Origin of the sequence: Haloarchaeobius salinus, from assembly GCF_024464185.1 — an archaeon.
GTDB lineage: Archaea > Halobacteriota > Halobacteria > Halobacteriales > Natrialbaceae > Haloarchaeobius > Haloarchaeobius salinus.
On sequence record NZ_JANHAU010000003.1, the window covers coordinates 1 to 219,416 of the forward strand.

General features: G+C 68.1%; 239 protein-coding genes and 5 tRNA genes (1 of these 244 running past the window's edge). 119 read left to right on the top strand and 125 right to left on the bottom strand.

Annotated features, from left to right (window positions below; all coding sequences use genetic code 11):
- The first annotated feature begins 175 nt into the window (after positions 1-175).
- Positions 176-541, top strand: a complete 366-nt coding sequence (locus NO345_RS12320) for a HesB/IscA family protein (RefSeq protein WP_256299613.1) — start codon at positions 176-178, stop codon at positions 539-541.
- 16 nt (positions 542-557) lie between these two features.
- Here NO345_RS12320 and NO345_RS12325 read toward each other — a convergent pair whose 3' ends face one another.
- From NO345_RS12325 to NO345_RS12350, 6 genes are all read right to left on the bottom strand, one after another.
- Positions 558-758, bottom strand: coding sequence for a dodecin (locus tag NO345_RS12325; RefSeq protein ID WP_256299615.1), 201 nt, complete (start codon positions 756-758; stop codon positions 558-560).
- Positions 759-793: 35 nt separating this feature from the next.
- Positions 794-1,474: a DUF2238 domain-containing protein gene (locus NO345_RS12330; protein ID WP_256299617.1), complete on the bottom strand. Its 681-nt coding sequence runs from the start codon at positions 1,472-1,474 to the stop codon at positions 794-796.
- Positions 1,471-2,178 (bottom strand): hypothetical protein, encoded by a 708-nt coding sequence (locus NO345_RS12335; protein ID WP_256299619.1) that lies wholly within the window; start codon positions 2,176-2,178, stop codon positions 1,471-1,473. Before NO345_RS12335 ends, NO345_RS12330 begins: the two co-directional genes overlap by 4 nt.
- Positions 2,179-2,235: 57 nt before the next feature.
- Complete coding sequence (locus NO345_RS12340; RefSeq protein ID WP_256299620.1) at positions 2,236-3,201, bottom strand: metal-dependent hydrolase; 966 nt, start codon at positions 3,199-3,201, stop codon at positions 2,236-2,238.
- An 81-nt stretch (positions 3,202-3,282) separates the two neighbouring features.
- A complete protein-coding gene (locus tag NO345_RS12345) occupies positions 3,283-3,864 on the bottom strand; it encodes a mechanosensitive ion channel family protein (protein ID WP_256299621.1) in 582 nt (193 codons plus the stop codon).
- Positions 3,865-3,923: 59 nt separating this feature from the next.
- On the bottom strand, positions 3,924-6,926 hold the full coding sequence (locus tag NO345_RS12350; RefSeq protein ID WP_256299622.1) for an FAD-binding and (Fe-S)-binding domain-containing protein: 3,003 nt from the start codon (positions 6,924-6,926) through the stop codon (positions 3,924-3,926).
- A gap of 87 nt (positions 6,927-7,013) precedes the next feature.
- On the opposite strand from NO345_RS12350, the gene NO345_RS12355 reads away from it, so the two are divergent.
- Positions 7,014-8,195 carry a pyridoxal-phosphate-dependent aminotransferase family protein gene (locus tag NO345_RS12355; protein WP_256299623.1) on the top strand — a complete coding sequence of 394 codons (1,182 nt, stop codon included), beginning with the start codon at positions 7,014-7,016 and terminating at the stop codon, positions 8,193-8,195.
- Positions 8,196-8,204: 9 nt separating this feature from the next.
- Here the strand turns inward: NO345_RS12355 and NO345_RS12360 are convergent, their stop codons facing one another.
- Positions 8,205-8,528: a DUF7116 family protein gene (locus NO345_RS12360; RefSeq protein ID WP_256299624.1), complete on the bottom strand. Its 324-nt coding sequence runs from the start codon at positions 8,526-8,528 to the stop codon at positions 8,205-8,207.
- A 167-nt stretch (positions 8,529-8,695) separates the two neighbouring features.
- Positions 8,696-8,950, bottom strand: a complete 255-nt coding sequence (locus NO345_RS12365; protein WP_256299625.1) for a DUF5816 domain-containing protein — start codon at positions 8,948-8,950, stop codon at positions 8,696-8,698.
- Positions 8,951-9,035: 85 nt separating this feature from the next.
- On the opposite strand from NO345_RS12365, the gene NO345_RS12370 reads away from it, so the two are divergent.
- From NO345_RS12370 to NO345_RS12380, 3 genes are all read left to right on the top strand, one after another.
- A complete protein-coding gene (locus NO345_RS12370) occupies positions 9,036-10,433 on the top strand; it encodes a bifunctional metallophosphatase/5'-nucleotidase (RefSeq protein WP_256299626.1) in 1,398 nt (465 codons plus the stop codon).
- Between the two features lie 70 nt (positions 10,434-10,503).
- Entirely contained in the window at positions 10,504-11,865 is a 1,362-nt protein-coding gene (locus NO345_RS12375; protein ID WP_256299627.1) for a bifunctional metallophosphatase/5'-nucleotidase, read from the top strand.
- Between the two features lie 36 nt (positions 11,866-11,901).
- Entirely contained in the window at positions 11,902-12,306 is a 405-nt protein-coding gene (locus NO345_RS12380) for a universal stress protein (RefSeq protein WP_256299629.1), read from the top strand.
- Here NO345_RS12380 and NO345_RS12385 read toward each other — a convergent pair whose 3' ends face one another.
- Complete coding sequence (locus NO345_RS12385; protein ID WP_256299630.1) at positions 12,307-13,329, bottom strand: mechanosensitive ion channel family protein; 1,023 nt, start codon at positions 13,327-13,329, stop codon at positions 12,307-12,309.
- A 98-nt stretch (positions 13,330-13,427) separates the two neighbouring features.
- Between NO345_RS12385 and NO345_RS12390 the strand changes: the two genes are divergently transcribed.
- Positions 13,428-14,171 (top strand): proteasome assembly chaperone family protein, encoded by a 744-nt coding sequence (locus NO345_RS12390; protein ID WP_256299632.1) that lies wholly within the window; start codon positions 13,428-13,430, stop codon positions 14,169-14,171.
- Positions 14,172-14,254: 83 nt separating this feature from the next.
- Complete coding sequence (gene trmB, locus NO345_RS12395; RefSeq protein ID WP_256299634.1) at positions 14,255-15,313, top strand: HTH-type sugar sensing transcriptional regulator TrmB; 1,059 nt, start codon at positions 14,255-14,257, stop codon at positions 15,311-15,313.
- Between the two features lies 1 nt (position 15,314).
- On the opposite strand, the gene NO345_RS12400 is transcribed toward trmB, so the two are convergent.
- Complete coding sequence (locus NO345_RS12400; protein WP_256299636.1) at positions 15,315-16,166, bottom strand: eIF2B alpha/beta/delta subunit family protein; 852 nt, start codon at positions 16,164-16,166, stop codon at positions 15,315-15,317.
- 86 nt (positions 16,167-16,252) lie between these two features.
- On the opposite strand from NO345_RS12400, the gene NO345_RS12405 reads away from it, so the two are divergent.
- Together NO345_RS12405 and NO345_RS12410 are read left to right on the top strand one after the other, a co-directional pair.
- Entirely contained in the window at positions 16,253-16,555 is a 303-nt protein-coding gene (locus NO345_RS12405) for a DUF7969 family protein (RefSeq protein ID WP_256299638.1), read from the top strand.
- A 59-nt stretch (positions 16,556-16,614) separates the two neighbouring features.
- Complete coding sequence (locus tag NO345_RS12410) at positions 16,615-16,845, top strand: hypothetical protein (protein WP_256299640.1); 231 nt, start codon at positions 16,615-16,617, stop codon at positions 16,843-16,845.
- Positions 16,846-17,019: 174 nt separating this feature from the next.
- On the opposite strand, the gene NO345_RS12415 is transcribed toward NO345_RS12410, so the two are convergent.
- From NO345_RS12415 to NO345_RS12425, 3 genes are read right to left on the bottom strand one after another with little or no spacing between them, the layout of a single operon-like run.
- Positions 17,020-18,528, bottom strand: a complete 1,509-nt coding sequence (locus tag NO345_RS12415; protein ID WP_256299642.1) for an RtcB family protein — start codon at positions 18,526-18,528, stop codon at positions 17,020-17,022.
- A gap of 60 nt (positions 18,529-18,588) precedes the next feature.
- On the bottom strand, positions 18,589-19,005 hold the full coding sequence (locus NO345_RS12420) for an archease (protein ID WP_256299643.1): 417 nt from the start codon (positions 19,003-19,005) through the stop codon (positions 18,589-18,591).
- A gap of 10 nt (positions 19,006-19,015) precedes the next feature.
- Positions 19,016-19,999: a DUF502 domain-containing protein gene (locus tag NO345_RS12425; RefSeq protein ID WP_256299644.1), complete on the bottom strand. Its 984-nt coding sequence runs from the start codon at positions 19,997-19,999 to the stop codon at positions 19,016-19,018.
- 105 nt (positions 20,000-20,104) lie between these two features.
- Here NO345_RS12425 and NO345_RS12430 point away from each other — a divergent pair, with 105 nt between their 5' ends.
- The 5 genes from NO345_RS12430 (at position 20,105) to bcp (ending at position 23,955) form a co-directional block, all read left to right on the top strand.
- Positions 20,105-20,590, top strand: coding sequence for a GNAT family N-acetyltransferase (locus NO345_RS12430; protein ID WP_256299645.1), 486 nt, complete (start codon positions 20,105-20,107; stop codon positions 20,588-20,590).
- A gap of 53 nt (positions 20,591-20,643) precedes the next feature.
- Positions 20,644-21,816 carry a DNA primase small subunit PriS gene (priS, locus tag NO345_RS12435; RefSeq protein ID WP_256299646.1) on the top strand — a complete coding sequence of 391 codons (1,173 nt, stop codon included), beginning with the start codon at positions 20,644-20,646 and terminating at the stop codon, positions 21,814-21,816.
- Entirely contained in the window at positions 21,813-22,874 is a 1,062-nt protein-coding gene (locus NO345_RS12440; protein ID WP_256299647.1) for a hypothetical protein, read from the top strand. Before priS ends, NO345_RS12440 begins: the two co-directional genes overlap by 4 nt.
- A 70-nt stretch (positions 22,875-22,944) precedes the next feature.
- Positions 22,945-23,448, top strand: coding sequence for an MOSC domain-containing protein (locus NO345_RS12445; protein ID WP_256299648.1), 504 nt, complete (start codon positions 22,945-22,947; stop codon positions 23,446-23,448).
- 51 nt (positions 23,449-23,499) lie between these two features.
- Positions 23,500-23,955, top strand: coding sequence for a thioredoxin-dependent thiol peroxidase (bcp, locus tag NO345_RS12450; RefSeq protein ID WP_256299649.1), 456 nt, complete (start codon positions 23,500-23,502; stop codon positions 23,953-23,955).
- 4 nt (positions 23,956-23,959) lie between these two features.
- Here bcp and NO345_RS12455 read toward each other — a convergent pair whose 3' ends face one another.
- Together NO345_RS12455 and NO345_RS12460 are read right to left on the bottom strand one after the other, a co-directional pair.
- The gene (locus NO345_RS12455; RefSeq protein ID WP_256299650.1) at positions 23,960-26,224 is read right to left on the bottom strand and encodes a CDC48 family AAA ATPase; all 2,265 of its coding nucleotides are present in this window, start codon (positions 26,222-26,224) and stop codon (positions 23,960-23,962) included.
- On the bottom strand, positions 26,221-26,463 hold the full coding sequence (locus tag NO345_RS12460) for a DUF7127 family protein (RefSeq protein ID WP_256299652.1): 243 nt from the start codon (positions 26,461-26,463) through the stop codon (positions 26,221-26,223). Before NO345_RS12460 ends, NO345_RS12455 begins: the two co-directional genes overlap by 4 nt.
- A 147-nt stretch (positions 26,464-26,610) precedes the next feature.
- Here NO345_RS12460 and NO345_RS12465 point away from each other — a divergent pair, with 147 nt between their 5' ends.
- Positions 26,611-27,384, top strand: a complete 774-nt coding sequence (locus tag NO345_RS12465; protein ID WP_256299654.1) for an alpha/beta fold hydrolase — start codon at positions 26,611-26,613, stop codon at positions 27,382-27,384.
- Between the two features lie 29 nt (positions 27,385-27,413).
- On the opposite strand, the gene panB is transcribed toward NO345_RS12465, so the two are convergent.
- Positions 27,414-28,226 (bottom strand): 3-methyl-2-oxobutanoate hydroxymethyltransferase, encoded by an 813-nt coding sequence (panB, locus tag NO345_RS12470; protein ID WP_256299656.1) that lies wholly within the window; start codon positions 28,224-28,226, stop codon positions 27,414-27,416.
- A gap of 280 nt (positions 28,227-28,506) precedes the next feature.
- Between panB and NO345_RS12475 the strand changes: the two genes are divergently transcribed.
- Entirely contained in the window at positions 28,507-28,728 is a 222-nt protein-coding gene (locus tag NO345_RS12475) for a DUF5822 domain-containing protein (protein WP_256300244.1), read from the top strand.
- Positions 28,729-28,735: 7 nt separating this feature from the next.
- Here the strand turns inward: NO345_RS12475 and NO345_RS12480 are convergent, their stop codons facing one another.
- The gene (locus NO345_RS12480; protein ID WP_256299657.1) at positions 28,736-29,260 is read right to left on the bottom strand and encodes an HAD family hydrolase; all 525 of its coding nucleotides are present in this window, start codon (positions 29,258-29,260) and stop codon (positions 28,736-28,738) included.
- A gap of 107 nt (positions 29,261-29,367) precedes the next feature.
- On the opposite strand from NO345_RS12480, the gene NO345_RS12485 reads away from it, so the two are divergent.
- Together NO345_RS12485 and NO345_RS12490 are read left to right on the top strand one after the other, a co-directional pair.
- Positions 29,368-29,706, top strand: a complete 339-nt coding sequence (locus NO345_RS12485; RefSeq protein WP_256299658.1) for a cupin domain-containing protein — start codon at positions 29,368-29,370, stop codon at positions 29,704-29,706.
- A gap of 92 nt (positions 29,707-29,798) precedes the next feature.
- Complete coding sequence (locus NO345_RS12490) at positions 29,799-30,380, top strand: MBL fold metallo-hydrolase (protein WP_256299659.1); 582 nt, start codon at positions 29,799-29,801, stop codon at positions 30,378-30,380.
- A 1-nt stretch (position 30,381) separates the two neighbouring features.
- Here NO345_RS12490 and NO345_RS12495 read toward each other — a convergent pair whose 3' ends face one another.
- Both NO345_RS12495 and NO345_RS12500 read right to left on the bottom strand, forming a co-directional pair.
- The gene (locus tag NO345_RS12495; RefSeq protein ID WP_256299660.1) at positions 30,382-31,185 is read right to left on the bottom strand and encodes an ATPase; all 804 of its coding nucleotides are present in this window, start codon (positions 31,183-31,185) and stop codon (positions 30,382-30,384) included.
- Positions 31,182-31,448 (bottom strand): DUF5827 family protein, encoded by a 267-nt coding sequence (locus NO345_RS12500; RefSeq protein WP_256299661.1) that lies wholly within the window; start codon positions 31,446-31,448, stop codon positions 31,182-31,184. The genes NO345_RS12495 and NO345_RS12500 overlap by 4 nt, the downstream gene beginning before the upstream one ends.
- Before the next feature lie 505 nt (positions 31,449-31,953).
- On the opposite strand from NO345_RS12500, the gene NO345_RS12505 reads away from it, so the two are divergent.
- The gene (locus NO345_RS12505) at positions 31,954-33,804 is read left to right on the top strand and encodes a histidine kinase N-terminal 7TM domain-containing protein (RefSeq protein WP_256299662.1); all 1,851 of its coding nucleotides are present in this window, start codon (positions 31,954-31,956) and stop codon (positions 33,802-33,804) included.
- Positions 33,805-33,849: 45 nt separating this feature from the next.
- On the opposite strand, the gene sod is transcribed toward NO345_RS12505, so the two are convergent.
- From sod to NO345_RS12535, 6 genes are all read right to left on the bottom strand, one after another.
- Positions 33,850-34,461, bottom strand: a complete 612-nt coding sequence (sod, locus tag NO345_RS12510) for a superoxide dismutase [Mn] (RefSeq protein ID WP_256299663.1) — start codon at positions 34,459-34,461, stop codon at positions 33,850-33,852.
- Positions 34,462-34,523: 62 nt separating this feature from the next.
- Positions 34,524-36,206 carry a sensor histidine kinase gene (locus tag NO345_RS12515; RefSeq protein ID WP_256299664.1) on the bottom strand — a complete coding sequence of 561 codons (1,683 nt, stop codon included), beginning with the start codon at positions 36,204-36,206 and terminating at the stop codon, positions 34,524-34,526.
- 94 nt (positions 36,207-36,300) lie between these two features.
- Entirely contained in the window at positions 36,301-37,206 is a 906-nt protein-coding gene (locus NO345_RS12520; protein ID WP_256299666.1) for a UbiA family prenyltransferase, read from the bottom strand.
- A gap of 113 nt (positions 37,207-37,319) precedes the next feature.
- Positions 37,320-38,741 (bottom strand): cryptochrome/photolyase family protein, encoded by a 1,422-nt coding sequence (locus NO345_RS12525; protein ID WP_256299668.1) that lies wholly within the window; start codon positions 38,739-38,741, stop codon positions 37,320-37,322.
- A gap of 55 nt (positions 38,742-38,796) precedes the next feature.
- The gene (locus tag NO345_RS12530) at positions 38,797-39,393 is read right to left on the bottom strand and encodes a DUF8173 domain-containing protein (RefSeq protein ID WP_256299670.1); all 597 of its coding nucleotides are present in this window, start codon (positions 39,391-39,393) and stop codon (positions 38,797-38,799) included.
- A 95-nt stretch (positions 39,394-39,488) separates the two neighbouring features.
- Positions 39,489-40,559: a phosphotransferase family protein gene (locus NO345_RS12535; protein ID WP_256299672.1), complete on the bottom strand. Its 1,071-nt coding sequence runs from the start codon at positions 40,557-40,559 to the stop codon at positions 39,489-39,491.
- A gap of 164 nt (positions 40,560-40,723) precedes the next feature.
- Between NO345_RS12535 and NO345_RS12540 the strand changes: the two genes are divergently transcribed.
- Positions 40,724-41,938 (top strand): acyl-CoA dehydrogenase family protein, encoded by a 1,215-nt coding sequence (locus NO345_RS12540; RefSeq protein ID WP_256299674.1) that lies wholly within the window; start codon positions 40,724-40,726, stop codon positions 41,936-41,938.
- 75 nt (positions 41,939-42,013) lie between these two features.
- Here the strand turns inward: NO345_RS12540 and NO345_RS12545 are convergent, their stop codons facing one another.
- From NO345_RS12545 to NO345_RS12560, 4 genes are all read right to left on the bottom strand, one after another.
- Positions 42,014-43,873 (bottom strand): response regulator, encoded by a 1,860-nt coding sequence (locus tag NO345_RS12545; protein WP_256299676.1) that lies wholly within the window; start codon positions 43,871-43,873, stop codon positions 42,014-42,016.
- 72 nt (positions 43,874-43,945) lie between these two features.
- Complete coding sequence (locus tag NO345_RS12550) at positions 43,946-45,832, bottom strand: ABC transporter ATP-binding protein (protein ID WP_256299678.1); 1,887 nt, start codon at positions 45,830-45,832, stop codon at positions 43,946-43,948.
- 102 nt (positions 45,833-45,934) lie between these two features.
- Positions 45,935-46,528, bottom strand: coding sequence for a GNAT family N-acetyltransferase (locus tag NO345_RS12555; protein ID WP_256299680.1), 594 nt, complete (start codon positions 46,526-46,528; stop codon positions 45,935-45,937).
- Positions 46,529-46,666: 138 nt separating this feature from the next.
- Positions 46,667-48,121, bottom strand: a complete 1,455-nt coding sequence (locus NO345_RS12560) for a hypothetical protein (protein WP_256299681.1) — start codon at positions 48,119-48,121, stop codon at positions 46,667-46,669.
- Between the two features lie 208 nt (positions 48,122-48,329).
- On the opposite strand from NO345_RS12560, the gene NO345_RS12565 reads away from it, so the two are divergent.
- Positions 48,330-49,106 carry an SDR family NAD(P)-dependent oxidoreductase gene (locus tag NO345_RS12565; protein ID WP_256299683.1) on the top strand — a complete coding sequence of 259 codons (777 nt, stop codon included), beginning with the start codon at positions 48,330-48,332 and terminating at the stop codon, positions 49,104-49,106.
- 124 nt (positions 49,107-49,230) lie between these two features.
- A complete protein-coding gene (locus NO345_RS12570; protein WP_256299685.1) occupies positions 49,231-50,238 on the top strand; it encodes a TIGR04024 family LLM class F420-dependent oxidoreductase in 1,008 nt (335 codons plus the stop codon).
- Between the two features lie 26 nt (positions 50,239-50,264).
- On the opposite strand, the gene NO345_RS12575 is transcribed toward NO345_RS12570, so the two are convergent.
- The 6 genes from NO345_RS12575 to NO345_RS12600 are packed head-to-tail and all read right to left on the bottom strand — an operon-like array spanning position 50,265 to position 56,821.
- On the bottom strand, positions 50,265-51,329 hold the full coding sequence (locus NO345_RS12575; RefSeq protein ID WP_256299686.1) for a phosphate signaling complex PhoU family protein: 1,065 nt from the start codon (positions 51,327-51,329) through the stop codon (positions 50,265-50,267).
- 2 nt (positions 51,330-51,331) lie between these two features.
- Positions 51,332-52,003 carry a phosphate signaling complex protein PhoU gene (gene phoU, locus NO345_RS12580; RefSeq protein ID WP_256299687.1) on the bottom strand — a complete coding sequence of 224 codons (672 nt, stop codon included), beginning with the start codon at positions 52,001-52,003 and terminating at the stop codon, positions 51,332-51,334.
- Between the two features lie 6 nt (positions 52,004-52,009).
- Positions 52,010-52,912, bottom strand: coding sequence for a phosphate ABC transporter ATP-binding protein PstB (gene pstB, locus NO345_RS12585; protein WP_256299689.1), 903 nt, complete (start codon positions 52,910-52,912; stop codon positions 52,010-52,012).
- Positions 52,905-54,515: a phosphate ABC transporter permease PstA gene (gene pstA, locus NO345_RS12590; RefSeq protein ID WP_256299691.1), complete on the bottom strand. Its 1,611-nt coding sequence runs from the start codon at positions 54,513-54,515 to the stop codon at positions 52,905-52,907. Before pstA ends, pstB begins: the two co-directional genes overlap by 8 nt.
- A complete protein-coding gene (gene pstC / locus NO345_RS12595) occupies positions 54,515-55,618 on the bottom strand; it encodes a phosphate ABC transporter permease subunit PstC (protein WP_256299693.1) in 1,104 nt (367 codons plus the stop codon). The genes pstA and pstC overlap by 1 nt, the downstream gene beginning before the upstream one ends.
- Before the next feature lie 54 nt (positions 55,619-55,672).
- Complete coding sequence (locus NO345_RS12600; RefSeq protein ID WP_256299695.1) at positions 55,673-56,821, bottom strand: substrate-binding domain-containing protein; 1,149 nt, start codon at positions 56,819-56,821, stop codon at positions 55,673-55,675.
- Positions 56,822-57,149: 328 nt separating this feature from the next.
- On the opposite strand from NO345_RS12600, the gene NO345_RS12605 reads away from it, so the two are divergent.
- From NO345_RS12605 to NO345_RS12615, 3 genes are all read left to right on the top strand, one after another.
- Positions 57,150-58,850, top strand: coding sequence for a thiamine pyrophosphate-binding protein (locus NO345_RS12605; RefSeq protein ID WP_256299697.1), 1,701 nt, complete (start codon positions 57,150-57,152; stop codon positions 58,848-58,850).
- Positions 58,851-58,901: 51 nt separating this feature from the next.
- Positions 58,902-59,336, top strand: coding sequence for an SHOCT domain-containing protein (locus tag NO345_RS12610; RefSeq protein WP_256299698.1), 435 nt, complete (start codon positions 58,902-58,904; stop codon positions 59,334-59,336).
- 120 nt (positions 59,337-59,456) lie between these two features.
- The gene (locus NO345_RS12615; RefSeq protein ID WP_256299699.1) at positions 59,457-60,668 is read left to right on the top strand and encodes an inorganic phosphate transporter; all 1,212 of its coding nucleotides are present in this window, start codon (positions 59,457-59,459) and stop codon (positions 60,666-60,668) included.
- A 12-nt stretch (positions 60,669-60,680) separates the two neighbouring features.
- Here NO345_RS12615 and NO345_RS12620 read toward each other — a convergent pair whose 3' ends face one another.
- Complete coding sequence (locus tag NO345_RS12620; RefSeq protein WP_256299701.1) at positions 60,681-61,115, bottom strand: universal stress protein; 435 nt, start codon at positions 61,113-61,115, stop codon at positions 60,681-60,683.
- A gap of 1 nt (position 61,116) precedes the next feature.
- Positions 61,117-62,538 (bottom strand): FAD-binding oxidoreductase, encoded by a 1,422-nt coding sequence (locus NO345_RS12625; protein WP_256299703.1) that lies wholly within the window; start codon positions 62,536-62,538, stop codon positions 61,117-61,119.
- A 146-nt stretch (positions 62,539-62,684) separates the two neighbouring features.
- On the opposite strand from NO345_RS12625, the gene NO345_RS12630 reads away from it, so the two are divergent.
- Positions 62,685-63,656: a quinone oxidoreductase family protein gene (locus NO345_RS12630; protein WP_256299705.1), complete on the top strand. Its 972-nt coding sequence runs from the start codon at positions 62,685-62,687 to the stop codon at positions 63,654-63,656.
- A gap of 15 nt (positions 63,657-63,671) precedes the next feature.
- Here NO345_RS12630 and NO345_RS12635 read toward each other — a convergent pair whose 3' ends face one another.
- Complete coding sequence (locus NO345_RS12635; protein WP_256299707.1) at positions 63,672-64,349, bottom strand: 6-hydroxymethylpterin diphosphokinase MptE-like protein; 678 nt, start codon at positions 64,347-64,349, stop codon at positions 63,672-63,674.
- Positions 64,350-64,617: 268 nt separating this feature from the next.
- Entirely contained in the window at positions 64,618-65,805 is a 1,188-nt protein-coding gene (gene folP / locus NO345_RS12640) for a dihydropteroate synthase (RefSeq protein WP_256299709.1), read from the bottom strand.
- A 146-nt stretch (positions 65,806-65,951) separates the two neighbouring features.
- On the opposite strand from folP, the gene NO345_RS19840 reads away from it, so the two are divergent.
- The 5 genes from NO345_RS19840 to NO345_RS12665 all read left to right on the top strand — a co-directional run bounded on the left by NO345_RS19840 (position 65,952) and on the right by NO345_RS12665 (position 70,435).
- On the top strand, positions 65,952-66,905 hold the full coding sequence (locus NO345_RS19840; RefSeq protein WP_256299711.1) for a DUF4129 domain-containing protein: 954 nt from the start codon (positions 65,952-65,954) through the stop codon (positions 66,903-66,905).
- 98 nt (positions 66,906-67,003) lie between these two features.
- A complete protein-coding gene (locus NO345_RS19845) occupies positions 67,004-67,981 on the top strand; it encodes a DUF4129 domain-containing protein (protein WP_256299713.1) in 978 nt (325 codons plus the stop codon).
- Positions 67,978-68,541, top strand: a complete 564-nt coding sequence (locus NO345_RS12655) for a DUF7269 family protein (protein WP_256299715.1) — start codon at positions 67,978-67,980, stop codon at positions 68,539-68,541. The genes NO345_RS19845 and NO345_RS12655 overlap by 4 nt, the downstream gene beginning before the upstream one ends.
- Positions 68,538-69,929: a DUF58 domain-containing protein gene (locus tag NO345_RS12660; protein ID WP_256299717.1), complete on the top strand. Its 1,392-nt coding sequence runs from the start codon at positions 68,538-68,540 to the stop codon at positions 69,927-69,929. The genes NO345_RS12655 and NO345_RS12660 overlap by 4 nt, the downstream gene beginning before the upstream one ends.
- Positions 69,926-70,435 (top strand): DUF7519 family protein, encoded by a 510-nt coding sequence (locus tag NO345_RS12665; RefSeq protein WP_256299719.1) that lies wholly within the window; start codon positions 69,926-69,928, stop codon positions 70,433-70,435. Before NO345_RS12660 ends, NO345_RS12665 begins: the two co-directional genes overlap by 4 nt.
- 6 nt (positions 70,436-70,441) lie before the next feature.
- Here NO345_RS12665 and NO345_RS12670 read toward each other — a convergent pair whose 3' ends face one another.
- Positions 70,442-71,392, bottom strand: a complete 951-nt coding sequence (locus NO345_RS12670; RefSeq protein WP_256299721.1) for an AAA family ATPase — start codon at positions 71,390-71,392, stop codon at positions 70,442-70,444.
- A gap of 101 nt (positions 71,393-71,493) precedes the next feature.
- Here NO345_RS12670 and NO345_RS12675 point away from each other — a divergent pair.
- Positions 71,494-71,578, top strand: a tRNA-Ser gene (locus NO345_RS12675).
- Between the two features lie 246 nt (positions 71,579-71,824).
- Here NO345_RS12675 and NO345_RS12680 read toward each other — a convergent pair.
- Complete coding sequence (locus NO345_RS12680) at positions 71,825-74,113, bottom strand: PQQ-dependent sugar dehydrogenase (RefSeq protein WP_256299723.1); 2,289 nt, start codon at positions 74,111-74,113, stop codon at positions 71,825-71,827.
- A 245-nt stretch (positions 74,114-74,358) separates the two neighbouring features.
- Between NO345_RS12680 and NO345_RS12685 the strand changes: the two genes are divergently transcribed.
- The 3 genes from NO345_RS12685 to gatE all read left to right on the top strand — a co-directional run bounded on the left by NO345_RS12685 (position 74,359) and on the right by gatE (position 78,266).
- Positions 74,359-75,765: a class II fumarate hydratase gene (locus NO345_RS12685; protein WP_256299725.1), complete on the top strand. Its 1,407-nt coding sequence runs from the start codon at positions 74,359-74,361 to the stop codon at positions 75,763-75,765.
- Between the two features lie 256 nt (positions 75,766-76,021).
- Positions 76,022-76,255, top strand: a complete 234-nt coding sequence (locus NO345_RS12690; RefSeq protein WP_256299727.1) for a transcriptional regulator — start codon at positions 76,022-76,024, stop codon at positions 76,253-76,255.
- Positions 76,256-76,397: 142 nt separating this feature from the next.
- Positions 76,398-78,266, top strand: coding sequence for a Glu-tRNA(Gln) amidotransferase subunit GatE (gatE, locus tag NO345_RS12695; protein WP_256299729.1), 1,869 nt, complete (start codon positions 76,398-76,400; stop codon positions 78,264-78,266).
- 28 nt (positions 78,267-78,294) lie between these two features.
- Here the strand turns inward: gatE and NO345_RS12700 are convergent, their stop codons facing one another.
- From NO345_RS12700 to NO345_RS12710, 3 genes are all read right to left on the bottom strand, one after another.
- Positions 78,295-79,167 carry a phosphatase PAP2 family protein gene (locus tag NO345_RS12700; protein ID WP_256299731.1) on the bottom strand — a complete coding sequence of 291 codons (873 nt, stop codon included), beginning with the start codon at positions 79,165-79,167 and terminating at the stop codon, positions 78,295-78,297.
- Positions 79,168-79,353: 186 nt separating this feature from the next.
- Positions 79,354-80,112: an RNA methyltransferase gene (locus tag NO345_RS12705; protein ID WP_256299733.1), complete on the bottom strand. Its 759-nt coding sequence runs from the start codon at positions 80,110-80,112 to the stop codon at positions 79,354-79,356.
- On the bottom strand, positions 80,109-80,648 hold the full coding sequence (locus tag NO345_RS12710; RefSeq protein ID WP_256299735.1) for a DUF8114 family protein: 540 nt from the start codon (positions 80,646-80,648) through the stop codon (positions 80,109-80,111). The genes NO345_RS12705 and NO345_RS12710 overlap by 4 nt, the downstream gene beginning before the upstream one ends.
- A 509-nt stretch (positions 80,649-81,157) precedes the next feature.
- On the opposite strand from NO345_RS12710, the gene NO345_RS12715 reads away from it, so the two are divergent.
- On the top strand, positions 81,158-81,625 hold the full coding sequence (locus NO345_RS12715) for a hypothetical protein (RefSeq protein WP_256299737.1): 468 nt from the start codon (positions 81,158-81,160) through the stop codon (positions 81,623-81,625).
- A 6-nt stretch (positions 81,626-81,631) separates the two neighbouring features.
- On the opposite strand, the gene NO345_RS12720 is transcribed toward NO345_RS12715, so the two are convergent.
- A complete protein-coding gene (locus NO345_RS12720) occupies positions 81,632-83,278 on the bottom strand; it encodes a hydroxysqualene dehydroxylase (protein WP_256299739.1) in 1,647 nt (548 codons plus the stop codon).
- A gap of 118 nt (positions 83,279-83,396) precedes the next feature.
- On the opposite strand from NO345_RS12720, the gene NO345_RS12725 reads away from it, so the two are divergent.
- From NO345_RS12725 to NO345_RS12740, 4 genes are all read left to right on the top strand, one after another.
- Positions 83,397-83,693, top strand: coding sequence for a NifU family protein (locus NO345_RS12725; protein WP_256299741.1), 297 nt, complete (start codon positions 83,397-83,399; stop codon positions 83,691-83,693).
- A gap of 61 nt (positions 83,694-83,754) precedes the next feature.
- On the top strand, positions 83,755-84,117 hold the full coding sequence (locus NO345_RS12730) for a DUF192 domain-containing protein (protein WP_256299743.1): 363 nt from the start codon (positions 83,755-83,757) through the stop codon (positions 84,115-84,117).
- Between the two features lie 92 nt (positions 84,118-84,209).
- Entirely contained in the window at positions 84,210-85,811 is a 1,602-nt protein-coding gene (locus tag NO345_RS12735; protein WP_256299745.1) for a hydroxymethylglutaryl-CoA lyase-like TIM-barrel protein, read from the top strand.
- Between the two features lie 54 nt (positions 85,812-85,865).
- Positions 85,866-86,330, top strand: coding sequence for a DUF7522 family protein (locus NO345_RS12740; protein WP_256299747.1), 465 nt, complete (start codon positions 85,866-85,868; stop codon positions 86,328-86,330).
- Here the strand turns inward: NO345_RS12740 and NO345_RS12745 are convergent.
- Complete coding sequence (locus tag NO345_RS12745; RefSeq protein ID WP_256299749.1) at positions 86,327-87,307, bottom strand: transcription initiation factor IIB; 981 nt, start codon at positions 87,305-87,307, stop codon at positions 86,327-86,329. The genes NO345_RS12740 and NO345_RS12745 overlap by 4 nt on opposite strands.
- Before the next feature lie 205 nt (positions 87,308-87,512).
- Here NO345_RS12745 and coxB point away from each other — a divergent pair, with 205 nt between their 5' ends.
- From coxB to NO345_RS12765, 4 genes are all read left to right on the top strand, one after another.
- Positions 87,513-88,379, top strand: a complete 867-nt coding sequence (gene coxB, locus NO345_RS12750) for a cytochrome c oxidase subunit II (protein WP_256299751.1) — start codon at positions 87,513-87,515, stop codon at positions 88,377-88,379.
- Positions 88,376-90,985, top strand: coding sequence for a cbb3-type cytochrome c oxidase subunit I (locus NO345_RS12755; RefSeq protein ID WP_256299753.1), 2,610 nt, complete (start codon positions 88,376-88,378; stop codon positions 90,983-90,985). The genes coxB and NO345_RS12755 overlap by 4 nt, the downstream gene beginning before the upstream one ends.
- A gap of 5 nt (positions 90,986-90,990) precedes the next feature.
- Positions 90,991-91,260, top strand: a complete 270-nt coding sequence (locus tag NO345_RS12760) for a cytochrome C oxidase subunit IV family protein (RefSeq protein WP_256299755.1) — start codon at positions 90,991-90,993, stop codon at positions 91,258-91,260.
- Positions 91,261-91,347: 87 nt separating this feature from the next.
- The gene (locus NO345_RS12765) at positions 91,348-91,875 is read left to right on the top strand and encodes a GNAT family N-acetyltransferase (RefSeq protein ID WP_256299757.1); all 528 of its coding nucleotides are present in this window, start codon (positions 91,348-91,350) and stop codon (positions 91,873-91,875) included.
- On the opposite strand, the gene NO345_RS12770 is transcribed toward NO345_RS12765, so the two are convergent.
- Genes NO345_RS12770 through NO345_RS12790 form a run of 5 tightly spaced genes read right to left on the bottom strand, consistent with a single transcriptional unit; the run spans position 91,872 to position 95,817 of the window.
- Entirely contained in the window at positions 91,872-93,011 is a 1,140-nt protein-coding gene (locus NO345_RS12770) for a hypothetical protein (RefSeq protein ID WP_256299759.1), read from the bottom strand. The genes NO345_RS12765 and NO345_RS12770 overlap by 4 nt on opposite strands.
- Positions 93,008-93,364: a hypothetical protein gene (locus NO345_RS12775; protein ID WP_256299761.1), complete on the bottom strand. Its 357-nt coding sequence runs from the start codon at positions 93,362-93,364 to the stop codon at positions 93,008-93,010. Before NO345_RS12775 ends, NO345_RS12770 begins: the two co-directional genes overlap by 4 nt.
- Positions 93,361-94,734, bottom strand: coding sequence for a hypothetical protein (locus NO345_RS12780; RefSeq protein ID WP_256299763.1), 1,374 nt, complete (start codon positions 94,732-94,734; stop codon positions 93,361-93,363). The genes NO345_RS12775 and NO345_RS12780 overlap by 4 nt, the downstream gene beginning before the upstream one ends.
- Positions 94,721-95,401 (bottom strand): DUF7546 family protein, encoded by a 681-nt coding sequence (locus tag NO345_RS12785; protein WP_256299765.1) that lies wholly within the window; start codon positions 95,399-95,401, stop codon positions 94,721-94,723. The genes NO345_RS12780 and NO345_RS12785 overlap by 14 nt, the downstream gene beginning before the upstream one ends.
- 2 nt (positions 95,402-95,403) lie before the next feature.
- A complete protein-coding gene (locus NO345_RS12790) occupies positions 95,404-95,817 on the bottom strand; it encodes a hypothetical protein (RefSeq protein ID WP_256299767.1) in 414 nt (137 codons plus the stop codon).
- 284 nt (positions 95,818-96,101) lie between these two features.
- On the opposite strand from NO345_RS12790, the gene NO345_RS12795 reads away from it, so the two are divergent.
- The 4 genes from NO345_RS12795 to NO345_RS12810 are packed head-to-tail and all read left to right on the top strand — an operon-like array spanning position 96,102 to position 100,416.
- A complete protein-coding gene (locus NO345_RS12795; protein WP_256299769.1) occupies positions 96,102-97,325 on the top strand; it encodes an ABC transporter substrate-binding protein in 1,224 nt (407 codons plus the stop codon).
- Positions 97,326-97,339: 14 nt separating this feature from the next.
- Positions 97,340-98,350, top strand: a complete 1,011-nt coding sequence (locus tag NO345_RS12800) for a carbohydrate ABC transporter permease (RefSeq protein ID WP_256299771.1) — start codon at positions 97,340-97,342, stop codon at positions 98,348-98,350.
- Positions 98,347-99,228, top strand: coding sequence for a carbohydrate ABC transporter permease (locus tag NO345_RS12805; protein WP_256299773.1), 882 nt, complete (start codon positions 98,347-98,349; stop codon positions 99,226-99,228). The genes NO345_RS12800 and NO345_RS12805 overlap by 4 nt, the downstream gene beginning before the upstream one ends.
- A gap of 39 nt (positions 99,229-99,267) precedes the next feature.
- Positions 99,268-100,416 (top strand): ABC transporter ATP-binding protein, encoded by a 1,149-nt coding sequence (locus NO345_RS12810; RefSeq protein WP_256299775.1) that lies wholly within the window; start codon positions 99,268-99,270, stop codon positions 100,414-100,416.
- Between the two features lie 4 nt (positions 100,417-100,420).
- On the opposite strand, the gene NO345_RS12815 is transcribed toward NO345_RS12810, so the two are convergent.
- The 6 genes from NO345_RS12815 to NO345_RS12840 form a co-directional block, all read right to left on the bottom strand.
- Positions 100,421-102,034, bottom strand: a complete 1,614-nt coding sequence (locus NO345_RS12815; RefSeq protein ID WP_256299777.1) for a PH domain-containing protein — start codon at positions 102,032-102,034, stop codon at positions 100,421-100,423.
- Positions 102,031-102,513, bottom strand: a complete 483-nt coding sequence (locus NO345_RS12820) for a PH domain-containing protein (protein ID WP_256299779.1) — start codon at positions 102,511-102,513, stop codon at positions 102,031-102,033. The genes NO345_RS12815 and NO345_RS12820 overlap by 4 nt, the downstream gene beginning before the upstream one ends.
- A 74-nt stretch (positions 102,514-102,587) precedes the next feature.
- Positions 102,588-102,833 carry a BolA family protein gene (locus NO345_RS12825; protein WP_256299781.1) on the bottom strand — a complete coding sequence of 82 codons (246 nt, stop codon included), beginning with the start codon at positions 102,831-102,833 and terminating at the stop codon, positions 102,588-102,590.
- Positions 102,834-102,956: 123 nt separating this feature from the next.
- Positions 102,957-103,124 (bottom strand): hypothetical protein, encoded by a 168-nt coding sequence (locus NO345_RS12830; protein WP_256299783.1) that lies wholly within the window; start codon positions 103,122-103,124, stop codon positions 102,957-102,959.
- A gap of 124 nt (positions 103,125-103,248) precedes the next feature.
- Positions 103,249-104,229 carry a flap endonuclease-1 gene (fen, locus tag NO345_RS12835; RefSeq protein WP_256299785.1) on the bottom strand — a complete coding sequence of 327 codons (981 nt, stop codon included), beginning with the start codon at positions 104,227-104,229 and terminating at the stop codon, positions 103,249-103,251.
- A 25-nt stretch (positions 104,230-104,254) separates the two neighbouring features.
- The gene (locus tag NO345_RS12840) at positions 104,255-104,857 is read right to left on the bottom strand and encodes a GNAT family N-acetyltransferase (protein WP_256299787.1); all 603 of its coding nucleotides are present in this window, start codon (positions 104,855-104,857) and stop codon (positions 104,255-104,257) included.
- Between the two features lie 158 nt (positions 104,858-105,015).
- On the opposite strand from NO345_RS12840, the gene NO345_RS12845 reads away from it, so the two are divergent.
- From NO345_RS12845 to NO345_RS12855, 3 genes are all read left to right on the top strand, one after another.
- Positions 105,016-107,127, top strand: coding sequence for a bifunctional metallophosphatase/5'-nucleotidase (locus NO345_RS12845; RefSeq protein ID WP_256299789.1), 2,112 nt, complete (start codon positions 105,016-105,018; stop codon positions 107,125-107,127).
- An 83-nt stretch (positions 107,128-107,210) separates the two neighbouring features.
- On the top strand, positions 107,211-108,245 hold the full coding sequence (locus NO345_RS12850; RefSeq protein ID WP_368407876.1) for a nucleoside recognition protein: 1,035 nt from the start codon (positions 107,211-107,213) through the stop codon (positions 108,243-108,245).
- Positions 108,246-108,305: 60 nt separating this feature from the next.
- Entirely contained in the window at positions 108,306-109,166 is an 861-nt protein-coding gene (locus NO345_RS12855; RefSeq protein ID WP_256299791.1) for a hypothetical protein, read from the top strand.
- 166 nt (positions 109,167-109,332) lie between these two features.
- On the opposite strand, the gene NO345_RS12860 is transcribed toward NO345_RS12855, so the two are convergent.
- The 5 genes from NO345_RS12860 to NO345_RS12880 form a co-directional block, all read right to left on the bottom strand.
- Positions 109,333-109,403: transfer RNA gene (locus NO345_RS12860), tRNA-Gly, on the bottom strand.
- Positions 109,404-109,680: 277 nt separating this feature from the next.
- Entirely contained in the window at positions 109,681-110,325 is a 645-nt protein-coding gene (locus tag NO345_RS12865) for a class I SAM-dependent methyltransferase (RefSeq protein ID WP_256299793.1), read from the bottom strand.
- Between the two features lie 42 nt (positions 110,326-110,367).
- Positions 110,368-112,521, bottom strand: coding sequence for a type II secretion system F family protein (locus NO345_RS12870; protein ID WP_256299795.1), 2,154 nt, complete (start codon positions 112,519-112,521; stop codon positions 110,368-110,370).
- Position 112,522: 1 nt separating this feature from the next.
- The gene (locus NO345_RS12875; protein WP_256299797.1) at positions 112,523-114,220 is read right to left on the bottom strand and encodes a type II/IV secretion system ATPase subunit; all 1,698 of its coding nucleotides are present in this window, start codon (positions 114,218-114,220) and stop codon (positions 112,523-112,525) included.
- Between the two features lie 128 nt (positions 114,221-114,348).
- Positions 114,349-114,882 carry a DUF7549 family protein gene (locus NO345_RS12880; RefSeq protein WP_256299799.1) on the bottom strand — a complete coding sequence of 178 codons (534 nt, stop codon included), beginning with the start codon at positions 114,880-114,882 and terminating at the stop codon, positions 114,349-114,351.
- 170 nt (positions 114,883-115,052) lie between these two features.
- On the opposite strand from NO345_RS12880, the gene NO345_RS12885 reads away from it, so the two are divergent.
- Positions 115,053-115,523: a DUF5793 family protein gene (locus tag NO345_RS12885; protein ID WP_256299801.1), complete on the top strand. Its 471-nt coding sequence runs from the start codon at positions 115,053-115,055 to the stop codon at positions 115,521-115,523.
- On the opposite strand, the gene NO345_RS12890 is transcribed toward NO345_RS12885, so the two are convergent.
- Entirely contained in the window at positions 115,520-116,155 is a 636-nt protein-coding gene (locus NO345_RS12890; protein ID WP_256299803.1) for an RAD55 family ATPase, read from the bottom strand. The two genes, NO345_RS12885 and NO345_RS12890, sit on opposite strands and share 4 nt — an antisense overlap.
- Before the next feature lie 131 nt (positions 116,156-116,286).
- On the opposite strand from NO345_RS12890, the gene NO345_RS12895 reads away from it, so the two are divergent.
- The 8 genes from NO345_RS12895 (at position 116,287) to NO345_RS12930 (ending at position 124,601) form a co-directional block, all read left to right on the top strand.
- Complete coding sequence (locus tag NO345_RS12895) at positions 116,287-117,663, top strand: phosphopentomutase/phosphoglucosamine mutase (protein WP_256299805.1); 1,377 nt, start codon at positions 116,287-116,289, stop codon at positions 117,661-117,663.
- A 147-nt stretch (positions 117,664-117,810) separates the two neighbouring features.
- Positions 117,811-118,965 (top strand): BMP family lipoprotein, encoded by a 1,155-nt coding sequence (locus tag NO345_RS12900; protein WP_256299807.1) that lies wholly within the window; start codon positions 117,811-117,813, stop codon positions 118,963-118,965.
- Positions 118,966-119,002: 37 nt separating this feature from the next.
- Positions 119,003-120,559: an ABC transporter ATP-binding protein gene (locus NO345_RS12905; protein WP_256299809.1), complete on the top strand. Its 1,557-nt coding sequence runs from the start codon at positions 119,003-119,005 to the stop codon at positions 120,557-120,559.
- Positions 120,556-121,851 (top strand): ABC transporter permease, encoded by a 1,296-nt coding sequence (locus tag NO345_RS12910; protein ID WP_256299811.1) that lies wholly within the window; start codon positions 120,556-120,558, stop codon positions 121,849-121,851. Before NO345_RS12905 ends, NO345_RS12910 begins: the two co-directional genes overlap by 4 nt.
- Positions 121,844-122,968 carry an ABC transporter permease gene (locus NO345_RS12915; RefSeq protein WP_256299813.1) on the top strand — a complete coding sequence of 375 codons (1,125 nt, stop codon included), beginning with the start codon at positions 121,844-121,846 and terminating at the stop codon, positions 122,966-122,968. Before NO345_RS12910 ends, NO345_RS12915 begins: the two co-directional genes overlap by 8 nt.
- A 77-nt stretch (positions 122,969-123,045) precedes the next feature.
- On the top strand, positions 123,046-123,444 hold the full coding sequence (gene cdd, locus NO345_RS12920; protein ID WP_256299815.1) for a cytidine deaminase: 399 nt from the start codon (positions 123,046-123,048) through the stop codon (positions 123,442-123,444).
- A 35-nt stretch (positions 123,445-123,479) separates the two neighbouring features.
- A complete protein-coding gene (locus NO345_RS12925) occupies positions 123,480-124,301 on the top strand; it encodes a nucleoside phosphorylase (protein ID WP_256299817.1) in 822 nt (273 codons plus the stop codon).
- A 57-nt stretch (positions 124,302-124,358) separates the two neighbouring features.
- Positions 124,359-124,601, top strand: a complete 243-nt coding sequence (locus NO345_RS12930; RefSeq protein ID WP_256299819.1) for a hypothetical protein — start codon at positions 124,359-124,361, stop codon at positions 124,599-124,601.
- Between the two features lie 345 nt (positions 124,602-124,946).
- Here the strand turns inward: NO345_RS12930 and NO345_RS12935 are convergent, their stop codons facing one another.
- Entirely contained in the window at positions 124,947-126,107 is a 1,161-nt protein-coding gene (locus NO345_RS12935) for an NAD(P)/FAD-dependent oxidoreductase (protein ID WP_256299821.1), read from the bottom strand.
- Positions 126,108-126,188: 81 nt separating this feature from the next.
- The gene (locus NO345_RS12940) at positions 126,189-126,722 is read right to left on the bottom strand and encodes an Rrf2 family transcriptional regulator (RefSeq protein ID WP_256299823.1); all 534 of its coding nucleotides are present in this window, start codon (positions 126,720-126,722) and stop codon (positions 126,189-126,191) included.
- Positions 126,723-126,850: 128 nt separating this feature from the next.
- On the opposite strand from NO345_RS12940, the gene NO345_RS12945 reads away from it, so the two are divergent.
- Positions 126,851-127,783: an NAD-dependent epimerase/dehydratase family protein gene (locus NO345_RS12945; RefSeq protein WP_256299825.1), complete on the top strand. Its 933-nt coding sequence runs from the start codon at positions 126,851-126,853 to the stop codon at positions 127,781-127,783.
- A gap of 32 nt (positions 127,784-127,815) precedes the next feature.
- Here the strand turns inward: NO345_RS12945 and NO345_RS12950 are convergent, their stop codons facing one another.
- A complete protein-coding gene (locus NO345_RS12950) occupies positions 127,816-128,193 on the bottom strand; it encodes a hypothetical protein (protein ID WP_256299826.1) in 378 nt (125 codons plus the stop codon).
- Between the two features lie 120 nt (positions 128,194-128,313).
- Between NO345_RS12950 and rocF the strand changes: the two genes are divergently transcribed.
- On the top strand, positions 128,314-129,240 hold the full coding sequence (gene rocF, locus NO345_RS12955; protein WP_256299828.1) for an arginase: 927 nt from the start codon (positions 128,314-128,316) through the stop codon (positions 129,238-129,240).
- A gap of 25 nt (positions 129,241-129,265) precedes the next feature.
- Here the strand turns inward: rocF and NO345_RS12960 are convergent, their stop codons facing one another.
- The 5 genes from NO345_RS12960 to NO345_RS12980 form a co-directional block, all read right to left on the bottom strand.
- Positions 129,266-129,628, bottom strand: coding sequence for a hypothetical protein (locus NO345_RS12960; RefSeq protein WP_256299830.1), 363 nt, complete (start codon positions 129,626-129,628; stop codon positions 129,266-129,268).
- Positions 129,629-129,702: 74 nt separating this feature from the next.
- Entirely contained in the window at positions 129,703-130,755 is a 1,053-nt protein-coding gene (locus tag NO345_RS12965) for a ferredoxin--NADP reductase (RefSeq protein WP_256299832.1), read from the bottom strand.
- Positions 130,756-130,806: 51 nt separating this feature from the next.
- Positions 130,807-133,308: a DNA gyrase subunit A gene (gyrA, locus tag NO345_RS12970; protein ID WP_256299834.1), complete on the bottom strand. Its 2,502-nt coding sequence runs from the start codon at positions 133,306-133,308 to the stop codon at positions 130,807-130,809.
- Positions 133,305-135,218: a DNA topoisomerase (ATP-hydrolyzing) subunit B gene (gene gyrB / locus NO345_RS12975; protein WP_256299836.1), complete on the bottom strand. Its 1,914-nt coding sequence runs from the start codon at positions 135,216-135,218 to the stop codon at positions 133,305-133,307. Before gyrB ends, gyrA begins: the two co-directional genes overlap by 4 nt.
- A 140-nt stretch (positions 135,219-135,358) precedes the next feature.
- The gene (locus NO345_RS12980; protein WP_256299839.1) at positions 135,359-135,682 is read right to left on the bottom strand and encodes a hypothetical protein; all 324 of its coding nucleotides are present in this window, start codon (positions 135,680-135,682) and stop codon (positions 135,359-135,361) included.
- Between the two features lie 113 nt (positions 135,683-135,795).
- On the opposite strand from NO345_RS12980, the gene NO345_RS12985 reads away from it, so the two are divergent.
- The 3 genes from NO345_RS12985 (at position 135,796) to NO345_RS12995 (ending at position 140,131) form a co-directional block, all read left to right on the top strand.
- Positions 135,796-138,270, top strand: coding sequence for a DNA topoisomerase VI subunit B (locus NO345_RS12985; protein WP_256299841.1), 2,475 nt, complete (start codon positions 135,796-135,798; stop codon positions 138,268-138,270).
- Between the two features lies 1 nt (position 138,271).
- Complete coding sequence (locus NO345_RS12990) at positions 138,272-139,363, top strand: DNA topoisomerase IV subunit A (RefSeq protein ID WP_256299843.1); 1,092 nt, start codon at positions 138,272-138,274, stop codon at positions 139,361-139,363.
- A gap of 75 nt (positions 139,364-139,438) precedes the next feature.
- Positions 139,439-140,131: a hypothetical protein gene (locus tag NO345_RS12995; protein ID WP_256299845.1), complete on the top strand. Its 693-nt coding sequence runs from the start codon at positions 139,439-139,441 to the stop codon at positions 140,129-140,131.
- Here the strand turns inward: NO345_RS12995 and NO345_RS13000 are convergent.
- From NO345_RS13000 to ligA, 3 genes are all read right to left on the bottom strand, one after another.
- Positions 140,116-140,895: an MBL fold metallo-hydrolase gene (locus NO345_RS13000; RefSeq protein ID WP_256299847.1), complete on the bottom strand. Its 780-nt coding sequence runs from the start codon at positions 140,893-140,895 to the stop codon at positions 140,116-140,118. The two genes, NO345_RS12995 and NO345_RS13000, sit on opposite strands and share 16 nt — an antisense overlap.
- 81 nt (positions 140,896-140,976) lie before the next feature.
- The gene (locus NO345_RS13005; protein WP_256299849.1) at positions 140,977-141,495 is read right to left on the bottom strand and encodes a hypothetical protein; all 519 of its coding nucleotides are present in this window, start codon (positions 141,493-141,495) and stop codon (positions 140,977-140,979) included.
- Positions 141,496-141,588: 93 nt separating this feature from the next.
- On the bottom strand, positions 141,589-143,241 hold the full coding sequence (ligA, locus tag NO345_RS13010; protein WP_256299851.1) for an ATP-dependent DNA ligase LigA: 1,653 nt from the start codon (positions 143,239-143,241) through the stop codon (positions 141,589-141,591).
- Between the two features lie 232 nt (positions 143,242-143,473).
- Between ligA and NO345_RS13015 the strand changes: the two genes are divergently transcribed.
- From NO345_RS13015 to asd, 7 genes are all read left to right on the top strand, one after another.
- Entirely contained in the window at positions 143,474-145,036 is a 1,563-nt protein-coding gene (locus NO345_RS13015) for a glutamate-cysteine ligase family protein (protein ID WP_256299852.1), read from the top strand.
- 29 nt (positions 145,037-145,065) lie between these two features.
- On the top strand, positions 145,066-146,058 hold the full coding sequence (gene cofD, locus NO345_RS13020) for a 2-phospho-L-lactate transferase (protein WP_256299854.1): 993 nt from the start codon (positions 145,066-145,068) through the stop codon (positions 146,056-146,058).
- Positions 146,058-146,798 carry a tRNA-dihydrouridine synthase gene (locus NO345_RS13025; protein ID WP_256299856.1) on the top strand — a complete coding sequence of 247 codons (741 nt, stop codon included), beginning with the start codon at positions 146,058-146,060 and terminating at the stop codon, positions 146,796-146,798. Before cofD ends, NO345_RS13025 begins: the two co-directional genes overlap by 1 nt.
- Positions 146,799-146,866: 68 nt before the next feature.
- Positions 146,867-147,703, top strand: a complete 837-nt coding sequence (locus tag NO345_RS13030) for a triphosphoribosyl-dephospho-CoA synthase (RefSeq protein ID WP_256299858.1) — start codon at positions 146,867-146,869, stop codon at positions 147,701-147,703.
- Positions 147,700-148,317 carry a DUF447 domain-containing protein gene (locus NO345_RS13035; RefSeq protein ID WP_256299860.1) on the top strand — a complete coding sequence of 206 codons (618 nt, stop codon included), beginning with the start codon at positions 147,700-147,702 and terminating at the stop codon, positions 148,315-148,317. Before NO345_RS13030 ends, NO345_RS13035 begins: the two co-directional genes overlap by 4 nt.
- Before the next feature lie 24 nt (positions 148,318-148,341).
- The gene (locus tag NO345_RS13040) at positions 148,342-148,536 is read left to right on the top strand and encodes a 30S ribosomal protein S17e (RefSeq protein WP_256299862.1); all 195 of its coding nucleotides are present in this window, start codon (positions 148,342-148,344) and stop codon (positions 148,534-148,536) included.
- Positions 148,537-148,678: 142 nt separating this feature from the next.
- Positions 148,679-149,719 (top strand): aspartate-semialdehyde dehydrogenase, encoded by a 1,041-nt coding sequence (asd, locus tag NO345_RS13045; RefSeq protein WP_256299865.1) that lies wholly within the window; start codon positions 148,679-148,681, stop codon positions 149,717-149,719.
- A 153-nt stretch (positions 149,720-149,872) separates the two neighbouring features.
- Here asd and NO345_RS13050 read toward each other — a convergent pair whose 3' ends face one another.
- Positions 149,873-150,841, bottom strand: coding sequence for a D-2-hydroxyacid dehydrogenase (locus NO345_RS13050; RefSeq protein WP_256299866.1), 969 nt, complete (start codon positions 150,839-150,841; stop codon positions 149,873-149,875).
- Between the two features lie 95 nt (positions 150,842-150,936).
- Here NO345_RS13050 and NO345_RS13055 point away from each other — a divergent pair, with 95 nt between their 5' ends.
- The 8 genes from NO345_RS13055 to NO345_RS13090 all read left to right on the top strand — a co-directional run bounded on the left by NO345_RS13055 (position 150,937) and on the right by NO345_RS13090 (position 156,737).
- Positions 150,937-151,422 carry a YbaK/EbsC family protein gene (locus tag NO345_RS13055; protein WP_256299868.1) on the top strand — a complete coding sequence of 162 codons (486 nt, stop codon included), beginning with the start codon at positions 150,937-150,939 and terminating at the stop codon, positions 151,420-151,422.
- Between the two features lie 71 nt (positions 151,423-151,493).
- Positions 151,494-153,590: an acetate--CoA ligase alpha subunit gene (gene acs / locus NO345_RS13060; protein WP_256299870.1), complete on the top strand. Its 2,097-nt coding sequence runs from the start codon at positions 151,494-151,496 to the stop codon at positions 153,588-153,590.
- Positions 153,587-154,642 (top strand): phosphotransacetylase family protein, encoded by a 1,056-nt coding sequence (locus tag NO345_RS13065; RefSeq protein WP_256299872.1) that lies wholly within the window; start codon positions 153,587-153,589, stop codon positions 154,640-154,642. Before acs ends, NO345_RS13065 begins: the two co-directional genes overlap by 4 nt.
- A 66-nt stretch (positions 154,643-154,708) precedes the next feature.
- A complete protein-coding gene (locus tag NO345_RS13070) occupies positions 154,709-155,026 on the top strand; it encodes a hypothetical protein (protein WP_256299874.1) in 318 nt (105 codons plus the stop codon).
- Positions 155,026-155,412 (top strand): hypothetical protein, encoded by a 387-nt coding sequence (locus NO345_RS13075; RefSeq protein ID WP_256299876.1) that lies wholly within the window; start codon positions 155,026-155,028, stop codon positions 155,410-155,412. The genes NO345_RS13070 and NO345_RS13075 overlap by 1 nt, the downstream gene beginning before the upstream one ends.
- A complete protein-coding gene (locus NO345_RS13080) occupies positions 155,402-155,938 on the top strand; it encodes a DUF7504 family protein (RefSeq protein WP_256299878.1) in 537 nt (178 codons plus the stop codon). Before NO345_RS13075 ends, NO345_RS13080 begins: the two co-directional genes overlap by 11 nt.
- Positions 155,939-156,218: 280 nt before the next feature.
- Positions 156,219-156,410: a hypothetical protein gene (locus NO345_RS13085; RefSeq protein WP_256299880.1), complete on the top strand. Its 192-nt coding sequence runs from the start codon at positions 156,219-156,221 to the stop codon at positions 156,408-156,410.
- Positions 156,411-156,446: 36 nt separating this feature from the next.
- Positions 156,447-156,737 carry a PRC-barrel domain-containing protein gene (locus NO345_RS13090; RefSeq protein WP_256299882.1) on the top strand — a complete coding sequence of 97 codons (291 nt, stop codon included), beginning with the start codon at positions 156,447-156,449 and terminating at the stop codon, positions 156,735-156,737.
- Here NO345_RS13090 and NO345_RS13095 read toward each other — a convergent pair.
- Together NO345_RS13095 and sugE are read right to left on the bottom strand one after the other, a co-directional pair.
- Positions 156,734-158,185 carry a DHH family phosphoesterase gene (locus tag NO345_RS13095; protein ID WP_256299884.1) on the bottom strand — a complete coding sequence of 484 codons (1,452 nt, stop codon included), beginning with the start codon at positions 158,183-158,185 and terminating at the stop codon, positions 156,734-156,736. The genes NO345_RS13090 and NO345_RS13095 overlap by 4 nt on opposite strands.
- 48 nt (positions 158,186-158,233) lie before the next feature.
- A complete protein-coding gene (gene sugE / locus NO345_RS13100) occupies positions 158,234-158,551 on the bottom strand; it encodes a quaternary ammonium compound efflux SMR transporter SugE (protein WP_256299886.1) in 318 nt (105 codons plus the stop codon).
- A gap of 109 nt (positions 158,552-158,660) precedes the next feature.
- Between sugE and NO345_RS13105 the strand changes: the two genes are divergently transcribed.
- Together NO345_RS13105 and NO345_RS13110 are read left to right on the top strand one after the other, a co-directional pair.
- Positions 158,661-158,734 (top strand) — tRNA-Lys (locus NO345_RS13105).
- A 559-nt stretch (positions 158,735-159,293) separates the two neighbouring features.
- Positions 159,294-159,629, top strand: a complete 336-nt coding sequence (locus NO345_RS13110) for a YrdB family protein (protein WP_256299888.1) — start codon at positions 159,294-159,296, stop codon at positions 159,627-159,629.
- A gap of 13 nt (positions 159,630-159,642) precedes the next feature.
- Here NO345_RS13110 and NO345_RS13115 read toward each other — a convergent pair whose 3' ends face one another.
- Together NO345_RS13115 and guaB are read right to left on the bottom strand one after the other, a co-directional pair.
- Entirely contained in the window at positions 159,643-160,203 is a 561-nt protein-coding gene (locus NO345_RS13115; RefSeq protein ID WP_256299890.1) for a hypothetical protein, read from the bottom strand.
- A gap of 80 nt (positions 160,204-160,283) precedes the next feature.
- On the bottom strand, positions 160,284-161,777 hold the full coding sequence (gene guaB / locus NO345_RS13120; protein ID WP_256299891.1) for an IMP dehydrogenase: 1,494 nt from the start codon (positions 161,775-161,777) through the stop codon (positions 160,284-160,286).
- A 240-nt stretch (positions 161,778-162,017) separates the two neighbouring features.
- Between guaB and NO345_RS13125 the strand changes: the two genes are divergently transcribed.
- From NO345_RS13125 to NO345_RS13155, 7 genes are all read left to right on the top strand, one after another.
- A complete protein-coding gene (locus NO345_RS13125) occupies positions 162,018-162,230 on the top strand; it encodes a hypothetical protein (protein ID WP_256299893.1) in 213 nt (70 codons plus the stop codon).
- A complete protein-coding gene (locus tag NO345_RS13130) occupies positions 162,227-163,012 on the top strand; it encodes a DUF5794 domain-containing protein (protein ID WP_256299895.1) in 786 nt (261 codons plus the stop codon). Before NO345_RS13125 ends, NO345_RS13130 begins: the two co-directional genes overlap by 4 nt.
- A 38-nt stretch (positions 163,013-163,050) precedes the next feature.
- Positions 163,051-163,278 (top strand): DUF5795 family protein, encoded by a 228-nt coding sequence (locus NO345_RS13135; protein WP_256299896.1) that lies wholly within the window; start codon positions 163,051-163,053, stop codon positions 163,276-163,278.
- A gap of 49 nt (positions 163,279-163,327) precedes the next feature.
- Positions 163,328-163,506: transfer RNA gene (locus tag NO345_RS13140), tRNA-Trp, on the top strand.
- 97 nt (positions 163,507-163,603) lie between these two features.
- A complete protein-coding gene (locus NO345_RS13145) occupies positions 163,604-163,753 on the top strand; it encodes a hypothetical protein (protein WP_256299898.1) in 150 nt (49 codons plus the stop codon).
- Positions 163,753-164,127: an SWIM zinc finger family protein gene (locus tag NO345_RS13150; protein ID WP_256299900.1), complete on the top strand. Its 375-nt coding sequence runs from the start codon at positions 163,753-163,755 to the stop codon at positions 164,125-164,127. The genes NO345_RS13145 and NO345_RS13150 overlap by 1 nt, the downstream gene beginning before the upstream one ends.
- Positions 164,128-164,314: 187 nt before the next feature.
- Positions 164,315-164,713 carry a CopG family ribbon-helix-helix protein gene (locus tag NO345_RS13155; RefSeq protein WP_256299902.1) on the top strand — a complete coding sequence of 133 codons (399 nt, stop codon included), beginning with the start codon at positions 164,315-164,317 and terminating at the stop codon, positions 164,711-164,713.
- An 11-nt stretch (positions 164,714-164,724) separates the two neighbouring features.
- Here the strand turns inward: NO345_RS13155 and NO345_RS13160 are convergent, their stop codons facing one another.
- Entirely contained in the window at positions 164,725-165,360 is a 636-nt protein-coding gene (locus NO345_RS13160; protein ID WP_256299903.1) for a hypothetical protein, read from the bottom strand.
- Between the two features lie 137 nt (positions 165,361-165,497).
- Here NO345_RS13160 and NO345_RS13165 point away from each other — a divergent pair, with 137 nt between their 5' ends.
- Positions 165,498-165,806 (top strand): DUF7979 domain-containing protein, encoded by a 309-nt coding sequence (locus NO345_RS13165; protein WP_256299904.1) that lies wholly within the window; start codon positions 165,498-165,500, stop codon positions 165,804-165,806.
- 46 nt (positions 165,807-165,852) lie between these two features.
- On the opposite strand, the gene NO345_RS13170 is transcribed toward NO345_RS13165, so the two are convergent.
- The 20 genes from NO345_RS13170 to NO345_RS13265 form a co-directional block, all read right to left on the bottom strand.
- Positions 165,853-166,023: a hypothetical protein gene (locus NO345_RS13170; RefSeq protein ID WP_256299905.1), complete on the bottom strand. Its 171-nt coding sequence runs from the start codon at positions 166,021-166,023 to the stop codon at positions 165,853-165,855.
- A complete protein-coding gene (locus NO345_RS13175) occupies positions 166,010-166,150 on the bottom strand; it encodes a hypothetical protein (protein ID WP_256299906.1) in 141 nt (46 codons plus the stop codon). Before NO345_RS13175 ends, NO345_RS13170 begins: the two co-directional genes overlap by 14 nt.
- A complete protein-coding gene (locus NO345_RS13180) occupies positions 166,150-166,611 on the bottom strand; it encodes a hypothetical protein (RefSeq protein WP_256299907.1) in 462 nt (153 codons plus the stop codon). The genes NO345_RS13175 and NO345_RS13180 overlap by 1 nt, the downstream gene beginning before the upstream one ends.
- Positions 166,608-166,832 (bottom strand): hypothetical protein, encoded by a 225-nt coding sequence (locus NO345_RS13185; RefSeq protein WP_256299908.1) that lies wholly within the window; start codon positions 166,830-166,832, stop codon positions 166,608-166,610. The genes NO345_RS13180 and NO345_RS13185 overlap by 4 nt, the downstream gene beginning before the upstream one ends.
- Positions 166,829-167,107: a hypothetical protein gene (locus tag NO345_RS13190; protein ID WP_256299909.1), complete on the bottom strand. Its 279-nt coding sequence runs from the start codon at positions 167,105-167,107 to the stop codon at positions 166,829-166,831. Before NO345_RS13190 ends, NO345_RS13185 begins: the two co-directional genes overlap by 4 nt.
- The gene (locus NO345_RS13195) at positions 167,104-167,544 is read right to left on the bottom strand and encodes a hypothetical protein (RefSeq protein WP_256299910.1); all 441 of its coding nucleotides are present in this window, start codon (positions 167,542-167,544) and stop codon (positions 167,104-167,106) included. The genes NO345_RS13190 and NO345_RS13195 overlap by 4 nt, the downstream gene beginning before the upstream one ends.
- The gene (locus NO345_RS13200) at positions 167,544-168,146 is read right to left on the bottom strand and encodes a hypothetical protein (RefSeq protein WP_256299911.1); all 603 of its coding nucleotides are present in this window, start codon (positions 168,144-168,146) and stop codon (positions 167,544-167,546) included. Before NO345_RS13200 ends, NO345_RS13195 begins: the two co-directional genes overlap by 1 nt.
- A gap of 1 nt (position 168,147) precedes the next feature.
- The gene (locus NO345_RS13205) at positions 168,148-168,351 is read right to left on the bottom strand and encodes a hypothetical protein (RefSeq protein ID WP_256299913.1); all 204 of its coding nucleotides are present in this window, start codon (positions 168,349-168,351) and stop codon (positions 168,148-168,150) included.
- A gap of 3 nt (positions 168,352-168,354) precedes the next feature.
- Positions 168,355-169,107 (bottom strand): hypothetical protein, encoded by a 753-nt coding sequence (locus NO345_RS13210; protein WP_256299915.1) that lies wholly within the window; start codon positions 169,105-169,107, stop codon positions 168,355-168,357.
- Positions 169,108-169,109: 2 nt separating this feature from the next.
- Complete coding sequence (locus tag NO345_RS13215) at positions 169,110-169,604, bottom strand: hypothetical protein (RefSeq protein ID WP_256299917.1); 495 nt, start codon at positions 169,602-169,604, stop codon at positions 169,110-169,112.
- 1 nt (position 169,605) lies between these two features.
- Positions 169,606-169,893 (bottom strand): hypothetical protein, encoded by a 288-nt coding sequence (locus tag NO345_RS13220; RefSeq protein WP_256299919.1) that lies wholly within the window; start codon positions 169,891-169,893, stop codon positions 169,606-169,608.
- 164 nt (positions 169,894-170,057) lie between these two features.
- A complete protein-coding gene (locus tag NO345_RS13225) occupies positions 170,058-170,816 on the bottom strand; it encodes a restriction endonuclease (protein WP_256299920.1) in 759 nt (252 codons plus the stop codon).
- Positions 170,817-171,058: 242 nt separating this feature from the next.
- The gene (locus tag NO345_RS13230; RefSeq protein ID WP_256299922.1) at positions 171,059-171,835 is read right to left on the bottom strand and encodes a hypothetical protein; all 777 of its coding nucleotides are present in this window, start codon (positions 171,833-171,835) and stop codon (positions 171,059-171,061) included.
- Entirely contained in the window at positions 171,832-172,209 is a 378-nt protein-coding gene (locus NO345_RS13235) for a WDGH domain-containing protein (RefSeq protein ID WP_256299924.1), read from the bottom strand. Before NO345_RS13235 ends, NO345_RS13230 begins: the two co-directional genes overlap by 4 nt.
- Positions 172,202-172,417 (bottom strand): hypothetical protein, encoded by a 216-nt coding sequence (locus NO345_RS13240; protein ID WP_256299926.1) that lies wholly within the window; start codon positions 172,415-172,417, stop codon positions 172,202-172,204. The genes NO345_RS13235 and NO345_RS13240 overlap by 8 nt, the downstream gene beginning before the upstream one ends.
- On the bottom strand, positions 172,410-173,006 hold the full coding sequence (locus tag NO345_RS13245) for a hypothetical protein (protein WP_256299928.1): 597 nt from the start codon (positions 173,004-173,006) through the stop codon (positions 172,410-172,412). Before NO345_RS13245 ends, NO345_RS13240 begins: the two co-directional genes overlap by 8 nt.
- Positions 173,003-173,530 carry a hypothetical protein gene (locus tag NO345_RS13250; protein WP_256299930.1) on the bottom strand — a complete coding sequence of 176 codons (528 nt, stop codon included), beginning with the start codon at positions 173,528-173,530 and terminating at the stop codon, positions 173,003-173,005. The genes NO345_RS13245 and NO345_RS13250 overlap by 4 nt, the downstream gene beginning before the upstream one ends.
- Positions 173,523-174,230 (bottom strand): hypothetical protein, encoded by a 708-nt coding sequence (locus NO345_RS13255; RefSeq protein ID WP_256299932.1) that lies wholly within the window; start codon positions 174,228-174,230, stop codon positions 173,523-173,525. Before NO345_RS13255 ends, NO345_RS13250 begins: the two co-directional genes overlap by 8 nt.
- Positions 174,227-174,979, bottom strand: a complete 753-nt coding sequence (locus NO345_RS13260; RefSeq protein ID WP_256299934.1) for a hypothetical protein — start codon at positions 174,977-174,979, stop codon at positions 174,227-174,229. Before NO345_RS13260 ends, NO345_RS13255 begins: the two co-directional genes overlap by 4 nt.
- The gene (locus tag NO345_RS13265; protein WP_256299936.1) at positions 174,972-175,106 is read right to left on the bottom strand and encodes a hypothetical protein; all 135 of its coding nucleotides are present in this window, start codon (positions 175,104-175,106) and stop codon (positions 174,972-174,974) included. The genes NO345_RS13260 and NO345_RS13265 overlap by 8 nt, the downstream gene beginning before the upstream one ends.
- A gap of 141 nt (positions 175,107-175,247) precedes the next feature.
- Here NO345_RS13265 and NO345_RS13270 point away from each other — a divergent pair, with 141 nt between their 5' ends.
- Both NO345_RS13270 and NO345_RS13275 read left to right on the top strand, forming a co-directional pair.
- Positions 175,248-175,511, top strand: a complete 264-nt coding sequence (locus NO345_RS13270) for an AbrB/MazE/SpoVT family DNA-binding domain-containing protein (protein ID WP_256299938.1) — start codon at positions 175,248-175,250, stop codon at positions 175,509-175,511.
- Positions 175,512-175,554: 43 nt separating this feature from the next.
- Positions 175,555-175,752, top strand: coding sequence for a DUF7557 family protein (locus tag NO345_RS13275; RefSeq protein WP_256299940.1), 198 nt, complete (start codon positions 175,555-175,557; stop codon positions 175,750-175,752).
- On the opposite strand, the gene NO345_RS13280 is transcribed toward NO345_RS13275, so the two are convergent.
- A complete protein-coding gene (locus tag NO345_RS13280; RefSeq protein WP_256299942.1) occupies positions 175,724-176,008 on the bottom strand; it encodes a DUF433 domain-containing protein in 285 nt (94 codons plus the stop codon). The genes NO345_RS13275 and NO345_RS13280 overlap by 29 nt on opposite strands.
- Before the next feature lie 95 nt (positions 176,009-176,103).
- On the opposite strand from NO345_RS13280, the gene NO345_RS13285 reads away from it, so the two are divergent.
- Positions 176,104-176,718, top strand: coding sequence for a transcriptional regulator (locus NO345_RS13285; RefSeq protein WP_256299944.1), 615 nt, complete (start codon positions 176,104-176,106; stop codon positions 176,716-176,718).
- A gap of 1,022 nt (positions 176,719-177,740) precedes the next feature.
- Here the strand turns inward: NO345_RS13285 and NO345_RS13290 are convergent.
- On the bottom strand, positions 177,741-177,908 hold the full coding sequence (locus NO345_RS13290; protein ID WP_256299946.1) for a hypothetical protein: 168 nt from the start codon (positions 177,906-177,908) through the stop codon (positions 177,741-177,743).
- Between the two features lie 370 nt (positions 177,909-178,278).
- Between NO345_RS13290 and NO345_RS13295 the strand changes: the two genes are divergently transcribed.
- On the top strand, positions 178,279-178,782 hold the full coding sequence (locus tag NO345_RS13295) for a tyrosine-type recombinase/integrase (protein ID WP_256299948.1): 504 nt from the start codon (positions 178,279-178,281) through the stop codon (positions 178,780-178,782).
- Positions 178,783-178,880: 98 nt separating this feature from the next.
- On the opposite strand, the gene NO345_RS13300 is transcribed toward NO345_RS13295, so the two are convergent.
- The 4 genes from NO345_RS13300 to NO345_RS13315 all read right to left on the bottom strand — a co-directional run bounded on the left by NO345_RS13300 (position 178,881) and on the right by NO345_RS13315 (position 180,803).
- Positions 178,881-179,192 (bottom strand): cupin domain-containing protein, encoded by a 312-nt coding sequence (locus tag NO345_RS13300; protein ID WP_256299950.1) that lies wholly within the window; start codon positions 179,190-179,192, stop codon positions 178,881-178,883.
- 53 nt (positions 179,193-179,245) lie between these two features.
- The gene (locus NO345_RS13305) at positions 179,246-179,989 is read right to left on the bottom strand and encodes a DNA-directed RNA polymerase subunit epsilon (protein WP_256299952.1); all 744 of its coding nucleotides are present in this window, start codon (positions 179,987-179,989) and stop codon (positions 179,246-179,248) included.
- A 149-nt stretch (positions 179,990-180,138) separates the two neighbouring features.
- Positions 180,139-180,456, bottom strand: a complete 318-nt coding sequence (locus NO345_RS13310; RefSeq protein ID WP_256299954.1) for a DUF7521 family protein — start codon at positions 180,454-180,456, stop codon at positions 180,139-180,141.
- A 2-nt stretch (positions 180,457-180,458) separates the two neighbouring features.
- Entirely contained in the window at positions 180,459-180,803 is a 345-nt protein-coding gene (locus NO345_RS13315) for a helix-turn-helix domain-containing protein (RefSeq protein ID WP_256299955.1), read from the bottom strand.
- A 129-nt stretch (positions 180,804-180,932) separates the two neighbouring features.
- Here NO345_RS13315 and NO345_RS13320 point away from each other — a divergent pair, with 129 nt between their 5' ends.
- From NO345_RS13320 to NO345_RS13335, 4 genes are all read left to right on the top strand, one after another.
- The gene (locus tag NO345_RS13320; RefSeq protein WP_256299957.1) at positions 180,933-181,463 is read left to right on the top strand and encodes a DUF7523 family protein; all 531 of its coding nucleotides are present in this window, start codon (positions 180,933-180,935) and stop codon (positions 181,461-181,463) included.
- A gap of 84 nt (positions 181,464-181,547) precedes the next feature.
- Positions 181,548-182,264, top strand: a complete 717-nt coding sequence (locus NO345_RS13325; protein ID WP_256299959.1) for a queuosine precursor transporter — start codon at positions 181,548-181,550, stop codon at positions 182,262-182,264.
- Between the two features lie 319 nt (positions 182,265-182,583).
- Entirely contained in the window at positions 182,584-182,970 is a 387-nt protein-coding gene (locus NO345_RS13330) for a PaaI family thioesterase (RefSeq protein ID WP_256299961.1), read from the top strand.
- 90 nt (positions 182,971-183,060) lie between these two features.
- A complete protein-coding gene (locus tag NO345_RS13335) occupies positions 183,061-185,130 on the top strand; it encodes a histidine kinase N-terminal 7TM domain-containing protein (protein WP_256299962.1) in 2,070 nt (689 codons plus the stop codon).
- Between the two features lie 19 nt (positions 185,131-185,149).
- On the opposite strand, the gene NO345_RS13340 is transcribed toward NO345_RS13335, so the two are convergent.
- Positions 185,150-185,782: a helix-turn-helix domain-containing protein gene (locus tag NO345_RS13340; RefSeq protein WP_256299963.1), complete on the bottom strand. Its 633-nt coding sequence runs from the start codon at positions 185,780-185,782 to the stop codon at positions 185,150-185,152.
- Positions 185,783-185,914: 132 nt separating this feature from the next.
- On the opposite strand from NO345_RS13340, the gene paaA reads away from it, so the two are divergent.
- The 10 genes from paaA to NO345_RS13390 all read left to right on the top strand — a co-directional run bounded on the left by paaA (position 185,915) and on the right by NO345_RS13390 (position 192,988).
- Entirely contained in the window at positions 185,915-186,859 is a 945-nt protein-coding gene (gene paaA, locus NO345_RS13345; protein ID WP_256300248.1) for a 1,2-phenylacetyl-CoA epoxidase subunit PaaA, read from the top strand.
- A 4-nt stretch (positions 186,860-186,863) separates the two neighbouring features.
- A complete protein-coding gene (paaB, locus tag NO345_RS13350; RefSeq protein ID WP_256299965.1) occupies positions 186,864-187,199 on the top strand; it encodes a 1,2-phenylacetyl-CoA epoxidase subunit PaaB in 336 nt (111 codons plus the stop codon).
- Complete coding sequence (gene paaC / locus NO345_RS13355) at positions 187,199-188,071, top strand: 1,2-phenylacetyl-CoA epoxidase subunit PaaC (RefSeq protein ID WP_256299967.1); 873 nt, start codon at positions 187,199-187,201, stop codon at positions 188,069-188,071. The genes paaB and paaC overlap by 1 nt, the downstream gene beginning before the upstream one ends.
- Positions 188,064-188,531, top strand: a complete 468-nt coding sequence (gene paaD / locus NO345_RS13360) for a 1,2-phenylacetyl-CoA epoxidase subunit PaaD (RefSeq protein WP_256299969.1) — start codon at positions 188,064-188,066, stop codon at positions 188,529-188,531. Before paaC ends, paaD begins: the two co-directional genes overlap by 8 nt.
- Positions 188,528-188,695: a 1,2-phenylacetyl-CoA epoxidase subunit PaaE gene (gene paaE / locus NO345_RS13365; RefSeq protein ID WP_256299971.1), complete on the top strand. Its 168-nt coding sequence runs from the start codon at positions 188,528-188,530 to the stop codon at positions 188,693-188,695. The genes paaD and paaE overlap by 4 nt, the downstream gene beginning before the upstream one ends.
- A gap of 475 nt (positions 188,696-189,170) precedes the next feature.
- The gene (locus NO345_RS13370; protein ID WP_256299973.1) at positions 189,171-190,037 is read left to right on the top strand and encodes an NOP5/NOP56 family protein; all 867 of its coding nucleotides are present in this window, start codon (positions 189,171-189,173) and stop codon (positions 190,035-190,037) included.
- The gene (locus NO345_RS13375) at positions 190,034-190,696 is read left to right on the top strand and encodes a fibrillarin-like rRNA/tRNA 2'-O-methyltransferase (protein ID WP_256299975.1); all 663 of its coding nucleotides are present in this window, start codon (positions 190,034-190,036) and stop codon (positions 190,694-190,696) included. The genes NO345_RS13370 and NO345_RS13375 overlap by 4 nt, the downstream gene beginning before the upstream one ends.
- A 51-nt stretch (positions 190,697-190,747) precedes the next feature.
- On the top strand, positions 190,748-191,833 hold the full coding sequence (locus NO345_RS13380; RefSeq protein ID WP_256299977.1) for a glutamate--cysteine ligase: 1,086 nt from the start codon (positions 190,748-190,750) through the stop codon (positions 191,831-191,833).
- 47 nt (positions 191,834-191,880) lie between these two features.
- Positions 191,881-192,429, top strand: a complete 549-nt coding sequence (locus NO345_RS13385) for a helix-turn-helix domain-containing protein (RefSeq protein ID WP_256299978.1) — start codon at positions 191,881-191,883, stop codon at positions 192,427-192,429.
- Between the two features lie 70 nt (positions 192,430-192,499).
- Positions 192,500-192,988: a phosphopantetheine adenylyltransferase gene (locus NO345_RS13390; RefSeq protein WP_256299979.1), complete on the top strand. Its 489-nt coding sequence runs from the start codon at positions 192,500-192,502 to the stop codon at positions 192,986-192,988.
- Here NO345_RS13390 and NO345_RS13395 read toward each other — a convergent pair whose 3' ends face one another.
- Complete coding sequence (locus NO345_RS13395) at positions 192,989-193,297, bottom strand: cyclin family protein (RefSeq protein ID WP_256299980.1); 309 nt, start codon at positions 193,295-193,297, stop codon at positions 192,989-192,991. It abuts the gene before it with no gap.
- An 87-nt stretch (positions 193,298-193,384) separates the two neighbouring features.
- Here NO345_RS13395 and NO345_RS13400 point away from each other — a divergent pair.
- The 4 genes from NO345_RS13400 (at position 193,385) to NO345_RS13415 (ending at position 195,968) form a co-directional block, all read left to right on the top strand.
- Positions 193,385-193,468: transfer RNA gene (locus NO345_RS13400), tRNA-Leu, on the top strand.
- Positions 193,469-193,753: 285 nt separating this feature from the next.
- Positions 193,754-194,254: a type IV pilin domain-containing protein gene (locus tag NO345_RS13405; protein WP_256299981.1), complete on the top strand. Its 501-nt coding sequence runs from the start codon at positions 193,754-193,756 to the stop codon at positions 194,252-194,254.
- 62 nt (positions 194,255-194,316) lie between these two features.
- The gene (gene dacZ / locus NO345_RS13410) at positions 194,317-195,129 is read left to right on the top strand and encodes a diadenylate cyclase DacZ (protein WP_256299982.1); all 813 of its coding nucleotides are present in this window, start codon (positions 194,317-194,319) and stop codon (positions 195,127-195,129) included.
- Positions 195,130-195,131: 2 nt separating this feature from the next.
- The gene (locus tag NO345_RS13415) at positions 195,132-195,968 is read left to right on the top strand and encodes a mechanosensitive ion channel domain-containing protein (protein WP_256299983.1); all 837 of its coding nucleotides are present in this window, start codon (positions 195,132-195,134) and stop codon (positions 195,966-195,968) included.
- A 32-nt stretch (positions 195,969-196,000) separates the two neighbouring features.
- On the opposite strand, the gene NO345_RS13420 is transcribed toward NO345_RS13415, so the two are convergent.
- From NO345_RS13420 to NO345_RS13435, 4 genes are all read right to left on the bottom strand, one after another.
- Positions 196,001-196,516: an acyltransferase gene (locus NO345_RS13420; RefSeq protein ID WP_256299984.1), complete on the bottom strand. Its 516-nt coding sequence runs from the start codon at positions 196,514-196,516 to the stop codon at positions 196,001-196,003.
- Between the two features lie 40 nt (positions 196,517-196,556).
- A complete protein-coding gene (locus tag NO345_RS13425) occupies positions 196,557-198,056 on the bottom strand; it encodes a TrkH family potassium uptake protein (RefSeq protein ID WP_256299985.1) in 1,500 nt (499 codons plus the stop codon).
- Between the two features lie 81 nt (positions 198,057-198,137).
- Complete coding sequence (gene purD, locus NO345_RS13430) at positions 198,138-199,466, bottom strand: phosphoribosylamine--glycine ligase (RefSeq protein ID WP_256299986.1); 1,329 nt, start codon at positions 199,464-199,466, stop codon at positions 198,138-198,140.
- 97 nt (positions 199,467-199,563) lie between these two features.
- Positions 199,564-199,734 (bottom strand): glycine zipper domain-containing protein, encoded by a 171-nt coding sequence (locus NO345_RS13435; RefSeq protein ID WP_256299988.1) that lies wholly within the window; start codon positions 199,732-199,734, stop codon positions 199,564-199,566.
- Positions 199,735-199,874: 140 nt separating this feature from the next.
- On the opposite strand from NO345_RS13435, the gene NO345_RS13440 reads away from it, so the two are divergent.
- Positions 199,875-202,001: a thioredoxin domain-containing protein gene (locus NO345_RS13440; RefSeq protein ID WP_256299990.1), complete on the top strand. Its 2,127-nt coding sequence runs from the start codon at positions 199,875-199,877 to the stop codon at positions 201,999-202,001.
- Here the strand turns inward: NO345_RS13440 and NO345_RS13445 are convergent.
- Positions 201,998-202,384: a TlpA family protein disulfide reductase gene (locus NO345_RS13445; RefSeq protein WP_256299991.1), complete on the bottom strand. Its 387-nt coding sequence runs from the start codon at positions 202,382-202,384 to the stop codon at positions 201,998-202,000. The two genes, NO345_RS13440 and NO345_RS13445, sit on opposite strands and share 4 nt — an antisense overlap.
- A 126-nt stretch (positions 202,385-202,510) precedes the next feature.
- Between NO345_RS13445 and NO345_RS13450 the strand changes: the two genes are divergently transcribed.
- A complete protein-coding gene (locus NO345_RS13450) occupies positions 202,511-203,485 on the top strand; it encodes a PLP-dependent cysteine synthase family protein (RefSeq protein ID WP_256299993.1) in 975 nt (324 codons plus the stop codon).
- A 1-nt stretch (position 203,486) separates the two neighbouring features.
- Here NO345_RS13450 and NO345_RS13455 read toward each other — a convergent pair whose 3' ends face one another.
- The 5 genes from NO345_RS13455 to cyaB all read right to left on the bottom strand — a co-directional run bounded on the left by NO345_RS13455 (position 203,487) and on the right by cyaB (position 208,019).
- Complete coding sequence (locus tag NO345_RS13455) at positions 203,487-204,371, bottom strand: alpha/beta fold hydrolase (RefSeq protein ID WP_256299995.1); 885 nt, start codon at positions 204,369-204,371, stop codon at positions 203,487-203,489.
- A complete protein-coding gene (locus tag NO345_RS13460; RefSeq protein ID WP_256299997.1) occupies positions 204,368-204,838 on the bottom strand; it encodes a DUF5804 family protein in 471 nt (156 codons plus the stop codon). Before NO345_RS13460 ends, NO345_RS13455 begins: the two co-directional genes overlap by 4 nt.
- Positions 204,839-204,887: 49 nt before the next feature.
- Positions 204,888-206,066 (bottom strand): tRNA sulfurtransferase, encoded by a 1,179-nt coding sequence (locus NO345_RS13465; protein ID WP_256299999.1) that lies wholly within the window; start codon positions 206,064-206,066, stop codon positions 204,888-204,890.
- Between the two features lie 69 nt (positions 206,067-206,135).
- A complete protein-coding gene (locus tag NO345_RS13470; protein WP_256300001.1) occupies positions 206,136-207,356 on the bottom strand; it encodes a methionine adenosyltransferase in 1,221 nt (406 codons plus the stop codon).
- Between the two features lie 81 nt (positions 207,357-207,437).
- Complete coding sequence (gene cyaB / locus NO345_RS13475) at positions 207,438-208,019, bottom strand: class IV adenylate cyclase (protein ID WP_256300003.1); 582 nt, start codon at positions 208,017-208,019, stop codon at positions 207,438-207,440.
- Between the two features lie 104 nt (positions 208,020-208,123).
- On the opposite strand from cyaB, the gene NO345_RS13480 reads away from it, so the two are divergent.
- Both NO345_RS13480 and NO345_RS13485 read left to right on the top strand, forming a co-directional pair.
- Positions 208,124-209,104 (top strand): FKBP-type peptidyl-prolyl cis-trans isomerase, encoded by a 981-nt coding sequence (locus tag NO345_RS13480; protein WP_256300005.1) that lies wholly within the window; start codon positions 208,124-208,126, stop codon positions 209,102-209,104.
- 48 nt (positions 209,105-209,152) lie between these two features.
- On the top strand, positions 209,153-209,458 hold the full coding sequence (locus NO345_RS13485; protein WP_256300007.1) for a MazG nucleotide pyrophosphohydrolase domain-containing protein: 306 nt from the start codon (positions 209,153-209,155) through the stop codon (positions 209,456-209,458).
- On the opposite strand, the gene NO345_RS13490 is transcribed toward NO345_RS13485, so the two are convergent.
- The 3 genes from NO345_RS13490 to NO345_RS13500 all read right to left on the bottom strand — a co-directional run bounded on the left by NO345_RS13490 (position 209,459) and on the right by NO345_RS13500 (position 212,090).
- The gene (locus NO345_RS13490; protein WP_256300009.1) at positions 209,459-210,691 is read right to left on the bottom strand and encodes a digeranylgeranylglycerophospholipid reductase; all 1,233 of its coding nucleotides are present in this window, start codon (positions 210,689-210,691) and stop codon (positions 209,459-209,461) included.
- Positions 210,692-210,813: 122 nt separating this feature from the next.
- Positions 210,814-211,440: an RAD55 family ATPase gene (locus NO345_RS13495; RefSeq protein ID WP_256300011.1), complete on the bottom strand. Its 627-nt coding sequence runs from the start codon at positions 211,438-211,440 to the stop codon at positions 210,814-210,816.
- Positions 211,441-211,466: 26 nt separating this feature from the next.
- Entirely contained in the window at positions 211,467-212,090 is a 624-nt protein-coding gene (locus tag NO345_RS13500) for a MinD/ParA family ATP-binding protein (protein WP_256300013.1), read from the bottom strand.
- A gap of 82 nt (positions 212,091-212,172) precedes the next feature.
- On the opposite strand from NO345_RS13500, the gene NO345_RS13505 reads away from it, so the two are divergent.
- On the top strand, positions 212,173-212,847 hold the full coding sequence (locus tag NO345_RS13505; RefSeq protein WP_256300015.1) for a 2,5-diamino-6-(ribosylamino)-4(3H)-pyrimidinone 5'-phosphate reductase: 675 nt from the start codon (positions 212,173-212,175) through the stop codon (positions 212,845-212,847).
- An 85-nt stretch (positions 212,848-212,932) separates the two neighbouring features.
- Here NO345_RS13505 and NO345_RS13510 read toward each other — a convergent pair whose 3' ends face one another.
- Genes NO345_RS13510 through grxC form a run of 3 tightly spaced genes read right to left on the bottom strand, consistent with a single transcriptional unit; the run spans position 212,933 to position 216,157 of the window.
- Entirely contained in the window at positions 212,933-213,220 is a 288-nt protein-coding gene (locus NO345_RS13510; protein WP_256300017.1) for a DUF7545 family protein, read from the bottom strand.
- Positions 213,221-213,258: 38 nt separating this feature from the next.
- Positions 213,259-214,740 carry a sensor histidine kinase gene (locus NO345_RS13515; RefSeq protein WP_256300019.1) on the bottom strand — a complete coding sequence of 494 codons (1,482 nt, stop codon included), beginning with the start codon at positions 214,738-214,740 and terminating at the stop codon, positions 213,259-213,261.
- Between the two features lie 55 nt (positions 214,741-214,795).
- Positions 214,796-216,157, bottom strand: coding sequence for a glutaredoxin 3 (gene grxC / locus NO345_RS13520; protein WP_256300020.1), 1,362 nt, complete (start codon positions 216,155-216,157; stop codon positions 214,796-214,798).
- 130 nt (positions 216,158-216,287) lie between these two features.
- Here grxC and cysS point away from each other — a divergent pair, with 130 nt between their 5' ends.
- Positions 216,288-217,775, top strand: coding sequence for a cysteine--tRNA ligase (cysS, locus tag NO345_RS13525; RefSeq protein ID WP_256300021.1), 1,488 nt, complete (start codon positions 216,288-216,290; stop codon positions 217,773-217,775).
- A 54-nt stretch (positions 217,776-217,829) separates the two neighbouring features.
- Complete coding sequence (locus NO345_RS13530) at positions 217,830-218,486, top strand: DUF6517 family protein (protein ID WP_256300022.1); 657 nt, start codon at positions 217,830-217,832, stop codon at positions 218,484-218,486.
- A gap of 28 nt (positions 218,487-218,514) precedes the next feature.
- Here NO345_RS13530 and NO345_RS13535 read toward each other — a convergent pair whose 3' ends face one another.
- Positions 218,515-219,416 carry the 3' portion of a DUF7289 family protein gene (locus NO345_RS13535; protein WP_438266771.1) on the bottom strand. 781 nt of this gene lie beyond the right edge of the window, so 902 of the gene's 1,683 nt are visible here — the last part of the coding sequence; its start codon lies beyond the right edge, outside the window; the stop codon is at positions 218,515-218,517.

The window sequence follows — 219,416 nt, forward strand, 5'->3', positions numbered from 1 at the left end:
GGTGTTGCCTCGCGCTCCACAAAACCTAACTCAATCTGGTCGGTACATCCGTTGAGGCTAGCGTTTTTCGACATGGACACTCAAAAAACGCTACGCCTCACTTTTCAATCCTTATCTGAACACCGCCCCGCCACGTGCAACAGGGTTAACATCCCGCGGGACCGTATCGGGACCTATGAGCACGGGCACCGCAGACGGGGAGACCACCCCGCGGATCGAAGTGACCGAAACGGCCGCCGAGGAGGCCCTCTCGCTGCTCGACGGCGAGGGGCTCGACACCGGGGAGGCGGGCCTGCGACTGTTCGTCCAGCAGGGCGGCTGCGCCGGCCTCTCCTACGGGATGCGGTTCGACGACGAACCGGAACCGGACGACACCATCTACGAACACCACGGGCTGCGCGTCTTCGTCGACCCGTCCAGCCTGAACTACGTGGAGGGCAGTGTCCTCGACTTCGAAGGTGGACTGCAGGGCGCAGGGTTCCACGTCGAGAACCCGAACGTGGTGTCCGAATGCGGCTGCGGCGAGTCGTTCAGAACGTAGCCGTCGGGCCGCGCCGTCAGCCGTCCAGTTCGAACGCCACCGTCACTTCTGCCTGGTACTCCCGGTCCGCCACCGACGCGATCTCGACGCCCAGCTCCTCCACCTCGACCCAGTGGACGTTGTCGATGGTGTCCTGGGCGCGGTCGATGGCGTCGTCCGCGGCGTCCTCGAAGCTCTCCGAACTCGTCCCGATGAGCGTGATCTTCTTGAATACCATATCCGTGTGATAGCACGGGGCATACGGACTTAAAGCTACGTCGCGCCACCGGCCGAATCGTCGTCGCGGCTGTCGAGTTTGTCCCGCAGCACGCCCGCCACGTCGGTGAGGTACGCCTGCCCCCAGACCGCGACGACGAATCCACCCGCGGTGTTGAACAGCAGGTCGAGCATCGTGTCGCCGACGCCGAACTGGATGAGGAAGCCGTCGCTCCCCAGCGACGCGGTGACGAGGCCGATGCCGAACTCCAGCAGCTCCCAGACCACGCCGAAGGCCATCACGAACGAGAGGATGAACACGAACATGAACCGCGGCGGGATGTCGATGTGCTCGTTGTGCTCGTCGAGCGCGCGGACCGTGGTGTAGCCGACGGCGGCGACGAGCGACGACGAGAGCGCGTGGGTCATGTGGTCCCACCAGGTGGTGCTGCGGTAGAACGTCGCTTCGGTGCCGGGGATGCCGACGGTGCCCAGCGCGTGGAGGAACGCCGCGGTGGTGATCCAGAGCGTGAGCCCCGCGTCGAGCGGGATGTCGTAGTCGCGTTCCAGCAGCGACGGGAGCTGGGTGACGCCGAGACCGAGCAGCGTGTTGACGACGATACCCGGGTTCCGTCGCTCGACACCGACGAACAGCAGCCCGACGAGGGTCAGCTGCATGGCACGGGTGAGCCGGCGCTGGAACGCCTCGTCGATGCCGAGTCGGTCGCGGACTCTCACTTCTCGCCCACCTCGAGGTCGAACTGCTCCCCGAGCTCCTCCGAGGCGTCCTCGACCACCGCGAGCGACCGCTGCGCCGTGTGGTCACGCCGACGGAAGTACGCCTCGAACGTGATGCCGGCGAGGAGGCCCGCGGCGGCGGAGTAGACGAACTCGACCATCAGCGGGTCGAGCTCCGTGTAGAACTCGGTGCCGATGTAGATGTGCGCGAGCCACCGGACGACCGCCCAGACGCCCGCTGCGGCGAGCGTCAGCACGACGACGGTGAGCACGGCGAAGCCGGGCGTGAGCTTGACCGGCGTGAACACGTGGAGCTCGACGACGACGATGAGCGCGAACGCCGCGACGGAGACGTAGGCGGCGGTGCTCGACACCGGCGATGCCGAGAGGAACTCCTGCAGCGCCGGCATCGTCGCGAGCACGAGGTCGTTCACCAGCCCGCGGACCAGCGCGGTCCGCCCCAGGACGGGCAGCGCTGCGAGCAACAGTACCTCCCAGGGGAGCATCACGAGCCAGCGTCTGTGCGTCAGCGGCGGGAGGACCGCGACGGCGGCCACCGCCAGCGCGAACACGGTCCAGAGCCAGTCACCGAGGACGAGCTCCTCGACGGCCGCCAGGACGACGATGACGACGAGCACCCACGAGAGGACGGCGTTCAGCCGGTGTTCCTCGAACAGTCGACCCAGGTCCCTTCGTTCCGTCATACGATAGCACGTGGGGCCGGGGGTACAAGAGTCTGTACTCGCCGGCGACACCGGCGTTCAGACGAGGACGTACAGCACGCCGTAGGCGACGAGCGCGAGCGTGACCGCCGCGATGCCAGTCGTCACCGACCGGACGCCGTGGTCGGCGACGGACCGGCGGAGCGCGTCGAGCGCCATGGTCGTCCGTGTCGGGGCCGCGACGGGCACCGCGAGCACGGTCCCGACCGCGACGATGGAGAAGACGAAGTGGTACGACACGTCGAGCGTCGGCGGCGGGAGCAGGAAGACGACCCCACCGTAGGCGAGGCCCGCGACGGCCCGGGGCTGCACGCGCGGCCGGCGCTCGGTCACCCAGCAGAACGCGAGCAGCGCGAACCAGACGACCGCCAGCTCCAGCCCGAACGCGCCCAGCAGGTGGAGCGTCGGGTCGGCCGAGAGCACGACGCGGCCGGCGGGGACAACGGTGTCGAGCGGCCAGAGCATCGCCGGCGGCTCGCCCGTGAACAGGTCGCCGAAGGGATGCGAGACGAGGCCGGCCAGCGCCACCGCGAACGCCGTCCGGGCGTCGAGGCTGCTGCTCTCGCGGATGACGGCCGCGACGGCGACGCCGGCGAGCGAGAACGCCCCGAGGACGACGAGCCCGAGCAGCCCGTGCAGCGCCGTGGCGACGACGGTCAGCCCGCCGAGCAGGACGAAGCCGGCGAGCGTCGCGCGGGTCGCGCGCCGGCCACGGACGACGACCAGCGCGAACGCCAGCGCCGCGACCGGCGCGACGACCAGTGAGTGCGTCATCGACCGGTGGACGACGGTGCTGGCCGACCAGAACGCGGTCGTCACCGAGAACACGCCGTCGAACTCCGCGCCGGCGAGCCCGGTGAGCGCGTACACCATGTCCACGTCGGGCACCGTAGCGAACGCACCCGCGGCTGCGCCGGCGGCCAGCGCGCGTCGCGGCGGTGCGTCGAGAGCACGCGCCAGCGTGGCGACGAGTGCGAACGCCAGCAGCGAGTGCCCGATCATCATGTCAGCTTCTGTACGTCGCGGCGGGGGATAAGTCACTCGCCGGTGACGCTAGCACGCCACAGGCCGTGTCGATGTCCCCGTTCAGGCGTCGGCCACGCCGTCACTGCTCGGTTCGCCCCGCTTCGTCCACTTCTTCTCAATCTCGGCGTTCCCGCGGACGACCGTGTCGCCCTCGACGGCGAAGCGCGTCTTCCGGAGTTCGATGGTCGTCACCTCGCCGCTGACGTCGCCGACGGTCACCTCGTCGCCGGGGTTGAAGTCGGGGTCGCGGAGCAGGTAGACGCCGGCGACGGCGTCCGCGATCATCCCCGAGAGCGCGTAGGAGACACCGAGCGCGATGAAGCCGGCGGAGGTCCCCAGCGCGGCGGCGAGCTCGGAGAGGCCGACGACCGAGAGGAACGAGAGCGCGACCGCGAACCAGAGCACCACCGCGACGACGGTAGAGAGGAACTGGCGGTACACCGGTGCCTCGCCGGGGAGCGCGCTGGAGAGGACCCGGCGCACCACGAGCATCACGAGCTTCACGAGCAGGCCCGCGAGCACGAGGAACACGATGCCGGCGAGCACCTTCGGGAGCGCCTCGGTGATGTCGGTGACGAACAGGTCGAGCGAGCGTTCGACGACCTCGACGACGCCGGTCGGTGGGTCGGGCTGGTCCTGCATGACCGGTCACTCGAACGCCGGGATGGTAAAACCACGTCCAGGGCTGGCGCGGCCGGTGCTCACTCCCCGTCGAGCGCGTCCGCGACGGCCTCGATGGGGTGCTGTGGTCGGTCGGCACCGGACCTGTCGGCCAGCTGGGTCCGACAGGACGCACCGGGCGCGACCGGCCGGCCGTCGGCGGCGTCAACCTGCTCGAAGAGGATGCGGCCGATGGCCCGCGAGAGCTCGAGATGCTCGGCCTCGTAGCCGAAGCTGCCAGCCATGCCACAGCAGCCGGAGTCCAGCGGCTCGACCGCGTACCCCGCGCGCCGGAGGACGCCGACCGCGTGGTGGTCCGTCCCGAGCGCCTTCTGGTTGCAGTGGCCGTGGTAGACGAGCCGTTCGTCCGGAGCGTCGGTCGGCAGGTCCGCGGCGAGACGGTGTCCGTCGAGGTACTCGCAGACGCCGAACGCGGCGTCGGTGACCGCCGCACGCGCCGCCGAGTCCGGCAGCAGGTCGGCGTACTCGTCGGCGAGCATCGCGCCGTCGCTCGGCTCCACGAACACCACCTGCCAGCCGTCGTCGACCAGCGGTTCGAGCGCCTCGACCGTCGCCCTGGCGCGCTCCCGCGCGACGTCGAGGAAGCCCAGCGAGTACGCTGGCCGGCCACTCGGGCCGAGGTCACCCGGGATGGCGACGTGGACGCCCGCGGCCTCCAGCACCCGGACCGCCGCACGGCCGACCGCCGGCTCCGTGTAGTTGGTGTAGGTGTCCGGGTAGAGCACCACCCGGCGGTCGGCGTCGGCCGGGGCCCGTGGCCCGCGAGCGGCGAACCAGTCGACGAGGCTCTCGCGCTCGAAGGCCGGGAGTTCGCGGTCCGCGGCCACGCCGAGCAGCCGTTCGCCGACCTCGCGCGCCCCCGGGAGCCGGGTGGCCCAGTTCGACAGGGGTGCGAACGTGCTCCCGAGGCCCGCCCAGCGGTCGATGTCGCGGAACAGCCGCTCGCGGAGGGATGCGCCGTCGCGTTCGTGGTGCTGGTGTTTCACCTCGGCCTTGAGCTTCGCGAGGTCGACGCCGGTCGGGCAGTCGCTCGCACAGCCCTTGCAGCCGACACAGAGGTCGAGCACCTCGGACTGGAACCGTTCGGAGTGGAGCTCGTCCGCGTCGAGCTCGCCGCTGATGGCCGCACGGAGCAGGTTCGCACGACCCCGGGTCGACTGTATCTCCTCGTGGCTGGCGCGGTAGGTCGGACACATCGTGTCGCTCCCGGTCTGCCGGCAGGTGCCACAGCCGTTGCAGAGCTCGACGAGGTGGGCGAAGCCGCCGTCGTCGTCGAAGTCGAGTGCGGTCTGGGGCTCGACCGTGCTGTACTCGGCCCCGTAGCGCAGATGCTCGCGCATGTCCGCGCCGACGCCGCGTCCGTTCGGCGGGCCGTTGTCCGCCGGCGAGTCGCGGTAGACGACGTTACCGGGGTGCAGCTGCCACGACGGGTCGAACGCGGTCTTGACCTTCTTGAACGCGTTCCACAGCTCGTCGCCGTACATCTTCGGCGTGAACTCGGTGCGTGCGAGACCATCGCCGTGCTCGCCGGAGAACGCGCCGTCGTACTCGAGCACGAGGTCGGTCACGTCCTCGGCGATGGCGTGCATCGTCTCGACGCCCTCGTCGGTCTTCAGGTTCAGGATGGGCCGGATGTGGAGCGTGCCGACGCCGGCGTGCGCGAAGTACGCCGCCGAGGTGTCGTGGCGCGCCAGCACCTCCTCGAACTCCTGGACGTAGCTGGCGAGGCGGTCGGGTGGCACGGTCGCGTCCTCGATGAACGGGTACGGCTTCGGGTCGCCGTCCATCGACATCAGCAGCGGGATGGCCGCCTTCCGGAGCTTCCACAGGTCGGCCTGGTCCGCGGGATCGAAGGCCTCCAGATGCTCGGTCGCCGCGCCCTCGCGCTGGAGGGTATCGGTGACGGCGTCGATGGCCGCCACGAAGTCGTCGTGCAGCTCCGAGTCGAACTCGACGAGCAGGAACGCCGCGGCGTCGTCGGGGAACGGCTCGGCGTACTCGCTGTACTCCGGTGCGTCGCGGGCCATCGCGACCACCCGGTCGTCGACGAGTTCGACCGCGCTCACGTCGTGGCGCAGGGCGTCGGGGACGGCCGCCAGCGCGTCGACCAGGTCGTCGTAGGCGTAGACGGCCAGCGCGGTTGACTCGGGTCGCGTGACGAGGTCGAGTTCGGCCGCCGTGACGACGCCGAGCGTGCCCTCGCTCCCGACGACGAGCTTCGCGAGGTTCATGACGCGCTCGCCCTCCTCCTCGCGGACCACCTTGTGGAGGTTGTAGCCGGAGACGCAGCGCTTGAGGTCGGGGTAGCGGGACTCGATCTCGCCCCGGTGCTCCTCGACGACTTCCCTGACAGTCCGGTGGAGGTCGGCGACGCGGTCGTCGCGGTCCACGAGTTCGTCCCACGCCGGCGAGTCGAGTACGACGTCGCCGAACGTCGCCTCGCGGCCGTCGCCGAGTACCACGTCGACGGACCGGACGTAGGCGTCGGTGATGCCGTAGCGGACCGAGTGCGCGCCGGTGGAGTTGTTGCCGATGCCGCCGCCGACGGTCGCCCGCGCCGACGACGCCGGGTCGGGTGCGAACTGGAGGCCGTGCGGTTCGAGGACGGCGTCGAGGTCGTCCTGTACGACGCCGGGCTGGACCCGGGCCGTCCGCGCCTCGGGGTCGACGTCGAGCACCGAGTCCATGTGGACCGAGCAGTCGAGGACGACACAGCCCTTCCCGACACCCTGTCCGGCGAGCGAGGTGCCGGCACCCCGCGGGAGCACCGGGACCTCGTGGTCGGCGGCGATCCGGGCCGCCGCCTGCACGTCGTCGGCGTCCCGTGGCTCGACCACGCCCGCCGGCCGGGCCTGGTAGATGCTGCCGTCCGTGGCGTACAGCACCTGTGCGTACTCGTCGAAGCGGACGTCGCCGCGGACCGACCCCCGGAGATCGGCGGCGAGGTCGACGAAGGTCCCGTCGTCGGCGTGTGCGAACCCGAGGGAGTCGTGACTCGGGCGGGCGGAGTCGTCCGTGGCCATCGTGTTACGTGACGGCATACCACGGTAAATGCCTTCGCCACCGTCCGGCGAGATAGCTTTTTCCCGCGAGGTGCCGATTGCCCGGACATGCAGGAACCACCACAGGTCGGCGAACTCACGCCGCCGAACCGCACGCTGATGGGGCCGGGCCCGAGCGACGTCAACCCGCGGGTGCTCCGGGCGATGAGCACGCCCCTCGTGGGGCACCTCGACCCGTCGTTCATCGAGATCATGAACGAGGTGCAGGAGCTGCTGCGCTACACGTTCCGGACCGACAACCAGTGGACCATCCCGGTGTCCGGCACCGGCAGTGCTGCGATGGAGGCCGCCATCGGCAACGTCGTCGAGCCCGGCGACACCATGCTCGTCCCGACGAACGGCTACTTCGGCGGCCGGATGGCCGAGATGGCCCGCCGCGCCGGCGGCGAGGTCGTCGAGGTCGACGCACCGTGGGGCGAACCACTCGTGCCCGCCGACGTGGCCGACGCCTTCGACGAGCACCAGCCGGACGTGTTCGGCTTCGTCCACGCCGAGACGAGCACCGGGGTCCGCCAGCCAGAGGTGTCCGAGCTGACACGCATCGCCCACGAGCACGACGCGCTCGTCGTCGCCGACACCGTCACCAGCATCGGCGGCGTCGAGCTCCGCGTCGACGAGTGGGACATCGACGTGGCCTACGCCGGTCCGCAGAAGTGCCTCTCCTGTCCGCCCGGCGCGTCGCCGCTGACGCTCAACGACGACGCGATGGACAAGGTGCTCTCTCGCGAGGAGCCCGCCCGCTCGTGGTACCTCGACCTCTCGCTGCTCGAGGGCTACTGGGGCGAGGAGCGCGCGTACCACCACACCGCGCCAATCACGAACGTCTACGCGCTCCGCGAGGCGCTCCGGCTCGTCGCCGAGGAGGGCATCGAGGACCGCTGGGAGCGCCACGAGCGCATGGCCGGCGCGCTGAAGGCCGGCGTCGAGGCGATGGGGATGGAGATGAACGCACCCGACGAGTACTGGCTCCCGAGCCTGAACGCGGTGCGGGTCCCCGAGAGGGTCGAGGACGGGCAGGTCATCTCGCGGCTGCTCGAGGAGTACGACCTGGAGATCGCCGGCGGGCTGGGCGACCTCTCGGGTGAGATATTCCGCATCGGCTGCATGGGCCACTCCGCGCGCCCGAAGAACGTCACCTACCTCGTCAACGCACTCGGGAGCGTCCTTGAGGAGGAGGGTGCTGACGTGGACGCCGCTGCCGGGGCGTCAGCGACCGGAGAACGGCTGTAGTCGGGCGCGCTACGTGGCAGGGGGTGCGCGCTCGACCTCGTAGTCTGCCTCCTCGTCGACGCCGATGACGGCCCACTCGTAGTCGGGGTCGGTGTCGCGGACGCGACGCCTGACCGCGTCGGCGTGCTCTGTCCGGGTGACGAAACAGCGATACGAACCGGGGGAGGTTCCCTCGGGCGGATTGCGTAGCTCCTCGGTGGCGGTCACGTGGACGACCTTCCAGTCTCGCTCCGCACGGACTTCGTCGCCGTCGGTCGTGACGGTGTAGCCGAGGCGGCTGAAAATCGACTCCGCTTCCTCCCGCAAGTGCCGGTTCGTGTTAACGGGGCACATTCAATACATAGTACCACGGCCATCCTAATAAACGTTCACCCAAACTAACTATCCGATACCGCCGGTTTCGAGTGCTGAGACGCCCGAAATTCGTCAGATGTCCGGTTCCGATGTCGTTCACTCACGGACAGACCTGTTCGTCACCACCGCGCCGAGCGACGGCGTGCTCACTCGTGGGCCGCGTCCCATTCGGTCGCCTTCCGGAAGTTCTCGCAGACGTTGCACTGGATGCGTCCCATCGAGTCCATCGCGTTGTCGACGGTCTCGCAGTTCGCGCAGAACCAGCCGTACTTGCGCTCGCGGTCCGGCGTCCGGTAGACGACGAAGAAGGGGGCCTTCGAGCCGCGGTCGCCCTCCGTTCGGTCCACGTACACCGTCTCGCCCTCGGCCGTCCGCAGCTCCTCCAGCGCGTGGTCGCTCATGTCCCCGCGTTGGCGGTCGCGTCGCTTAGGTCTGTTCGTCTCGGCGGACCGAACGTACTTACCGGACCGACAGAGAGGGCAGTACGTGACCCCCCGACTCCTCCACTACGCCGACGTCGAGCGCGCGCCGGACGACCCGGAGCTGCTCGCCAGGCTCGTCGGCCTCGTCCGCGAGCGCCGCGACGCGGAGACGCTCGTCTTCGGCGCGGGCGACAACCTCGGCCCGGGCGTGCTCTCGCTCGTAACCGACTGCCGCCACGCAATCGACTTCTTCGACGTCGTCCAGCCCGACGGCGACACGTTCGGCAACCACGACTTCGACCGCGGCCCAGCGGTGACTCGCGAGGTCGTCGCCGACTCCCCGATGCCGTGGATCTGTGCGAACGTCCGCGAGGACGGCGACCTGTTCGCAGCCGACGAGGGCGTCGTCCCGTGGACGGTCCTCGAAGCCGGCGAGCACCGCGTCGGTGTCACCGGCGTCGCCAGCCCGGAGACCGCCGACATCAACCCCTCGGCGGACCGGCTCACCTTCGCGGACCCCGTGGCGGCCGCGGGCGACGCGGTCGCCGAACTGCGCGAGCGCGACGTCGACCACGTCGTCGTGCTCTCGCACTGCGGCGACGACACCCACCTCGCCGAGCAGCTCGACGTCGACGTCGTGCTCGGCGGTCACGCCCACGAGGAGTTCCTCGACGTGGTCGCGGGCACGCTGCTCGTGCGCGCCGGCTCGAACGCCAGCGGGCTCTCGGAGGTCGTCTTCGAGGACCGGCCGCGGGGCTACCGCCTCCCGACCCACGATGCACCAGTGGCTGAGGACCTCCTCGACGCCCTCGAAACCCGGCGGCGCGAGGCCGGACTGACCGAGGTCGTCGCACACGTCGACGAACCGGTGACGGTCGCCCGCAGCGACACGAAACAGGGCGAGAGCCGGGTCGGCAACCTCGTCACCGACGCCTACCGCCACGTCGCCGACGCCGACGTGGCCGTCCACTCGTCCGGCGGGCTCCGGACCACCGACCCGCTCGTCGACGGGGTGACGGTGGCCGACCTCGTCGGGCTCTGCCCGTTCGAGAACGAGCTGGTGTCGGTCCGCGTCAGCGGCGAGCAGGTCAGACGGACGGTCCACGACGCGGCGCTCGCCCAGTACGGCGACGAGGTGCCGACGCACTGGTTCGGCCACCTCAGCGGCCTCTCGGTCGTCTGGGACGACGTGGCCGACGAGGCCCGCGAGATACGGGTCGGCGGCGAGCCGCTCGACCCCGACGGGTCGTACACGCTGGCGACGAGCAACTACTACGTGGACTCCTCGCACCTGTTCGACGCGTTCGGGCCCGGGGACGTGATCGACAGCCACGGCCAGCAGTTCGACGCCATCGTCGAGTACGCCCGGGAGAACGAGGTCGACCCCCGGATCGAGGGTCGGGTCCGGCGGCCGACGCTCGACGGGGTCGCCGGTACGACGGCCGACGACGTCTCCGGGTGAGGCGACCAGCCGGCCTGGAACGCCCGTCGGAACGACACGTTCATCTGCGAACCACGGTTACGCAGGGTGTATGTCTCCCCGTCTGCTCCACTACTCCGACGTCGAGAACGCGTACGACGACCCCGACCGTATCGGCCGGCTCGCCGGGACCCTCGCTGCCCTCCATGACGACGACGCGCTCGTCGTCGGCTCCGGCGACAACACCTCCCCCGGCGTGCTCTCGCTCGTGACCGAGGGCCGGCAGGCGCTCGATTTCTTCCACGCCGTCGACTCCGACGTCGAGACCTTCGGCAACCACGACTTCGACTACGGGCCCGCAGCGACCCGCGACATCGTCGCCGACTCGCCGCAGACGTGGGTCAGCGCGAACGTCCGCGACGGCGACGACCGGTTCGCACCCGACCTGACGGAGCCGTGGACGGTCCGCGAGGTCGACGGTGCACGGGTCGGCTTCTTCGGCGTGACCGACCCGAAGACCCCCTCCATCAACCCGAACGCGACCGAACTGCACTTCACCGAGCCCATATCAGCGGCCGAAGACGCCGTCGACGCGCTCCGCGAGGCAGGTGCAGAGTACGTCGTCGCCGTCTCGCACCTCGGCCAGGGCGACGAGGAACTCGCCGTCTCGGTCGACGTGGACGTGGTCCTCGGCGGCCACGTCCACAGCGTCGTCGAGGAGTGGATCGACGACACGCTCCTCCTTCGCCCCGGCGTCAACGCCGCCGCCGTCTACGAGGTCGAACTCGGACCCGACGGCCCCGAGGCGACCCGTCACGACCCGATGGACGGCAACCGCGACGAGGCGCTCGCCGACACCCTCCGCGACCGGATGGCCGCCGCGGACCTCGACGAGGTGGTCGGGCACGTCGACGAGCCCGTCGAGCGGACGAACGCGGCGGCGTTCCGTGGCGAGAGCCGCATCGGGAACTTCGTCGCCGACGCCTACCGCTGGGCGACCGACGCCGACGTGGGACTCCAGAACTCCGGTGGCATCCGCGAGGGCGACGCGCTCGACGGCGACGTCACCATCGCGGACCTCGTCAGTGTCGTCCCGTTCCAGGAGCCCGTCGCGGTCGCCGAGGTCACCGGCGCGGAGCTCCGCGACGTGTTCCGCGAGGCCAGCGGGGCGAACCTCGCCTTCGGCGAACTCGACTGGTGGCACGCGCACCTGAGCGGCGCGTCGGTCACCTGGGACCGGACCGACCACGAACTCGTCGACGCGACCGTCGGCGGCGAGCCCGTCGACCCGGCCGGGATCTACACCGTCGCGACGACGGACTACCTGTTCCACACCGACCACGAGTTCCCGACGCTCGACGAGGACCACCGGGTCGCGCTCCACGACACCCAGTACGAGGTGCTCGCGGCGTACGCCCGGTCGGTCGGCGTCGACCCGAGCATCGACGGCCGCGTCGTCTGGCGGCGCGATTGAGAAGGTTTACCCACGTCCACCGAGTTCCACCAACCGATGACCCGCGTCGTCGTCCCCGTCCGGTACCCCCTGAGCACGCACTCGAGAGCGACGCTCGAAGAAGCCATCACGATCGCGGGGGAGCGCGACGCGGCGCTGACGGTCCTCCACGTCAACCTCTACCAGAACGGCAAGCGCGTCTCGCGGGCCGACCTCAAGCGGGCCACCGAGCGCGCGTTCGGAACCGTGCCCCACGCCCGCTACGTCGTCCGCCGTGGCTTCCTCGTCGAGGAGACCATCCTCGACGAGGTGGCTGCCGAGGGGGCCGACGTGGTCGTCATCGGCTCGAAGCAGATGGGCCGCTGGCGACGCATGCTCCGGAAGGTCGTCGACGAACCGGACATCGACGAGTACCTCCGACGGAACCTCGACTGCGAGGTCGTCACCGTCCAGATCGAGTAGTCACTCCTCGCGTTCCTCCGGTGCCTGGCCGGCCCGTCCAGACAGCTGGCCTCCACGCTGCATCTCGACCGGGAGCGAGCCGCTCGTCTCGTCGAAGACGACGTGCGAGTGCGGGTACGGGATGTGGACGTCGGCGTCGTCGAGCCGCGACCACACCTCCTCGTTCACGTTCGACCGGACGGTCATGAGCTTGTACGGCTCCTTCGCCCAGTAGCGCAGCACGAGCGAGACGCCGTGGTCGGCGTACTCGTCGATGTAACAGGTCGGTGCAGCCGGGTAGCGCGCGGAGCCGATGCGGATGTCCGGCCCGCCCGTGATGACGCCGTCGACCTCCTTCGCGGCGTCCTCCATCAGCTCGCGGGCTTCGTCCAGGTCGCCCTCGTACGTGACCGTCAGCTCCAGCGACAGTCGCGCCCGCTCGTCCTCCGCCGAGTAGTTCACGATGTCGCGGTCCCGGATGGAGGAGTTCGAGATGACGATGAACGTGTTGTCGAGCGTGAACACCTTCGTGTACCGGATGGTGATGTCCTCGACGAAGCCACGGGTGTTGCTGTCCGAGATCTCGATCATGTCGCCGATCTCGAACGGCTGGTCCGCCAGGACGAACACGCCGTTGATGATGCTCCCGACGATGGGCGCGAGCACGATACCGAGGACCGCCGAGAACACACCGACTGAGAGGAGGATGTCGCTCCCACCGAAGCCGATGATGGACAGCGAGATGGCGACGGCGACGAGCATGACAGCCAGCCGGACCGACCGGAGTACGGTCTGGGTGATGCTCGGCCGCTGGATCCGCCGCGCGATGGTTCGCCCGAACAGCCGGATGACCAGCTTCGAGCCGTACCACCCGATCACCAGCATCAGCACGGCCATGCCGTACTCGACAGCCCAGTGCGGGATTGCGTCGGGGAGCAGTTGCTCGACGAGTCGAACGCCCTCCTGGGTCGTCCCGTCAGTGGTCGTCGTTTCGTTCCCGGCGGTCGTCGTCCCGCCGTCCTGCATGACCGACCCGGGTGTCATATCCCTGCCCTCTCACTGCCCCGAGATAAGGGTTGGGACCCTGCCACCACACGCCGACGTTGGCCCGGGTTTATCCTGCCCGGACGCGTACGTTCGGTATGGCTGCTCAAGGCACCGAGGACGTTCGGTTCGACGTGACGCACGAAGACGAGGTGTCGGACGTGGTCGTCGCGGGGTTCTCGCAGTTCGGGCTCGCCGGCCTCACCGCCGTGGACTACCTGGTCGAACAGCTCGAACTCGAACAGACCGGCCACATCGTCGCACAGGACCTCCCCTCGATCACGCCGTTCAACGACGGCGTCCCGCGACACAGCACCCGACTGCTCTCGCGGGACGACCTCAATCTGACCGTCTTGATGTCGGAGCTGTTCGTCCCCGTCTGGGCAGCGAAGCCCTTCGCGCGGTCCGTGCTCGACTGGACGGAGACGAACGCCGTCGAGGAGGTCGCCGTCCTCTCCGGCGTGCCGGTGCCACACGGACCCGAGGACCACCGGAGCTTCTACGTGGCGACCGAGGACTACCGGCGTCGCCGGCTCGACGAGACCGAGATCCCACCGATGGGTAACGGCTTCCTCGACGGTGTGAACGCCGCCCTCGTCGAGCGCGGGATGACCTCCTCGCTGGCGGTCGGCGTCTACGTCACTCCGGTACACGCACAGGCCCCGGACGTGCAGGCCGCGTTGCAGTTGCTCGACGCAGTGTCGGCCGTGTACGACCTGAACCTCGACACCGGGCCCCTGGAGGAGTTCGCCGAGCGCGTCGCCCGGTACTACACCGAACTCGCCCAGCGACTCGAGTCCGTCCCCGAACACGACGCGCCCGACGACCGGATGTACATGTGATCCCCTGACAGGAGCCGATTTCGTAACGGCGTGCTACTCGATTTTCAGTAAATGATTTAACGGTCGCCCCGAGTTGGTACGGTATGCCATCCGACGACCTCCGTGGGACGATGGAGCGAGTTGGGGAGCGGTTCAATCTCGGGGAGTACGAGATCGACGCCTACCTGACTGTGCTCGAACACGGGCAGCTCACCGCATCGGAGATCGCCGACCGGACCGAGATTCCACAGCCCCGGGTGTACGACACGGTTCGGAGCCTCTCGGACCGCGGCCTCGTCGAACTCCGCGAATCCCGTCCGATGAAGATCATCGCCGTCGACCCCGACGACGCGTTCACCGACCTCGAATCCTCGCTGTCGGAGCTCGTCGACGAGCTCAACGCCCGCTACACCGCCCCCGCCCGCGACACGGAGGCCGTCTCGCTCGTCAAGTCCCGCTCGACCATCCTCCGCTACCTGGAGGAGGTTATCGACGCCGCCGAGTACGAGTTGGCGCTGTCGCTCACCCCGGACCTGCTCGAACGCTTCGAGGACCTGCTGGCGACCCGCCACCACCAGGGCATCAGCATCGAACTGCTGGTGACACCCGCCGCCGGCGCGCCGGACCCCGACGAGTTCGAGTACGAGCGCATCGCGACGACGGTCCGCGTCCGCCGCGGCATCACGACCCCGGTTGTGGCCGTCGCCGACGGCTCCTACTCGATCTACGCCACGCAGGACGCGCTGCGGGACGACCAGGACCGCTACGGCGTCATCTTCAACCGCTCCGCACTCGGCTTCCTCGTCTCCGGTTTCTTCGGGACGGTCCTCTGGACGACCGCCGACGAGGTGTTCGCCAACGGCGAGGACCGGCCGTTCCCCCGGCGCTACTCCTCCATCCGCCGCGCAGTGAAGGACCTCATCGAGGAGGGCGGCGAGTTCTACGCGACCATCGAGGGCCGGGACGTCGAGACCGGCACGCCCAGGCTCGTTCGCGGGCAGGTCACCGACATCTCCTTCGAGATGACCGAGGAGGTCGCGGGGCTGACGCTCGAGACAGACGACGGCGAAGTGACCGTCGGCGGACAGGTCGCCGCCTACGAGGACGTCGAGGCCCACGAGATAACCATCGGCCGGGACGAGCCACCGGCGGTCGACCGCTAGCTCAGAACTCCATCACGCCCTCGTCGGTCATCGCTCGCTCCAGTAGCGACACCGGCGTCGCGTCGTACGCCGGGTTCCTGACGTCGAACCCCTCGGCCGGCTCGCGCATCACCTCGCTGGGCGACCGGAATTCGTTCTCGAAGACGAAGCCGCTCTCGATCACCTTCGAGCTGGAGCCGACGACGCTCACGGGTACGTCGCAGTGAGCCGCCGTCGCCGCGATGGTGAACGTGCCGACGCGGTTGTACAGCGTGTCCCCGACGATGCAGTCCATCCCCACGAACACCTCGTCGCACTCCTCGAGGTAGTAGCCCGAGGCGGCGTCGGTCAGGAGGTGCGTCTCGACGCGGTCGTTTCCGGCGAGCGTCCGGGCCGTCTTGCGGCCGAGATAGCGCGGCCGGGCCTCCGTGACGTACATCTCGATGTGGGCCCCGTCTCGCGTCGCGAGCTCGATGGCCTCGAGCACCGTCGAGGAGTAGTCGTGGGTGAGAATCGTGCTCCCGTCCTCGATGTGCTCGGCTGCACGCTCGGCCGCGCCGCTCTTGCCGTGTTCGACGCCGTCGACGACGCGCTCGACGGCCTCGCTCGTCGTCGCCTTCGCGTCGTCCACGTCCTCGCTCTCGGCAGCACTCACCGTGTCGACGACCTCTCGCATCGCGTTGTACAGTGAGGCGTGGGAGGGGTTCGCGCGCTGGAGGGCCTTGGCGTTGCGGTCGAGCGCGCGCTCGTACTCCTCGACGGTCGCGAACTCGCGGTCGAGCAGCTCGAGCAGTGCGCGTGTCGCCTTCACGGCGACGACCGAGGAGGAGTGGGTCTGCATCTCCTCGATCTCCTCGACGGTCTCGTCTATCATGGTGGGAACGTCACCGGACGGTGCCAAAGACCTTTCCACTGGATCGGGAGCCGCGGAGCTAAGTCGGTCTGGACCCTACCAGTGGTATGGTCTCGGTCACCTACTACTGCCCCTACTGCGAGGCGCTGACGAGCCTCGAACGCGACGCCTACATGGCCGACAAGTGCGTCACGAAGGAGCCACTGGAGGGCTGGGAGTACGCGTCGACGACGGACGAGTACGAGGAGGCGGACGGCGTCGAGTTCGTCTGCATCGGCGACGCCGAGGACGAGCCCGAGGCTGGCTGTGGCCGCATCTTCTACCTCAGCTTCGTGAGGTACGAGGCGGGCGAGGCGGTCGAGCACCGCGTCCCCGACATCGACCGCCCCCGGTTCGACTTCCTGCGCTGACGCTCGTCACGTCTCGTCCAGCCGGATGTTTTTGTGTCACCACCCCCGATACCGAGGTGATGGACGACGAGATACTCGACGAACAGCGCGAACTCGTCCGCGTGCTCGAAGCCCACGGCTGGGACGTGACGGAGTCCGAGCTATCGGTGTACGAGAGCCCGTGGGAGGACGACGACACTCCCGAGGCGACCATCACGCTCACCGCCCGGCGGCAGTTCCCCGAGAGCGAGGTGCCGGAGGGGACGGGTGAGGACGGCGGTGACGACGACAACCCGTACCGGCTGAAGTAGCAGTCGCTGAAAGGTAGGCTGGCGAACAGGCGGCACGTGGTGTGCGCATCCGGCGTGCCGCGCAACCGCCCGGACCGGGATGCGGCGTGGCTCAGACCACGCCCGGTCTGGTCCCGGCTCCGTACTTGAATGGTCGGGCGCGAGGAACGGACTGGGGTCGGCCGTCGACCCGGTTCAGCCCTTGATGTTGCAGACCGGGAACGTCCGGGCGACCCTGTCGCCGATGCCGAGCGCGTCGCTCACACGGACGACCTCGTCCACGTCCTTGTAGACGCCCGGTGCCTCCTCGGCGACGGTCGCCCCGGACTGGGCCTTCACGTAGATCTGGTTCTGCTCCCGGAGGTCGGTCTGCACGTCGCCGCCCCAGTACTCCTTCTTGGCCTGCGTGCGGCTCATCAGGCGGCCCGCACCGTGCGCCGTCGAACCGAACGTCTCCCGCATCGAGTGCTCGCCGCCGCGCAGGACGTAGCTCCCGCTGCCCATGCTGCCGGGGATGATGACTGGCTGGCCGACGGCGCGGTAGGCTGGTGGGACCTCGTCGCGGCCCGCCGGGAACGCCCGGGTCGCGCCCTTCCGGTGGACGTAGAGCTCCCGTGTCTCGTACTCGACGGCGTCCTCGTCGTCGGTGACGACCGCTCCGGTGGCGTCGACGCCGACCTGATGGCGCTCCTTCTTGGCGATGTTGTGGGCCACGTCGTACAGCAGGTGCATCTCCATGTCGCGCCAGTCGCGGTCGAACACCCGCTCGAACACCTGCCGGGTGCGATGCATGATGAGCTGGCGGTTCACCCACGCGAAGTTGATGGCGGCACACATCGCGCCGTAGTACTCCTCGGCGAGCTGCGAGCCCGCCGGGGCCGCCGCGAGCTCCCGGTCGGGGAGGCTATCGAGCATCCCCGCGTGGGTCTTCTCGATGCGTCGGAGGTAGTCGTTGCAGGTCTGGTGGCCGAGCCCCCGCGAGCCGCAGTGGATGAGCACGACGACCTGGTCCTCGGTGAGGCCGAAGGCGTCGCCGACCGCGTCGTCGTACACGTCGGTGACGCGCTGGACCTCGAGGAAGTGGTTGCCCGAGCCGAGCGAGCCGATCTGGTTCTTGCCCCGGTCCTTCGCCTTCTGGGAGATGGCAGAGGGGTCCGCGTCCGGTCTGAACCCCTCGTCCTCGCAGTGCTCGAGGTCCTCGGGGACGGCCCAGTCGTTCCGGAGCGCCCACTGCACGCCGTCTTCGAGGATGGCGTCGACGTCGCCGATGTCGCCCTCGAACACCCCACCGCCGCCGAGGCCGCTCGGGACGTTCGCGAACAGCGCCTCGACGAGTTCCTGCTCGTGACCCTGCAGGTCGTCGTAGGTCAGGTTCGTCGTCATCATCCTGACGCCGCAATTGATGTCGTAGCCGACCGCTCCGGGCGAGATACAGCCGTTCTGGGCGTCCATCGCGCCGACGCCGCCGACGGGGAAGCCGTAGCCCTGGTGGCCGTCGGGCATGCAGATGGCGTACTTCGTGATGCCGGGGAGGTGGGTGGCGTTGCGGAGCTGTTCGAGCGTCTTGTCGTCGCTGATCTCGGAGAGCAGTTCCTCGCTGGCGAACACCCGCGCCGGGACGCGCATGTCGCCCTGCTTCGGGATCTCCCAGACGTAGTCGCGGACCTTCCGGAGGGTGACGTCGCCGGCGTCGTAGGTGGTCATGGTTCGATGTTCGACGTCGTGGCCGGAATAGGTTGTGTCCCGCTGGTGACCGGTTCGAACCTACACGTCGAGGACGACGTACGCCCGCCAGCCGTCGTCGGTCTCCTCGACGCGCATCTCGGAGTAGGTGACGGCCTTGACCTCCCGGGCCTCGACGGCGTCGAACGGGATGCCACGTGCACTCCCCGTGAGCCGCCAGCTCCCGTCGTCGCCCTCGACGACCCTCGCCTCGTGGTCCGCGGGGAGGACGCCCCGGACGTCGCGCTCGTAGACGAGTTCGTCGAGGTAGTCGAACAGCAGGCTCTCCCGGCTCTCGCTCTCGACGGACAGCTCGAACCGGTCGCCGACGCCGTCGGGCACGTCGTCGCACTGCGCGGCGGTCAGCCCGTCGGCGACCGCGGCGAAGAGTTCCCCGGGGGTGTCGCCGGTCGCCTCGACGGCAACGTCGGCGGTGTGCTCGCGGAGTTCGAAGCTCATGGTGGCACGGTCACGGGGTGTTCTCGTCGGTCATGTCGGCCTCGGTCTGGCGGTCACCGTCGTCGTCGTCGTCCTCGTTCGCGGAGGCAGCGCCGCCGAGTTCCTGTTCCTCGCGTGCGCCAGCCTGTCGTCGCCCGCCGGTCTCGAGGTCGAGGTCGCCGTCCGGGACGATCTCCTCAGCCTCCTCGTGCTGGTCGTCGTCCTCCCGCTCCTGGTCCAGCACGTCGGGCTCCACCTCGGGCTCGGCGTCGGTGCCCACGTCGTCCTCGGCCTGCTCGAAGCCGGCCATCTGGCTGAGCTCGGCCTCGGTGAGGTCGTCGGGCTCGTTCGGGTCGCCGCCGGTCGCGACGCCGGTCGTCACGACGGTCCGGATGCCCTCCTCGACGGTCATGTCGACGTCGACGACGCGGTGTTCGGGCACGTGGACGAGGTTGCCGCCCATGACGGGGTTCGGCGCGAGCGGGAGGAACAGGGTGACCATGTCGTTGCGGCCGACTGCCTCCTGAAGCGGCTGTGGGGTCGACGTCGTCAGGAAGCCGAGCGTGTACGTCTCGTCCTGCGGGAACTCGACGAGCTTCACGTCGCGGAAGTTGCGCTCCTCGCTCTGGACGATGACCTCCGACATCTCGCGGAAGCTGTCGTAGATGGAGCCGAAGCCGGGGATGCGCGCCACGAAACCGTCGACGTAGGAGATGGCGGCCTCGCCGTACCGGAACCGCGTGAGGAAGCCGATTACGAGGACGACCGACAGCACGACCACGATGGTCAGGGCCTGCACGAACATCACGGAGACGCCCTGGCTCATCCCGGCCTCCTCCAGGGCGAGGACGACGGCGTCGAGGAAGCTGAAGAGGTAGCCCGCGAGGACGTTCAGGACGAACAGCGTGACGAGCAGTGGAACGACGACCGCCAGTCCAGCCACGAACGCGTCCTGGACGAGGTCCAGCGGTGAGAACCGGGGGCCGGTACCACCCTCGTCCTCTGGGGAGGTCATTTCCTACTCGCAGGGCTGGCGCTCGGGAAAACCTTTCCCCAAACCGTCTCGGCCGTGGTCGACTGCCGGTGGAATTATATCGACGTGTCCCGGAGTTTCACGACAGTGAGCGTCAACGTCGACACGCGCGTCGTCTCCCCCGGAAGCGACGAGTACGTCGAGGATGCGTGGCGCCTGAAAGAGCGCATCCGCCGCGATGAGGACGTACTCAAGCAGCGAAAGAGCTTCTTCACCGACGCGTATCGCCGGTCGAAGGTCCACCTCTTCCTGGACGAGGGGGCCGACCAGCCGGTCATCGGGTTCGCCGCGGTCCGTCGCGACGGCTACATCCTCTTTCTCGCCGTCGACCCGGAGTACCGCGGCGAGGACATCGGGAAACGCCTCGTCGCCCGCGTGGCCGAGGAGCATCGAACCGTCACGTGCCACGCGCGAACCAGCAACGAGAACGCGCTGCGGTTCTACGAACACCTCGGCTTCGACATCAAGCGACGCATCGACAACTACTACGAGGACGGCGGCGACGCGTACTACCTGAAGCTCGGGGACGACGTGAGCATCACGGGTCGGCTCTCCGAGTTCATGCGGCGCTGAGCCGTGGCGACTCCGCAAGGTTTGTACGACCCCCTTCCGAACCAACGAGAGCCATGAACGAGCGCACCCGACGATACCTCCGCGGTCGCTTCGGCGACCACTACCGGGGGACGACCCCCTCGCCGCCACCGGAGCCGAACGAGCGCGAGTGGGGGTACATCACCTGGTCGTCGGGTGGCACGACGATGATCCGCCATCACTCCTGGATGGAGGTCGGCGACCTCCGGACGTTCCTCACGGACGAGCGCCCGCGACACGTCTACTTCTCAGCGGGCCGCTACGACGACCCCGGTGCGGGTTCGATGTCGGAGAAGGGCTGGCGCGGGTCGGACCTCGTCTTCGACCTCGACGCCGACCACCTGCCGGGGGTCGACCCGGACGCTGACAGCTACGCGGAGATGCTCGCGGTCTGCAAGGACGCCCTGCTGCGGCTGCTCGACCTGCTCGAGACCGACTTCGGCTTCGAGGACCTCACCGTCGTCTTCTCCGGCGGTCGGGGCTACCACGTCCACGTCCGCGACGACGGCGTCGACCAGCTCGACCGCGGTCACCGCCGCGAGATAGTCGACTACGTGATGGCCGCCGACGTGGACTTCGAGTCGCTCGTCGACCGCGAGTCGGTGGCCGGACTGGGGCTGAAGAACCCGACCGACAAGCGCAGCCTCGACACGACCGGCGGCTGGGGCCGGCGCGTCCACGACCGGCTGCTGGCGTTCGTCGACGAGGTCCGCGAACTGCCCGACGACGAGGCCCGCGACCGGCTCCAGTCGTTCGAGGGCATCGGTTCCGGTCGCTCGAAGAAGCTCGTGGCGGTGCTCGACGACCGGTACGACGAGCTCGCGGCCGGCAACCTCGACGTGCACCCGACGGTCGTCCGGCTCGCCGACATCTTCGCACAGGAGACGTTCGACGCCGAGACGGCACCAATCGACGAGCCGGTGACGACGGACATCAACCGGCTCATCCGGCTGCCGGGGAGCCTGCACGGCGGCACCGGCCTCGCGGTGACGCGCATCCCCCGGGACGAGGTCGCCGAGTTCGACCCGCTCCACGACGCCGTCCCGGGGACGTTCGTCGGGAACGACATCGAGGTGACCGTCGACGAGACCACCGAGGTCGAACTCGGCGGCGGTAGCTTTACGGTGGAGGCAGGCACACAGACTGTACCGGAGTACGTGGGCGTGTTCTTGATGGCCCGCGACCGCGCCGAGAAGGGGAAAGAATGAATCTGGACGAACTGCGCTCTGCGCTCGACACGGAACGACAGAAGGGAGGCCTCCAGGGGTTGCGCGACTCCTTCTACCAGGAGGTCGCGGCGTTCGTCGAGGAGCGCAAAGCGGAGCGCGACCGGGCCGCCGGGCAGGCGGACGATCCGTTCGGCTCGCCCGAGGTCCAGCGGCTCACCGACGAGATCGACACCGCGCGCTCGACGGCCGAATCACTCTACGAGCGCCGCCTCGGGAAGCTGGTCAAGCAGGCCAGTCTCGCCGCGGCGGACATGGCGAGCCCCGACCAGGTCGAGGGCCTCACCGACGAGGAGCGCGCCCTGTACGACGACCTCGTCGAGCGCATCGAGGGCAACAAGGACCACATGTTCGACGTCATCGCGGGCGAGGCGCCGACGACGCCCGCCGTCGCGGGCGACGACTCCCCGAGCCACCACCCGGAGGACGGGATGGATGCGGGTCCAGGGGCGACGACGTCCGAGCCCACGCCCGAATCGTCCCCGGGTGAGTCGGAGCGGCCGACCACCGCGACGGAGAACCCGGCGGACGAGGGGACGACACGTGAGGAACCGTCGTCGGCCGCCTCGGAGCCCGGCGACGACCGCGCGTCCGACGTGGCGGCCGCGGAAGCGGACGCGATCGCGGGCGGCGAGGAGGCCGGGTCGGACGACGACGACGGCGTCAGCGCCGCCGACGTGATGGGCGAGACGCTGTCGACCAGCGAGACACCGTCGTCGGGCGAGAACCCATCGCCGGGCGACCCGGCCACGGACGGCTCGGGCGTCGCCCCGCAGTCGACGGACGCTGCCGCCGGGCCGGTTCCGGCTGGCGGTGCGTCCGAGCGGACGACGGCCGGCGCGTCGTCGAACTCGACGGCGGACGGGGGCGACGACGACGCCGATGTGGAGCGGACGACCGTCCGGATCACCGACGAGGTCGGGGAGATATTCGGCGTCGACCAGCGCGAGTACAGCCTCGGCACGGACGACGTGGTGACGCTCCCGACCGCGAACGCGGAGCCGCTGCTCGAGCGCGAGGCCGCTGAGAAGCTCGACTGAGCGCCCCGATTACGAGACGTTCTCTCACCCTTCCAGTAGCTTCTTCTCGCGGAGCATCGTAGCCGGAGCCATGACCGAGACGGAGGCAGGGGACTCGGCGGAGCACGACCACACGGCGACGGCCGGGACGGTCGAGGCCATCCACGTCGCGCCGGAGTCGGGCGAGCCGGTGGAGGCCGTCGAACGGGTCGAAGCCGTCGCCGGGGCCGGCCTGCGCGGCGACCGCTACTTCGACGAGGGTGGAACGTTCTCCGACGGCACGCCACGTGGCATCACGCTCATCGAGGCCGAAGCCATCGAGGCAGCCGGGAGCGACTACGGCGTCGACGTGGGCGACGGCCGCCACCGCCGCAACGTGACGACCCGCGGCGTCGCACTCAACCACCTCGTCGACGAGGAGTTCCGGGTGGGTGGGGCGGTCTGTCGCGGCGTCGAGCTCTGCGAGCCCTGCTCCTACCTGGAGGGGCTCACCGAGGACGGCGTCGCCCGCTCGCTCGTCCACCGGGGCGGCCTGCGCGCGACTATCGTCGAGTCCGGGGAGCTGGCCGTCGGCGACGGCGTCGCGTCCGAGTGAACCCTCGCCGGAAACGAAATCCGTTTTACCCGTCGTTTCCTTCCCGTGTCTATGCTCGACGTCGGCGCGGAAGCTCCGGATTTCGAACTGCCGGACCAGAACGGTGACCTCGTATCGCTCTCGGACTACCGCGGCCAGACGGTCGTCCTCTGGTTCTACCCCCGTGCGAACACGGAGGGGTGTACGATGGAGGCCTGCTCGTTCCGCGACAACTGGGACGCCTTCGAGGACCGCGACATCGCGGTGCTCGGCGTGAGCGACGACGACGTCGCCGACCTCAAGGAGTTCGAGGAGGACCACGACCTGCCAGTGCGGCTGCTCTCGGACGAGCACGGCGAGGTCGCCACCATCTACGACTCCTACGGCGAGAAGCAGATGTTCGGCAACACGTTCGACGGCGTCTTCCGGAACACGTACGTCGTCGACGAGGAGGGAACCATCGAGCTCGTCTACGAAGGGGTCGACCCCGAGGAGCACGCCGAGGAGATCCTCGCGGACCTCGACTGAGGCGCTACTGGAACGTCCGACCGATCTGCTGTTCCTCGGTTGGGACGTCCTCGCGGCCGAAGCGCTGTTCGATCTCGTCGTAGCGCTCCTTGACCTCGTCGGTGACGCTCGCGGTCACCTCGTCCATCGCGTGCTCGAAGTGGTCGGCGGTGATGCGGACGTTGCCGACGGACTCGGCCATCTGCTCCGGTTCGACGGAGTTGATGAACTCGCGGGTCGCGGCGAGCGACGCCTCGCGGCAGACCGCCTCGATGTCGGCACCGACGTAGCCCTCGGTGCGCGCGGCGAGGTCCTCGAGGTCGACATCGTCCGCGAGGGGCTTGTTGCGGGTGTGCACCTCGAAGATGCGCCTGCGGCCCTCCTCGTCCGGGACCGGTACGTGGACGTGGCGGTCCAGCCGTCCGGGACGCAGGAGCGCGTCGTCGATGAGGTCCGGGCGGTTGGTCGTCGCGATGACGACGACGTCCTCCAGGTCCTCGAGCCCGTCGAGCTCGGTCAGGAGCTGCGAGACGACGCGTTCGCCGACGCCGGAGTCCCCCGTTCTGGTGCCACGCTCGGTCGCGATGGAGTCGATCTCGTCGAAGAAGATGACCGTCGGAGCGTTCGAGCGCGCCTTCTCGAACACCTCGCGGACGCCCTTCTCGGACTCGCCGACGTACTTGTTCAGCAGCTCCGGCCCCTTGATGGAGATGAAGTTGCTGTTGGCCTCGTTGGCGACGGCCTTCGCGAGCAGCGTCTTGCCGGTCCCGGGCGGGCCGTACATCAGCACGCCGCGCGCGGCTTCGAGGTCCATCGCCTCGAACACGTCACCGTAGTCGAGCGGCCACTGGATGGTCTCGCGGAGGCGCTCCTTGGTGTCGTTCAGCCCACCGACGTCGTTCCACGTGACGTCGGGGACCTCGACGAACACCTCGCGCATCGCCGAGGGGTTGACCGACTTCATCGCCTCCTTGAAGTCGCCCTCGGTGACTTTGAGGTTCTCGAGCACCTCGGCGTCGATCTCCTCCTGTTCGAGGTCGAGCTCGGGACGGATGCGCCGGAGCGCGTTCATCGCCGACTCCTTCGTCAGGCTGGCGATGTCCGCGCCGACGAACCCGTGCGTGTTCTCGGCGTACTGCTCCAGCTCGACGCTGTCCGACAGCGGCATCCCGCGGGTGTGGACCTGCAGGATCTCCAGGCGACCCGCGGTGTCGGGGACGCCGATCTCTATCTCGCGGTCGAAGCGGCCGCCGCGGCGGAGCGCGGGGTCGAGCGCGTCGACGCGGTTCGTCGCCGCGATGACGGTGACCTGGCCGCGCTCTTCGAGGCCGTCCATCAGCGAGAGGAGCTGGGCGACGACGCGGCGCTCGACGTCGCCGGATGCCTCGCCGCGCTTGGACGCGATGGAGTCGATCTCGTCGATGAAGACGATGGCCGGGGCGTTCTCCTCGGCCTCCTCGAACACCTCGCGGAGCTGCTCCTCGCTCTCGCCGTAGTACTTCGACATGATCTCCGGGCCGGAGATGGTGTGGAAGTGGGCGTCGATCTCGTTGGCGACGGCCTTGGCGATGAGCGTCTTCCCGGTGCCCGGCGGGCCGTGCAGGAGAACGCCCTTGGGCGGTTCGATGCCGAGCTGCTGGAACAGCTCGGGGTGGCGCATCGGCAGCTCGATCATCTCGCGGACCTGGTCGAGCTCGTCGTCGAGGCCGCCGATGTCCTCGTAGGTGACGTTCGGGACGGCCTCGCCGTCGCCTTCACCGGCCGGGCCGACCTGCTCGGCGGGCGTCTCCGAGATCTGGATGTCGGTCGAGTCGGTGATGATGACCGTCCCCGACGGGTCGGTCGAGGCGATCTTCAGCGGGACGGACTGGCCGCTGCCGCCCATCGGGCCGAACGAGAGCGAGAACGGGACGGTCTGCCCGCTCGTGACGGCCTGCCCGCTGAGCTTGTCGCGGACGAGCGGGCCGATGTTCCCGCGGATGCGGAGGTTCTGCGGGAGCGCGACGGTGACGCTCGTCGCGGGCTTGACGTCGGCCTTCTCGACCTCGACGCGGTCGTCGATGCCGACGTTGGCCTGCTGCCGGAGGCGACCGTCGATGCGGACGACGCCCTGGCCCTGGTCCTCAGGGTAGCCGGGCCAGACGCGGGCGACCGTGGTCGCGTCCTGCTTGCCGACCAGCCGGATGTAGTCGCCGTTCTCGAGGCCGAGTTCGGCCATCGAGCCTCTGTCGATGGCGGCGAGCCCACGACCTGCATCCTTCTGCTTGAGGGGTTTGACGGTGAGTTTCATGCGTCGACCTCCATCTCGATAGTGAGGACGCCGTTTCTGATAAACGCTTGCGAGACGCCGGGAGCGTCCAGCTCGTACTGCTCGTCACCGCGGCCGACGACGATGACGGTGTCGCCGACGATGTCCACGGACCCGGCGTCGAACCCGTCGCCGAGGTCCACGGCCACGACGCTGGCGTCGTCGTACACGTACTGCCGGACGAATTGCTCGTCCTCCGCAGCGAAGTCTTGGATGTTCATGAACTTACTAACCTCAAGTTAGTTCTGCTAGTATATAAATCCTCTGCCGGCCGAACCACCAGACGGTATCGGGTTCCCGACGATACAGTGTAACTGCGGTTCACGATAGACTTAGGCTTTATGCCCTCGGGCGAGCAACTCCGTTCCATGCAGCAGGTCAGTCATCACGGTCGAACGACGACATACGACGAGTTCGACCGTGGCGGGTCCGGGGAGACGGTACTGTTCGTCCACGGGAGCGGCGGGAGTCGACGCCTCTGGAAGTCCCAGGCACGGCTCGCCGACGAGTTCCCCGTGGTCGCGCTCGACCTCAGCGGCCACGGCGGCGCGAGCGACACCGACGCGAGCGCCGGCTTCGAGTCGCTGTCGGCGTACGCAGACGACGTGCTCGCGGTGGCCGACGAGGTGGACGCCAGCGTGCTCGTCGGCAACTCGTTGGGCGGTGCCGTCGCCCTCCACCTCCTCCTCGAACGGGACGCGGAGTTCGACGGCGTGGTGCTCGCAGGCACGGGCGCGAAGCTGGCGGTGCTCGACGACCTCCAGGGCTGGCTCGCCGACGACTTCGAGCGCGCCATCGAGTTCCTCCACGGTCCGGACCGGCTGTTCCACGACCCCGACCCCCGGCTCGTCGAGCTGTCGAAGGAGAGCATGCGTGCCTGCGGGCGAGCGGTCACGGAGCGCGACTTCCTGACCTGCCACGAGTTCGACGTGAGGGACGAACTCGACGGCCTCGACGTCGAGACGCTCTGTGTCGTCGGCGAGCACGACCGGCTGACACCGCCGCGCTACCACGACTACCTCGCCGACGCGATGGACGGCCGCGTCGCCGTCGTCGAGGATGCCGCCCACCTCACGATGCTCGAACAGCCGGACGCGTTCAACAGCGCGCTCGGCCGGTTCGTCGCCCGCGTGCAGGAGTAGCGTCGAGCGTTCGGGAGGGTCGTCCGGTCTCAGTAGATGCCGTCGAGCTCGTCCTCGACGTGGCTGTGCTCCTCGGCCGGGAACTCGCCGGACTCGACGGCGTCGCGGTAGGCGTCCACGGCGTCGGCCATCGCCGCGCGCACGTCGCCGAACTCCTCCACGAACGACGGCGTCCACGACGAGAGACCGACGGCGTCGTCGACGACGAGCACCTGCCCGTCGCAGTGCGGCCCCGCGCCGATACCGATGGTCGGCATCGACACGGTCGCGGTCACCTCGCGGGCGACGTTCGCTGGCACGTGCTCCAGCACCAGCGAGAACGCGCCGGCCTCCTCGTGGGCGACCGCGAGGTCCAGCATCTCCGCGGCGGCCTCCTCGGTGGTGCCCTGTCGTGCGTAGCCCAGCTGGTTCACGCGCTGGGGCGTCAGCCCGAGGTGGGCCATCACCGGGATGCCGAGCTGGCTCATCCGCTCGGTCAGCTCGACGGTGTGCGGTCCGGATTCGAGCTTCACCGCGTGTGCGCCGGCCTCCTTCAGCATCCGGCCCGCGTTCTCGATGCTCTCCTTCTCGTCGTGCCCGTAGCTCAAGAAGGGCATGTCGGCGACGACCAGCGCATCCTCGGTCGCTCGCGAGACGGCCGCGGTCGCGCTCGCCAGCTCGTCTACCGTCACCGGGAGGGTCGACTCGTGGCCGAGCTTCGTGTTGCCGATGCTGTCGCCCACCAGGATAACGTCCACGCCCTGCTCGTCGACGATCTCCGCCGTCACCGCGTCGTACGCGGTGAGCATCGTGACCGGCTCGTCACCCGCCTTCTCTCGCACGTCACGCACCGTGGTTCGCATGTACCGAGTTTGCTCGGCATCGCTCAAACGCCTGCCGGTTCCGTGACGACTGGGGTTCACATACCACGGTGCGGCAGTCGCCGGGACAGCTGCGCCCCTGAGGTTTACAACCAGCGTAAACCTTCGGTCGGGATAGCGGCCACCGGGGGCACCACCGCCTGCCCGCGAAATCGGCAGACCTTACCCGCTGGCGGGGTCAGCACCGTCCGTGAGCGATGCAGACGCCGAGGCGGACGACCCGGAGCCCGTCAGCAACCCGGAGCAGGCGGTCGACGCGGCCGTGGGCGGGGGCGACGTGGACGAGGGTGTCGACTACGCGTGGGTGATGCGGACGACGTTCGTCGTCACCATCCTCGTCGGTGTCCCCCTCGTCACCCTGCTCTCGATCCCCGTCGCCCTCCCGACGTGGAACGCGCGCGCCGAGTTCGCGGTCCGTGTCGGTGCCGTGGTCTGGTTCGTCACCGCCATCGGCGTCTACCTCTACGCGTCACGCAAGCGCTGAAACAGGGTCACTCGACCCACTCGAAGCCGGTGCCTGCGCGGTCGGCCGTGACGGCGTCGCGTTCGGAGTCGCCGACGAACAGCACGTTCTCGGGCGAGAGCCCCAGTCCGTCGACCGCGTGGAGCAGCGGCTCGGGGTCGGGCTTCCACGTCGAGACCGTGTCGCGGCCGACGACCGGCCCCACGTGGCCGGCGAGGTCGTGGGTGTCGAGGGCGACCCGGCAGGCGGCCTCGCAGTTGAGCGAACAGACGGCGACGGGACGGTCCTCGCGGGCGAGTACGTCGGCGTGCGGGAGGAGCCGCGACTCGCGGGCTCCCTCGCGCTCGTGGGCCGCGATGGCCGCCTCCACGTCGTCGTAGAGGCCGTGCTCGCGTGCCCCGCCGAGCATCGTCCAGAGGTCGCTGTCGTCGGGGCTGATGCCCGCGTCGGCGTACACCGCCTGCACGTCCCTGGCGACCGCGTCCCAGTCGACGACGAGGTCGACCAGCGTCCCGTCGAGGTCGTAGACCACGCCAGCGTACTCGCTCGTCATCGACCGACGGTTGGGCCGAGCCGCGGTTGAGCGTGTCGGTTCGCGGCGTCGGTCTGCTCCACCACGGCACCTAGCTTCTTGGCCGCGGCAGCCCAACCTCGTCGTGTATGTCCTACACGAAAGCCAGCACGGACGACGTTGAGTCGGTCGTCCCCGAGGAGTACGGCGGGATGTGGTTCCTCAGGGACGCACTCGATACGGAGGCGCTGGGCGTGACGATCCTCGAACTCGAACCCGGTGCGAAGGGCAAAGAGCACGACCACGAGGGCGACGGACAGGAGGAGGTGTACGTCGTCGTCGCGGGCGAGGTCACAGTCGACCTCGGGGACGAGACGGTCCACGTCGGCGAGCACGAGGCGATCCGGCTGTCCGCCGGCCAGACGCGGCAGCTACACAACGACGGCGACGAGCGTGCCCAGCTCGTACTCGCCGGGGTGACGCCGTAATCGTTCCGGACGGACCGTAGCCGGGCCACGGTATCGCCGCGACGACGGCCGCGTCCGGAACGGTCAAACCCGTCGGGACGGTACGGTCGGCCATGATAACGAACCTCGCCGCTGGCGTGCGGGCGTTCACGAGCAACGCCTTCCTGGTCGACGGCGAGCGGACGGTGCTCGTCGACACGGGCGCGAACTTCGACGTCACGGAGCGGGTCGCCGACCACGGCGGCATCGACGCCGTCGTGATGACCCACACGCACCCGGACCACGTCGGCAACCTCGGGGACGTGAAACGCGAGTTCGACGTGCAGGCCTGGGGCTTCGACACCGACCAGCAGGGTATCGACGAGCCCATCGCCGACGGGGAGACGGTCCGCCTCGGCGACAACGAGTACGTGGCGCTCCACACGCCGGGACACAAGAACGACCACCTCTGCTTCTACAGCGAGGCGGCGGGCGTCCTCCTCGCGGGGGACCTCGTGTTCCAGAACGGGAGCTTCGGCCGCACCGACCTCGAGGAGGGAGACCACGACCTGCTCGTCGAGAGCATCGACCGCGTGCTCGACCTCGTCGACGAGGACCTGGGCGAGATGCACGTCGGGCACGGCCCGTCGATGACAGACCGGCCGTACAGCCACATCGAACTCGCCGCCCGGATGGCCCGGTCGGCGGGACCCTGACTCAGGAGAGCGCGGCCGTCACGAGCGCCTCGTAGGCGACCTCGTAGGCGTCGGCGACCGTCGCCGGATGCGACCGCTCGTCTGCCGAGAGCGCGGGCAGCGCACAGCTCGCGAGCGGGTCACAGAACGACAGCACGTCCTCGACGCGTTCCTCCAGCCGTCCCTCGCGCGGACTCCCGCTGACGGCCTCGCAGGCCCGTCCGTACCGGCCGCCGTCGTAGACCCTGGCGCGTTCGGGTTCGACGACGGCGACGGCGTCGAAGGCGACGTCCCGGAGCGGGAGCGCGATGTCGGCGTAGGACTCGACGACCGCCCGGTCGGCCGCCCGGACCGTCTCCCGTATCTCCGCGAGCGCCGGGGCGTGCAGCTGCTCCATCACCGCGTTGAGCTCGTCCAGGGTCCGGACACGGTGGGCGTCCGCGAGCGGCAGGTGCTCGCGGGCGTCCTCCGGTACGTCCGCGCGCTCGTTGACGACGAACTCGTCGCCGACCCGGTCGAGCACGAACTGGCGGTGGCCCGCGCCGATGATGCCGGTGTCGCTCCCCGGTGCGGGCCGCCAGAGCCGGTGGAGTGGGTTCAGGTCCTCCGGGTCGGAGTCGCCCGGGCTCGCGACGGCGAGGCGCTTCGCGTCCTTGCCGTAGAGCCGGCCCTCCGTGACGGCGGCGAGGTAGTCGTCGTGGTCGAACCAGTGGTCGTTGCCGGCGCGGGGCTTGAACCCCGTGGCGTCGAGGTACTCACAGAGTCCGGTCGAGAAGGTGGTCTTGCCCGCGTCGACGCGTGCGTCACCGGCGACGAGCAGCCTCATGTGTCGAGGCCGTAGTACCCGGGCTCGTCGTCGGACCGGGGTGTGGCGACGACGAGGTCGTCCGCGTTGGTGATGACCCACGGGATGGCCCAGTCGAGCAGGACGTCCTCGGTCTCGCGGTCGAGTTCGGCGTCGGTTCCGAGCCCCTGCAGGAGACGGGCGATCTCGTAGACGGTGTACATCTGGTCGGCTTCGAGGAGTTCGTCCGGCTCGTAGAAATCACACGGGTGAAGATCGTCGAATTCCGACTTCTGAACGGGCATGCGCCCCCGTAGGACCGTGCGCGACCTAAAGCGTACGGTCCACGGCCGTCGCTCACGGATCCAGATCGGCCGAACGGGGGAGACCCCCGTCCGTTCGACCAGGCGACGGCCCGGCCGGCAGGATGACAGGCAGTGGTGTGCGGCGTGCCGGTCGTCGGGTCCGGGTGCAGTGTGCGAGTGTGTCGGCTCGCGAGTGGTGGTGGTGGTGCTGCGCTCTGCTGTCGGTTCACCGTCGGACGACGGTGAGCAACGGACACCGCAGTGGCACGGTGGGACTGCGGCGCGTGGCAGCAACCGTAGCTACCCCCCGGCGCTGCGTAAAACTATCGGATTTAATATATATATATATATATTCTGCTCCGAGTTCTGGGGTGGCCTTCGGAGCAGTCCATAGCTCTCGGTAGCGTGTGGCCCCGTGGGGACCTGGACCCGTACCCGTCGCTGCGTGGCCGTCCCACGCTCCGTGGCCGGGTCATCTAAGTGGACGGGCCGACTGCTATCGGTAATGCTCGGGGGGCTCCCGATCACCACACTGTACCAGATGGTACTCGTCGCCACGACGGGACTGGCGTTCGTCGTCGCCGGTGTGGCCTGGCGGAACCGGCCCAACACCGGTGCCCGCTACCTCGCGCTGACCGCACTCGGTGCGGCCGCCTGGACCGCACCGTCGCTCGCCCAGAGTCTGACCCCCTCGCTGTTCGTCGACGAGCTGTTCAGTCGGCTCGCGTACATCGGTGTCACCCTCGTCCCGCCGTCCTGGTTCCTGCTGGCGGCCGAGTACACGGGACACGACAGACTCCACGACCGGCGGGTCCGGACGGGGCTCTGGAGCGTCTCGGCCGTGATGGTTGTCGTCGCCTGGTCGGGACTCGTCTTCGACCACGGACTCGTCTACAGCCGGGTCTTCGAGGACCCGGGGACGCTGACCGGCATCGGGGTCGATCACGGAGCTGTGTTCTACCTCTGGACCCTCTACGCCTACGGCCTCGTCTTCGGGGCACTCTCGATGTTCGTCGGGTTCTTCTACCGGTCGACCGACCTCTACCGGCGGCAGGCCGCGGTGGTCGTCCTGGCCGCGCTCGCGCCGCTGGTCGGGAACCTGCTCTACGTGACCGAGACCATCGCCGTAGACGGGACACCGTTCGGGTTCGCCCTCGGGAGCGCGGCGCTCGCCTTCGGCGTGTTCGAGTTCAGCCTGACCGACGTGACACCCATCGCCCGCGAGTCGCTGATGACGAACATCAGGGACGGCGTCGTCGTCCTCGACGCCGAAGGTCGCATCACGGACGTGAACCCGGCGGCCAGCCGACTGCTCGGGCTGGATGGCTCCGTCATCGGACGGCGGGTGAGCACCGTCCTCGACGGCCCCGTCGGCGACATCGCGGCGGACGTCGGGGACCGCGAGACCCAGACCCTCGTCACGCTCGACTCCGCCAGCGGCCGTCGGTACGTCGACGTCCGGGTGTGGCCGCAGTCCGACGACCGCGGCCGCTCGCTCGGGCACCTGTTCTACCTCCGCGACGTGACCGAACGCGAGCACAGGGAGCGCGAGCTGGAGCGACAGAACGAGCGGCTCGACCGTTTCGCGAGCCTCGTCAGTCACGACCTGCGCAACCCGCTGTCGGTCGCCGAGGGCTACGTCGAACTCGCCCAGGACACCGACGACGTCTCCCACCTCGACGACGTCGTCGTCGCCCACGAGCGGATGGAGGAACTCATCGAGGACGTGCTCGCGATGGCCCGCGAGGGCGAGACGGTCACGGACCTGGAGGCGGTCCGCATCGAGGAGGTCGCCCGGGCGGCCTGGGCCACCGTGGAGACCAACGGTGCGACGCTCGAGGTCCGGACCGACGGGACCGTCCGTGCGGCACCCACCCGACTGCGACGACTGTTCGAGAACCTGTTCCGGAACGCCGTGGAACACGGTTCCACGAGCCCCCGCTCGCACGCTCGCGGGGACGCCGTCGAGCACGGCTCGACGAGCCCTCGTTCGACTCCGTCTCACGAGGACGCCGTGGAACACGGTTCCACGAGCCCCCGCTCGCACGCTCCCCGGGACACCGTCGAGCACGGCCCAAACGGGGCGACAGCCGAGCTGACCGTCATCGTCGGCGACCTGGCCGACTCCATCGACGACGGGCCGGCCGGGTTCTACGTGGCAGACGACGGTATCGGCATCCCGGCCGACAGCCGCGCGGACGTCCTGGACGACGGGTACACCACGAACGAGGACGGCACCGGGCTGGGGCTCTCTGTCGTCCAGTCCATCGCCGACGCGCACGGCTGGACGGTGCGGGTTACGGAGGGCGACTCCGGCGGTGCCCGGTTCGAGTTCGCCGGCGCTGTCGTGGACTGACTGCGGGGCCTGCGCGAAAAATGTCGATGGTGTACGGCGCTTCGATTACTCGAAGTGGTCGACCGACTTCTCGTACTCCTCGGCGACCTTGTCCCAGTTGACCACGTCGAAGAAGTTGTCGATGAAGCTGCCGCGGTCCGGACCGTAGTCGTAGTAGTAGGAGTGCTCCCAGACGTCGAGCGCGAGGATGGGGTGTGCGCCCCAGAGCGCGCCCTGGTCGTGCTTGTCGACCTTGACGTTGCGGAGCTGCTTGGCGACCGGGTCGTAGACGAGCAGCGCCCAGCCACCGGCGGCCGAGGCAGCCGCCTCGAACTCGCCCTTCCAGCCCTCGTAGGAGCCGAAGTCCTCCTCGATACGGTCGGCGAGGTCGCCCTCGGGTTCACCGCCGCCGTTCGGGGACATGTTCTCCCAGAACAGCGTGTGCAGGTAGTGCCCACAGCCGTTGTGGGTCACGTTCCCGAGCGCGCCGGCGGACGATGAGTAGTCGCCGGACTCGCGGTTCTCGGCGAGGGTCTCCTCGGCCGCGTTCAGACCGTTGACGTACCCCTGGTGGTGTGTGTCGTGATGCCAGGTGAGAACCTGTTCGGAGATGGATGGTTCGAGTGCGTCGTAGTCGTACGGGAGCGGCGGCAGTTCGGCGTGTGATTTCTCGGCCATTTGTATCACCCAGTCCTACCATACGGTCGATTCCCGTTTAAAAGTTTAGAACCCGTATGCGTCTAGTTGACAACCTGGCTCTCGGCGGCCGCCGACGTCTCGATCTCGCAGGGGACGTGGAGCGTGATCGCGTTGCCGGTCTCGGCCTCGCTCTCGAAGTCGATGGTGCCACCGATGGAGCGGATACCCCAGACGGCCAGCCAGAGTCCCAGACCACTCGTGTGGTCGAGGGGGGTCTCCGTGCCGGACTTGAGCACCTCGCGCTGTCGCTTCGGGATGACGGGGCCGTCGTCAGCGACGGTCACCGAGACGTACCCGTCCGTCCCCGGTGTGACGAAGACGGTCACCACCGCGTCGTCTTCGGCCGCGCCGTTCTCGAGCAGGCTCCACAGGATCGGCTGGACGGTCCGGGGACAGTACACCGTCCCCTCCTCGGTCGTCCAGACGGCCTCGAACGAGGCGGTCGGGAACTGACTGCGGCCGCGCTCCAGAACGCGGTCGAGCATCGTCCCGAGGGGTTCGTACGCCTCCTCGTCCGCGCTCTCCAGCAGCCGCTCGATGCGACGTGCGGTGTCGCCGAGTGCGGCCACGTCGTTGGCGCGCTCCCGGATGGTCTCGACGAGCTCCAGCTCCTCGTCGTCGACGGTGGTCGAGAGCTGCTCGGCGCTGGCCGCGACGATGTTCATCTCGTTCCTGAGGTTGTGCCGGAGCACGCGGTTCAGCACGTCGAGGCGCTGTTCGTCGTGGGTCCGCTCGGTGACGTCCCGCATGGTCACCACCCGGCCGATACGGCGGTCGCTGCTGTTGGTGATGTCGGAGACCGTCACGTCGAAGTACCGGCGGCCGCGGCCAGTCTCGACCTCGACCGTGTCCTGGTCGCCGTCGCCTGCCTGCGGGTAGCCCGGGATCGCCCGCGCGGCGTCGCGGCCGAGCGCGGCGTCGGCGTCGTAGCCGAAGATGGTCGACGCGGCCGCGTTCGCGTCGACCACGCGGTTGCGTTCGTCGACGACGACGACGGGATCCTCCATCCCCTCGACGACGACGTCCCGGGCGATGGAGTCGGGCACGGGGACCGCGTCGAACAGGTCGAGCTCGTTCAGCGCCACGTAGCTCGCGACGCCGGTCACGAGGAACGCGATGGGGGTCGGGTCGAGCGCGACCATCGGGACGTGGAGGACGTGGACGAGGTTGCCGACCCAGGGGGCGATGACGGCGGCGAGCAGCGCGCCCGATTGGCGGCGGTGTGTCGGACTGCGGTCGAAGACGAGCGAGATGAACAGCAGCGACCCACCGAGGATGACGAGGTAGGCGTAGCCGATACCGAGGTAGAACAGCGGGCCGAACACGTGGTCGACGACGTAGGTACCGCCGCGCTCGACGAGCTGTGGGTCCTGGTAGATGAGGCCGTGGTGTTCGAACGTCGCGACGAAGCCGAAGACGACCGCCGGGACGACGAGGAGTGCCGCCGTCGACCAGCGGGTGACGTAGCGGTCACGCCCGGTGTACTCCAGGGCGAAGCAGAACCAGAACACGGGGATGGTGAGGCTCGCGAGCCACTGGAGCTTCATGAACGGCCGGCGCGTCGCCATCGTCTGGATGGGGAGTTCGAGGGCGTAGAACGCGGCCCACCACGCGACCGCGACGAGCATCGCCGCGAGCCACGCCGCTCCTGGTTTGGGCCGCTGATTGTACGCGAGCCAGGCGACTATCGTGGCCACGACGGCGGTGATGAGGAGCCCTGACATGGGAACGAGCGAGGGGGACATTTCGGAGCGGACCGATGTACTTCGGGTTCGCGTCCCACGCCCTTAACTCGACTGGCAATATCGAGGGGCGATTTCAGACGGCGACGAGCACGCAACAGAGCATCAGGAGGTACTGGCAGTCCCGGCAGGTGCCGAGCCGACCGCGGTCGACGTCACGCCCGACCAGCGCGGTGACCAGCAGCGAGTAGCCGACCGCGGGGACCAGCGCGAGCGCGAGGGGGACCGACAGCACGCCGGTCGTCGCCGCCCAGACGAGCAGGGCGAGGGTGACGACGTCGAGCGCGTAGAGCACGAACTGGGTGTGCCGGATGCCGAAGACGGTCGCCATCGTGGAGACGCCCTCGGCGCGGTCGCCGGCCACGTCACGAGCGTTGAGCACCTCGCCGGCGACGACGGTCTGGAGGAAGAAGAAGGCACAGACGGTCAGGGCGGCCGGCGTCACCGGCGCGTCGGCGTACGCGACCGGGATGAACGCGACGTAGGCGGCCCAGGAACCGGCGACGAGGACGGTGTTGACGACGAGCACGTCCTTCAGCCGGGTACCGCCGTCGACCGGGAGCCACGGCGTGCTGTACAGGACCGCGGCGGCCGCTGGGACGAGCGTCAACAGGAACGAGTCGAGGCCCTCCAGCGCCGCGAGTCCGAGTGCGAGGACGTACGCGCCGAGCGTGCCCACGAGCAGGGCCTCGCGGTTCCGGGCGACGAAGCTGGCGCGGCCGGGGCAGTTGACCTCGTCCTCGGCGTCGACCAGCTTGTTCGAGCCGTAGACGGAGAACGTGACGAGTCCGGCGAGCAGGACCGCCGTGGTGAGCGGCAACGACAGGAGCAGCGACACCACGACGACCTTCGTCGCCGCCACGAGACCGTCGAGTATCGACGCGTATTTCGCCGCTCCGAACGCGCGCTCGACGGCGACGGTCGGGTCGGGGAGACGGTAGGTGAACTGTTCGGGTTCGTACGGGCCGTTCGATTGACTCATAGACCGTACGACACAGTGTGCCGCGTGCGGAAATAGCTTTAGGAAAGTGCCAATAATGATTTCATGAAACGAAGAATTTTATCATCTACCGAAAAACTGGTCGGAACCGGAGGTCACTCGCCGCGTGCCGATTTGAACATGGAGAGCGCCCGTTCGCGTCGATCCCCGTGGTCGACGATGGGCCGCGTGTACTCCGGGGCACCCTGTTCGCGCAGCAGCTCGCTCGCCTCGTGCCAGCCGTGGATCAGGGACGGTTCGGCGTCGCGGAGCTCCGGCACGTACTGCGTGATGTACGCCGCGTCGGGGTCGTACCGCTCGCCCTGGGTCATCGGGTTGAAGATTCGGAAGTACGGCTGAGCGTCGGTCCCCGTCGACGCGGCCCACTGCCAGCCGCCGTTGTCGTTCGCGGTGTCGTGGTCGACGAGGTGCTCGCGGAAGTGGGCGTACCCCTCGCGCCAGTCCACCAGCAGGTCCTTGGTGAGGAACGAGGCGACGATCATCCGCACGCGGTTGTGCATGAACCCCTCCTCGCGGAGCTGGCGCATCCCGGCGTCGACGATGGGGTAGCCGGTCTCGCCGTCCTTCCAGGCCTGCAGCTCGTCGGGGTCGTCGCGCCACTCGATTGGGTGCTCGTACTCCTTGTAGTTCGCCGTGACGACGCCGGGGTTGAAGAAGAGGACGTGGTGGTAGAACTCCCGCCACGCGAGCTGGCTCTGGAACTCCTCGACGGACTCCCTGTCGGACTCCGTCTCGGCGAAGTCGGCGGCGACCGCTGTCTCCTCGTACACCTCCCTGACGCCGATGGTTCCCCACTTCAGGTCGGCGGAGAGCCGCGACGTGCAGGCCTCTGCGGGGTAGTCCCGGCGGTCCCCGTAGTCGTAGATGGGGCCGTCACAGAAGGCGGTGAGTCGCTCGCGTGCGGCCTCGGTGCCCGCCGTCGGGATGTCGGCCGTCGGTACCTCGAAGCCGAGGTCGGCGAGCGTCGGCAGCGGTTCCGGGTCGGGCAGGTCGTCGGCATCGACGAGGGCCTCGGCGTCGGGGGCGTCGACGGGGTCGGTCTTCGGCCGGTCGCGCCACTTCTTCCAGAAGTAGCTGTAGACGGAGTACGGTTCACCATCGTTAGTGGTGATGGAACCGGGCTCGTGGTGGAGCGCGTCGGTGACGGACTCACGCGCCACGTCGACCTCGTCGAGTCGCTGTCGGACCGCGGCGTCGCGCTCGGTGGCGAGGCCGGAGTAACCCTCGGCCCACGTCACCGACTCGGCCCCGAGTTCCGTGGCGAGCTCGGGGACCACCTCCCGGGGGTCGCCGTGGCGGACGAGGAGCTCGCTCCCCCGGTCGCGGTAGGCGTCTCTGAGGTGGGCCAGCGCGTCGAGCATGAACGCGACCCGGTTCGACGAGCCGTGGGCGAGCACGTCATCGTCGAAGACGAACACGGGAGCGACGGGGCCGCGGTCGTCGGCCCGGTCCGTCGCCGTCGTGAGGGCCAGGTTGTCGGCGACCCGGAGGTCGTCGCGGTGCCAGTGCAGTTGCATACCCGTTGGAACTGGTGGTTCCACCCTTAAGCTGGTGCCAACGGGCGGCGACGGCCTACACCTTCCGGTCCGGCGGGACGACGCGGTCGGTGCCGACCCGGACGCCCGGCCGGGTCCTGATCCCAGCGCCGAAGCCGAAGACGGCGGCGAGAACTGCGATTGCGAGTCCGTAGGCGGGTACCGTGACGCTCGCACCCGCGACGACCACGGCACCGACGATACCCCAGCCGAGGTGGTCGGCACCGACGAGGTCGGCGGCGGCCTGACAGAGCCCGACCAGCCCGATGGCCGTCCAGACCGTTCCGAGGCCGACGAGGACGAACAGCACCGGCATCGCGATGAGCGAGACGATCTGGTCCTGGCCCGCGGCGAACCAGAGGATGGCGATGCAACCGGCGTAGACGACGGCGACGACGCTCCCGATGAGGAACGAGGAGAGCATGCTCCGGCGGACACGCTCGACGGCCGTCGTCCCGTAGTCGGGGAACAGTCCGACGACCAGTATCCCGAGCAGTAGTGTCGAGGCCGAGAGTATCGCGGCCCGAACCGGAACCGAGAGCGTCCAGAACGCGTCGAGCTCCCCCGGTCCCGTCACCGATGCTGTCGCTGCCGTGCCAGCCCCCACGCTGGCGAGTGTGGCGAACGCCCCCATAGCAGCTCCCATGCTCCAGGTTACCAAAGAAGTATCGGTTCTATTGGCAGAGCTTCTGTCACGTTGGACAGGGTGAAGAAATCCCGTGGCCCCGGCTACAGCGGCTCCTCGCCGTCGATGATGCGCTGTGCGCGGTCGGCCAGCGCCGGGACCGCCTCGCGCATCTTCGGGTAGAGCGGGTCGTCGGCGTCGCCCGCGAGGTGGCGGGCGAAGAACATCTCACCGAGACCGGCGAGCTTGTACACCGCCAGCGCACGGTAGAACCGGTCGTTCGTGTACTCGATGCCGGTCGCCGCCTCGTATCGGTCGACGAGTTCCCGCCGTCTCGGGTACCCCTCGTTCTCGAGGAACGTGTCGAAGAACTCCTCGGAGACGGTGTCGGGGTCGCCCGCGTCGCGCCAGAACGACAGCATCCAGCCGAGGTCCGTCAGCGGGTCGCCGAGCGTGCTCATCTCCCAGTCGAACACCCCGACGAGTTCGGGCTCGTCGGCGAGGTCGTACATCACGTTGTCCAGCTTGTAGTCGCCGTGGACGAGCGTGTGCGGGTGCCCCTCGGGTGCGTTCTCCTGCAGCCACTCCATCACGTCGTAGATGGCCGGCACCTCGCGCTCGTCGCTGGTCTTCGAGAACGCCCACGTGAGCTGTTCGGACCAGCGCCGGACCTGTCGCTGGGTGAACCCCTCGGGGTGGCCGAACTCGGAGAGCCCCACCGCGTCGACGTCGACGGTGTGGACGGCCGCGAGCGTGTCCACCAGCTCCTCGCCGACGCGCTGGCGGTCCGCCGGGTCGGCCAGGGGGTCGCCGTCCGCGCCGCGGAGGACGGTGCCGTCCAGGCGCTCCATCAGGTAGAAGTCGCTCCCCACGATGTCGTGGTCGTCGCAGGCGAGGACGGTCCGCGGCAGGGGCACGTCGGTCGACTGGAGCGCGTCCACGACCGAGTACTCCCGCAACACGTCGTGGGCCTTCTCCGCCGTCTCGCCCGGCGGTGGCCGCCGGAGCACCAGCTCCTCGCCGCCCCAAGTGACGAACAGCGTCTCGTTGGAGTGGCCGGCCTGGTGGCGGCGTACCTCGAAGTCGTCGGCGTCGCCGAGGTTCGCCCGGAGGTACGACTCTAGGGCCGCCTCGTCGACGAGTCGGTCGAAGTACTCGTCGGATGCGTCTGTCACGGCCGGGACGACGTGTGGGTCGTAGGAATAACCTCGGGTCACGGCAGCTAACAATGTTAAAACGGGGTCGAAATGTCCGCTACCGCCCGCGGACGAGGAGGAACGCCGAACGAGTTCCCTGCTGTGTGGGACCGTTTTTCACCCCGGCGTCCGAAGCAGGCGACATGGAGTACCACGACCCGGACGTCGGACGGGAGGTCGCCGAGCGCGCCCGCGAGTTCGTCGAGCAGGAGGTCATCCCCGTCGAGCGGGAGTGGCTGGGCAGCGATTCCGTCCCCGACTCGGTCGTCGACGACCTGCGCGAGACCGCCCGCGAGTACGAGGTGTACGGCCCGCAGATACCGGCGGAGTACGGTGGACTGGGGCTGGACTTCCGTGCGATGCTCCCCGTCTTCGAGGAGGCCGGCCGGAGCCTGCTCGGCGGGCTCGCGATGCGCTGTGCCGCCCCCGACGAGGGGAACATGCACACCCTCGAGATCGTCGGCACCGACGCACAACAGGAGCGCTGGCTCGCGCCGCTCGCTGCCGGCGAGATCAACTCGGGGTTCTGCATGACCGAGCCGATGCAGGGCGGCGGCTCGGACCCGAAGATGCTCAGTACCGAGGCGCGCAAGGACGGCGACGAGTGGGTCATCGACGGCCACAAGTGGTGGACGACCGGCGGCGCAGACGCCGACGTCTTCCTCGTCATGGCCCGCACGGACCCCGACGCCCACCCCTACGAGGGTGCGAGCATCATCCTCGTGCCCCGGGAGACCGACGGCGTCGAGGTCGTCCGCGACATCCCGCACATGGGCGGCGAGCCCGTCGGCTCCAGCCACTCGGAGGTCAAATTCGACGGCGCACGCGTCCCCGTCGAGAACACGCTCGGTCCGGAGAACGCCGGTTTCGCGGTCGCCCAGCGCAGACTCGGCCCCGCGAGACTCACACACTGCATGCGATTCGGCGGGATGGCGGACCGTGCGCTCGACATCGCGACCGCCTACGCCAGCGAGCGGGAGGCCTTCGGCGAACCCATCGCGGAGAAGCAGGCGCTCCGGTTCCGCGTCGCCCGCCAGCGCACCCGACTGCACGCCGCGCGGACGATGATCCGGCACGCGGCCGACGACATCGCGGCCGGCGAAGAGGCCCGCATCGGTGTCGCCATGGCGAAGGTGTTCACCGCGAACGTCGTCCAGGACGCCATCGACGAGTCGGTGCAGATCTGCGGCGGCAACGGCATCGGGAAGGACCTGCCGCTCGCGGACTTCTACGAGAACGTCCGCGCGTTCCGCATCATCGACGGCGCGGACGAGGTCCACCTGCGCAGCATCGCCCGCGAGGCGTTCGCCGAGCCGAAGCTGGACGAACTGGAGAACGTCACCCGGTTCGGGCAGTAGAACGCCACCACCTCGGGCAGTAGAACGCCACCACCTCGGGCAGTAGAACGCCACCGCCTCGGGCAGTACCAGGGTTCAGGTCCGGATCTCGAACCGCGCCCCGCCGTCCGCCGAATCGGCGAGGTCGACCGTCCAGCCGTGGGCGCGAACGACGCGCTCGACGATGGCCAGCCCGAAGCCGGTGCCGTTCGAGTCCGAGCTCCGGCCCGCCTCGAACAACCCGTCGCGGACGGACTCCGGGACGCCGACGCCGTCGTCGGCGACGTAGAAGCCGCTGGTCGCCAGCGTGCCCACCGCCACCGTGAGCTCGCCGTCTGTGTCGTCGGGCAGCGCGTGGTCCAGCGCGTTCCGGTAGAGGTTCTCGAACACCTGCAGCAGCCGGTCCCGGTCGGCGTCGACGGTCGAGTCGTCCTCGACGGTCAGCGTTGCTGCTCCGGAGTCGACGTTCGCCCAGGCGTCCCGGGCGACCGCCTCGACGGACACCGGCTGCTTCCCCCCGATCTCCCGGCCCTCGCGGGCGAGCGTGAGGACGCCCTCGATGATGCTCTCCATCCGCTCGTGGGCGTTCGCGATCTCCACGAGGTGCTCGTGGTCGATATCGTCGCGGACGAGGTCGAGGTAGCCACGCGCCACGCTCAGCGGGCTCCGCAGGTCGTGGCTGACGAGGTGTGCGAACTCGTCGAGCCGTTCCTTCTGTCGCTCCAGCTCGCGTTCGCGCTCTTTGAGCGCCGTGATGTCGGAGGAGATCCCGCAGACGCCGACTGGCTCGCCGTCGTCGCCGTACAGCGGTACCTTCACCGAGTAGTAGATGCGCTCTCGTCCCTCGAACTCGCCGGACTCCTCGGTCTGGACCGGTTCCCCGCGTTCGACTGCCAGTCGGTCGTTCGTGCGGACGGCCTCGGCGTACTCCTCGTCCTGCAGGTCGAAGTCGGTCTGTCCGACCGCCTCGCCGGGCTCCAGGTCGAGCAGCTCCCGGAACTGGTCGTTGATGAGCTGGTAGCGACCGTCCCGGTCCTTGATGTAGATGTTCGCCGTGGTGTTGTCGAGGATGGCCCGCAACTGCTCGTTCGTCCGCCGCAGGTCCGCCTCGCTCTCGAGCCGGTCGAACGCCTGCGTGACGTGAGTCACGAGCAGCTCGGCCAGCTCCTTGTCGGTCTCGGTGAAGGCGTGTGGTTCCTCCGAGATGGCCTGGAAGACGCCGTAACGACCGACGGGCACGCTGACCGCGGAGCGAAACTCCGGCTGGTCCGGTTCGGCGATGCTGTCCTCGAGAACGTTCCGGACCAGCACCGACTCCCGCTCGCGATAGGTGTGACCGAGGACGCCGTCGTCGACGGTCGGGAGATCGCCGTCCGGTCGGTAGCTGCGCTCCGTCAGCGGGACGAACGTGTCGTCCTCGAGGACGTAGACGCCCGAGACGTCGAAGTCGAGGATGCGCTCCGCAGCGACCAGCGCCTGGTCGACGACCGTCTCGCGGTCGTGCGCGCCGGCGATGGCGACGGCGTGGTGGTGCAGTCCCTCGAGCCGGCCGCGCGTCTCCGCCAGCCCGCGCTCGGCCCGGTACTGGTCGACGGCGTTCCCGATGCGTCGCCGGAGGAACTGCCGTGCCTCTGTCCCGGTCTTGCGGAGGTAGTCGGTGACACCGGCGGAGATGGCCTCGCTGGCCACCGACTCGGAGCCCTGCCCGGTGAACATGATGAACGGGAGTCCCTCGTCGCGCTCTCTGACCGCCTCGAGCAGCTCGAGGCCGTCCATCCCTGGCATCTCGTAGTCGCTGACGACGCAGTCGACGTGGCCCTCGTCGAGCCGGGCGAGTGCGTCCTCGCCGTTCGTCGCGACCAGACAGTCGAGTCCCGCGGCCTGCAGGGACTCCGCCGTCGTCCGGGCGGTGTCGCGGTCGTCGTCCACGCAGAGGACGCGGAGGTTGTCTGGCATCCGTCTTTGAGGGAAGACCCGCGGATTCGACATGATTCTTGCGCTTACAGGTCGCTATCCGGGAGCGTGGTATCAGCTCCCTGTGGACGCACCGAACACGCTGTCGGGGATGTCCTCGACCTCGCCGGCCTGGACGCCCCACAGCGTGGCGTAGAGGCCGTCCACGTCGAGCAGCTCGTCGTGGGTGCCGCGTTCGACGACCTCGCCGCCGTCGAGCACGAGGATGCCCTCGGCGTCGCGCACCGTCGAGAGCCGGTGGGCGATGACGAACGTCGTCCGCCCCTCGCTGACGGCGTCGAGGCTGCGCTGGATGTGCACCTCCGTCTCGGTGTCGACGTTCGAGGTCGCCTCGTCCAGGACGAGGATGGGCGGGTCCTTCAGGACGACGCGGGCGATGGCGAGCCGCTGGCGCTGCCCGCCGGAGAGCTTGACCCCGCGCTCGCCGACCCGGGTGTCGTAGCCGTCCGGGAGGTCGGCGATGAACTCGTGGGCCTCGGCGGCCTTCGCGGCCTCGCGCACCGCCTCGTCGCTGGCCTCGAACCGGCCGTACCGGAGGTTCTCGGCGATGGTGCCGTCGAAGAGGAACGGGTCCTGCGAGACGTAGCCGACGCTCCGGCGCAGCGAGTCGATGGTCACGTCGCGCACGTCGTGGCCGTCCACCGTCACCGCGCCCGAGTCCACGTCGTAGAGCCGCATGAGGAGCTTCACGACGGTGGATTTCCCCGCGCCGGTCGGCCCCACGAGCCCGACGGTCTGGCCGGGGTCGACGGCGAAGTCGACCTCCCGGAGCACCGTCTCGCCCTCGTCGTAGGCGAAGGTCACCTCGTCGTACTCGACCCGCCCGTCGACGTCGGTCAGCGGGGCGGCGTCGTCGGCCTCCTCGACGTGCGGGGGCACGTCCATCAGGCCGAAGACACGCTCGCCGGAGGCCTTCGCGTTCTCGTACCAGTCCACGAGGTTCGACGCCTGCGAGAGCGGCTCGACGAACCGCTGTGTCAGCAGGAGGAACACGACGAAGTCGCCGACGGTGAGCTGCCCCGCGAGGCCGAGCGGCGGCCCCTGGAACAGCCACAGCCCGCCGACGACGAACGTGACCGCGAAGGAGATACCAGCCAGCAGTTCCATCCCGGGTCGGTAGAAGTACGACAGCGTTAGCACCGACATGTGGGCGTCGTAGAGGTCCCTCGATGCGGACCTGACCCGGCCGGTCTCGTAGGACTCGGTCGCGCTCGTCTTGACGAGTTCGACGCCCGAGAGCGCGTTCTCCAGTCGGGTGTTGAGGCTCCCGACGTTCGAGCGGACCCGGCGGTAGCGCGGTTCGACGAGCCGCATGAACCAGTACGTGAACCCGACCATCAGCGGGAGGAACGCGAGCGTGACGACCGCCAGCGCCACGTTCAGGTACGCCAGGATGGCGGCGATGCCGACGATCATGACGACGATGCGGAGGCCCTCGCTGAGCGCGTCGTCGAGGAACGTCTCCAGGTTCGAGGCGTCGTTGTTCAGCACCGACATCACCTCGCCGGTCTGTTTCTCGTCGAAGAAGGCCATGTCGAGCGCCTGCATCGCGTCGAACGTGTCCGTCCGGACCGCGTGCATCACGCCGTGGGCGAACCGGTTCATCGTCACGCCCCAGACGAACGTCCCCACGCCGGTCAGGACGAAGCCCGCGACGATGAGCGCGACGGAGAGCCAGAACTGCGCCGCTGGCTCGGTCGGCAGCATCGACCCCGGCACGAGCGGCAGCGAGTAGCTCCCGTTGCCGTTGAACACGGCGTCGATGGCCGTTCCGAGGACGAGCGGTGGCAGCAGGCTGGCGCTTCGTCCGACGACGTTGGCGACGTTGCCGGCGACGAACCACCGCAGCCGCGGCAGCCCGTACTCGCGGAAGAGCCGGACGAGCGGGCGGTCCACGTCGGCGCGATACTGGTCGAACGGTTTCTCGTCGTCGCCGGACATCTGGTCATCGGGGGGTCGACAGCGAGGTACTTCCGTCCATCGAATGTCGGGGAGTCTCGCCGGTTCGACCGGCGGGGGAGTCTGGTTAGAGAAGCGGGGGAGTCAGGCTCTGGCGGCGGGGGCGAGCTGGCTCTCGGCGGCGGTGGGGCCGTCGAGCGGGAGCCGCATCTCGAGTTCGACGCCGGAGCGGTCGATTATCTCGAAGCCGAGCTTCCGGTACACCGAGATGGCCGTCCGGTTGTCGCTGTCGACGTTGAGCCGGAGCGCCCGGTGGCCGGCCGCGGCCGCGTGGGCGATGGCGTGTCTGGTGAGTTCGGTGCCGAGCCCGCGGCCGTGGTACGCGGGGTCCACGTAGACGAGGAACTCCGGTTCGTCGCCGTCGTCGGGGGCGAAGCCGGCGTGGCCGACGACACGGTCGCCGTCCCGCGCGAGCAGGTTGGTGCCCCGCGACAGCAGTCTGTCGAGCCAGCCACGGATCTGTCCCTCCGTGACCGGCGGAAGCCCCATCGAACGGTGCTCCTGCGGGTAGTCGCGGTACATCTCGAGGAGCGCGGCCGGTGGCTCGGTGCTGTCGCGAACCGGCTGGATCAGGTAGCCGGTGCCGTGCTTCCCGACGAACCGCGGGCAGCGCGGCGGGCAGTACGGCGTCCCCTCGCAACTGTCGGCGTTCCAGCCCCCGCAGACGTTCGATGCCATCCTGATATCACTGTCCGTAGCTACGCACCGGACCGACGAGGTAACTCGCCCGCCTATGTGCGGGGTTTAAATATCTAACTGGCTGGCGGTCGCGATCTGACAGATCGACAGGAACAGCGGGAAGGCCCCCGACGACACTCAGACCGAGGAGAGTGAGGGATCGTCGTCCACGTCCTCCAACAGCTTCCTGATGGTGTACTCCTCCGTACCCGTCGGCGAGAGCACCATCTCCTCGAGCTCCGCGTCGAGGTCCGCGACGTCGGCCTGCTCGGTCTCCTGCTGGAGTTCGGCGAACGTCGCCATCGCATCGGCCGGCTCGTCGGTGTCGGTCGTCGGGTCCCCATCTCCCTCGAAGTCGGTACTGTTCCTGTCCTCGTCGTCGAACGCGAGATCGGCGGCCGAGGCGAACGAGCCGCCCGCTCCGAACTCGTCGGCGGAACCGAGTTCGTCGTCGGGCGCGCGCTCCGCTGGACCCGTCTCCGGCGCGTGGTCGCACTCTCCGCTGGGTTCGACACGGCCAGGGGTGTCGTCGACGGTCCCGTCAGCAACGACGGGGTCCGCAGTCTCGTCTGGGGCCACCGGGTCGACCGACTCCGGCGTATCGACCGAAAACGGTTCAGATGCCCCGGCCTCTGTGCCGTCGCCCGTGGTCGGGTCCGCCGACTCGAACACCGACGCCGCGAACTCGTCCGGGTTCGGGTCGGCGGACCGCGGGCGCTGTGTCCGTGCGGCGACCGCCCCCGTCAGTTCGGTCACGACGAGCCCCGAGACACGGTGGTCGTCGCCGAGTGCGGTGACGATGCGCTCGGCCTGCCAGTTCGTCCCGATGGCGACGTCGAGCACCCGCCACGCGCCGCCGTCGCGGTCGTCCGCGTCGGCGTACAGCACCGAGAGCGCGTTCGTCAGGTCCTCCAGGACGGAGACGTCGCGCTCGCCCCGGTCCGCCGACTCGACCGACAGCCGCAGGTGGTAGTAGCGGTCGTGGTCCCCGTCCGAGCCGCCGCCGGCGATGGCGTCGGCAGCATCGTCGACGACGGCCCGCGGCGGCGCGTCGAGGCCGTCACCGGGGTTCGGGAGCTCGGCGAGCGTCGGCACGGCCACGTCGGGCGCGTGGAGCGCCTCGTCGGGGACGAAATCGGCGACCGCCGCCGTCCCCGCGGCGTGCCCGCCCCCCGTGAGCAGTGTCTCGTCGAGCACCTGTGGTTCGGTGTCCCGCGCCACCGCCCGCACGGACTCGACCGTCGGCGGCGTGAGCAGCGAGAGCGCGGTTTCGGGCGCGTCCAGCCAGACCGCGAGCACGATGCGGCGCGACTCCCCGGGCTCGAGCTCGCCGCGCCAGACGAGCTCGCCGCCGTCGTAACAGGTCCAGCCGTCCCCGCCGTACTCCGGGTGGTAGCCGACCCGGTCGGCACCGACCCTGGCCGGGAGCTGTTCGACGATTCGCACCTCTGTGCGTGCCTCGCGTTCCGACCGGAGCTCGTACGAGATGGCCGGTAACGGCAGCGACTCCACGTCTAGTCGTTTCGCGACGACGATGCCCCCCCGGGCGACCGTCATCCCGTGTCGACGGGTGTCCCCATTCGAGTGTTCCATTGATATCCCCCCTGCTTCAACGACCCATATTTCAACTTAGAAATAGTTATATCTTTCCTACAATTCCGGCGAGGCGAACTGTTGCTTTTAGCGAGAGTGAACTGGGAACGATTCGCACGGAGTTTCACGCCGCCGCCTTCACCCATCTTTATTGCCCGCAGTCCGTACGGTACGACAGCATGACACACGAAGAGCGGGAGGCGGTTCGATGAGCACCGAACAGTTCGCGGTCGACGGCGACGTGGCCATCGTCACCGGTTCGTCGAGCGGTATCGGTAAATCCATCGCGGAGCGCTTCGCCGACGACGGCGTCGACGTGGTGGTCTGCTCGCGCGAACTCGACAACGTCGAACCGGTCGTCGAGGGTATCGAGGAGAGCGACCGACCCGGCAGCGCGCTCGCGGTCGAGTGCGACGTGACCGACCGCGACGCCGTCGAGGCCCTCGTCGAGGCGACCGTCGAGGAGTTCGGCGGCATCGACGTCCTCGTCAACAACGCCGGCGCGTCGTTCATGGCGAACTTCGACGACATCTCGGAGAACGGCTGGAAGACCATCGTCGACATCAACCTCACCGGGACCTACCACTGTACGCAGGCCGCCGCGGAGCACCTCAAGGGGAGCGGCGGCACCGTCATCAACCTCTCCAGCGTCGCCGGCCAGCAGGGCGCGCCGTGGATGAGCCACTACGCCGCCGCCAAGGCCGCCGTCGAGAACCTCACGAAGACGCTCGCGTTCGAGTGGGCCGACGACGACGTCCGCGTCAACTGCATCGCGCCCGGCTTCGTCGCCACGCCCGGCGTCGCCAGCCAGATGGGCGTCACCGCCGACGAGATCGACCGCGACGAGGTCAAACGCCGAATCGGGCTGAGCGAGGAGATCGCCGACATCGCGCAGTTCCTCGCCTCGCCCGCGTCGTCGTACGTGGTGGGACAGACCATCACGGCCGGCGGCGTGCCGAACATCATGGAGAACCCGGACGTCTGAGGACCCGAGCAGCGTCCCCGGGGACCCCCCCTGAACCACGGCACGCGCGTTCATCTCGGTTCCACGTTCCTCGCACGAAAATGGGGAGTTATCAAGGCCCTCCGGCCCAAAGGCCTGCAGTATCGTGACAGAGTACCACGTCCACCTGCCGGTCGCCGCACAGGACTCGGTGCAGGACTTCGTCGACATGGCCGTCCGCGCCGAAGAACTCGGGTACGACTTCGTCTGGCTCCCCGAAACCTGGGGCCGGGACGCGGTCACCGTGATGACGAGCATCGCCCACGCCACGGAGGAGGTCGGCATCGGCTCCTCCATCATGAACGTCTACTCGCGGTCGCCCGCGCTGCTGGCACAGACCGCCGCGACGCTCCAGGAGGTCTCCGACGGCCGGTTCCGCCTCGGCATCGGCCCGTCGGGCCCGGCGGTCATCGAGGGCTGGCACGGCGTGGACTTCGGCAACCCGCTCCGACGCACCCGCGAGTACGTCGACATCGTGAAGATGGTGCTCCGGGGCGAGGAGCTGGACTACGAGGGCGAGTACTTCAACCTCTCCGGCTTCCGGCTGCGGTGTGACGCACCGGAGCCGCGGCCCAAGGTCGACGCCGCCGGGATGGGCCCGAAGGCCGTCGAACTCGCGGGCCGGTTCGCCGACGGCTGGCACGCCATCCTGTTCACGCCGGCGGCGATGCGCGACCGCCTCGATGACTTCGACCGCGGCGTCGAGATGGGGGACAACGACCGGGCGGAGCAGGACGTGACGCTCTCGCTGACCTGTGCTGCGCTCGACGACGGCGAGCGCGCGCGCCACCTCGTCAAGCAGCACTCGGCGTTCTACGTCGGCGCGATGGGAACCTACTACCGCGACTCCCTGGCCCGTCAGGGCTACGAGGACGAGGCCCACCAGATCGCCGCGGACTGGATGAACGGCGACCGCGAAGCCGCCATCGACACGTTCACCGACGAGATGCTCGACGCGTTCGCCGCCGCGGGGACGCCGGAGCGTGCCCGCGAGGAGCTCGCGAAGTTCGCCGACATCGACGGCGTCGACAACGTCAGCATCGGCTTCCCGCGCGCCGCCTCCCGCGACGAGATCCACGAGACGCTCGCGGCGCTCGCGCCGGACCAGCACTGAGCCGCTGGGTGGGAGGGCCGCCGTGCTCAGGGTGCCGACTCGCCATCGGCGGCCTCGCCTGTGCGCCCGACGTCACCGGAGCCGTCGACGCAGGACTCCCCCGTCGTGGCACGGAGTGCCGCCCGGGTGACTGCACGCCCTCCCTCGGCGGTTCGTGCGACCGAGTCCAGCGCGCGCAGGAGCCGCGGGTCGGCACCCGACGCCGCGTCGAACAGCGCCGTCTCCGCGGTCTCCAGTTCCGTCGCCAGTGACTCGTAGCGCGCGAGCAGGTCGGTCACCGCGTCGACGGTGGCCCCATCGAGCACCAGCGCGGTTGCGTCCTCGAGGAGTGCTCTGGCGTCGACCGCGACGTCGTCGAACGACTCCGCGAACCCCTCGGGCAGCGGTCGGTCGACCGAGCCGGCGACCCGTGCGACCGCGACGCTCTCGTCGGCGAGCCGTTCGTACTCGCGGGCCACCCGACAGTGTGTGAACAGTTCGGGGCGGCTCACCCCGAGGGCGTCGGTCTCCTCGAAGTCGCTGAGCGAGCGGTTGAAGTGGCGGACGACCATGGCCGCGAGCCGGTGGACCTCGGCGGCGCGCTCGCGGACGTCGGCCGGCAGAGCGTCGGTCCCGGCGACGAGGGCGTCGACGGCCGACCGGTGCATCGACAGCGCGATGAACTGCAGCTGCAGCACGGACTGCTGGACGGACACGTCGCCCGCATCGAGCAGGCTTCGCACCGTGACGGCTCCCTCGTCGGCGGAGACGACCTGCAGCCCGACGGTGTCACGGGCGACGCTCGTGACCCGGCGTCGCTGGGCGTCGTCGAACCCGTCGGATGCGGCCAGCGTCATCTCGTCGACCCCGGCGGCGTACAGCCCCCTGAGCACCTGCTCGATGGTCTCCGGCGGCCCGGTGCCGACCTCGACGGTGCGTTCCGAGAGCCCCTCGCCGTCGGTCCTCGAACTCCGGACGACGAGCGAGCCGTCGTCGTGCGTGTAGAGGTGGACGTGCTCGCCGGCCTCGATGTGGTGTTCGTGCGCCCAGTCCTTCGGCACCGAGACCGTGTAGGTCGACCCGCCGACCTTCTGAACCTTCCTTCGTTCCATTGTCAGTAGATGAGCGTCCGGTCGCTGTCGACCATGTACGCCGTGCGCGCCGCGATGTTCACCGCGTGGTCGCCGACCCGTTCGAGGTCCCGGACCGTCAGCAGGAGCCGCGACACGTCGTCGAGGACGCGCTCGACCGACCACGCGTCGTCGACGTGCTCGCGCTCGATGAGCGCCCGGACGAGCTGCTCGCTCGCCCGCAGCCCGTGGGCGTCGACCTCGTCGTCGCTGTCGGCCAGGGCGTAGCAGGCCTCGACGTCCTCGTCGACGTAGGCCGAGATCGCGTCCTCGACCATCGCGAGCACGTCCTCGGCGATGGCGACCACGTCGATCTCGGGTACGCTGCTGCGCTGGTCCGTCAGCGCGTACGTCCCGAGGTTCGACGCGAGGTCGCCGACGCGTTCGAGGTCGGTGAGTATCTTGAACGACGCGGCGACGACCCGGAGGTCGGAGGCGACGGGCTGCTGGAGCGCGAACAGGTCGAGACACTCGTTCTCCAGTGCGACGTAGCGGTTGTTCACCTCGTCGTCGCCGTCGACGACGCGGCGGGCGGCCTCGTCGTCACCCGCCAGCGCGGCGACGCCGAGCGAGAGCCGGTCGGTCACCAGCTCGCCCATCCCGGCCACGTCGGTACGGAGGGTGCACAGCTCGTCCCGGTAGCCTTCGCGCGCCACGCGGGATCACCCGAACTTGCCGGTGATGTAGTCGTCGACGCGTTGGCTCTCCGGGTCCTCGAAGATCTTCTCCGTCCGGTCGTACTCGACGAGCTCGCCCCCGGTGAGGAAGACGGCGGTCTGGTCCGAGATGCGCGCGGCCTGCTGCATGTTGTGGGTGACGACGACGACGGTGTACTCCTCGGCGAGCTGCTCGATGAGGTCCTCGATCTTCGCGGTCGCGATGGGGTCGAGCGCGCTCGCTGGCTCGTCCATCAGGATGACGTCCGGGTCGACCGCGAGACAGCGCGCGATGCAGAGGCGCTGCTGCTGGCCGCCGGAGAGGCCGAGCGCGTTGTCGTCGAGCCGCTCCTTGACCTCGTCCCAGAGCGCGGCCTGCTTCAGGCACCGCTCGACGAGCGCCATCTCGCGCTCGGTGTCGTCGCGGCCGAGCAGGCGGGCGAGCAGCCCCGTGTCGAGGTCGCCGTGCTTTCGCGGCCCGTACGAGATGTTGTCCCTGATGGACTTCGGGAACGGGTTCGGTGCCTGGAACACCATCCCGATGCGCTTTCGCAGCTCGACGAGGTTCGTGTGCCCGCCGTAGATGTTCTCCCCGTCGAACTCGACGGATCCCTCGATTCGGGCGCTTCCGATGCGGTCGTTCATCCGGTTGAGCGAGCGCAGGAACGTGGACTTCCCGCAGCCCGAGGGGCCGATGAGCGCGGTGACGCTCTCCTCGGGGATGTCCATCGAGACGCTCTGGATGGCCTGCTCGTCGCCGTAGTAGACGTCGAGGTCCTCCACGGAGAGCTTCGCCTCGCCGGCGAACTGGTAGTCGCTCCAGCCGTCGAGGACGTCCTCCTCCGTCTCGCCGGAAGTGGTCAACTGGCTGTCCGTTCCGTCGGTGTCGATCTGTCTGTTGCTACTCATAATGCAGTTTCCTCCGGAAGTAGAGCCGGCTGACGACCCCGATGGCGTAGAGCCCGAGGACCACCAGCAGGAGGACCAGCGCGGTCCCCCAGCCGAACTCCTGGTTGCTGTAGATCTCCGGGCGCGGGAACACCCCGGCCGTGATCGTCGAGTACAGCTGGTACGGCAGCGCGCTCGCCGGTTCGAGCAGCGCCTCGTTGGTGACGAACGGCGGCTGGGTGCTGAACTCGAACCCGCCGACGACGTCCGGGCTGTTGTCGGGGTACGGCGCGCCACCGAAGACGAGCAGCAGCGGCGCGGTCTCGCCCGCGATGCGGCCGACGCCGAGGATGACGCCGGTGATGGTGCCGGGCATCGCCGCCGGGACGACGACGCTGCGGATGGTCTGCCACTTCGAGACGCCGAGTGCGGCGCTCGCGTCGCGGTACTCGTCGGGGACCGACTTGATGGACTCCCGGCTGGTGATGAGCACCAGCGGGAGCAGCATGAACCCGAGGACGAGCTGGCCGACGAAGATGGAGTTCCCGCCGCTGATCCGCGGGACGAGGAACGCCAGCCCGAAGAGGCCGAACACGATGCTCGGCGTGCTCCAGAGCCCGTTCGTGGCGACCTCGACGACCTGCGTGAACCGGCCCTGTTCCGCGTACTCGGTGAGGAACACCGCCGCGCCGACGCCGAGTGGCACGGCAAAGAGCACCGCACCGAACACCAGCCAGAGCGTGCCGACGACGGCGGGCATCACGCCCGGGGTCTCGACGAACAGGCTGCCGGTGACGTTCGTGACGAACGGCAGCTCGACGAAGGGGACGGTGAGGCCGGTGAACGGGACGTTCAGGTGACCGCCCGTGAGGCTCGCCCCTGTCAGGAACGTGTCGAGGCCGTTCTTGACGATGAACCACACGAGCAGCCCCAGCACCGACAGCATGCTGCCGACGATGGTGGCGATGATGTAGAACGCACCCGCCTCGCGGCCCTGCGCGCCGAATCCCTCCTTGGCCTTCCCGGCGCTCCACGCGCCGAGCAGCGATGCACCCGAGACGAGCAGCGGGATGAGCTCGCTGCCGGGGAAGATCGCTCCGGTCCACTCCGCCTCGTACACCCAGTCCGCGTCGAACACGCCGGCGACGATGAGGCCACCGAGCGTCGCGAGCAGCACGGCCGACGGCACCGTCGAGCCGATGTCCTCGCGGGGTAGCGTCGCCGTCAGGAGCCCGACAGCACCCAGTACGAGTGCGACCGGTCCCCAGTAGACGACCGAGTCGCCGAGGTACTGGAACGAGACGGCCATGCCGATGCCCGCCCAGAGCGTCCCGAAGACGATGCCGACGGGCAGTCCCGCCGTCGGCGACGGTGTCGTGTCGATGTAGCCGAACCGCGAGAGGAGGCCGATGCCGGCGACGCCGGCCGCCACGAGCAGCAGGGCGACGCCGAACAGCGTCAGCACCGTCGTCCCCAGCAGCGTCCGCGACTCGTCGATCCACTGGAACGCCGTGGCCCACGTCGCCAGGAACGTCAGGAAGGCGAGGCCGAGCACCGGGAGCGCGACCTGTCGGCCGAGCGTCGAGTGCCCGGTACGCAACTCGGACTCGGTCGCGTTGCTCATCACTGCTCACCTCCGAGCTTCTGCTGCATCCGCCACTCGACCCACTGCGAGGTGACGCTGAGCACCATCACCATGAAGAAGAGGACGACGCCACCTGCGAACAGCGCGCTCAGGTGGATACCGCTCGCGTTGCCGCCTTCGAAGGCGATGACGGTCGTCAGCGTCTCCCCGTAGTTCGAGAACACGTCGAACGCCGGGCTGGGGAACCCCTTCGTGTGCGAGAGCATGACCGTCGCGGCCATCGTCTCGCCCATCGCCCGGCCGACGCCGAGCAGGACGCCCGCCGAGACGCCCGACAGCGCCGCCGGCAGGGTGACGCTCTTGGTCGTCTGCCACTCCGTCGAACCCATGGCGAGCGACCCGCTCTTCATCGACTCGGGCACCGTCGAGATGGCGTCCTCCGCGACGGTGACGACCGTCGGGAGCGCCATCAGCCCGATCATGATGCCGGCCGCGAAGTAGCTCCCGATGGTCGGGGTGCGGAACTCCGCGTAGAAGTACTGGTTCAGGATGGTCAGCCCGATGAAGCCGTACGTGATCGAGGGGATGCCGGCCATCAGCTCGATGCCCGGCTTGACGACCTCGCGCACCGTCGGGGGAGCCATCTCGCTGATGAAGATGGCACCGGCGATGCCGAAGGGTGCGGCGATGGCGGTGGCGACGAGCGTCGTCAGCGCCGTCCCCATCATCATCGGTGTGAGCGTGTACACGCCGCCCTCGGAGGGCGTCCAGTGCGGTTTCTCCGTCCGCGTGAACACGCCGAGGCCCATGTGCTCGACGATGTCGACCGACTCCCAGAGCAGGAAGCCGATGATGAGCGACAGTATCGACACCGTCGCGATGGTCGTGAGGAACGTCAGTGCCTTCGCGACCTCCGCCTGCTGGCGTTGCCAGCCGACCGCGACCACGGCGACGAACGCGAGCAGCGGCACGACGGTCCACCGCGACCCACGGAAGAACATCGCGAAGGTCACGAACGTCGTGAACCCCGCGGCCGCGTGGAACAGCAGCGCCTCGTCGTCCGTTCGAGCGCGGTACGCCCGTGCCCGCCGGGGAACGTCCCGTACGAACTCGCCCGCGCGGTTCTGTATCTGTTGTAGCATTCGTACTGAAATATCGTGGTGGATGGTCGATTCCCGTCGTCGGGAACCGGGTCGTCAGTAGTTCGAGGCTGCGACCTTCTCGCGCATGCTCTCCAGCCGGTCCGCCGGGAGCTTGAAGTAGTTGTTCCCGGCGACGAAGATCTCCTGTCCGAAGTCGCTCAGACAGAAGTTGATGAACGCTGCCTCCTTCCGGCTGGTGTCCTCGTACGTGTACGCGTGCAGGTCGCGCGAAAGCGGGTAGTCCGCCGCACCGAGGTTCCGACCGTACTCGTACAGCGTCCCGTCGATCTCCAGGCCGATGGACGGCGTGTCCTCCGTGACGAACGCCAGCGCGATGTACGAGATGGCGTTGTCCGCCTGCGCGATGGCCTGCTGGAGCTGCTGGTTCTGACCGAAGCGCTGGTCCGGCTCGATGGGCGCCTCCGGGTCGCCGAAGACGTTCTGACGGAACGCCGTGTCCGTCCCGGAGCCGACCGCGCGTCCCAGCGCGAGGATGTCGCGGTCCGGGCCGCCGAGCTCGCTCCAGTTCGTGATGTCCTGCGTGTAGATGTCACGGAGCTCGTCGATGGTGATCTGTTCGACACCAGCGTCCTTGATCTCCTGACTGACGACGATGGGCTGGCCGTCGACGCCGACGACGTGGTCGACGAACCCGTCGAGGCCCTCGGCGTCCTCGCCGAGCTCGGACTCCGCGGAGGAGCTCGCGTCACCGATGTCGACGCGACCCTCCATGACGCCCTCGATGCCGGTGCCGGAGTGGCTGAGGGCGATGCTCACGCGGAACGGCGGGCTGGAGCGCTCGCCGGTCGGTTCGTAGCCGTACTGCTCCGCGAAGAAGTCGGCCAGACGCATGTCTGTGTCGTACTCCTCGGCCCACTCCGAGGGCCAGTAGTCGCCGTCGCCGGCCTCCGGGTTGGAGTTCCAGTAGCTCGCCGCGGTGTTCGTGATGGGGAACACCGTCGAGGAGCCGTCGCCGGTCAGGACCGTCGTGTCGAGCCCCGACTCGTTGTCCCCGCCCTCGTTCTGCGTGTCCTGGCCACTGTTCTCGGTCCCTGGTGCCTCGGTCTGGTCGTCGTCGCCTCCGTCGCCCCCATCGCTGGACTGGGAACAGCCAGCCAGCATGGTGAGTCCCGCGGCCCCTGTCGACAGGAGGAACTTGCGACGTGATGCCACCTCTTCCAGACGCGTCGAGCCTTGCGTCATCAGGTGGATGGAAACGAGACGTATGTAAAGCGGTTTATAATAGGGGTACCGACGGAACGGTTCCACTCCGAACCGGTACCCGAGTCGCTGTACCGATACGTACGGTACATCGACGGTACGTCCGATATTGCGGACTATGTAGTGATATGTACGATTCGTGGCCACAGTGTCGGTACACCGAGAGATGAATCATAAAAATCCGTATACGAACGCCCTCCCAGGTTGGTTCCTGGGCCGGTGTTCTACCGGCCGCCGACCCTCGGAACCCGTGACGGTCACGAGTGCCGGCGCACCAACGATTTTCACGTCCCCCACCGAGGAAGGAGGTATGACCGAGTACACCGGCGCGGACCTGTTCGTGGACGCCCTCTCGGAGTACGGCATCGAGTACGTCTTCGGCAACCCCGGGACGACGGAGCTCCCGGTGATGAACGCGCTCGTCGACTCCGACCTGGAGTACGTACTGGGCCTGCACGAGGACGTGGCCGTCGGCGCTGCGGCGGGCTACGCGAGCGTGCGACGCCAGCACGCGGACGAGATCGACGGGCTCCCGGCGGGCGTGGTGAACCTCCACGTCGCACCGGGCACGGCACACGGCCTGGGTAACCTCTACGGCGCGGCGATGGCCGGCGCGCCGCTGGTCGTCACCGCGGGCAACCACGAGCGCGACTTCCGCGCGGAGGAGCCCATCCTCTCGGGCGACCTCGTCGAGCTGACCGACCAGTTCACGAAGTGGTCCGACGAGGTGCTGTCCGTCGAGGCGCTGCCGCGGATGCTCCGCCGGGCGTTCCGCGTCGCCTGCACGCCGCCGACCGGCCCCGTCTTCCTCGGGCTCCCGATGGACGTGATGCGCGAGGAGACGGAGCTGGAGCCCGAACCGATGGGTGGGACGGTTCCGAATCCGGGACGCGGTGACCCGGCGGCCATCGCGGACGCGGCCGACGTGGTCGCCGAGGCGGACAATCCCGTCCTCGTCGTCGGCGACCACGTCGGCCGTCACCGCGCCTGGTCGGGCGTCGAACCCGTCGACGCGGCCGTGGACCTCGCCGAAGCGGGCGGCATGCGCGTCCACGGCGAGATCCTGGGCTACGAGGTGAACTTCCCGACCGACCACGAGCAGTGGGTGAGCCACGTCCCGCCGAGCGAGGACGTCGCCTCGACGCTGTTCCACACCGACACCCTCGTCTTCGCGGGCTGTACGACGAACACGACGCTCTGGGGCCACGAGAACCCGCTCGTGCCCGAGGACGCGACCGTCGTCGACCTCACCGACGAGCCGTGGGAGGGCGGGAAGAACCACCCGGCGACGGTCGTCACGGGCGACCTCGGCCACGTCATGGACGAGCTGGCGGATGCAGTCGAGGAGCGCGTCGACGACGAGACGCGCGAGGAGCGGCTCGTGCAGGTCGACGCGATGAAGCAACTCGCCGCCCAGCAGATGGACGCCATGGGCGAGGACGAGGCCCCCGAGGGCGACAGTCGGGGGTCGAAGGCGGACCTCGTCGACGCGATGAACAGCGTCGCGCCGGACGCGCTCGTGATGGACGAGGGCGTCACCGCCCGCTACGCCCTGCTGACGCGCTGGGACTTCGCGCCGGGGCACCTGTTCGGCAACAAGGGCGGCGGCCTCGGCTACGGGCTCCCCGCCGCGGTCGGTGCGGCGCTCGCGGAGGCCGAGCGAGAGGACCCCCGGACCGTCCTCGGCTTCGTCGGCGACGGCTCGTACCTCTACTACCCGCAGTCGCTCAACACCGCGGCGCGCCACGACCTCGACCTCACCGTCGTCGTCCCCGACAACCGGAACTACCGCATCCTGAAGGACAACACGGCGGCCATCTTCGGCGGCGACGTCGACGACTACGAGTACGTCGGCATGGACTTCGAGCCGGCGGTCGACCTCGCGGCGAACGCCGAGAGCCACGGCGCGACCGGGTTCACCGTCGCGGATGCGTCGGACCTCGAGTCGACCATCGCCGAAGCCGTCGCGACCGAGGGACCGGCGGTCGTCGACGCGTTCGTCCACGACTGAGCAGCACGGCCGTCCGTAACGGTTTATCCGCGGGCGTCCGAACACCCGCCCATGGCCGACCAAGGTGAAGGGGAGTCCTTCGACCCCGTCGATGGGGACATCTTCGACAAGCTCCCGGTCCTCGTGGTGTTCGCGACGCTGGCGGTCGTCATCCTCGGCAGTCAGACTGGCCTGGACGCGCTCGCCGGGACGGCTGCCGGACTGGGCTTCGTCGTCGTCCTCCCGGTATCGTTCATCTTCGAGAACGACCTCCGGAGGCTGTTCGGGCGAGAGCGCGACCGCGAGGACGGTCCGGACCCGACGAACGACGCACTGGACCAGCTCCAGCGGATGTACGCCAGCGGCGAGCTCTCCGAGGAGGAGTTCGAACGTCGTACCGCACGCATCCTGGAGAACGAGAACGTGGATGCCGTCCGCTCGCGGGTGGAGCGCGAGGGGTCGACGGATGCCGTCGACGAGCACCGTGAGTCCGAGTTCGAGCGGTGACCGGGAACCGGACCCGGGCGGGTACTTACTTCAACTGATAGCGCCAATCGAGCGGTATGAGAGTGACGCAGCGAACCACCAGCCGGGGACCCACGTCGTGAGCGACCCGGAGCGGAGCCCATGACCGACCTCGTCTTCTGGGGGCTGGTCGTCGTCGCGACCCTGACGAGCCTCGGCACCGCGTGGACGCTCGGCGCGAACAGCAACTCGCCGCCGTTCGCGCCGGCCATCGGGGCCAACGCCGTCTCGACGATGAAGGCCGCGTTCCTCATCGGTATCCTCGCGGCGCTCGGCGCGCTCACGCAGGGCGGGAGCATCTCCGAAACAGTCGGTGCGGGCCTCATCGACGGCGTCGCCATCACGTCGCTGGCGGCGACCGCCGGCCTGCTGACGGCCACGGCGTTCATGGCGTTCGGCATCTACTCGGGCTACCCGGTCCCGGCCGCGTTCGCGACGACCGGGGCGATGGTCGGCGTCGGGCTCTCCCTCGGGGGCGACCCAGCGTTCGGCACGTACCGGCGCATCGCGACGTTCTGGGTGCTCGTCCCGCCGGTGTCGGGCGGGCTGGCGTACACGACCGCGACGCTGCTGCGCCGGGACGACATCCCCGAGACGATCAGCATCCCGCTGCTCGCGGCCGTTGTCGGCGGCATCGTCGCCAACATCCGGCTGAGCGTCATCCCGTCGCCCACGGGAGCCGAACAGGAGTCGGTCGCCGGCTTCGTCGCGGGCGTCCTCCCGTCGCCGGTCGTCGGCGGGGTCGATCTGCTCCTCCCGGTCGTCACGCTCGCCGCCGCGGCGCTGAGCTTCCAGTTCATCCGCGGTCGTACGCAGCAGTCCGTCGACAGGGGGATCAAGAGCTTCCTGCTCATCCTCGGCAGCATCGTCGCGTTCTCCAGCGGCGGGAGCCAGGTCGGGCTCGCGACCGGACCCCTCGAGAACCTCTACGGCGTCGAGCTGGGTCTACCGGGCATCGTCCTGCTGACGGTCGGCTCGGTCGGCATCCTCGGGGGTGCCTGGATGGGTGCGCCGCGGCTGCTGCAGGCGACCTCCCGGGAGTACGCCCAGCTCGGCGTCCGACGGTCCATCGCCGCGCTCGTCCCCGGGTTCATCATCGCACAGGCGGCCATCCTGCTCGGCATCCCCATCTCGTTCAACAACATCATCATCTCGGGCGTCATCGGTGGCGGGCTCGCGGGCGGCTCGGCGGGCGTCTCCCGCCGGAAGATCGCGACGACGCTCGTCTTCTGGGTGCTGACGCTGGTCACCTCGATCGCGCTCGGCTTCGTCGTCTACCGGGCGTTCGCACTGGTGCTCGGTGGCGCGGCGTAGTCGAGTCGCGAGTCAGTCCCGGACCACCGTCACGGACATGGTCGCGTCGCTCACGACGGACGTCGCGACGGTTCCGAGCAGCCGTGCCGCGAGCCCGGAGCGTTCGCCGCCGTGGCCGCCCATGACGATGTGGTCCACGGCGTGGTCCTCCGCGTACTCGATGATGGCCTCGGCGGGGTCGCCGGTCTCGACGGCCGTCTCGACCGCGCGGCCGTGCTCCTCGGCGCGGCGCTTTCCGCGCTCGACGACCGTCTCAGCGCGCTCCTCGGCGGCGTCCTCCCGGTCCTCGTCGGCACCGAGGACGCCGCTCTCGCTCATCGAGCTGTCCAGTGGCGTCACGACGTTGAGCACCGTCGTCCGACAGTCGTACGTCTCCAGTGCGTGGACCAGCGCCTGGTCGGCCAGCGGTGAGCCGTCGAGCGGGACGAGGACGTGCGACGGGGCCATCCTACGTCTCCTCGTCGCGGACCCGCCGGCCCTCGACCGTCTCGGGGAACAGCTTCCCGGGGTTGAGCGTGTCCGTCGGGTCGAGCGCGCGCTTGACCTTCCGCATCGTATCGACGGTCGCCTCGCCGTGCTCGCGGACGAGGAACTCGCGCTTGCCCAGGCCGATGCCGTGCTCGCCGGTGCAGGTGCCGCCGCGCTCGATGGCGAACTCGACGATCTTCCGGTACGCCTCCTCGCCGCGTTCGACCGCGTCGGGGTCGTCCTCGTCGACGAGCACGGAGTAGTGGACGTTGCCGTCGCCCGCGTGGCCGAAGCAGGGGATGAGCAGGTCGTGCTCCTCGGCGAGCTCCTTCGCGTACCTGATGGCGGCCCCGTACTTCGAGATGGGGACGGTGATGTCGCCGGGGTGCAGGGGCGTCAGCTCGGGGTCCCACGACTGCATGGCGTACGCGAGGTCCTTTCGGGCCTGCCACAGAGCGTCCATCCCGGCGTCGGCCTCGGCGACCTCGAACAGGGTGGCGTCGTGAGCTTCGAAGACGGACTCGCAGAAGGCGACCTCCTCGTCGACGCCGTGGTTGGCGTGGAACTCGACGAAGACGGTCGGGCGGTCGGGGAGGTCGGTCCCGGAGTAGGCGTTGGCCATCATCGCGCTCTCCTCGTCGATGAGCTCGATCTTCGCCACGTCGACGCCGGACTGGACGGCGTCCTCGACGGCGGCGGTGGCGTCGTCCAGCTCCTCGAACTGCGCACGCCCGCCGCGGATCTGTGCGGGTCTGCCCGCGAGTTCGAGCGTCGCCCGCGTGACGACGGCGAGCGTCCCCTCGCTGCCGATGAGCAGGTCGCGGAGGTTGTAGCCCGACGAGGTCTTGACCGCCTTCGACCCGGCCGTGATGACGGAGCCGTCGGCGAGCACCGCTTCGAGTTCGAGCACCCAGTCCGCGACCTCGCCGTACTTCACCGTCTGCATCCCGCTGGCGGCGTTGGCGATCATCCCGCCGACGGTCGAGATGCTCCCGGAGGACGGCAGCGGCGGGAAGAACAGCCCGTGTTCGCCGGCGACGTCGTCGACGACGTTCCCCATCACGCCCGGTCCGACGTCGATCTGGAAGTCCTCGGGACGCACGTCGAGCACGGTGTCCATCCGGGTGAGGTCGAGGCTGATGCCGGCGTGGGCCGGCACCGCGTTCCCCTCGAGGCTCGTCCCGGCGGCGTAGGGGGTGACGGGCACGTCGCGTGCCGTCGCCGCTTCGAGCACTGCCGAGACGTCCGCCGTGGATTGTGGGTAGACGACGGCGTCGGGCAGCACCTCGTCGCCGGGCTTCGTGCCCCAGTCGCTGTCGTGGGCCTCGCGTGTCGCCTCGGCGAACGAGACCTGGTCGTCGTCGAGGTCGAGGTCGGCGAGGAACGAGCAGTCGCGTGTCATGCACACACGTGGGGCGACGCCGGCGATAAAACTGTCTCCGCCGGCAGTCGTCTCGCCGTCCGGCCGCACGATGAACACTGAACTGGTGGTTGGTTTCGCCGGTTGACCGAACCTTTTCCCGCCGGCGGATGTATGATGGTCCGAACATGCGAGCCATCCAGGTCACCGAGTACGGCGGGAGCGACAACATCGAGGTCGTCGAGACGGAGAAACCGGAGCCAGGGCCGGGCGAGGTCCGTATCGCGGTCGAGGCCGCGGGTATCAACTTCGCGGACATCATGCAGCGCCGCGGCCACTACCCGGGTGGCCCGGACGCGCCGTTCGTCCCCGGCTTCGAAGCGGCGGGGACCATCGACGCCGTCGGCGAGGGTGTCGGCATCGAGGAGGGCGCGCGCTACGTCGGCATGGTCGGCGTCGGCGGCTACGCCGAGTACGCCGTCACCGACGCTGACTCCCTGTTCCCCATCCCGGAAGGGATGAGCTTCGCGGAGGCCGCCGGCTTCCCGGTGCAGTTCCTCACCGCCCACAACTGTCTGTTCGAGTGGGGCGGGCTTGAGGAGGGCGAGTCCGTGCTCATCCAGGCCGCGGCCGGCGGCGTCGGGACCGCCGCCGTCCAGCTCGCCGACCGCGCCGGAGCAGAGGTGTTCGGCACAGCCAGCACGCAGGAGAAGCTCGACCTCGCCGAAGAGCTCGGCTGCGACCACCCCATCAACTACACCGAGGAGGACTTCGTCGATGTCGTGAAGGCGGAGACCGACGGCGTCGGCGTCGACCTCTCGCTCGACGGCGTCGGCGACGACGTGTTCTCGGACTGCATCCGCGCCACGACCGACTTCGGACGGGTCGTCCCGTACGGCGCGGCCAGCGGCGTGCCCGGGACGCTCGACACCAGCGAGATGTTCTTCCGCAACCAGTCGGTCATCGGCTACCACCTCGGCCGCGCGATGGCCAGAAAGCCCCAGAAGGTGCTCGAGGCCGTCCCGGACCTCACCCAGGGACTCACGGACGGCGAGCTCGAGGTCGTCGTCGGCGAGACGTTCGCCCTCGAAGATGCACAAAAGGCCCACGAGTACATCGAGGACCGCAAGTCCGTCGGGAAGGTCGTCCTCGAGCCGTAACGTCGCGGTCCCGCTCTAGCCGACCGGTTCGAGGCCGTCCCGCAGGTCGTCGAGCACCGCGAACCGCTCGTCGCGTCGGCGCTCCAGCCACGCGAGCAGCCGGGCCGCCCAGTGGAGCTTGCGACGCTTCATCGGCCCCACGTCCGGATCGTCGAACGTCCAGCCAGGGAACGAGAGCCGGGCTGCCCCGGCGTGGTCCGCGAGGAAGGCGGCGCGGTCGCCGTCGGTGAACCCGCCGAAGTTCCGCACGTGGCCGACGGGCGCGGCCTGGGTCGTCGGCAGCACCGGCTCGTCGGGGAGGTCGGGGACCATCGACCGCACCCGTTCGACGTTGTCGCCATGGGCGTGGACGGCGACCGGCGTCCCGTCGGCCGCGAGCTCGCCCACGAGTTCGGGTTCCCCGTCGAGGTCCGTCACGTAGACGTCGACCGGGACGCCCCGCTCGCGGCAGACCGCCGCAGCGGAGGAGGCGGCGACGACGCGGTCGGCGTCGACGCTCCCGAGGTCCGTCTCGAGGGTCGGGCCGGCCCCGCAGACGGCGACGTGCGCGCCGTCGAGGACGGAGAGTCGCGACTCGTCGAACGGTGTCGTCAGCTCCGCGAGGACGTCCCGTGCGCGCTCGTCGCCGGCCCGGTCGAAACCGAACTCCGCGAGGATGGCCTCGTACACCGGCTCGAACGTTTCGAACTCCATAGCTGTCACTGTGGGACGTAGGTCCAAGATAACCGTTGGTGTGGGCCGGAATTGCCTCGTGTGAGTACCCCTACCCGAGAGGCCCTCCCGGCTTCCACCCCCACCTTCTGAACCCACCGGTATAAGTTTTCTCTTACCGAGTTATACAGGCGATAACGGGTCGTTAGTTGCCTCTCGCTACCGAATTCGAGGGAATCTGGTGTCGGAGGGGTCCCGACGACGGACCCGCGACTGGACGGCGACGGGGTGGTGTCGCCCCACCGACGGGTCACGCAAGCGCCGCCGCGACGGCGTCGAGGACGGCCGCGGTGCCCCCGGTCTCGGCATCCTCGGCGACCAGTTCCGCGAGTGCGGCGTGGCTCCCGACGAGCAGCCCGCCACCGGCGTTCGTCGCGACGGTGGCATCGGCGGCGGACGCGAGCGACGCGAGCTCCGCGCGGGCGTCGTCGGTGAGCCCCTCGACGGCGAACACGGCGAGGGTCGCGGCGGCAGCCACGTCTCCCGTTCCGAGACGGTCGACGTGCCGGCGCAGGTCGGCTTCCGTCCGGACGTCCAGCTCCTCGACGGAGACGTCGCCATCGCGGCTCCGGTGCCGCTCCGGCAGGAACGCGTCGCCGACGGCGGCGGCGTCCACCGTCTCGCGCACGTCGTGGGTCCGAACGACGTGTGCGCCGCGCTCGATGGCCATGGACGTGGCCGCGAGCGAGACGGCGAGTGCGTCCTCGGTCGAGCGGTCGGTCAGGGAGCGGAGGAAGTTCTTCCGGTTGATGGAGACCAGCATCGGCTGGCCGAGCCCGCGGAACTCCCGCAGTCGGCGGAACGTCTCGCGGTCGTCCTCGACGGTCTTCGCCTCGGACCAGCCGCCGAACGCCGGGTCGACGATGGTGTCGTCGGGCAGGCCGTTCTGCTTGAGCGCCTCGTACACCATGTCCACGTAGTCGGCCTCCCTGGCCCACGCCTCGCCCTTGCGCTCGGCCCACGGCGTCTCCTCGACAGCCCCGGGGCGCGTGAGGTCCGGCGGGCTGGCCATCTTCGCGACGGCGACGCCGTACTCCTCGGCGACGCGGGGCATCTCCGGGTCGGCGAAGCCCGCGATGTCGTTGATCATGTCGAAGCCGCCCGAAAGCGCCGCTTCTGCGACCTCGTGGTAGCGCGTCTCGATGGACCAGACCGGGTCGGCGGCGGTGTTCTCGATGACCGACAGCGCCACGTCGAGCCGCTCCAGCTCCTCCTCGGCGCTGAGTACCTCGAAGCGTTTGTTCGCCGACTCCAGCCCGATGTCGACGATGTCCGCGCCCTCGGCGACGAGTTCGTCCTCGACGTACGCCGCTGCCTCCGCTGGGTCGTCGAACACGCTCGGGTCGTACGGCGATTCCGCGCTCACGTTCAGCACGCCCATGATGCGCGTCGGGTGGTCGTCCCCGATACCGAGTCCGGCGGCGTCGACGTTCTGCATACCAACACTGGAGGTGCTGAGGCTGAAAAGAGGCGTGTTCCCCGGCGGGACTGCCGGGACCGCGGACCGGGCCGGACGCCCCCGGAGCTTCGGCCACGACGTGTGCCAACGAAAACCACTCAAACCACCGGCTCCGAGTGACCGACGTGAACCGAGAGCGACTCCTCCCGGTCGTCCTCGCGCTCGTCTGCGTGGTCGCGCTCTCGCTCGTGGCCGCGAGCGTCGTCGACCCCGCCGACGGTGGTGGTGGGTCGAGCGTCACCGACCCGACCGACGGGAACGACCGCGACTCCGGACAGAACGGCAGCAGCGGGCGCGAGCCCCTGACCGACCCGGGGGAGTTCTCCGTCTCCTTCGGCCTCTGCATCCCGTTCCTGCTGTCGGGTGAGTTCTTCATCATCGTCGGCGGCGTCGGGCTCGTCCTCTGGTCGGGGCTCGCGTACCGCGACGACGGGTTCGCCGCCTCGGCGGCGCTCGTCGCCATCGGCTTCCCCGGGTTCTTCGTCTGGATGTTGCTGACGAGCTGTGTGGAGCGGACCGGTCCGACCTCGGCCGACATCCTCGCCTCGGAGCCGGCACCGCCGAGCACCGGCGGCAACGCCTCGATCGGTCTCGCGAACGACTCCGGGCTGGTCGTCACGCAGCCGTCGGTGTTCGTGGTGCTCCTCGCGGCGACACTCGTGACCGGCGTCCTGGGCTACGTCGTCCTGTCGTCCACCGACGACGAGGCTCCGGAGGAGGAGCCGCCGGAGCACGGGCCGGAGGGGGACGCCGAGGCGGGCAGGCGGGTCGCCACCATCGGCAACGTGGCGGGTGCGGTGGCCGACAGACTGGAGCAGAACGCCGGGACGGAGAACGAGGTGTTCCGTGCGTGGGTCGAGATGACACGGCATCTCCCGGTCGACCACCCCCGGTCGAGTACGCCCTCCGAGTTCGCCGACGCGGCGGTGGAGGCCGGCGTCGAACGTGAGGACGTCACCGAGCTCACCGAGCTGTTCGAGGAGGTCCGCTACGGCGGCGAACCGGTGACCGACGAGCGCGAGCGGCGGGCCGTCGAGGCGCTCCGACACATCGAGGCCGAGTACGGCGACGAGTCGTAGAACCGCCGGCGTATCCGCATCAGCACCGGCGAACCGTCGGCACAGCAGGCGTTTGAGTTACCACAAGCGTTAGGTTCGGTTTACCAGAACAGTGCCCCGTGAACAGACGGACGATCGGGGTCGCTATCATCGCGGTCTGCTGCGTGGGGGCCATCGTCTTCGCGGCGGGGACGCTCAGTCAGACGACGAGCGCTGGCGAGGACGCGAACCAGCCGGCACCGGAACGGGACGACAGCATCCCCGCGACCGACTCGCCGATGGACGCGAACGTGGACGGTGGCGAGACACGGCAGAAGCCGCCGGTGGAGGTCGAGCGGTGCGAGCAGTCGATCCCACCGCTGCTCCTGCTCGGACTGGCCGGGCTCGTCGTCGGGGTGACGGCGTTCATGCACCGGAAGTACGACCGGATGGTCGCGCTCACCTCCTTCTTCGTGGTCGGCGTGCTGGTCGCGACGACGGTGCCGTTCCTGGTGGGCTGTCCGACCCAACCGGTCCCCGAGGAGCAACAGAACGGGTCGCCGGACGTGATCGAGAACCAGACCGCCTCCGGTGGCGGCGGCGACGGCACCGGCGGTGGCGAACAGGGAGAGACGCGCCAGCAGCTGCCGGACGCCCTCCTGCTCCTGCTCGGGGTCGTCGGCATCGCGATGGTGGTGGTCGCCGGCGTCTGGGTGGTCCGCTCCGGCGACGACGACGAGGAGTCCGAACTCGTCACGGCGGCCGACCCGGACGAGGAGACGGACCCGCCGGATTCGCCGGACGTCGGGGCGGTCGCGGCCGCCGCCGGCAGAGCGGCCGACCGCATCGAGGAGCGCCCGGGCACCGAGAACGAGATCTACCGCGCCTGGGTCGAGATGACCCGGCACCTCCCGGTCGACCACCCCGATACGAGTACGCCACGGGAGTTCGAGGCCGTCGCCGTCGAGGCCGGTTTCGACGCCGACGCGGTCGGCGAGCTCACCGACCTGTTCGAGTCGGTGCGGTACGGACAGGAATCGGCGACCGCGGAACGAGAGGACCGGGCGGTCGAAGCACTGAGGCGTCTCGAGGACCAGTTCGAGGGTGAGAACGAATGAAGCTGCGCACCCTGCTCGCCGTCCTCGGCGTGGGACTCGCGCTGACCGGGTTCACCCTCGTCGCCGCCCCGGGGCTCGCGTCCTCCATCACGCTCGACGAGGCCGTCCTCGTCGTCGTGGGGTTCCTCGGCATCCTGCTGGGCGTCCGTGTCGCCGTCGGCCGGTCGCGCACCGCGTACGAGCAGGTCGAGACGCCCGACCCCGAGGCCTCGCAGGACCTCCCGACGCCCGGCGACGAGTTCGACGAGCTGCTCGCGACCGCCGGTGCGGACCGGCGCGAGATCGAGACGCGCGAGACGGTCCGGAGCCGGCTCGAACGCGCGGCCGTCGCGACCATCGTCCGTACCGAGGGCTGTACCGAGTCGGAGGCCAGCAGACGGCTGGAGACCGGCGAGTGGACCGACGACCCGTACGCACGTGCCTTCTTCACCGGCAGTGTCGAGGGCGCGTCGCTGTTCGACCGCATCGACCTCCGCCGGGAGAACCAGTCGCAGTACCATCGCTGGGCGGTGCACGCGGCCAGCGAGATCACCCGCCGTTCGGAGGCCTACGAGTCATGAGTTCGACGGTTACACAGGAGACGACGGGCGGGTCGACGACCGGCGCGGCCGGGGCCGACAGTGCTCCGACGGCACAGGCTCCGGAACGCTCGGCGGACGGCAGCCAGCGTGTCATCTCGGAGACCGAGGAGGACACGAACCACTGGCTCGGCATCGGTGCACTCACGTTCGTCGCGGGTGGCGCGGGCGTCGTCCTGAAACAGCCCGCACTGCTGCTCGCGGCGGTCGTCGGCGTCGCCTACCTGGCGTACGTGCAGGTGACGACGGTGCCCGCGGCGACGGTCCGTATCCGGCGGGAGCTGTCGGACCCGACGCCCGACCTCGGCGACGACCTGACGCTGACGGTGACCGTCACCAACGAGGGCGACCGCGTCCTGCCCGACCTGCGCGTTGTCGACGGCGTCCCCGAGGAGCTGACCGTCGTGGGCGGCTCGGCACGCCTCGGAACCGCACTCCGTCCCGGCGAGAGCGACTCGTTCAGCTACACGCTCACGGCCAGACGCGGTACGCACGAGTTCCGGACCTGCGACACCATCATCAGGGACTGGTCGGGCAAGCGAGAGCGACACACCCGGTTCCGGACCGGCGGCGAGGTCGTCGTCACCCCGTCGCTGACGTCGACGCTCCCGATGCCGCTGCGGAAGCAGACCTCGCAGTACGCGGGGCGTGTCGAGACCGACCTCGCGGGCGACGGCGTCGAGTTCCACTCCACCCGGGAGTACCGCGCCGGTGACCCGCTCTCTCGTGTCGACTGGCGACGCTACGCACGCACCGGCGACCTCGCGACCCTGCAGTTCCGCGAGGAGCGTGCCGCGACCGTGATGCTGCTGCTCGACCTGCGGCAGGAGGCGTACGTCCGCCGCGACGAGGACGACCTCCACGCGGCCGACCTCGGCATCAACGCTGCAGGGCAGATATTCATCACGCTGCTGGAGACCGGTGACCGCGTCGGCATCACCGCTCTCGCCCCGCAGACGGTCTGGCTCTCGCCCGGCCTCGGCAACGAGCACCGGGTGAAGGTAGAGGAGCTGTTCGCCCACCACCCCGCGCTCTCCGCCGAACGCCCGAAGGGACGCTACTCGGTCCACCTCGGTGTGCGGAACCTCCGGAAGCGCCTCTCGGGCGACGTGCAGGTGATGTTCTTCTCACCGCTCTGTGACGACGACGCGGTGACGGCGGCACAGCTGCTCCACGCGCACGGCCACAAGGTGACGGTGCTGAGTCCGGACCCGACCGGCGAGGAGACGCTCGGGCAGCGCTTCGCTCGGGTCGAGCGTGCCGGTCGCATCTCCAGGCTCCGCGAGGGCGGTATCCGCGTGCTCGACTGGGACCCCGAGGACCCGCTCGCGGAGGCCATCGCCCGCTCCACCGTGCGGTGGTCACGATGACCGAGATCGACCGGCGGCCGACTCGGCTCTCGGCCATCGTCTCCCTCGGCGCGGCGGCGGTCGCGGCGCTCGCGGCCATCCTGACGGCGAGCATCGGCGGCGTGTTCGCCGGAGTCGGCATCGTCGCGCTCGCGCCCGGCCTCGTCGTCGGCTCCCGACGGCTGGTCCACGTCGGCGGCGTCGTCCTCGCCGCCGGGATGGTGCTCGCCGGGGCGACCGGCGGTGGCGGCGCGGCGGAGCTGTTCATGCTCGTCGGCACCGCCGCGACCGTCGTCGCCTGGGACGTCGGACAGAACGCGGTCGGGCTCGGCGAACAGCTCGGCCAGGAGGCGGAGACGACACGGGCCGAACTCGCCCACCTCGGCGCGACGCTCGTCGTCGGTGCGGTCACCGTCGGCGTCGCCTACGGGCTCTACCAGGTCGCCGGCTCGGGACAGCCGCTCCCCGCGCTGGTGATGCTGCTGGTCGCGGCACTGGCGCTGACCACGGCGCTGCGACAGAAGTAGGAGACGCTACTCGACGGTCGGGACCGGGACCGAGTCGAGCACCGTCTGCACGACCTCTCGCTTGTCGACGTTGTTCACCATCGCGTCCGGCGTCAGCACCAGCCGATGTGCGAGCACCGGCTGTGCGACGCGCTTGATGTCGTCGGGCGTGACGTACTCGCGGCCGACCATCGCGGCGTAGGCGCGGGATGCCTCGAACAGCCGCTGTGTCCCACGCGGGGAGACGCCGATGTCGACGCGCCCGTCCTGTCTGGTCTCGCGACAGAGCGCGGCCATGTACGCGAGCAGGTCGTCGTCGACCCGCACGCTCTCGGGCACCTGCCGGAGCTCCGCGACCTCCTCGTCGCTGAGGACGCGGTCGACGCTCGGGCTCTGGTCGACGCGGCCCGCACGACGGCGGAGCAGTTCGATCTCGCCGTCATCGTCGGGGTACCCGATGCTGGACTTGACGATGAAGCGGTCGACCTGTGCCTCCGGCAGCGGGAACGTCCCCTCCTGCTCGACCGGGTTCTGCGTCGCGATGACGAAGAACGGCTGGGGGAGCATGCGCGTGTCGCCGTCGACGGTGACCTGTCCCTCCTCCATCGCTTCGAGCAGGGCGGCCTGGGTCTTCGGCGGCGCGCGGTTGATCTCGTCCGCGAGCACGATGTTCGCGAAGATGGGACCCGCCTGGAACTCGAACTCGCGGGTCTCCTCGTTGAACACGTGCGTCCCCGTCACGTCGGAGGGCAGCAGGTCGGGGGTGAACTGGATGCGGGAGAAGGACAATCCGAGGGCGGACGCCATCGACCGGGCGGTCAGGGTCTTGCCGGTCCCGGGCACGTCCTCGAGCAGGACGTGGCCGCGGCCGACGACGCCCATGAGCACGGTCTCCAGGAACTCCCGGTCGGCGATGACCGAGTTCCCGATGGCGTCGAGGACTGCGTTGCAGTCCTCGTTTGCTTGGCTTACCTCCATAGTCTCTCACTGCGACCGGTGCAATTTATTCCTGACGATTGTCACCACATCGCCGGCCGAATCGAAACCCCTAAAATACTCAGCGGGCAAGGTGAGAGCGAGCCGAGATAGCCTAGCCTGGCCAAGGCGGTAGATTCGAAATCTACTGTCCACACGGACACGGGAGTTCAAATCTCCCTCTCGGCGTTCTCTCGACGCACCGACGACGAGCGGTGCGTGTTCCGAACGCAGTGAGGAACACGAGAGCCCGAACGGGGAGCGACGCGACCCGTGAGCAGCGAGTCGTCCGGGTCGGAAGACCGACAGCACAGGGAGTATGAACCAGGGAGGACGCGCGGAGCGCAGCGAGCACGTCCGACCGTGGTTCAAATCTCCCTCTCGGCGTTCTCTCGACGCACCGACGACGAGTGTCGACGCTCGTCGCCGGCGGGTTCAGTCGTCTTCGTCGTCCGGTCTGGTGCGGCGGTACAGGAGCAGTGCGGCACTCCCGACGGTCGCGATACCCGCGGTGATGAGGTCGAACCCGGGTTGCCCGCCAGCGCCGCCGCCAGCCGTGCCCGTCCCACCGGGGCCCGTGGTGTCACCGGGTTGCGTTCCGGTCCCACCCGCGGTCTGGGTCTCGTCCCCGGTTCCAGTTCCCGAGTCGGTTCCGGTCCCCGTGCCAGTTCCGGTTCCCTCGCCCGGGGCCTGCGTCGTGCCGTTGGGTTCCTCCTCGGCGGGCAGCAGCTGGAGGACCGCACCGGTGTCTCCTTCCGGGACCCCCTGGCGGTTGACCAGGACGTACACTTCTCCGTTCGGTCCCTGCCCGAACATCCGGACGAAGTAGTCGAACCCGCCGGTGACGACGAGTTCCTCCATCTCCCAGAGACGGTCCGTCGGAACAGCTCCCGGGTCTCCGTCGGTCGGGGTCCCGGTGGTCGCAGTCGTTCCGCTAGTGGTGGTGGTGTCGGTGGTTCCGGCGGCGGTCGACGTCTCCGTTGCCGTCGTGGTCTCGCCGTCCGTCTCCCCGAGGCCGCCGAAGTCAGACGGGGGCGTCGCGGCGAAGATGCGTCCGTCGGGCTGGTTCCGCGCCGGGTCGGACGTCCACGCGCCGAAGACGTACTTGCCCTGGAGTTCGGGAACGTCGCCGGCCTCGTAGCGGTGGCCGCCGATGATGGTGATGCCGACGCTCTCGCCCTGGTAGGTGTGCGGGAACTCCACCACGGGGTCGATGAGCGGACGGCCGTCGTGGGGTGCCTCGTCTGGCGCATTCGACGGACAGTCCGTGATCGCGGCGGGGTCGCCCGGGCTCTCGGTGCTGAAGCAGTGGGTTCCCTCCTTGACGTTCCAGCCGTAGTTGCCGCCGGCCTCGATGATGTTCGCCTCCTCGAAGAGGTTCTGGCCGGCGTCGGCCACGAACTGGTTCCCCTGGCTGTCGAACGAGATACCGAAGGGGTTGCGCAGTCCGTAGGCGTATATCTCCGGGAGGGCGTCGGTGTCGACGAACGGGTTGTCGTCCGGGATGCCGTACGGCCGGTCCTCGCCCTCGGTATCGACGTCGATGCGGAGGACGCTCCCGAGCAGGTTCTCCGTGATGTCCTGGCCGTTCCCGCCCGCGTTCCGGTCGTACCAGTCCTCGACGTGGCCGTCCATGTCGTCGTCCGCGCCGCCGCCATCGCCCATCGGGACGTAGAGATAGCCGTCTGGACCGAACGCCATCGGGCCGGCGTCGTGGTTGTACTGGGGTTTCTGTATCTCGAGGAGCGTCCGCTCGGAGTCGGGATCCGCGGACTCCATGTCGTCGGACATGCTGAACTCCGAGACCACTTCCACGTGCGACCATCCGTCCGGCGTGTCGTCGTTGGGTGGTGCACTGTAGTGCAGGTAGAACAGGCCGTTGTTCGCGACGTCCGGGTGGAAGTCGATGCCGAGTAACCCGCGCTCCTCGTACGCCTGCGTGGGGTCGGCGTACGACCCGGCGAACTCTCCGAGTTCGACGATCCGGTCGGAGACGTCGAGGAACGGCGTTTCTTGCCGTCCGTCGGACGTGACGACCCAGACCTCGCCGGCCTGGTCGGTGACGAACTGCCTGTCGCTCCCGTCGTCCGGAACCGCGTAGTCCGTCGGCGCTGTCATCCCCTCGGCGATGGGTTCCACGGAGACGCGCGTACCCGGCTGGAAGAATCCGGGGCGCTGGCCATCGCCCTGGTCGGTCGTCGTCTCGGTTTCCGTTCCCGTCGTCGTCCCGGCCTGACCGCTCACCGAGACGTCGCCGACCATCGTGTTGGGGTGGACCTCACAGAGGTATCGCGACATCTCGGAACTCGCCGTGAAGGTCACGGTCTGTGTCTCTCCCTGCTGACTAATGAGTTCGGACCGGACCAGCTGGTTCCCGTCCGAGTCCCTGATGAGGACGTTGTGCGGGAGACCGTCCAGGTTCTCCCACGTCAGTTCGTACTGCTGTCCCGCCTGGAGCGAGAGGGTCGGGTTCGCCTGCCCCGAGATGGACTCCGGGGCCCGACCCTGCCACGCCTCGACTTCTCCGCCGAGGCGAATCTCCTCCTGCTGACCGCTCGTCAGGAACGGAGCAGCACCGAACGCGACGCCCGCCGTTCCGATCCCGGCCAGAATCCGTCTCCGGGATGGCGCGTCGATCCCGTCGGACGAACCGGAACCGTCGGTCGACTCGTCCGGAGCAGGTGTGTGTTTCGAAGCGTCCCCCGCATCGTTCTGGTTGCTCATACGGTCGATACACTCGGACCGGCGGTCTTTGTTATCAACGTGCTTTGAAATCTGGCGGTCGGTAAGGTCGGCTGAACCTGACCGGGGTGGAGAACCGACCGCTCGCACAGTCGTTTCGCGCCTGGTTCGACTTTCAGAGTCGGTTACTCAGTGTCTCCTTGTCTTACCCGGCGGAGGTGACGGCCTTCCGGACGGACCGCCGGGGATTCGGTGGGTTTTACGCCCCGTCGCTCGTCGGTTCGACCATGTCCGACGACTTCCGCACCGAACAGGACAGCCTCGGCGAGATGCAGGTACCGGCCGACGCGTACTGGGGGGCACAGACCCAGCGCGCCGTCGAGAACTTCCCCATCTCGGGGCTGACGTTCGGCCGCCGGTTCGTGCGTGCCCTCGGCGTCGTGAAGAAGGCCGCCGCGCAGGCCAACCGCGACCTGGAAATGATCCCCGAGGACAAGGCCGACTGCATCGTCGCGGCCGCCGACGAGGTCATCGCCGGCGAGCACGACGACCAGTTCCCGGTCGACGTGTTCCAGACCGGGTCGGGCACCTCCTCGAACATGAACGCGAACGAGGTCATCTCGAACCGCGCCACGGAGCTCTACGGCGGCGACATCGGCAGCCGCGAGATCCACCCGAACGACCACGTCAACTTCGGCCAGTCGAGCAACGACGTCATCCCGACGGCGATGCACGTCGCCGCGCTGGAGGCCGTCGAGAAGGACGTCATCCCGGCGCTCGACATCCTGCGCGAGGCGCTTCGCGCGAAGGCGGAGGAGTTCGACGGCGTCGTCAAGACGGGCCGCACCCACCTGCAGGACGCGACGCCGGTCCGCCTCGGCCAGGAGTTCGGCGGCTACGCCACGCAGATGGAGAAGGGGCTCGTCCGCGTCGACAACGTGCGCGAGCACCTCGGCGAACTCGCCCTCGGCGGTACCGCAGTCGGGACCGGGCTGAACACGCATCCCGAGTTCGCCGCCCGCGCGGCGGAGTACATCACGAAGGAGACCGGCGTCCAGTTCCGCGAGGCCGACGACCACTTCGAGGCACAGGCCGCCCACGACGCGATGGGTGAGGCCCACGGCGCGCTCCGCACCGTCGCGGGCAGCCTCAACAAGATCGCGAACGACCTGCGCCTGCTCGCCTCCGGCCCGCGCAACGGGCTCGGCGAGATCGAGCAGCCCGAGAACCAGCCCGGCTCCTCTATCATGCCCGGCAAGGTGAATCCGGTCGTCGCCGAGGCCGTCAACCAGGTCCACAAGCAGGTCGTCGGCAACGACGCCGCCGTCGCGGCCGGTGCCGCGGAGGGCCAGCTCGACCTCAACCTGTACAAGCCGGTCTGTGCGTACAACTTCCTCCAGTCCGCCGAACTCGTCACGAACGCGAGCGAGGTGTTCGCCCGGAAGTTCGTCGCGAAGCTGGAGGCAAACGAGGAGCACTGCGAGACGCAGGTCGAGCAGTCGATGGCGCTCGCGACCGCGCTCAACCCGCACATCGGCTACGACAAGGCCAGCGAGGTCGCCAAGGCCGCACTCAAGGAGGGCAAGTCCGTCCGCGAGGTCGTCGTCGAGAAGGGCTACCTCTCCGAGGAGGAGGCCGCCGAGGTCATCGACCCCGAGGCGATGACCCACACGGGCATCCTCGGCGACGACTGACTGCTGGACTCGCGGACCGTTTCCCGAGTTGGCCCACGGGCCCCGAACCGTGGGACGGCCCTGCACGACGACGTCCCGATTCCACGCCTCGCGCGACCCGGGGTGGCCATCGCGGAGAAAGTTTTATCACCGAGGATCCGTTCGACGGGCGTCAGACGAACCGCACGACTGCAGAGAGTTACCAGCAGTAACCGATAGACGGCGTCACGGCGAACAATCCACTGTTGTTATGGGGGATGCCGGAGTGGATTCTAGCATGTACACCTGCAGAGACTGCAGTCAGTCGTTCAGCACGGAGCTCGCCCTGGAGCTACACCGGGACAAATGCGAGAAAGGGCAGCTGTTCTGTGAGTCCTGTGGTGGACGCTTCTCGGAGCGCGTAGCCACACGGGACGGCTGGCACTACCGATGTCCAGACGAGGACTGCGACGGCGAGGGCCTCGGCGAAGACATCGTCCGGATCGAGGACATCAAGGCGGCGACGCAGTAGGGGCGACGGGCTGTTCTGTGGAACCCTGACTCTGAGAGGTGTCGCTGCTCGGTGGCGACTGTCGCTGACAACGTCCCAGGATACTCGTAACATCGGGGGAGACTGGACGGTTTTTTACCCCTCCGGGTCGGACCAACTCGCAATGACCGACCACGACTACGAGGAGCTCGGGTTGGTGGCCGGGCTGGAGATACACCAGCAGCTCGACACCGACACGAAGCTGTTCTGTGCCTGTCCGACGGAGCTCCGCGAGGCCGAGGACTCGACGCACCGGTTCACGCGCTATCTGCACCCCACCAAGAGCGAACTGGGCGAGATCGACGAGGCGGCCCTGGAGGAGAGCCAGGTCGAACGGGAGTTCACCTACCTCGGCTACGACACGACCTGTCTGGTCGAGGCGGACGACGAGCCGCCGCACCGGCTGGACGCGGAGGCGCGCACGGTCGTCCTCGAGATCGCCCAGCTGCTCGACATGGAGCCGGTGGACGTGGCCAACGTCATGCGCAAACTGGTCGTCGACGGCTCGAACACGTCGGGGTTCCAGCGGTCGACGCTCGTGGCGACCGACGGCGAGATCGAGACGGACGAGGGCCCGGTCAGGGTCGCGGACCTGATGCTGGAGGAGGAGAGCGCCCAGCGCGTCGCGGAGACCGACGAGGGCGTCACGTACAGCCTCGACCGGCTGGGTATCCCGCTGGTCGAGATCGGCACGAAGCCGGACATCTCGTCGCCGGAGCAGGCCCGCGATGCGGCGGAGCGCATCGGGATGCTGCTGCGCTCGACGGGACACGTCAAGCGAGGGCTGGGCACCATCCGGCAGGACGTGAACATCTCCATCGCCGAGGGGGCGCGCGTCGAGGTGAAGGGCGTCCAGAGCCTCGACGACATCGACGACATCGTCCGCAACGAGGCCGGCCGGCAGGTCGCGCTGCTCGACATCAGGGACGAACTCCACGAACGCGACGCGGGTGTCGGCGACGTGCAGGACGTGACCGGGGTGTTCGAAGACACCGACTCGGGCGTCGTCCGCGGCGCGCTGGACGACGGCGGCGCGGTGTACGCGGTCCCGCTCTACGGCTTCGTCGGGCTCGTGGGTCGCGAGATCCAGCCGGACCGCCGCCTCGGCACGGAGCTGTCGGACCACGCGAAGCGCCACGGCGCGGGCGGTATCTTCCACACGGACGAACTGCCGGCCTACGGCGTCACCGAGGACGAGGTCGCGGCCATGCGCGAGGCCGTCGGTGCCGGCGAGGATGACGCAGTGGCGATGGTCGCCGCCGGAGCGGATGTCGCCGAACCGGCCGTCGAGGCCGCCGCCGAGCGCGCCGAGACCGCGATGGACGGCGTGCCGGAGGAGACCCGCGGCGCGAACGAGGACGGGACGACGCGCTACCTGCGGCCGCTTCCCGGCGCGGCGCGGATGTACCCCGAGACGGACGTGCCGCCGGTCGAACTGGACCCGAGCGAGGTCGAGGAGCCCGAACTCCTCACCGAGAAGGTCGAGCGCTACCAGGCCGAGTACGACCTCGACGCCGGGCTGGCCGAGCAGGTCGCCTACGGCACGCACATGCCGCTGTTCGAGTCGGTCGTCGCCGAGCGCGTCGACGCGACGCTCGCCGCCGGCACGCTCGAATCGACGCTGACGGAGCTACGTCGCGACGACGTGCCCGTCGCCGATCTGACCGACGAGCACCTGCGCGACTCGCTCCACCTCGTCGACGATGGTGAGGTGCCCAACGAGGGGCTCACGGACCTGCTGACTGCGCTCGCCGAGAACCCCGAACTCACCGCCGCGGAGGCCGTCGAGCAGGAGGACCTCGGCGGCGTGGACGAGAGCGAGGTCCGAGAGGCCGTCGTCGAGGTCGTCGAGCGCAACGCCGACCAGGTAGAGGAGCAGGGGATGGGTGCGTTCTCCGCGCTCATGGGTGAGTGCATGGGCGCGCTACGGGGGAAGGCCGACGGCGACGTCGTCAGCGACACGTTACGCGAGGAGATACAGAAGCGGGCCTGAACGGCGACCACCTGGTTCTCCGGAGTCCTCAGTCGGCGCGCTGGGCCCGCGTCTCGCTCTCGTCGGAACCGATGGGAAGGAGGTCCGCGACGCGCGCCTCGTACACCGCCGGATCGGGCATCCGCTGGGAGATGTAGTACGCGATGCCGACGAGCACCAGCGCGAAGGCGGCGTCGCTCAGCCAGTGGACGCCGAGGTAGAACGTCGAGAACATGATGAGCACCGTGAGGATCCCGGCGAGCCAGGCGTACGGCCGGTCGGTCTCGCGGGCGTACAGCGCTGCCATCGCCGAGATACCGGTGTGGAGGCTCGGGAACGCCTTCACCAGCGTGTCGGTCGTGGTGATGCCCTCGCTGACGATGGGATGCAGGTCGTACAGCAGCGCGCGCATCACCGGCTCGCCGCTCGCGGTCTGCCCGAGGTACTCCGACGTTACCGCCACGGGGAACGCCAGGAAGTACGGCAGCGCGAAGAGGACGAGCAGCGCGTAGCCCGCACAGTACCGCCGTGCCTGCTCGCGGTCGTGGACCTTCAGCTTGAAGTACGTGAACAGGGTCAGGAACGGGAAGCCGATGAGGTAGACCAACGCCATGAAGTACGTCAAGGGCTCCCACGTGACCGCCTGGAATGCGAGCACGGCTGTCCCTTCCAGGTCGTAGATGACGGCGGTGTACGCCGCGCCGGAGTGGAAGGTCCCGGCCATGGTGTTCACGCCCTGCGTGACGACCCAGGCGACGCCGAGGTACTTCCAGTCGGTCCGCACGAGCTCGCGGGCGAACTCGCGGGGCGACGCTCCGGGGACGAACAGCGAGAAGCCGACGGCGAACGCGACGAGCGTGGGGACCGCTACGATGATGGTGAACAGCGTACCGAACGAGATGGCGGGGAGGAGCTGTTCCATGGTGCTACTCGTCGACGGCTGTCGTCGGCTGTCGGTCGTCGAGCTGTACGTCGGGGGGCGCGGTGGGCGGTGCGACGGGGCGGAACCGTCGCTGGCGGCTCTGGAGGGGCATTGACCTATCGATTACTGAATAGTCTTTCGCGTCGGACAAATGCTTTCCGGTACGGTTGACACACGTCAGCCGGCCTACCGCTCGTGGTCGCGGCCCCGGAGGTCCCGACCGCGTTCGAGCTCCTCGCTCGCCCGGCGGAAGATGCCCATCATCGTCCGGGTCTCGCGTTCGGTCAGGTGCGCCCGGCCGAACACCCGGCGGGCCATCCTGACGGTCTTGTGTCGCTTCTCGTCGTTGTGGTCGATCCCGTCGAGCAGGTCCTCGAACTTCTCGTAGAGGTGCTCGATGAGCTCCTCGTCGGCGCGCTCGTGCTGCCGGTCCGGGAGCTGGGTCTCCTCGACGGTCAGGTCCCGCAGCTCGTACATCGTCACCGTCGCGGCCTGCCCGAGGTTCAGCACGGGGTACTCGTCGCTCGCCGGGATGGAGCAGACCGCGTCGAGCCGCGAGAGCTCCCGGTTGTGCAGCCCGTTGGCCTCGCGGCCGAAGACGATGCAGCTGTCGCCGTCGAGCTCGGCGAGGTCGTCCGCGAGCTCCGCCGGCGTCGAGTAGGGGAACCGGACGTGCTTCCGGCAGTCCTCGTTCGTCGTCGCCGTCAGCCCGACCGTGTAGTAGTTCTCCACGAGGTCGTCGAACTCGACTTCGCGGGCGTCGGCGAGCACGTCGCGCCGTGCCCGGCCCGCGAACCCCCACGCCTCGCCGTGCTTCTCCTTGACACCCTCGGGCGGGTCGACCAGCAGCAGCTCCGACAGCCCGAAGTTCTTCATCGCCCGGGCGATGGTGCCGACGTTGCCCGGCGTCTTCGCGTCGACCACCGCGACTGCGGGCACGCTCATGCGTCGTCGCCGGTCGGGTAGTCCCGGTCGAACTCCATGTTCCGCAGGTCGATGCGCTTCTCCTCCTCTTCCTCCTGCTGGTCGGCGAACTCCTCGGGGTCCGGTAGGTTGGGAGTCGGCAGGTCACGCGGGTCCGTGTCCACGTGCTCCATCCCGGCGTAGCCCTCCGGCGCGCGCCCACCGTCGAGGAACCACTCGTGGAACGCGTCCTCGAACTCCTCCGTCTCGGCGTACTCGACGCCCCCCTCCTCGCGGAACCAGTAGAGGAAGTCCAGCTCGTGCTCGTCGCAGAGCACCGCCTCGTTCAGCGGTTCGCCGTACACCGCCGCCGCCTCGTTGCACTGCTCGATGTTCTCGTCGCCGTGAATCAGCCAGCAGGCGTCGCACGGCCCGCCGAAGATGACGGTGAGCCGGACGAGCCGCCGACGTGTGTCGTCGCTCATCTCGTCGAACGGACGCACCTCGGCATCCTCGGTGAACACCTCGTCCTCGTCGAAGCGCCACCCCCGGAGACCGATGCTGATCTTCTCGCTCATACCCGACGGTATCGGGTCTGTGGGTAAAAGCGACGCGTATCGGGACTAGTATCTGTGGCTCGTGATTGGGTCGGGTCGGTCTCGGACACGGACGGTCAGGAAGCGACTTCGAGGCCAACAGGCCCTATTGACGATAACAACCGGAAAGCCCCGAGCGTCTCGACGGCTGCACCTCGCTGCGCTCCTCGTACCTGCGGTGCTTGCGTCGGTTCGCCTGTCGAGACGCTCGCCCCTTTCAGCCCCACCCGACCGCGACCGCCCCGCACCTCAGACCTCCCCAGCCGATTGCGCTTCTCAGTCGCTAGCGCTCCCTGCGATGCTCATCCCTCGCGCGAGTGCGGCGAGCGGCCTTCGGCACGCTCGCCAGCCGCGCGCCATCCGGCTGGTCGGACAACGACGACGCCACAGTCCGGGAACCCTACGCAGGCCGAAGTTCTACAATAGCCGTCAACTATTCTCGTGTCGAGACCTCCCGAAGACACTTGCCTGTGTTCTCCGATACCTCGGTCATGCGACACGGAATCGCCCTGCTGTGTCTCTGCCTGGTCCTCGCAGGCTGTTCGTCGTCGACACCAGCGCCGGGGACGACGACGCCGACGGACTCTCCGTGTTCGACGACGGTCGAGTACGAGCAACGACCGGTTCCCGACCTGCCCTCGAACGTCACCCGTGAGACGGCCATCGCGTTCGCAGAGAGCCACGCTGAGGCCCTGGCGTGGAACGATAGCATCCGTTCGGCCGAGTTCGGGCTCAGCGTTACCAGCGACACCTCCGTCGTGAACCGGACCCCTGACGGATTCATCATCCACGTCACCGGTGGGGTGACGTTCCAGGGCTGTACCGACGGGAGCGTGTGGGTTGCGGACGGCGGACTGGCTGCGAACTACTTCGTCAACGAGACGACGGCTATCCGCCTCAATCATCCACAGAACACGACCGACGACCCGCGAGAGCACGGCGGCGAGGTCGTTGTATAACCCGACCTAGGGCCGTACCACGTCCCGGTACGCCGACCAGAGCGACGACGCGCCCTCGCCGGGATGGGTCAGCCCGAGGCGCTGGCCGATGTCGTCCTGGCGGCGCAGCGGCTCGAAGACGGCGGGCCACTCGAACGGCCAGATTTCACAGCGCTTCGCGGGGTGACCGACATCGTCGAGCAGCGCGTTGACGGCCCGTCGGGCGGCCTCGTTCGCACACTCCATGCTCGCGAGGTCCGTCTCCGTGCGGACGTAGTCGGCGGCGAGGTAGAGGTTCGGGCACTCGGTGGCCGCGTCCGGGCGGTGCTGGAGGCTTCCGACGGTGTTGATGAGGAGTTCGGCGTCGTTCGTCGCCGTGCCCGTTTCCTCGTCGAACCCGACGGCGGGGTCGAGCTGGCTGGCGACGAGGGTGGCCTCGTTCAACAGGTCGGTGCCGAGGTGGGCGCGGAGCTGTGCCCAGGTCTCGTCGACGATCTCCTCGCGGGTGCACTCGCGGGCCGGCTTGCCGTAGACGATGCCGGGTTCGTCCCACTCCGAGATAATGACCGAGAGCACACCCTCGGTCTCGTCGAACGCGTCGAAGTCGTAGCGCTCCCAGAACTGACGCTGGCTCACGGCGGTCAGCGCCCACGGCGAGTCGTAGAACACGCCGTGCCCCCGGACCGGCGCGAGGTCCTCCCGGAGGTAGAACTGCACGCCGTTCATCCAGCCGTGGTCGAGGTTCCGCACGCCGGACAGGGAGGGGGCGGCCCGTTCCAGTTCGGGCGTGAGCAGCGCCGCGACGGCGGGCGCTGGCACCGCGAGGACGTAGTGGTCCGCCTCGATTCGTTCCTCGTCACCGTCGGGACCGTCGTACCGAATTCGGGCACCGGTGACGCGCTCCCCGTCGGATTCGACTGCGGTGACGGCCGCGTTCGGGACGAGTTCGACGCCACGGCGGCGCAGGTGGTCGACCCACGGGTCGATCCACGCCTCGTTCGTCGGGCCGTCGAGCAGCCGGTCGGCGGGGAGGTCCGGGTCGAACAGCCCGCGGAGCATCTGCAGGTAGATGCGGCCGATGGTCCGCGTCGAGGACACCTGCGGGCGCATCGCGACGAGGGACTGGGTGATGCCGTAGCCGAGGTACGTCTGGTACGCGTGTGACATCTCCTCGGCGCGGATGAACTCCCACCAGGAGCGCTGCTCGTACTCCTCGCGCCAGCGTCGCTCCGAGCTGGACAGCAGGGTCAGCAGGCGGTTCGCGAAGAACGCCGCCTCGTCTCGGGGCACCTCCGAGCCGAACACGTTCAGGATGCGTTCACGCCACTCCCGCACCGAGCGCGGCGCGCCGACGCGCATCAGCCGGTCGTCGCCGTCGGTCACCGCCTGCAGGAGCTCGTCGGTGGTCGTCAGCCGGTCGGCGACGGTGCCGCCGTCGACCGGGATGCGGGACATGGTGTCGGTGACGTGCCGGTAGAACCCCGGGAAGAACCGGAACCCGTGCTCCGCCGGGAGGTGGGCGTCGCCGTCCGCCGGGCCGGGGAAGCTCCGGGCCTTCCCGCCGAACCGGTCGTTGCGCTCGTACACCGTCACGTCGAACCCGCGCTCCGCGAGTTCGTGTGCTGCACTCAGACCGCCGATACCGCCGCCGAGTATCGCTACCGTTCGTGTCATTGTCTGTCGTGGAGGCCGGGTGTTCACCCCCGCTAGGGAACACAGCACAAAAACCGTTCGCACGGGGAAGCGGGGTCGTATGCCAACGTCTATACTTCTCGCGTTCCTCCGAACAGTTATGACCGACGAGGCGGAGCTTCGCGACCGCATCGGGGCGTTCCTCGACCGGAACTTCCCGCAGATCGAGATGCATGGAGGGAGCTGGGACATCGCGAGCCTCGACGCCGAGAGCGGCGAGGTGCACCTGCTGCTCTCCGGTGCCTGCGACGGCTGTGGCATCTCCAGCCTGACGACGGAGGCGCTGCGCGCCCGACTCCCGGCGGAGATCCCCGAACTGACCGAGGTCACCGTCGAGACCGGCATGGGCGAGGAGTCCCGTCCGACCGCCGAGGACCTCTCGGACGTGCCGTTCTGAGGGCGACCCGGGGACGGGAGCGACCCGCAGACCTAAATCGGGGGCCGACGAAGCCTCCCCCGTGCGACTCGTCCACTACGAAGCGAGGGGCGACGACGAGCTGTCGTCCGAGACGCTGGCCTCGACCGTTGAGTTCGCCGACTCGTTCCTCTCGCGGGCCCGTGGACTCATGTTCCGACGTTCGATCCCCGACGACTACGCGCTCGTGTTCCGGTTCGACCGGCCGTCGACCCACGACCTGCACATGGTGTTCGTCCCGTTCGCCATCGACGCGCTCTGGCTCGTCGACGACGAGGTCGTCCACAAGAAGCGCCTGCGGCCCTGGGTCGGTATCGGCCGGGCGACCGCCGACACCATCGTCGAACTCCCGGCGGGGGCGGCCGCCGACGTGGAGCCGGGCGACATCGTCCACGTCGAGGACTGACCGACGGCAGTTTTTGCGGGTCCGACAGTTCGGTCTGTCCGACGGAGTCGTTGATTACCGTGTGCGGTCACGGATCGAGTGGCATATGACCGGTGACCGATTTATTCGGGGGCTCCCCCGAACACACACTCTCGAACGCTGACGTCAGCTTTCTGGACACGACACTGCGCGACGGCGAACAGGCACCCGGCGTCTCGTTGACCCCGGAGGAGAAAGTGGAGATAGCGGCGGCGCTGGAGCGGTCCGGCGTCGACGTGGTCGAGGCCGGCTCGGCCTGCACGGGCGAGGGCGAGCGCGCGGCCATCAGCCGTGTGACCGACCTCGGGCTCGACGCGACCGTGACGAGCTTCGCCCGCGGACTGCAGGGAGACATCGACAGCGCGCTCGGCTGCGACGTCGACGGCGTGAACCTCGTCGTCCCGTCGAGCGACCGCCACGTCGAGCGGAAGGTCGGCTCCACGCGTGCGGAGGTGCTCGACTCCACCGTCGAACTCGTCGAGTACGCGAAGGAGCACGGCCTCTGGGTCGAGGTCATCGGCGAGGACGGCTCGCGTGCGGACCTCGACTACCTCGAAGAGCTCGCCGAGGTCTCGCTCGACGCGGGCGCGGACCGGTTCTGCTTCGCCGACACGGTCGGCCACGCCGGCCCGGAGGAGACCGCCGAGGCAGTCGAGCGCCTGGCCGCGGTCGGCCCCGTGAGCGCACACACGCACGACGACCTCGGACTCGGCGTGACGAACGCGCTGGCGGCCGTCGAGGCCGGCGCGGACCTCGTCCACGCGACCGTCAACGGCGTCGGCGAGCGCGCCGGCAACGTCGCGCTGGAGGAGGTCGTGATGGCGCTCTCGCACGTCTACGGCGTCGAGACGCTCGACACGGAGACGCTGTACGACCTCGGCAGCGTGGTCGCCCGGACGACGGGGATGCGGCCCGCGCCGAACAAGGCCGTCACGGGCGCGAACGCGTTCGCCCACGAGTCCGGCATCCACACGGACGGCACGCTGAAGGACGACCGGATGTACGAACCGTACCCGCCGGAGGCGGTGGGCCGCGAGCGCCGGCTCGTCCTCGGCAAGCACGCCGGCCGGGCCGGTGTCCGCGCCGCGCTCGCCGAACACGATGTCGACGTGACCGAGGAGGAACTCGGGGTCGTCGTCGGGCGCGTGAAGGACCTCGCGGAGCGGGGCCGCCGCGTGACCGACGCCGACCTCCTGGCGGTCGCCGAGGACGTGACCGGCCGGGAGCGCGACCGCCGGGTCGAGCTCGTGGAGGTGACCGCGACCGCCGGCAGCGCGACCCCGACCGCGAGCGTCAGGCTGGACGTGGACCCGTCGGTGCTCGGCCCCGAGGACCTCTCGGACGCCGAGGTCGCCGAGGCTGAAGAGTCGGGCGGGACCGTCGAGCGCGTCGCCAGCGGCACCGGCTCCGGGCCGGTCGACGCGGCGGTGTCGGCGGTCAGGAAGGCCGTCGGCGGTGCGACCGATGTCCACCTCACGGCGTACCACGTCGACGCCATCACCGGGGGCACCGACGCCCTCGTGACCGTCGAGGTGACGATGGCCCGCGACGACGACGAAGTGACCGTCGCCCACAGCGACGCCGACATCACCCGAGCCAGCGTCGAGGCGATGGTCGACGCCCTCGACCGATTGCTCGCGGACGCACAGCCGCGGCTCGCCCCGACGACGGACTGACGAGCCAAACTACCCGGTTTTTTAACCAGCAGTATCATTGTTCCGCCCGTTGGGATGACCTACGACAGCCCGACGCAGTCGCCGGCGAGGGCCCAGTTCGTCGACGAGACGCCCCCGGGGAAGCGGATCGTCGACCGGACGGACGGCATCGTCGACCGGCTGCGTGACGAACTCGGTCGCGACCTCACGATGGTCGCGGCCTACAACGCGGACGTGCTGGAGATCCACTACTTCCACGAGACGTTCCGCGAGCAGTACGAGCCCTCGGACCTCGACGCGCTCGCCGCGGACCTCTGTCTCGACGGACGCATGGGGGATTCGTTCCAGGAGGAGCTCCTGCAACTCGGCCGCTTCAACTTCGTCGTCAAGGGGTTCGACGACGGACTGCTCCTGCGCGTGCCGCTCAGCGACGGGACGGGGGTCGCGGTCTCGACGAACCTCAACGCGGGGGAGAAGGTGGCGACGATGGTCCCGCGTATCGTCGAGAACTGCGAGGTGCGTGTCGAGACCCGCGATTAGGGTCTCGCGTCCGACGCATCTGCGGCCTCGAGCAGCTCCTTGTAGCGGTTCCGGATGGTGACCTCGCTCACGTCGGCCACCTCGCTGACCTCGTTCTGCGTGACCCGTTCGTTCGTCAGCAGCGAGGCGGCGTAGACGGCGGCGGCCGCGAGGCCGACCGGCGACTTGCCCGAGTGGATACCGGCCTCCTTGGCGTCGCGGAGCAGTTCGCGGGCGGTCATCTCGCCCTCGTCGGTGAGCCCGAGGTCGCTCGCGAACCGGGGGACGTAGCTCTCGGGGTCCGCGGGCTCGACCTCGAGGCCGAGCTCGCGCACGATGTACCGGTAGGTCCGCTTGAACTCCATGTCGTCGACGCGGCTGACGCGGGCGACCTCGTCGAGGCTGCGGGGGACGCCACCCTGTCGGGCGGCGGCGTACAGTGCGGCGGTGGCGACGCCCTCGATGGAGCGTCCCGGCAGGAGGTCCTCGGAGAGGGCACGCCGGTAGATGACCGACGCGGTCTCGCGGATGTCGTCCGGGAGGCCGAGCGCGCTCGCCATGCGGTCGATCTCGCCGAGGGCCTGCTTGAGGTTGCGGTCGCGGGAGTCGCGGGTGCGGAACCGTTCGTCCCAGGTTCGCAGGCGCTGCATCTTGCGGCGCTGCTTCGAGCTCAGCGACCGGCCGTAGGCGTCCGTGTTCTGCCAGCCGATGGTCGTCGACAGCCCCTTGTCGTGCATCATCTTCGTCGTCGGGGCACCGACGCGGGACTTCCGGTCCTTCTCGGCGGCGTCGAACGCGCGCCACTCGGGGCCGCGGTCGACGGACTCCGTCTCGACGACGAGCCCGCAGTCGGCACAGACGGTCTCGCCGCGTCCATCGTCGGTGGCGAGTCGGCCGCCACACTCGGGACACTGCTCTCGCGTGCGTGTCTGTTCGGAGACGTCGCGCTCGCGAACGGCGGTCTCGCGACCGCTCGTCCGGGTACGGGTTTCTGTCATCGTGGGTGGAGGGCAAGCGCCTCGACGCGGTGTCGAGTCCTTGCTAACCGAACGTAACCTCCAGCCATTTATGAATTTTTCGCCAGTTATTAAGTGAGGGGGTGGGCGAAAATTTCCGCGGGAAAGGCCTTGCTGACACGAACCAAACCCCTTGGTAACACTCCCCAATAAATAAATACTCGCGCATCGGAGACTCGGACATCCGATGCAAGGTGGACTACTGGTACAGGTCGCCGGGCAGCTAGAGCCCGACGGGAACCGGGCCGAGGTGTTCGGTACGATCTTCGAGGTGTTCCTGATCCTCGGCACCGTGGTCGGTGTCGTCGTTATCGGGTACATGCTGTACAACGCGTACAAGTACCGTGACGACGGGACCGCTCCCGCCGAGGAGACGGTCGAGCGGCCCACCCTCGGGGAGCTCCCGGAGGGTGGCGGGCACGGGCGGAAGCTGCTGCTCTCGTTCACGCTCAGCGCCGTCATCGTCATCTCGCTCATCCTCTGGACGTACTGGGCGCTGCTGTACGTCGAGGCGGGGGCGGCACAGCCGGCCGAACCCGAGATGGAGGACGGGACGACGGTGGACGTCACGGGCTACCAGTTCGGCTGGGAGTTCGAGTACCCCAACGGCAACACCAGCGAGGGGACGATGTACGTGCCCGAGGGTGAGCGCGTCCGCATCGTGGTGACGTCCTCGGACGTGATGCACAACTTCGGGGTTCCGGCGTTCAAGACCAAGACCGACGCCATCCCCGGCCAGACGACGAGCACCTGGTTCGGCCCGGTCGAGGACGGTACGTACACCATCAAGTGCTACGAGCTCTGCGGGGCCGGCCACTCCTACATGACCGGGACGGTGGAGGTCATCGACGCCGACGAGTACGACCGGATGTTCGAGGAACCGATGAACAGCACGAACTCGAGCAACAGCACGCAGGCTGACGGTGACGCTCGGATCGCGGCCGGTGGCGCACCGGGGACCGACAGTCCGTCCATCGCAACCCCGACTGACGGCGCGCCGGCGGTACGACCGGCCGCCCGCCCCGCGGCCACGAGGGGTGTTCTCAGGGCATGACCGACGACGACCACGGGACGACGACGGACGGTACCGGCGACGAACCAGTGAACGACGGCGGCACGGCCAGTGACGGGGGACTCGTCGATGACGACCGGTTCCCCACCGGCGGGGTCCCCGACACCTCCCACGAGGACGACGACGAGCACGGGCTCCCACCGACGTACTCCATCCGGCGCTGGTTCGTCACGACCAACCACAAGGACATCGGGCTGCTGTACACGGTGACGGCACTGTTCTTCCTCATCTTCGGCGGCCTGCTCGCGCTCCTGATGCGCCTCGAGCTGTGGGCCCCCGGTGCGAACGTCATGTCGGCCGGTTCGTACAACCAGGCCGTCTCCGCACACGGGCTCATCATGGTGTTCTGGTTCCTCTCGCCGCTGGCGTTCGGCTTCGCGAACTACATCGTCCCGCTGCAGATCGGCGCGAAGGACCTCGCGTTCCCGCGGCTGAACGCGCTCTCGTACTGGCTCTACCTGTTCTCGGGCATCCTCATGGGCATCTCCTTCTTCCAGGGGAGCACGTTCAACGGCGGCTGGACGATGTACGCGCCGCTGAACATGCCCGTCTACACGCCGGAGATCGGCGGGACGACGACGGTACTGGCGTTGATACTGTTCGTCGCCTCCGCGACGGTCGGCTCCGTCAACTTCCTGACCACGATGCATCGCATGCGTGCGGAGGGGATGACCCTCCGTCGGATGCCCATCTTCACGTGGAGCATCCTGCTGACGGTGTGGATGATGCTCTTTGCGTTCGCAGCGCTGCTGGCCGCGCTGATGCTGCTCAGCTCCGACCGGCTCATCGGGACGGGCTACTTCGCGGAGAGCAGTCCCGGCGGGGCGATGCTGTGGGCGCACCTGTTCTGGTTCTTCGGCCACCCCGAGGTGTACATCGTCTTCTTCCCCGCCCTCGGCGCGATGGCGGAGATATTCCAGACGTTCACGGGTCGCCGTCTCGTCGGCCGGAAGTGGTTCATCGGGGCGATGCTGCTCGTCGCCATTCAGAGCTTCGTCGTCTGGATGCACCACATGTTCCTGACGAGCATCAACCTCGAGATCAAGACGCTGTTCATGGCGACGACCATCGGAATATCACTACCCTTCGACCTGATGGTGTTCTCGCTGATCTACACCATGTTGAAGGGGAAGATACGGTTCAAGACGCCGTTCCTCTTCGGCTTCGGCGCGCTGGTGCTGTTCATCCTCGGGGGCATCACGGGTGTCTTCCTCGGCGCGGTCGTGCTCGACTACACGCTCCGGGGCACCTACTGGGTCGTCGCGCACTTCCACTACGTCATGGTCGGCGGCGTGACCGGGCTCGTGGGGGGTCTCTACTACTGGTTCCCGAAGATGACCGGCAGGATGTACGACGAGACGCTCGGGAAGGTCCACTTCGGGATGTACTTCGTCGGGTTCAACCTGCTCTACTTCCCGATGTTCATCGCCTGGGAGACCCCGCGGCGCGTGTTCGAGTACGCGCCCGCGCTCACCGGCATGCACCAGCTCTCGACGGTCGGGGCGTTCCTGCTCGGCTCGTCGTTCCTGGTGATGTTCTACAACCTGTTCAAGAGCGCCTTCGTCGGCGAGGAGGTGGAGGGCCAGCCCTGGGACTTCGCCTCCACGGCCGAGTGGACGGTGCCGTCGCCGCCGCCGCTCGAGAACTTCCCCGGCGTCCCGACGTACGCGAGCGGCCGCCTGGAGTTCGAGGACGGCGGCTCCGCACAGACCGACGGGGGTGCTGTCCACGGCAAGGCCGCGGCGCTCCCCGGTAGCGAGGCGACCGAGACCGACCACGAGGGCGGCGAGAGCCACGCGAGCATCTGGCCGTTCGTCCTCGGTCTCGGCGGCTTCCTGGTCCTGCTCGGGCTCTCCGGACTCCAGCGTGGCTACTTCCCCGACGGGACGATGGGCGGGCTGTACATCGGAACGGCCGTCGTCGGGGGGATCGTCGCGTTCGGCAGCCTCGTGGCGATGACCCGCGAGAAGTTCCACGGTCCCGAGGGGCCGTTCGGCGAGAGCTGGCCGTTCACGAGCGTCGAGAACACGAAGCTGGGGCTGTGGATCTTCCTCGCCTCCGACGTCATCCTGTTCGGCGCGTTCATCGGCGCGTACGTGTTCTCCCGGGTGGCGTACGGCTGGACCGACTGGCACCACCTCATCCCCGAGGCACACGTGGTGTTGCCCGGGCTCATCAACACCTACCTGCTGTTGACGAGCTCGTTCGCGGTCGTCATCGCGATGGAGTTCGCCGAACGGGAGAACCGCCTCGGCGTCGTCGGCTCGCTGCTGGCGACGGTCGGCCTGGGGGTCGGCTTCCTCATCAACAAGGGGATCGAGTGGCAGCACCTGTTCCACATCTCCACCGACGCGTTCCCGGCCGGCTGGGACCCAGCGACGAACATCGCGTCGACGACGTTCTACGTCACGACCGGCCTGCACGCCCTGCACGTCATCGTCGGCCTCGTCATCGCCGGCTACATGATCTTCAGAGCGTGGGGTGGGGCCTACATGGGCGACGACGAGCCCATCGAGTACTTCGGGCTGTACTGGCACTTCGTCGACATCGTCTGGCTGTTCCTGTTCCCGCTGTTCTACATCGTGTGATACCCATGTCCAGAGCAAAACTCTACACCGTGATATACGTCGTTCTGTTCGTGCTGGCGACCGTCCAGGTCGTCGTCGAGCAGGCCGGCTACCTGGAGGAATCGTACTGGATGGCGTTCTGGGCCATCATGGTCCTGTCGGCGCTGAAGGCGGTCGTCGTCGCGGGCTGGTACCAGCACCTGCGCTGGGAGCCCCGCTCGGTGACGACGCTGATGCTGCTCGGCCTGCTCGGGGCGGTCGCGCTGACCGTCGCCGCGTCGTACTCCATCCTGTGACGGCGGCTTCCCGTTTCCACACCACTGTCCCACAGCGGCAGCTGCACGACCGGAAGGGCGAGGGGGACGACGGCCCACCATCGACCCATGCAGATCCGCGTCGCCACCGAGGCCGACGTCCAGGCGATCAGAACCGTCCACGAGGCGTCCATCCGCGGCCTCGGGTCGGAGACGTACGACGTCGAGCAGGTCGACGCGTGGGCGGCGGGCGTCGAGTCGGCCGACTACGCCGCCGTCTCGCACGACGGGTTCTACTACACCGTCGCGGAGATCGAGACGGGGGCTGTCGACGGTCAGTCCGTCGTCGGATTCGGTACCCTCGCGTGGTGCGAGCCCGACGGCTACCAGGCCGACGTGGACGCCGAGGTGACCGCGGTGTACGTCCACCCGGACGTGGCCCGCGACGGCGTCGGTACGGCGCTCCTCGTGGACCTCGAACGGCAGGGCCGTTCCGAGGGCTTCCGAAGCCTCGGCCTCACCGCCTCCACGAACGCCGTACCGTTCTACGAGGCCCACGGCTACGTGCGGGTGCGAGAGCGGACACACGAGTTCTCCGTCCGTGAGGGGACGGGTGTCGAGGGAACCGTCGTCGAGATGCGGAAGGGGCTCGACTAGCGGGCGCAGGTCGCCCGGACCGTCGACGCGAGCGTCACCGCACTCGCGGTCAGTAGTCCGATCGCGGCGACGAGGAAGAGCGTCGCGAGCGGCGACTCGGGGTCGGTGAACGCCCAGTACAGTGGACTCGCCGACGCCCCCAGGGCCGCGCTGGCGATGCCGTACAGTGCGGGACCACAGCAGCAACACGCCGTCGCGCCGGTCGTCGCGAGCGCGCCGGTGACGCCCGTGACGGTCCCGCCGTCGGCCGCGGCCGTGCGGTCAGGGCTCGCAGCGTCCTGCGTCCGCCAGACCGTCGTGCCGAGCGCGGCGTTGATGCCGACCAGCCCGGCGAGCAGGCCGAGGGTGATGCCGGTGCCGACCGAGAGCGCGGCGAACATCGGGACTGCCGGCCGGTACATCTCGATGGCCGGCCACGAGACGAGCGGGCTGACGAACGTCGTCACCACAGTGAAGGGCTCCCCGCCGGCCTGCGGCACCGGGTCGGGGTTGAACGTTGCGAGCCCGGACGAGAACGCGAAGAAGCCGGCGAACCCGACGGCTGCGAGCGCACCCACGAGCCGCCCTCGGGTGCCGACGCGGGCGAGCGCGGGCCGGAGCTCCGTCCAGTAGACGTAGCCGAGCAACGCCGGCACCGCGAGCACGAGCAGGTAGCCGAGCGGGTGGCGCGAAGCGTCGCCCGGCAGCAGCGCGGGGTAGGCCACCCAGAAACCGAGGACGGAGCCCAGCACCGGGTAGGCGTGGCGGTCGCCCCACCGGAGCTGGTAGGCGACGACGCTGCCGAGCGCGATGGCCATCCCGCCGAACACCGTCAGGACCGGGTAGAACTGGCGTGGCAGCGGCGTCGTCGACAGCGGCTCGACCTGCACCTCGACGAGTCCGACCGTCGCGAGCGCGGAGAGGGAGACGCCGGCCACGAGCAGCCCTGCGCTCGTGCGTGGGTCGGGTCGCTGCCCGGTCCGGTCGAGCCACGCGACCGTGCCGAGGAGCGCGACCCCGACGAACAGCGTTCCCAGCAGCAGCAGATGGGGCGTGCCGCCGTGGACCGTGCCCTCGTGGGCGCTCGCGGTCGGCACGAGCGTCGTGCTCGCGAGTGCGACCAGCACCGTCTGCAGGCCTCGGCGGCGACGGCTCACAGGCTCAACACCACCATGTAGACGAGGACGAGCACGGCGTAGAGGCTGGCGAGCCCCGCGATGACCTTCAGGTGGTAGACGAACAGCTCGTCGGTCTCGGCCTCGATGGCGTCCTCGTAGCGTCCGCGTTCGGCGTCGGTCAGATCACCGGCGTGGACCTCGCCGAGGTGGAGGTCGTGGTGCGTCGTCGTCGGGAACGGCCGGCCGCATCGGTCACAGGTCGCCGCCGGCTCCTCGCCGGCGGGAACGTCGTACGTGGGCGGGTCGTGGCCCGGACGGTCGGCCTTCGACGACTGCGGGGGCTCCTCGGTCGCGGGCGTGCCGTCGGTCGGGTGGTCGTGTGTCGTGGTCATACTGGTGGGGCGACGTAGGGCTGGCCGAGCAGCCACATGCTGGTCATCGTGTAGAACACCATCACGAGGGCGAACGGGTACTGGCTGCGGATGGGCTGGAGCCGGCCGGTGAACGTCTCGAAGGCGATGGAGTGGGCGACCCAGATGGCGAGCAGGTGCCCGAGCACGACGAACGCCAGCCCCAGCGAGCCGAACCAGTCCGGCAGCACGGCGACGGGGACGTTCTGTGGCGGCGTGAACGGGTCCAGCGCGAGCACCTCGAGGGTCGGGACGAAGGTGAGGAAGTAGCCGAGGAAGTGCGCGAGGTGGTAGCCCGCCGCGATGGGCACCAGCGAACCGACGAACCGGCGCTCGACCGTGCCCGCGCTGACGTAGCTCTCGGCGGTCCGACGACCGACACGTGCCGCGAACCGGTAGACGCCGAGGAACAGCGCATAGCCCGCGACGATGCCAGCGACGTACACCGCGAGTGCGGGGACGCCGACGTCCACGAACCACCGGGCCGTCCCGGCGAACGCCGGCGTGGACACCAGGCCGTCGAACGAGGTCGCCCAGACGAGCGCGACGACGAACCGCACGTCGGCCCCCGTCGCGCCGTCGGCGTCGTGGACGAGCCGCGAGCCCGGGAGTTCGACCGTGAACCCGTCCGCTGTCCGGCGGAACGGTGCGAGCCGGCCGTAGACGCTGAAGACGCGCGAGATGGGGTCGACGGACTCGTACCACTCCTCGCCGAAGACGGCCGCGCCAGCGAGGGTGACGGCGGTGTAGGCGAGGACGACCGTCGCGAGCAGGACCGGGTCGGAGGCGACCGGGGTGACGACCTCCAGCCAGACCATCCCGAGCAGGCCGGCGGTCGCGGGCCAGTTCCGGGCCGACGCGGGCAGCTCGCGCTCGCTCACGCGCGGGAGGACGGCACTGATGGCTCGCCACGGGTTGACGGCCGGCCAGCTGTTCCCGAGCAGGTACACCGACGCGGTGTAGCCGGCCCACCAGGCCGCCCAGACGCCGACGATGGCGAGGTTCCGCCGGGGGTCGGCCGGCGCGAGGAACGCCACGGCGAGCAGGAGGACGAGTGCGACGACGCTTGCCACGCCCGCCACGCGGCCGAGCCATCGCGAGAGCGACGCGGCAGACGGGAGCCCGAGTCGCCGGTCGTTCAGCCACGCGATGAACTCGTGATCGGTCGCGAAGCTCGTGAACAGGAACGACGCGCCGACGAGCCCCCCTCCGGAGACGGCGACGAGCCAGGACGGCACCGACGTCGAGGTGAGCGAGCCCGCGAGCGAGCCGGAGTGTGCGAGCACCGGCTCGGCGAGCAGGCTCGCGGCGAGGACGGCGACGAGCGCGCGCCCGGCGTCACGTCGACGCACGCACGCTCACCCCGGGACGCCAGTAGAGCAGCGCGACCGCGACGACGAACACGAGCGTCGAGGCGTCGAGCGAGAAGGCGTACACCGTCCCGAGCGCGGCCGTGGTGCTGCCGGTCAGGCCGGCCCCGACCGAGGAGACGATGGGGAGCGCACAGCTCACGCAGGAGAACAGGCCGACGAGCCCGCGGACGGACGAGCTGGCGGCCTCGACGACGGTCGCGTACACCAGGTAGGAGAGCCCGAGGTAGCCGAGCACGCGGAACGGGACGAGCGTCACGTGGCCGAACGGCGCGACGTACGCGACGATGGGGCCCCAGCCGGGCGAGGCGAGGCGCACGGAGAGGCCGGTCGCCGCGGCACCCACGTCGTGCAGCCCGACGATACCGACGAGCCAGGAGAGCAGCACGAGGTAGCCGACGGCGACGGCGGCGGCGACGGCCTTCGTCCGGCGCGAGCCGGTGACCGGTGCCGTGTGGAGGACCGCGTACGCGGCCACGTTGACCCAGACGAACGGGTAGACGACGTAGCGCAGGTCGAGCACCCGTTCGCCGGTCGCGACGAAGTACGCCGCGAGTACGAGCAGTTCGATGGCGACCAGCAGGAGGAGCCAGAGCGTGCGCTCGCTGGGGAGCGTCTCGGGGTCGACGGTCGCCGTGTTCGCGGCCATCGTCAGGCGAGGAGGAGGCTGGCCGTGATGGCGAAGAGCAACAGCGCACCGAGCGCCCACGCACTCAGCATCGCCGCGATCGCGTTCGTGTGCCCGCGTGCCCGGGTGGAGATGAAGGTCCCGTAGCCGACGTACCCGACGAGCAACAGCGCGCCGACACCGACGAGGACGCCGCCAACGACGGCCTGCTGGGCCGCGCTCCCCGAGACGAATACGACGACGCTCGTGGCCACAGCGGCGACCACGAGCAGGAACGAGAGCACCCAGACGAGTGGGCTCCCCTTCAGCGACCGCAGTACCGAGCTCTCCGCGCCCCCGTCGGGTACGTACTCCTTCCAGGCGCGACTCGCCAGGAAGGCGACGACGACGACCAGGAACACCGCCATCACTGCGGAGACCCCGACCAGGTATGACATGGTATGTGGTCACAATAATCAGGCATCGCATTTAACGTTGCCGTCCGGAACAGCACGGGACCGACACCGGGCGTCCACCCGGAGGCGACACCGGACACTGGACCATGAGACCGATTCACTTACTCGGAAATGAATTAATTTGGGGAACTATTAAGTAGGGCCTTGCGCAAAGAATGGGTACGTCTCCCATAGAGACACGTGGTGGCATGACAGGACACGATTCGGACTCCGGCGTTTCGCGACGTAGCGTACTCAAGACAACCGGTGCTGCAGGTGCGGCAGGCATGGCCGGCCTCTCCGGCTGCCTCAGCGGGCTGACGGGCGGCGACAGCCCCGAGCCCCTCGAACTGCTCCACGCGTGGAGCGGGGGCGACGGTGCGGCGGCCATCGAGGCCCTGTTCGAGGGCTTCCAGGAGCAGCACCCGGACATCGAGCTCACCAGCGAGGGGATCGAGGGCGCGGCGACCCAGAACCTCGGACAGGTGATCAACGAACGCATCCGTAACGACAACCCGCCGGCGACCTGGCAGAACTGGCCGGGGCAGGCGCTCACCCCGTTCGTCGAGGCGGACGCACTCGGCGACATCACCGACTCCGTCTGGAGCGAGAACGAGATGGAGTCGGCCTACCGCGAGGGCCCGAAGGAGCAGGCGAAGGGCGGCACGGACAACTACGTCTCGGTGCCCATCAACATCCACCGCATCAACAACCTGTTCTACAACACGAGCGTCGTCGAGGAGGCGGGCGTCGACCCGACCAGCCTCTCCTCGCCGTCGGACGTGGTCGACGCGTGTGCGACCATCGCGTCCGAGACCGACGCGGTCCCCTTCGCGCACCAGACGAACGGTCTCTGGTCGACGGCCCAGCTCTGGGCGACCGTGCTGCTGGCCGACTCCGGACACGGCGCGTACCAGAGCTTCTACGAGGGCAACCCGGACCGCGAGGCCGTCGTCTCCGCGCTCGAGATCGTCGCCGACCTCAGCGAGTACTACCCCGACGACGCATCCAGCATCGCGTTCACCGACGCCAACAACATGGTGATGAACGGCGAGGCCGCCTTCATCCACCAGGGTGACTGGGCCGCCGGCGCGTACCGCAACACCGACGGCTTCGAGTACGGCGAGCACTGGAGCTACGTGCCGTTCCCCGGGAGCGAGCACAGCTACCAGCTGAACATGGACGCGTTCCCGTACCCGTCCGACAACCCGACGCCGGACGAGACGCAGACGTTCCTCCAGTACTGTGGCAGCAAGGACGCCCAGATCCGGTTCAACCGCGCCAAGGGCTCCATCCCGCCGCGTGGTGACGTCGACCCCTCGGAGTTCCCGCAGTTCCAGCAGGACCAGATCGAGGACTTCGGCAACGTCGACCACCAGCCGCCGTCCATCCATCACGGCCTCGCACTGCCCCCGGCGACCAAGACCAGTGTCGACGAGGCCATCGGGGCGTTCATCGGCAACTACGACGTCGAGACGGCCGCCGACGAGCTCGTCTCCGCGGTCCAGTAAGCCGAGCATCTCCCATGGACGCAATACGTTCGTGGTTGCGCAGACGACGCTCCAACGACGGCTCGGAGCGGGAGCTCCGGACCGACGGCGGTGCCACGGGGGCACCCGAGCGCGAGGAGGGGCTCGTCGCACGCTACCGCCGGAGCGACGCCGTCCGGTCGGCCCCGTTCTGGCTGCCGGCGTTCCTGCTCGTCGGTCTGTTCGTCTACGGTGCGATCTTCTGGAACATCCTCATCTCGCTGACGGACTACTCCGGACTCGGCGACCCGGAGTACGGGAGCTTCGACCTCGACAACTACGGTCGGCTGCTCTCCGAGACCGGCTCGTACTCGTTCACCAACGCGTTCGTGAACACGGTCATCCTGTTGATCGCGTTCACCCTCATCTGTCTGGCGTTCGGGCTGGTCGTCGCCATCCTGGTCGACCGCGACATCCGATACGAGAACACGTTCCGGACGATCTACCTCCTGCCGATGAGCCTCTCGTTCGTCGTGACGGCGAAGATGTGGCTCTGGATGTTCAGCTCCGACGGGGGGCTCGTCAACGTCCTCCTCGGTGTCGTCGGCATCGGTCCCATCGACTTCATCCGGAACCCCGACCCGAACGTCCAGCTCGCGGCGGTGACGTTCGCGCTCATCTGGCAGTTCAGCGGCTACGCCATGGTCGTCTACCTCGCCGGACTGCGCGCCATCCCCGACGAGCACTTCGAGGCCGCCCGCGTCGACGGCGCGAGCCTCGTCCGGATGTACTGGCGGGTCATCATCCCCCAGCTCCGGACCGCGACCGTGAGCGCCTCGGTCGTCCTGATGGTGTTCGCGCTGAAGGCGTTCGACTTCCTGCGCGCGCTGTACGGGAGTAGCACGCCGTCGGTCGGGACCGACATCCTCGCGACGAAGATGGTCCGCGTGGCGTTCGACAACAACCAGGTCGCGTACGGCTCGGCCATCGCGGTCGTGCTGTTCGTCATGGCGTTCTCCATCGTCACGCCGTACCTGTACAGCGAGTACCGGCGGGGGGCACTATGAGCGGGCCCGACCAGGGGTCGACGCTCAGCCGCGTCGGCCTCTACGTCGTGCTCGTCGGGCTGGTGCTGTTCTACCTCCTGCCGCTGGAGGCAGGCATCGTGACCTCGTTCAAGACGACCGGAGCGTACGGCTCGACGCAGCCGTTCCTGCCCGCGTTCGACGGGCTGACCCTGGAGAAGTGGACCGGCGCGTTCGACGAGCTGTCCGGCGGGCTGTTCAACAGCGTCATCATGGCGGTCCCGGCGACCGCGATGTCTGCGCTCATCGGCAGCATGGCGGCCTACGGGCTGACCAACGTCGACTGGCGCGGCCAGGTCGGCATCTACACCCTGTTCATCGCGGGCATCTTCGTCCCGTACCAGGCGGTGCTGGTGCCCCTGAAGCGGTTCTGGTCGCAGTGGGTCCCGCTCGACGTCTGGCTCGAACCGCTCTGGCTCCTGCCCGGACTGACGAACGACCACGGCGGCCTGTTCGCGCTGATGATCACCCACGTCGCCTACGGCATCCCCATCTGTACGCTGCTGTTCCGGTCGTACTACAAGGCCGTCTCCGACGAGATGGTCGAGGCTGCCCGACTCGACGGGGCGAGCATCCGGCGCATCTACCGACGCATCATCCTGCCGCTGTCGGTGCCGATGTTCGCCGTCGCGCTCATCTACCAGTTCACGCAGATATGGAACGACCTGCTGTTCGCGCTCATCCTCATCGGAGGGTCGGGCGACGCGGCGGTCGTCACGCAGGAACTGGTCGGCGTCGGGCAGGCCCAGGAGGCGACCGACTTCCCGCTGCAGATGGCGGCGGCGTTCGTCACCGCCCTGCCGACGCTGCTGGTGTACATCTTCTTCGGCGAACAGTTCGCGAAGGGAGTGACCGCATGACCATGAACGCTTACACATTCGGACGACGGAGGTACACGCATGGCTGAACTCGAACTCGACGGCATCACCAAGGTGTTCGTCGAGGACGACGGGAACGAGATCGTGGCCGTCGACGACGTCGACGTGACCGTCGGCGACGGCGAGTTCCTCGTCCTCGTCGGTCCCTCGGGCTGTGGCAAGTCGACGACGCTGCGGATGATCGCCGGCCTCGAGTCCATCACCTCGGGCGAACTGCGCCTCGCAGGTGAGCGCATCAACGAGCGCAAACCCGCCGACCGGAACACCGCGATGGTGTTCCAGTCGTACGCGCTCTACCCGCACATGACCGTCAAGCAGAACATGAGCTTCGGGCTGGAGGAGTCGACCGACATGCCCGACGACGAGATCGCGAAGACGGTCACCGAGGCCGCGGAGATGATGGGTATCGGCGACCTGCTCGACCGCAAACCCGGCGAGCTCTCCGGTGGTCAGCAACAGCGCGTCGCCCTCGGCCGCGCCATCGTCCGCGACCCCGAGGTGTTCCTGATGGACGAGCCGCTGTCGAACCTCGACGCGAAGCTGCGCTCGAAGATGCGCACCGAGCTCCAGCGGCTGCAGGACGACCTCGGCGTGACGACCGTCTACGTCACGCACGACCAGACCGAGGCGATGACGATGGGCGACCGGATCGCCATCCTCGACGACGGCGAGCTCCAGCAGGTCGGTACCCCGCTGGAGTGCTACCACCGGCCCGCGAACCGGTTCGTCGCGGACTTCATCGGCGAGCCGTCGATGAACTTCTTCGACGTCGAGGTGCAGGGCGACCGCTTGCTGGCCGACGACTTCGCCTACCCGGTGTCGAGCGAGACGCTCTCGACGGTCGGCGACCGCACCGAGCTGACCCTCGGCATCCGACCGGAGGATATCGAGCTCCGGACCGAGGCGACCGGCCCCCACGACTTCGAGACCGTCGTGGACGTCGTCGAGCCGACCGGCGACGAGAACAACCTCTACCTGACGTTCGACCCGGACGCGGCCGAGCCCGAGACGTTCATCGCCACGACCGGCGGCATGAACCGCATCGAGGCCGGCCAGCCCATCGTCGCCCACATCCCGGAGGACGCCATCCACCTGTTCGACGCGGACACCGGGCAGGCGGTGAAGAACCGGTCGTTGGACGACGCCGAGACGCTCGGCAAGCCGGTCTGAGCGGTCAGTTCTCCCCTCGCGTTCGCCCGTGCAGTTCTCGATGGAGCCTGTCGCGGAGCGTCCGCTGTAGCGACGCTGCCGTCGCCGCGTCGATGTCGAACGCCGTCGGGGTCGCCCTGACGAGCGTGCTCGAACTCGCGGTGTCGACGACGAGCGACGCGAGCGCGAGCCGGCGCTGGAACACGGTCGCCTGCCGGATGACGGTCTGGAGCCGGTAGTACGGGACGACCTGCGTGCGCCGCCGCCAGAAGCCCGTGCGGACGACGACGGTATCCTCGCCGACGTGGTAGCCGCGGCTCGCCCACTTCAGGTGGGCCGCGGGAGGCACGAGGAGGAACAGGACCGCCGGGACGTACCAGAGCGTGAACCCGGAGACGACGGTCGAGACCGCGTAGGCGACGGCGAGGAGACCGACGACGACCAGCCCGTACCTGACGGCGTAGCGTCGGCGTGCCCGGGTCGGGGGGCGCTCGAAGTCGGGGTCGGAGAACTCGCCGAGGTCGCGTGCCAGCTCGACGACCCGTGACCGGTCGGCGACAGGGATGGCCGACTGACTGCCCTGCTCGGCGCGTTGTCCGGCGTACCCCGCCGTCTCCACGTCGAGAGCGGCGTAGCCGAGCAGCCGCATCGCCAGCGACTCGCGGAGCGTGACGGTCTGTATCTTGTCGCTCGGGATGGAGCCGGAGTATCGCTGGACGAGCCCCCGCTCGTAGACGAGGTCGGTGCCGCTGCGTGCGAGCTGGAAGCCGTAGAAGCCCAGCGCGGAGAACACGCCGCTGACGAGGTACGAGCTGACGAGCACCAGCGGGAGCGAGACGAGCCCGAGGACGAGCAGCTCGTCGGGCGTCGCCTCCCAGAGGTCCAGCGTCTCGGGGCCACCGAACGGGTCGGCGGACGCCAGGAGGAACTCGCCCGCAAGCTCCGGCAGCACGGGGATGCCGATGACGACCAGCGCGATGGCCCCCGGGCGGAACCGGGTAAGCGAGAGGACGGCCAGTTCGACGGGCGTGATGGCGAACAGCGGCTCCAGCACGTCCGACCCGGCCGTCCCGGTCGTCCGGTCAGTCGTGGGCGGCTCCGTGGGACCGCTCTCGGGACCCGTCCGCTCGTCCGTCTCCGTCGCCGCGGGCTCGGCCTCGGTGGCCCGCCGCGAGCTGTCCCGTCGTTCGCGTATCTCCCGCTGGAGCCGGTTCGCTTCCGCGAGCGAGACCACGGAGAGTTCGGCCTCCGTCCCGCCACCGCCCGCGGTCTCGATGCGGACGACCGCGACGGAGAACAGGCGGTGCCACAGGCTCTGGGAGATGTCGACGTTCTGGATTCGCCGGAGCGGGATCTCCCGCTCGGTCCGCCCGACGACGCCGGCGGCGAAGTCGAACGTGTCCGCGGTCAGCGCGTACTCGAACCGGAGGTAGGAGGCGACCCCGTAGCCGGCCCCGAGCAGGCCGAACAGCGGTGCGACCACGAAGAGCAGGTCGAAGACGCTGTCGCCGAAATCCACCCCGAGCAGCGCATCGGCCCCGGTCGACCCCACGAGCAGGATGAAGAAGGGGACCGAGAGCGCGTTCACGCCGTACTGGAGTGCCCGGACGAACCCGGTGATGGGATGGAGCCGTCTCATACGGCGTCCTCCGGCTCGCTCTCGACCGCGAGCGCCCGGAGCTCGTTCCGCAGCCGTTTCGCACGCTCCGGCGTGAGGCCGGGCACCGTCACGTCCGCGCCGCGCGAGCCGGCCGTGTAGATGACCACCGAGGAGAGCCCGAGCGCGCGGTCGACCGGCGAGCGCTGCGTGTCGACGTGCTGGACCCGGACGTACGGGACCGCGGTCTCGACCCGCGTGAGGACGCCGCGTTCGAGGTACAGCGCGTCGTCCTGCAGCTCGAAACGCCAGTCACGGTACAGCAGGAGGGCGTGCACGGTCCCGAGCAGGAGTGCCACGACGCCGGTGACGATGCCTGGCACGAACGTCGAGACCCCGGCGTCCGCGAGCCGGTCCTCGAAGAAGACCGCCGGGACCGTGACGACGACGGCGAGCACGGCGGCCACGACGAGGACGCGCACCACCCATCTGATTCGAACTCTCGCGTGAAGGGCTTCCATATCCGGGGCGTCGGCCCGGGAACACAAATAGCGGCGGGGTCGGTTTCAGGTTCGGTGTCCCGGTGCCGGGCGGATCAGCCGTCGAACTCCTCGGGGGTGTAGGTCTTCAGTTCGAGCGCGTGGATGTCCGTCGTCATGTGCTCGCCCAGTGCGTCGTAGACGAGCTGGTGCTGTTGGACCAGCGGGAGGCCCTCGAACGCGGGGGAGACGACCGTCGCACGGAGGTGGTCGTCGTCGTGCTCGCCACGGGCGCGCCCGACGGTTGCTTCACAGTCCTCGATACCAGCCTCGATGAGTGCCGCGACCTCGTCCGGTTCCATGCCTTCCCCTGGGGCGTTGGAGGGCAAAAGACCACCGTACCGAACCGGCGACCACCGGGCCCGGCCGACCACGCGAGCACCCGGTCCGTCCCGGGGCAACGACCGGGTCCTGCCGGCCGGGGATCAGTCCGGGAACACGGCGGCGAGGTTGGTGAAGGGAACGTACGCGACCCGTTCCATGGTGCCGCCGTCGAGCTTGCGCTTCAGGTGCACGCCGTTCGACCCCTCGTGGACCTCGTTGACGTCGTCTATCTCGGTCCCGTCCTCGAGCCTCGCTATCATGCTCACCATGTTCGAGTCTAGTGGGTGTGGAGGGATACGTGCACGGTCGACATGGGGTCGGTTCACGGCCGACGCACGGACCGGTGGGGGGCAGTGCCCCAACGCTCCACCTCGACCGGAACAGGAGCGCCGCTCACGTCCAGCGGTCGAGCCCGGTCTGGGTGAGCGCGTCCTCGATGCGCTCGAACCCGCGGGCGACCTCGCTCTCGTCGACCTCCCACTCGTCGACGACGAAGGAACGGGCGGCCTCGATGTCGGGGTCGAGGTCGGTGTCGAAGCCGTACTCGTCGGTGACGTTCGGGTTCCGGAACAGCCCGCGCACGAGGTCCGCGTTCTCGACGTAGACGTCCTCGTGCTCGAAGACCGCCCAGAGGTCGCCGTGCTCTCTGACCTTCTTCAGGGCGGTCTTGGGGCCGTAGCCGTGGACGCCCTCGTTGAAGTCGGTGCCACAGAGGATGGCGACGTCGACGAGCTGTTCGAGGGAGATGTCGAGCTCCGCGAGGGTCTCGTCGAGGGTCATGCGCTCGGGGTCGCCCTTGCTGGTGAGCTGGCGGAGGGTCGTGGGCGCGCCGAACAGCAGCGCGTCGTAGTCCTCGGTGCCGACGTACTCGGCGTCGCCGCGCTTCGCGATGTGGGCGCACTGCGCCTCGCCCTCCGCCGGGGCCTCGACGACCGGGATGTCCAGCAGTTCCAGCAGCTCGCGGCTCGTCTCCTGGATGACCGGCGTGAGGCGCTGGGTGGCGGAGTCGAGCCGGGCGACCTCGACGGCGTCGCCGGCCTCGCGGGCATCCTCGAGCTGTGATTCGTACTTCTCGCGCTGCTCGCGGCGCTCCGCTATCTCGTCGGCTTTGAGCTCGGAGGGGCCGCCGTCGAACACCATCACGGGGTTGAGATCGTGTTCGAGGAACTTCGGGAGGCCCTGGACGATGCCGACGAGGTTCGCCACCTCGTCGCCGTCGGCGGTCGTGTACTTGCTGTCGCTCGTCCACCGAACCGTCGTCGTGAGGTAGCGGTAGAGCCAGTTGTGGGCGTCGACGGCGACGACGCCGGGGTCCAGCTCGTCGAACGGTACCGTCTCGATGTGCGCGAGGTCCCGGAGATCTGCGTTACCCATCGGTCGCCCTACGGCCCGGGTGGCTTCAATCCTGGCGGTCCCGGGCGGACGCATCGACGCCGTCTCCCGCCGCCGGTGGCCCCTGCTCTCGCTTCCGCTCGACGAACTTCCGTTCGCCCTCGGAGAGGTCGTCGCGTCCGGCGAAGACGTCGAGTCCGGCGCGGTAGCGCCCGGGTGACCGCTCGCCGGGTCGTTCGAGCACGAGCTCGGCGAGGCCGGTCTCCTCGCCGGAGAAGCCGAACCCCGCACGGTACAGCGCCTCGTAGGAGTAGGGATTGTTGACGGCGATGCGGGCGCGCTCGTAGCCGCGTTCGCGGGCCCGGTCGTACGCGAACCCGACGAGTCGGGGTCCGAGTCCCTCGCCGCGGTGGTCCTCACGGACGGTCACGTACCGGAGCCAGAGCGTGTCCGGGTCGGTGCGGTCCGCGTTGAACGCGACCGCGGCGAGGACGTGGTCGTCGAACTCGCCGTCCGCGTCGGTGGCGCTCTCTGTCTCCGGGTCGAGCACGACCGCCTTCCCGGTCGAGGACATCACGAACTTCCCGGCGTAGCTGAACCGTCGGTAGTCGAGCCGGAGCGTCGGTCCGTCTTCGGGCCAGCCGAGCAGTGCGAGTTCGGGCTCGCTCACGCCCGGAGCGACGTGCGGAGGATACAACGCTCTTTCGACGGAACCACACTCGGGGGACCCGGTGTCTCCGTTCAACGTCGTGAAACTGTGAGAACCATACTCGATGGTGATAGTCTTTGGCAGGTTTTATCAGCCGATGCCCGTGTTGGCTTCGGTGTATGCGACGGATCCTTGCAATCGTGCTCGCGTTCGCAGTCGTCGCCGCCGGCGTCCCGGTGGCGTCGGGTGCAGGCGCACCGACAGGAGGGGACACCGCAGCGCCGACGTCCGGGACCACGACCCCCACGGCGGGGACGGTGGCCCCGACCGACAACGAGTCGGACAACTCGACGACGGTCACGCTCCTGACGTACAACGACATCCAGACCGCGATGGCACAGAACACGACCGTGCCGCGGATGGTCCACCTGATCAACGAGCGCCGTGCCGCCCACGACAACCCCACCGTCGTGGTCGGCGGTGGCGACCAGGTCAGCCCGCACTCGCTGGCACCGGTCAGCCAGTGGCGGCTGCCCGTCGAGGTGCTGAACGTCCTCCAGCCCGACGTGGAGGTCGTCGGCAACCACGACCTCGACTACGGCTTCGGGCCGGTGGCGAACTACTCGAACACCTCGGAGTTCCCGTGGGTCATGGCGAACATCGTGCAGGCCGACTCCGGCGAACCCATCCCGGGCACCGAGCCGTACACCGTCGTCGAGCGCGACGGCGTGCGCGTCGGCGTCATCGGCCTCGCGGACGAACAGATTCTGGGCAAGACGGCCGTCGACTTCGACGAGCAGGGCTACGAGCTCCGCGACTACGCCGAGGTCGGCCAGGAGTACGCGACCGAGCTCCGCACTGAGGAGGACGTCGACGTGGTCGTCGTCGCCGGGCACTTCGGCATCCCGACCGCGCAGGACCTGGCCAACCGGACCAGCGGTATCGACGCCGTCGTCGTCGGCGACGACGAGGTCGAGTACCCGCCCGCCGAGACCAGCGGCACCGTCATCGTGGAGGCCGAGGCCCGCGCCGAGCACCTCGGCGAGGTGAACCTCACCGTCTCCGACGGCGAGGTCACGAGCTGGAACGGTCGGCTCCTCTCGGTCACGGAGAACACGACGAAGAACGCGACGGCGGACCGCATCATCACCGAGACGCGCGGCGAGGCGCTCTCCCGTGTCGTCGGCGAGACGCGGACCGAACTCGACGCCCGGTTCGCGTCGAACTACCACGACGAGACCGCGCTCGGCAACCTCATCACCGACGCCTTCCGCTGGAAGGAGGGCTCCGACATCGCCATCACGAACGCCGGCGGCATCCGGTCCAACTCGGTGTACGGCCCCGGCGAGGTCACCGTCGGCGACGTGTACAACGTGCTGCCCTTCGGCAACTCGCTCGTCACGGTCGAGCTGACCGGGGACGAGGTCAAGCAGCTGCTCGAGAGCCAGGTCGTCACGATGGAGAGCGAGACCGGCCAGCAGTACGGTGCCGAACCCCAGCTCCAGGTCTCCGGCATCACCTACGAGTACGTTCCGCACGAGGACGTGCCCGCCGACCAGCGGATCCAGGACGTCTGGGTCGACGGCGAACCCATGCAGGACGACGAGACGTACACCGTCACCGTGAACTCCTACATGGCCGGCTGGGAGGGCTCCGTGCTCGAGAACGCGACCCGCGTCAGCGAGACGCAGGACCTCTACGGCACCGTCACGCTGGAGTACATCCAGGCGCACACGCCCGTCTCGCCGACCGACGCGGACCGCATCCGCCGCGTGAACCACCTCGCGGGTCAGGACCCCGTCACGCTCGACGGTGAGGGCACGGTGACCGCGGAGTTCACCCTGCCGGAGAACGCGACCGACCTGCAGCACTTCTACGCGACCGCGAACGCCTCGACGATGGTGGAGGCACAGACCGTCAGGGTCGGCGAGGACACGGTCACGGTCAACTTCTCGGACTACGAGCTCCGCCGGCTCGCGAGCGAGGACGCCGAACTCCAGGTGTACGGGAGCTACAACAGCAGCAGCCTCGACACCGTCTACTTCGACAGTCTCCGGATGGCCGGCGACCTCGAGGTGACGCTCGAATCACCCGAGACGGCGACGCCGACCGCGACCGCCACGCCGACCGCCGCACCGACGACGGCGGCAGGCACGACGGCCGCCGGGACGACCGCAGACGCGCCCGCCACGACCGAACCGAGCGACGACGGCGGCTCGCCCGGCTTCGGTCCCGGTGTCGCAGTCGTCGCAGTCGTCGCCGCCGCACTGGTCGCGCTCCGCCGACAGTAGCGACCGACACCGACGGACGAGGACGGTCCGGTTCACGGACCGCTTCCGACGCACATTTTCCGGTGCCACCCCAACGCCCAGCCGTGACGCTCCCGGACGCTGTCGTGACGTTGCAGGCAGGCGTGGCCAGCGTCCCGCTCGACCTGCTGCTGTCGGTACTTCGCCGCGTGCTCTCCATCCTCGTGTTCATCGGCATCGGCCTGACCCTCGCGAACCTCGCCGTGGAGTTCGGCCTGGTCGAGTACGTCGCCGTCCTCTCCAGACCGCTGACCGCACCCGCGAACCTGCCGGACGAGGTCGGCACCGCCATCCTCTCGACGGCGGCCTCGCCGACCGCGGGCTACGGGATGCTCGCCGAGTTCCGCGAGGAGGGTATCCTCGGTGACCGGGCGACGCTCGTCGCCGTCACCATCAACACGTTCTTCGGCTTCGTCCAGCACATCTTCACCTTCTACGTGCCCGTGCTCATCCCCATCCTCGGCCTCCGTGTGGGCCTGCTGTACGTCGGCTCCCGCGCCGCGATCTCGCTCGCCATCACCCTCACCGGCATCGTCGCCGGCGCGGTCCTGCTCTCGCCGCCGAGCGACGCGTCCGAGGCGCTCCCCGACGGGGTCGCGAGCGACGGCGGTTCCGGAGTCGGCGACGATGCGGACGACGACGAGCCCCGCAGCCGTCGCGAGACGGTCGTCGATGCGCTACTGAGCACCCGCGACAAGCTCCGCGACATCGCCCCGCGACTCGTCCTCGTCTACACGTTCGTCGCCGTGCTCACCGCCAGCGTCGACATCTCGGCGTTCACCGTCGTCGCCGAGCCCGCGACGGGACTGCTCGGGCTCCCCGGCGAGGCCGCCGCCGTCGTCGCCGTCTTCGCCATCGACACCACCAGCGGCGCGGCGTTCATCGCGCCGATGCTCGGCGACCCGTTCACGCCCGAGGCCGCCGTCGCCACGATGCTCGTCGGCGGTATCGTCTCGTTCGCCTTCTCGACGTTCAAGCGGTCCATCCCGTTCCAGTTCGGCATCTGGGGCCCCGAGTTCGGCACCAAGGTCGTGGTCGTCAACACCGTCCTGAAGGTGGTGTTCATCGCCGCGACGCTGGCCGTGCTGCTCGTTCCCTGATACGGCCTGCACCGCCCTGAGATGACAACCGTTTTATTTCGAAGCTGATACGTTACCCGCGTGCCCTCCCTCGACACCAAGCTCGGTCTCGCGGTCGGTTCCTACGTCGGCCTCCTCGTCGCGTTCGGCGTCGGTCTGGTCGTGGACGCCGGTGTCTTCGACCCCACCGTCCAGGCCACCGGTCTCCTCACCTGTCTACTCGGTGGGACCCTGTTCGCGTACCGCCCCACCCTCGCCGTGCCAGTCGTCGAGCGTCACGTCGTCTCGGCCGTCTTCGTACTCCACGTCGCCGGCATCCTCGCGGTGCTCGCGGTCGCCGGGACCGACGGGGCGACCGGGGCCCACCCGCTGGTGTTCCCGTTCATCGTCAGCGCCGCCGTCGGGCTCGTCGCGTTCGTCCTCCTCCGCGACCGCCACGTCGAGACAGTCTTCGGTGGCGACGTCGCCCGCGTCAGCTGGTACGGCGGCCCGCACGACCGGACCGTACGACGGATGCGGATCGTGGCCATCCTCGCCGGCGTGACGGCGATCGGCGCTCCGCTCGTCGGCTTCGCCGTCGTCCCGCACCGGGCCAGCTGGATCGAGTCGACACGTGCCTGGACGCTCCTCGCCGAAGTTGGGCCGACCATCATCGGCGGCGTCCTCGGGGCGTCCATCGGGGCCCTCCTCATGCCGGACCGCGACAGGCGTTTCACCGTCTACGACGGCGGGCTCGTGGTCCAGACCGGTCGCTCCGGTCTCCGGTCGCGGCTCTCCTGGTGGTACGTCCGCGGCTACGAGCTGACCGACCGCGAGCTCGTCGTCCACACCTGGTTCCCGCTCCAGACCTACCGGTTCGACCGGGAACACTTCGAACAGCCCGACCGAGTGGCCGACATCCTCGCCGAGTACGTGCCCGAGAGAGAGGCCACGTGGCTCTGAGTCGCTCCCGCTGCTCATTCAGTCGTGCTGCAGAACTGCGCCGGCCGGGATTCGAACCACGGTCGCTCCACTCCGTTCCGCTCCCTGATTCAAATCCCTCAGGGTTGCATTTCTGCAACACGCTTCGCTCGTCGCTGGCGCTCCTCACTCAGGTGTGTTGCAGAAATGCGCCGGCCGGGATTCGAACCCGGGCCATGAGCTTGGAAGGCTCAGGTCCTACCACTAGACCACCGGCGCTCGCTCACTGCGTTCGCTCCTCGCGCGCCGAGCGCCACGTCGCTACGCTCCGTGGCACACCGGCGCTCGCTCCACTTCTTCGTTGTCGCGCCGCATAATAAGACTCCTTCGGAAGCCGACGCCGCACCGGATCGCGAACCGCGTCGGTACGGAGTCGTTCGAAAGCGGTGATGAAAGCCATCACCGATGACGCCCGTGCGAGCCGTGCGCGAGGGCCCACAGGGCACGCGAATCCCACACCAACGGGTGTGCGCATGGCCAAGTTCCACGCGACGACTTAAGGTCTTTTCTGTTCAGTGACGACAGCGTAGCAGTTGCCCGAGGAGACGCACGAGGAGCGAACGGCGAGCTCGCTGGCGGCGAGGTCGGCGTCGAACTCCTCCGGGCTGTAGATGTGGTAGAACCGCGGGACGGTCTCGCCGCCGGGCAGCGTCCAGTCGACCGTCGTGTCGAAGCCCTCGTCACGGCTAAAGCGTTCGTGGGCGGTGCTCCACACCGAGACGAGTGCCGTCCCATCGGGCGAGAGCACGCGTGCCAGTTCGTCGAGGCTCCGGCGGCGAGCCTCGCGAGTGGGCAGGTGGTGGAGCGTCGCGACGTACACCGCGAGGTCGACGCTGTCGGTCGCGAGCGGGAGCCGTGCGGCGTCTGCCTGCACGAGCTCGACGGCGAAGCTACGTTCGCGGGCGCGGTCCCGGGCGGTCGCGAGCAGGCCCGCGGAGATGTCAGCGCCGACGACGCGCTCACAGCGGTCCGCGAGGAGCTCGGCGTGGCGGCCGTTGCCGCAGCCGAGGTCCAGACCCACGGTGCCACCCCGCCCCTCGAGGAAGGAGTCGACCTCGGGCCAGGCGTACTCGCGGGTCTCGGCGAAGTGGTCCGCGATGCGATCGTACGTCGACCGCGTCGTGCTCGGCGACCGGTCCATGGCGGGAGCGTCGTCCCACAGCCGGTTAGCGGTTCCGTTCGCTCACGGCCCCGGGATGAGGACGATGAAGCAGGCGTAGGCCATCGCGACGAGGATGGCGGCGTGCTTCGCACCGGTCCGGACGTCACCCGAGGAGAGCTGGCCGGCGACGAAGCCGGAGAGCAGCCCCTGGATGATGGTGGTGTGGAAGAACACCAGCGTGTACTCGGCCTTGTCGATGCCGCCGGTCGAGCCGACGCCACCGACCGCGGGAACCCCCGAAGCTCCCGTCTGTCCCGCACCGGTGCCGTTGATGACGGTGCTCGGCCCGCCGTCGGGCAGGTTCGGGATGAGCACCGTCGAGAGCACGACGATGATGAACAGGAAGACGAAGAAGGCGATGTAGACGACCGCCATGTAGGTGAGCATCTCCTGTCTCCGGGCGCGCTTGAGCCGCCGGTCGGCCTTGGCCTGTCCCGCCGCGATGCGCAGCACGCTCGCGAGGTCGCCGCTGGCGTTCATCGCCTGCGTGGTCAGCGTGACGACCCGGGAGATGATGGAGGTCCGTAGTCGCGACTCGAACCGCCGGAGCGCGGTCTCGACGTCCGCCCCCCAGCGGATGTCCGCCCAGACGCGCTCGAGCTCCACGTCGAGCGCGCCGAGCTCGCTCCGACGGACCCGCTCGATGGACTCGACGACGGTCATCCCGGCCTCGTTGACGCTGGCCAGCCGGTCGAGCAGGTCCGGGACCGCGGACTCGATGGCCTCGGCCCGCCGCCGGTGGACCTCGAACGCGATGGCGAACGTCCCGACGACGAACAGGAGCGCCTGGATGAGCACGTCGTCGAACGAGCGCACGTCCAGCCCCGCCGCGGTGAGGCTGTCGGGCAGCCGGACCCCGACGATGAGCAGCGCGATGGGGAGCGTCACCCAGAGCACCGTCACCGGCCGTTCGATGACGGTCCGCACGGGGTTGCCGAGTTTGGACCGGAGCCAGCGGAACCGCCGGTAGGCCGCGAGCCGGTTGCGGTTCGCCAGCTCGCGGTCGTCGCCACCGTCGGCCTGCTCGAACCCCCCGTCGGTCTGTGCGGCCGTGTTCGGCGCACCGTCGGCGAGCCGGACCCCCGCGAGCCCGTCGACCGGTGCGTCGACGTCCTCGTAGCCGCGCCCGGCCGACAGCGTGTCGGTCACCGAGAGCAGGTAGATGAGAAACGCCAGGTTCGACGCCGGGAGGATGACGTAGACGAACACGCGCAGCGGTTCGAGCGTGTTGCCGACCGCGATGCCGATGACGACGAGGATGGTGATGAGGAACAGCGGCCCGGCGACGAGGACGGTCACGTACGCCTCGGCGAGCGTCGCGAGCAGGTCCAGCAGCTTCTCCTGCTGTGACTCGGCCTCCTCCTGGAAGTCCCGGTACTGCTGCTCGAGGAACGACGAGAGCGAGCGCCCGGACTGGAGCACGCTCGCGAGGTTCTCGGAGAACTCCTTGAACTGCGAGCTCGGCGACCGCCGGGCCATCGTCTGGATGGCCGTGATCATGTCCTGGCCGAACATGTCCATGTTCCTGACCGCGACGCGGACCTCGTCGGCGGACTCGCCGTAGATACCGTCGTTCTCGGCGAGGATGCGCAGCACCTTCGGGAACTCCATCCCCGAGCGCGAGAGGGCGTAGATGAACGCGATGGTCCGGGGGAGCGTCGCCTCGATCCGGCGCTCGCGCTCGTCGGCGACGTACTGCGGGTACCACCAGCGCAGCCAGTACGTCACTCCCGCGAAGGCGACGCCGAGGGTCAGGCTCGTCACGAGCATCAGCCCGAACAGCTCGAGCACCGACAGCGACGGCAGCCCGACGAAGTCGGTGAGGAAGTGCAGCTCCGGCGGGGCCGTCTGGCGGATGGTCTCCTCGTCGATGGAGAGCAGGACGAGCCCGAGCCAGATGACGTACATCCCCATGATGGTGCCGGCGACGGCGAACACCGCGCTGTACAGCATCGTCTTCGCGGAGTACGTCCGGTAGGTCGTCGGCATGTGCGCTGCACGGAGCTGCTGCTTCCGGATCGCCTTGTTCCGGCCCTTGCTGCTCGCGTAGGTCCCGAAGATGAGCAGGGCGAACCGTGAGACGACCCGGTCCGCGTGGACGCTCACGGGGGCGGCAAGCACCGGCAGTACGATGAACACCGCGAGTACCAGCGGCACCCAGGTCGTCCAGGACATGTCAGTCCGTCTCGGCTCCGGCCATCTCGACGTCCCGGTCGACCGTCTCGATGCGCTCCAGTGCGGCCTCTGAGTCGGCGTAGTACTCGTTGATCAGCGCCGTGAACCGGCGGTAGTCGGAGATACCCTGGTCGCGGAGGTACTCGAGGAACCGGCGGCGGTTCCGCAGCTCCTGCAGGAGCTCCTGCTGGCTCCAGGCACGTTCGTCGCGGATCTCGTCCAGCACCTGCGAGCCGGAGGAGCCGAACGTGTCGTCGTCGGCGTTCCAGGTGAACGCCGTCGAGTAGTCCAGCTCGCCGGTCCGCTGGTCGATGCCCTCGATCTCCGCGATGGTCTTGTTCCGGCGGACGCGCTCGTTGTCGAACCGGGTCAGCGTCTGCACGCAGAGGATGTCGAGGCTCTGGACCATCGAGCGCGGAACGTTGATCGGCTCGTTCTCCAGCCGGTTGATGACGGTCCGGACGGAGTCGGCGTGCATCGTCGAGTACGTCGTGTGACCGGTGTTCATCGCCTGGAACAGCGTGATGGCCTCCTCGCCACGGACCTCCCCGACGATGATGTACTCGGGGCGGTGCCGGAGCGCGCTCCTGAGGAGGTCGTACATCGTCACGTCGGTCCCTTCGTGCAGGCGCTCGCGGGTGACCGAGGAGAGCCAGTTGTCGTGGTACAGCGTCAGCTCCCGGGTGTCCTCGATGGTCAGCACCTTCGAGCGCGGCGGGATGAACATCGAGATGGCGTTCATGCTCGTCGTCTTCCCGGACGCCGTGCCGCCGGCGAAGATGAGCGACTTGTTGCTCTCGATGGCGAGCCAGAGGTACGCCATCTGGTCGACGTTGAACGTCCCGTACTCGAGCAGGTCGATGGGGGTAAAGGGCTCCTCGGCGTACTTCCGGATGGTGAACGCGGAGCCACGCGGGGTGACCTCCTCGCCCAGCGCGAGTTCGGCACGCGAGCCGTCCGGGAGCGTCGTCTCGACCATCGGGTCGCCGATGGAGATGTGCCGGCCCGAGTGCTGGGCCAGCCGGACGACGAAGTTGTCGAGCTCCTCCTGTGGGAACCGGACGTTCGTCTCGATGTCGGTGTGCTCGTCGTGGTAGACGAACAGGGGCAGGTCGTAGCCGTCACACGAGATGTCCTCGACGTGCGGGTCGTGCATGACGGGGTCGAGCTTGCCGTACCCGCGGAACGCCCGCCAGAGGTAGTAGAACAGCTTGTGGTAGGTGTCCATGTCCACGTCGGCCCCGTACCGTTCGAGGTGGTCGAGCAGCGCGTCGTCGAGCACCTCGTCCGGGTCGCCATCGTCGATGTCCCGCCGGTAGACCAGGGGGTCGCGGACGTCCTCGAACAGCGTCTCGAGCAGCGCGAGCTCGTACTCGTCGAGCTCGGGTTCGACGACGTGATAGCGGTACTCGTTGGCCGCCGCGTCGTGGTTGATACTGATGAAGGCGTAGGGTGCGTTCACCCAGTAGCGGTCGACCTCCTCCCAGCCGTCGAGCCCATCGAACGTGACGAGCTCGCCGTGTTCGCTCGGATAGTACGGCTCGCGGGAGATGGTCGTCCCGCGCAGCATCTGGAGGGTGTGCTTGATACGGTCGACGAGCGAGTCGCTCCGCCCGGAGGCGACCGCACCGGGCGTGACGGTGCCGTCGCTCTCGTCGCTCGAGATGGTGTTCGGTGCCTGGTGGCCTGGATCTGTCATCGTGTGCGGTCGCCTCCCCGGAGACGGTACCGTTCGGCGGACTGAACGGTGGTTCTTGGCATCGCTTGGGAGCACCGAGACTTAAATGAGGTGGCCAACCTTCGAACGGGAGCGAGCCGCAGAGAGGGTCAGGCCCGGTCCGCGAAGAGGTCGAGGACGCCGAACGCGTAGAAGAAGACGACCCCGAGCAGGCCGATGGGGACGTAGACGCCCCAGCCGAGGATGTCGGCCGGCTGGTTCAGGTGCAGCTGCACCGCCGCGGCGGTGAACGCAACCCCGAGAGCGAGCATCGATGCGCCGAGGACGTACACGCCCCGACCGGGGAGCTTCTCGACCAGGTCGTGCTCGAAGTACATCAACAGGCTGACGACCACGGCAGCGCCCAGCACGATGGCGGCCAGCGTCCAGACGAGGTACGCCGTCGCCTGTGCGGGGAACTGGCCGGCGTTGACCGTGTAGTACTCCCAGGGGGTCCTGATGGTCGTCCCGTCGACGAGCCCCGTGCCGAAGACGTACTGGATACCGAAGAACGGGAACCGGAGGACGACGAGTTCCGCACCCTGCTCGCTGGTGGCTCGTACCACCGACCAGGGGAGGAGCACGGACAGCCACGTCGTGAGCACGGCGAACTCCTCGACGTACTCTGAGTTGATCCACACCATACCCACGAAGCGACGCCGCCACACGTAAAAGCTGTCGGTGCCCGGATGCCCGGACTCGTGTTGCCGAACGGACAGCTGGATCCGTCGGTCAGACGGCCGGTACCGTCGACTTACTCGACTGCCCCGGGCGTTACGTTCATACCGCGTGAGACCGAAGATAGCGACGTGGAATGAGGCGTGACTACTTCACTTTGCAGGTCAGCAACGTCGACTGGGTCGACGAGGACGGTACCCCCGAGAGGCCGACAGTAACTATCTCGTTCGAGGGGCCGGTCGCGACACTGAGAGAGCGCCTCACCGGACCGGACGACGAGCCGCTCGACGCCGCCGAGACGGACGTTGCGTTCCGGCTCCAGACGGCGGTCGACACCGACGACGCCCAGGGGGTCGTCAGCGTCACGAACCGGGTCACCGGTGACTTCGTGCTCGAACTGAACGAGTCGGCCGAGAACGTCCTGAAGTTCATCCGTGCGGCGCGACGGTACGGGGAGCACGCGGGCGACGAGGGCGAGTACGGCGTCCACATCCTGCTCGACGGCGACGAGTTCGTCAGCTACGACAAGAGCACCTTCCTCGTCTACAACGCCGACGGGAACCTCCTCCGGAACCAGAGTCTCATCCCGAGCGGCGTCGAGCTCTAGAACGCCGTCCACTCCGTCGGACGGTCGACGACGCCGACGACGCGACACTCCCGCGAGTCGACACCCTGTCTGGTCTCGACGGCACCGTCGAACAGTTGTTCGAGCGTGTTCATCGTCTGCTGGTCGTGACTGTCGTCCATCGTCGCGATCCCGAGGCCGTCGACGCCGCTGAGGCGGCCGGTGAGGATGTGGGTGAACCGGAACACCGTCTTCACGTCGGCCTCCAGCAGCAGGTTCGAGAGCGAGTGCAGGCCGAGCCGGGTCCCCGTCGCCCGGTCGCCGGCACGTCCGAGGAACTCCGAGGCCGCCATCCCCATGCCGCTGAAGTCCGACGGTGAGGCGACGTACTCGGTGTCGGGGTCGTGTGGCGTCGGCTCACCCCGCCGTTCGGAGACGCAGTCGACGACCGAGAGTTCGGGGCCGTCGGTCGTGGCCCGGTCGGCGACCGTCGCTCTGATGTCGTCGGCACCACGGCTCGTCGAGACGACGACGCCGTGCTGTCCCCGCTCGAGACCCGCCGCGAGCAGGTCACAGAGCAGCTCGTACTTCCCGACGCCCTGTGGTCCGGTCAGCAGGAGGTTCGTCCCGGGGCGGAGCTCGTCGACCGGCAGGTGGTCGCCTACGTCGTACACGTGTTCACCCCACGAGGCCCCCGGGTAGCGGACATGGGGCCACCGTACGTGATGGCCTCGCATAAACCCCGGGCCCGGCGTCCGACGTGCGTATGCCACAAATTAAGTACGCCTCGGGGCAACCCCCCGGTATGACACTGTTCGGGACGGCGGGGATACGAGGACCGGTCGCGGAGCGCGTCACACCGGAGCTCGCGATGGCGGTCGGCCGGGCGGCCGGTCGCGACGGCGACCGGTTCGTCGTCGGCCGCGACGGGCGGGATACGGGCCCGGCGCTGGCGGCCGCGATGGAGGCGGGACTGGAGAGTTCGGGGGCGAACGTCGTCCGGGTCGGGCAGCTCCCGACGCCGGCGCTCGCGTTCGCCTCGCAGGGCCGACGTGGCGTGATGCTGACCGCCAGCCACAACCCGCCCGAGGACAACGGCATCAAGCTGTTCGACGACGGCGTCGAGTACGCCCGCGACGCCGAGGAGCGCATCGAGGCCCGCGTCGACGGCGAGAACGACACCGTCCCGTGGGACGAGTGGGGCGACGGGCACACGGCCGCCGTCCTCGACGATTACCAGGACGCAGTCGCCGACTACGCACGCTCGCTCGGCGACGACACGGACGACCCCGAACCGCTCGCCGACCTGCGCATCGCGGTCGACTGCGGCAACGGCATGGGCAGCGTCGCGACGCCACAGGTGCTCCGGGCGCTCGGGGCCGAGGTCGTCGCGATCAACGCCAACGTCGACGGGCGCTTCCCGGGCCGGCCGTCGAAGCCGACACCGGAGACGCTGACCGAGTTCCTGTCGCTGCTCGCCGACGGCGACTTCGACCTCGGTATCGCGCACGACGGGGACGCGGACCGTATCGTCGTCGCGACCGGTGATGGCGAGGTCGTCCACGAGGACACGGTGCTCGCGATGCTCGCCGGCCACTACACCGGACTGAGCGACGCGGGCGACTCGGTCGTCGTGACGACGCCGAACGCCTCCGCCCGGATCGACGAACGGGTCGCGGCGGCCGGCGGACGCGTCGAACGTGTTCGACTGGGCGCGCTGCACGAGGGCATCGCACGCGAGCGCGACGCGGGCGGTACGGACACCGCGGTCGTGTTCGCCGCCGAGCCCTGGAAGCACATCCACACCGCCTTCGGCGGCTGGATCGACGGGGTGACGAGCGCGGCCGTCGTGTCGACGCTCGTCGCCGACGCAGGCGGACTGGCCGCACTCCGCGAGGACATCACCGAGCGACCGTATCGGAAGGTGAGCGTGGACTGTCCGGACGCCGCGAAGGCCGGCGCGATGGAGCGCCTCGGCACGAGCCTCCCCGAGGCGTTCCCCGATGGCGACGTCGACACCGACTACGGCGTCCGCATCGACCTGCCGGACGGCTCCTGGGTGCTGGTCCGCCCGAGCGGCACGGAGCCGTACGTTCGACTCTACGCCGAGAGCGACGACGTGGGCGCACTGGTCGACCGGGCCACCGCGGTCGTCGAGTCGGCGGTCGACGCCGAGTGCTGACCCAACCCGACGAAACCGGCGACCGGCTTTCCTTCTGACCATACCAGCGTTCAATTTATATATTCGCCGTGTCCGCTCCCGAGACGGCCGTTGCTGGCCGTCTTGCATACCAAAGAGTTTTTTCACATGGTTGCAAAGGGTGCCTTCATGCGCTCGAACAGTGGTCGGCGGCGGTTCCTGAAGGGTACTGGTGTGGCCGGTACCATCGCGCTCGCAGGGTGTATCAGCAGTACAGACAACGGTGGGGACGAGACGGACACGCAGACCCCGACCGAGGAGAGCGGCTCGACGGAGACCGAGTCGGGCGACGGCACGGAGACCCAGACCGAGGACGGGAGCGACGCCGGCGCGGACGTGAACGTCGGGATGGTGTACGCCACCGGCGGCCTCGGCGACAAGTCGTTCAACGACATGGCCCAGCAGGGGGCACTGCAGGCCGAAGAGCAGCTGGGTATCTCCTTCGACGAGGCCCAGCCCGAGCAGAACTCCGACTTCTCACCGGCACAGCGGAACTTCGCCGAGGGGGGGACCTTCGACCTGATCTCCTGCATCGGCTTCGCCCAGACCGACGCGCTCACCGAGAACGCCGACCGCTACTCCGACCAGCACTTCCAGATCGTCGACTCGACCGTCGACTCGGACAACGTCGCGAGCTACGTGTTCCGCGAGCACGAGGGTTCGTTCCAGGTGGGTCACCTCGCCGGGCTCCTGACGAGCCGTTCGTTCGAGGCCGGACAGGGCGCGACGACCGGTGACTCGACGAACGTCGGCTTCGTCGGCGGCCTCGACGTGCCGCTCATCCGGAAGTTCCAGGCCGGCTACGAGGCCGGTGTGAAGTACGCGAACGAAGACGTGGACATCCAGTCGTCGTACGCGGGGTCGTTCAACGATGCCGCGACGGCCCGCGAGGCCGCACTCTCGATGTACGACTCCGGTGCGGACATCGTCTACCACGCCGCCGGTGCGTCCGGTCTCGGCGTGTTCCAGGCCGCACAGGAGCGCGGCAAGTTCGCCATCGGCGTCGACGCGGACCAGTCCGCCAGCGAACCCGACTTCGCGGACTGGATCGTCGCGAGCATGGTCAAGCGCGTCGACACCGCGGTGTTCACTGCCATCGAGAACGAGGTCAACGGCGAGTTCAACGGCGGCAGCGTGACGACGCTCGGACTGGAGTCCGACGGTGTCGCGTGTGTCTACGGCCAGGCCATCGGTGACTCGATCCCGCAGGAGGTCAAAGACCAGGTCGATGCCTCCCGGCAAGCCATCATCGACGGGGAGATCACCGTCCCGACCGAGCCCTGAGCCCGGTCACAGATGAACCACGTTCCATCGGATAGCAATGAGTGAGACAGCAGTCAGACTGGCAGGTATCACGAAGCGGTTCCCCGGTGTCGTCGCGAACGACCAGGTGGACCTGACCGTCGAGAAGGGGTCGGTGCACGCACTGCTCGGGGAGAACGGGGCGGGGAAGACCACGCTGATGAACGTGCTCTACGGGCTGCTCCAGCCCGAGGAGGGCGACGTGTACGTCGACGGCGAGCGGCGCGACTTCCAGTCGCCACGTGACGCCATCGACGCGGGCATCGGCATGATCCACCAGCACTTCATGCTGGTCGACCCCATGGAGATCTGGGCGAACATCGTCCTCGGTCAGGAGCCCCGGAAGTACTTCGGGCTCGCCGTCGACGAACAACGGGCCATCCATGAGGTCCGCGACCTGAGCGACCGCTACGGCTTCGAGGTCGACCCGACCGAGACCATCGAGGAGGTCAGCGTCGGCGTCCAGCAGCGCGTCGAGATCCTGAAGGCGCTGTACCGCGGCGCGGACGTGCTCATCCTCGACGAGCCGACGGCGGTGCTCACACCGCAGGAGGTCGAGGACCTCTACGAGGTGCTCGACGAGCTGACCGCACAGGGCAAGACGGTCATCTTCATCACGCACAAGCTCGGCGAGGCGATGCACTCTGCGGACGACATCACCGTCCTCCGGGACGGCGAGAGCATCGCCACCGTCTCGACCGACGAGACGGACCAGAACGAGCTCGCGGAGATGATGGTCGGCCGCGAGGTCCTCCTGGAGGTCGACGTGCCCGAGCACCAGGCGGGCGGGACGACCCTCGCCGTCGAGGACGTCACCGTCACCGACCACGACGACATCGACCGCGTGAAGGACGTCTCGTTCGAGGTCCGCGCCGGTGAGGTGTTCGGTATCGCCGGCGTCGACGGCAACGGCCAGTCCGAGCTGGTCGAGGCCATCACCGGCCTCGAATCGCCCGCCGACGGCCGTATCGTCGTCGAGGGCGAGGACGTCACGGACCGCTCGCGCCGCCAGCGTATCGAGGGCGGGATGGCGTACATCCCCGAGGACCGCCACGAGCGCGGGCTCGTGATGGACTTCGACCTCGTCGAGAACGGCCTGCTCGGGAGCCAGCACACGGAGCCGTACTCGAAGAACGGTCGCATCGACTGGGGCACCGTCCGCGGCCACGCCGAGGACATCATCGAGACGTACGACGTGCGCCCGCCGAACGCGGACGCCGACGCGCACTCGCTCTCCGGTGGGAACCAGCAGAAGTTCATCGTCGGTCGCGAGTTCGAACGCGACCCGTCGGTGGTCGTCGCCACCCACCCGACCCGTGGTGTCGACATCGGCTCGACGGAGTTCATCCACGAGGAGCTGCTCGACCTGCGCCAGCGCGACCGCGCGGTCCTGCTCATCTCCTCGAAGCTCGACGAGGTACGACAGCTCTCCGACCGCCTCGGCGTGATGTACGAGGGCGAACTCGTCGACGTCGTCGACCCCGACGAGACGACCGAGGAGGAGATCGGCCTGCTGATGGCCGGTGAACGACCCGACGACGTCCAGACGGTGCGGACCGCCGGAGGCGAGCCATGAGCTGGCTTCGGGACGTGCTCGAACGGCTCGTCGGTGCCTCCGGTGCGGAGCGCGCGGTCATCAGCCTCGCCGCGCTCGCGCTCTCCATCCTCGTGGGCGGCGTCATCGTGTTCCTCTCCGGGCTCGGTGCGGCCTGCGAGACGGGGGCGAACTACCACCTCGCCATCCCGCTGCCGGGGAGCTTCGAGATACTGCTGTTCGACGGTCGGCTCTCGATGTTCGGCTACAAGTCGTGCTACGACCCCATCAACGTCTACGAGAAGCTGTTCGTCGGAGCCATCGGTGGCCTCCCGTGGGAGAGCGGCTGGCAGCCGACGAACTTCTCGATGGAGGTGTTCCTCCAGCGGGCGACGCTGCTGCTGTTCACCGGCCTCTCCGTCGCGGTGGCGTTCCGTGCGGGCCTGTTCAACATCGGCACGCAGGGACAGATGATCTGGGGCGCGCTCGTCTCTGCGGTCACCGTCCTGTTCGTCGCCGACTTCGCGCCCGCCGGGCTGGCGGGGACGGCCATCCTGCTCCCGCTCGCGCTGTTCTCCGGCGCGGTCGCCGGCGGCATCTGGGGTGCGATTCCCGGCGCACTGAAGGCCTACGCCGACGCGAACGAGGTCATCACGACCATCATGCTGAACTTCGTCGCCATCTACGGGACGACGCTGCTCGTCAGCGAGTTCTTCCAGGACCCACAGTCCGCGGGCGGCACGCAGACCCGGATGGTGCCCGCCAACTCGCTGATCCCGAGCATCCCGTTCGGGTTCCAGGGGACCCGCTTTTCCATCCTCGCGCTGGTGCTCGCGCTCGTGCTCGCCCTCGTCGTCTACTTCGTGCTCTGGGGGACCTCGTTCGGCTTCGACGTCCGGACGAGCGGCCTCCAGCCCGAGGCGGCGACCTACGCCGGCGTGAACGCCGAACGAACCATCGTGCGGAGTATGACGATCTCGGGCGCGCTCGGCGGCATCGCCGGCGCGCTCTGGGTGCTGCTGGCCAACGGTCGGTTCCTGACCGGCGGCGAGGTTCCGAGTCTCGGCTTCGACGGCATCACCGTCTCGGTGCTCGCCGGCAACAACCCGCTCGGCGTCATCTTCGGCTCGGTACTGTTCGGCGTCCTCAAGAGTGGAGGCAACGCGCTGAACTTCCAGACCGACGTGCCACCGGAGCTGGTCTCCATCCTCTCCGGGCTCATCATCCTGTTCGTCGCGATGCCCGAGTTCTTCCGGCTCATCGGCCGGAGCATGGGAGTCGGCGACAAGAGTGGTGCGGCCGTCGCGACCGACGGAGGTGAGGACGATGGATAGAGACGAGGCCCGGCGACTCGCCACCCGCGCGACGCTCGTCGTCATCGCGGCCGTGTCCCTGTTCGGCATCGCGTTCCCGAACTCGACGGCGGGTGAGGTGTTCTACACAGCCATCGGGCAGAGCACCATCGAATCGTCGCTCCGGCTCGCCGTCCCCATCGCCCTCACTGCCATCGGTGGCCTGTACGCCGAGAAGAGCGGCGTCATCAACATCGGGCTCGAAGGGCTGCTCATCATCTCGGCGTTCGCCGCGGTGCTCGTCGCCGACGTGCTCGGCGGTGCCGGCTCGACCGGCTTCCCGCCCATCATCACGTTCAATCTCGGCGGCAGCACGTACACCATCGACCCCGGGCTCCAGCTCCTCCTCCCGAACGTCTGGCTCGGTATCGCGGGTGGCGTGCTCGCGAGCATGCTGCTCGCGTTCCTGTTCGCCGTCATCTGCATCCGCTACGAGGGCGACCAGATCATCGCCGGGCTCGCCGTCTGGCTCGTCGCCCTCGGGCTCGCACCGTTCGCCTCGAAGGTCATGTACGGCCAGCCGTCGACCCCGCAGGTCGTCCGCCTCGGCGATTGGACGATTCCGGTGCTCTCGGACATCCCGTTCGTCGGCCCCATCCTGTTCGACGCGAACCCGATGGTGTACATCATGCTCGTCTCGGTCCCGGTCGCCTGGTACGTCCTCAACCGGACCAGCTTCGGCTACTGGGTCCGCGCGAGCGGTGAGAACCCGAAGGCACTCGACACCGTCGGCGTGAACGTCAACCGCGTGCGCTACGCCGCCGTCCTCATCTCCGGCTTCTTCGCCGGTATCGGCGGCAGCGCGCTCTCGCTCGGGAGCGGTGGCTTCTTCAACGGAGCCGGGCAGACGATGGTCGACGGTCGTGGCTTCATCGCCATCGCGGCGTACCTGTTCGGCAACTACAACCCGTTCGGCGCGTTCGCCGCGTCGTACCTGTTCTCCGGGCTGCAGGCGCTGCAGATCCGCCTGCAGGGTATCGCACCGACGGAGGTGTTCCTGATGCTGCCGTACATCGTGGTCGTCGTCGTCCTCGTGCTGGTCGGCCGGACCCGACTGCCCGAGGCGGCCGGCGAGCACTACGAGTCCGGCGAGGACTGACCGTCCTCCCTGTCCTCTCCCGAAACCACCCCGAGAGAGCCGGGGGCTACTTCACCCTGGCCGCGGTATCGGTGTCCATGGACGACGCAGAGCTCGTCGAGCTGGCACGAACGGCGCGCGAGAACGCCTACATCCCGTACTCCGAGTACGCGGTCGGTGCGGCGCTCGTGACCGCCGACGGCACCGTCTACACCGGCTGCAACATCGAGAACGCGAACTACTCGAACAGCCTCCACGCCGAGGAGGTCGCCGTCGGGAAGGCCGTCTCTGACGGACATCAGGAGTTCGAGCGCGTGGCGGTCTCCTCGGGCGAGCAGGACGGTGTCACACCGTGTGGGATGTGCCGACAGACGCTCGCGGAGTTCGCGGACGACGAGCTGGTCGTCATCTGCGACGAAGGCGAGACGAGCCGTTCGTACTCCCTCGGTACCCTGCTCCCCGACACGATCTCCGCGGAGACGCTGGGTCGGGAGTGAACAGACATTTCTACTCGCACGTATAAACCGGGGTCATGACTGACGCGAGCGAAGACCCGAACCAGGAGATGCAGTACCACGTGGAGCTGACGCCGGGCGACGTGGCCGACACCGTCCTGCTCCCGGGCAACCCCGAGCGAGTCGACAAGATCACCGGCTACTGGGACGAGTCGGAGGAGGTCGCCTACCACCGCGAGTACCGCACCGCGACGGGCACCTACGAGGGCGAGCCCATCTCGGTCACCTCGACGGGCATCGGTTCTCCCTCCGCGGCCATCGCCGTCGAGGAGTTGGCCCGCGTCGGCGCGGACACGTTCATCCGCGTCGGCTCCTGTGGGGCCATCCAGCCCGAGATGGACGTCGGCGACCTCGTCATCACGACCGGCGGGATGCGCCAGGAGGGCACCAGCAAGGCGTACGTCCGGGACGAGTACCCCGCGACGGCCGACTTCGAGGTCGTCAGCGCGCTCGTCGCCGCCGCCGAACGCCTCGGCTACGACTACCACACCGGCGTCACGATGTCCGCCGACTCCTTCTACTCCGGACAGGGCCGCCCCGGCTTCGAGGGTTTCATGGCCGAGGGCGCGGAGGACCTCGTCGAGCACCTCCAGGAGGCGAACGTGAAGAACATCGAGATGGAGGCCGCGGCCATCATGACCATCGCCAACATCTACGGGCTCCGGGCGGGCGCGGTCTGCTCGGTGTACGCCAACCGCGTCACCGGCGAGTTCCGGACCGAGGGCGAGCGCCGCGCCTCGGAGACGGCGTCGCTGGCGACGAAGCTCCTCGCGAAGATGGACCAGGTCAAGGCGGAGGCTGGCGTCGACCGCTGGCACGCCGGGCTCTCCATCGAGTAGCGCGACACGGACAATCCCCACCAGAAAACATATATTTTAGACAGCGGAGCGACAGCTATGGACCGACGGGCGTTCCTCACCTGTGCTGTCGTGCCGGTCGCGTCAGGGTGTCTCGGAAATGTCCCAGGAGATGCGGACGGAGCGGAGAACACCACCGAGGAGACAACAGCCGAGCGTCAGCAATTTATCAACTGTGAAGAACACTACATCCGAACAGAACTCGTTGACGACGACGAGCGGATAGACGGCTCGCTCGATCCGGCGGTCGTCGAACTCGACACCCGAGAGGCGGGCATCTAGGCCGAACTCCGTACCACCTTCGGGACCATCAAGTTATCCGAGGACGCGCCCGACCAGCGGGTCGACTACGAGGTGACGGCCTACTACTACCGTGGAGACGACGGAACGTTTCGGACGGAGAACCCGGACGAGGACCCCACCAGCGGAACACGAATCCGGTGCGAGTGACGGCGTTTCCGTCGACTTTCGTCTGGACCGTCTGATAGCGAACAGGCGACTCCACCGCGAGCGTGGGGTGTGTCGCACACCCGCCTCGTCCCCCACGCCGTCGTTTCTCAGGACACGACGGCTCTGGGCGCGGTTTCGGATATAAAGAGTCGCAGCAGAGAGCAGATGCGGTCCGTTCTACAGCGCGTCCCAGGCGTTCCAGGCGCGCTTCCAGGAGGTGAGGTCGGCGATCCAGCGCGCGGCGATGCCCTTCTTCAGCATCTTCGCGGGGAAGCCGCCGAACGTGGTGACAGGGGAGATGTAGACGTCGTGGGCGACGGCGCTCTCGCCGACGGAGACGACGGTGCCCTTGTCCTCGTGGGTCCACGTCTCCAGTCGCTGGCCGTTGATGGCGCGGACGACGTTGTCGGCGACGACCTCGGCGGCCTGCCAGGCGGCCTGGGCCGTCGGCGGGGCGGGGTGCTCGCCGGGCTGGTCGACGATGGCGGAGTCACCGAGGGCGAACACGCGCTCGTCGGAGGTCTGGAAGTCCATCTCGGCGTTGAGGCGGTTGTGCTCGTTCTCGACGTCGACGCCGTCCATCGCGTCCCGACCGGTGACGCCGCCCGTCCAAAGGAACACGTCGGAGTCGATGGGGTCGCGCTCGTCGAAGTGTATCTTGTCCTCCTCGGCCTCCGTGATGGGGTCGTCGGTGAGAATCTCGATGTCGTTGTCCTGCAGACGCTTGCGGAGCGCGCCCTGGATCTCCGGGTCGCCCGGCGGGAAGATCTCCTCCAGCGCCTCGACGAGGTAGATGTCCATCGGGGCGCGGTGCTTGTCGCGGAACTCGGCGATCTCGCCGGCGGACTGGATGCCCGAGAGCCCCGCACCGCCGACGACAATCTGTGCCCTGTCGTCGCGCGTGGCGTCCTGCGCGGCGTCCTTGACGGCTTCGTGGATCTCGAGGGCGTCGTCGAGGCCCTTCAGCGTGTGGGAGTGCTCCTCGAGCCCGGGGATGCCGTAGTAGGCGGTCTGGCTGCCCAGCGCGACGACGACGTAGTCGTAATCGACCGTCGTCTCGCCGTCGTCGACCTCGACGACGCGCTCGTCGGTGTCGAGCCCGGTGACCTCGCCGCGGACGAACTCGGTGCCCGGGTCGGCGATCTCGCCGACGGGGATCGTGATCTTGTGCTGGACGGACGGGTCTCGGATGACGCGGTGGGACTCGTGGAGAACGAGGTGGTAGTCGACGTCCGCCACCCACGTCAGTTCGACACCCTGGCCCAGCTGCTTCTGTAAGTCCTTGACCGTGCCAGCGCCCGCGTACCCTGCGCCGAGCACGACGACCTTCGTAGCCATACGAGAGCTTCAGAAACCGACCGATACAAAGGTGTTGAAACCCGGATGGGCGTGAGAGAGGTTGTCAGGATAGATGCCGAGTCAGTGTTCGGGGTCGCCCGCCGGTGCCGTCATCTCGTCGATGCGGAGGATGACGATGTTGTTCGTGTCGTCCTTGCCGTCGACCGTACCCTTGACGAGCAGCTTCGAGAGCGGCGTCGGGCCCACGGTGACCTCGTCGCCCTCGTGGATGTCCCGGACCGAACCCTGGACGTGGATCTCGGCACGGCAGAGTTCTGGGTGGTGGACCGACGAGAGGTCGATCTCCTCGACGATAGCGCCCTCGACGGTCTCGCCCTCGTGGCGGAACGGCACCGACGCCGGCTCGTCCATCTGCTGTATCTCCAGCGCCTCGTAGGCGGCGGCGGTCGGCTTGTAGCCGCCCTTCGGACCCGGTACCCCCTCGACCAGCTGGAGCGCCTTCAGGCTCTGCATCTGGTTCCGGATGGTGCCCGCGTTCCGGTCGACGCGCTGCGCGATGTCCTCCCCCTTGACCGCGTTCTCGTCCTCCCGGTGGAGGTTGATCAACGCCTGCAAGATGTTTTTCTGGCTCGGCGTGAGTTCGATAGACGACATAACGTCCGGTTGGTCGCTCGCGTCCTTAAATCCGTGGGATGGACCTGCACACCGCTCCCGGCGTCGCTGGTGGGCCAGTGGCCCCGTGAAGCGACAATGCTACAAACCAGCCCGGTGAATCCCGGCACATGAACGGGAACCGGGTCCTCGTCACGGGGGGCGCTGGCTTCATCGGGTCGAACCTCGCGAACCACCTCGCCGCCGACAACGAGGTGGTCGTCGTCGACGACTGCTTCCTCGGGACCCCCGAGAACCTGGACGACAGCGTCGAGTTCCACGAGCAGAGCGTGCTCGACGACGACCTCCCGACCGAGGGCGTCGACGCGCTGTTCCACCTCGCCGCGCTCTCCTCGCTGAAGATGCACGAGGACTCCCGCGAGAACCTCTGCACCGGGCTGCGGGTGAACGTCGAGGGGTTCGCCAACGCCGTCGAGCAGGTGCGCGAGGACGGCTGTGACACGGTCGTCTACGCCTCGACCTCCTCCATCTACGGCAACCGGACCGAGCCATCGCCGGAGTCGATGGACGTCGAGGCCAACACCGGCTACGAAGCCTCGAAGCTCGCCCGCGAGCGCTACGCCGAGTACTTCCACAACTACCACGACATGTCGATGGCTGGCCTGCGTTTCTTCTCGGTGTACCAGGGCTACCGGGGCGCGGAGGCACACAAGGGCGAGTTCGCGAACATCATCGCGCAGTTCGCCGACGACGTCGCCAGCGGCGAGTCGCCGGTCATCTACGGCGACGGCACGCACTCCCGTGACTTCACGCACGTCCGAGATATCGTCCGTGGCATCGAGCTCGCCGCCGACCACGAACTGCAGGGCATCTTCAACCTCGGCACCGGCGAGCAGTACACCGCCAACGAGGTCGTCGAGCGGCTCTGTGCGATCCTGGGCAGCGATGTCGAGCCCGAACACGTCGAGAACCCCATCGACGAGGACGTGTTCGTCCAGTACACGATGGCCGACGCGACGAAGATGCGCGAGGCCACCGGCTGGGAGCCGGAGATATCGTTCGAGGAGGGGCTGGAGCTCGTCTGCGAGCCCTACCTGGAGTAATCAACTGGGACGACGCTCGCACAGTCGCCGGGTCAGTCGAAGTCGCGGCCGTCGGTGATGCTCTCCCACTTCCGGGCCTCCTCGTACTCGGCGCGCTCCGTCGCGTAGGTCATCAGCTTCACGACGACGAGCGGTAGGGTGTACATGCCGATGAAGCCGGCGGAGGCCATGAATACGATGGCGACGACGTCGTGCCGGGCGACGAAGATGGTCCAGAAGAGGAAGCTCCCGAGCACCGCCAGCGTCCCGAGCCGGATGGCGACCTGCTCCGCCCTGAGCTGCCTGAGGTCGTACAGCGAGTTGTTGTCGAACACCCGTCCAAGCAGTATCACCGCGAGGGCCCAGACGACGAACCGGAGGAGGAGGCTGCTCCGGCCGTCCTCGTCCGAGTAGTACTCTTCCGTGCTCATATGGTTCGGAGTCTCCGTGTGGTCACTTATACTTCAGCGTGGGTTAAATGCGCACCGTTGTCATGCCCGCCCTTGCGCTGGACCGGACGCTTCATACGGCACCCCCGTGAAATCCAGTCCATGAGCAGAGAGGTCCGTATCATCGGGGCACCGACAGACTACGGGGCGAACCGACGCGGCGTCGACATGGGTCCGTCGGCGATCCGGTACGCGGGGATCGCCGACGAGCTGGAGGCGGCGGGTGTGGACGTGGTCGACACCGGCGACCTGCTGGTGCCGACGGCGGAGACCCGGGACCCGAGCGTCGACGAACCGACCGAGAGCGGCCGGGACGCCAAGTTCGTCCGCGAGGTCGAGGACGTCTCGCTCCGACTCGCCGACCGGGTCGCAGAGGCCACCGACGACGGCGGGGTCCCCCTCGTCCTCGGGGGTGACCACTCGGTCGCCATCGGCTGTCTCGCGGGCTCCAGCCGCGACACCGACATCGGGGCGATCTGGTTCGACGCCCACGGCGACTACAACACCCCGGAGACCTCCCCGAGCGGGAACATCCACGGGATGCCGCTGGCGGCCGCACTCGGGTACCGCGACCTCGCCGACGTGGAGTGGGCCAACGCACCGGGCCTCTCCGAGGAGAACGTCGTCTGGGTCGGCCTGCGCTCGCTCGACGACGCAGAACGGGAGGGGATTCGCGAGAGCGAGGGCACCGCGTTCACGATGTCCGACATCGACGAGCACGGCATGAGCGAGATCGTCGACCGTGCACTCGAGATCGCCACCGACGGCGTCGACGGCATCCACGTCAGCCTCGACCTCGACTGGCTCGACCCCAACGAGGCACCCGGCGTCGGGACACCGGTCCACGGCGGTGCGACGTACCGCGAGGCCCACTACGCGCTCGAACGCGTCGCCGAACTGGACGCCGAAGACGACGTGCTCCGGTCGATGGACGTCGTCGAGGTCAACCCGGTGCTCGACGAACACAACCAGACGGCGAAGCTGGCGACGGAACTCGCCGCCAGCGCGCTGGGCAAGCGGATTCTGTAGCGGTCGGAGCTGCCTGTCGCCCCGGTCAGGGACCGCGCGGTCCCGAGGGAGCCCACGACCTCGAACTCGGTCCCTTCTCCCTGATGAGGTACCCCACGACGGCGAGCGAGAGGAAGGCCCCGCCCAGACCGATGCTCCGCTCGTCCATCAACAGCGCCAGGTTCACCACGAACGCCAGGAACGCACCGAGGATACCACCGATGAGCCCCCAGTCTCGGCCGTCGATGAGACCGTAGCCGACGGCGAACAGGGCCACACCCACCGCGAGGGCGACGAGTCCGATTCCCTGCCCCATCGTGGCCAGCCCCACCGCGGTGAACGCCAGGGCGCTGAGGAGGAAGTACGCCCCGACGAGACGGACGCCTGTTGACGAATGGTTGACACCCATACAGTTCACCCCAGGTATCGGAGTAAAAAACCACTGGTTGGGTGTCTCCGGGGCGTGCGCTGCCCGGCGTTCCGTCAGCCAAACCCCTCGAACTGGGTGGCTTCCTCGGGGACGCCGACGGCGAGGGTCGTGTCGACGAGCTGTTCGACCATCGCCGAGATGCCGCAGGCGTACACGTCGACCGAACCGGGGTCGATGCGTGCCGCGATGTCCCGGGCCGGTGGCTCCGCGACGAACCTCGCGAGCCCAGGTGGGAGTTCGTCGGTGTCGACCGCGTCGTCGTCGACGTACTTCAGCAGGACGCGCTGGACGTAGTCGGACTCGCCGGTCCAGTCGGTGAGGTGGTGCTCGCGGGTGAGCGTCGGGACGAAGTGGAACCCGTCGTACCGGCGGTCGTACTCGCGGAACGCCTCGCGGTACGCGAGGTCGTCCTCCCACGCGCAGCCGAGGAACACCCACACGTCGCGCTCGACTCCGTCGACGACGTTCCGGCCGGTGTCGAACAGGTAGTCAACCATCCCCTTGAACGGCGCAACGCCGGTCCCCGTGGCGAGGAATACGAGGTCGTTCGCCGACGGGGGGCCGAGCACCATCTCGCCGTTCGGTCCCCGGACGGTCACCTCGTCGCCCTCGTCGAGATACTGGAACAGGTCGGTCGTGAGCCGCCCACCGGGGACGCGCCGGATGCAGAACTCCACCTCGTCCTCGGTCGGCGAGCTGGCGATGGAGTACGGCCGCGGGTGCCCGTCGAAGGTCACCGTCGCGTACTGGCCGGGCGCGAACTCGAACGGGGTGTCGTCGTCGATGCAGACCCGAACGCGGAGCAACGACGGATACGGGCGCTCGAATCGGCCCGCGAGGTCCGACAGTGCGTCGAGTTCTGCATCGGAGAAACCCGCTTCGGCTGCCCGCGACTGGAGGTCCTCCCAGTCGACGTCCGAGCCGATCTCTTCCTCGTCGTACCAGTCGCCGGCGTCGTTCCGGTCGAGGATGGCCCGGACGGCGCGTTCGACCTCGTCGACCCGGTTCTCGTCCATCACCGTCACGTCCGTCACCGTCGCCGACTCGGTCACCAGCGGGAGCTCCGCGGCCGCCTCGTGGTGGCCGAGGTGTCGCGGCACGTCCATGGCGGACGGTTCAGCGGGGAGAAAGGAAAATACTCGGGTGCGGTTCGTGGACTACTCCTCGTCGGCTTCGGGCTCGGGGTCGGCGTCAGCCTCGTCCGTGGACTCCGGGGTCGGAATCACGTCGACGGTCGCGACGGCGTCGTCGTCGGCCACGTCCATCACGGTGACGCCCATCGTGTTGCGGCCCTGCAGCGAGATGTCGGAGACGCGGGTCCGCATTATCTGGCCCTGCTCGGACATGACGACGAGGTGGTCGTCCTCGCCGACGGCCTTGACGGAGGTGACGTGGCCGTTCCGCTCGTTCGTCTTGATGTCGATGAGGCCCTTGCCGTAGCGGGACTGACGCCGGTAGTTCGACAGGAGCGTGCGCTTGCCGTAGCCGCGCTTCGTCACGGTCAGCAGCGCGCCGTCGTCGTCCTCGTCGGTGGCGACGAGACCCGCCACGTGGTCGCCCTCGGTGAGCTTGATGCCCCGGACGCCACGGGTGTTCCGACCCATCGTCCGCACCTCGTCCTCGTCGAACCGGATGGTCATCCCGTTCTCGGTGGCGATGACGAGGTCCTTGGTGCCGTCGGTGACGTCCACGTCGACCAGCTCGTCGTCCTCGTCGAGCTTCGCGGCGATGATACCCGTCGAGAGGATGTTCTGGAAGTCCTCGGTCTTCGTGCGCTTCACGTAGCCGTTCCGGGTGACCATCGTGATGGCCTCGTCCGGCTCGAAGTCGTCGGTGTTGACGACCGCGGTGATCTCCTCGCCGTCGTCGAGGTCGAGGATGTTCACCGCCGACTTCCCGCGCGCCGTCCGGGACATCTCCGGAATCTGGTAGGCCTTCAGCTGGTACACCTGCCCGTGGTTCGTAAAGCAGAGCAGGTAGTCGTGAGTGCTCGCACGGAACACCTTCGAGACGCGGTCGCCCTCCTTGATGTCGCCCCCGATGATGCCCTTCCCGCCGCGGTGCTGGGCGTCGAAGGCGTCGGCGGACATCCGCTTGACGTAGTCGTCCTCGGTGACGACGACGAGCACGTCCTCCTCCGGGATGAGGTCCTCGTGGGTGACCTCGCCGGTGTCCTCGACGAAGGAGGTACGACGGTCGTCGTCGTACTCCTCTTTCACGTCGCGGAGCTCGTCCTTGATGACGCCGAGGAGCTTCTCCTCGCTGTCGAGGACGGACTGGAGGTACTCGATGGTCTCCTGGACCGACTCGTACTCCTCCTCGATCTCCGTGCGCTCCATGCTCGTCAGCGAGCCGAGCTGCATCCGGACGATGTGCTCGGTCTGGGCCTCGGAGAGCTCGTACTGCTCCTGCAGCCCCGCCTTCGCGGCGTCGCGGTCGTCGGAGTTACGGATGAGCTCGACCACGTCGTCGACGTTGTCGAGTGCGATGAGCCGTCCCTCGAGGATGTGTGCGCGGTCCTCGGCCTCGTCGAGTTCGAACTGCGAGCGCCGGCGGACGACCTCCTTCCGGTGGTCGACGTAGTGCTCCAGTGTCTCCTTCAGCGAGAGCACCTTCGGCTGGCCGTCGACCAGCGCGAGGTTGATGACGCCGAACGTCTTCTCGAGGTGGTGCTCGATGAGCTGGTTCTTCACCACGTCGACGTTCGCGCCGCGCTTGAGGTCGATGGCGATGCGGACGCCGTTGCGGTCGGACTCGTCGCGCAGGTCCGAGATGTCCTCCAGCTTGCCCTCGTTGACGTTCTCGGCGATGCGCTCGACGAGCCGGGCCTTGTTCTCCTGGTAGGGCAGCTCGGTGATGACGATGCGTTTTCGGTCCTTCTTCCAGTCCTCGACCTCGAACTCGGCGCGGACCCGGAGGCGACCACGGCCGGTCGCGTACGCCTTCCGGACGGCGTTGCGGCCGACGATGTTCGCGCCGGTCGGGAAGTCCGGCCCCTTGACGTGCTCCATCAGGTCGTTGGTGTCGCAGTCGGGGTTGTCGATGAGCTCGATGGTCGCGTCGACGACCTCGCCGAGGTTGTGCGGCGGGACGTTCGTCGACATCCCGACCGCGATACCGGTGCTGCCGTTGACGAGCAGGTTCGGGTACGCCGCGGGCAGGACGTCGGGCTCGGTCAGTCGGTCGTCGTAGTTGCTGGAGAAGTCGACCGTGTCCTTCTCGATGTCCTCTAGCAGCGTCTCGGCGATGGGTGCCATCCGGGCCTCCGTGTACCGCATGGCCGCGGCCGGGTCGCCGTCCATCGAACCGAAGTTCCCCTGTCCGTCGACGAGCGGGTAGCGCATCGAGAACTCCTGTGCCATGCCGACGAGCGTGTCGTAGATGGCCTGGTCGCCGTGGGGGTGGTAGTCACCCATCGTCTCGCCGACGATGGAGGAGCTCTTGCGGTGGCTCGTCCGGCTGGTGACGCCCATCTCGTGCATCGCGTAGAGGATGCGCCGGTGGACGGGCTTGAGACCGTCGCGCACGTCGGGGAGCGCGCGCCCGACGATGACGGACATCGCGTAGTCGATGTAGCTCTGCTCCATCTCGTCCTCGATGCGGACGTGCTCGATGCGGTCCGCCGGGACGTCGGGGGCGTCCGGTGTGTCCGAGCTCATATGTCCACCCAGTTCGCCTCAGGCGCGTGGTCCTTGATGAACTGCTTGCGCGGGCCGACGGCGTCGCCCATCAGCACCGAGAACATCTTGTCCGCCGCGGCGGCGTCCTCGATGTCAATCTTCTTCAGGACGCGGTTGTCGGGGTCCATCGTCGTCGACCAGAGCTGCTTCGGGTTCATCTCGCCGAGGCCCTTGAACCGCTGGACCTGCGTCGGGTTCCCGTTGCACTTCTCGCGGACGACCTCCTCGCGCTCGGCCTCGGTCATCACGTCGTACGTGTTGCCGTCGTACCGGATGCGGTAGAGCGGCGGCTTCGTCGCGTAGACGTAGCCGGCCTCGATCAGCGGACGCATGTGCCGGTAGAGGAAGGTCAGGAGGAGCGTCCGGATGTGCGCGCCGTCGACGTCGGCGTCGGTCGCCATGATGATCTTCTCGTACCGGGCGTCCTCGATGTCGAACTCGTCGCCGATGCCCGTGCCGATGGCGGTGATGAGGTTCCGGATCTGGTCGTTCTCGAGGATGCGGTCGAGACGGTGCTTCTCGACGTTCAGCACCTTCCCGCGGATGGGGAGGACGGCCTGGAACTCGGGGTTCCGGGCCTGCTTCGCCGAGCCACCGGCAGAGTCGCCCTCGACGATGAACAGCTCGGCCTTCGAGGGGTCCTTCGTCTGGCAGTCCGAGAGCTTGCCCGGCAGCGCGGTGTTCTCCAGTGCGCTCTTGCGGCGGGTCAGCTCCTCGGCCTTCTTCGCGGCCTTGCGGGCCTTCGCGGCCTCGACGGCCTTGCCGATGATCGCCTCTGCCGTGTTCGGGTGCTCCTCGAAGTACGTGTCGAGGTGGTCGTGCATCGCGCCCTCGACGATGCCCCGGACCTCGCTGTTGCCGAGTTTCGTCTTCGTCTGGCCCTCGAACTGCGGGTCGGGGTGCTTGATGGAGATGACCGCGGTCAGGCCCTCGCGGATGTCCTCGCCCTTGAGGGTGTCGTCGAGGTCCTTCAGCATCCCGTTGGTCGTCGCGTAGTCGTTGACGACCCGCGTGAGCGCGGTCTTGAACCCGGTGAGGTGGCTGCCGCCCTCGCGCGTGTTGATGTTGTTGGCGAAGGCGTGGATGGAGCCCTGGAGCTCGTCCGTCGCCTGCATCGCGACCTCGACCTGGATGTTCTGCTCCTCGTCCTCGAAGTAGATGACGTCCTCGTGGAGCGCGGTCTTGGTCTCGTTGAGGTAGCGGACGAACGCGCGGATGCCGCCCTCGTAGTGGAACGTCTCCGACTCGCCGTCGCGCTCGTCGACGATGCCGATGTTGACGCCGGAGTTGAGGAACGCGAGCTCGCGCAGGCGGTTCGCGAGCGTCTTGTAGGAGAAGTCAGTGGTCTCGAAGATCTCCTCGTCGGGCCAGAACCGGATGGTCGTCCCGGTCTCCTCGTCGGCGTCCATGGCGCGGACGCGTTCGAGCTCGCCCGCCGGGACGCCGCGTTTGAACGACTGTTCCCAGACGGCCCCGTCGCGTGTCACCTCGACGGTGAGGCGCTTCGACAGCGCGTTGACGACGCTGACGCCGACGCCGTGGAGCCCGCCGGACACCTGGTAGGACTTGTTGTCGAACTTCCCGCCGGCGTGGAGGACGGTCATGATGACCTCCAGTGCGGGCTTGTCGTGCTCCTCGTGCGTGTCGACGGGGATGCCGCGCCCGTCGTCGGAGACGCTCACCGAGTCGTCCTCGTGGATGGTGACCGTGATGTCGTCACAGTAGCCGGCGAGGGCCTCGTCGATGGAGTTGTCGACAACCTCGTAGACGAGGTGATGAAGGCCTCGAGAGTCGGTAGATCCGATGTACATCGCCGGCCGTTTTCGGACGGCCTCCAGGCCCTCGAGGACCTGGATTTGACCGGCGCTGTACTCATTTTCGTTGGACATGAAAACCTGATTCCGGGTAGATGGCGTGGGGTAATAAAAGTCACGTGTGCGCGCTCGCGCGTGACCCGAAAATCACCACGCAGTGACGGGAAACGTCACGTTACCGTGCGAGAAACGTGGTGCGCCCGGTTCCCGACCACTCAGCGATGACCGGCGGTGTCAGCGGTATGGTCGAGCACCCACCGATAGGAGCCGAGCGAGGCGAGCATGACACCTCCACCGGCGAGCAGCAGGGACATCGGGACGGGCTGGTTCGACGACAGCAGGTAGCCGGTGAGTGCGACGAGCACCAGCGCGTTGGCCTCGCAGACGGCGACGCCGGCCGAGAGCCACGGCCGGGCGTCTCCGAACGCGCCGCGCTGGAAGACCAGCATCGTCGTCCGCGTGGCCACGACCAGTGCGACGAGGGACACGCCAGTCAGCAGGACCGCGTAGCCGGGGTCACCCGCCGCGCCGACGACCATCTCTTGTGCGATTGATACGATGGGTCCCGTTTTGACTCTGCTGGCCGTCGCCTTCACTTTCACTCCGCCAGCGTACCCCTTTTAACCTCGGCCGCGGAAAGGGGGAGTACAGAATGACGTCCTTCCAGCAGACACTCGGCGAGGAGGGGGGCATCGCCGAGGAGTTGGCCGAGAGCCAGCGGGCCATCTCCATCGCCGAGTTCTTCGAGAAGAACAAGCAGATGCTCGGGTTCGACTCCGAGGCCCGGGCGCTCGTCACGGCCGTCAAGGAGGCCGTCGACAACGCGCTGGACGCCACGGAGGAGGCCCGCATCCGGCCGAACATCTCGGTCGAGATAACGGAGTCGGGCGACTACTACCGGCTCGCCGTCGAGGACAACGGTCCCGGCATCACGAAGGAGCAGATCCCGAAGATCTTCGGGAAGCTGCTGTACGGCAGCCGGTTCCACGCACGCGAGCAGTCCCGCGGCCAGCAGGGTATCGGTATCTCCGCTGCGGTGCTCTACTCCCAGCTGACCAGCGGCAAGCCGGCGAAGATCACCTCACGGACGAAGGGGGCAGACACCGTGATGGAGTTCGAGATCGTCATCGACACCGACGACAACGAGCCGGAGATCCGCGAGGAGCGCGAGCTCACACCGGGCGAGTCCGACCTCGGCGACACACACGGGACACGCATCGAACTGGAGATGGCGGCGAACATGCGCGCCCGCCAGCAGCTCCAGGACTACATCAAGCACACGGCGGTCGTCAACCCGCACGCGACCATCTCCTTCTCGGAGCCGACCGAGGAGTTCGTCGCCAAGGCCGACTACGACGCCGACCTCCCGGAGGAGACCGAGGAGATCCGCCCGCACCCACACGGCGTCGAGCTCGGGAACGTGCTCAAGATGCTGAAGGCGACCGACTCCCACTCCGTCTCGGGCTTTCTCCAGACCGAGTTCACCCGCGTCGGGCGCAAGACCGCCGACAACATCGTCGACGCCTTCCGCGACCGACACTACGGTCGCGAGATGGCGTGGTCGCTGCCGGCCGACGACGCCGTGGTCGCGGCGGTCACCGAGGCGGTGAACAACAAGCCCGCCGAGGCCGTCGCGGCGTTCGCAGACCGGGTCGTCGCCGCACTCGACGACCGGGCGACGGAGGGACGCGTGGCCCATCACCAGGTCGCCGCGGCTGTCGAGGCCGCCGCCGAGGCGGTCGAGGCCGAGGCCCGGTTCGGCTCCACAGTACGCGAGAACGTCGTCGAGGGCGTCTGGACGGCCATCACGGGCTACGGGCTCACACCGGAGGAGACGGCCGAGGACGACGAGGGCGACGACATCGCGCGCATCCGGGACGACGTTCGGGCACACGCCGACGCCGCCACCTCCGTCCAGAAGGACGACGCGGTCGTCGTCGCGTTCGCCGACCGACTCGCCGCGAAGTTCGTCCCCGACGACGCCGACGGCCGCCGGAACCGACTCCACCGCGACACCGTCCGCGACTTCGTCGACCGCGCCGCGGACATGACCGAGGAGCGCGAGGACGCGACCTTCGGCGACACCGCCCGGGAGAACGTCGTCGACGAGCTCTGGGACACGATGATGACGGTGCCGGACGATCCGCCGAAGGTCCGCGCCCTCGCGGACGACCGTGCCGGCGTCGGCGACCTCGTCGCGGCGATGCGCCAGACCGACATCATCGCACCGCCGACTTCCTGTCTCTCGCCCATCTCGGCCGAGCTCGTGGAGGCCGGCCTCCGCAAGGAGTTCGACGCGGAGTTCTACTCGGCCGCGACCCGCGACGCCGAGGTCACCGCGGGCGACCCGTTCGTCGTGGAGGCGGGCATCGCCTACGGCGGCGACATCGAGGCCGACGGACAGGCCCAGTTGCTCCGGTACGCGAACCGCGTCCCCCTCGTCTACAAGCGGGGCGGCTGTGCCATCACGCAGGTCATCCAGGACATCGGCTGGCGGAACTACAACCTCGACCAGCCGGGCGGCCGCGGCGTGCCGAACGGACCCGTCGTCATCATGGTCCACGTCGCCTCGACGAACGTCCCCTTCACCAGCGAGTCGAAGGACGCCGTCGCCTCGGTGCCCGAGATCGAGGACGAGATAGAGCTGGCCGTGCGGGAGGCCGCACGCGAGCTGAAGTCGTACCTGAAGAAGCAGCGCTCGATGCGGAAACGCCAGCAGAAACAGAACGTCCTCGCGGACATCCTGCCCCGGATGGCGACGAAGGTCGCCGAGGTGACCGGCCGGCCGGAGCCGAACTACGACGACGCGCTGGCCCGCATCATGAACAACGTCCTCGTCGAACGCGAGACCGAGGAGAACGGCGACAGCCAGACGGTCAAGGTCCGCGTCGAGAACAACGCCTCGACGAAGGAGTCGCCCGAACTGACGGACATCGTCACCGCCGAACCCTCGGACCTCACCGACGGCGCGACCGTCGTCGAGATGGACGGCGAGTGGTTCGTCAAGTGGCAGCCCGAGGTGTCCTCGGGCGACGAGGCCGTCCTCGAGTACACCGTCGGCAGCGACGCAACGTTCGACCTCTCCGTCAGCGGGGTCGAGGGACCGAAACTCACCGTGACCAACTGATATGAGCACCGACACAGACGCAGACGCACGACAGCAACTCATCGACCTCGCCGCCGAGTTCTACGACCAGTTCGAGGACGGGCAGGTGCCGACGATGACCCTGCCGACCCGGACGAAGTCGAACATCGAATACGACGAGGAGAGCGACGTCTGGGTGTACGGCGACCGCACCTCGACGCGCTCGGCCAACTCCGTCCGGGGGGCACGCAAGCTCCTGAAGGCCATCTACACCATCGAGTTCCTCTCGCGCCAGCTCGACGAGGACCGCTCGTCCACCCTGCGTGAGCTGTACTACCTCTCGGAGTCGTGGGACGCCGAGGAGGCGCAGTTCAACGGGCAGGACGAGTCGAACAAGCTCGTCGAGGACTTAGAGATCGTCAGCGAGGTCAAGCGCGAGGACTTCCACATGCGCCCGGAGGAGTCGGGTGCGACGCTCATCGGGCCGCTCGAACTCATCGAGCAGACCCGTCGTGGCGAGCGCCAGATCCACTGTCAGGAGGACGTGGGCGAGGGCGGCTACCAGATCCCCAACAACCCGGACACCATCGAGTTCACCGACCACGACATCGACTTCGTGCTGTGTGTGGAGACCGGTGGTATGCGGGACCGGCTCGTCGAGAACGGCTTCGACACGGACTACAACTGCCTCGTCGTCCACCTGAAGGGGCAGCCCGCCCGGGCAACCCGACGCATCACGAAGCGGCTCCACGACGAGCTGGACCTCCCGGTGCTGGTGTTCACCGACGGCGACCCGTGGTCGTACCGCATCTTCGGCTCGGTGGCGTACGGCTCGATCAAGTCCGCACACCTCTCGAAGTACCTCGCGACGCCCGAGGCGCGCTACGTCGGCATCCGGCCCGAGGACATCGTGGAGTACGACCTGCCGACGGACCCGCTCGCCGACTCGGACGTGAACGCGCTGGAGTCCGAACTGGACGACCCCCGGTTCCAGGACGAGTTCTGGACCGAGCAGATCGAGCTCCAGCTCGACATCGGGAAGAAGGCTGAACAGCAGGCGCTGGCGGCGAACGGTCTCGACTTCGTCACCGACACGTACCTGCCCGAGCGCCTGACCGAGATGGGCGTCCTCTAGCGGGGCCGACACCCGGCGGGAGCCACGGCGGTTTTTCCTCGGAATCGTTATATCGACCCGTATCGTGTAGCTCGCATGGTACGAACCACCGCACTGCTCGTCGTGCTCACGGTACTCCTCGCCGGCTGTGTCGGCGGGGGCGTGGGCGTGGACTCGACACCGACCGCGACACCGACCAACAGCGGTGATGGCGGCGGCGGGGGCGGTAGTGGCGGTGGGGGAGGCGGCGGCAGCGGCGGTGACCTCGAACCGGGAAGCTGGAACGTCCTCGAGTTCGACCAGCCCGCGACGTACACCTACGACATCTTCGTCGAGGGTGAAGGCGAGGGCTCGCTCGTCTGGGACGTCCAGGAGGTCGACGGCGACTCCATCACCGTCCGGACGGTGTACGAAGTCGGCGAGGAGCGGTACGAGTCGACCGTGACCGGGACGAAGGAGACCGTCCAGTCACAGCTCTACGCGAACCCCGCGGGTATCCTGCTGCTGACGACGATGTTCACGCCCTCGGCCTGGTACGGCGGTCAGGAGCTCGAAGTGGGGTCGGGCTGGTCCTACCAGACACAGGAGGGCTCGGCGAGCTTCGAGGTGACCGGCGTGGAGACGTACGCCGGCGTCGACTGCTTCTACTCGGAGATGATAGTCGACGGCACGACGCTGCACGAGGGCTGTTTCTCGCCGGACCTCGGGCTGGCACCGTACACCGCGTACTACAACGAGGACGGGAGCCTGTCGATGTCGATGGAGCTCGTCAGCTACGAGCGGAACTGATTCCTCCGACCCGACTTCTCGTCCAGGACGACCGGAACGCCGCGTCCGGCCACGTCGGCCGCGAATGCGCCCGAATCCGTCGTGAGGATGTCGATGGTGTTGTAGTGGACCGGCAGGACCAGGTCCGGGTCCATGCGCTCGGCCAGGTCGGCGGCCTCGTGGCGGTCGCTGACGACGGTGCCACCGATGTTCGCGAGGAACAGCGACACGTCGAGCTCCGCGAAGCCGTCGAGCGCGTCGGAGTCGCCCGGCCAGAACACGGTCACGTCGCCGACCGAGAGCAGGAACCCACAGCCGAACCCCGGGGGATGGGTGACCGACCCGTCGGCGTCGGCACGCGGACCGTCCGGGTCGTTGTACGCGGCGACCGTCCAGCAGTCCACACCGGCAGCCGAGAGGTGGTCCTCGTCGGTGACGCGGACGATCTCGTAGGGCAGTTCGTCCACCGGCGTCACGTCCCGGTCGATGTTCGCGGCATCGACGCCCTCGTAGACGACGACGGTCGCCTCCTGGCTCGCGACGCGCTGGATGGCGTCCGTGTCGTAGTGGTGGTCGTGGGTGACACAGACGAGGTCGCCGTCCTTCGGGTAGTCGTTCTGCGGAGCCGGATGCGGCAGGTCCGAATCACCCGGCGAAGTCCACTCCCCGGAGAGGACGCCGTAGCGGCCGGGGTCGAGGTAGACGACGGTGCCGTCCGACGCTTCGAGGCGGGTGGTCGCGTAGCCGAGCCAGTCGACGAGCAGGCCGTCGTGACGGATGGTCATGGCTGGGCGTTGGACCGGGGCGGGCAAAACGGCGGCGGATACGGTCGAGCGCGCGACGGCCAATCGTCGTGGGACACGGCGTCAGTCGACGGTGGTCCACGAGTGCCTGGTGTCCTGGTCGACGACCTCGTACACCTCGTCGTCGAGACCACCGAGGGTCGTGTCGAACGCCCGCCGACAGATGTCGGCAGCGAGGCAGGCGTCCGCCGAGGGGACGGGTTCGTCGAAGCGAACCGCGATGCCGGTGGTGCCGTCGAGCTCGACGACCAGTCGCTGTTCGTCGGCGACCGTCCGGATCACCTCGCGCACCGCGTCATCGACGTCGCGGGCGTAGTGGGTCCCCATGACGTAGTCGTAGCGCCCCTCCTCGCCGTCGTAGATCTGGACCCGGTAGTGGTCGGAGAGCATCGGCCGGCCGAGGTGTGCGTCGAACAGCTTCGCGAGCCGGGTCCGGTACTCGTCGACGGTCGCCACACCGCGTGCCTCGTCCTCGAGGAAGTCCCAGACGACGGCGGGCTGGACGTCGAGTTCCTCGGCACGGTCGCGGACCCACTCGGGTTTCTCGTCGCCGATGTCGTCCGGCGGTGTGCCGATGTCCATACAGCCACGAAGGGAGACCGATTGACAAAAGCGTATTTGCCGAACCGGCGGTCGGCCGACCCGACACGTGTCGAACCCGGGAAATACAGGGTGTCACTGCGATTCGGCGAGCCGTTCCAGTCGCTCCAGCGAATCCGCGTCCGAGGGGGCCTTGTCCTCGCGGACGCCGACGAAGCGCGGGAACCGGAGCGCGTAGCCGGACTCGTACGTCGGCGAGGCCTGGATCTCCTCGTAGCCGACCTCGAAGACGACCGCCGGCTCGAACGTCACGTCGCGGCCGGACTCCGTGGTGACGTGCCGTTCCAGCCGCTCGGTCAGCTCCGCCAGCTCCTCGTCGGTGACGCCGGTCGCGACCTTGCCGACCGGCAGGTGGTCGTCGCCGTCGCGTACCGCGATGTGGAACGTCCCGAACAGGTTCGCACGCCGGCCTTCCCCCCACTCGCCTCCGACGACGACGCAGTCGAGGGTCTCCACGTCTGGTTTACGCTTCAGCCAGTTCTTCCCGCGCTTGCCCGGCGAGTACGTCGAGTCGGGGTCCTTCAGCATGATGCCCTCGTGGCCCGCGGCCAGCGCGTCCGCCTCGTGGGCGGCCACGGCGTCGGCGTCGTCGGTGACGAGCAGTTCCTCGACCCCGGCGTCGATGGTCTCGCGGAGCCGCTCGTGGCGCTCGACGAGCGGCGTGTCGAGGAGGTCCTCGCCCCCAGCGTGCAGGCAGTCGAACGCCCGGAGCTCGACGGTGACCGCCTCGCGAGCCTGGGCGACGTCGTGCTTCCGGCGGAACCGTCGGAGCACCTGCTGGAACGGCAGGGGCTCGCCGTCGTCGTCGACCGCGACCACCTCGCCGTCGAGGATCGCCGGCGCGTCGCAGCGCGCGCCGACGAACTCGACGACCTCGGGCAGCGCGTCGGTCACGTCCTCCATGTTCCGGGAGTAGACCGCGACCGCATCGCCGTCCCAGTGGACCTGCACGCGAGCGCCGTCGAACTTCGTCTCGACCGCGGCCGCATCCCAGTCCGCCAGCGCGTCGCTCGCGGTGCCGGCCTGTGCGAGCATCGGCTGGACGGGACGGCCCACCGCGAGGTCCATCGCGGTCACGCCCGCCTCGCCCTCGTCTCTGGCCGTCTCCGCGACGAGCCCGTAGTCGTTCGACACCTGGAGGGCGCGCTCGACGGCGTCGACGGGCACGTCGAACGCGTCCGCGATGGCGTCCCGGACGGTCCCCTCGCCGACGCCGATGCGCATCTCCGCGAGGACGAGCCGCGCGAGGTACCGGCCCTCGGTGGGCTCGCTCTCGTTGAACAGCCCGAACAGCCGGTCGACCTTCGCGCCCTCGCTGCCCGACCCCGCCGTGGCCGCGAGCGCGACGAGGTCCTCGTACACCGACCCGACCGTGCGTTCCTCGCCGCCCTCAGCGCCTCCGAACGCGCCCAGTCCGGTCTGGCCACCGAACTCGTACGCCTCCGCGACGGCCCCGATCTCGCCGACCTCGGCGACGCGGGCCTCCACGTCGTCGGCATCGACGTTCGGCCCCGCCGCCCGGGCGATGGCCGTATAGCAGATGCTCGGCCCGACGTCCAGCTTGCGCTCGTCCCACGCCGGGAACACGCGACCCTGGACGAACCGCGCGACGACGGCGAGGTCGTCCCCGGCCGCCGCGAACAGGTCGCTGGCGAGCGCGACCGTCTCGAGGTCCGCCGGCTCCGACTCGATTGCCGCCAGCCGCTCGGCGAACGACGCGAACTTCATCGAGCGAGCGTACCGGTGACGACGGGATAAACGGGTCGGATTCCGACGGCGCGAGCCGCCAGGGTTCAAGTACGGAGCCGGACCCAACGTCGACGTGCCCGACCGAACGGCCCCGAGGGGGAGCGCGGGTGTGCGACACGACCCCCCGGGCGTGGTCAGTGTCGCCTGTTCGCAACCGACCCCAACCTGCTGACCCACGGGTTTTTAGAACACACCCGTCCGACTGTGCCCCATGACCGACGACGACCTCGCCGAGCGTGTCGAGTCGGCGTTGTCCGTCGACCGCGAGGCGTTCCAGGCCCGTGTCGACGACGACGTAGATGTGCTGAAGGAGGAGCTGGCGGCGGGGACGTTCGACAACCCCCAGGCCATCCTCGGTCTGGAGTACGAGTTCTACGCCGTCTCGGAGCCCGACGCCGAGCGACAGGGGACCGCCGGCGAGTACCCACTCCGTCGCGTGCCGCGCCGGCTGCTCGAGTTCATCGGTTTCGAGAAGGAACTCGGCCTCCACAACGCCGAGATGACGACGAGCCCGCAGCCGTTCAACGGACACGGCCTGCTCGCCCAGGAGCACGAGGTACTGGCGAGACTGGAGACCGCCCTCGACTGCACCAGCTCCGAGGGGATGCGGCTCGTCAGCGACGGCATGTGGACCATCCCGCCCGAGGGCGAGTCGGCGAGGCAGTACCTCACCGACAGCGTCGAGGACCGTGGCGTCCGTATCGCGACGAACATGAGCGACTCGGCGCGCTACCACGCGATGGCGAACACCGACCGGGCGACGAGCGCGGGGATGCGCCTCGACGCGCCGAACGTCGACCTGCAGGCCGACACGGTGCTGCCGGAGAGCCTCATCACCTCCATCCAGCCGCACTACCAGGTGTCCCACGCCGCCGACCTCCCGACGTTCTTCCGGTACGCGCTCCGGGTCGCCGGTCCGCTGCTCGCGCTCGGCGTCAACTCACCGTTCTTCCCGCCGGAGCTGTACGACGACGCGGCCGACGCCGAGACCATCCTCGACGACGCGTGGATGGAGCACCGCATCAGCGTGTTCGAGACGGTGCTCAACGCCGCCGCCGACACCGCCGGCAAGGTCCGGTTCCCGCGGGACTTCGAGACGGTCGAGGAGGCGGTCGACCGGATCGCGGAGGACGACACGTTCGTCCCGCTCGAGGTCGAACAGACCAACCGCTTCGACGACCGGTTCGCGCACTTCCGGACCAAACACGGGACCTACTGGCGGTGGGTCCGTCCAGTGTTCGGCGGGCCGACGCGCTCGGCCGCCAACGCCCGCATCGAGTTCCGCCCCATCCCAGCCCAGCCGACGGTCCGCGACAGCCTCGCGTTCCAGGCGGCCTTCGCCGGGCTGATGGAGGCGCTGCCGAAGCTCGAACACCCCGTCGCGGACCTCGACTGGGAGCTCGCCCACGACAACTTCTACCGGGCGATGCGCGACGGGCTCGACGCCGACTTCACCTGGATCACCAACGACGGCAAGCAGGTGACCGACACGGTGAGCATCTACGAGGACATCCTCGACCACGCCGAGCAGGGGCTGAAGAACCGCGGTCTGAGCGACGACGACACGGCGACGTTCCTCTACCCCCTCCGCGTTCGCGTCCGTCAGCAGACGACGCCTGCGGGCTGGAAGCACGACCGGGTCCGCGAGCTGGTCGACGGCGGCGACCCCCTCGACGAGGCGGTGTACACCGCCCAGCGGGAGTACATCGAGGCCCAGCGCGGGACGCTGCTCTCGGGCAGCTTCGCGGACTGGCTCCGGGAAGGCCGGAACTGATTATAGTCCCGACGCTGAACGCTTCGTCCATGGTGACGTTCCTCTCCGGTGGCACCGGAACACCGAAACTGCTAGACGGTGCCGCTGCTGCGTTCTCCCCCGACGACACGACGGTCATCGCGAACACCGGAGACGACATCGAACTCGGCGGACTGCTCATCTGTCCCGACGTCGACACGCTGATCTTCCAGGGCGGCGGGCTCCTCGACCGCGAGCGGTGGTGGGGTATCGAGGGCGACACGACCCGGACCCACGACGCACTCTACGACATCGCCAACGCGGTCGGTCTGGAGGGTGGGCCGCGGTACCTCCCCGACGAACGCCAGACCGAGGGCCGGGAGATCGCCCGCTGGCGACGGTTCTCCGGCGTCGCGGAGTTCATGGAGATCGGGGACCGGGACCGGGCGGTCCACGTGACACGCACGAGCCTGCTCGACCGCGGTGAGACCCTCGCCGAGGTGACCGAACGGCTGGCCGCGGGCTTCGGGCTGACGATCGACCTGCTGCCGATGACGAACGACCCGGTCGCCAGCCTCATCCACACGCCCGAGGGGATGATGCACTTCCAGGAGTTCTGGGTGGCACACGGCGGCGAACCGACCGTCGAGAACGTCGAGTTCCGCGGCTCCTCGAGGGCCGAGCCCGCGCCGGGTGTGCTCGACGCGCTCGACGACACGGTCGTCATCGGGCCGTCGAACCCGGTGACGAGCATCGGCCCGATGCTCTCGATTCCGGGCTTCGGAGCCGCGCTCAACGACACGACGGTCGTCGCCGTCTCGCCGTTCCTCGGCGACGAGGCGTTCTCCGGGCCGGCGGCGAAGCTGATGGAAGCCGTCAACGCCGACCCGAGCACGGAGGGACTGGCCACGGCGTATCCGTTCGCGGACGCGTTCGTCGTCGACGAGGGCGACGACGCCGAGTTCGCCAAACCGGTCGAACGGACCGACATCCGCATCGACGACCGCACGGACGCAGGGCGGGTCTGCAAGGCGGTGGCCCGAGCCATCGAGGCCGTCGAGTGATGTTCGAACCACGCGTCGCCCTCGCGAGCCTCAGCGGCGAGGCAGACGCGACGTGGGCCCGTGCTGGCAGCGAGTACGCCGGGATGGCGTTCCTCGGCGGTATCGCGCTCGACCCGGCGAGCCGCGAGGCCGCCCGCGAGCTCGTCGCCAGGGAGCGTTCGGAGTTCCTCCCCGACGACCCGCTCGCGTTCGTCGACGCCCAGCTATCGGCACTCGACGACGCGCCCATCCACGCCGGGTTCAACGTCCGGAGCGCGACCGTCGGACCGATCCGCGACGCAGCAGACATCTGCGCCGACCACGACGCCGTCGTCGAGGTGAACGCCCACTGCCGGCAGGACGAGCTGTGTGCGGTCGGCTGTGGCGAGTCGCTGCTCCGCGACACCGACCGGCTCGCCGACTACGTGGCGACGGCTGCCGAGAGCGGTGCGACCGTGTCGGTGAAGCTCCGGACCGAGGTCGAGGGTGTCGACCTCGTCGAGACCGCTCGCAGGGTCGAGGCCGCGGGTACCGACGTGCTGCACGTGGACGCGATGGACTCCGAGGAGATGGTCGCGGCGGTCGTCGACGCGACCGATTGCTTCGTCGTCGCGAACAACGGCGTCCGCGACCGCGAGACGGTCCGCGAGTACCTCGGGTACGGTGCCGACGCGGTCAGCGTGGGTCGCCCGAGCGACGACCCGCGGGTGCTCGAACGGGTCCGCGACGCGACCGTCGAGTGGTTCGCATCACCGGCCTGACGTCGCGGCCCGTCACTCCTTTCTCCGGTGGCGCGGCCTTCATACCTGCCCGGGTCGAACGCCCGGACATGCGGACAGCACAGCACGCCCAACTCGCCCTGCTGCTCGAGGTCGCCGGCACGCCGAAGCCGGGGAACGTCGACCGACACCGCGACTTCGACGACCTGCGGTTCGAGCACTTCCTCGCCGGGGCGGTGGGTGCGTGCGACGGACTCGAGGCGGCCGCAGCGGGGGAGCCGGTCGGGGCGTCGTTCGACACCGCGGTCGAGGGGATGAGCCAGCAGCGCGGCGGCAACGCGCAGTTCGGTGCGTTGCTACTGCTCGTCCCGCTCGTCCGGGCGGCGGCGACGTGGGGACTCACGCCGGACGACGCGGCGGCCGTCGTGGAGGCGACCACCGTCGAAGATGCCGCTGGGTTCTACCGGGCGTTCGAGCACGTCGACGTCTTCGTCGACGAACCACCAGCCGACGCCGAGGGCCTCGACGTGCGGCGCGGCACGGACGCGATCCCGGCACTGCGTGAGCGCGAGCTGACGCTCTCCGACGTGATGGCGCTGAGTGCACCCGAGGACGGCGTGGCGGCGGAGTGGACCGACGGCTTCCCGCGGACGTTCGGGGCCGCCGAGACGGTCAGCGACGGTGACGGACCGGTACCCGACAGGGTCGCGGCGGCGTTCCTCGAACTGCTCGCGGAGGAACCGGATACGATGGTGGCGAAACAGCACGGCGACGAGGTGGCCGAGTCCGTTCGAGCGCGTGCGGCGGCGCTCCGCCACGCCGACCGTGACGAACTCGAGGCGTTCGCCGACGAGCTGGTCGCCCGCGGCGTGAACCCGGGGACCACGGCCGACATCGCGGCAGCCGCGACGTTCGTCGCGCTGGAGCGTGACGGGGTGGTCCCGTGAGCGACGGTGACCCGACCGCGACCGACGGTGACGACGGCTGGCCCGTCGCCCTCCGCGGAGTAACCGAGTCGGTCGTCGCGACGCGCGGCCCGAACGGTCGCTGGAACGTGGCCGCACTGGGGCTGCACGCCGGCGACCCGGTGACGGCCCGCACGTGGGGCCGGACCCGGACCCGACTGAACTTCGACCGGCGAGGTGGCGGTGTCGTGCAGTTCACCCGCGACCCCGTCGACTTCACACGCGCGGCGCTCGACGTGTACGAACGGGAGGAGCCGGTGCTCGACAGCTCGCAGGCGTGGGCCCGTGTCGAGGCCGAACACGTCACGACCGGCGACGATGGGGACACGGAGTGGGCCGAGTGGCAACTGCATCCAGTCGAGTCGGCCGTCACGTCCCGGCCCGTCGAGCCGGTCACCCGGGCGTTCGGCGCGGTAATCGAGGCGACGGTCGCCGCCTCGCGTCTCGACGTGCCGGGCTACGACGAGACGACGCTCCGCCAGCGGCTCTCGTACTTCGAGGCCGTGGTCGAGCGCTGTGGCGGCCAGCGCGAGCGTGAGGCGATGGCGCTCATCGGCTCGCTGACGGACTGGAAGACGGAGAACGAATCATTTTAGGGGGCGAACGAGGAACGGATGGGTATGGCAATCAAGCCCGACTACGTCAAGAAGACGGGGACGATCCTCCTCGAGCGATACCCCAACGCGTTCACGGACGACTTCGACATGAACAAAAAGAGCGTCACGAAGCTCACCAACATCGAGTCCAAGGGTGTCCGGAACCGCATCGCGGGCTACGTCACCCGGAAGAAGGGCACCGCCGCGGCCGAGCAGTAACTACGACTCTCCCTGCGGACGTAGGTGCGGCCCCGGTCCACGGGTGGGGCGACCCGTGGACGTCCCGAGCCGTCACCGAGACGGCAGCAATCACTGACATCACCCGAAGGGTTTTCTCTCGGCGGGGCCGAGGGCATCAGCAATGACCGTACAGGTAGGCATCCTCGGCGCGACGGGTGCCGTCGGCCAGCGCCTCGTACAGCTCCTCGCACCGCACGACGACTTCGAACTCGCCGCGCTCACGGCCAGCTCCGACAGCGCCGGCGAGCTGTATCGCGACGCCGCGAAGTGGCGCGTCGACGCGCCCATCCCGGACCACGTCGCGGCGATGACCGTCACCGAGACCGACCCGGACGCCGTCCCCGACGACGTGGACCTGCTGTTCTCCTCGCTCCCCTCGTCGGTCGGTACCGAGGTCGAACCGGCGTTCTGCGAGGCCGGCTACGTCCTCTCGTCGAACTCCTCGAACGCCCGGATGGCCGACGACGTGCCGCTCGTCATCCCGGAGGTCAACGCCGACCACCTCGACCTGCTCGAGGTCCAGCGCGACGAGCGCGGCTGGGACGGCGCGATGGTGAAGAACCCGAACTGCTCGACGATCACCTTCGTCCCGACGCTCGCCGCGCTCGATGATGCGGGCTACGACCTCGAACGGGTCCACGTCGCCACGCTCCAGGCAGTCTCCGGCGCGGGCTACGACGGCGTCAGTTCGATGGAGATCATCGACAACGCGGTCCCCCACATCGGCGGCGAGGAGGAGAAGCTCGAGACCGAATCCCGCAAGCTGCTGGGCGAGTTCGACGGCGTCACCCTCGCGGAACACGACGTCGGCGTCTCGGCGTCCTGCAACCGCATCCCCACCATCGACGGCCATCTGGAGAACGTCTGGGTCGAGGCCGCCGAGGAACTCACGCCCGCCGACGCGAAGGCCGCCATGGAAGCGTACCCGAGCCTCGACCTGCCGTCCTCGCCCGACCAGCTCATCCACGTGTTCGACGACCCCGACCGGCCCCAGCCACGCCTCGACCGCACCGTCGGCGGCGGCATGGCCGTCGCGGCCGGCGGCTTCCAGGAGTCGACGTTCGGCCTCCAGTACAACTGCCTCGCGCACAACACGATCCGCGGTGCGGCCGGGGCGAGCGTGCTGAACGGCGAACTGTTGCTCTCGGAAGGATACATCTAACCATCTGTTTCGTCGTCGGGTTCCCTCGCTCGTTGCGCTCGCTCGGGAACCGCTCCTCGAAAAACATGGGTGAAAAAGGCCGGCGGCTCGCTCCGCTCGTTGCCGGTGAACCGCGCGAACGAAGTGAGCGCGGACGTTCCGCAGTCTTGAACCCTACAGCGGCACCTGGTTCGCCAGCCCGTCGTAGTCGCCGGACTCGGTGACGTGGCGGACGTTCGAGGCGACGATGTCGGCCAGTCGTTCGTAGTACTCCGGCGTGTGGCCGGCGTTGTGGGGGGTGATCTGGACGTTGCCGAGGTCCCAGAGGTCGTGGTCGGACGGCAGGGGTTCGGGGTCGGTCACGTCGAGCGATGCGCCGCGGATCCAGTCGCGCTGGAGGGCTGTGACGAGCGCGTCGGTGTCGACGACGGGACCGCGCGCGACGTTCACGACGACCGCTTCGGGCGGGAGGGTGACGAGTTCGGAGGTCCCGATGAGCCCCTGTGTCGTCTCGGTCAGCGGACAGGCGAGCACGAGGTAGTCCGTCTCCGCGAGCGCGTCGTGGAGGTCGTCGTCCTCGAACCCGACCACCCGGTCGGTCGGGCCGCCCTTCTCCGGCGAGTAGCGCACGCCGATGGTGTCCACGTCGAAGCCCGCGAGCCGGGTGACCGTGGCCTCGCCGATGGCTCCGAGTCCGACGACGGTGACCGTCGAACCCTGTAGCTCGTGGGTCTCGAACGACCGCCACTCGCTCCGTCGCTGCCGGCGGAACCCCTCGTGGAACCGGCGGGAGAAGGTGAGGATGGCCCCGAGGACGTGCTCGCCGATGTTGGGGCCGTGGACGCCCGAGGCGTTGGTCACGGTCACGTCGAGCTGGGCCAGCCGCTCGCGCGGGAGGTGGCCGGTGCCGGCGTAGCCGCAGGCGAACAGCCGCATCGACTCCGCCTCGTCGAGCAGGTCGTCGGTGAGCCACATCCCGGTCACGATCTCGGCGTCGCGGATCGCCTCGCGCTCCTCGGCGGGGGTGCGTGCGAGGTTGATGTCGTGGTCGGGGAGCCGCTCGCGCAACGCCGCGGCGTACTGCTCGATGGGCATCCCGTGGGCGGCCTTCCTGAGGACGAGGACGTCGGGCTGCTCGGTCATGATCGGACCCACTCGGGGCGTGTACAAAACTGTCTGCCCTAGCAGTGTTGCCAGATTGCGTGCCTTTTTGAGGGGCTGTGCCACACCGGTACGGTATGCATTCGACCGCAGCACGATTCGCGGACCTGGCCCGTGACGAGTACGGGTTCGAGCCCGAGGTGACGGAGTTTCCGGAGGGAACGAAGACGGCGGCCGACGCCGCGGCGGCCATCGGCTGTGACGTGGCCCAGATCGGGAGCAGCATCGTCCTCGTCGTCGACGCCGGCACGGACGACGAGCAGGTGGTCGTCTCGGTCACCTCGGGCGCGAACCGCGTGGACACCGAGAAGCTGGCCGACCTCGCCGGTGGCGAGTCGGCACGGATGGCCGAACCGGACGAGGTGAAAGCCGCGACGGGCTGGACCATCGGCGGGGTGCCGCCGTTCTGCCACGAGGGCGACCTGCCGGTGTTCGTCGACGAGACGCTGCAGGAGTTCGAGACGGTGTGGGTGGCCGCCGGGACGCCCGACGCGGTGTTCCCCCTCGACCCCGACGAGCTGGCGGCGCTCTCGGGTGGGACGGTCGCGGACGTGGTGGAGTAGCCCCGTCGACCGCTGTCGGATTCGACGACGGATACGTACCTTTATCGGCTCGCCGACAGTCGTTTCGAACGATGGGAACGCTGTCAGGACTGTTCGCGCCGGAGCGTGTCGCCGTGGTCGGAGCGACCGACCGCGAGGGCTCGGTCGGGCGTGCGATACTGGAGAATCTCGGCACGTTCGACGGCGACGTGGTCGCCGTGAACCCGAACCGCGAGGAGGTGCTCGGCTTCCACTGCTACGCGGACGTGGCGAGCGTCGGCGAGCCCGTGGACCTCGCGGTCGTGGTCGTGCCACCGTCCGTCGCCGTCCCGGTGGTCCGCGAGGCCGCCGAGGCGGGCGTCGAGAACGTCGTCGTCATCACCGCCGGGTTCAGCGAGACCGGAGCCGACGGCGCGTCGCGCGAGAGCGAGCTGAAGGCCATCGCCGGGGAGTACGACCTCAACGTCGTCGGGCCGAACAGCCTCGGGGTGATGAACACGACCGTCGAGATGAACGCGACGTTCGGGCCCCGGATGGCGCTGCCGGGGTCGATGTCGTTCATGAGCCAGTCGGGCGCGTTCATCACGGCGGTGCTCGACTGGGCGGCCGACCAGGGTATCGGCTTCAAGGACGTCGTCTCGCTCGGCAACAAGGCCGTCCTCGACGAGACGGACTTCGTCCGCGAGTGGGGCGACGACCCCGACACGGACGTGGTGCTCGGCTACCTCGAGAGCATCCAGGACGGGCAGGCCTTCCTCGAGGCCGCACGCGAGACGACCCGGGAGACCCCCGTCGCGGTCGTCAAGTCGGGGCGGACCGACGCGGGCGCGAAGGCGGCGTCGAGCCACACCGGCGCTATCGCCGGGAGCGAGGCGGCCTACGAGGCGGGCCTCGAACAGGCGGGCGTGCTCCGGGCCGACTCCGTACAGGAGCTGTTCGACTCGGCGCGGGCACTCTCGGGGCTGCCTCTCCCGGAGTCGGACGACGTTGCCGTCGTCACGAACGCGGGCGGTCCGGGCGTGATGGCGACCGACGCCATCGGCGACGCGTCGCTGTCGCTCGCGAGCTTCGGCGACGGGACGCTCGACACCTTCCGCGAGGTGCTGCCGGAGGAGGCGAACATCTACAACCCGGTCGACGTCATCGGCGACGCCACCGTCGAGCGGTTCACCACGGCCATCGACGCCGCGCTCTCGGACCCGAACGTCTCGGCGGCCGTGGTCGTCAGCGCACCGACCGCGGTGCTGGACTTCGAGGAGCTCGCCGAGGCGGTCGTCGAGATACAGGCCGAACACGGCAAGCCGGTCGTCACGAGCCTGATGGGTGGCTCTCGCACCGGACCGGCCGTCGAGACGCTGCGCGAGGCCGGCATCCCGAACTACTTCGACCCGGCACGCGCCGTCGACAGCCTCGACGCGCTCGCCCGCCAGCGACGCATCACCGAGCGCGAGTACGTCGAGCCCACCGAGTTCGACGTCGACCGCGAGGCGGTGCGCGAGATACTCATGGAGGCGAAGGAGCGCGACGACAACCGCCTCGGCGTGGAGGCGATGGGCCTGCTCGACGCCTACGGCATCCAGACGCCGGCGGGCGAGGTCGTCGACGAACCGGCCGACGCCGTCGCCGCCGCACAGGACATCGACGGGCCGGTCGCCATGAAGATCGTCAGCCCGGACATCCTCCACAAGTCCGACATCGGCGGCGTGAAGGTCGGCGTCGAGGACGAGGACGTCTACGACGCCTACGAGGACCTGATCGCCCGGGCGACGAACTACCAGCCGGACGCCACCATCCTCGGCGTGCAGGTCCAGGAGATGGTCGACCTCGAGTCGGGCACCGAGACCATCGTCGGGGTCAACCGTGACCCGCAGTTCGGCCCGCTCGTGCTGTTCGGCCTCGGCGGCATCTTCGTCGAGGTGCTGGAGGACACGACCCTGCGCGTTGCGCCGGTCTCGGAACCGGAGGCCCGCGAGATGATAGACGAGGTGAAGGCCGCGCCGCTGCTCCGCGGGGCCCGCGGCCGGACGCCCGCGGACGTCGAGAGCATCATCGAGACCATCCAGCGGCTCTCACAGCTCGTCACCGACTTCCCCGCGATACTGGAACTGGACATCAACCCGCTCGTCGCCGGTCCGGACGGCGTCGAGGCGGTCGACATCAGACTCACCGTGGACACCGATCAGCTATGAACCCGTTACTCGTCACCGCGAACGAAGAGAGCACCGGCAAGACGGCGGTCACGCTCGCACTCGCCCAGGCGGCGCGCGAGCGGGGGACCGACGTCGGCTACATGAAACCCAAGGGCACGCGGCTCCAGTCGAACGTCGGCAAGACGCTCGACGAGGACCCGATGCTCGCCCGCGAGCTGCTCGGTCTCGACGCCGAGATGCACGAGCTCGAACCCGTCGTCTACTCGCCGACGTTCGTCCAGGAGGCCATCCGGGGCCGCGAGACGGCCGACGAGGTCAGAGAGCGCATCCGAGAGGCCTTCGACGCCCTCGCCGCGGACCACGACCGCCTGTTCGTCGAGGGCGGCGGGCTGACCGCCGGCAGGATCCTCGACATCGCGGACGGGGACATCGCCGAGCTGCTCGACGCGTCGGTCCTGCTCGTCTGTCCGTACGACTCGGTGACCGACGTGGACGACGTGCTCGCAGCGGTCGACGACCTCGACGGCTCGCTCTCCGGCGTGCTGTTCAACCGCGTCTCGGAGTCGGCGTACGACCAGCTCCAGGAGGACGTGGTACCGTTCCTCGAGAGCCGGGGGGTCACCGTCCACGGTGTGCTCCCCCGGGAGCAGGACCTCGCGGGCGTCACGGTCGGCGAGCTGGCCGACGACCTCGGTGCCGACGTGCTGACCGACGTACCGACCGACGCGTTCGTCGAACGGTTCAGCGTCGCCGCGATGGGTCCCGACGCCGCCCTGCGCGGCCTGCGCCGCACGAAGGACACCGCCGTCATCACCGGCGGTGACCGCTCGGAGATACACACCGCCGCGCTCGAGGCACCGGGCGTGAAGTGCCTCATCCTCACCGGTGGGCACCGGCCGTCGGGCGCGGTGCTGGGCAAGGCAGCCGAGAAGGGCGTCCCCGTCATGGTCGTCAACTCGAACACCCTCACGACCATCGAGCGCGCCGAGGACGTGGTACGCGTCGGCCGGACCCGCGACGAGGAGACCGTCGAGCGCATGGGCGAGCTGCTGGCCCGCAACGCCGACCTCGACGGCATCCTCGACGACTGAGGTCACAACGTTTTTGAGACCGCCCCGCCCACGGGAGACAGTGACACGGAGCGTGGCTGTCCGCTGATGGTGTCTGCTGAGACCTACTGGCTCGTCGTGCAGTTGCTATCGCTGACGAACGTGCTGGTGCTCACGGTCGGGTTCTGCCTGTCGCTGGTCGCGGTCCGTGGCTTCGCGGGTGCACCGATCAACCGGATGCTCGAGCCACTCCCGGTCGCGTTCGGCTGTTTCGTCCTCGTCAACGTCCCGTGGGTGGTGTTCGGGGTCGCGCGCCTCCCCGGGTACACGGTCGCCTACTCGATCACGTTCTCGGTGGCCACGCTGGCCATCGTCGTGGCCGCCATCCGTGGGATGGTCCTGTTGACCGAACGGAGGGAGCTCTGATGGTCGTCGACGCAGTCCTCGGGAACCCGCGAGCGGTCCTGAGCAGCGTCCAGATAGCCGCCCTGCTGACGGCGACGGGACTGTTGCTCTATCCCGTCGTCACCCACGCCGAGAACGTCGCCTACACCGAGGGACTGGTCGGGCTGGCGGCCGCGCTGTTGCTCCTGACGGTGTCGAACTTCCTCGGGCTGCTCATCGACGCGGGCTACGTCCCCATGCTCGACAGCTCGCTGTTCGTCCGGACCGTCGTCAACCTCGGTGCGAGCTGCTGTGCGACCGTCGGGATCTACTACTTCGCCAGGCAGTTCATCGACACCTCGCGGACCGAGTTCACGTCGCTGGAGACGGAACACGAGGGGGGCTTCGAGGATGCCGATGACGACTGAGCGCGATCCGTTCGACCGGCTGACCCCCGGTACGCAGGCACTGGTGCTCACGCCGTCGCTGCAGTCACCGCTCGCGACGCTCCCGCCCGAGGCGTTCGAGAACCTGCTCGTCGTCTCGACGACGCGCCCGCCCCGCAAGGTCGAGCAGTTCGTCCGCGACCGCGGCGGCGACCCGAACAGGGTCGGGGTCGTCCCCGTCTCGGGCTCCCCCGTGGACTACGACGGCCCGCTGTGGACCACCTCGGTCGTCCACCCGAACGACCTGACCGGCGTCCACGACCGGTTCGACCGGGCGATGGTCCACGTCAAACCCGGCGAGGGCTGGGTGCTGTTCGACAACGTGAACGTGCTGTTGATGTACGCGGAGCGGTCGGCGGTCGGCCAGCTGGTCGACTCGATGGCGGCGACCACCCGCGAGCGGGCCGTCCGGGGGGTGTTCGCGCTCGTCCGCGACGCCGTCGCCGACTCGACGTACGAACGATTCGGGGACACGATGGACGTGGAACTCGACGGTCGGGGTGGCTGAGCGAGAAACGGTACGTTATCACTCGTAGGTGACGATTTCTTCGACGAATGAACAGGGAAGAACCCTGTACGACGGTCGGCCCGGGCACGGCCGACCGTCAAGGGCCGGATTGTCAGAGGCACCCCGGCGTCATCGGCTAATAGACCCGGACGTTTACACTCATCCCCTGGGGGTAGTACCGGGTAATGAGTCATAGTATATAAATATGGTCGCGAGTTTATAACCGTCGGGCGTCCACCCGGACCGAACACCCAACAGATGGGCCGAGGAGCTCCGGAACGTGTTCCCTACCATCGCGTCCCTCGACTCGATCACCGGTCGCCCCGAGGCCGCCGAGCACGACCTCGGGTCGAGCGACCTCCGCGGGAGCGCCATCGAGCGTCGCGACCCCGTGCCGGGTCGACTCGCGGTGCTCGACGGGGTTCGCCGACGGCCGCGGGACCCACACGTGTCACGCTGGCACTGCGTCTGACCAAGTATTAAGACCCGTCTCCACGACAGGGCGGGTATGAACGGTACTCCGCAGGAGATCACGGCCCTCGTCGGTCGGGAGGTCTACTCGAACAACGGCGTGTTCGTCGGCGAGATCGAGGACGTCCGACTCGACGTCGAGAACGAGGTCGTCACCGGGCTCGCACTGGCGGACCTCAACCAGGAGCTGTTCAGCAACCGCATCGGCGACCACCGCGGCGTGCTCGTCCCCTACCGCTGGGTCCGCGCTGTCGGTGACGTGGTGCTCATCAACGACATCATCGAGCGCCTGAAGACCCCGGACGAGGAGGACGAAGTCGTCGCCTAGCTCCCGTTACTGGACTCGCCGCTCTCGACACCCATCGCCTCGAACAGCTTCCGCTTGACCGCCTCCTCGGTGAGCGAGAGGAGCGTGTCCCGGTTCTCGTCGTTCGTCTCGATACCCGTGAAGATGCCCAGCGATATCTCCGCGCTGGCCTGCGTCGAGTGGCCCGCGGCCTCGCCGATGCCGCCGTAGGCGTCCGAGAGCACCTTCCCGATGTTCATCCGGATGTCCTTCGAGCGGGCCGCGAGGAAGATGGTGTCGTCCGCGATGCCGAACACCGCCGTCGTCGTGATGCCCTCCAGGTTCAGGAGGTGCTGGGCCGCCTGTGCGAGCGCCTCGCGGTCGCGGATGAAGCCCGCGTTCGAGACGAGGTGGCTGCCCTGCACCTCGCGGTTCTGGATGGCCTCGGCGAGCACGTCCAGCGTCTCCGGGCTCATCGACGGCGACTCGACCTGTTCGAGCAGGTCGTGGTTCGCGAACGGGTAGAGGTACGCCGCCGCCGTGAGATCGGCGGGCGTCGTGTCCCGCTTGAAGTCCAGGGTCTCCTCGCGGATGCCGTAGAGGAGCGCGGTCGCGACCGCCTCGTCGACCTTCATGTCGAACTCCTGGATGTACTTCGTCATGATGGTCGACGTGGAGGAGACGTTCGGGCGCACGTCGACGAACGACGCGTCCCACTCCTCCTCGGACTCGTAGTGGTCGATGACGATGTCGACCGACAGGTCGAACTCCTCGCTGGTCCTCGCGTTGTCGACGACCGCCATCGTGTCGTACTGGTCCTGGTCCTCGATGTCCGCCCAGTTCAACAGCTCGATACCGAGCAGGTTGACGAACGCGCGGTTCTCCTGGTGGCCGATGTCGCCGAGGTAGCAGATGTCGGCCTCGACGCCGAGGTGCGAGGCGATGGCCTGCAGGGCGGCCGCGCTCGCGATGGAGTCCGGGTCCGGGCTCTCGTTGGTGAAGATGGCGACGCGGCCGTCGGCGTCGGTGAGCACCTCCGAGAGCTGCGTGGCGCGGTACTCCAGCTCGCCCGACTCGAGCGAGCGCATCGCCGCGTCGGCGATCACCGAGGACGGGTTGATGACGACGTCGGCACCAAGTTCGGTGAGCTCGTCGCCGGAGACGGGGTCCGAGGCGCGCACGACGACGAACTGGTCGCCGTCGCGCTCGCGGATGTTCGCGACGGCCTCCTTGTTCGCCTCGATGTCCGAGGACATGATGAGGACCACGTCGCAGTCCTCGACCGCCTCGGCGGTGTCGGGCTCGCGGATGTCCGCCGACTGGGCGTTGAGGTCCTGGTCGCGCAGCGCCTCGACGCGCCCCTCGTCCTTGTCGACGATGAGCACGTCCTTGCCCTGCCCGACCAGTTCCTCTGCGACCGCGTGACCGACGCTCCCGCAGCCGAGAATCGCATATCTCGACATCGCAGCGATGCTGACCCCGGTACTCATGTACGCAACACCTTTCACCGGGCACACTTAACCCTCCCGACCCTCTGTTCACGCGCCAGTCGCGTGCAGTCCCACGATTCCGGCGACGATGAGCCCCAGGAAACCCGCACGTACCAGCGTCGCCGGCTCGTCGAACAGCAGCACGCCGAGGATGGCTGTCCCGACCGCACCGATGCCGGTCCACACCGCGTAGGCGGTCCCGACCGGGAGGCTCTCGATGGCACGCGCGAGCAACAGCATGCTGATGGCGAGCGCGACGACTGTCAGCGCCGAGGGCACCGGCTTCGAGAACCCCTCGGAGTACTCCAGCCCGACCGCCCACGCGATCTCGAACAGCCCAGCGACGACGAGGATTCCCCAGGACATGCCTGTCGTCTGTCGCCCGACGACGTTACTGGTTGCGGTTCGAGGACGATGGGGCTCCCCTGGAATGAAAACCCTTTTTAACACTACCACGTAACGAACGAGTGCACTCGGGCCGGTAGCTCAGTTAGGCAGAGCGTCTGACTCTTAATCAGACGGTCATGGGTTCAATTCCCATCCGGCCCGCTTCTGCTCCGAACGCACGTGAGGAGCGAAGCGGCTACGATGGTATTGAACCCGACGAGTCACAGCCCGCGCAGCGGAGCGAGCAGGAATGTCTCGGCACAGTTCAATTCCCATCCGGCCCGTGGACAGCGAACGTAGTCGAGACGCAGTGGCGACAAGTATGTACCACCTCTCGACCGAGTGAGGTGCTTCTCTGGCGGCGTAGCGACCGGATAACATTGCACCGCTGCGTCGCCGCCACGGGTATGAGCACCGAGGAGTCGGCGGAGGGAGCTGTCGTCCACCAGAACGAGACCGTCTACGGGGAGCAGGCGATGGTCGACCGGTACGACAGCTTCGGCGACGACGGCTGGTTGACGGATTGGGAGGCCGCCATCGTCGACGAGTACTTCGCGGAACCGGGGCGTGTCCTCGACGTCGGCTGTGGGACGGGTCGGACGACGCGGCCGCTTGCCGAACGCGGCCACGACGTCGTGGACGCCGATGAGCTGTTCCTGTGTGCGGTGGTCGCCACGGGAATCGCCGATGGCTTGAAAGTCGGCGCGCCCCGTGCATCCGTATGGTCCTCCGGCCGGCGAACCGTGGCCTCCGCTTCCTCCTCGAGGTGTTCGCGTTGCTCGCTATCGCGTACTGGGGGTTCGCCAGCGGCGACTCACTGCCCGGCAGGGTCGCCCTCGGACTCGCCGCGCCGTTTGCCGTCGCGGTCGTCTGGGGTGTGTTCGGGTCGCCGCAGGCGGCGATTCCCGTTTCGGACCGGGCACGACTGCTGCTGGAGGGACTCGTCTTCGGCGCGGCGACGGCGGGGCTGTACGCCGTCGGGCAGCCGATTCTCGCTGGACTGTTCGCCGCGCTGGTCGTCGTGAATCACGCCCTCATGCGCGTCTGGGACCAGTGAAGGGGGTGGCGGGTCAGTCCGCGTCGTCCCTCGACCGCTGCGAGCGCTTGGTCGGACGACCGTACAGTCGGCGAGCCAGCGAGCCGAGGGCCTCGATGGTGACCTTCACGTAGAGCCCGACGAGGAAGGAGAGCCCGGCCACCTGCCGCGTCGAGGGTGAGGTCAGGAAGAACCGCATCAGCAGGTAGATGCCCGCTGCGAGCAGCGGCGCGGCGAGCAGGCGCAGCCCCGCGCGACCCAGCTCCTCGGTGGTCTTCTCGAACTCGATGATGAGGCTCGTGAACACGTACGCGAGCCCGCCGAGCCCACCGTAGAGGTAGACGTAGGGCGGGATTGCGGCCTTCGCCGACGGGTCGAGTTCGGTGAACGCCGGGGCGACGACGCCAGTCGAGATGGCGAGGCCGAGTGCGGTCAGGACGACGAGCAGGCCGGCCGTGACGATACCGGGCGTCGTCCTGTACCAGCGCTTCCCCAGCCAGCGACTCGCTCGCGTGCCGCCGGTCGGTGCACCGTCCGTCGCCACGTTCCGCCCCCCGTCGGTCGTCTCCTCTCTCTCCGATTCTTCGGCGGCCATCGGCTATGGTGTTTGGCCCCCACCGATAAAAAGCACGAGGCCGCGTGGCGGGTCGAAGACTGTTCCGGGGGCGACGCGGCTCAGCTCCCGTCGGGGCTGTAGTTCGGTGCCTCGTCCGTGATGAGCACGTCGTGGGCGTGGCTCTCGGTCTGCCCGGCCGACGAGACGCGTACGAACTCGGCGCGCTCCTTGAACTCGTGGACGGTGCCGGCACCGACGTAGCCCATCCCGGACTGCATCCCGCCGACGAGCTGGTGGAGCTCGGACTTCAGGCTGCCCTTGTACGGCGTGGCGGCCTCGACGCCCTCGGGGACGTACTCCTCGTCCTCGTCGTCCTCCTTCAGGTACCGCTGGCTGTCGCCGGACTGCATCGCGCCGACGCTGCCCATGCCGCGGTACTGCTTGTACTTCTTCCCCTGCATCGTGACGACGCGACCCGGTGCCTCGTCCGTGCCGGCGAAGTACGAGCCGAGCATCACCGCGTCCGCACCGGCCGCGATGGCCTTGATAGCGTCGCCGGAGTAGCGGATGCCCCCGTCCGCGATGACGGGCACGTCGTGCTTCGCGGCGACGTCGGCGACTTGCGCGACCGCCGTGATCTGGGGCATCCCCGCGCCGGAGACGATCCGCGTCGTACAGATAGAGCCCGGTCCGATACCGACCTTCAGGCCGTCCGCGAAGTCGACGAGAGCCTCGGCCGCCTCCCGCGTGCCGATGTTGCCGACGACCACGTCTGCCTCGACCTGGGCCTTGATCTCGCGCGCGCTGTCGACCACGTTCCGGTTGTGGGCGTGCGCGCAGTCGATGAACAGCACGTCGGCACCGGCCTCGTCGGCGGCGACGGCGCGGTCGACCTCGAACGGACCGACGGCGGCACCGGCGATGAGCCGGCCGTCCTCGTCGCGCGCCGCGTTGTCGTACTCGCGGCGCTGGAGGATGCCCTGCATCGTCACGAGCCCGATGAGCTGGTCGTCCTCGCCGACGATGGGGACGCGCTCGATCTTGTGCTCGTACATGAGTTCGAGCGCCTCGCGCGCGGTGACGCCCTTCTCGGCGGTGATGACCTCCTCGGTCATCGCCTCGCGGACGCTGTCCTGCTCGCCGACCTCCAGGTACGGCCGGATGTCCGTGCCGGAGATGATGCCGAGGACGACGCCCTCGTCGTCGACGACGGGCGCGCCGTTGACGCCCTCGCGGTCCATCATCTCGTCGACCTCGCGGACCGTCTGCTCCGGCTTCGCAGTCACCACGTCGCGGATGATGAGCTCGTCCGCCCGCTTGACGCGCTCGACGTGGCTCGCCATCTCCTCGACGTCGAGGTTGCGGTGGATGACGCCGAGCCCGCCGTGACGGGCCATCGCGATGCCCATCTCCGCCTCCGTGACGGTGTCCATCGCCGCCGACAGGACGGGGACCGGCAGCTCGACGTGCTTGGACACGCGCGATGTCAGGTCCGCGTCGTCCGGTTCGACCCGGCTCTCCTTCGGTCGGAGCAGCACGTCGTCGAAGGTCAACGCCTCTGGAACGTCTAGTTTGCCCGAGAACTGACCGCCTCGTGGAGCGTCTTTCGCCATATAAGCGGTCCGCACGATTCGCACAAAAACGTTCCGAGACCGACTCCCCGTGGCGTGCACTCGCACACGTCCGTGCTCCATCAGGACGGAGTAGGACGGGCCTCGTTAGTGAACACCACACGACTAACGGCCCAAATATCCGATATATCGTAGTCAAAAATCTCCATCTGCCGATGATAGTTCGACTATGGATGGCGTTGACACAGAATTCTTATTACCTTCACGGCCCGAGTGACGTTCATGACCACCGTCACGACGGACGGAGCACGCACCGGTGTCGAGCACAGCGACCACGACTGGTGCTCGTTCCCGTTCTTCGTCGTGACAGCGACCGCCGTCCTGCCCCACCCGGATTCCGGTACCGGGTCCACCTCGGGAGACGACGACGTGGCCACCGCAGCAGCCACGCCCGACACCGAGACGCCACCGACGACGAGGGTTGCTGCCGAATGAACCCGGCCAGCCACCCCATCGCCGCACGACTCGAAGCCCTCGTCGGCGGCGACGCGAAGCTGCTCGCGACCGTCATGGGCCTCCCGCTCGTCGACGGCATCTTCCCGGCGCTCGTCCTCGCGGGTGCGCTCGACGGGCCCCTGAACGTCCTCCAGGTCGGCCTGCTCGTCTTCGGCGGCAGTGCGACCGTCGCCGTCGTCCTCGCCGAGATGGACGGCACCAGACGCGAGATCACGATGACCGTCGCCGCCGTCGGCGTCGGGCTCGTCGCCCTCGCCGCCGTCGAGGCAGCCCTCGCTCCCACCATCGAGAGCGTCCTCGACATCCACACGTTCGAACGCGCCGCCGCGCTCGTCGTCCTCGCCGTCGCCGCCAAGACCGCGTCCGCCCGCGTCGGCGAGTACCTCCCCCGCCCCGCGGTCGTGGTCGGCCTCGGGCTCCTCGTCAGCCTGGACCTCTCGAACCCCCGGCTCGAGGTCGTGCCCGACCCGCAGCTCGTCCTCGCGGCCGCCGCTGCTGCCGCCGTCGGTGCCGGCTTCGCCCTCGCCGTCGCCGTCGCCGGCCCGCACCTCCGCCGGCGGATGGACGTCGACCGCTTCCGCTTCGGCAGCGCCGTCGCGCTCGGCCTGCTCGCGCTCTCCATCCTCGGGCTCGAGGTCGGCTCCGCGCCCCTCGCCGTCGTCGGTGTCGCCGCCCTGTTCGCGCTCGAACCCGGCCGCGGCGACGACTGTCCGGACGACCCCACTCGCGACGCCACCCCCCACGCCGAAGCCGCCGACTGACCGGAGCGCTTACGGCCGTCCGCGCGCCCCTTTCGCCCATGCCAGACAACCGCGTCGTCCAGGGCCGGATGGTCACCCCGAAGAAACTCGCCGAGCTCGTCGAGGGCGACTCCGTCATGGAGGCCGAACCCATCGCCGACACCGACCGCGAGTGCCCCGACTGCGGCGGTGACGTCCTCGAGGTCGTCTACATGCCGAGCGTCACCGAACTCGTCACCGGCTACAAGTGCCAGGACTGCGACTGGGCCGACGACGACCGCGACTAACTCCCGAATCGAAACCCCTTTAGTGAGAACCGCCAAACGAAGCACCTGCGGGGACGTGGCCAAGCCAGGCATGGCGACTGACTCCAGAGGCCACGCGCCCGGGACGAGACTCCAGACTGATATACCGAGCGACCGACTGATCATCGGCTCGCGACGACGACCCTCTGGAGTTCCGAGGCGCACACCGGAGATATCAGTCGATCGGGGGTTCAAATCCCTCCGTCCCCACTGTAATAAACCCGAAAGCGGCCGTTTCAGGCCTTCTTCTCGGGTTTCGGACGTTACTCTCGAACAGCGCTGAGTCCGCGCGCCAGCGGTGGTCGGCGTGAGCACTTTCGACGACTTCCGGACGGCCAGCGACGAGTCCGTCGACGATGAAGACGAGGAGTGCGACTGCGAGGCGCTCCCCGATGGCGTGCCCTGCTTCGAGTGCTTCCTTGAGGGCGACGCAACGTTCGAGCGAGGTGGTGCCTGATGCCGCGTCAGCTCGACTTCGAGGCCGAACGCGACCGCGGTGGCGACTCGTGGGGGCGAGCCGACCCACGCGCCGCTCTCCTCGAGCAGTTCGGCCGCTACGGGTATCGGGTGACTCTTCCTGGTGGCTCCGTCCACCACCTCGCTCTCGGCCACGACAGCGGCGTCTACGAGGGCCGCTGTGACTGCCGCGGCTTCGAGTACCAGGACGGCCCCTGCGCTCACCTCTGCACCGTCCGCAAGGCCGTCGACCTCGCACTCACCGACGACCAGGACCAGCCCGTCAGTATCCAGCCCATGACCGACGAGACGATCCGCGTCGACCCCGACGCGCAGGCTCACCGGGTGCGAGCTGACGGGGGTGTCCGACGATGACACCCCACCGACGCCGCCAGCGCGGTTCGCGTACGCAGGCGGAAAGTGCGGGCACGCACGCGACTCCGCTCAGCAACCCCCAGGGGGTGTCCTACGTACTCCGGCCAACCCCGGTCGACTCCGCCTTGTGTGTCGATTTTACCGTGTATGACGGCACCCCCCAGCGTATGAACAAAGGTGGTGCCTGATGGCACAGATGGAGAGCGACGAGTCGGCCGTCACCCGCGTCACCGTCCGGGTGCCGCAGGACCTGCTCAACGAGTACGACGAGACGCTCGAGGCTCGCGGTGCGAACCGAAGCGAGGCGATTCGTGGCCACATGCGCCGCGTCAGCAACGAATCGACGCCCAACGGAGAGCGCACCCCGCCGACCGACGATGAGCTGCTCGCGGCAGGCTATAGGGCCCTCATCGAAGTGAGCGACCGTGGCGGAATCCCGCTCGACCAGGCGAAGTCCGCCGTCGCACAGAAAACTGGGCTCGGTAAGGAGTTCGTCGGGCCGCGTATTATCGACCCACTCCGGGAAAGGGGTTACCTCACCCGGTGTGGAGATCCTTATCGCCGTCCGTGGGTGGTGGTTCGATGAAAGGAGTTAGCCTATGCCAATAGCGGTGCCATCTGGTGAAGGAACCCGAAAATAAGTAGGGATAACCCAATCCGTCGGGCTTTCCCATGCTCTTTCTCTTCCCTTTCGCGCAGAATATCAGAGACTAGATTTCTACCGATTTTTTCTTCCCTTTTGTCCGAATCAATAGCACAAATGTAGGGCCCAAACGGGTCTTCTTGGGCACTATCGTGTTCGAATTTTACTACATCCTCCCAATAGAGATCCCAGTCATCATCTGGGATCTCGTCCTCGATAACGGCCCGCAACCGCTCAAATCGAATTTCTCCATCAGGAGATGGATTTTCCACATCCGAACGGTAAAGCCCCCCTGTTTCTACCCCCTCCTTCGCACTCCAAACTGGTCGAAAAACAGTACTCATATCTCGAAGCTCTCTCCTCTTGGTTCTCAGTCCCCCAGCTAGTGTATAACGCCTTAGACTGGGAATATCTGGTATTGCTAGCACGGCCGCACCAATGATATCCAGAATTAAACCCACGGCGAGGAGAGTTCCAAGTGAGTCAGTAGTGACTAGGGCAACATCAACGACTGCCACGCCTATCAACACAAGCAGGAGCACGTTCTCTGGATTCGGAAATCCATAATTTGAGCGTGAATCGAAGGGCATCGGTGATCAGATTAATCTAGTGAGACGCCAATTTCTCACTCGCACTCCCCTCGTATATATCCTTGCTGAGACCGTAGCTACAAACCTGAGTGAGGGCCGCAGAAGGCTTATTACAATGTTGAGAATCACCTCCTGACGTGAATTGGAAACGAGCCCTCCTGCTCTGTGCCGTCGTCTTTCTCCTCACGTTCGGCGGCTTAGCGGTCTACATCGACCTTCAGTGGCAGAACGACTGTCCGACGACGCTTTCCGCGTACCCTGCTGACGATGAGAATATCCCGGCTGATGAACTGGTCGCCTTCGAGAACCTCACGGCAGAACAGCAGCAGCAGTTCGAGGATGCCCTCGGGCGGGATAGAGCAGAGATAGACCCTTCCGACTGGGACGCCAACCAGTACGTCCGGTACGACGGAGAGAACTACTCGACTATAATCGCGACCTGTTAGGGCGGAGTAGCGTGCTCCAAAAAGACGCTGAAAGTGTTGATGGGCTCTATTCGCTGCCTGCTTCTTCTCGCTCGTTCTCGACGGTCTCGTCGTCCTCGACCGGCACCTTTGAGAACACGAGCCGGCCGAAGCCACGGAGCCGTGTCATCGCGTAGTCGAAGTCGACGAGCAATCCCGCGATGAGCGCAACGAGCACCGCCGGGTCAATCGTCGGCATCGTCTCCCTCCTCGTCGACGATGTGGCCGCCGTCCATGATGATGACGTTCAGGTCCTTCTTCGTCGAGCGCAGCCGGCCACCAGCTCGGTGCCGGCGGAGATCGCGCCGATGGAAGCCGTTCTTCATTACGACCAGGCCTCGAACTGCACGGTGCCACCGGACCCCTCAGAGGGAGCCCGACGCACCCACATTTTCGTGGTCTCGGCCGGGATGCCGACCACCGGCGAGTTGTCCGTCTTGTACGGAACACCGACACCCTCGTTATGCTCAGGGTCGGCGAATGCCACCTCGATGTCCGAGTCGTTGATCCGCAGGTCGATACTCGACGACACGAACCCGAACTCGATTGGCTCGGACCACTCTTCCCCGCTGGTCACTTCACCGGTCGCGTAGGTGGCCGTCGTCTCCTCGTACTCTTCGCCAGCCGCGTCCAGCGCTTCGATCAGGTCCTGGCCACGCTGTTCGAGCAGCAGCGCCAGCAGCAGCCGGTCAGTGTCGCTCTGGAGGATGTCCATCGCCCAGGAGTTCGCACCGAGTCCGTACTCGCCGAGTACCTGCTCGATGCGCGAGTTCGGCCCCGGCGTCACGAGTCACCACCTCGATTTTCGAGGCGCTGCACCCGCCGCAGCAGCCCCTCGTAGTGCGGCGCATCCTCACCAGTGAGCAGCTTGCGGTTCTTCTGGGAGCGCTGTTCGTTCTCGTCGACCGTGCTCTTGACCGACCGCAGGTAGCCCGCGCCAGCGACCGCCGCCGACGCGGTGATCATCGCGCAGGCCGTGACGATGTAGGTGAAGACGAGCCCGGTCACAGGCCGACACCTCCGTCACCCGTCTCGTAGCCGTCATCGACCTGTCCGCCGACGAGCGACCCTCTGGTCCCCGGCCGGAAACCGTCGCCAGCCGCGTCCTCGCGGTCGAGCTGGAGCAGGTCCCGCACCGCGCTCGCGTCAAACGAGCCCGTGGGCTCGGAGTCGTTAGTTCTGGTCGAGTCGTCCGACGCACCGGACGAGCCACCGCCACCGTCGAGCGTGAGCACGACGGCAGCCACAGCGCCGAGCGCGAGCAGCACTGTCGGGAGCCTCATACGAGACCACCCACGAAGTCCGTGGCGTCGTCGACCGCGCCAGCGGCCGCCTCACCGGCATCAGTGCCGGCGTCAGCCGCCCCACCGAGCACGTTGCCCGGCGTCGACGCGAGTCCACCCAGCACGTCCTGATAGCCGTCGACGGCCTCACCGCCCTCCTGACCGACGAAGTCGAACACGCCGCCGAGCGTCGAGCCCACGGCCCGGCCAGCGCCACCGAGACCGTCGCGTACCGCGCCGGTCGTCTCGAAGATCTCGGTCTGTCCGCGGAACACGAGATAGCCGACGACCCCAACGATGACGACCAGCGCGATAGGCGCGATGGTCGCGTACCGTTCAGCGGTCTTCGAGTCGGCGACGTCCGCCGCCGAATCCGCGATGTCCCCAGACTGCTCGGCAAGCGCACCGCCTGCGGCTGCCGCGGCAGGTCCCGCCATCAGGCGTCACCTCCTGCCGCCACGGCGAGCCCGACGAGTGCGACCGCCCCGACGACGAGCGCGTCGACTGGCAACCCGTCGAGCAGCTCGGACGGACTCGTCGGTGACGTCGAGCCGTCCGACGTGGTCGTCGTGACGGCGTCGCCAGTGCCGATGTTCTCAGTCTCGTTCGGGTCACCGTAAGCACGGCCGTCCGTGGCATTCTCGACGCGCTGCTCGGTGTTCTCGGCATCCGCGATAGACTCGTCGGCCGTGACCGTCGCCACCTCAGTCGTGTCCTCGGTGGTCACGCCCTGGGTGGAGTTCGCGCCGCCCGAGCCCATGCCGCTGAGGGTCTCCTGTGCGCGGCCCTGGTCGTCCAGCGAGATGGAGAGATCCGCGCTCCCCACCTCGCGACCGAGCCGCCTGTCCGGCGATTCCACCGACTGCGACGGCCCCGACGAGCCGCTCGATCCGCTGGAGTCGTCCTTGAGGCTGTCGGCCTTCGGGAGCGACGTGTTCGCCGCCACCGACACCGGCTCGTCATCCCCGTCTTCGTCGTCGTCGAGGGTGTCCCGAAGGCGGGTGCCGCGACTCTGCCCGGCGGCGTCCATCACGGCCACGTCAGGACACCTCCATGTAGAGCACGACGAGCGTGCCCAGTGCGTTCACGACGACCGCCAGCGCGAGCAGTTCCTCCATCGTCAGTGACACACTGCCGACGCGGACGGCTTCGCGGTTGGTGACCGGGTCGGTGGGCTCGGTGCTGGTGGCGACGGTGTAGGCGGACCCCTGCCGGTTGTGGCCGGAGTTGAGACCGCCCTGCATGGCTCAGTCCAACCCCGCGATGTCGGCCTTCACCGCGTCCTTCAGGCCCCGGATGCGAGCCTCGGTCTGGGCGCGCGGCACCGCCAGCAGGGCGTTCGTTGCCGACGTTCCCCGGCCCTCTTCGTCCTCGAAGGCGACTGGATACGGGGCGTCGACGGTGGCCACGATCTTCCACTTGCGCGGCACCGTATCCTGCAGCGCGGTCCGCCCCAGGTCGAACGACAGCGGGTCCTTCGACTGGTCGCGGGTGTGAGCGATGGCCGTGGGCACCTCGAACAGCGGCTGTTCGAGCGTCGCCCCACCGCCGGGTGCGACCTTCGTGAACTCGACGACCGCCGGATCTCGCGGGATGTAGTACACGAACAGGTTCTCGACGTTCCCACTATCCGTGTAGTCGAAGGAGTTCCCCTCGAAGTCGATACTGTCCGGGGTCTCCCGCTGCCCTGCAGGCATCCCATCCGGTGCGCTGTCGAGAACCTTCCAGAGCACGAGTGCCTCGGTGGCGGGCGTGTCCAGCAGGTTGTGGCTCAGGTTGAACGTCTGGGTTGAGCCGTCTCCGACGGTGGTGAACGTCTCGAAGGCTGGAACGGCGAGATCGAACTCGCGGTCCTCGCGGATGCGGATCGGGCGCGGTGCCTGATACGTTGCGACCGTCGAGGGCTCGTCGGGCGTGCTCTGGGAGAATTCCCACTCGCCGGTGTTGATGTGACCGGGCTTCCAGGGCACGCTGTCGAGGCGCTGCTTGATTCCAGCCATGGTCAGTCGATGTCGACCTCGTCGACGGCGTCGCTGTCGATGTACACCTCGCTCCCGGTGTGGTCGATGACCTCCGACGATTCGATGAGCAGGTACGCCGTGTCGATGTCGCGCACCTCCAGCCTGCTGCTCTTGAGTTCGTGCTTCACCGAGTCGACGTTCTCGCGGTTCTGCTGGTCCTTGATGCTCTTCTTGCGGTACGTGCTGATGTTGGACATCGGCACCGAGACGACCTGCAGGCTGTCGTCCGTGGGGCTCTCGTAGCCGATAGCAACCCGCGAATCGAGCGGGAGCGGGTCGCCGCTTCCAGCACGCAGGTCCGCGTAGATCGGGAACCCCTTGACCTTCTGGCCGACATCTACCCGGTTGTGGATGACGAGCCCGACGCCGTCCTCGGGCTGGATCTCCAGCACCGGCGTGAGCTGTCCAGGCGTGTTCTGCTGGGTGGTGACGTAGTTCGAGGTCTGGCCCTCGGCGGCGAACAGCGACTCGCCCATCTCAGGCACCCCCGATGCTGGTGACGCGGTTCTTCAGGCCGAAACGCTGGCCGAGTGCGTCGATGGTGTAGACGCCGGAGCCGACCGAGACCATGCGCCGCCCCATCTTTTCGCCGGCGTAGATGCCGAGCAGGCCGTAGGCCTCGTTGGGAACGTCGAACTGGGTCGCCCCTTCGGCGACGTTGGCGACGGCCATCGGGCCGATGTAGCCTGCCGCCACCTCGGCGGCGTCCATCCACGTGTCGTCGTCTGCGAGCGCGTCGAACGCGCCTCCAAATTCCATTGCCATACTGCACCCCAAGCTGGCTACTCTGATGTCAAAATCCCCCGACGAAGAATGGTGGAATTCAAGACCAGTATGCCAATCAATACACGTCAAAATAGAATATACGGCATTGAAAGAGAATTCGTGCGGAACTCATGTTCAAACTCCCACCTCGAATACTAATTCATCTATCTCCGATATTCTTCGAATTGTCGTTCCTCGTACTCAAGGTATTCTTCTCCTTTTGTGGTGTGATCTTTATTCAGATGTTTCTCTAACCCAGCCTCATCATTAAACAAGGCTTGACATTCGGGGCATGTGATTTTATGCCCTGAAGCTACTTTTTCTTCCCAGGTTTCCTTATCCTCAGAGTCATCGATTCCCCCATCATGGACGTCTCTTATGTGGTCCTGGCGTGCAGAATCATCCTGGAATGATCGGTCACAATAGAAACAATCTGCGGGGTTCCTAATGGTGGAATCAGGGGTGCCTTCTGAACCGGTCTCTGTCTCAATTTCTAGTCTATCAATGAGGTTTTCAACACCGATTTCCTGGATGAGCAGTTCACATAGTTTGTCTCCAGCCATGGTGCGCACCCCCAAATCCTCCGCAAGATGGATAGCATCAGATGTGAACTGCCCCGTCGTGACGATTGCTACGATGTCCGCATCATCTCGTTGGCTATAGAGTGTGCTATAATTTCGAACAATCGAACTACCGATACGGTTAGCATCTGAGTGTCGCTTCACCTGAATTAGTTGCAGTCGATGAAACGGATCCTCTTTGCGCGCCTCTATATCAATGCCTCTATCTCCAGAACCACTGGTTACAGTAGCCGTATAACCCAATTCACCCCATAGTTCTGCGACCAATTTCTCGAACTTATATGGGTCCATAGACTGCAGAAGGTCTGAAAGATTAGTTTCTGAGAGGCCCCCCAAATTCATATCTCCCAAAGATAATCTCGACGTAAAAAGCTATTCGGGCAGATTCCCGTGTATTATCGAAGTCAAAATCAGTCCTCGCTCACTCAGATTCCTTCAAATTCATCATCCCAAGATGCTAAAACGATTCCTAGGGCTTCTGGCTGGGAGGGTCGGTATCCCAATCTCTCCTCCAATTTGTCCATCGTTTCCTGCCACCGGTCTGCCTTCTCACTCCGGAGAGTGATATCTACCTTGCTCATGACTCAGAATGGGTGCTTGATGCGTTTGCGGTCACTGCCGTAGTGCTCGCTCTCCATCTCGAAGTCCCGCGAATCCAGCCGTTCTAGGGTCTCGCCGTCGGTGTATATCCACTCCGAGCCGACCGTGTGGCCCTCGTCGTCGGTGAACCGCTGGAGTGCAAGCGGCTCGCCGTCGACACACAGTTCGTCGGGCAGTCCGGGGACGCGGTCGCGGTCTTTCTTGTGAACGTCGGTTGGGTACTCCACGGTGTCGAGTTGTTCGATGTCTTGGGTTGACCGGAACCCGCCGAGCATCGACGCCGTACAGCACGACAGCACGTCCTTGTCGATTTTGGCGAACCGCTGGAACAGCCACACCACGCCGAAGCCGTCACCGTGGTAGGTGGTCGCCAGCGTGTCGATCACGTCCGGGTAGTTCCCCCGCTGGGGGGCAAACCGGTGAGCCTCGTCGAGCACGAGAAAGACCGAGATGTCCATCGCTTCGAGCGCGAGAATCAGGTTCGCGAGCAGCTCCTGCCACTGCTCGTCGGTCAGGCCGGCCCGGACGACCTGGAGTCCCTTCTCGCCGGCGACGATGTCGCGCCACTGCTCGGGCGTGACGTTTTCCGTGCCGCTGGGCGCGGTCATCCGCTTGAGGTAGCCCGACTCGACGAGCCCGCTGTATTCGTCCTTGTAGTCGAGTACGACGGTCACGTCGTAGTCGTCGGCGTTCTCCTCGATGTACGAATGCGAGACGTAGGTCTTGCCCCAGCCGGTGACCGCGGCGAATGCGAGATTCATCGGGGAGTGACGGCGCGGACGCGGGTCTCACGGCCGGCCACATCCTCGGCCAGCCGGGTGTTCTTGAGCTGCCGGTCGTGCCCGTCGTACCCGCCCACAGGCCACTCCTCAGCGAGACACGAGTCCTCGATGTGCTGCTCATACCGGGGCGGGAGGTTCCACGACACCTGGCCGGTCGGTAGGACGGCCCAGACGACAGGACAGCCCTGGTCGTCGTAGAAGTAGCCGGCGTCACAGCCGATACGCTTCCGGTTGACCGCCAGCGTCAGCGCCAGCAGGTTCCGGTCCTCGTAAGCGGGCTTGGACGCAGCGTTGTCCGCCGCCTCCGCGAGTCCCTTCGTGGCCGCTTCGACCACGTCGCTCAGGTCACTCATCGGTCTCTCCTCCGCCATCGAGGTAGTCCGCGAGTTCATCGGCTATTTCTGCGTGACGCCGGTCCAACGCTGCCGCGTCGGATTTTCTACCAGACAGTCCATACTCCTCGTTTTCGTGGTGTTCGTCCGCCTGTGAGTCGAACCGCTCCGCACGACCCCGGAGCCGGTCGGCCACCCGCCTGATTTCGCCCGGTGTCGCCTCACGCATCGTCGTCACCCCGCAGCTCCTCGGTGACGCGCTGAACGCCCTGGTTGGCTTCGATGACCCCGGCGGCGATGGCGGCCTTCATTTCCTCAGCCTCGCGGGGATGGTCGTTCTCACTGCCCTCGGGCCAGTCGACGACGGTCTCGTGGAACTCGTCGAGCGTGCAGCCGTACCGGCTCCGGACGTAGGACGCCGCGAGCGTGTCGGTGTCGCCCTCGGTGCCGTTCTGACGGAGTAGGTCGGCCCACCGCTGCTTCTGTGCCTGCCAGTCCACGTCGACCTTGCTGGCGGCCTCCTCGGCGTTCTCCAGCCCGGAGCAGTTGGCCACCCACCACTCGCGGAACCGTCCGTCGAGCTTCGCCTCGACGAGCTGCCGGAGCTGCTCCTGCCGGTCCTCGGGCTCGGGCACCACGTCGATACGCTGATTGTCCTCGAGGTCGGCCGCATCCTGGAGGTCAACCACCGACGAGATGAGTTCGTGCTCGGCGTGGGCGACGATCTGCAGCATTGCCTGCCCCATCTCCGAGTCGAGCAGCTTCCGGGCGAGCTTCTGTCGGCCGTTGGGCATCGCCGACGTGAGCGTCTCGATCATGCCCCTACCCCCTCCAGTACCGATTCGGAGAGTTCGGGGTCCTCGACCATCACCGACGCACCGAACACCACGGAGAAGACGACGATAGCCTGTCCCGGCGAGAGTTCGCTGGGGCCGCCGTGCATCGCGACGTAGTCGTCGACGTACTCGTCGAGGTCGAGCTGGCGGGCCATGTCGGCGTACTCGTCCATCGCCGCCTGGCGGTCCTCGACGTCCGACCCGTGACGGTCCTTCGCCGCGACGGTTGCCATCCCGAGGGCGTTACAGTACACGTCACCCAGGCTGGTGCGGTCTGCTCCCGGCGTCGACGGGGGTGAATCGCCTTCCTCCTCAGGGGTCTCGTCAGGCTCGTCATCGGCTTCTTCGTCCTGTTCCGCGTCGGCTTCGGCCACCTGTTCGGCCACGTCGTCGGGGATCTCGACGAAATCGTCGTCGTCGAGATCGGGCTCATCCGGCCCTTTGGGTTCATCAGGGGTTTCGGGCTCGTCGGAGGCGGCCGCCGCGTCGGTCTCAGTGTCAGTCACTCAGACCACCCCCAGACTCCCGGCTCATGCCACCGCCAGCGTCGTCGGTCTGCTCGTCGGTATCGGGGGGCCCACCGGTGTCGCTTATCTGCTCGTCGCCACCGCGACGGGTGAGCCACAGTAGGACGACGGTGACCACGACGACCCCCACCAGGAGGGTGGTCGTGGAGACGGGAATCGGGATTCCCAGCCCGCTACCAGCGCGACCACCGCTGGAAGCAGCAGAATTAGCCGCTTCCAAGGCCGTATCTTCGGTGGTAGTCTCCTTGGTATCTCCCCCATCGTCGTCTGGCGATTCGCCTTGGTTCCACTGTTGGTCGATCTCCTCATCAGTCGGCATTTCGTTGGTCCCGGTGTCGCTACCACCCCCGTTACCCCCCTCTGAAGGGGTCTCTTCGGGGGTGTCTTCGTTGGTTGCTTCCCCGTCGCCGTTCGGCGATTCTCCTTGGTCGCCATTGTTGGTTGCCTCGTCGTCCTCGTCGCTACCAACGCCATCACCCCCCTCCGAAGGGGGTTCCTCGGGGTCGATTTTGTTGGTCGAACTGTTGGTCGCTTGCTCCTCGACGACGGGTTTCAGCTCGGTCCAGTCGTGGGGGCCGTCCCCCATCGAGTTGACGTGCGAGCGCACCTGTTCGAGTGTCTTCTCGTCCTGTCCATCTCCGTAGTCGCACCCCTCCACGGGGCAGTTGTAACTCGTCATTCGTTCCAGTCGATGTCTGCCGGCGTCAGCTTCCGGTCGCCCAGCTCCTCGAAGTCCACGAGGTCGCGGTCGTACTGCTGGTGAACCTCGTTGATGCCAGCCGCCGCCTCCTTGGCTTCGGCGATGGCGACCTGGTACTGCTGCCAGAGCTTGTTCTTCAGTCCGTACGCCTCGCCCGGCATCTCCTCGGCATCGAGAAGCGCCTCGACCTGCTCCTCATCGAACCCACAGCCCTCCGTGAGGTACTCGCAGGCGTCAGTATCGCCGTCCTCACAGTAGTCCTGTGCCCGCTCGCACTCCTCGCCGAGTGCCTGCTCGACGCCCGCGAGCCGTTCGTCGGCCGTCTTCTCTGAGTCCATGCGGGAGCCGCGTTCGTCCCGGCTGGCGCGCTCCATCACGCCCTGGTGCTCGTCGACGGACAGCGTCGGGTCGTAGTAGGCGGTCCAGTCGTCGACGCCCTCGCTGGTCGCGATGCCCTTGACGGCCCTCGCGTGGGGGATCGAGGCTCGGCTCTTGGAGAAGTCGATGCGGTCGCGTTCGCTCTCGGAGAGTTCGAGCTGCCCGGTGCCGCGGTGGTCCTCGCGAGAGACCGCGGCCGCGACGGCCGCCTGGTCGAGCACCTGCTCGGGCGCGTCCGAGACGAGCGTGACGGTGCGCTTGCGTCGGTCGTCGTCTGAGCACAGGTGGTTGGCGTGGTCGTCGCGGAACTGGTTCGCGGCAGTCCGGTCGCCGAACTCGAACTCAGGCACGGCGGATCTCGGTGATCGGCTCGTGGCCGCGAGCGAGATGCAGTTCCAGTCCGATTCGGGATGCTCGCCACTCGGTGCAGTCGTCGCGGGGGCAGTCGTGGCCGTAGTCGCTACTCGGCCGTTCCATCCGACTCACCCCTCTGTTGGGTTCGTATCAGACCCATGCCACGCGTTCGGCGGTCTGGACAGGTAAACCGGCGAGCAGGTTCACACCCATGTTCACACACGGGTTCACACTTTTACGGGTAGGAGACCTTGCACATCGTGTATGTCCGGAGCGATGAACGCACAACGTAGGGCCGCGCAAGCGGTAGTTGACGACAGCGCAGTGACCCCATTCGGGACCGGCAACGTACAGATGCACAACGAATCAGCATATGGCGTCATACCCTCGGAGATCCGCGACGCCCACGAGCTCGAACAGGGCTCGACGGTCGCGGTCGGGTACCACGCCGAATCAGGTACGATTCTGCTGACGCCCGTCGAAGACGAAGCCGACGCGCCGTGGCTCGGTTCCGTTGCCCTCGACTGAAGGCTCCATAATACCTACAGGCCTGAAACCGAGATTATTCTACATGGGCCGTACCTCGATTCCCGTCGATTCCGCCACCAAGGAGCGGCTGGAGCGATTGAAGCGAGACGACGAGACGTGGGACGAGTTCCTCATTCGGTTCACCGCCGAAGAAGAGCCCATAGTGGTTGGTGCGTGGTCGGAAGAGAAAGCCGAGAAGGCAAGGGAGAGGGTCAGGGAGTCCCGCGAGAACTGGCGTTGACTGCTCTTCTCGCGTTCTGTTCAATTCGCCCACCCTTCCTCTCCTCCAGTTCACGCATCGCATCGTCGTTATCATGGTAGAACGCCATGGAGAGGTAGACATCACCGACATCGAGGTCGTGCTCTTCGGCCACTTCGTGAGGGTCGATCCGACAGTCCTCGACCCGCTCTTTGATGAAGCGGACGGTGATCGACCGACCTTCGATGTGGGGTTCCTCGACCGACTCGAAGACTATCGGGTACTCCTCGTCACCCATGCTCATCGGTGGGCAATCCGTCCGGGTAAGTGTATCTCCAAAAGCGACCACAACCAGCCGAGGGAACTATTGGACACCGGCGGTTCTGGGCAGATATGACCGAACAAGAGACAGCCCTCCAACAGCTGGCACGCGATTTCGCTACTGTAATTCCCGCAGTAGACCGGGAAGCGGAACACGACCGGTGGGATCCTGGAATCGGTCCCTTTGAGGAAGAGAGACAGCTCGAGATGATTCTCGACGAGCTGGCCGAAGACGGCACACGTCCCGAGCACATCGAAACCGAAGAGCAGTATCCCGACAGTCGGAAACGGTGTGACCTGGTCATCACGGAAGATGGTTTCCGGATGCCAGTCGAAGCGAAGCTCCTGCGGTTCAGACGCGACAACGGGAACATCGACCCGAATATGTACAAGAGCGTGTTCAGCCCGTTTCCCGAACGGAGTTCGTCGTCACTGCTGACCGACAGCCGGAAGCTCTACGAATCGGACTTCGGTCTTCCTGCCGGCCTTCTCGGTCTCTATTACGAGAAGAATGGTGAAGAGTACGAACAGCTCACGGCCGACCGAATCGCCGAGAAGTTCCAGCAGGACGTCTCCTTCTGGTACGACATCGGAATCGAGACCGTCGCGATAGAGCGGTTCGAGGGGCTCCGTCACCAGCACTTCGGACACGGAGCTGTGATTGGATGGTTGCTTCCGCACAACTGACCCAATTCCGTACTTCAGGGTAAAGATAAATATGCTATAGCATTGAAGTGAATCTACTCGATGGATACAAACCAAGGATTGATTTCCCAATATCTAGTTTTTCTGACTAGGCCGCTGGCGTTCATTATTGTAGTTACCTTCGTTGGTTCGTATGCTATTCTCATTCCGAATACGATTAGTGATTTGTACTTCCCAAGCGTAGGAACTATCACATTTTGGTCCACAGTTAAATTTGGTTCTGTAGCTACTCTCCAACAGATTACTAAAGCGTTCTACTTCGCTGTTGGAATCCGATTACTAATTTTGGGTCGGAACTGGGCAACCTCGATCTCGGAAGCAGTTATCCCGCCATATTCTCCCTACAATCAGCCCAGCAATATGACTCTGATTGGACGTCAAGCTTTGATAGAAACCCGATTGGACCAATATCGGTTCATAAAGGCGTTATTTCTATTAGGAATTATCACCATCCCTATTTTCGGGTTCTTATACGCGTACCTCAGTTTCACCTTACCTTACCAGGGCTACAAATTGTTCGGCCATAGCATACCAAATCCAGATATTGAGTATCTAAATACAATTTTTTCAATATTACTCGGAGTCCCGGCTCAATCACTCGGTGAAGCCGCCTTCGGAGAACTTGATTCAGGAATTCGTTTGCTATTTTTACTCCTCAGTTTACCCACCTTGTTACTCTTTACTCTGCTTTTCATTAATCTCAACAATCTCGCTTACGTCATATTTCGTGACATATTATTCCGGAGTCTGGCCTCTGTATTCACAGACCAGGTAGTTCAGCCGAAATTCTATGAGGTATTATTCATGATGTCAATCATCCCTTGGACATTATGGTTTATTTACGTTGTAGTGAAGAATGCAATGCCGCTATGATCTCATGAACGTGATGGTCCAAGTCGAGTAGTGCTTCGAGATACAAGTGGAATTTTTAACAGGGCTCTTATCGCCTTGTTCGAGTTTTGTAGAGGTAAGAACACCCCAAATACGAATTCCTGAAGACGGCCCTATTTGAATTGATTAGTGTTGAAGCTGACGTGTTCAATGACGACTTCAGGGATTAGATTCGATATTTTCTCCACAGAACTGTCCTGTTCTGTCTTGTAAATCTCTATTTGCCTTGCTTTCAGACCGTCCAAAGCATCCTCAAACGCTCCCTCTGTGACTTCGTCCACTGCATCTATATCATCTAAGACCCGCTTTTGATGTCTGATTTGGCGAGCTATCTCTCGATTTCTCTGTAGTTCTCTGGATTGACTCTCCGTAAGCTGATCGTCTCTTGATTCCAAGAATCTTTCCCGAGTTTCGTGGTCCAGTAGTGAGGGAGCCATAATGAATACAAGATGGAGCGCCACCTATTTCTTTGCGTCAGGTTCGGATTGAGAGAGTTATCAATACTCTCTCCTCGATACGTTTCGTGCTTGTGTGGAAGCGTGCAACGCCAGCCACCCGCCTGAACTGATTCGGTCGAAATCCGGCATCTCACGAGATAACCCTGCCAGCGGGGGAACACTCTAGGTGCATGAACTTCTAGAGGAGCGTGCAATGCGGAGTGAGAGAAACAAGGATGGGTCGTTCACCGTGTGGATGACCCGCGACGAGTATCACGAGTTGCCCCGCGCCGCAGACACTTTCCAGCGAGAGATCGCGATTCGACTGATGGGCGACTGCGGGCTCCGCGTCGCCGAGGTCCTCGACGTCGAGCCGAGGCACATCTCGCGGAAGTCCGACGGCACCCACTACGATCTCGAGGTCGTCTCGGGCAAGGACACGACGGGCGAGTACGAGGGCGGGAAGCACCGTGAGACGTGGCTCCCACGCGAGCTGGAGGCGCTCATCAATCGGTACTGCCAGCAGCACGACGTCGACGACGACCAGGTACTCGTCGACCGTGGCAAGCGCACGGTGCAGTACTGGGTCGAACAGGCCGCCGAGCGCGCGGTCGAGGAGGCCGGCGACGAGGATTACCGGCGCGTGTCGACGCACGTCTCCGGCGCTGCTGGGCGAACCACCTGCTCGTCGAGGAGAACGTCAGCCCGCGCATCGTGATGGCTCTCGGTGGGTGGAACAGCTACGACGCGATAGAGCCCTATCTCGCTGCTCCGACTGAAGAGAATCCGAGGAGCCGCGACATCCACCCGTCGGGGTCAGCCGGGCATCGGACACAGACTCGCCGTGAAGACGGCCCGCTCGTCGGTGTCGTTGCGGGCTCCGTGGACGACGCCGCGGTCGTGCTGGACGACACCGGGGGCCTCGACGGTGCTCTCCTCGTCGCCTCTGATCACGGTGACAGCGCCCTCCAGCACGTGGAAGACGTTGGTCGAGCCAGTGTGCTCGTGGGGCGTCAGCTCCGCTCGCGGGCCGAGGGCGAACGCCTTCACCAGCACGTCGTCGGTGACGACGACCTCGGCGTCGACGACTTCGCCGTCGGCGGGGTCGAGGTGTGGGTAGTTGTCCATGGGCACAGGGTCGGCACACGGCTGCAAAACGCTTCCGCCGCCGCGGGGACGGCTCAGATCGACTCGCCGTCTTCGGTTGGCGGCTCCGGTCTGATGGGCGGCAGGCTCGGGTCGCGGTACGGTGAGCGCCCGAACACCGCTTCGGCGAGGTCCTGTTCCGCCAGCTGGTCCCGGAGCGTCCGAGTGAGGCGATTGACGGCGGTCACGTCGAGACCGTGTTCGTCCATCAGCAGGCGGAACTGGCCGTCGTCGGTGAGGGACTCGAACTGCTCGGAGAGTTCGGCGAGTTCCTCCGGCGAGCGCTCGCTCACCCACTCGTCGTCGTGGAGGCCGAGGCGTCGTTTCCGTTCCTCGTCGCCGACGTGCCGGATGACGACGAGGGCGACGCGCTGGATGGCGCGCTGGCTCCCGAACGCGGTGAGGTCCAGCTCCGCCATGATGCCGAGCGCCCGGTCGCGCTCCCAGGACGTCAGCGCGAGGTTGTTGCAGAAGGCGTGGGTGATACGGACCTTCTCGAGGCGGTGCATCCGCTCGCTGTGGCCGGCCATCGCCGGATGTTGCTCGTCGTGGAGCCGGCGCAGGTTCTCGCTCACGTCCTCGTGTGCGTGTCGTGGTCGGCCGATGAGCGTGGCGCTCGGCGTGACGACGTCCCAGCGGCGGAAGCGTTCGTCCTTCACCGCGTCGATGCGGCCGAGCGAGCCGTCCCCGGGCCCGGCGTGGAGGTCGCGCGGGTCGCGGCGGGCCGGTGGCTCGGGTGACCGTGGATCGGCCGCCGGAGGGACTGCGGAGTCGGTCATTCGACTCCCCGTTGCGGCTCCAGCGTATAGAAAGGCGGGGCTCTGCGTTCGATCTCTCGGGAGCCCGAACCCGCTCACTATGAACCCTTGTGACGAGAATGACTTAAAGCGGCACTGCAGACGGACCACGGCTCACGGAGGACGCGCCCCTATCGCGAGTACAGCGAGTAGAGGATGCAGCTCAGGCCGGCGAGCTGGGTGACGCGCACCACCACGGTGTGGGCCTGCTGGTACGCGAGCGGGAGGATCCCCTCCCGGAAGAGGATGGTCCCGCCGAAGGAGATGCTGTAGGTCACGGCCGTTATCAGCACCAGCCCGACGGAGAGGAGCTGCATCGGGCGGCTGTCGTGTCGGCGGAACCCCCGGTAGGCCTGGTAGCCGATGAGCAGGCCGACGGCCGTGGACAGCGCTGCCAGCACCACGACCAGCGCCTGCACGGGGTCGCCGATGAGTTGGAGTCCGAGCATGGTCAGAGTCTGTGCCACATGTCGGTGAACGTGTCCGCGACGTCCCGTTCGGTTCGCTGTAGTTCCATGTCGAATGAGCCCTCCGTGAGTTCGACCGAGAACCGCTCCAGCGTGGCGCGGTAGACGCTGTAGTGGTTGCCGTCGTCCTGGAGACGGGTCTCCTCGCGCAGCAGGCCACACTCCTGCAGGGACTCGGCCCGCCGGTAGACCGTCGGGAGCGAGGCGTCGCACTCCTCGCTCAGGTCCTTGGCGGACTTCGGTCCCTCGCTGGTGGCTTCGAGGATCGCGCGGGCGTACTCGTCGTCGAGCAGCGCGACGACGTCCGGGAGCGCCGGGTCCTCGGTCACTGCCAGCGGCTTCGCACCGTCCGGCGTAAAAACTGTCCGTCGTGTTCCGGGTCGGAAAACCCGCGCCGTGGTCGTGGCTCCGTCCCGCGGACCGGGGCGTTTATCGGGACCCGGTGCGGGGCTCTCGGTATGACGCTCGCGGCACGAACACGAGACGCAGCGGCGGACCACCCGTTCCTGGTCGACGCGCTCCGCGCCGGCGTCGTCAACTACGCCGCGGCGGCGCGCTTCGTCGACGTCGACGGCGAGCCGGAAGCGGTCGCGACCGCACTCCGCCGGTACGCCGAGGCACTTCCCGACTACGCGCCGTCGTCGCAGTCGGTGCGGGTGACGATGCAGCGCGGGCTCGGGCGTGTCGGGGACGACGATGCGACGGCGGACGACTCCGTGAACGAGGTGCTGCTCACCGTGAACGACGTGGCCTACGGCCCGACAGCGGACGGCGAACGGACCGCGGTGCTCGCGACCGGTGCTGTCGACGCCGCCTTCGCCGCGGCCGCGCTGGACCGCCTCGCGCTCGCCGACGTGACCGTCCACGCGATGGCGTTCGACGACGACTCGCTCGTCGCGCTCGTCGGTCGGCGAGCCGGTGCGGACGCCATCCGGGCGGTCGAGGCGGCCGCCGGTTCGGTGCCCGACCGACCGGCCGGGGAGGCCTGAGGAGCGCAGACGAGCGGACCCGAGCGAGCCGGACGACCACGAACCAGAATCCTCAAACGAATCGCCCGAGTTCGACCGGTAGACATGAACGAACCCGTCCGGAAGGGTGACGCTGCGGATGTCGGACAGATCGCACTCGTGGGGCTGTTCGTCACGGCGCTGGCGACGGCACAGGTCACGGCGAGCAAGCTGCTGGCGTTCGGGATCCCCATCTCGCTCCCGCACACGGGCGATGCGCTGGTACTGCCGGGGGCAGCCCTGGCGTACGCGCTGACGTTCTTCGCGAGCGACTGCTACTCCGAGTTGTACGGGCGACGCGCGGCGACCGCGATGGTCAACGTCGGCTTCGCGATGAACTTCGTCGTGCTCGTCCTCGTCTGGAGCACCATCGCCTCGCCCGTGGCCGGGAACAGCGCCGTCGCCGCCGACACGTTCGAGACGGTGCTCGGTGCGAGCACGAACATCGTCGCCGGCTCGCTGCTCGCCTACGTCGTGAGCCAGAACTGGGACGTGTTCGTCTTCCATCGCATCCGCGAGGCGACGGACGGCGAGTCGCTGTGGCTGCGGAACATCCTCTCGACGGCGACCAGCCAGGCCATCGACACGGTCATCTTCGTCTCGGTCGCGTTCTACGTCGCGCCCAGGATGTTCGGCGTGGGTGGCGAGCTCGAGGTACCGGTCATCTTCGCGCTCATCGTCGGCCAGTACGTGTTCAAGCTGCTGGTCGCGTTGGTCGACACCCCGTTCGTGTACGCGGTCGTGTCGCTCGTCGAGCAGTACGAGGCAGAACGGGCGGGGTAGAGACGGGCTACCGGCGGCTGGAGGTCGCTATTCGTCGTCGGAAAACGCACGCAGGCGATGGAACCCTCTCGCGGGTGGTGGTTCCTGGAAGGGGGGTTGGGGGGAGTATAGGGGGTGGCGACAGCACGTCGCTGTAATTCGCCAAGCTATCCTTGGGAGGGGAGGTAAGTAACGTTTGACTCTAATCAATAAGTGTTGTCTGAGGAGTGCATCTAATATATTAGAGCCCGGTGCCCGTCGGGCACGCCACGCGGTCGGAGCCGCCGGGCTACTGTGGCCTTCCTGAAGCGTTAAGAGGATGCACCGAGCAGGCCCGAGCATGGACATCGAATCCTTCTTCGAGGAGATGCCGTTCGCCGACCTGCTCGGGGTCGAAGTGACCGAAGCCGCCGACGGACACGCGGAGGGCCGTCTGGAGATGCGCGAGGAACTGTCCTGGAATGCGGACCAGCTGATGGCCCACGGCGGCGTGACGTTCACCCTCGCGGACACCGTGGGTGGCGCGGCGCTCGTCTCGCAGGTCGACCAGCCGGTCCCGACCATCGACATGCGCATCGACTACCTGGACGCCGGGACGGGAGACCTGTACGCAGAGGCCGACGTGGTCCGCTGTGGTGGCGACGTGGGCACCGTCGACGTCGACGTCTACGCGGCGGCGGACGACACCCTCATCGCGGACGCCCGCGGCGTCTACAAGACCGGATAGCGCCCCCGGGCAGCGCTGCCGTCGCGCAGGTTGGGGGTCGCCCACCAGAGTAAAGCGTATCGGGGTCCCCTTCTCCCACAGACCTGCCGCATGGAATGGCAACCCACCGTCTACCTCGTTCCGTTCGTCTTCTCCGCGCTCCTGTCGTTCGGACTGTTCCTCTACGTGGTCGTCGGCCGGACGCACCTGCTCGACCGGCCCGTCGTGCGGATGTTCGTGGCGCTCACGTTCAGCATCGCTGTCTGGGCCGTCGGCGACGTGTTCCAGCTCCTCACGACCGGCCTCCTCGCCAAGCGCGCCTGGCTGGGCGTCCAGTTCATCGGTGCGAGCGGCTCGACGCTGGGGCTGCTCGGCTTCGCGCTCGCGTACACGGACAACGACGAGTGGCTGACGCCGCGGGTGTTCGCCCTGCTCGCGGTCGAGATGGTCGTCGCACTCGGCCTCCTCGCGACGAGTCCACGCTACCATCAGCTGTACGTGGTCACCGTGGACACGGCGACGGACCCCGCCACCGGGCTGGTGATGCTCGACAGGACGCTCGGCCCGGCCGCGACGCTCCACGTCGTCTACTCCTACGCGCTCATCGTCGTCGCGATCGCCCTGCTGCTGCGGGCCGCGGTCCGCTCCGACGAGTTCTTCCGCTCCCAGTCGCTCGCCGTCGTCGTCGCCGTCACCGTCCCCTTCGTCGTCAACGTTGGCTGGTTCGTCGGGCTCGGCTCGGGGGGGAACCTCGACTTCACCGTCCTCGGGTTCTCCTTCTCGGCCGTCGCGCTCTGGTACGCCATCTCGCGGTACTCGTTGCTCGCCGTCTCGCCGGTCGCACGCAAGACCGTCGTCGAGAACATGGCGGACGCGGTGGTCGTCGTCGACCAGGAAGGCCGCATCGTCGACGCCAACCCCGCAGTCGGGGCGCTCGGTGTGTCGCGTCCGTCAACACTGGTCGGCGAGCGCGCGGTCGAAGCGATCCCGTCGCTCGCACCGGTCCTCGCCGACGACGACCCGGCCGACGAGCTGTCGGTGGAGACCGACGACGGGACGCGCCACTTCGCCGTGTCCCGACAGCCCCTCGAGTCCGCAGCAGCGGGGACGACACTGCTCATCCTCAGGGACGTGACCGAGCAACGGCAGATCGAACAGCGCTACCAGCGGCTCATCGAGAACTCCTCGGACATGATAACCGTCCTCGGCGCGGACGGTCGCATCAAGTACGACAGCCCGGCCATCGAGGGCCTCCTCGGCTACGACCAGGACGAGTGGGTCGGTCGTCGGGGACGGGAGCGGCTCCACCCCGACGACCAGGACCGGATGGTCGCGGAGTTCCTGCAGGGCGTCGACGAACGTTTCCACACCTCGCGCCACGAGTACCGCATCCGCCACGCCAACGGCTCCTGGCGCGTGTTCGAGTCGTTCGCGTCGAACCTGCTCCACGACCCCGTGGTCGAGGGCATGGTGCTCAACTCCCGGGACGTCACGGACCGGAAACGGCGCGAGCGCGAACTGGAGCGCACGAACGAACGACTCGACGAGTTCGCGAGCGTGGTGAGCCACGACCTCCGCAACCCGCTGACCGTGGGCAACGGCTACCTGCAGGCGGCGAAGGAGGGAGATATGGAGGCGCTCGAGGTCGTCGAGGAGGCCCACGAGCGCATGGAGCGCATCGTCGACGACGCGCTCGAACTCGCGCGGCAGGGGGACGCCGTCCAGCAGACCGAGTCGGTCGACCTCACCACCGCGGCTCGACGCGCCTGGGCGACCGTCGAGACGGGCGATGCGGTCCTCCAGTTCGCCGGCGAGGGCACCGTGGCGGCCGACCGGGACAGGCTCCGACGGGTGTTCGAGAACCTGTTCCGGAACTGTGTCGAGCACGCGACGACCGACGACGGACCGGTGACCGTCACCGTCGGCGTCGAACACGACCCGTCGGCCGCCGACCCAGCCGTCACCCGGTTCTACGTCTCGGACGACGGACCGGGGATTCCGGCCGACCGCCGTGAACGGGTGTTCGAGTCCGGCGTCACGACCAACGACGAGGGGACCGGGTTCGGGCTCGCCATCGTCGAGAGCATCGCCCGCGCGCACGGCTGGTCGGTCGTCGCCGAGGAGAGCGAGACAGGCGGGGCGCGGTTCGCCTTCGCGGTGTCCGGGTCGACCACGGGATGAGTCCGAACCGTCGTACCGGCTACTCGAACACCTGCGCCATGAGCGAGGCCTGCCCGCGGCGGAGCCGTTCGAGGAACGCCGACTTCCCGATGCCGAGCTCCGCGGCGACGTCGCCAGCGTCGGCACGTCGTGGCACCTCGAAGTAGCCCATCTCGTTGGCGAGCCGCAGCGCCTCCTCCTGCGGCGGGGTGAACCCCCACCGCCGGGCGACCGCCTCGTCGTCCTCGCTCCCCAGCGGGTAGATGCGTTCGAGGGTGACACCGACCGCTTCGCCCGCGGCTTCGAGCACGCCCTCGAGCACGTCGTACCCGACGACGGCACCGGTGTACGTCTCGACGCCGTCGTCGTAGCGGAGCGACTCCGCCATGAACCCCGCGTCGGTCAGCTGGTGGACGACACACGGGTGTTTGGAGAGACACCGGTAGTTCACGCGCTCGTCCGTCGCCGAGGCGTGGAGGTAGCGGATCTGTTCGTCGGCGTCGAGCACCTCGGCGATGGCCGGTTCGCCGCTGAACTGGAGGAGTGCGTTCCCGTCTGACCGGCGCTGCGGGGGTTTCGCCTCCACCGCGGTGCCCGTCTCCCGCGTCGCGGTCGCGAGCGGGCAGTCGTCACCGGTTACCGCGAACTCGACGACGAGACACTCCTCGATCATGGGAATCCGTTCGATGGGATGACGTATGGGGCTGTCGGCGAGCGGAGGCATTGCCGACTGTTATATATAAACCCCACACATGGACGGGTTAACCTGTTAGTCGTTGGACTCCGAAATATGGGACGAACTATCATGGATATCGAGGAGGTCAAACAGCGGGCAGGACCGCGGGAGTTCAGTCCGAAGGACGACATGCCGGAGGAGTACCGGAAGGCGGCGACACGGATGATCCAGTTCCACGCGAACTCGGAGATCATGGGCGCGTACCTGGAGAAGCCGTTCATCCGCCAGGCACCGAGCCTCGACCGCAAGCTGGCGTTCAGCGCGAAGGTGCAGGACGAGATCGGGCACGGGCAGCTGCTCTACCGGGCCGCCGAGAGCCTGGGCATCAAGACCCGGGACGAGATGCTCGACGAGCTGGCCGAGGGCAAGGGGAAGTTCCTGAACTGCTTCCACTACCCGATGGACAACTACGCCGAGACGCCGATGATCGCGTTCTTCGTCGACGGCGCGGCGATGCGCCGGCAGGCAACCCTCAAGTCCACCTCGTGGGAGCCCTACGCCCACGCGATGGACAAGGTCTGCTTCGAGGAGGGCTTCCACGTCAAGCACGGCGAGGCCATCCTCTACGAGCTGATGACCGGCTCGAAGAAGGAACAGGAGATGACCCAGGAGGCCTTCGATGAGTGGTGGCCGCGCATCATCCAGTTCTTCGGCCCCACTAACGACAAGTCGACCCACCACGGCTTCGCCAGCGAGGTCGGCCTGAAGCAGATGGGCAACGACGAGCTCCGGACCGCGTTCCTCAACGCGTACATCCCGAAGGCCGAGAAGTACGGCCTCGAGATCCCCGACGAGCCGCGCATCTCGAAGAACGACGACGGCACCTACGAGGTCGTCGAGGAGGACCTCGACTGGGACGAGTTCTTCACCATCGCGAAGAACGACTACGAGCCCGGCGTCGGACAGATCGAGGGCCGGAAGGCGGCCCAGGACGCCGTGGAGTGGGTCCGCGAATCGCTCGACAGCCACGAGAACCGGCTCTACGGTTCCAACCAGCCCCAGGCGGCAGACTGAGACCATGATCTGGGAAGTATTCAGACAAGAGAAGTCGGGCGACTACCACGAGCACTGTGGGAACGTCCACGCACCGGACCGGGAGATGGCCCTGCTGTTCGCGGAGATCCAGCACGGCCGGCGCAAGCCGACGAACAGCCTGTGGGTCACCCCGCAGAAGGAGATCGGCGAGGTCGACACCGAGGACGCGGCCTTCGGCGGGACGACGGACAAGTCCTACCGGTGGGCCATGACCTACAACTTCGAGGCCGCGGCCTCGGAGGTCGAGGAGTCCGAGAGCGAGCAGGTCACCGCGGACCGCGAGCGCAAGGCCCAGATCGAGAAGGCGGGTGGTAACTGATGGCGGCCGTCGAGGAGCTCTCCGAGCCCGGTTCGCTGTCCGAGGAGGAGCGCGAGGCCGTCCGTCACCAGCTGTTCCGGCTGGCCGACGACGAGTTCGTGCTCGCCGAGCGCTACACCGAGTGGCAGGTCAAGGCCCCCACGCTGGAGTCCGACCTCGCGTTCGCGAACATCGCACAGGACGAGCTCGGACACGCCCGTCTCTGGTACGACCTGCTCCAGGACTGGGGTGCCGAGGAGTCCGAGCTCATCTGGGAGCGCGACCCGTCGGAGTGGCGGCACTCCACGCTGGTCGAGCTGCCGTTCGAGGAGGGTGACTGGTCGGACCCCATCCTCCGGTCGTACCTCTACGACGTTGCCGAGGACATCCAGCTCCGCGCACTGCAGGACTCGTCGTACCCGCGCATCCGCGACCGCGTCGGGAAGATCCTCGGCGAGGAGGACTACCACCGCGAGCACGCGGCGAGCTGGCTCGAACGGCTCTGCGAGGAGGACGAGGGCCGGGCCCGCGTGCAGGACGCCCTCGACCGGCTGTTCCCGTACGCGCTGACGCTGTTCGCGCCGACCGACGAAGCGGTCGATGACCGCATCGACGAGCTCGGCATCCGCACCGAGCCCCTCGTGACCATGCGCGAGGAGTGGCTCGACGAGGTCGTCCCGTTCCTCGAGTCGCTGGGCCTCAGCGTCGACGACGCCGAGCTGCCCGAGCAGTACGACATCCATCACAGCCAGCTCGAGCTCCCCGAGCACACCGGCCGCGACCAGAGCCACACCGACGACTGGTTCGACCTGTACGACGAGTTCACGAACTCGTACAGGGAGCTCGGGCGCACCAGCGCCTCGCGCATCATGAAGGACCCCGACGATGAGTAACGCCTACGACACCGACATCCCGGACTCGGTCGACCCGGTCGACGACTGCGTCGAGCCGGCCGGAGAGGCCTGCGCGTACACCGAGTACGTCGAGGGCGAGGACTACGACGACGTGCCCGCGACCGGCGAGGGCGCGACGGGCGTCGAGCGCGACGTCTGGGACACCCTCTACGAGATCGAGGACCCGGAGATGCCGATCTCCATCGTCGACCTCGGGCTCATCTACGGCGTCAGCGTCGACGAGACCGACGGCGAGACCGTCGCCACCGTCGACATGACGCTGACGTACTCGGGCTGTCCCGCACGGGACATGCTCCAGGACCAGATGCAGGAGGCAGTCGAGGCAGTCGACGGCGTCGACCGCGCGGACCTCCGGCTGGTCTGGTCGCCCGAGTGGAACCTCGAGCTGGTGACCGAGCAGGGCAAGGAAGACCTGCGGGAGTTCGGACTGAGCATATGAGACGCGCAGACCCATCCGTCACGACCAGCGGCGACCTGGAGGGAGCCGAGTGTCCGTACTGCGGCTCCGAGAACACGGTGCGCGACCACCCGAAGGGCCCGTCGCTCTGCCGGTCGATGCACTACTGCAACGACTGCGAGCAGCCCTTCGAGAAGTTCGAGTAACCCGTCCAAGTCCTCCGTTTTCACCGCCGTGAGCGACCGAGTTGGTCGTCTATCCGACTGCATCGCACGGCGTCGGACCGGCCGCACCGCTCGCGGTCGAGACGCTGTCACACGGCAGGTCGTACTGTCGGGGGGAGAATCGTGCGGGCGTTCAGTTCGGTCCCGCTACCTCGAGTGTGTAGTCGGAGCGGATCCACGCGTCCTCGTTCTCCGAGTCGAAGATCTCGACTCGGCCGTCGTCGGATTCGCGTGCTCTGAATCTCGTGTCGATAGCTGGGGGGCCGTCGGAACTCGTGTCGTTCGCGGTACTCATTGTCTGTGTCGGGCGTTGGCACCCGAATCGGGTATCAGAAGGAGACGGGTCTGCAGTCATAAGCTTTCCGCCGTGACTGATTCCCTCCACCATACTATTTAATCACGTTCTAGGACGGGCGAGTCGGTGGCCTTTACTCGTCTGGCCGGCGAAGTCGTGGCCATGACAGGAGACGGGTGGTTCGTCGGCACAGCGCGCGACGACACCGCCACGGGGGCCGGGCACGTCCGCGAGGGCCGTGCCGACGCGCCGGCCGACTGGCCAGCACGGGCCGTCGAAGCCGGTTTCGCACCCGACGAGGAGGCGTACTACGCGGCGCTCCACGAGGCCTGCGTCGCGGCGACGCGGGCCGCGGCGACCGAGGCCGAGCGTGCGGGCGACCAGCAGCTCGTCCACGCGGTCCGGGCGATGGACGACTGCACCCGGACGGCCAACGAGCTGGCAGAGCGCCTGAGCGAGTGGGCCGGCGCGCTCTTCGACGAGGAGGGCGGTGGCGTCGGGTTCGCCCGCGAGGTCGTCGACCGGGAGCCGACCGGGCCGGACGAGGAGCGTGCCATCTCCCTCGCCGAGCGCGTGGTCGGCCTCGTGGACGAGGCGGACGAGCTGGAGGCCTACGTCGAGACTCGCGCCCCGACGGTCGCGCCGAACCTCAGCGCGATGGCCGGGCCGGTGCTCGCAGCGCGGCTCATCGCGCTCGCGGGCGGCCTCGAGTCGCTGGCGAAGAAGCCCAGCGGGACGGTGCAGGTGCTCGGCGCGGAGGACGCGCTGTTCGCCCACCTCCGCGGGCACGCCTCCTCGCCGAAACACGGCGTCATCTACACCCACGAGTACGTCCGCGGGACCCGGCCCGAGGACCGCGGCTCGGCCGCTCGCGCGCTCGCCGGGAAGCTGACCATCGCGGCCCGGGTCGACCACTACTCGGGCGACCGCAAGCCCGAGCTGGACGAGGAGCTGGACGAGCGCATGGCGACCATCCGCGCACGGGCCGAGGACGACGCCACGGCGACGGACGAGGGAGGTGACGAATGAGCCGCCGACCGCGCACCGACGGCGGCGACGGTCACCTGCCCGACGGCGTCGAACCGAGAACGTTCGATGGCGACCAGCGTCTCGCGACACGCGGGGAGCCGGTGTACGGCGAGCCCGTACAGGACGGCTGGCGCGCATGGGACCCCGGCCGCTCGAAGCTGGGGGCGCTGCTCGGGCGCGGCGTCGAGACCGGCTTCACGGGCGACGACACCGTGCTCTACCTCGGCGCGGCGAGCGGGACCACCGTGAGCCACGTCGCCGACTTCGCCGGGCCGACGTACGCCGTCGAGTTCGCGCCCCGACCCGCCCGCGACCTCGTCCGTGTCGCCGAGAGCCGGCCGAACCTGTTCCCGCTGCTGAAGGACGCCCGCAGGCCGGAGACGTACGCCCACGTCGTCGAGTCAGGTGTCGACGTGCTGTTCCAGGACGTGGCGACGCGCGGGCAGGGCGACGTGGCATGTCGGAACCGGCAGTTCCTCGCGGACGACGGCTGGCTCGTCGCGACAATCAAGGCCCGGAGCGAGGACGTGACGGGACCGACCGAGGTCACGTTCGGGCACGTCGTCGAGACCATCGAGGCGGAGTACGAGGTCGTCACCACGGAGCGGATGGACCCGCTGCACGAGGACCACCTCGCGGTGGTCGCGCGTCCGCGGTGAAGATACCCGACTCCGCACGCCTTTTGAGGCACCCCCTCGAAGGAGCGTCCGATGGAGCGAGGGTCACCCGACGCGTTCGCCGAGCAGGGAACGCTCGGGGTCGAGGAGGAGTTCTTCGTGGTCGACGGGGCCGGCTACCCGGTCTCGGGCAGTGACGAACTGGTCTACGAGGGCGAGCCCCCGGAGCTGCTGGCGGACCGAGTGGACCACGAGCTGTTCAAGACCGTCATCGAGACGCAGACGCCGAAGTCGGTGGACCTCGCGGAGGCACGCGAGAACGTCCACGCCGTCAGGGAGGCGCTGGTCGAGTACGCCGCCGAGTACGACTTCCAGGTCGCCGCGGCGGGGCTGCACCCCGCGGCCCGGTGGCGCGAGCTGGAGCACGCCGAGAAGGACCGCTACCGCGCCCAGCTCGAGCGCATCCAGTACCCACAGCACCGGAACACGACGGCGGGACTGCACGTCCACGTCGGCGTCGACGACGCGGACAAGGCGGTCTGGGTGTCGAACCGCATGCGCTGGCACCTACCGGTGATGCTCGCGCTCTCGGCGAACTCGCCGTACTGGAACGGCTACGACACCGGACTGGAGTCGGCGCGGGCGAAGATATTCGAGGGGCTCCCCAACACGGGGATGCCGACCGCCTTCGCGGACTACGACGCGTTCCAGCGCTTCGAGAACCGGATGATCGACAGCGGTTCGATCAACGACCGCGGCGAGCTCTGGCACGACGTGCGACCGCACTCCGGCCACGGCACCGTCGAGGTGCGAGCGCCGGACGCACAGGCGGACCCCACGGTCGTCCTCGCGTTCGTGGAGTACACCGAGGCGCTCGTCACCGACCTCTCCGAACGCTACGAAGACCGTGCGGACCCGGACGGAGTCGACGGCTGCATGCGACGCGAGGTGCTCGACGAGAACAAGTGGCGGGCGCTCCGGTACGGCCACGACGCCTCGTTCGTCGAACGCGAGGGCTCCGGCACGGTCGACCTCGGCGAGTTCGTCGACCGGGAGTGCGACCGGCTCGGTATTTCGGGCATCCGCGACGTCTACGACGCCGAGAGCGGCGCGACACGCCAGCGGGGCATCCTCGAGTCGGAGGGGCTCGATGCGCTCTGTCGTGACCTCCTGCTGTGAGCAATGGGTTTTTACCACTCCGAGACTTGTGTCCTCGTGTAGAGGACATGTCTTCTGACGACACAGACCACGACGAGCACGTGACCGACGACGACTTCGACGAACTCGACGACCGGTCGAGGCGGGACAGGGCCGTCGAAGGGTTCGACCAGGGCCTCGTCGACCTTCTCTCGTGGGTACTCGACACCGAGACCCGCGCAAAGATCTACGTCTTCCTGCAGAAGCGCCCCGGCAGCACGAGCGAGGAGATCGCCCAGGGCACCGGCCTGTACCCCTCCACCGTCCGCGAGGCGCTCGCCGAGCTCCACGACGAGGAGAAGGTCAACCGCGAGAAGCGCGAGAGCGCCGGCGCGGGCAACAACCCCTACGAGTACACGGCCATCCCGCCGAGCGAGCTCGTCGGCGGTGTCGTCGGGCAGGTCCAGGAGGAACTGAACACCGTGTTCAACCTCGACAAGGTGCTCGACGAGGAACGCCGGACCGGAGACGGCACGGCCGAGCCGGTCACCATCACCGTGGAGGAGGTCTCCGACGCCGACGAGGACGACGTCGACGAGGGCTCCGCGACCGACGACGGCCAGTCGGCCTCGGAGTAACCGCTTCCTTCGATACCCGGTAACCTGCGGTTTCGACTCTTTTATTGCACGGGCAGGCTTTGGCCCGTGCATGAAGGTCGCGCTGGGCGGGACGTTCGACCCGGTGCACGACGGACACCGTGCACTGTTCGAGCGAGCGTTCGAACTCGGTGACGTGACGGTCGGTCTCACGAGCGACGAGCTCGCCCCGAAGACCCGCAACGTCGACCGGTACGTCAGGCCCTACGACGAACGGAAGGCGGCCCTCGAACGCGAGCTGGAACGGCTCGCCGCGGCGCACGACCGCGAGTTCGAGGTGCGCGAGCTGACCGAACCGACCGGCATCGCCACGGAACCACAGTTCGACTACCTCGTCGTCTCCCCCGAGACCCGCGACGGTGGCGAGCTGGTCAACGAGGTCCGCCGCGAGCGCGGCCACGACCCGCTCACCGTCGAGGTCGTCGACCACGTGTACGCCGAGGACGGCGAAGTCATCTCGAGCACCCGCATCGTCCAGGGAGAGATCGACGAGCACGGCAACCTCACGCCCGACCGTGACGGTCGCGACGCCACCCGCTAACTACCAGGTGGGCGGCCGCAACCCCGCCGACTCGAGCACGTCCTTCCACCGTTGCTGGATGGACAGCCGCGATACGCCCGCAGCCTCGGCCACTTCGGTCTGGCTCCGGCCCTCGCTCGCGACGAGCGCGCCGGCGTAGAGGCTCGCCGCCATCGCCGGGCCCTTCGACCGGTCCGACTCCGGCACCGACGAGAGGAACATGTCGACCGCGTACGAGCGTGCGTCGGCGCTCAGGTCGAGGCGGTCGGCAGCGGCCTCCATCTCGGCCAGCCACTCCTCGTTCTCGACCTGGTCCCGTGCGCTGTACATGCCCGGTCGTAGCGCGTTCTCCTACATAAATGGCCTGTCGTCACAACCCGACAGGTTCTTACAGCCCTCGGGTGAAAATCCGTGCGAGCGCGGGTAGCCAAGCCAGGAAACGGCGCAGCGCTTAGGACGCTGTCCCGAAGGGGTCCGCCGGTTCAAATCCGGTCCCGCGCACTGAGCGAGGGAGCGTAGCGACTGAGCGAAGGAGCAGGACCGGATTCTGAACCAGGGAACGGAGCGAAGCGGAGTGACCGTGGTTCAAATCCGGTCCCGCGGACCGTGGTTCAAATCCGGTCCCGCGGACCGTAGTTCAAATCCGGACTCGCGCTTCGAACCCCCGACACCACCTGACTCCACGAAAACAAATTCCCCAAACATCTCTTAATATTCAAAATCGGGGCGGGATAAAATACGGAGTCGGCCAACAGGCATTAATATCCGAACGGCCATGTGCCGCGTATGAGAGGGCAACGGGGCGTATCGTCGGTGGTGGCGACGGTACTCCTCATCGCGGTGGTGCTGGTGGTGGCGGTGGCGGCGGCCAACTTCGCACTCAGTTTCGCGGACAGCACGCAGGAGCCGGCACCGCAGGTCCACGCGTCGATGGACCCCATCGAGGCAGGTGATGGCTACCTGAACATCACGAAGAACGGCGGCGACGAGCTCCGGATGTCCGAACTGGAGATACAGATCCGGAACGCGAGCGGCGGCGGGACGGTGCGGCTGGTGGACCTGCCGGCGTCGGGACCGCTGCAGCCCTCGAACTTCGAGGGCGACGCGGGCATGGTCGACAACGGGAGCGGTGTTATCGTGAACAGCCCCGCGAACGTCGAGTGGACCGCCGGCGACGAAATCGGCGTCCAGTTGCCGAACGCCAAGTCGGGCGACCGCATCGTCGTGCGCATCATCCACCCCGAGACGGACAGCATCGTGTGGGAGGACACCGTGACGGTGTCGTAGTTGACACATCGAACGGGGTGACCCCGCAAACCTTTTTCATACCGGCTTTGTTGTCTTTCCCAATGGCGAACATGGCAGCGTTGTTCGGCGAGATACTGTCGGACGTCGACACGGTGGTGCTCTTCTCACCGAGTGGGTCCTACTACGAGCGGTTCTCGGAGGAGGAGGACATCGACGTGCTCGTGGTCGGGACCGAGAACGCGGTCGGTGCCGACGCGTTCGTCGAGCTCCCGCTGGAGTTCGAGGAGATCGCCCAGCGGGTGCACTTCGGGCTGGAGGGCGCGCTGGAGGCGGGCTACATCGACGACGGCGACGTGTTGCTCTGCGCGACGAGCGTGTTCGAGGGGAGCATCGACACCGTCTCGCGGGTGCGCGCCGACGCGTCGGACCAGTCGGGCGTGTACGACCTGTTCTCGAGTTCGCGCGCGGACCCCGCTGTCATCAAGAACGTGCTCGAGCTGGCCGTCGAACTCGGAAAGAAGGGCCAGAAGGGCAAGCCGGTCGGCGCACTGTTCGTCGTCGGCGACGCGGGGAAGGTGATGAACAAGTCGCGGCCGCTGTCGTACAACCCGTTCGAGAAGTCCCACGTCCACGTCGGCGATCCCATCGTGAACGTGATGCTGAAGGAGTTCTCCCGGCTGGACGGCGCGTTCGTCATCTCCGACTCGGGGAAGATCGTCTCGGCGTACCGCTACCTGGAGCCGTCGGCCGAGGGCGTCGACATCCCGAAGGGGCTCGGTGCGCGGCACATGGCGGCCGGGGCCATCACCCGGGACACGAACGCGACGGCCATCGTGCTCTCGGAGAGCGACGGGCTGGTGCGGGCGTTCAAGAACGGCGAACTGCTGCTGGAGATCGACCCGGAGGACTACTGAGGATGAGCGCATTCGGTGCGCTGGTGTGGCTCTCACAGCAGACGAACGCGACGGCGGACGGGACCGCCGACGTGCCGACGTGGGAGGCCCTCATCAACGAACCGCTCGTCCGCGCCGCCGTCGTGCTGTTCCTCGGCATCGTGCTCGGTATCGTCGTCGGGAAGCTGAACCGCCGCCTACTGACGGCCGCGGGCGTGCCGGAGATGGTCGAGGGGACCCCGTTCGAGAGCAGTGCGCGCAGCCTCGGCAGCTCGACGGTCGACATCGTCGCACGGCTGAGCGCGTGGTTCACCTACGGTATCGCGGCGCTGGCGGCGGTCCACGTGGCAAACCTCGTCCGGACCGACCAGTTCTGGCTCGGCGTCGTCCGGTTCATCCCGGACGTGTTCGTCGCCGCGCTCGTGCTCATCGTCGGCTTCGTCGTCGCGGACAAGGCCGAACTCGTCGTCTCAGAGCGGTTGCGTGGCATCAAACTCCCGGAGGTCAACCTGCTCCCCCGGGTCGTGAAGTACAGCGTCATCTACATCGCGTTCCTCATCGCGCTCGCCCAGCTCGGCGTGCACATGCTCTCGTTGCTCGTGCTCTTTGCGGGCTACCTGTTCGCGCTCATCTTCCTCGGCGGGCTGGCGTTCCGCGACCTGCTCCGCTCCAGCGCGGCCGGCGTCTACCTGCTGCTCGACCAGCCGTACGGCATCGGCGACCAGATCGAGATCGACGGCCACGAGGGCGTCGTCCAGGAGGTCGACCTGTTCGTCACGCAGATCGAGTCCGAGGACCGCGAGTACATCGTCCCGAACCATCGCGTGTTCAAGACGGGTGTCGTCCGGGTACGGGAGTAGGGGCGTCGCCGTCGGGTTCTCCGCGCTCGCTCTCAGTCGTCCGCCAGCTCCTCGCTCGACATCGGCCGGGCCGGGACGCCGGCGACGGTCTCGTCCGGGGGCACGTCCTCCGTGACCAGCGAGTTCGCCGCCACCTGTGCGCCCTCGCCGATCTCGACGCCGGGGAGCACGATGGCACCCGCGCCGATCATCACGCGGTCGCCGAGGACGACGTCGCCGACGCGGTACTCCTCCTGCAGGAACTCGTGACAGAGCAGCGTCGCGTCGTAGCCGACGATGACGTGGTCGCCGAGCGTGATGTGCTCGGGCCAGAACACGTCCGGTGTCGCCTCCAATCCCCACGACACGCCCTCGCCGACGGTCACGCCGAGCCGGCGCAGTAGCCAGTTCTTCAGCCGGAGGCTGGGGGAGATGCGGACGAGCCAGACGAGGACGTAGTTGAACGCGACGCGCAGCGGCGACTTCGCGTCCGGCCAGTGCTGGAGGGAGTTCCGTGGGCCGGTCGTCGGGTGTCGCGTGACGCGCTCACGCCGTGGTTCGTCGCTCACGACCGGCCGTAGGTGGGCACCGTTCTTGAAACCGACCGGTTCACCCACCGGTCCAGAACGACCGCCGGAGCATGACGAGGATTGGGATGATCTCGATGCGGCCGACCCACATCACGAGCACCAGCACGAACTTCGTCGAGCGCGGGAACGCCTCGTAGCTGCCGAACGGCCCGGCCTGTCCGAACGCAGGGCCGATGTTGAGGAACATGGAGGCCGCGACAGAGAGCGCCTCGAGCTCGGTCACCTCGTGGCCGGCGCGGGCGCTGTTGACGACGACGAAGACGGAGGCGAGGCCGAAGCAGACCAGCGCGACGAGCGTGTAGGCGTACACGTCGCGGATGGTCTCCTCGTCGACCACGTCGCCGCTGAGGCGGACGGGCCGGACGGCGTTCGGCGAGGCGGCGACGAACAGGTCCCGTCGGAACGCCTTCAGCACGACCAGCCAGCGGACGGTCTTGATCGAGCAGGTCGTGCTGCCGGACATCCCGCCGACGAACATGCAGAGCAGGAGGATCTGTTTGGCCGGCGCGGACCAGAGCTCGAAGTCCGTGGAGGCGTAGCCCGTGGTCGTGACGATGGAGACGGTCTGGAAGATACCGTGGCGGAGCGTCTCCTCGGTGGAGCCGTCGAACTGGGTGTCGACGGCGAGCAGCGCGACCATGACCGTGGAGATGCCGACGAGTATCGCGAGGTAGAACCTGAACTCCTCGCTCTGACGGATGCGGCTCAGGTCACCACCCACGACCGTGTAGATGAGGACGAACGACGTCGCACCGACCGCCATGAACGGGATGACGGCCCACTGGACCGCCGGGGAGAACGCGCCGACGCTCTCGGCACGGGGCGAGAAACCGCTCGTCGAGACGGAGGTGAGCGCGTGGGCGATGGCGTCGAACGCGGTCATCTCCGGCGCGAACCCGGCGACGTGCAGCGCGTAGTAGGTGACCGCCGCGAGCGCCGTCAGGCCGATGTAGAGCGTCCAGATGAGCCGTGCAGTGCGTTCGATCTGGGGCGTGAGCTTCGTCACGTCCTGGGTCTGCGTCTCGGTCTCCATCAGCTGTGCACCACCGACACCGAGTCGCGAGAGCAGGGCGGTCGCGACGATGAGGATGCCGAGCCCGCCGAGCCACTGGATGACCTGCCGCCACAGGAGGACGGGCCGGGAGTGGGCGTCGAAGTCGGTGATGACGGTCGCGCCCGTCGTCGTGATGCCGCTCATGCTCTCGAACAGCGCGTCGACCGGGTCGGCGAACTGGCCGCTGCCCGCGAGGTAGAGCGGAATCGCGCCGATGACCGCGACGAGGAGCCACGCGAGCGCGACGAGGAGGAACGCCTCGCGGCTCAGGACGCGACGCTCGGTCGAGAGCCGCTCCATACCGACGCCGAGCACGCCAGCGATGCCGATGGCGACGAGGAAGGGGACGACGTCGGTGCCGTCGTAGAGGGCCAGTACCAGTGGAGCGGCGAGCGGGAGCGTCAGTATCTTGCAGATCGAGCCGACGACGCTACAGCTCGCACGCCAGTCGACGCGGACGCGCATTCGTTCCCCGACTCGGGCGGGGGGTGCCTCAATCTATCGCCGACGAGTGCGGGTTGCCGGTGCGTCCCACACCACCGTCGGTCACTCGGTGAGCTGCTCGACGTGGTCGATGCGACTCTGGACGAGCTCCTCGGTGCCGATGTCGTGGCGGACGTGGAACCCATCCTCGCCGGCGACGGCGAGGGCGTCCTCGGCGATGGCCTCGGCTTCGGCGATGGTGTCGGCGACACCGACGACGGCGAACGAGCGCGACGTGGTGGTGTACAGCCCGTCGTCGCGCTCGTCGACCGAGGCGTAGAACAGGAACGCGTCGCCGTCGTGGTCGGCCGCGGCGGCGGCCGCGCTCTCCTCGTCGACCTCGATTCGCGTGCCGGCCTGCGGCTCGGTCGGGTAGCCGTCGGGGACGGCGTACTTGCAGACCGTCGCGCGGGACTGGAAGTCGAGTTCGGGGATGCGCGAGCCGCCGTCGCGGGCACCGACGAGCACCTCGTAGAAGTCGGTGTTCAGGATGGGGAGCACGTTCATCGCCTCGGGGTCGCCGAATCGGGCGTTGAACTCGACGACCTTCACCCCGTCCTCGGTGAGCATGAACTGGCCGTAGAGGACGCCGCGGTAGTCCTCCAGCGCGTCGACGGTCGCCTCCAGGATCTGCAGCGCCTCGAAGCTGTGCAGCTCGGTCATGAACGGGAGCTGGAACCCGGCGTCGGTGTAGCTGCCCATGCCGCCGGTGTTCGGCCCTTCGTCGCCCTCGTAGGCGCGCTTGTGGTCCTGTACGGCGGGCGTGATGAGCACGTCGTCGCCGGCGACGAGCGCCTGCACGGTGAACTCCTCGCCGACGAGGCGCTCCTCGAGGACGACCTTCTCGTAGTCGGACCCGCGCAGGTACTCCTTCGCTTCCGCCTTCGTGATCTGGTCGCCCGTCACGCGGACGCCCTTGCCGCCGGTCAGCCCGGCGGGCTTGACCGCGAGGTCGCCGTCGTACTCGTCGATGTACTCGCAGGCCAGCTCCATGTCGGTGAAGATGGCGTAGTCCGGACAGCCGGGGATGCCCTCCGCCTCCATGAACTCCCGCTGGAACGACTTGTCCGTCTCGATGCGGGCGTCGGCCTGGCGCGGGCCGAACGCGTAGATGCCAGCGTCCTCCAGCGCGTCGACGACGCCCTCGGCGAGGGGCTTCTCCGGCCCGATGACTGCGAGCGTCGCGCCGACGGACTCGGCGTACTCGACCACGGCGTCGGTGTCGCTCGAATCGAGCGTCTCGAAGCCGTCGGTGAGGGCGGCGATGCCCGGGTTCCGGTTGCCGGCGCAGGCGTAGAACTCGAACTCGTCGCGTTCCTCGGAGCGGTCGAGCGCGTGTGCGATGGCGTGTTCGCGGCCGCCACCGCCGACCAGGAGCACGGTCTCTGTCATACGCGACATGGGTGGGCACGTCGATGTAAAGTTTGTCTTTCCTGCGGGCGTAGCTATACACGTACGTGGTGCAAGCCGGCCCGACGGGGTTGACTGGTCAGTGCTCGAGCGCGAGCGCCGCCCCGAGCGCCAGACCGAGGCTCACCCCGAGTGCGACACCCAGCGCGAGGTTCTCCAGCGCGACGCCGAGGCCGACACCGACTGCGACGCCGACCGCGATGCCGACGGCCAGCATCGACACGTCGAGGTCCGGACGCTCATCCGTCACTCGTGTCCCACCTTCATACCGTGCGAGGAGTCGGCACGGAACGGGAAGTACGCTCCGGTGGCCAGCAGCCGGACCCCCGGCCCACGGTCGGTCCGACTGGAGTCGGACCGTTTTACCCGTCGTCGGCCCAACGGTGAGGCATGAGCGACCCCACAGCCCGGAACCGACTCGACGAGGAGGCGTCGCCGTACCTGCGCCAGCACGCGGACAACCCCGTCAACTGGCAGCCGTGGGACGACGCCGCCCTCGACGCCGCGACGGAGCGCGACGTGCCAATCTTCCTCTCGGTCGGCTACTCGGCCTGTCACTGGTGTCACGTGATGGAGGAGGAGAGCTTCGAGGACGACGACGTCGCCGCCCTCCTCAACGAGCGCTTCGTCCCCGTGAAGGTCGACCGGGAGGAGCGTCCGGACCTGGATTCCATCTACCAGACCGTCTCGCAGCTGGTCTCCGGACGCGGGGGCTGGCCGCTCTCGGTCTGGCTCACGCCCGACGGGAAGCCGTTCTACGTCGGGACGTACTTCCCGCGCGAACCGCGCCGGAACATGCCCGGCTTCCGCGACCTCCTCGAGAACATCGCGACCTCGTGGGCTGATCCCGAGGACCGTCGGGAGATGGAGAACCGCGCCGAGCAGTGGACCCACGCCGCGAAGGACCAGCTGGAGGACGTGCCCTCCGCCGGAACGGACGCCCCGGACGAGACCCTGCTGACCGATGCCGCCGACGCCGTCCTCAGAGCCGCCGACCGCGAACACGGGGGCTTCGGCACCGGACAGAAGTTCCCCCAGGAGGCCCGGCTGCACCTGCTGCTGCGGGCGTACGACGAGACCGGCCGGGACACCTACCGCGACGTCGCCGTCCAGACGCTCGACGCGATGGCGAACGGCGGGCTGTACGACCACCTCGGCGGCGGCTTCCACCGCTACTGTACCGACCGCGACTGGACGGTCCCGCACTTCGAGAAGATGCTGTACGACAACGCCGAACTCCCCAGAGTCTTCCTCGCAGGCTACCAGCTCACCGGCGACGAACGCTACCGGACTGCCACCGAGGAGACCCTCGCGTTCGTCGAGCGCGAGCTGACCCACGACGACGGCGGCTTCTTCTCGACGCTCGACGCCCGCTCGCCCGACGATGACGGCGAAAGCGTGGAGGGCGCGTTCTACGTCTGGACGCCCGAGGAGGTCCGGGACGTGCTGGACGGGGGCGACGCCGACCTGTTCTGTGCTCGCTACGGCGTCACCGAATCGGGGAACTTCGAGCACGGACAGACCGTGCTGACCATCGACCGCGAGGTCGCGGCGCTGGCCGACGAGTACGACCTCGACCCGGTGACCGTCGAGGAACGGCTCGACGACGCCCGCGAGGCGCTGGTCGAGGCCCGGAGCGAGCGTCCGCGCCCGCGCCGCGACGAGAAGGTGCTCGCGGGCTGGAACGGCCTGATGGCGTCCGCGTTCGCCGAGGCCGCCATCGTGCTCGACCCCGCGTACGCCGACAACGCCGCGGACGCCCTCGGGTTCGTCCGCGAGCACCTCTGGGACCCCGAATCGGCGAGCCTCTCGCGTCGGTTCAAGGATGGTGACGTGAAGGGGGACGCGTTCCTCGAGGACTACGCGTTCCTCGCCCGCGGCGCGTTCGACACCTACCAGGCGACCGGCGAGCCGACCCACCTCGGCTTCGCGCTCGACCTCGCCCGTGCCATCGTCCGCGACTTCTGGGACGCCGGCGAGGGCACGGTCTTCTTTACGCCCCGCGACGGCGAGGCGCTGGTCGCCCGTCCGCAGGAGCTCCGGGACCAGTCCACCCCGTCGAGCCTCGGCGTCGCCCTCGACGTGCTGCTGTCGCTCGACGGCTTCGCACCGGACGACAGCTTCGACGAGGTGGTCGAGACGACGCTCGCGACGCACGGCACCCGCATCGAGACCAGCCCGCTGGAGTACCCCTCGCTCGCGCTCGTCGCGGACCGCTGGAGTTCGGGCGACGCCGAGCTGACGGTCGCCGCCGGAGCCGACGACCTGCCGTTGCCCGAGGCGTGGCGCGAGACGCTCGCGGGGACCTACCTCCCGCGGCGACTGCTCGCCCCGCGTCCGTCGACTGACGAGGAGCTGACCGACTGGCTCGGTACCCTCGGAGTCGATTCGGTACCGCCGGTCTGGGCAGACCGCGGGGCCCGCGACGGCGAGCCGACGGTGTACGCCTGCCGAGGCTTCGCCTGCTCACAGCCCCAGCACGACATCGAAGCAGCGTTCGACTGGTTCGAGAACTAAACGTCGTCTTCGAGCTGGTCGGCCAGCCAGACCGCGATGGGGCGGTCCTCCTCCTCGACGAACCGGGCCAGCTCCGTGCCGGTCTCGCGGTCCTCGACGACGACCGTCGGGATGTACTCGATGCCGTACTCCTCCACGCCGGGGCCGACCTTCTCGCCGCCCTCGCGCTCGACCGGGTAGTGCTCGACGTGTGCGACCTCGCCCGCATCGAGTGCCGCGCCGAAGTCCGGCAGCTGGCTCCGGCAGTCCTTGCACCAGTCGCCGCCCCAGACCTTGACGACGACGCGGTCGGCGAGCGCCTCCCAGACCGCCAGCGTCTCGTCGTAGGCGTCGGGTGCCCACGCGGGGTTCGGCCGCATCGTCTCCAGTTCTGCCTCGCTCATACCCGGCCTACCCCGCCGACGGCCAAAACGCTCCCGCTCCTCGCATGGGTTGCCGATGTTCGGGAGTCCCCGGCCACATCTGCCGCCGCCGGCCGCCCCTTACGCCTCGCCGCCGTACCGTCGTGCATGAAACGGAGCATACTGGACGCCATCGGCTCGCCACTGGTGCAGGTGACCTCGCCACCGGGCGCGACGGTCGCCGCCAAGGTCGAGTCGTTCAACCCCGGCGGCTCCGCCAAGGACCGACCCGCCCGCGAGATGGTCCTCGACGCCGAGCGACGGGGGGAGATCGAACCCGGCGACAGTCTCGTCGAGCCGACGAGCGGGAACACCGGTATCGGCATCGCGATGGTCGGCGCGGCGCGCGGCTACGACGTCACCATCGTCATGCCGGAGGGGATGTCCGAGGAGCGGAAGGGCATCCTCAGAGCCTACGGGGCCGACATCGAACTCGTGGACGGCGGGATGGTCGACGCGAAAGAACGCGCGGACCAGATCGAGGCGGAGACCGGCGCGTTCCAGCTCCGGCAGTTCGAGAACCCCGCCAACCCCCGGGCGCACTACCGGACGACCGCCGAGGAGATTATCGAGCAGGTCGACGGCCGCGAGATAGACGCCTTCGTCGCCGGCATCGGCACCGGCGGTACCATCTCGGGCAACGCCCGACGGCTGAAGGAGGAGTTCCCCGACATGCGCGTCGTCGGCGTCGAACCCGAGGACAACGCCGTCCTGACGACGGGCGAGGCCGGCGAGGACGACTTCCAGGGGATGGGCCCCGGCTTCGTCAGCGAGAACCTCGACCGCGACCTGCTCGACGAGGTCCGCACCGTGAACTTCGACGAGGCGGAGGCCGAATGTCGTCGTCTCGCCCGCGAGGAGGGCATCTTCGTCGGCCAGTCCTCCGGCGCGTCGTCGCTGAAGGCGCGGGAGGTCGCGGCCGAGATCGCCGAACCGGCGGCGGACTGCCCGGCGTCGGGTCGGGACGCCGTGGTCCCGGGCGGCGTCGAGACCGACGGTGGCGATTACACGGACTGCCCGCTCGTCGTCACGGTGTTCTGGGACTCCGGCGAACGGTACATGTCCGCCGGGACGTTCGACTGAATCAGTCCTCCACCGTCTCCTCGTCGGCCGGCGACGGTACCCGTTCACGCAGGAACCCCAGCAGCGTCGCGTCGAACTTCTCGGGATGCTCCCGCGTCGGCCAGTGGCCGCAGTCCTCGAACACCACCAGCTCCGAGTCGGGAATCAGCTCGTGGGCCCGCCGAGCCCACGACACGGGGAACAGGGGGTCGGACTCGCCGTGGACGAGCAGCGTCGGGACCCCGACCTCGCCGAGCCTGTCGGCGAAGTTGGTCCGGGCGCGGCCGTCGGGGGTGATCTCGTTGCGCTGGAAGGCGGTGAACGCCCGGCCGGCACCGCGCTGGCTGGCGCGCTCGTTGACCGCGTCGACGAACGCCGCGTCCAGCGTCGACGGGTCGTGGACGACGTTCGCGAGGCCGGTGACGGTCGCGGCTCTGGAGCTCCCGAGCATCGACCAGCCCGTCGCGTTCGCGCCGGGGACGTTGGCCAGCGCGTACAGCATCGGGCCGCCGGGGACCCGCCCGCCAAGTCCGTAGCTGTCGACGAGGCCGAGCGCGCGGACGCGGTCGGGGTTGTCGAGCGTGTAGCCCAGCGCGACCGCGCCACCCATGGAGATGCCGACGAGGGCGAACTCGTCGAGGCCCACCGACTCGACGAACCCCTCGAACACCTTCCGGTAGGTGTCGATGGACGGGTCGCCCTCCGCTGGATCGCTGTCGCCGTAGCCCGGCCAGTCGGGGGCGTACACCTGGTACTCCTCGGCGAGCGTCTCGACGGTGTGTCGCCAGGAGAGGTCGGCGTCGTCGACGCCGGCACCGTGGAGGAGCACGACCGGTGGGCCCTCGGTGCCGGCACGGCGGTAGTGGATTCGCAGGCCGTCGACGCGGGCGACGCCGTGGCCCGTCATCCGGCGAACTCCTCCTCGCTGACGCGGACGACCATCGTCTCCTCGACTTCGGGTCGGAGGTCGTACGTCGGTAGCTCGCCGTCGACGCGCTGGGCGAACAGCGGCTCGACGGGTTCCGGGGGGCCCTCCTCGGGTTCGAGCAGGCCGTACAGCTTGCAGAACTGGTCCGTGTCTGCGGGGGCGACGGCGTCGTTGCGGACCTGCGTGGCGAGCCCGCGCGAGAGCCACTCCTCGTCGTCGACGCTCGGTTCGCGGACCAGGACCTCGTCGACGAAGCGGACGATGTACCAGTCGAGGTCGTTCAACAGCGAGACGGCGGCCCCCAGGCTCACGGTGCGGAGCGCCAGCGAGTTCTCGTATGGCTCCCAGAGGTCGTACGTCGACAGGGCCTCGCGGGCGGTCTCCCGCGAGAGCAGCTCGTACCGGAGGACCACGTCGGACGAGCCGATGAGACAGACGTCGGTCACTGCAGAGCCGTTCGGTCCCCGTGGGTATGTGGATTTCGCTCGCGGGGGTTCAGAAGGACAGTCGCTCGGCCCGGTCGACGGCCGCACGGGCGCGCTCGCCGAGGTCGTCGGGCTCCTCGCGCACGATCGTCTCGACCGAGCCGTGGGTCTCCGGCTGGTCGGGGACGACCCGGTTGCAGCCCGCCGGCACCGTCGAGTCGACGAACGTGCCGATGTCGCGGGACTGCGAGACGATGTCCTGCTTGTCCCGCGAGAACAGCGGCCGGTGCACCGGCAGGTCGATGGCCTGGGACGTGACCGCCATGTTCCGGGCGGTCTGACTCGATTTCTGTCCCAGCGCCTCGCCCGTGACGACGCCGACCGCGCCCGTCTCTTCGGCGACGGCCGCGCCGACCAGGAGCAGGAACCGGCGGAACGCGAGCATCCGGCCGGTGCCCATCGTGTCGACGAGCTCGTCGACCACGTCGCCCCCGGGGACGCGCCACAGCTCGAACTCCTCGTCGGGGATGTACGCGGCGAGCGTCCGGACGGTCTCGACGGCCCGCGCCTCGTGGTCCGCGCCGCCGTACTCGCCGAGGTCGACGTAGACCGGCACGACGGGACTCCCCCGACACATCGCCTCGAAGGCGGCGACCGGCGAGTCGATGCCGCCGCTGACGAGCGCGACGAGCGGGTCCTGCGTGCCGTAGGGGAGTCCGCCGGGGCCGTCGTGCCGGTCGCAGAAGACGAACGCCTCGCCCTCGCGGAGGTCGACCTCGAGGACGAGGTCGGGGCTGTCGAGATCGACCGCGGGCTCGAACTCGTCCTCGACGGCCTCCCAGACGGCCTGCCCGCCGGAGCGTTCGAGGTCCTCGCTGGTGTACGGCAGCGACTTGTCGGCGCGGTTGACGCTCACGGCGAACGTGCCGCCATCGTACACCGTGGACGCCGCCTCGGCCAGCGCGTCCTCGATGGCGTCGCGCTCCGGCGGAACCGTCACGGCCGCGCTCGTGGAGACGACGCCGAATGCGCGTGCGGCGACCTCGGCGGCCAGCTCCGCCTCGTCGCTCACGCCCCGGACGACGGGACGTGACCAGCGACGGTCGACCTCGGCCGGGATGCCTTCGGTCGCGAGCAGCGACTCGACGTGGTCCAGCAACCGGTGCTCCATGCGGCGCTTGACCCGGGTGCTCTTGACGTTCAGGTCGCCGTGTCTGACGAGGACGGCGTCGGCACCGGGGAGATGCATGGTCGCCGATAGCCAGTCGACGTATAAACCGCCGTCGGAGCGTGACGGGTGGCGGAACGGTGCCCGGATTCAGAAGGTGGTCAGCTCGCCGTCGATGACGCGGCGGGTTATCCCGGTGACGTTGCCCAGCTCGCGGTCGACGATGGCGGTCACGTCGCCCTCGATGTCGCCGACGTCGACGCCCTCCGCGGTGACGACGTGTGCGTCGGCGACGTGGGGCTGGTCGATGGGACGACCGATCTGGGAGAGCAGCCGGACCCGCAGGTCGCGGATACCGTCGACCTCGTCGACGACCGACTCGGCGATCTCCGTCGAGAGCAGGTTGTAGATCTTCCCGATGTGGTTGACGGGGTTCTTGCCGGAGGTCGCCTCCATGGACATCGACCGGTTCGGCGTGATGAGCCCGTTCGCGCGGTTGCCGCGGCCGACGGATCCGTCGTCACCCTGCTCGGCTGAGGTGCCCGTCGTCGTGAGGTAGATGGCACCCTCCTCGTAGTCGTCGGCCGTGTTGACGTGGACGTCGACGGTGCGGTCCGTGATCTCGTGGGCGACGTCGGTGACGAACTCGCGGATGCCCTCGACCTCGTCGACGTAGTCGTCCATCCCCTCGACGTAGCTGTCGACGATGGCGGCGGCGACCGTGATCTCGACGTCGTCGCCCTCGCGCTTGCCCATGATCTTGATGTCCTGGCCGACGGCGGGGTTTTCGGCGGCGTAGGCCCCGTTGAGGCGCTGCTCGGCCTCGAGGACGATGCGCTCGGTCTCGGTCAGCGGCGCGTGGCCGACGCCGAAGGAGGTGTCGTTGGCCATCGGGACCGTCGCGCCCTCCTCGGAGAAGACCTCCTGCAGGTCGCCCGAGCCCTCGCCCAGTTTAACGTCGACGACGATGTCGGTGCCGAACTCCATCTCGGGGAAGTGCTCGGCGAGGTAGTCGCGGGCGGCCCGGAGCGCGACGGTGTCGGTCGGGATGTTGTACTCGGTGCCGTCCTCGTCGACGTAGTGCTTCGTTGCGCGGCCGACGATGAGGAGATAGATCGGCTCGATGATCTCGCCGCCGCCGAAGGCAGGAGCCGCAGAACCGGCGACGAGCTGGGTCTCGTCGGTGTTGTAGTGGAGGACCTTGCCGACGCGGTCGAGGTACGTCCGGGCGAGCGCCTGCGAGACGCTCTCGGCGATGCCGTCGCAGATGGAGTCGGGGTGTCCGAGCCCCTTTCGCTCCACGATCTCGACCTCCTGGTCCTCGACCGCGTACCGGTCGATGGGTTCCACGCGAATATTGCGCTCTGTCATTGCTCCGAGTTGAGCAGGCCCGGTTCTATAACTTGCGAAACGAATCACCGTCGGAGAGATGCGCCACAGTAATCTCCCGCGTCAGGAATCGAGCAAGAGACCCAGGTACGAGGTCCGGATACCGTCGTCGGCGTCAAGGCCGAGGGAGGCGAGCACGTCGACCGCCCCGTCACGTGCCTCCTCGATGTCCGCCGCATCGACCGCCGTCTCGACCTCCACGAACTCGCCGAGTCCGTCCACCTCGTCGAGCGTGACGGTGTAGCCCGAGAGCGCGAACCGACGGCGGCGCTTCCGCACCGTCGCCGCGGGTTCGAAGCCCAAGCCGTCCAGGATGCCCTCCATGGCGTCGCGCTCGGCGACCGCCGTCTCGAACTCCTCGCGGGTCTTCGAGCGCTCGTCGACGAGCGGCCCCTTGTAGGTGACCTTCGTCGTCCCGTCGTCCGTGTCCCAGTCGAAGCCGGCGGCGTCGTCTCCAGTTTCACCGGCCAGCGGGACCTCCTGTCGGATGCGCAGCGCCTCGTCGGTCTCCGCGAAGTTCCGGTGGGGGGCATCGTAGTATACGTCGGTCTGACCGACGGCGTCGGCCGGTTCGGCGTCGCGTTCGGCCAGTCGCCGCCGGACAGCGTCGTGGTCGGCACGGACCTTCAGTTCGACCTCGTACATGGCTGTCCCCTCGCCCACGGGGGACAAAAGGCCACCCGACTCCACGCGGCTACTCGCGGGTCCAAAACGTGGTTCTTAAATGCCGCGTGGGAGACGTTCATTGTATGACCGATGACCAAGAGGCCGAGACGGCCGACAACGAGGAAGAGACACCGGACGTCGAGGACGAGTCCGAGACGACCCAGGAGGAAGTGACCGGACTGCAGGATGGCGACTTCGTCGAGCTCGACTACACCGCCCGCACCGTCGAGAGCGAGCGCCTCGTCGACACGACCGACCCCGAGGTCGCCGAGGAGGAGGGCATCGAGGAGGACCGCGAGTTCGAACCGCGCGTCATCGTCCTCGGCGAGGGCCACATGTTCGACCAGGTCGAGGAGGAGCTCCGCGGCAAGGAGGTCGGCGACTCCGGCAGCGTCGTCATCCCCGCGGTCGACGCCTTCGGCGAGTACGACGACGAGCAGGTCCGCACCGTCAGCGTCGAGAAGCTCCCCGAGGACTCCCGACGCCCCGGTTCGCAGGTCCAGGTCGACGGCGAGCAGGGCTTCGTCAACGCCGTCATCGGCGGCCGCGCCCGCGTCGACTTCAACCACCCGCTCGCGGGTGACGACATCGAGTACGACTACGAGATCGCCGGCATCGTCGACGACCGCGTCGAGAAGGCCCAGGGCCTGATGGAGATGATGTTCGACGTCGACCTCGACATGTGGTTCGAGACGGACGAGGTCGAGGAGGAGGTCCAGGTCGAGTCCGACGACGACGACGACGAGGACGCAGAGCCCGAGTTCGAGACCCAGACCGTCGAGAAGGAGACGCTGTACATCGAGTCCGACCCGCAGCTGCAGATGAACCAGCAGTGGATGTTCGGCAAGCAGCAGATCGCACAGCAGCTCATGCAGCACCTCGACATCGACCGCGTCATCGTCCAGGAGACCATCTCCGGCGGTATGGGCGGCATGATGGGCGGTATGGGCGGCATGATGGGCGGCATGGGCGGCGGCGGCGGTGCCGACGCGGCCGACATCGAGGAGGCCCTCGAGGAGGCCGACATCGACGCCGACGACATCGAAGCCGACCTCGAGGAGTAAGGACCCCGAGACGGAACGACTTTTGCGACCCCGTTTCTGCACGACGCCATGGACGAACAGCGACGCGTCGCCGCGTTCCTCGCGACGCACGACATGGAGACGGAGCCGGCGTACCGACTGCTGGACCTCAGCAGCGAACTCGGCGAGCTGGCGAAGGAGGTCTGCACGTCGACGGACTACGGCCACAGACCGGACGACGTGACTGTCCCCGAGGACGAGCTGGGGGACGTGCTGTTCGCGCTGCTGGCGCTCGCCGAGGAGCTGGACGTCGACGCGGGCACGGCGCTCGAATCGTCGCTCGCGAAGTACGAGCGCAGAATCGAAGAGACGGGAGACGCGGGCTCGGGCCGGTAGTTACCGCCGGTACCAGTCCATCAGCGTGTCGAACACCAGCTTCGCGTCGCCGAGACGGAGCATCTTCGCCAGCTCGAGCTTGTTCCCCTGGTTCGCCTCCGTGAGGTCGTCGGCCGACATCCGCGAGAGGTCGTCCATCAGGTCGTCGTAGCGCTCGTTGGAGGCGCGGTACAGCAGCTCGGTCATGAACAGCCGTGTCTTGACCTTCGGTGCGACGCGCTCGTGCCAGAGCTGGTCGTAGATCGCCATCTCGGAGGCGCTGGTGTCGCGCTCGCTGTGGGTCAGCACCCGGTCGGCGACCGCCGCGGCGGCACGGCCGGAGCGCATGCACTTGTCGATGCCCTCGCCCCAGAGCGGGTCGACCGTCGGGACGGTGTCGCCGATGGCCATGAAGCTGTCCGTGCTCATCTTCCCGGGGAGCTGGATGTGCGCGGAGCCGCGGTGCTGCTCGCCCTCGATGCGCGTTGCGTCCTGCAGGCGCGGGTCCTTCTCCTGCCAGTACGAGAGGTAGTCGTCGACGCTGAAGCCGTCCTTCGCGTTCTCCTGATGGGCGGCGTTCTGGATGTAGCAGACGCCGACCTTCGCGGTGTCGCCGCCGGTGTGGAAGATCCACGAGTAGCCGCCGGGCGCGAGGTCGTGGTCGAGCCGCAGCATCATCGCGTCGGTCAGGTCGGCGTAGCCGCCCGCGTTCACGTCGACGCCCTCCATCTCGAACTCGACGCCGATGGCCTGCCGCTCGCGCTTCAGGTCGACCACGTCGAGCGCCTTCGCCAGCGGCGCGCTCGGGCCGGTCGCGTCGATGATGACGTCGCCGTACACCTCCTCGTCGCCGTTGTAGCGCACGCCCACCGGCTCGCCGCCCTCGAGGATGGGCTTCGAGACGCGGGCGTCGAAGATGTACTCCGCGCCGTCGTCGCGGGAGTCCTCGACCAGCCAGTTCTTGTAGTCGGCGAACTCGAGTACGGCACCGGGCTGGTGGCGCGTGTAGTAGTGGTTCGGCGACTCCAGCACCACCTCGTCGGTGAAGTTCATCACGACCTCGTCCGGGATGTTGAAGTCGGACATCGTCGACGGGAACGTCCCGGCGGTCGACTTGTTGCTCCGGGTCGGGAACTCGTCTTCTCCCTCCGTCTCAAGGACGACCACGTCGTACCCCCGTGCGGCGAGGTCCCGGGCGGCCTGCCCACCAGCGGGCCCGGCACCGGCGATGACCGCGTCGTATGTTTCAGTCATGGTAGAGTAGACAGCGTCGCAGTGTTCGGTGAACGCCGTTACCCCTACATACGAATCCGGAGTGTAATTCTTTCTGATTCGTGTCCGTCGGGGGGAACGAGCCAACGGGGGAACGGAGCGGCCTACGCGATGTCGCGGCTGGTGTCGATGGCGACCTCGTCCGCCAGCTCCAGCTTGACGGTCTCGACGAGCGCGGTACCGCCGCGGAACTTCGGGATGGACAGGCGGTTCTCCATCTCCGCACCCCGGACCTGCGTCTCCAGGGCGAACACCACGTCGGCCATGTGCTTCGTCGTGTCCCGGTTCGTCGGGATGTGGTGGCCGTCGAGGCAGTGCAGGAACGCGATGGAGCCGGTGTTGACCATGTGCGTCTGGAGCTCGGTCATGAAGCTCCGGTAGCGGTTCCGGTCGCCGCGCTCCAGCACGTCCGCGGTGTCGATGATGAGGTTCGCGCCCTCCGGGAGCGCACGGATGAGTCGGTTCGCCTGGTCGAGCGGCTCGGAGCCGGAGATGTCGCGCACCGTCGGCGAGCCCACCGGCGCGTTCGTGTTCTCGATGGCGTCGCGGACGGCCTGGTCGGACCGTTCGGTGGTGAGGTAGAGCGTCCCCCGGGCGGCGGTCAGCTCGTAGAGCAGTAGCTCGGACTGGCTCGCCGGAGAGGCCGTGAACGCGACGATGGAGCCCGGGGGGAGCCCACCGTTCAGCTTCCGGTCTAGAACGTCGATTCCTGTCTCTAACCGCCCGGCCATGTACGTGACCCGTTAGCCGGCCGTGCCTAAATAACTGTTTGCCTCCGGAGGCGTTCCGCGACGCGGTCGTAGGCGTGCCACACCGCTGGATTCGAGAGCGGGTCGGTCGCGGCCGGGACCGTGCCGAGGACCGACGTCCCCAGGAACTGCTCGACGCCGTCGGGCTGTTCGTGGGTGCCGACGAGCACGACGCCGACGACGCTCACACCCAGCTCCCGGGCGATGGCCCCGGTCTTGGCGGCGTCGCGGAGCGCCTGCGGCGTCCCGTCGGCGACGAGGAGCGCGTCGTCCGCCACCCGCAGCGGGGCGACGGCGTCCGGTCCCGCACCGGCGGGTGTGTCGACGACGGTCGGACGGTCCCGGAGCCGGCCCAGCGCCGCCGAGACGGCTGACTTGTCGGCCGAAGGGGGTGCAGCGACGACCCTGACCCCCGGGATCGTCGCGACGGGCTGTTCGGGCACGCCATCGCCGTCGAGCACCGCGGCGAGGGACGGGTCGCGCTCACAGCCCGCGAGCGCGTGGAGGTCGGGCATCTCGCAGTCGGTGTCGACCGCACGGACCGGGCGGCCCTCGCTGGCGAGCGCCCCCGCCAGCCCGAGCGTCGTCGTCGTCTTCCCCACGCCTCCCTTGCCACCGGCGACTGCGAGCATGCCGTCTCTGCCCCCGGCATCGTACTTGAACCCCGGCGTCGCGACCGAAACCAGTTTGTCGCCGCCAGCCGTGGCTCGGGGCGTGTACGTCCACGTCAACGCCGCGACGAGCGCGGACGGCAAGCTCGCGTCGCGGGAGCGCAGCCAACTCCGCATCAGCGGCTCCGCGGACTTCGACCGGGTCGACGCCAGCAGGGCCGAGAGCGACGCCGTCGCGGTCGGCGTCGGCACCGTCCTCGCCGACGATCCGTCGCTGACGGTCAAGGACCAGGACCGCGTCGCCGACCGGGAGGCGGACGGGCTGTCCCCGCACCCGGCCCGCGTGGTGTTCGACTCCCGAGGCCGGACGCCGTCCGACGCCGTCATCCTCGACGACGTGGCGACCACGTACGTCCTCGTCGCCGAGGCAGCACCGGCGGAGCGACGGGAGTCACTCGCCGCGGCCGGTGCGGAGGTCGTCGTCGCCGGCACCGACCGGGTGGACCCCGCCGCCGGGCTCGACGCGCTCGCCGACCGTGGGGTCGAGCGACTCATGGTCGAGGGCGGCGGCGAGCTCATCTTCTCGCTGTTCGAGGCCGGACTGGTCGACGAGCTCACCGTCTACGTCGGCGCGATGGTCGTCGGCGGTCGCGACGCACCCACGCTCGCCGACGGCGATGGGTTCGTCGAGTCCTTCCCCGCGCTGTCGTTGTCGGGCGTCGACCGACTCGACGACGGCGTCCTGCTCCGGTGGACGGTCGAGAGCCGGCCAGGCTGACGGCACGAGTATTCGATACCGGCCGTGCTCGTGACTGATGCGATCACGCTGTCGTGAGAACGCGCGTCAGAAGTGGACCGTCGCCTCAGTGCTGGTGGCCGGTCGCCTCGCCGAAGGTGACGCCGAAGCGCTCCTCGAACAGCTCCATCGCCTTGCCCTCGGCCGCGTCGATCTCCGGGCTGCCGCCCTCGCCGTGGTGTGCGAGGTGGTGGGCACGGGAGGCGAAGGAGAGCAGTGTGATGTCGGCGACGACCTCGGCGGGCGACTGGCCCTGCTCGGCGAGCATGTCGATGAGGTCGGCGGGGAGCTCGACCTCGTCTGCGTCGTCCTCGGATTCGATGGCGAACGTGATTGTCTCGACGTCGTCTGACATAGTTCGGGATTCGTTGGCAGGCATAAACCTCTGTGGGTTCAATGCTCGGAGACGGTCCGACGCGCGCCGTGACGCACGTCGAGGTCCTCGAAGACGAACCGTGCACCGCCCGCGTCGCTCTCTGTCACCGAGACGGTCCAGCCGTGCCCCTCGGCGACCGTCTCGACGATGGCCAGCCCGAAGCCAGTGCCGTCCTCGCTCGTCGTGAACCCGCGGTCGAACACCGACGTCCGCTCGTCGGCCGGGATGCCGGGGCCGTCGTCCGAGACCGCGAAGCCGTCCCCGGTCGGTTCGACGGTCACGGTGACGTCGTCACGGCCGTGCTCGACGCTGTTGCGGAACAGGTTCTCGAACACCGTCTGGAGCCGCTCCGGGTCGGCGTGGACGGTCGCGTCGTCGTCGACGACCAGCGTCGCGTCACCCGTCGGCAGGGACCGCCACGCCCGCGTCGCCGTCTGGACCAGCGACACCTGCTCGGGCTCGCCGACCGCCAGTCCCTCCCGGGCCAGTGTCAGCACCTCGTCGATGAGCCGGTCCATCCGTTCGACCGCCCGGTCGACGTTGTCCAGGTAGCTCGTGTCGCCGGTCTCGCGGGCCAGCTCGACGTTGCCCGAGATGATAGACAGCGGTCCGCGGAGGTCGTGACTGACGACGCCCGTGAACTGGTCGAGCCGCTCGTTGCGGCGCTCCAGCTCTCGGTGCTTGCTCGCCCGGTCGAGCGCCACGCCGACGTTCCGTGCGAGCAGCGTGAGCAGTTCGACCGTCTCCTCGCCGACGTCGCCTGCGTGTGGGACCGACGTGCCGAGCAGTCCGTACTCGCCGACCGGCACGAGCAGCACCGACGAGAGCGGGAGATCCGGGAACGCACGGTCCGGCTGCGAGGAGTAGTCCCGGACGAGCGACCGCTCACCGGATTCGAACGTCCTCATCTCGAGGGTGTCCGGCGGAATCGGCCGCATCTCGAGGTCCTCGGAGCCGGCGAGCACTCGGGCCGCGTCGCTGCCGGCGACCGGGACGAGGTCCTCGGTGTCCTCCGACGCCAGCCAGAGCGTGACGAACGGCTGGTCGAAGACGCACTTGGCCACGTCGATGGCCGTCTTCGCGATGACGCTCGTCCGTTCGGTCGCGAACAGGTCCTGTGTCGCCTCGTTCAGCGCCGCGAGGCGGTCCTCGTGGGAGCGCCGTCGGTCGCCCTCCCGGACGACGACGACCGTCTCGCCGGTCGTCGACCGGACGAACGTGAGCTGGTACTCCCGCTCACCACAGTCAGTATTGTCGAACTCACGGACGGTCCCGAACCAGCGCCCGCTGCACTCGACCGCGCTCAACCCGTCGGCGACGCAGTCGTGGTGGCTCGACGGTAGGCACTGCCGCCACGGCTCGTCGAGCAGTTCGGCCGGGTCGTCGTAGCCGTAGAGGCTCGCGTACTCGCCGTTCGCGAAGACGTGGCGTTCGCGCTCGTCCAACACCGCGACGCCCACCCTGATCGACGAGCGGACCCCATCCCCACTGGCGTCCATTCGAACGTGTAGACTCGTCGAAGCAATATAAAACCGCTAGCGGAGCATCCAGGGTTCAGTCGTCCGCTTCGGCGGCCGTCTCCGCCGTCGCGTCGACCGCCGTCGCGTGGTCCTCGAGGTAGTCGTCGGCGTCGAGCGCCGCCTTGCAGCCCATGCCGGCCGCGGTGACGGCCTGCTGGTAGTGGTAGTCCACGACGTCGCCCGCTCCGAAGATGCCCTCGACGCCGGTCTCGGTCTGGCCGCCCCCGAAGCCGCCGACGGTCTTGAGGTAGCCCTCCTCGTCCATCTCGACGCCGGTGCCCTCAAGGTAGCCCGTGTTCGGCGTGTGCCCGATGGCGTAGAACACCGCCCCGACGTCCTTCGCGTACTCCCGGGTGTCCGGGTCGTCGAGCTTCCCGGTCGGGTGGCCCTCGGGGTTCTCGACCAGGGTCACGTGGTCGACGCCCTCCTCCTGGCTGCCGTGGATCTCCGTGAGCTCGGTGTTCCAGAGGATCTCGACGTCGCCGGCCTCGACCTTGTCCATGATGCGGTCGATCCAGACGTCCTCGGCACGGAACTCGTCGCGCCGGTGGGCGATGTAGACGGTGTCGGCGAACTTGGTGAGGAAGTTCGCCTCCTCCATCGCGGCGTCGCCGCCGCCGACGACGAGCATGTCCTCGTCGCGGAAGAACGCGCCGTCGCAGGTCGCACAGGTGGAGAGGCCGTACCCCATCATCGTGTCCTCGCCGGGGACACCGAGCGTGCGGGCGGACGCGCCGGACGCCGCGATGACCGCGTCGGCGGTGTAGACGTCGCCGTCGGTGAGCTCGACGCGGAACGGGCGCGAGGAGGCGTCGACGTCCGCGATGATGCCGTTCCGGGTGTCGGCACCGAACTTCTTCGCCTGCTCTTTCATGTTGTTGATGAGGTCCGGCCCGGAGATGCCCTCGGGGAAGCCGGGGTAGTTCTCCACGTCGGTCGTCAGGGTGAGCTGTCCACCCGGCTCGTCGCCCTCGACGACGAGGGGTTCGTTGTTCGACCGGGCGGCGTAGATGGCCGCCGTGAGGCCGGCGATACCGGTGCCGGCGATGAGCAGCTTGCGGTGCTCGACGACGTCGTCGCGCGGGTCGGGGCCTCCCTCGGCCACGTCCTCGCCGCCGTCGGTCGCCTCGGCCAGCCCGAGCAGCTCGTCCAGCTCGCCGGTCTCGTCGAGCGCCGAGGTGTCGTCCCAGCCGCCGACGAGCTTGTCGTCGACGAACACCTCGGGGGCGGTCTTTCTCCCCTCGGCGCGCTCGACCATCTCGTCGAACAGCTCCTCGTCGCCGGTCACGTTGTACTCCTCGTACTCGACGCCCTTCTCGTCGAAGAGGTCCTTCGCCTTCTCGCAGTACGGGCAGTTCTCCTTCGTGTATATCTCTACGTGCGGCGCGTCTGTCATGGACAAAGATACTCCTCGTAGGTGTTTTATATTTGCGTTGTCCGACGCTCCTGTTGCACACCCGGCATGTGATGACGAACCACGGAGGGCACCAATCGTTTTAACCGGTCCCGCCGGGAACCACCGGGTAATGACCCTGCACGTGACGAACACGTTGACGGGCGAGAAGGAGCCGTTCGAGCCGACCGACCCCGACGACGTCCTCCTCTACTACTGCGGGCTGACGGTCTCGGACCCGGCGCACCTCGGCCACGCACGTGGCTGGGTCCACGTCGACGTGATGCACCGCTGGCTGACACACCTGGGCTACGACGTGCGCCACGTCGAGAACTTCACCGACGTGAACGAGAAGATCGTGGCCCGGGCGGGCGACCCCGAGCTCGGCGCGGACGAGGCGGCGGTCGCCGAGCACTACATCGCCGAGGTGCTGCGCGACATGCGCGGGCTGAACCTCAAACGAGCAGAGGTGTACCCGCGGGTCTCCGAGTCAATCCCGAAGATCGTCGCCCTCGTCGAGACGCTGGTCGAGGAGGGGTACGCCTACGAGGCGAACGGCTCGGTGTACTTCGACGTGACGGCGTTCGAGGAGTACGGCAAGCTCTCGAACCAGCGCGTCGAGGAGATCGAGGAGCAGGGCGACCCCGACGAGCTGGGCGAGAAGCGCCACCCGGCGGACTTCGCGCTCTGGAAGGCCGACGGCGTCGCCCCGGACGCCGTCCACGAGCACCGGAAGGCCGACCACCCGGGCGACGACGGCGAGACGCCGACCGGCCAGACCTGGGACTCGCCGTGGGGCGAGGGGCGACCCGGCTGGCACATCGAGTGCTCCGCGATGGCGATGACGCACCTCGACTCGACCATCGACATCCACGTCGGCGGGCAGGACCTCGTCTTCCCCCACCACGAGAACGAGATCGCCCAGTCCGAGGCGGCGACCGGCAAGCAGTTCTCGAAGTACTGGCTGCACGTCCGCCTGCTGGAGACGAAGGCCGAGAAGATGTCCTCCAGCCTCGGCAACTTCACGACCGTCGGCGACGCGCTCGAGTCGGAGGGTGCGAACGTCGTCCGGATGTTCCTGCTCTCGACGGCGTACCACAACGAGGCCGTCTACAGCGACGAGACGCTGGCCGAGGCCCGGGAACGCTGGGACAGACTCGAACGCGGCTACCGGACGGCGGTCGGGGCCTGCGACTCGGTCGACGCCCGGACCACCGTGGACGACCGCGACCTGCGGAACACCGTCGAGCGCGCCCGCCGGGAGTTCACCGAGGGGATGAACGACGACTTCAACACGCGCGAGGCGACGACGGCGCTGCTCGAACTCGTCGGTGCGGTGAACCGGCACGTCGACGACCGCGAGACGTACGACTACCGCGGGCTCCGGATGGCGGTCGAGACGTTCGAGGAGCTCGGCGGCGACGTGCTCGGCTTCCAGTTCCGCGAGGAGACCGACGGGAGTGCCGAGGTCGCCGGCGAGCTGGTCGAACTCGTCCTCTCGGTCCGCGAGGCCGAGCGCGAGGCGGGCAACTACGAGCGTGCCGACGAGCTCCGCGACGAGCTGGAGGCCCTCGGCGTCACGGTCGAGGATACGGACGACGGCGCGACGTTCCGGCTCTGACGCCCTCGGTGCGTTGCCACGCCATTTAAGCTCCCGTACCGACTGGTGTCGCCCATGAACTCCAATCGACGAACGTTCCTCGCGACGGCGGCCGGTGCGTCGCTCGCCGCGAGCGCCGGCTGTCTCGGGTTCCTCTCCGACGCGACGACGTTCGAGGCACAGCAGGCTGCGACGGCGGAGGCCGTCGCCAGCGACGGGAACTACGTGAAGCAGGAGCCGCGCGAGCTCCGTGCCGAGCGGACGTTCTCCGTCGCGGACCAGGAGCAGACCGTGACGGTCGTCAACTGGGTGACGGAGTACTACAAGACGGTCGACGTCGGCCCGCTGAGCGGCCAGCGAGCGGGCGTGTTCGCCGCCGTCTCGACGCCGCAGGTCGAGATCCTCGGCGAGTCGTTCAACCCGCTCGCCGACGCCAGCCCGCGCGATATCATCGGCCGCTTCCAGGACCAGTACAGCGGGATGTCGGTCGGTGATCGCATCGACCAGACCACGCTCGCCGCGCTCGGGGGAAGCGCGCTGACGTCGACGTTCGAGGGCTCGGCGACCATCCAGGACCAGCAGGTCGACACCAACTTCGTCGTGAGCGAGTCGGTGGAGAACGCGGGCGACCACGTCGTCTCCCTGGGCGTCTTCCCCGCCCAGCTCGACGAACAGGCGAACATCCGGGCGATGATCGAGAACCTCGAACACCCGGTCTCGAGCGAGGAGTGACGGCGGACGGCTGCGGCGGTCGGTCCGCTCAGGCCACCCTGTCCCGCGGTTCCGCGGCGAGTTCGGGCGACGACGCCCCGACGGGCGGCGCGGCGACGGAGCTGTTCGATCCATCCTGGGACACCGTTATCTCGTAGACGGAGAGGTGGAGGTACGTGATCGGCGGCGGGTAGAGCCCGTGGTCGAGCTGGAGCGACGGCTGGATGTTCACCAAGCCCTCGTCGTACTCGATGCCCGTGCTCTGGCCGACCAGCGTCGGTCCGGCGACGATGGCTCCGGTCACGGCGCTGTTGCCGGCGACGACGCAGGTGTCCCACCCCTGGCACTTGTTCTCCGCGGAGAGCGCCGCGTCGTTGTACTCGGTGTCGTCGAGTGCCGGCTCCTCCCGGGGTGCGTAGACGGTCCCGGACAGCTCGGTGCTCCCGCCCGTGACGGCGACCTGCATCTCCGAGGTGCCGTACACCTGGAAGTAGCGGGCCTCGTCGGAGACACCAGCCTGGCTGTTCTTCATCCCGAAGTTGCCGGTCGAGTAGATGCGGAACGCGCGGTCCCCACCGGCGTTTTGGATCTCGATGTCGCCGCCTTCGAGCGAGACGTTGCCGTCGACGATCATCGTGACGTTCCCGGCGCTCAGGTCGACCGTGAGGTCGTCCGTGAGGACGAAGCCGTCGTCGTCGTAGTAGGTCTCACCCCCGGCGAGGAACGCGCCACCGTACTCGGGGTGCATCACCGGCATCGTCGTGTCGTTCTCCGCCTCGCGGACCTTGTTCTCGATGACGTCGTCGATGATACGGAGGTCGTTCGTGGCCCCCTCGGTGACGTTGCCGGTGACCCGGCTGTGGTCCGAGACGGTACCGCCCGCCGAGACGTCGCCGTCGATGCCGGCGTTTCCGCCGTCGAAATCGACGTCACCGCCGGTGGCGAACACAC

Bases quoted from the DNA above. Each gene is read 5' to 3' on its own strand.
- NO345_RS12520 (WP_256299666.1), bottom strand. From the start codon at position 37,206: ATGAGTCAATCGAACGGCCCGTACGAACCCGAACAGTTCACCTACCGT.
- NO345_RS13480 (WP_256300005.1), top strand. From the start codon at position 208,124: ATGACCGATGACCAAGAGGCCGAGACGGCCGACAACGAGGAAGAGACA.
- NO345_RS12495 (WP_256299660.1), bottom strand. From the start codon at position 31,185: ATGAGGCTGCTCGTCGCCGGTGACGCACGCGTCGACGCGGGCAAGACC.
- NO345_RS12375 (WP_256299627.1), top strand. From the start codon at position 10,504: ATGTCTCCCCGTCTGCTCCACTACTCCGACGTCGAGAACGCGTACGAC.
- NO345_RS12720 (WP_256299739.1), bottom strand. From the start codon at position 83,278: ATGACACGAACGGTAGCGATACTCGGCGGCGGTATCGGCGGTCTGAGT.
- NO345_RS12600 (WP_256299695.1), bottom strand. From the start codon at position 56,821: ATGACGCAAGGCTCGACGCGTCTGGAAGAGGTGGCATCACGTCGCAAG.
- NO345_RS12950 (WP_256299826.1), bottom strand. From the start codon at position 128,193: ATGAGCACGGAAGAGTACTACTCGGACGAGGACGGCCGGAGCAGCCTC.
- NO345_RS13215 (WP_256299917.1), bottom strand. From the start codon at position 169,604: ATGGGCGAGTCGCTGTTCGCCGCCGAGGGCCAGACCTCGAACTACGTC.
- NO345_RS12740 (WP_256299747.1), top strand. From the start codon at position 85,866: ATGACCTACGACAGCCCGACGCAGTCGCCGGCGAGGGCCCAGTTCGTC.
- paaC (WP_256299967.1), top strand. From the start codon at position 187,199: ATGGCGGCCGTCGAGGAGCTCTCCGAGCCCGGTTCGCTGTCCGAGGAG.
- NO345_RS12390 (WP_256299632.1), top strand. From the start codon at position 13,428: ATGGCTGCTCAAGGCACCGAGGACGTTCGGTTCGACGTGACGCACGAA.
- NO345_RS12445 (WP_256299648.1), top strand. From the start codon at position 22,945: ATGACCGAGACGGAGGCAGGGGACTCGGCGGAGCACGACCACACGGCG.
- NO345_RS12785 (WP_256299765.1), bottom strand. From the start codon at position 95,401: ATGGCCGCGAACACGGCGACCGTCGACCCCGAGACGCTCCCCAGCGAG.
- NO345_RS13135 (WP_256299896.1), top strand. From the start codon at position 163,051: ATGCCAGACAACCGCGTCGTCCAGGGCCGGATGGTCACCCCGAAGAAA.
- NO345_RS12825 (WP_256299781.1), bottom strand. From the start codon at position 102,833: ATGGAACCGGACGAGGTCGCGGCACTCATCGAGGCTGGTATCGAGGAC.
- NO345_RS12765 (WP_256299757.1), top strand. From the start codon at position 91,348: ATGCAGATCCGCGTCGCCACCGAGGCCGACGTCCAGGCGATCAGAACC.
- NO345_RS12755 (WP_256299753.1), top strand. From the start codon at position 88,376: ATGACCGACGACGACCACGGGACGACGACGGACGGTACCGGCGACGAA.
- NO345_RS12545 (WP_256299676.1), bottom strand. From the start codon at position 43,873: ATGCCAGACAACCTCCGCGTCCTCTGCGTGGACGACGACCGCGACACC.
- NO345_RS13305 (WP_256299952.1), bottom strand. From the start codon at position 179,989: ATGACCGACTCCGCAGTCCCTCCGGCGGCCGATCCACGGTCACCCGAG.
- NO345_RS12670 (WP_256299721.1), bottom strand. From the start codon at position 71,392: ATGGAGGTAAGCCAAGCAAACGAGGACTGCAACGCAGTCCTCGACGCC.
- NO345_RS13265 (WP_256299936.1), bottom strand. From the start codon at position 175,106: ATGGAACGGCCGAGTAGCGACTACGGCCACGACTGCCCCCGCGACGAC.
- cysS (WP_256300021.1), top strand. From the start codon at position 216,288: ATGACCCTGCACGTGACGAACACGTTGACGGGCGAGAAGGAGCCGTTC.
- NO345_RS12465 (WP_256299654.1), top strand. From the start codon at position 26,611: ATGCAGCAGGTCAGTCATCACGGTCGAACGACGACATACGACGAGTTC.
- NO345_RS13070 (WP_256299874.1), top strand. From the start codon at position 154,709: ATGGTGTCTGCTGAGACCTACTGGCTCGTCGTGCAGTTGCTATCGCTG.
- NO345_RS12605 (WP_256299697.1), top strand. From the start codon at position 57,150: ATGACCGAGTACACCGGCGCGGACCTGTTCGTGGACGCCCTCTCGGAG.
- NO345_RS12760 (WP_256299755.1), top strand. From the start codon at position 90,991: ATGTCCAGAGCAAAACTCTACACCGTGATATACGTCGTTCTGTTCGTG.
- NO345_RS13385 (WP_256299978.1), top strand. From the start codon at position 191,881: ATGTCTTCTGACGACACAGACCACGACGAGCACGTGACCGACGACGAC.
- NO345_RS13025 (WP_256299856.1), top strand. From the start codon at position 146,058: ATGTTCGAACCACGCGTCGCCCTCGCGAGCCTCAGCGGCGAGGCAGAC.
- NO345_RS13335 (WP_256299962.1), top strand. From the start codon at position 183,061: ATGGAATGGCAACCCACCGTCTACCTCGTTCCGTTCGTCTTCTCCGCG.
- NO345_RS12410 (WP_256299640.1), top strand. From the start codon at position 16,615: ATGGACGACGAGATACTCGACGAACAGCGCGAACTCGTCCGCGTGCTC.
- NO345_RS12995 (WP_256299845.1), top strand. From the start codon at position 139,439: ATGGTACGAACCACCGCACTGCTCGTCGTGCTCACGGTACTCCTCGCC.
- NO345_RS13030 (WP_256299858.1), top strand. From the start codon at position 146,867: ATGCGGACAGCACAGCACGCCCAACTCGCCCTGCTGCTCGAGGTCGCC.
- NO345_RS13465 (WP_256299999.1), bottom strand. From the start codon at position 206,066: ATGCATCTCCCCGGTGCCGACGCCGTCCTCGTCAGACACGGCGACCTG.
- trmB (WP_256299634.1), top strand. From the start codon at position 14,255: ATGCCATCCGACGACCTCCGTGGGACGATGGAGCGAGTTGGGGAGCGG.
- NO345_RS12575 (WP_256299686.1), bottom strand. From the start codon at position 51,329: ATGGAACGAAGGAAGGTTCAGAAGGTCGGCGGGTCGACCTACACGGTC.
- NO345_RS12350 (WP_256299622.1), bottom strand. From the start codon at position 6,926: ATGGCCACGGACGACTCCGCCCGCCCGAGTCACGACTCCCTCGGGTTC.
- NO345_RS12565 (WP_256299683.1), top strand. From the start codon at position 48,330: ATGAGCACCGAACAGTTCGCGGTCGACGGCGACGTGGCCATCGTCACC.
- NO345_RS12960 (WP_256299830.1), bottom strand. From the start codon at position 129,628: ATGGGTGTCAACCATTCGTCAACAGGCGTCCGTCTCGTCGGGGCGTAC.
- NO345_RS12610 (WP_256299698.1), top strand. From the start codon at position 58,902: ATGGCCGACCAAGGTGAAGGGGAGTCCTTCGACCCCGTCGATGGGGAC.
- NO345_RS12980 (WP_256299839.1), bottom strand. From the start codon at position 135,682: ATGGTCGTCGGCGCGGCGGGTGACCCCGGCTACGCGGTCCTGCTGACT.
- paaB (WP_256299965.1), top strand. From the start codon at position 186,864: ATGATCTGGGAAGTATTCAGACAAGAGAAGTCGGGCGACTACCACGAG.
- gatE (WP_256299729.1), top strand. From the start codon at position 76,398: ATGACCGACCACGACTACGAGGAGCTCGGGTTGGTGGCCGGGCTGGAG.
- NO345_RS12660 (WP_256299717.1), top strand. From the start codon at position 68,538: ATGAGTTCGACGGTTACACAGGAGACGACGGGCGGGTCGACGACCGGC.
- NO345_RS12400 (WP_256299636.1), bottom strand. From the start codon at position 16,166: ATGATAGACGAGACCGTCGAGGAGATCGAGGAGATGCAGACCCACTCC.
- NO345_RS13160 (WP_256299903.1), bottom strand. From the start codon at position 165,360: ATGCCCTTCGATTCACGCTCAAATTATGGATTTCCGAATCCAGAGAAC.
- NO345_RS13390 (WP_256299979.1), top strand. From the start codon at position 192,500: ATGAAGGTCGCGCTGGGCGGGACGTTCGACCCGGTGCACGACGGACAC.
- NO345_RS12900 (WP_256299807.1), top strand. From the start codon at position 117,811: ATGCGCTCGAACAGTGGTCGGCGGCGGTTCCTGAAGGGTACTGGTGTG.
- priS (WP_256299646.1), top strand. From the start codon at position 20,644: ATGAACGAGCGCACCCGACGATACCTCCGCGGTCGCTTCGGCGACCAC.
- NO345_RS12420 (WP_256299643.1), bottom strand. From the start codon at position 19,005: ATGAGCTTCGAACTCCGCGAGCACACCGCCGACGTTGCCGTCGAGGCG.
- NO345_RS12805 (WP_256299773.1), top strand. From the start codon at position 98,347: ATGAGCGGGCCCGACCAGGGGTCGACGCTCAGCCGCGTCGGCCTCTAC.
- NO345_RS13235 (WP_256299924.1), bottom strand. From the start codon at position 172,209: ATGAGTGACCTGAGCGACGTGGTCGAAGCGGCCACGAAGGGACTCGCG.
- NO345_RS12525 (WP_256299668.1), bottom strand. From the start codon at position 38,741: ATGCAACTGCACTGGCACCGCGACGACCTCCGGGTCGCCGACAACCTG.
- NO345_RS13320 (WP_256299957.1), top strand. From the start codon at position 180,933: ATGACGCTCGCGGCACGAACACGAGACGCAGCGGCGGACCACCCGTTC.
- NO345_RS13075 (WP_256299876.1), top strand. From the start codon at position 155,026: ATGGTCGTCGACGCAGTCCTCGGGAACCCGCGAGCGGTCCTGAGCAGC.
- fen (WP_256299785.1), bottom strand. From the start codon at position 104,229: ATGGGTAACGCAGATCTCCGGGACCTCGCGCACATCGAGACGGTACCG.
- NO345_RS13295 (WP_256299948.1), top strand. From the start codon at position 178,279: ATGCGGAGTGAGAGAAACAAGGATGGGTCGTTCACCGTGTGGATGACC.
- NO345_RS13050 (WP_256299866.1), bottom strand. From the start codon at position 150,841: ATGACCGAGCAGCCCGACGTCCTCGTCCTCAGGAAGGCCGCCCACGGG.
- NO345_RS13445 (WP_256299991.1), bottom strand. From the start codon at position 202,384: ATGAGCGAGGCAGAACTGGAGACGATGCGGCCGAACCCCGCGTGGGCA.
- NO345_RS12905 (WP_256299809.1), top strand. From the start codon at position 119,003: ATGAGTGAGACAGCAGTCAGACTGGCAGGTATCACGAAGCGGTTCCCC.
- NO345_RS12820 (WP_256299779.1), bottom strand. From the start codon at position 102,513: ATGGAAGCCCTTCACGCGAGAGTTCGAATCAGATGGGTGGTGCGCGTC.
- NO345_RS12875 (WP_256299797.1), bottom strand. From the start codon at position 114,220: ATGACAGATCCAGGCCACCAGGCACCGAACACCATCTCGAGCGACGAG.
- NO345_RS12830 (WP_256299783.1), bottom strand. From the start codon at position 103,124: ATGGTGAGCATGATAGCGAGGCTCGAGGACGGGACCGAGATAGACGAC.
- NO345_RS12715 (WP_256299737.1), top strand. From the start codon at position 81,158: ATGCGACACGGAATCGCCCTGCTGTGTCTCTGCCTGGTCCTCGCAGGC.
- NO345_RS12360 (WP_256299624.1), bottom strand. From the start codon at position 8,528: ATGTGCCCCGTTAACACGAACCGGCACTTGCGGGAGGAAGCGGAGTCG.
- NO345_RS13155 (WP_256299902.1), top strand. From the start codon at position 164,315: ATGGCACAGATGGAGAGCGACGAGTCGGCCGTCACCCGCGTCACCGTC.
- NO345_RS13395 (WP_256299980.1), bottom strand. From the start codon at position 193,297: ATGTACAGCGCACGGGACCAGGTCGAGAACGAGGAGTGGCTGGCCGAG.
- NO345_RS13190 (WP_256299909.1), bottom strand. From the start codon at position 167,107: ATGAGGCTCCCGACAGTGCTGCTCGCGCTCGGCGCTGTGGCTGCCGTC.
- NO345_RS13275 (WP_256299940.1), top strand. From the start codon at position 175,555: ATGGGCCGTACCTCGATTCCCGTCGATTCCGCCACCAAGGAGCGGCTG.
- NO345_RS12685 (WP_256299725.1), top strand. From the start codon at position 74,359: ATGTCCGACGACTTCCGCACCGAACAGGACAGCCTCGGCGAGATGCAG.
- NO345_RS12540 (WP_256299674.1), top strand. From the start codon at position 40,724: ATGGAGTACCACGACCCGGACGTCGGACGGGAGGTCGCCGAGCGCGCC.
- NO345_RS12800 (WP_256299771.1), top strand. From the start codon at position 97,340: ATGGACGCAATACGTTCGTGGTTGCGCAGACGACGCTCCAACGACGGC.
- folP (WP_256299709.1), bottom strand. From the start codon at position 65,805: ATGCAGAACGTCGACGCCGCCGGACTCGGTATCGGGGACGACCACCCG.
- gyrB (WP_256299836.1), bottom strand. From the start codon at position 135,218: ATGTCCAACGAAAATGAGTACAGCGCCGGTCAAATCCAGGTCCTCGAG.
- NO345_RS13040 (WP_256299862.1), top strand. From the start codon at position 148,342: ATGGCAATCAAGCCCGACTACGTCAAGAAGACGGGGACGATCCTCCTC.
- NO345_RS12380 (WP_256299629.1), top strand. From the start codon at position 11,902: ATGACCCGCGTCGTCGTCCCCGTCCGGTACCCCCTGAGCACGCACTCG.
- NO345_RS12490 (WP_256299659.1), top strand. From the start codon at position 29,799: ATGATAACGAACCTCGCCGCTGGCGTGCGGGCGTTCACGAGCAACGCC.
- NO345_RS12745 (WP_256299749.1), bottom strand. From the start codon at position 87,307: ATGACAGAAACCCGTACCCGGACGAGCGGTCGCGAGACCGCCGTTCGC.
- NO345_RS12505 (WP_256299662.1), top strand. From the start codon at position 31,954: ATGCTCGGGGGGCTCCCGATCACCACACTGTACCAGATGGTACTCGTC.
- NO345_RS12615 (WP_256299699.1), top strand. From the start codon at position 59,457: ATGACCGACCTCGTCTTCTGGGGGCTGGTCGTCGTCGCGACCCTGACG.
- NO345_RS13080 (WP_256299878.1), top strand. From the start codon at position 155,402: ATGACGACTGAGCGCGATCCGTTCGACCGGCTGACCCCCGGTACGCAG.
- NO345_RS12365 (WP_256299625.1), bottom strand. From the start codon at position 8,950: ATGAGCGACCACGCGCTGGAGGAGCTGCGGACGGCCGAGGGCGAGACG.
- NO345_RS13205 (WP_256299913.1), bottom strand. From the start codon at position 168,351: ATGCAGGGCGGTCTCAACTCCGGCCACAACCGGCAGGGGTCCGCCTAC.
- NO345_RS12845 (WP_256299789.1), top strand. From the start codon at position 105,016: ATGCGACGGATCCTTGCAATCGTGCTCGCGTTCGCAGTCGTCGCCGCC.
- NO345_RS12915 (WP_256299813.1), top strand. From the start codon at position 121,844: ATGGATAGAGACGAGGCCCGGCGACTCGCCACCCGCGCGACGCTCGTC.
- NO345_RS13090 (WP_256299882.1), top strand. From the start codon at position 156,447: ATGAACGGTACTCCGCAGGAGATCACGGCCCTCGTCGGTCGGGAGGTC.
- NO345_RS13055 (WP_256299868.1), top strand. From the start codon at position 150,937: ATGCATTCGACCGCAGCACGATTCGCGGACCTGGCCCGTGACGAGTAC.
- NO345_RS12705 (WP_256299733.1), bottom strand. From the start codon at position 80,112: ATGAGCGTGCCCGCAGTCGCGGTGGTCGACGCGAAGACGCCGGGCAAC.
- NO345_RS12425 (WP_256299644.1), bottom strand. From the start codon at position 19,999: ATGACCTCCCCAGAGGACGAGGGTGGTACCGGCCCCCGGTTCTCACCG.
- NO345_RS12325 (WP_256299615.1), bottom strand. From the start codon at position 758: ATGGTATTCAAGAAGATCACGCTCATCGGGACGAGTTCGGAGAGCTTC.
- NO345_RS12810 (WP_256299775.1), top strand. From the start codon at position 99,268: ATGGCTGAACTCGAACTCGACGGCATCACCAAGGTGTTCGTCGAGGAC.
- cdd (WP_256299815.1), top strand. From the start codon at position 123,046: ATGGACGACGCAGAGCTCGTCGAGCTGGCACGAACGGCGCGCGAGAAC.
- NO345_RS12925 (WP_256299817.1), top strand. From the start codon at position 123,480: ATGACTGACGCGAGCGAAGACCCGAACCAGGAGATGCAGTACCACGTG.
- NO345_RS12560 (WP_256299681.1), bottom strand. From the start codon at position 48,121: ATGGAACACTCGAATGGGGACACCCGTCGACACGGGATGACGGTCGCC.
- NO345_RS12340 (WP_256299620.1), bottom strand. From the start codon at position 3,201: ATGATGATCGGGCACTCGCTGCTGGCGTTCGCACTCGTCGCCACGCTG.
- NO345_RS12405 (WP_256299638.1), top strand. From the start codon at position 16,253: ATGGTCTCGGTCACCTACTACTGCCCCTACTGCGAGGCGCTGACGAGC.
- NO345_RS12620 (WP_256299701.1), bottom strand. From the start codon at position 61,115: ATGGCCCCGTCGCACGTCCTCGTCCCGCTCGACGGCTCACCGCTGGCC.
- NO345_RS12550 (WP_256299678.1), bottom strand. From the start codon at position 45,832: ATGTCCGGCGACGACGAGAAACCGTTCGACCAGTATCGCGCCGACGTG.
- NO345_RS12335 (WP_256299619.1), bottom strand. From the start codon at position 2,178: ATGACGGAACGAAGGGACCTGGGTCGACTGTTCGAGGAACACCGGCTG.
- NO345_RS12935 (WP_256299821.1), bottom strand. From the start codon at position 126,107: ATGGCTACGAAGGTCGTCGTGCTCGGCGCAGGGTACGCGGGCGCTGGC.
- NO345_RS12795 (WP_256299769.1), top strand. From the start codon at position 96,102: ATGGCCGGCCTCTCCGGCTGCCTCAGCGGGCTGACGGGCGGCGACAGC.
- NO345_RS12530 (WP_256299670.1), bottom strand. From the start codon at position 39,393: ATGGGGGCGTTCGCCACACTCGCCAGCGTGGGGGCTGGCACGGCAGCG.
- NO345_RS13245 (WP_256299928.1), bottom strand. From the start codon at position 173,006: ATGATCGAGACGCTCACGTCGGCGATGCCCAACGGCCGACAGAAGCTC.
- pstA (WP_256299691.1), bottom strand. From the start codon at position 54,515: ATGAGCAACGCGACCGAGTCCGAGTTGCGTACCGGGCACTCGACGCTC.
- NO345_RS12690 (WP_256299727.1), top strand. From the start codon at position 76,022: ATGTACACCTGCAGAGACTGCAGTCAGTCGTTCAGCACGGAGCTCGCC.
- NO345_RS12460 (WP_256299652.1), bottom strand. From the start codon at position 26,463: ATGAACATCCAAGACTTCGCTGCGGAGGACGAGCAATTCGTCCGGCAG.
- NO345_RS13170 (WP_256299905.1), bottom strand. From the start codon at position 166,023: ATGCCGACGATTGACCCGGCGGTGCTCGTTGCGCTCATCGCGGGATTG.
- NO345_RS12635 (WP_256299707.1), bottom strand. From the start codon at position 64,349: ATGGAGTTCGAAACGTTCGAGCCGGTGTACGAGGCCATCCTCGCGGAG.
- NO345_RS12415 (WP_256299642.1), bottom strand. From the start codon at position 18,528: ATGACCACCTACGACGCCGGCGACGTCACCCTCCGGAAGGTCCGCGAC.
- pstB (WP_256299689.1), bottom strand. From the start codon at position 52,912: ATGAGTAGCAACAGACAGATCGACACCGACGGAACGGACAGCCAGTTG.
- paaA (WP_256300248.1), top strand. From the start codon at position 185,915: ATGGATATCGAGGAGGTCAAACAGCGGGCAGGACCGCGGGAGTTCAGT.
- NO345_RS12555 (WP_256299680.1), bottom strand. From the start codon at position 46,528: ATGGCATCGAACGTCTGCGGGGGCTGGAACGCCGACAGTTGCGAGGGG.
- NO345_RS13470 (WP_256300001.1), bottom strand. From the start codon at position 207,356: ATGACAGAGCGCAATATTCGCGTGGAACCCATCGACCGGTACGCGGTC.
- NO345_RS12930 (WP_256299819.1), top strand. From the start codon at position 124,359: ATGGACCGACGGGCGTTCCTCACCTGTGCTGTCGTGCCGGTCGCGTCA.
- sugE (WP_256299886.1), bottom strand. From the start codon at position 158,551: ATGTCCTGGGGAATCCTCGTCGTCGCTGGGCTGTTCGAGATCGCGTGG.
- guaB (WP_256299891.1), bottom strand. From the start codon at position 161,777: ATGGCGAAAGACGCTCCACGAGGCGGTCAGTTCTCGGGCAAACTAGAC.
- NO345_RS12320 (WP_256299613.1), top strand. From the start codon at position 176: ATGAGCACGGGCACCGCAGACGGGGAGACCACCCCGCGGATCGAAGTG.
- NO345_RS12985 (WP_256299841.1), top strand. From the start codon at position 135,796: ATGACGTCCTTCCAGCAGACACTCGGCGAGGAGGGGGGCATCGCCGAG.
- NO345_RS12355 (WP_256299623.1), top strand. From the start codon at position 7,014: ATGCAGGAACCACCACAGGTCGGCGAACTCACGCCGCCGAACCGCACG.
- NO345_RS12725 (WP_256299741.1), top strand. From the start codon at position 83,397: ATGACCGACGAGGCGGAGCTTCGCGACCGCATCGGGGCGTTCCTCGAC.
- NO345_RS13125 (WP_256299893.1), top strand. From the start codon at position 162,018: ATGACCACCGTCACGACGGACGGAGCACGCACCGGTGTCGAGCACAGC.
- NO345_RS13515 (WP_256300019.1), bottom strand. From the start codon at position 214,740: ATGGACGCCAGTGGGGATGGGGTCCGCTCGTCGATCAGGGTGGGCGTC.
- sod (WP_256299663.1), bottom strand. From the start codon at position 34,461: ATGGCCGAGAAATCACACGCCGAACTGCCGCCGCTCCCGTACGACTAC.
- NO345_RS13415 (WP_256299983.1), top strand. From the start codon at position 195,132: ATGAGCGCATTCGGTGCGCTGGTGTGGCTCTCACAGCAGACGAACGCG.
- NO345_RS13115 (WP_256299890.1), bottom strand. From the start codon at position 160,203: ATGGCCGCCGAAGAATCGGAGAGAGAGGAGACGACCGACGGGGGGCGG.
- gyrA (WP_256299834.1), bottom strand. From the start codon at position 133,308: ATGAGCTCGGACACACCGGACGCCCCCGACGTCCCGGCGGACCGCATC.
- pstC (WP_256299693.1), bottom strand. From the start codon at position 55,618: ATGCTACAACAGATACAGAACCGCGCGGGCGAGTTCGTACGGGACGTT.
- NO345_RS13095 (WP_256299884.1), bottom strand. From the start codon at position 158,185: ATGAGTACCGGGGTCAGCATCGCTGCGATGTCGAGATATGCGATTCTC.
- NO345_RS13440 (WP_256299990.1), top strand. From the start codon at position 199,875: ATGAGCGACCCCACAGCCCGGAACCGACTCGACGAGGAGGCGTCGCCG.
- NO345_RS13455 (WP_256299995.1), bottom strand. From the start codon at position 204,371: ATGACGGGCCACGGCGTCGCCCGCGTCGACGGCCTGCGAATCCACTAC.
- grxC (WP_256300020.1), bottom strand. From the start codon at position 216,157: ATGACAGACGCGCCGCACGTAGAGATATACACGAAGGAGAACTGCCCG.
- NO345_RS12885 (WP_256299801.1), top strand. From the start codon at position 115,053: ATGAGGCGTGACTACTTCACTTTGCAGGTCAGCAACGTCGACTGGGTC.
- NO345_RS12895 (WP_256299805.1), top strand. From the start codon at position 116,287: ATGACACTGTTCGGGACGGCGGGGATACGAGGACCGGTCGCGGAGCGC.
- NO345_RS12790 (WP_256299767.1), bottom strand. From the start codon at position 95,817: ATGTCATACCTGGTCGGGGTCTCCGCAGTGATGGCGGTGTTCCTGGTC.
- NO345_RS12940 (WP_256299823.1), bottom strand. From the start codon at position 126,722: ATGTCGTCTATCGAACTCACGCCGAGCCAGAAAAACATCTTGCAGGCG.
- NO345_RS13000 (WP_256299847.1), bottom strand. From the start codon at position 140,895: ATGACCATCCGTCACGACGGCCTGCTCGTCGACTGGCTCGGCTACGCG.
- cyaB (WP_256300003.1), bottom strand. From the start codon at position 208,019: ATGTACGAGGTCGAACTGAAGGTCCGTGCCGACCACGACGCTGTCCGG.
- bcp (WP_256299649.1), top strand. From the start codon at position 23,500: ATGCTCGACGTCGGCGCGGAAGCTCCGGATTTCGAACTGCCGGACCAG.
- NO345_RS13280 (WP_256299942.1), bottom strand. From the start codon at position 176,008: ATGGGTGACGAGGAGTACCCGATAGTCTTCGAGTCGGTCGAGGAACCC.
- NO345_RS13015 (WP_256299852.1), top strand. From the start codon at position 143,474: ATGACCGACGACGACCTCGCCGAGCGTGTCGAGTCGGCGTTGTCCGTC.
- NO345_RS13005 (WP_256299849.1), bottom strand. From the start codon at position 141,495: ATGGACATCGGCACACCGCCGGACGACATCGGCGACGAGAAACCCGAG.
- NO345_RS13485 (WP_256300007.1), top strand. From the start codon at position 209,153: ATGGACGAACAGCGACGCGTCGCCGCGTTCCTCGCGACGCACGACATG.
- rocF (WP_256299828.1), top strand. From the start codon at position 128,314: ATGAGCAGAGAGGTCCGTATCATCGGGGCACCGACAGACTACGGGGCG.
- paaE (WP_256299971.1), top strand. From the start codon at position 188,528: ATGAGACGCGCAGACCCATCCGTCACGACCAGCGGCGACCTGGAGGGA.
- NO345_RS13175 (WP_256299906.1), bottom strand. From the start codon at position 166,150: ATGAAGAACGGCTTCCATCGGCGCGATCTCCGCCGGCACCGAGCTGGT.
- NO345_RS12945 (WP_256299825.1), top strand. From the start codon at position 126,851: ATGAACGGGAACCGGGTCCTCGTCACGGGGGGCGCTGGCTTCATCGGG.
- NO345_RS12700 (WP_256299731.1), bottom strand. From the start codon at position 79,167: ATGGAACAGCTCCTCCCCGCCATCTCGTTCGGTACGCTGTTCACCATC.
- NO345_RS12440 (WP_256299647.1), top strand. From the start codon at position 21,813: ATGAATCTGGACGAACTGCGCTCTGCGCTCGACACGGAACGACAGAAG.
- NO345_RS13195 (WP_256299910.1), bottom strand. From the start codon at position 167,544: ATGGCGGGACCTGCCGCGGCAGCCGCAGGCGGTGCGCTTGCCGAGCAG.
- NO345_RS13210 (WP_256299915.1), bottom strand. From the start codon at position 169,107: ATGGCTGGAATCAAGCAGCGCCTCGACAGCGTGCCCTGGAAGCCCGGT.
- NO345_RS13150 (WP_256299900.1), top strand. From the start codon at position 163,753: ATGCCGCGTCAGCTCGACTTCGAGGCCGAACGCGACCGCGGTGGCGAC.
- dacZ (WP_256299982.1), top strand. From the start codon at position 194,317: ATGGCGAACATGGCAGCGTTGTTCGGCGAGATACTGTCGGACGTCGAC.
- NO345_RS12710 (WP_256299735.1), bottom strand. From the start codon at position 80,648: ATGAGCGAGAAGATCAGCATCGGTCTCCGGGGGTGGCGCTTCGACGAG.
- NO345_RS12865 (WP_256299793.1), bottom strand. From the start codon at position 110,325: ATGGACCGGTCGCCGAGCACGACGCGGTCGACGTACGATCGCATCGCG.
- NO345_RS12870 (WP_256299795.1), bottom strand. From the start codon at position 112,521: ATGTCCTGGACGACCTGGGTGCCGCTGGTACTCGCGGTGTTCATCGTA.
- NO345_RS12480 (WP_256299657.1), bottom strand. From the start codon at position 29,260: ATGACGAGCGAGTACGCTGGCGTGGTCTACGACCTCGACGGGACGCTG.
- NO345_RS12990 (WP_256299843.1), top strand. From the start codon at position 138,272: ATGAGCACCGACACAGACGCAGACGCACGACAGCAACTCATCGACCTC.
- NO345_RS12775 (WP_256299761.1), bottom strand. From the start codon at position 93,364: ATGACCACGACACACGACCACCCGACCGACGGCACGCCCGCGACCGAG.
- coxB (WP_256299751.1), top strand. From the start codon at position 87,513: ATGCAAGGTGGACTACTGGTACAGGTCGCCGGGCAGCTAGAGCCCGAC.
- NO345_RS13270 (WP_256299938.1), top strand. From the start codon at position 175,248: ATGTCCGGAGCGATGAACGCACAACGTAGGGCCGCGCAAGCGGTAGTT.
- NO345_RS12630 (WP_256299705.1), top strand. From the start codon at position 62,685: ATGCGAGCCATCCAGGTCACCGAGTACGGCGGGAGCGACAACATCGAG.
- NO345_RS13490 (WP_256300009.1), bottom strand. From the start codon at position 210,691: ATGACTGAAACATACGACGCGGTCATCGCCGGTGCCGGGCCCGCTGGT.
- NO345_RS13330 (WP_256299961.1), top strand. From the start codon at position 182,584: ATGGACATCGAATCCTTCTTCGAGGAGATGCCGTTCGCCGACCTGCTC.
- NO345_RS13325 (WP_256299959.1), top strand. From the start codon at position 181,548: ATGAACGAACCCGTCCGGAAGGGTGACGCTGCGGATGTCGGACAGATC.
- ligA (WP_256299851.1), bottom strand. From the start codon at position 143,241: ATGAAGTTCGCGTCGTTCGCCGAGCGGCTGGCGGCAATCGAGTCGGAG.
- NO345_RS13380 (WP_256299977.1), top strand. From the start codon at position 190,748: ATGGAGCGAGGGTCACCCGACGCGTTCGCCGAGCAGGGAACGCTCGGG.
- NO345_RS12485 (WP_256299658.1), top strand. From the start codon at position 29,368: ATGTCCTACACGAAAGCCAGCACGGACGACGTTGAGTCGGTCGTCCCC.
- panB (WP_256299656.1), bottom strand. From the start codon at position 28,226: ATGCGAACCACGGTGCGTGACGTGCGAGAGAAGGCGGGTGACGAGCCG.
- NO345_RS12625 (WP_256299703.1), bottom strand. From the start codon at position 62,538: ATGACACGCGACTGCTCGTTCCTCGCCGACCTCGACCTCGACGACGAC.
- NO345_RS13495 (WP_256300011.1), bottom strand. From the start codon at position 211,440: ATGGCCGGGCGGTTAGAGACAGGAATCGACGTTCTAGACCGGAAGCTG.
- NO345_RS12500 (WP_256299661.1), bottom strand. From the start codon at position 31,448: ATGCCCGTTCAGAAGTCGGAATTCGACGATCTTCACCCGTGTGATTTC.
- paaD (WP_256299969.1), top strand. From the start codon at position 188,064: ATGAGTAACGCCTACGACACCGACATCCCGGACTCGGTCGACCCGGTC.
- NO345_RS13225 (WP_256299920.1), bottom strand. From the start codon at position 170,816: ATGAATTTGGGGGGCCTCTCAGAAACTAATCTTTCAGACCTTCTGCAG.
- NO345_RS12515 (WP_256299664.1), bottom strand. From the start codon at position 36,206: ATGTCAGGGCTCCTCATCACCGCCGTCGTGGCCACGATAGTCGCCTGG.
- NO345_RS13285 (WP_256299944.1), top strand. From the start codon at position 176,104: ATGACCGAACAAGAGACAGCCCTCCAACAGCTGGCACGCGATTTCGCT.
- asd (WP_256299865.1), top strand. From the start codon at position 148,679: ATGACCGTACAGGTAGGCATCCTCGGCGCGACGGGTGCCGTCGGCCAG.
- cofD (WP_256299854.1), top strand. From the start codon at position 145,066: ATGGTGACGTTCCTCTCCGGTGGCACCGGAACACCGAAACTGCTAGAC.
- NO345_RS13255 (WP_256299932.1), bottom strand. From the start codon at position 174,230: ATGACGAGTTACAACTGCCCCGTGGAGGGGTGCGACTACGGAGATGGA.
- NO345_RS13220 (WP_256299919.1), bottom strand. From the start codon at position 169,893: ATGGCAATGGAATTTGGAGGCGCGTTCGACGCGCTCGCAGACGACGAC.
- NO345_RS13230 (WP_256299922.1), bottom strand. From the start codon at position 171,835: ATGAATCTCGCATTCGCCGCGGTCACCGGCTGGGGCAAGACCTACGTC.
- NO345_RS13340 (WP_256299963.1), bottom strand. From the start codon at position 185,782: ATGATCGAGGAGTGTCTCGTCGTCGAGTTCGCGGTAACCGGTGACGAC.
- NO345_RS13450 (WP_256299993.1), top strand. From the start codon at position 202,511: ATGAAACGGAGCATACTGGACGCCATCGGCTCGCCACTGGTGCAGGTG.
- NO345_RS12665 (WP_256299719.1), top strand. From the start codon at position 69,926: ATGACCGAGATCGACCGGCGGCCGACTCGGCTCTCGGCCATCGTCTCC.
- NO345_RS12910 (WP_256299811.1), top strand. From the start codon at position 120,556: ATGAGCTGGCTTCGGGACGTGCTCGAACGGCTCGTCGGTGCCTCCGGT.
- NO345_RS12680 (WP_256299723.1), bottom strand. From the start codon at position 74,113: ATGAGCAACCAGAACGATGCGGGGGACGCTTCGAAACACACACCTGCT.
- NO345_RS13065 (WP_256299872.1), top strand. From the start codon at position 153,587: ATGAACCCGTTACTCGTCACCGCGAACGAAGAGAGCACCGGCAAGACG.
- NO345_RS13370 (WP_256299973.1), top strand. From the start codon at position 189,171: ATGACAGGAGACGGGTGGTTCGTCGGCACAGCGCGCGACGACACCGCC.
- NO345_RS13240 (WP_256299926.1), bottom strand. From the start codon at position 172,417: ATGCGTGAGGCGACACCGGGCGAAATCAGGCGGGTGGCCGACCGGCTC.
- NO345_RS12815 (WP_256299777.1), bottom strand. From the start codon at position 102,034: ATGAGACGGCTCCATCCCATCACCGGGTTCGTCCGGGCACTCCAGTAC.
- NO345_RS13425 (WP_256299985.1), bottom strand. From the start codon at position 198,056: ATGCGCGTCCGCGTCGACTGGCGTGCGAGCTGTAGCGTCGTCGGCTCG.
- acs (WP_256299870.1), top strand. From the start codon at position 151,494: ATGGGAACGCTGTCAGGACTGTTCGCGCCGGAGCGTGTCGCCGTGGTC.
- NO345_RS12385 (WP_256299630.1), bottom strand. From the start codon at position 13,329: ATGACACCCGGGTCGGTCATGCAGGACGGCGGGACGACGACCGCCGGG.
- NO345_RS12455 (WP_256299650.1), bottom strand. From the start codon at position 26,224: ATGAAACTCACCGTCAAACCCCTCAAGCAGAAGGATGCAGGTCGTGGG.
- NO345_RS13405 (WP_256299981.1), top strand. From the start codon at position 193,754: ATGAGAGGGCAACGGGGCGTATCGTCGGTGGTGGCGACGGTACTCCTC.
- NO345_RS13110 (WP_256299888.1), top strand. From the start codon at position 159,294: ATGGTCCTCCGGCCGGCGAACCGTGGCCTCCGCTTCCTCCTCGAGGTG.
- NO345_RS13375 (WP_256299975.1), top strand. From the start codon at position 190,034: ATGAGCCGCCGACCGCGCACCGACGGCGGCGACGGTCACCTGCCCGAC.
- NO345_RS12655 (WP_256299715.1), top strand. From the start codon at position 67,978: ATGAAGCTGCGCACCCTGCTCGCCGTCCTCGGCGTGGGACTCGCGCTG.
- NO345_RS13300 (WP_256299950.1), bottom strand. From the start codon at position 179,192: ATGGACAACTACCCACACCTCGACCCCGCCGACGGCGAAGTCGTCGAC.
- NO345_RS12965 (WP_256299832.1), bottom strand. From the start codon at position 130,755: ATGGACGTGCCGCGACACCTCGGCCACCACGAGGCGGCCGCGGAGCTC.
- NO345_RS12880 (WP_256299799.1), bottom strand. From the start codon at position 114,882: ATGGTGTGGATCAACTCAGAGTACGTCGAGGAGTTCGCCGTGCTCACG.
- NO345_RS13310 (WP_256299954.1), bottom strand. From the start codon at position 180,456: ATGCTCGGACTCCAACTCATCGGCGACCCCGTGCAGGCGCTGGTCGTG.
- NO345_RS13130 (WP_256299895.1), top strand. From the start codon at position 162,227: ATGAACCCGGCCAGCCACCCCATCGCCGCACGACTCGAAGCCCTCGTC.
- NO345_RS12345 (WP_256299621.1), bottom strand. From the start codon at position 3,864: ATGCAGGACCAGCCCGACCCACCGACCGGCGTCGTCGAGGTCGTCGAA.
- purD (WP_256299986.1), bottom strand. From the start codon at position 199,466: ATGACAGAGACCGTGCTCCTGGTCGGCGGTGGCGGCCGCGAACACGCC.
- NO345_RS13500 (WP_256300013.1), bottom strand. From the start codon at position 212,090: ATGCTCGCAGTCGCCGGTGGCAAGGGAGGCGTGGGGAAGACGACGACG.
- NO345_RS13530 (WP_256300022.1), top strand. From the start codon at position 217,830: ATGAACTCCAATCGACGAACGTTCCTCGCGACGGCGGCCGGTGCGTCG.
- NO345_RS13510 (WP_256300017.1), bottom strand. From the start codon at position 213,220: ATGTCAGACGACGTCGAGACAATCACGTTCGCCATCGAATCCGAGGAC.